The organism is Sporosarcina highlanderae, from assembly GCF_030433715.1.
GTDB classification, from domain to species: Bacteria; Bacillota; Bacilli; order Bacillales_A; family Planococcaceae; genus Sporosarcina; species Sporosarcina highlanderae.
The window spans coordinates 1-186,586 of record NZ_JAROCC010000007.1 but is presented as its reverse complement, the minus strand read 5'-3'; the positions used below and the strand labels follow the sequence as shown (position 1 = coordinate 186,586).

The window sequence follows — 186,586 nt, the reverse complement described above, 5'->3', positions numbered from 1 at the left end:
TGTTTTATATTGAAAGATAATTTAGGTAAACACTTGACTACAGGTAAGAAAGCGTCCGCCTGGAGCGGAAATCAACAGCGTTACCATGTGGATCCTAAGGGGTTTTTTCTTTCAAACCCACGAAAAATACTTCTCAACTATCTGCGATGCGGGTATAGCCTTACTGAATAAAAACCCCTGAGCCTTATGACAATCGGCTTCAATTAGAATTTTAGCCTGTAAATCCTTCTCCACCCCTTCAGCAATCACCTGCATCCCAAGATTATGGGCAAGACTAATAATCGTTTTAGCAATCGCTGCATTCTTTTCATCCACTTCAATATCCTTAATAAACGATCGGTCTATTTTAATAATATCAATTGGATACAATTTCAAATAACTTAGTGACGAATACCCTGTCCCGAAATCATCAATTGAAATCGTGACACCAATCTCCTTCAGCTTTTGCAATGTAGAAAGTGTATCTTTAATATTCATAAGTGCTGTTTCCGTTATTTCAACTTCGAACGACGATGCGTGAATCCCATATTGATCTATCATATCTTTTGCCTTACACGCAAATTCACCTGTGCTGAATTGTTTTGGGGAGATATTAACAGCAATCCGCACCTTACGGAATTGTTTATCCTGCCATTCTTTAAGTTGTTTACATACTGATTCCAATACCCAGTCCCCTATTGTATGAATCAGTCCCGACTCCTCCGCCATTGGAATGAAAAGTGAAGGTGAAACAAAACCGAATTTCCGATTATTCCAGCGTAACAACGCTTCAAAACTGTCAATTTGACCAGTCTTTAAATTGACTTGAGGTTGATAGTGGATTTCAAGTTCATTGAATTCAATGGCTCTACGTAAATGCGATTCCATGATAGCTGCATCCGTAAAAGAAGTGTTCATCTCTTCTTTATAGAATCGATAATGGGCACGCCCACGCTCTTTGACGAAAAATACAGCCTGCTCCGCTTTTTTAAGAAGTTCTTCAAGAATCAACCCATCGTCTGGATAAACTGAAATGCCGATGGATGATGAAATAAAATATTCTTGATGATCGAAATAGAATGGCTTAGTGAAATCGCTTAAAATTCGTTTAGCAAGGTCCTCCGTTTTTTCAATGGAATGATCCCGCAAGAGGATTATATATTCGTCCCCGCCGTTCCGATATAGTTTACCGGCAGTTGGACATACCATTTTAACCCGTTCTGCAATCATCTTAAGGATTTCATCGGCGCCTGTTCTTCCGATTGAATCGTTAATGGTCTTGAAACGGTCCAAATCCAAGTGGATGAACGATAACTTTTCATCACTACGATTTGCATATTCCGCATCTGCCTCGAAATGTTCTTTCAAGGCCCTTCTATTCCATAACCCAGTTAGCTGATCATGATATGAAAGAAATAATAACTTTTCGTTGTTTTTAAAATGAGCAGAAGTATCCCTTAATATCATATGGATCTCCTGGATATCCCCCTGAATAGATACTGGAATCGTTTTTAAGTATGCAGATAGATATTGTCCCTTTTTATGAAAAAAAGTAATCCCTTCCATCTCAATCGACTCTCCTAAGAATGCGCGAGACAGGAAGGTACTGAATTCATCGACCTTATCATCACCAATTAAGTCCACAATAGATCTTCCAGTCAATTCTTTTGAACGGTACCCGAATGATTTATGGACAGCAATATTTGCATAGGTGATCCGGTTTTTACGATTAACCGTAATAATCGGATCCAGATTATGATCAATAACAGACATATACTTTTGCTCGTATAACCATCTAACTTTCTGTTCAGACATCAATTCTTCCTGAGCTCTTAATTCGACAACTATAATCTGCTTGGATTCATTTGTTTCTTGTCGAAACAGCCCCATCTCAAAAAGCTGATCCCTACCATCTATTTTGATTGTTAAAAACATCTTTACAGAAGGTTGAAACTTTAAGACTTTTATTTGCTTTTTAATTGTCCTCCAAATTCCTCCAAAAAAAACCGAGGCAAGAGCCCCTTCTTCCTCCTTGAATAATTGGCTTGCTTTATTATTTGCAAGGATGACCTTCCAATCGTCGTCTTTCCACCCTATTAAGATGGTCATATCAAAAGGATGATTGTAAAAGTATGTATCTATTGCACATTCAAGTTGTTTTTCAACTTCCACTGTTTTATGATTCATGGCTGCCTCCATGCATGTCCGAATGTAAACTTACGCAGAACTTTTTTCGACGTTATTTTACAAGTATACCTTTATATTCGACAAAAAAATAGTAGTTTCCTAAAATTTCAGTACTTTTTGCCTAATCATTTTACAAATGTTTCGTGAATATTTGTGATAAAATAAAAAGAGATAATCAATTTGCATAAATTAGGAGGAATCCATGGAAACTGAAACAAAGAGACGTCAAATCGCCATCGCAATCTACACAGTGAATCGGCACGCTAAAACGGCACCGAATAATCGTGAATTATATGCATTAAAAAACAAATCGATTCAGAAATTGCTTCAGATGGGGTATGCGAAAAAAATCGGCCTGCACTTTATTGATAATCCCCAGATGAGCAAGCAAAGTTCGACCGTATTAGTAAAGTGCGGTGACTTCCTCTTTCATACCTTACCTGAAAAAGAAGACTTCAAATCTCTTCCCCATTTAGGCAACCAAGACCAGGCATTCCGGAATCCCCAAGAACGGATGAATTTGAAAACCGCAAGAGACTTATTGACAGATTTTATAGCTGAAAAACAAAAACCATCAATTAAAATCGGTAAGAAGAAATTTGTATCATCTCCCAAACGTTTAAAACCAAGAGTAAGCAACACCCAATCATTCCGTTCTTCCTATTTGGACGGAAAATAAAAAGGAGGGCACCTCGTCCTGGGGCCCCTCCTTTTTCACTTCTCAATATATCGTTTATATAAAACCTGGGTACCATTTTCTCCATACCCCTCTTCAACAAGCTTATCATACATATCTCGAGCCATCTGTAGACCCGGAAGTGATATTCCCATGAGCTCAGCCTCAGATAGAGCGATATTCATATCCTTCAAGAAATGTTTAACAAAAAATCCCGGTTCAAAGTCTTCCTTGATAATCCGTGGGGCCAAGTTAGAAAGGGACCATGATCCTGCTGCACCAGAGGAGATCGATTGCAATATTGTTTCTGCATCCAGTCCAGCAGCTTTTCCATAGGCAAGTGCTTCACAGACTCCTATCATATTTGTCGAAATGGCAATTTGGTTACACATCTTTGTATGTTGACCTGCTCCTGCGTCACCTTGATAAACAATTTGTTTACCAAAAACCTCAAAAATCGGTAAGAGTCGTTTAAATGTCTGCTCATTTCCTCCACACATAATAGATAAAGTACCGTTTTGAGCACCGACATCTCCCCCTGAGACAGGAGCATCTATTGAATCAATTCCTCTTAACTCACCATCTGCGGCAATTCTTTTTGCCAATTCCGGACTTGAAGTTGTCATATCAATTAAAACTGAGCCTTTTTTGGCATTCGCTAAAATTCCATTTTCGGTGTAATACACTTCTTCAACGTCTGTCGGATACCCAACCATTGTAAAGATAAGGTCAGCTTCTTTCACTGCTTGTCCAACTGTATCAGCCCACTTCGCTCCATGGGCAATAACTGACTCTGCTTTTTCTTTTGTTCGTGTAAAAATAGTCACTTCATAATTGGCGTTTACTAAATGTTTAACGATGCTGCTTCCCATTACTCCAGTTCCGATGAATGCAATTTTCTCTTTTCCCATAAATTACCCCTCCATTTTTTTATATCTACATACATTATAAGCAAAAAACATAAAAAAAGGAGGACAGATCCTGTAAAGGGTCCGTCCTCAAAAGGGGGAAATGAGAATGTTGCTGTGTTCAATTATAATGTCCCCCGTTTCAAAACATCTTAAACCTCTTTTACAAAAAATCTTTTTTTAATTTCTTCAAGTCCTTGTTGAAAAGCGTTTTGCTCATTTTCCGTAGGGACATGCGAACCGTATCTGACCTCATTATAAACAGATAAAATATTGTCATTCTGTCCCCATCCCATACGCGTAAACCATTCTTTCACCGTCTCACCATGCAGCCTATTGAATTTAGAGACCTGTGCATCTTTTTCAAACTGCTCGAAGGATTTTCGTACTTCATCCCGTGCAGAAGAATAATCATAAAGCAAACTATGCTGTTTTGTCTCTTTCCCTTTTTTCCCCTTAAACGAAAAAGTATAGGCTTCCTGTTTTTCTAAATAGCGACTGTTTCTCTTTTTGATGATAATGAAAATAGTCACGGCGATTAAAATTACCAGGGCGACTGCTAGTGTCGTGTATTCAAATATCGAAGAAGTTTTGCCAAAGACTTTATATGGATCATCTAATGGTATCCAGTCGTCCCAACTACCTTCACCTTCTACTTCCACATTTTCTTCGATGATTTCCTGAGGCTGCAGTAGAGGATCCAAGGCTCTCCCAAATATCCCGAACACCCCACCGAAAAGAAAACTGAAAATCTCGATGAACATCGTTCGGACAGGCTTTAGGACAAATAAAACAACTAAAAATACTGAAGTCCCAATCCCCATAATAACGCCGAAAATCCTCCCGGCTTCACTAACTTTAAAGTTGCCTAATTGCCTGCTATTCACTGTAATAGAAAGCATGCGAATAAAATAGAACAGGAATGATGTGCACAGATAAATGAACAGAAGTTGCCGCATGATCAACGTCGGATTTTCAAATACATAAAACAACCTGGAGATTAGAGTAAAGATGATTAAAGCGGCTGAGTTAGCAGCGAAAAATGGCCAACCATTAATTCGCGAGCCACCGAAGTTTACTTGAACCCTCCAAAACACAAATACAAAAAATATCAATATGATCATCAATGGAGTTCCAATCAGCCATAATATCAGCATCAATCCAACGGTAAAAGCAAGGCCGAGACCAAGCGAATATTCCCGTGAATAGAAGAGGATATATGAGATAATCCCACCCACTATTGCGATGAGTAACCAAAGATAAGGCATGATGGAATATGGATCCGCAATTAAGAATGCGAATAGGTATGCCAATAGAAACAGCTCAACGACTAGGCGCTCGGAAAGGCTGAATCGGTTCCGGTCTTTTTCAAAACTGGATTGTCCCATTCATTTCCACTCCCTTCGCTAACGGTGTCCATTATGACCGCATATTGTCTTGACCATTTTTGTGCAACCGCCCTGATTTTATCATTTTCATGCGATATTAAAACGATAGTTTGCGGAAGCTGTCCAGTGCTTTCCATATTTAACAACATATCTTCATACCGCATTTTCGCATTCTTTTCAGATATTTTAGCAAGCATTACCATCGTTTTCTGAAATTGGACTTTTCCTTGCCCACTTGGCAATTGTAGATAGGGCGTTGCCCCGAATGTCCGCAAATTGATGGAAACCGAATATGGAATATTGTGTTTCATGCAATAATCGGCATAAGAAACGAGCCTTTCCACTTTCGTTTCGAAATCCATATACCCACGATCCTTCTCGATCGTATTCAAAATCAGAGCTACGCTTTGCGAGCTGACCGGAAGGAATTCCTTCGTTTGGAGTTTTTGCATTTTCGCGCTTGCCGTCCAGTGAATTTGATCAAAACGATCCGTCGGCACGTAATCACGGGTTCCAATCATCTGTAATGCATCAGTGAAAAGCGAAGTCTTTTGCTCGACTTCTCCCGGCTTAAATGGGGAGGAGTCCAGTTCCCTACCAAGTGCTGTTACGCGAGGGTAAACTAAGCTTTGATAGGAAATTGGATCTTCTAACTCCATATTTACAGAACCATCACCAAATAGATGAGGAACTTCCAATATCAGCCTTGTGACCCGTGACATTCCCCTCTTTTTACCTTCAAGTGGAATCCGGATTTCAACCTTTTTATTGGACCCTACCGCAAACGGAACCGATAAGTCGTAAACACCACTATAATGCTTTCGATTATCCGTACTTGGCGCAACAGGATCCTCAATTGACAGGGTGAGTGTGCCATTCCAAATCGGAACGATGCCATTGTCAAACTCCATGATCAACTCTTCCTCACCGTCTATCAAAATACGTTTCTGTTTCGCCTTGAAATTGACTATTAAACCCTTACCTACTTTGGAAAAATAAACGTTTTGGAATGCAAGCATAGCAAAAACCGCCCCGAAGCTAGCTGCCAACCATGTTTGTAAATAAATAAATGACCAGATGAAAAAAATGAAGGTGAAGGCCATACCTTGATGTATTGACTTAAATCCATGTTCATAGCGTATCCAGTTCATTAGACTGTAGCCTCTAATGGAGCTGGAATGGAACTGATTATTTCCTGTAGCACTTCTTCGATGCTCTTCGTCAATACCCCTTCCGTCGAAAGCTCCATACGATGCAATGCTACTGGGGCAATAATTGCTTTCACATCATCTGGCGTAGCAAAATCCCTACCTTCAATATAAGCCTTTGTCCGGGTAGCTTGAAGGATAGCAAGCGCTGCACGGGAACTCAAACCAAGCTCTAAGAATGGATGCTCCCTTGTCGAGCGGACGATTTTCAATATATACTTCTCGATGTCTTCATGGACACTTACTCTACGAGCTTCAGCCGCCCATTTCAGAACAGTTTCCGCATCGATAATCGTTTGTGTTTTAATATCGCCAGGCTTTTGGCCGTACTGCTTTAAAATCTCATGTTCTTCTTCGAATGTTGGATAATCGATATTCAATTTAAAAAGAAAGCGATCCAATTGCGCAGCCGGTAACGGAAACGTCCCTTGTTGGGACTCGATAGGATTCTGTGTCGCAATGACCATGAACGGCTTTGGTAATGGAAGCGTTTCACCGTCAATCGTCACTTGCTTCTCTTCCATTGATTCAAGCAAACTGGACTGTGTACGTGGTGTAGCCCGATTTATCTCATCCGCAAGTAATATATTAGAAGAGACTGGTCCCGCCTTTAAGATGAACTCCTGCGATTGCGGGTTAAAATATCGGATTCCTGTCACATCAGATGGCAAAACGTCCGGAGTAAATTGAACACGTTTAAAGTCACCTTTAAATGCATTCGCAAAACTCTTAGCCATCATAGTTTTTCCAGAACCGGGAACACTTTCAAGCAATACATGTCCATCTTGTAATAAGGCTATCAACATCAAATCGAATTCTTTCTCTCTACCTATTACAGCTTCGTTTAATTCTTTTCTAAACTCATTAATTGTTACCACATTAACCACCCTTTCCCATTTCCCCAATATTTCCATATAGGTCTTCATTCTCAAGAGAATTGTATTGGTTGATTAGAAAATCAAGCTCTTCACTTATTAATAAGACATCGACTGAAGATAAGCCTTTTTGCATAGCCATCACAATCAACTCCTCGCGCTTTGACTCAACCTGTTCTTCTAATATCTGCTTCAAGCGCAATCCCCCCGATTCAAGAAGATATACCTAAAAGATTATTATACATGATTTTGAAGATAAAGGTAATTCTATTTTCGATAAATTAAATAATTCTATTTTAGTAGTAAAGACTTTACGTTATAGTTTTTTTATTGCACACTATAAGGTGAAACTTTTATCAGTGAAGTTCTTCACTGCATGTTAGTTGAACCAATCAATTAAAGGAGCTGTTTCGCTATGAAAATTGCGGAAGTTGGTAATATTATAGAATTTAAAGACGGTTTGCAAGGCATCGTTGAGAAGGTAAATGAAAACTCAGTGATTGTTGACTTGACATATATGGAGAACTTCGACGAATTGGAACTTGAAGAAAAAACAGTCATCAACCACAAACGTTATACAATCATCCACGGAAGCGACGAATGAAACATTTTTTTCTTACAACCGTCTAAATAGTGTAAATGAGGGGGGATAGTAGTGAAAGTAAATTGGAAACTTTTATGTACTGGATTTGCTACAGCGGTTTTTCTTGCTGCATGCACAAATGGTGAGACAAAATCGAGTGAAGACACAAACCCGAATAATTCAGAGCAAGTTTCCGACGAATCTAAAAACGAAACTGGTTCTGATCAGGGAGCTATTACTGAAGGAATAATGTCAGAAGGCAAATTGACTGATAGTGATGCACAACCTTTCTCGATGTATGTATTACCGGGCTATAAGCTTACTAGTGAAGAGCCGGGACGGGATAGTTTATATTCCGAAGAAAACCGATCCGCTTTTATGCGTATTGAAACGCAGATCGCTGAAGATGGAACGTATGATTACCTATTAGACAATATGCAGGAAGTTTTAATTGCATCAAGTAACGGTGAAGAACCTGTAGAGGTGCAAGATGTTTTTACAACAACGTTAGATGAAGGAATTAAGAACGTAAAAGCATTTAAAGTGGACACAGAGACGGGTCCAGTTACCGGAGTCCTATTCGAAAAGGATGAAATGGTCATCCGACTCACAATCTTTGATACAACTGAAGAGGAATATGGAACTGACTTCTTAGACATGGGACAAACGATTAGATAATATATAAAAGCCGAACAGATTCATATCTGTTCGGCTTTTATTTATTATATAGTTTGTTTAGGATAAGTTTTTTATAGACAATCCCAATTTCTTAAGAAGTTCAATTGCCACTTCCTGTTCATCTTTAGAAAGAGCGGACATTAACTCTTGAATGCTTTTTTCGTGGGAAGGAAATATTCGTTCAATCAGTTCTTTGCCTGCAGGCGTTATGGATATATAAGTGACCCTTTTATCCTCCTTGCAACAAACTCTTTCCAATAACCCCTTCTTTTCAAGCTTATCTACGACATATGTCATCGATCCACTTCTTAGCAATATCTTTTGCCCAATCTTTTGTATCGGTTGCCTGCCTTTATGGTGTAAAAGCTCCAACACTGCAAATTCGGTCGGGTTCAACTCAAATGATTCGATTAGTTTATTTGCTTCTTCCGAGATTACTTTGCTCGCCCTCGAAAGTACGATGAATAACTTTAATGCGAGTTCTGTATCATTTCCCATTTCACGGATCCACCTTCTATAATTCCTGTCAAAGACTTGTAACTATTATAGCCGTTAAATTTGGTAAGTGTCAAAACGAATGGGTTATAATACAATGGATTGTGTTTTTTTCAATGAATTCTCTTTACTGTCGGTCACAAGTGGAAAACTTAATATAAATTGTGTCCCAATATCCACTTTGCTTTCCACTATAATTGTACCGCTGTGATCTTCCACTGTTTTAAGGACGAAAGGAAGGCCCAAACCCGTCCCCCCAGGCTTTGAACTGAAAAAAGGCATAAACACTTGACTCACTTGATGATCTGTCATTCCTTTACCGGTATCCGATACGGTTAGTATTACTTTCCCATCGACCTCGGTTAAAAGGGTGGATAATTCTCCCCCTTTTTTCATGGCTTCCAGAGCATTTTTGAATAGATTTAAGAGCACTTGTTTTATCTTATCCGGATCGCCAAATATTAAAGGATCATTAGTTAATTCAACTTTTTTGGAAACTGCAATGCCTTCCATAACCGCTTTTGGTTTTATGAATGAAATCATATCTGCAACAAGAAGATCCAACGAGAAAATGATTCTCTTTTTTTTGGTCGGTTTCGAAAGAACAAGCATCTCACCTAAGATCGATTCCATTCTTTCAATCTCATCTTCGATAACTGAGATATAGCGTATTGAATCCTCTGAAGCAGATGCCTTTAGTAACTGTGTAAACCCTTTCAATGTTGTAATCGGGTTTCTAAGTTCATGCGCAATGCTTGCAGCAATCTGACCAACTGCCGATAATGAACCTGAATGGGCCAATTGAACTTGTAAGTTCTCTTTTTCCGTTGCATCTGACATATGAATGATAAACATTCTATTTTCCTTGTCATAATACGAGATAATATGATAAAATTTTGTATCCTCCGTCGATTTTTGATACTTTATAATCGTCGTGACACAGCCTTGTTCTTCGGCGTGTTCAAGATAAACAGGAAGTTGCATTTCATTTTCAGGATCAATCAATGAGAATACCTTAGAAATATGTTCACCAACCAATTCTTCCCTTGACTGGTTTATGAAAATAGTATGCATTTCATTTATATCCCGGATGATCCCTTTTTGGTCAACTAATAATATGAAAGAGCAGGATTGCTTGAAAGCATTTAAATACGTTTTAAGGGAAGGAATCTTTTGCGGTTCAAGGACATCAAACATCGCAATTATTTTATTTATATCAGGCAAATAAAATAATTGCACGTCAATCTTATGCTTTTCGGTAAAAACGATGTTCATCGGTATTATTTCCATTAGAATTCGGTCCGAGTTTGCAGCCTGTTCCGTAAACTTCGTCCAAATATGCATCGTCGAAGAGTCAATGACTTCATCGATAGTTTGTCGAGTTTTTGAGGCGAAATGCACGTTAAATGGCTCATTTTTGTAACATATTTCCCCATTTAAATTTACGAGCAAACCAGGACGAAAACTATCATCCAATAAAAATGACACACTTTTTCTTATTTCATCAAGATTGTTCAATTTGATACCTCCCGCGCCTTTTACCAAACAGTATGAGAAACAACAAGATTTAATGCGTTATAACCTATTTTTAAAATACCCTTGTGTCAGATTATTTCATATTGTCAGTATTAATCATATAGTATTATCAGACCTTTTTCAATAAACAGTTATGTGTATTTAGTAATCTACCAAAGGAGAAATAACATGAGTATAGTCCTAACAACTTTGAATGCAAAGTATATCCACACGAATCTTGCAATTAGGTATTTAAAATCTTACGTAATGCCTGAATATGAGCCAATTTTATCGGAATATACGATAAAAGATCCTATTTTAAACATTGTATCAGATATCCATCAGAAAAAACCGAATATTGTTGGATTTAGTTTGTATATTTGGAATATCGAGGAATCAATTAAAGTAATTCGCATTCTGAAGAAAACAAATCCCGGGTTGGTAATTGTCGCCGGTGGACCAGAAGTGACGTATGACTATGATAAATGGCTTGAAAAAGTTCCTGAAATTGACTTCATCGTCATCGGCGAAGGCGAGAGGACTTTTAAACAATTGTTAGACTATCATGCAGGTAAAATTGAACTATCTGAGGTACAAGGAATTGCCTACAAGGCAGAAGAAAAACTGAAAATCACAGCACCCGGTCCAAAGCTTGATTTGCGGGAACTCCCTTCCCCTTTTAGATTTCCTGAAGACATCCCTCATCTTAGCAATCGGGTAACATATATTGAGACAAGCAGAGGCTGTCCATTCTCCTGCCAATTTTGCTTATCCTCAATCGAAGTAGGGGTACGTTATTTCAACCGGGAAGCGATCAAAGACGACATTCGTTACTTGATGAAAAATGGATCTAAAACGATTAAATTCGTTGATCGGACATTTAATATAAGCCGTAGTTATGCGATGGAAATGTTCCAATTTCTAATTGACGAGCATTTACCGGGAACAGTTTTTCAATTTGAAATTACCGGAGACATTATGCGTCCTGAAGTGATTGATTTCCTAAATGAAAATGCACCAAAAGGACTGTTCCGATTCGAAATTGGTGTCCAATCGACAAATGATTTAACGAATGAACTTGTTAAAAGAAGACAGAACTTCGAAAAACTCTCTCGCACTGTCACAATGGTAAAAGAAGGCGGAAAGATTGCACAGCATCTGGATTTAATCGCCGGCTTACCGGAAGAAGATTATGATTCATTCCGAAAGACATTCAATGATGTTTTTGCTATGCGTCCAGAAGAATTACAATTAGGGTTTCTTAAACTTTTAAGAGGTACAGGGCTGCGTATTCAAGCGGAACAATTTGGCTATACGTATATCGATGAGGCTCCGTATGAAATCCTGTCGAATAACGTTTTAACTTTCGATGAAATCCTACGCATTAAACAAACGGAAGATGTGCTTGAAAAATATTGGAATGACAACCGTATGCCAAGGACTATCGAATACCTCGTTTCTGAAGTATTTGAAACGCCATTTGACTTCTTCCAAGAATTCGGCACCTTTTGGGAGATGAGTGGCTGGTCAAGAATCGGTCATCAACTTCAGGATCTATATACCCGACTGGAAGCATTCCTTGTGGAATATGGAAAAGCAGATATGGGAATTGTCCGGAGTTTGATGAAAATCGATTACCTTGCACACCACTCATTCCAGCCACGTCATATTTGGTGGAAGGATGACCTTGATGCAGAAACATTGTCCGGACTTGAACGGTTGATATTGAGTGATACTGAGTTGCTTAGCAGAACGGTAACTCCTACTCAGCTTACGGAAAGAAATATCCGGAAACATACTTTCATAACACCGGTTGCAGTCAAACCAAAAGAAGCTAACGAGTTCATAAGAGAAGAAGGCTTTTTAGTAACATTCTTCTGCCGGGGGCAAGAACCTCAATTTCATTTTCTTCAAGCAAAACATAGTATTACTTGAAGACGTAACAATAAATTGAAAAAGCATCTTCCGATTTTACTGAATCGGAAAGATGCTTTTTTTATCCAATAATAACTCGTTCTTTTGGATACGAATATGGTTTCTTGTTTGTCTTACCACCCAATGTATACAGGAATGATATTAACCCTACACGACCTATGAACATTAGTACCATGATGATCAGCTTACCAATCACTGACAACTCGGATGTGATTCCAAGAGACATTCCACACGTCCCAAAGGCAGATGTGATTTCAAATAGCAACGCAACAACCGGTACACCCTTTTCAGTAATAAGCAAGATAAGCAAAGCCGTCATCACCATCACTGCCGCCAACAAAATAACAGCGTATGACCGATAAACATCTATCAGCTTGATTTCGCGTTTAAAGATATTGATGACATTATTACCTTTTGCGAAATTGATTAAAAAGAGAACAGCAATTGCAAAAGTGGTCGTCCGTATCCCACCACCCACCGAACTTGGTGAAGCACCAATGAACATAAGGGAGGAAATGAAAATATCCGTCGCATCACTGAACTGAGTAATATCATAAGTCGTTAAACCAGCTGATCTTGCGGAAACCGAATGAAATAATGACGTAAATATCTTTTCATGCCAGGCAAGGCCTTTGAAAGAATGAAAAGATTCCAAAACGAAAATTAATACTGCACCCCACAGAAGTAGAATACCGAAAGTGACTGTAGTAATTTTTGTGAACAAGGAAAATCTGAAATGCGGAACCTTGTGAGAAAAAAACGCCTTCACTTCTATGAGCACTGGAAAACCGATGGCACCTAAAACAATCAGTATCATTATCACAGTCTGAATAAAATAATCACCAAAGTATGGATGCATTGAAGAACCGGTAATATCAAATCCTGCATTTGTCGTAGCTGATACCGACATGAACATACCGTTTAACAAAGCCTCGCTGAAAGTATCATAAAACCTCATAATATACAAAGTCAAAATGATTCCACCAATTGCTTCAATCAAAAAGATAATAACAACAATCTGTCGAATTAACTGAACGACACCCGCCAAAGAATATTGGTTATGGTCCACCATGATCAATTGACGCTCACGTAGTCCTATCTTCTTCTTAACAAGAAGCCAGAAGAAAGTACCGATTGACATTATCCCGATTCCGCCCAATTGCAGGACGAGCATAAGCATAGAAAGGCCGAAGACAGAATACGTTTCACCTATACTAATTGGTGTCAACCCCGTCACGCTGACAGCGCTTACCGCTGTAAACAGACTATCAATGAAATTGACCTCCACTCCCGGCTTATAAACGCCAGGTAAATTCAACAAAAGGAATGAAAAACCAATTGCTAAAAAATAATAAAAGACAATAATTTGTGCAGGTGTAAACCTATGCAAATTTTCCCTTGTTAGTTTCATGCCATCAATACCTTTCTTTTGTGAGGGAATCATCTTTCCATTTTAGTGAACTTCTCCGGAAAAAGAAAGGAATCAACTAAAAAATAAAAGAAGGCCGGATACATTTTTATGTACCGACCTTCGAATATCAATTATTTTTTATTTTTCATTACCGCTGTTACCCAACCACCAATAGCAATTGCTGCAAGTACAATCCAGAAAGTCAACTTCCATAATGTCGAATGTGGAAATGCCTCATCAATGATTTGCAAGTTCGGATGGGCTAAGGTCAGCACGACTAACTTAACACCTACCCAACCAACGATAAGGAATGCAGCCGTTTCAAGTGATGGATATTTTTCAAGCAATACAACGAACTGCCTTGCCGCAAAACGGATAATGACAAGACCGATAATTCCACCTAAAAGCATGACGATGAATTGACCACCGTTTATGCCGCCGACATGAAAATCACCAAGTTCCGGCAATGTTACAGCCAATGCGACAGCGGCAAGCATTGAATCTAACGCAAAAGCGATATCAGCAAGCTCGACCTTTAATACTGTCATCCAAAAACCAGATTTCTTGCGCGGCTTTTTTAAAGCGTCGTGATCGTCATTCCCTCTATCCAATAAACTTTTGATGGATATGAATAATAGATAAGCTGCTCCAAGAGCCTGTATTTGCCATATGTTCACCAAAAAAGTAATCATGAACAACGCAGCAAAACGAAACACAAATGCCCCTAATAAACCGTAGAACAATGCCCTTTTCTGTTGGACTTTCGGTAGATGCTTCACCATGACAGCCATGACAACGGCATTATCTGCTGCAAGCAACCCTTCAAGTGCGATTAATACGACAAGTACCCATGCGTATTCCAATAATATTGCTTCCAATAAACTTCCTCCTTATTTAACCAAATAAAAAAACCCTCACCTAATAAAAGGCAAAGGTCTCGCTAAGTCAGAAATTCAGACGTGAATAATCCTGCTATCATAACCGATGGCTCTTGCCATGTACTGACGACTATGAAATAGGTTGCCCTATAGCTACTCCCCTTTGACAACTGTCAAAGAACATATTATGTTGTTGAGTGATTTTCTATGCTTTATTGTACCATCATTAATTATTTGATACAAATTATATCCCAAAAGCGTTTTAGGTATTTTCCATCCCCTCTACTCAATCGCACGTTTTCTTGTCTGTCGATCAAATAAGCTATAGATGATAGGGACGATGTACAACGTTAAAAATGTGGAACTGATTAGCCCGCCAATAACTGCAATTCCCATAGGCTGATTCATTTCAGTCCCTTCACCAATCCCGAGCGCTAATGGAAGAAGTCCTAAAATCGTGGTCAGCGCAGTCATTAAAATCGGCCTAACCCGATCCCTTACAGATGCAATGATAGCATCATATGATGTCATTCCCGCTTCCTTCCGCTGATTGATGTAGTCGACAAGAACGATTCCATTATTAACGACAATACCGACAAGTACAAGTATGCCGATAATAGCCGTGACACTTATTGGTGTCTTTGTTATTAATAATCCAGCCGCAACACCAATTACCATCAATGGCACTGAGAACATGATAACAAATGGATATTTAAAGGATTCAAACTGTGCAGCCATTACAATGTAAACAAGTATGACTGCAAGGACAATGGCTAAAAGCATATCATCTATCGCACTTTCGAAAAGCTCACGATCGCCGCCATAGGACATTTCTGTCTCAATAGGCATACCAACCACGTCGGTGAGTTCTTCCACTTTTGCGGTCATATCACCCAATGATAAGGAAGACTCATATTTAACATTAAATGTGACTGAATGCGCTTGGTCTACCCTCTGTATCGATACAGGGCCTTCGGCAATAGTTATCGTTGCAACATCCTTAAGTGCAACAAAACTGCCCATTTGCGTCCTTAATTTAATATTATTTAAAGCATCAATACTGTTTCGATATTTCTCATCATACTTTACGATAACCGAGACAACTTTTTCATTTTCATCCACGAATTGCGAAGCAAATGCACCTCTTGTTATCGTATTCACGGTTTGCGCAATCTGATAAGGGACTAACCCTAAGTTCGAGGCTTTCTCCCGATTCACATCAATATGAATCTCCTCAATTGTATCCTGAAGGTTATTTGTAACCTCCAATACAGAATCCATTTTTCGGAGCTCATCGTTAAACTTCTTAACTGTTTCATTCAATCTTGCCTCATTCGTGTCTTTCAAAGAAAAAGATAATGTATTTGGATTAGAACCCGCTGCAGTTTGCATTTCAAAGCTTACCCGGGCATCATTTCCAACCAGTTCAAGTACATCTGGTTGTACATCATCTACAAATTCAAATACAGAGCGGTTACGATTTGATAAAGGCACTAATTTCACATACATTTCCGCCGTATTTGCTTTAGAACTACCTCGAGCCATACCTTGCTGTGTTCCCCCGACTAGACTTACATATACCTCAACTTCCTTTTCTTCCTTTAATTTACCCTCGATTCTTTTTACAACTTCATCTGTTGCAGTGAGTGATGAACCATTCGGAAGCTTTACAGAAATACTGAAGAATCCTTCATCTGTGGACGGAAGGAATTCAGTGCCGACTTTGAATAATCCGAAGCTGCTTACCAGTAAGAGGATACCTGTCATGAGCAAGATAAATGCACGGTGTTTTAACGACCATTTAACTGATCGCTCAAAATTATTGAAAGCCTTAGAACGACGCCTCCTTGCCTCTATATTCTTCCTCGGTTTACTTAGCATCCGGCTCGCCATCATCGGCACAACCGTCAGGGCCACAACGAGGGAAGCAAAAAGGCTGAAGGAAATTGTTAATGCAAATTCAGTGAAAATCTGTCCAATTAAACCACTTATAAAAATCACTGGCACAAAAACAGCAAGAGTGGTCAATGTTGAAGCTGTTATGGCACCACTGATTTCCTTTGCACCATCCCTTGAAGCATCGACACGATCTTTCCCCATCGCAAGATGCCGCTCAATATTTTCGATTACAACAATTGCATTATCGACCAACATTCCAATACCTAAAGCCAACGCTCCCAACGTCATTATATTTAGTGAGAAATCCGCAAAAAACATGAGTACAAATGTTACGATTACCGAATAGGGAATTGCAACACCGATAATGATGGGGCTCTTTATTCCACGTAGGAAAAAGAACAAAACAATCATCGCGAATAATCCACCAAGGATTAGGGATTGTCCTATATTTCCGATCGCAAGCTTGACGTAATCACCTTGGTCGAATAAAATATCAGCTTGAATATCCTTAAACTCATCCTGTTTCAGCAATTTATCCAATGCACTCTTGAACGCCGTGGAAACCGTTGCGGTATTTGCGCCGGATTCCTGCAGCACTGACATAAGAACAGCCTGTTGGTCATTCGCTCTCGTTTCGGAAGCTGCAGGCGCTTCAAGTAATGCGACTTTCCCAACATCAGAAACCTTTACCTTCTTCCCTGTCAAAGGTTGTGACCCAACCGTAATGTTTTGGATATCAGAAATTGAAGTCAATGAACTGATTATTCTTGTAGTCAGCTGTTTTCCATCCTGAGTTTCTATCGGTTCACCCGGCGTGGATACATTATTCGCTTGAATCGCTTGGACAATATCGGATTGTATCAGGCCAAAGCTTTCCAACTTATTCTGATCTAAAACGACTTGAACCTCTTCAACCAACTTACCCGAAACCGTTACACTGGCGACACCTTTCGTCCTGCGAAGTTCCGTCTCAAGACGCTCCGCAATATCTCTAATGTCCGCCCCTTCATTACTCGTTCTAAGTGACAACTGAATCACTGGAAATTGAGCGGGGTCAAACTTCATGAACCTTGGAGATTGCGCACCATCCGGGACAGGGACCTGGTCAATCCTTTGCAAGATATCCAATTGCACATCATCAATATTCGTAGACCAATCAAACATTAAAAGGATGAAATTCGCACCTTCCTGTGATGAAGATTGCATCGATTTCAAACCGGGAGCTGTCGATAAACTTGTTTCAAGAGGTTTTGTCAACTTTTCACTTACCTCGGTGGATGAAGCACCAGGGTAATTCGTAACGACAACCGCAACAGGCGGATTCAACTCAGGTATTAATGTAACAGGAATCTTGAAAAATGAAACCGCTCCTAAAATAATGACAAGTAACATCGTTACAATTGTAAAAACGGGTCTTCGTATAGAAAAATTACTGATCCTCATTCACAAAATTCCTTTCTTCACCAAAACTCTTTCTATCCATCATATTGAAATCTGCAACCAACATCAAACGCGGACTACAATATATTTCGCCAACAATGTCCATTTCCCTGCGCTACCGCCATTAAATATGCAATACAAAAAACCGGAAAGACTTTAGTTTTAAGCCTTTCCGGTTGAAGTAGTTATTATAATAGGTTGTATAGCTTGATGTCTGGATATTTATCCCCGAACCAGCGGAGGGCAAATTCGTTTTCGAACAGGAAGACGAGATTGTCGTAACGGTCCTTTACAAGCATGGAGCGTTGACCTGTCATTGACTCTTTAACATCACTTTCATTCTCAATCCAGCGTGCGACTTTTGAACCAATATGCTCCATAATGACTTCAACGTTATACTCGTTTTTCATTCGGTGCTCGAACACTTCGAATTGAAGTTGCCCGACAGCCCCTAAAATAACTTCTTCCGTATGGAGCGTTTTATAATACTGAATAGCACCTTCCTGGACCAATTGAAGGATCCCTTTATGGAAGTGCTTTGATTTCATAACGTTTTTCGCTGTAACACGAACAAATAGTTCTGGTGTGAACTGCGGCAATGCTTCAAATTGGAAGTTAAATTTACCGCCGACTACAGTATCACCTATCTGATAGTTACCTGTGTCGTATAGGCCGATAATATCGCCAGCAACCGCTTCATTGACAGTTTCACGATCATCTGCGAGGAATTGAGTAGTCTGCGACAATTTAAAGGATTTCGAAATCCTTGGCACAGTCACTGACATTCCTCTTTCAAAAGCACCTGATACAATACGTACGAATGCAATTCTGTCACGATGAGCCGGATTCATATTTGCTTGAATTTTGAAGATGAACCCTGAGAACTCACTGGATTGTGGGTCGATCTGCTGTTCATCCTTCGTTTGACGAGGTTGTGGTGGTGGAGCAAATTGGAGGAACGTCTCCAAGAATGTTTGCACGCCGAAATTCGTTAATGCACTACCGAAGAATACTGGCGTTAACTCACCTTTTGCTACACGTTCAACATCAAATTCATTCCCAGCCTCATTCAAAAGCATTACATCTTCAAGCGCCTGTTTATAATAGGACGTTTCCGTCATCGGATGCTCGACTGCAAGTTCCCCTTCATCATTCAAAGGGAGGAAATGACTATCCCCTTCTACACGGGCCTGCTCGATTCGATTGTTGAATCTGTCATATACGCCGATAAATTCTTTTCCCATACCAATTGGATAGTTCATCGCATAAGATTGAATCTCTAAAACTTCCTCAAGTTCTTCCATTAATTCGAGCGGTTCTTTACCTTGGCGGTCCATCTTGTTCATAAATGTAAAAATAGGAATGCCTCTCATCCGGCAAACTTTAAACAGCTTGATTGTTTGGGGTTCGATCCCTTTTGCTGAATCGACCATCATGACTGCGGCATCGACCGCCATTAATGTCCGGTACGTATCTTCACTGAAGTCTTCGTGCCCCGGGGTATCCAAAATATTGACTCGCTTGCCGTCGTAGTCAAATTGCAAAACGGAAGATGTAACTGAAATACCACGTTGTTTTTCAATTTCCATCCAGTCGGATGTAGCGTACTTCCCTGTCTTTTTCCCTTTTACAGTACCTGCATCCCGAATTGCCCCACCGAAATAGAGAAGTTTTTCTGTCATAGTCGTTTTCCCTGCATCCGGGTGAGAAATGATTGCAAATGTGCGTCGGGATGCGATTTCTTCATTTATAGGTCTTTGCATTTTTAAACGAACTCCTTCTTTTCTGCTTTTCTAAGCATAGACAGATTATAAGCTAATTTCAACATTTTTTTCTTTGCCACTAAAACATATTATGCCAAAAAGAAAAAGCCGCCTCGAAAGACGGCTTTTTCGTCATTTTCAATTACCCAAAATTCCTTCGCCAAACTTCCGCCCCGCTTCATCCAATGCAATCGCGGCATCTGAATGCGGCAGTTTTTCCCTGCCGACAATTTGAAAATCTTCATGCCCTTTACCTGCGAAAATGATGATATCGCCTGGGTCAGCAACCGAAACAGCATGGCGGACAGCTTCTTCCCGATCTCCTATACACGCATATCGTTCATGCTTCATGCCAACTTCCAATTCGGCAAGGATCGATTCAAATGGCTCATCACGAGGATCATCCGTCGTTAATATTACATAATCCGCAATAGAAGCCTTCTCCGCCATGACCGGACGTTTCTGGCGATCCCGATTCCCTCCAGTCCCGATGACAAATATTAACTTGCTATCGGAAGCTTTATAAGGAAGGACAGCTTGAATCGCTTTTTCTATCGCATCAGGAGAATGGGCATAATCAATATAAATCGTCAACGGCAAGTCGGTTTCCACTATCTCCATCCGACCTTTTGCAGCCGGAATAACGGCAAGTCCTTCAAGTATCGCATCGATTTTAAGCCCTTTTGCGAATAACGCAGCTATTACAGCAAGAGCGTTGTAGACATTAAACTCACCGATTAGAGACATGGATACTTCGAACTCTCCCATTGGTGATACTAACTTAAATGTCGTACCTTCCACTGTCAACTTGACGTCTTTAGCCATAAAATCTGCATCTTTATAAAGTCCGTATGTCAATACCGGGAACGGCGTCATCTCTTTCATTCGCTCTCCCCAAGGATCATCAACATTCACAACTCCAAATTTTGACTGGGCCAAGTCTTGTCCAAGCTGTGCAAATAATAGTCCTTTTGCGTTGCCATAGTTTTCCATCGTTTTATGGAAATCCAAATGGTCATGCGATAAGTTTGTAAACACGGCAATATCGAATTCCGTACCAGCCAATCTTCCTTCAATAAGGCCATGCGAAGAAACTTCCATCGTCATTGTTGTGCATTCTGCATTTGCAGCCTGGTTGATCATCTGCTGCGTTGTCAATACGTCGGCTGTAGTGTTTTCTGTTTCATACAACACCCCATTCAGGTTAAAACCGATCGTTCCGGTTACAGCCGACCTTTCGCCTACTTGGCATAATATGGAATGCAGCATGTTGCTGACACTTGTTTTCCCGTTTGTACCCGTTACTCCGATCATCGTCATCTTTTTTGAAGGATAATTAAAGAATCTCGGTGCGAGTAAAGCGATTGCCTTCGAGGTATCTTCTACATAGACGACAGCCACCTTGTCCAAATCTACATCGATCACACGAGAAGCAACAATAACACGTGCCCCTTGGTCGATTGCTTTTTGCACATAAGCATGTCCATCCACTGTAAAGCCTTTTATGCAAACAAAGACGCCTCCTGCATTTACAGTACGTGAATCAACAGCAAGATCTGTAACAATTTCGGGTAAAATCCCTTCCACTTTCTTTATCGGTAAGCTTGAAAATAAATATTCGCTTTCCATGACCTGCCTCCAATCAATCCATCATGTCTGAAGTAATATACGAATGTAATAGTTGTGCTGTCGCTTTCAACGAGTCGACATGAGTCCGTTCAAGCGCATGTGACGATTCAATGCCCGGACCGAATAATGCATGCTTCACATCAAATCCTGCACGGATTGCAGCAGAAGCATCTGAACCATAATACGGATAAATATCAAGTTTGAACGGAATGCTTCCTTTTTCACATAAGCCTGTCAAATGTCTCGTTAATGCATAATGGTACGGGCCGCTTGAATCCTTCGCACAAATTGAAACCGTGTATTCATCTGATGATTGTCCATCACCGATTGCCCCCATGTCAACAGCAATGTATTCGACTGTTTCGGGTGGGACATTGGAGTTCCCCCCGTAACCGATTTCTTCATTGTTAGAAACATAGAAATGTGTTGTATTTGGCAGTTCAATTCCGTTTTCGGTCACGGATCGAACCAAGTCCACTAACAATGCAGTACTCGCTTTATCATCAAGATGTCTTGATTTGATAAACCCGCTTGGAGTCACTTCAAATCTTGGGTCAAATGAAACGAAATCTCCAACCTCAATACCAAGTGCTTTCGTTTCTGCCGCATTAGTCACTTTCTCATCAATCCGAACTTCTATATTATCTGCATTTCTTTCAGCAGTGCCTGAGTTGCGGTAAACATGCACCGTAGTCTGGTGCATCAGGATTGTCCCACGTACTTCCTTGCCGGAAGCAGTATGGATATGACAATACTCACCTTCGACAGCATTCCAATTGAATCCGCCAATCATCGCTAATTTAAGCCTTCCGTTGCTTTTAATTTCTTTTACCATTGCTCCAAGTGTGTCTGTATGAGCCGTCAATAGGCGATGACGTGAATCGTCTTTACCTTTGATCGTCGCGATAATTGCCCCTTTATTAGTCCGTTTGTAAGGAACACCAATATTCGTGAATTCATCGCTGATCACCTTCATCACCTTATCGGTAAAACCGGATGGACTTGGTGTTTCCACTAATCTTTTTAATAGTTCAGTCGTTCTTGCTTCATTAAATTGGTACATTCCCTTCATCCCCTTTATTGTGTATATGATACTTATTTTACTACTTTTAAGCAGGTTTTTCCCAGTAAATTATCGAATGATTCGCTTGATAAACGAAAGCTTATTCCCGTAAGGAGGGAATCCCATTCGAACAGAAAGTTTCGTACTCTTCTTCATAATTGATTTTGAATGGGTGAACAAATCATAGCTTGCTTTGCCATGATAGGCATTCATACCAGATGCGCCGACTCCCCCAAATGGTAGATGGATATTGCCGACATGGGAAACCGTGTCATTAATGCAACCTCCACCGAACGATAGATTTTCTAAAAAATACTCCTGCGCTTTTTCATTCTCACTAAATAGGTACGCAGCTAATGGCTTCGGTAATGCTCTTATTCTATGAATAATCTCACCCAAATTTCGGTAAGTTAAAATAGGTAGTATCGGTCCGAAAATTTCGTCTTCCATTGATGGATTCTCCCAAGAAATATTATCCAAAATCGTCGGACTGATATATAAATCATCACGATTCATATTACCGCCACAAACTATATTTCCCCTCTCTTTATCAATCAAATCTGACAAACGATCAAAATGCCTTGTGCTAACAATCCTACCGTAATCAACGCTTGCCGCACAATCATCACCATAAAATTCACGAATACAACTGATAATCTCCTTTAACAGCTTGTCCTTTACAGACTCATGAACAAGGATATAATCAGGTGCAACACATGATTGTCCATTATTGAGGAATTTTCCCCAAACAATCCGTTCAGCTGCAATTTCAACGTTTGCAGTTTGATCAACAATTACGGGGCTCTTTCCACCTAACTCCAGCGTAACTGGAGTGAGCCTTTCTGCGGCGGCTTTCATGATGACTTTTCCGACCGTTGTACTCCCGGTAAAAAAAATATAGTCGAATGGCGCGTGAATGAGAGCGTTCGTCTCGTCTATTCCACCTTCTACAACACGAATGTAATCGGGAGGATAAATTTCAGTCAATAGTTCATTTACAACTGTTGCAGTGTGAACAGCAGCTTCCGACGGTTTGACAACCGCGCAATTCCCCGCGGCAATTGCTCCAACTAACGGATCCATTACCAATTGAAAGGGATAATTGAAAGGCGCGATGATTAAAACAGAACCGTATGGCTCACGTATGATGAAACTTTTTGCCGGTTGTAAATGGGCAGGTGTTTTCACTTGCTCCGGCTCCATCCATTCCCTTAAATTTTTTATCATTAATGAAATACTTGATAAAACAAATCCAACTTCTGTTACATACGCTTCAAAAGTGCTCTTCCCTAAATCTTTCTTCAAAGCTTCGTGAATTTTATCTTCATTTAATTTTATCGCATCTCTCAAACGCGTTAACATTTCAATTCGAAAACTTGCATCTTTAGTCTTTCCAGAGATGAAAAAGTTACGTTGAAATTTGATCATCGATTCTACATTTTGAACTTCAAACATCTTGATTTCCTCCTTTGGCGAAAACAGGTTGTCAATATAGCAAAAGGACTGAATTTCAAACGACAAATTCCGACCAATTACGCAGTTTGGGAAAATGCTTGTCAACATATACTATGATTACACAATTCGTTAGGATATTCCTGTTTTGCAGTCATTTTTAGCGCAAAAAAAGGAAAAGAACTACAAATAAATGGATCTGCAGACTCCATCAAGCAATAGGCCTTAAGATTCCTTTTCACTAATTTACGTTTTAGTCCCTCGTAGTCAAGGGTAAAGAACTATCACATAACACTTAGTGAATATAATTGAAATGGAGGAAATGAACATGACAACAACAGATACTTGGTGGGAAACAATCTTTGAGGGAAATCTTTCATTAGGTCTCAACAAGGAACGCATCACGGACCTGAATGATGAAAATTTCCTCTTCTTTAACGACAAATTTGACCAAGAAAACGAACAAACACATTTATGATAATTAAACTGCCTCCCCTCTTATTCGGGAGGCTTTTTTCTGGTTCGGGGTTATCATTCAATACTTCTCCATAAATAAAGAGCCGCATAGCTTAAGTATGGTTCCCAAACTGGAAAATGTTCCATCATTTCTTCTTTTGTCGGCTTACGGTCCATATTCCATAATTTTTTTAACGCATTTTGTAGACCTATATCCGCTAATGGGAATAAATTAGGGCGTCCCAATCCGAACATGAGAAAGTTTTGGGCAGTCCACGGCCCGATTCCTCGATGGGAAACCATTTCATGGATAACTTCTTCATCCTCCATCTGTCTAAACCGATTTAGGTCAAGCTTCTCTTCTACAATAGCGCGCGACAAACCGATTACATATTCTGCTTTTCTCCCACTAAATTGAAGCTTCCGTAAATCTTCCACCTCAAGCGAGGCGATTTTCTCAGGACACGGATATCTCCATACACCTTCCCGATTCTCACCATAGCTTTCGACAAATCGCATTGTTAAAATATGTGAGAATGTTAGATTAAGTTGCTGATGAATGATATTCTTCATTAATGTGCCGTAGAGTGAGAAACTTTTAATAAGTGGCGTCCCAGCATGATCAATGAAAAGGTTTTGTAAGTCGGTATCTTGGAAATGGTCAACAATTGAATCCAACCGCCGATCAAAATGAAAAATGGATTTTACTTCCTCAATTTGTCCATCGTCTATTGCATTCTCCAACAAGAACATGGGTGAATTTGTGGTGCCTAAACTACGAAGAGTGATGGTATTTCCCTCTTCCATCGGAATCTTCACTTCTTGGTTTTGTAAATTCACTGCATTAACCGGATCTGTCGCTAACCTTTCGAGCGCTCGACCAAAATCATAGTTGAACGGCAAAGAAATCTGCATTTCAGCCCATCCCCTTTTCTTTCCATTCTACCTTTTTATCTTCGAAAGAAAAATCTTTTAGAAAAGGTGTTGACTTCTTTTACAAAGTCGCTATAATAATAAATGTGCAGTAAGCAAGTACAACTTCTCCCGATTCCGTAGCTCAGCTGGGAGAGCGCTACCTTGACAGGGTAGAGGTCGCTGGTTCGAGCCCAGTCGGAATCATTGGGTGCCAAACCCTCGGAAGTATTGTCGGAACAACGATACTTCTCCAAAACAGTCCTATTAGGCCGGATGCCTAGGGGCTGTTTTTTTATGATTTTTTACCCAATGTCCGCAATTTGTCCGCAGACTACATTTCCTTGTCATCCTTATCTTCACGAATGTCTGAAGAATCTTGGATAGCATTATGAAAAATATCCGCCACATCGTCATTCTCGTTAGGTAGCAGATGCGCGTAATATTCCAATGTAATCTTCGGATTTGCATGTCCCATTCGAGCCGAAATTCTCACTACATCTACACCTTTCGAAACAAGAATCGAAGCATGGGTATGCCGTAGATCATGAAATCGAATTTTTGGTACATTCACGCTTCTTACAATCCGATTCATGACCCTGGATAGATTCCTTGGATCTACCGCGGAACCTTCTGCAGTACATATTACCAAATCCTGGTCAACAAACGACTCCCCCACCAAACGTTTCCAATTATTTTGATTCCCCTTATGTGTAATAAGCTCATTTATCACGAATTCAGGGATAGGAATTAATCGTTTCGATTTTGGTGTTTTTAATGATCCCAACTGATAACCCTCTTCAGGTATATACGATAATGATTTATTCACTTGGATTTTACCATTCTTCATATCAACATCGTCCCACCGCAAGCCCAATATCTCACCCTTTCTCATTCCAGTATAGATAGCAAGAAGAAATGTCACGTAGTGCGGTTCCTTTCTACAAGCCGCCAAAAATGTCTGGATATGGGCAATGGACCATATAGGCAATTCCTTTTTACGAATAGAAGGTGGATCCGTATCCACAGCAGGATTTTCTGATAACTTTTTCCATCTAACAGCTTGGTCAAAGGCCCGATTGATAATTTGATGAATCTGCCGGACATAACTACCACTATACCCCAATGCAAGCTTTTCGTTGTAATAGGCATCTAAATCCGCAGTCGATATTTCTGATATCGCTTTGTTGCATAAAGAATTATTTTGAAGTATATGCTTTTCTATCAAATATCTTCTCGATACCGCTGTTGTATTTCTAATTCGGTTTTTATAATGATTGTTAAACCACTCATCAATGAAATCCGAAAACTTTTTTTTACTTGGTTCTATGAATCGATTTTCATCTAATGACAGTTCAACCTTACGAGCTGCAGCCTCAGCATCTTTTTTCCTTGTAAATCCTCCCTTGTGTAGTTGCCTTCTTTTTCCCGTAACAGGATCAACTCCCATATCAACCGTATAGGAATAGGTTTTACCTCTTTTTCTTATGTGTGCCAAAATTAATAGCCTCCTTGTTTTTACACAAACAAAGAGTAAACAAAGGTGGTCTTTGTTCAGTCTTTCCATAAGTTTACTCTTTTAATATTTTCACACTTCTTCGCAATCCAACTTCATTTTTTTGTTGAATTGCTTCCATCTTCTGTCGACATTGCACTGAACTGATTTGACATTGGATTTTTAACTATCCATTCTATAAAATGGTCTCTAAGCACCCTTTTCGTTCTACCAATTCTAATTAATGGAAAGCCCTGTAAATCCATTAATGAATACGCAGTTGGTTTTGATACACGCAAAATCTCGCTAATTTCATTAGCTGTTAACATAATTGGGTAGGACTCAATCTCCTTCAAACTCACCGCCTCATTCAATCTCATTTTTCTCCTCCAACTCTTGGATCCAGCGATCAATTAACGCAAGGGCCAGGTCAATCTTTTCTTGTGTAATCTTCTCACCGCTTCCCATATTTTCGAGTTCATCACCATTTTGAATATTTCTTTTCAACGCAAAAAACCTCCTGGAATTGTAATACCAAGAGGTTTTCCAAAACTATAATCTACTTACCTATATGCCTAATTCGGCACAACATTATCAATTTTAAAATCAAAATTGTATGGAAAAAGTAGTACACCGTTATCATACTTCAATAATTTTTCAGCAAAGTTTTTAGCATCCTTATGTTGTTCTTCAATGTAAACTCCGATAATTGACAACTTAAACGAATCTCTCAAAATCGGGTTAGATAAAATTACTCGATAAACTCTGTCATCAAACATTTTGATGATCGTGTTAATAAAACTAATATCTATATGCATAGACGAATTAAAATAAAACTCGACCGAATAATATGTTTTTTGTAAGTCCACCCTACAAAACCGTAATAATTCGTGAATTTGATTGGCTTCGTTAACATCATTGTCGACTAATTCCAAATGATAAGCTATTATACTTCGTTTTTGTGGACGAGTAAGTGTTCTTTTCATTTCATCAAATGAAATTTTTCTACCATATTGTTGAAACTCTAAGTATTCGTATTGCATCGTCTCATTATATGTCGGCTTATCTTTTAACAAATATATTATTGGTATATCTAAGAATAGAGCTATTTTCGCTCTGGACTCAGTGAAAACCCTATCCTCTTCATTCAAAAGGTTGGAGATGGTACTACCACCGAACCCCCCAGCACTCTCCGCACTGCGACGAGAAAATCCATTAAGTTTTAACACTGCCCTAATTCTATCTTCTACTTTTAGATTAAGTAATAATGAATGCAGGAAAAAAGAATGATAAGCTACATAGTTTATTTCAAACCATTCACTTTTTTCCCCCACTTGATGTCGGCTCTCGAATTCATTGTAATTAATTTTACCTTCAACAAATGCTAGGTCGGCATTATATTTTTGCCTTATTTGAATTAGATTGTGATTATTTTCTGGCATTATTGATCACCAGATAAAGCTTATTAAAGTTAAGCGGCAAATTCTTTAACGTGCCCAAAAGGGCACGACATATTTGATATTTCAATTATGAAGAAAAAATATTTGAGTAAAATCTCCATATAAGAAGCCCCCTTTCGGAAATACGAGCAGTTTGTTGTTTGTATTTGGTTAAGAAAACTCTCCCCAAATTAAACCAGAAGCGCGTATTACCCAAATAATACGCACACAAGGAATAAAATGGGTCATTTTTGTTAATACTCAACAAAGACACAAAAAAGGCCTTTAGATTGATTTAATACACACCTGTAGTGTGAAACAAATCAGCCCAAAGGCCTTCCGTAGTCATCCCCGCTGACCCAAGTGGGTAGCATTTAAAAAAAAGAAATTAATTAATTATTAGTATACAACATATTCCACTGGGAGTAAATACAAATTTTCGAGGTGTAAAATGTATAGCGCACAAAAAAATCTTGAAACTATACAAAATGAAAATCACGATGGAAAGAGAAAAATATCAAAGCCAATACGAATGCCAAAGCCCTTTCCACCTTATATTATGGATTTTAGGGACTATTTACAAACTAAAACTTATGCCCTTTCCACCATCGATGCACATACCTATAAAATTAGAACACTTGGTAATTCACTTGAAAAGACTTTTAAAAATGAAATTACCCTTACTGAAGATTTTTCATCTTTAAAGACACATCACATTGACAAGTATGTTGAGCACCTAACACGGCGTATGACAAAAAAAGAAATTAATGAAGAAACCGTTTACACTACCTTAAAAGCCATACGACTATTCATTCAGTTCCTTCATTTCAATAGGATTATTAATTTCGAATACGAAATCCCTAAAGACTTTATCGTACAAACTAATCGATTAAATGATTATGTTCCATTCGAAACTCTTAATGAATTATTGGATGGTACCAAACTAATCGAATCACCTTTTTCAAGATTTTTGACATTGTCAATCCTACTCTTAATCATTGATACAGGATGTCGTCCAATCGAGGTAACTTCAATAGGATTAAATGATATAAACTACTCGGAAAGAAAAATAAGCGTGTTTTCAATCAAGTCTGGACAAAGAACACTTATTATCAACGAAGTTGTTGTAAAAGCAATCAAACGCTATTTAGAAGAAAAAAAGAGAATCCATACAAATAGTCAGCAACTTTTTATAAATGAATATGGTGAAACCCTAAAGTCCTGGGGAATTTCATCGCTAATTACTCAACTAAATTTAAAGGTATTTAACCGTACAGTTGCAAACGCTAGGGCGATTAGACATACCTACATTACAAATGCAATCGACAACCGCAATGATTTCTCCGAAATATCGAAATCAGTGGGACATAAACATTGGGAATCAACACTTTATTATCTACACAAAAGCAAGGATAGATTGTTATCAAACACAATACAACATAATCCTCTCACGGAATTACTGGAGGAAGAAAAATGGCAATAAAACAAAAAGTAAATTATGACATTGAAAGTCTTTTCCAGGAACTCGGCCATAATTACTCAGACTTTCTAACCTTCTTAAATAACAATTCTTCAAATCATTTAGTTGAGCCAAGATCTGAAAATTATCCATTGTTATTCATTATTCAAGAATTTTCAAAAACAATTGATCAAGAAACCCTTATTAACGTCAAATCAAAAAACACTACAAATTACTATTCAAGTTTTTTAAGAAGATTTAGGGAATTTATAATGGAGAAACATGAATCATTACAAATGGCCGAATTGAATGAGGTTATCTTTCACGAGTTTGTAGAATGGACAAACACCATAAATGGACAAAATTTAAAACCTGGCTCCATAAATACCTATCTAACAATCGTTCGAAAAATTTGTACCTTTGCATACGAGAAGGATTTAGCCAGTAAGAACTTTAATTATAAATTTAAAAAGATTAAGCTTTACACTTTGCCAAGATACTTCACTTATCAAGATTTAACCCTTTTTTTTGATGAATTAAAACATCATCCAGATGCCATTCTTTGGAAAACCATATTCATAACCTTTCTAGGTACAGGATTAAGGATAAGTGAATTATCGAACCTAAAGGTTCATGATGTGGATTTCAACGAAAAATTAATTCACACAATAGGTAAAGGAAACAAAGAAAGATACATCACGCTCTATCCTCAAGTCGAAAGAGCTTTATTATTATATCTAAAAACCGTCAATATCAAAAATTCTCGTAGCGAAAAAGGCTTCCTGTTTAGTAGAGAGGTTGGACCTAATCGTTCAAAAAAGATTTCAATAAGAAGCATTCAAGATAATTACTTAAAAATCGCCCAAAAACTTAATTTTGATAGTCGACTTACAGTTCATTCTTTTAGACATACTTTTGCTGTGAACTGTTTAAGAGCCGGGATGCAGGAAGGCTATTTAATGCAGGTACTTGGTCACACAAACCCTGCTTCCGTTACTGTTTACACGCAATTATCCCCAAAAGACTTGCAAAGCGTGGTTCAGGATAAGTTTCCAATACCTTTTGAAAAATTAATTCAGCAAATACTTTCTTAGGTGAGATTATCAAATGAAAAACTTATTAACTGAAATTAACCTTTTCCTCAATTCATCAAACTATGCCGAGAGCACGAAACAAAAATACAAAAATAAGCTTTTAGGATTCGCAAGGAAATTGGAAGAAATGACAAACACGGATTTAGAAGCAATTCATCTGTATAAGTTATATGAGGTGTACGATAAGAATGACAACTTCATTTGTCACCGGCCTTTAGATAAGTATTTAGTCGATCAGTTTTTCCAATCGTTTATTCCTTGCAGCTTCTCCGTTCTAAAAGATAACAAAGATGCAATTGCAGCATTTTTTCTATATTTGTATAGGGTGTACAGCTTTCCTAACTTAATGGAAAAAATAGATTTTAATTTAAACGACTACAGACCTAAAAACATTAAGGTGAATATTTTAAGTAAACATCATTTGCTGAAATTTTTCCAAAAAGTTGTATTCAATAGTGATAATACAGAACGGGATCTTCTCCTCTTTATTTTATTTATTACTACAGGTTGCAGATCTTCAGAAATTACAAGAATCAAAATTAAAGATATAATTTGGGATGATCATGTCCTGTTTATACCGTGGTCTAAAGGAAATAAAAGTAAAGTGATACCTCTCAGGGAGGGTATGACCTCCGCCTTAAAACGCTACTGTTTAAAATATAGGCTTGAAAGCAATGATAGTCTCTTTGAACTTACATCTACGGAGATGCGTGATTTATTTAAAATGTATTTAGAATTAGCCAAACTCCCTAAAGTAACACTGCACTCAATGAGAAATTCTTTTGCAACTTTCATGCTCGATTCAGGGGCTGCTATTACGGAAATCCAACAATTACTTGGCCACGAAGATTTGAATACAACCAAAGGATACATTAATACTAGCTATACCAGAAATAAAAATATTAGTATAAAAGAGAATAAAGATTTATATAAAAGCGTAAATTCTTGGCTATAATAAAATAGAGCCCACCATTTTCAATCAGGAGCTCATCCACCAGTTCAGCTGCCGTGATTGGTACCCCATACCTTAATCGGCACATACAGCCATTTTGATCAATCCAATTCTGTTAAACCTCACTCTCCGTGGCCGGTAAGCCATAATAGAGATTTGCAAAAAAGCTAATGGGAACACCATAAGAATGACCTAAATTGAAAAAAATATCACTTGAAAAAGTCGATTTCATCCAAAAATGAAATCAACAGAATAATATCTATTCTTACAGTTTATCTGCATCTGACTCGCCGCGAAAGATTTGGAAAGGAAAGGCAGTGGTAAACTACTTGGCATTCGTTGGTACATTCATTATCGTACGGTGGTGATTATTGCGGATGAATAGAGCCACTTATGCGGAGTTTTGAGCCAGTAAGTGCGTGAAGTAGAGCCACCTTCTGCGGGCTTAAGGGCCAGATAAATAGGATAAGAAAAAGCCTCTTGTATAATTAAGTTGCATGAAATCACGCATGACACTTATATACAGGAGGTTTTTTCATGGTTAATTGTCGTAAGATCCTGGAACTTCATTTTGAGGTTATGAATTAATGCTTTGTATTTGAGTATAGCGAAACAAGGAGAATGTCTTCTTTTGATACTTCTTCCTCAGTTTCAAGCCTGAAAACCAAGCAGAGTCAACCGTCATTTTTTCGTATTACACTTCCTGAACTTGGATATAATGAGCTTAAAAATCCAGGAGTTGAGATCATGGCAAGTTATTATGCAGACAAAAAGATTTTTTGCTATATTTGCAGTAAAGCCACTTTTTTTACCTATAGGGATTTACATCAAAACGTTGGCGTAGAAAGCCATTGTGGTGAATGTCTAGGAATTTGGTTTGAATGGCAAAATAGAGCTGTTCAAATAGAGCTGTTCAAAGAGAGATGGAAAAGTGGATTCAATATAATGCCACTAAATTCCTCTCTAGGCAGTTAATCAAATTAGAAAATCAAGTTCTATAACAGTAAGTAGACAACTATATGTATCAGTCTCAATACTCGAATCAGGTCATCTCGCGGTGGAACCGGATGACTCAAAATTAAAAATGGAGTGATAAAAACATGAACAAAAGAGATTCAAGCAATTTATTTCTACGACAACCATTCGCAATTTAGTCCAGCAACCTCACTTAGATATCGAAAAGCATTAAACCATTTTTTTCTTTTTGCGCAAAGCCGTTTGATCAAATTGATGCATCTGAAATTCAAACATGGTTACATTCTATAGAGGAACAAGGATTACAACCGGACGTGGTTCGTACCAAACTGTCTGCTGCCAAGTCGTTCTATCAATAATGTGTGAAAGAAAATAAATTGAATAAAGATCCAAGTTTTTTTATCAAAATACGTGAAATCGAAGAATATAACAAAACTTCTCAACCAACAAGAAATCAAACTGCTTCGGGAGGTATCAAGTACAGATACCAGAGCCCGGCACTCATCGAAGTCCTTTATTCAACGGGTATCCAAGTTGGTGAATTACTGAATTTAAAGCTGGATGATGTGAATTGGGAAATCGACAATTTTGTATTAGGGGGATTAAAATCCGACATATCCATTTTTCGCAAGTATGTTTCACGCTACTAAAAACCTACCTAAATGAGCGAATGTGTGATAGTGAATCTCTTTTTTGCAAGAATGGCGGTAACAAGTTGGATCAGCCCTGGTTGCAATTTCTGTTTAAGAAACTTTCTAACGATATGGGTATTAAGGTTTCCCCGCATACCTTGCGACGTTCAGCTTCTACCCACTTTCGAGAGTAAGTTCCGTATAGCCTTGAGTAGGGTAACCTCTCTCAAGGCTTCCCCCTTATCAAACCGTACGTGCCCTATTAGGGCATACAGCTTACCAATGTGTTACTTTGAATCAATTAGAAGCAAATATATAAATGTGCAGTATTCAATTTCCGAACACGGTCAGGGGTAAAATATCCCTGACCTTTTTCCTTCGCCCTCTGCAGAGCTCTTTTGTATTTCTTTTGCCATAGAGAAGTTCAAAAAGAGCTAAAACCATAAAGGTTTTAGCTCTTTTTTAATTATGCTGCGATTACCACCTAAACTGACAAGGTTTAATCATATTGTTCCAATTCATCCAGTGATTTACTTTTTAATAACACTTCTATATCCTGGTATGTTAGCTTCTCAGTTGTCAGAGTTTCGTAAATTAGTTCTTTGGAAAACATATTCTGCCCTTGCTCCTTCACAATGACTGACCTTATTCCCCTTAATACACCTGAAGCTTTTCGCGCCAATACTCTGATATCATTTACATTAACATGGAATAACCCTCTTGATTGTGGAAGCGCATCTTTTCGAATTGTACTTTTATGACTTATTAGTACGGCATCTACTAATGCGTCTTCTGAATATGAGGTTTTTTCACGAATCCATTTCTTATGGCCATCAGTTTGTCTACACGCCTCACTGTATACCGGATCCTGCGCGTTTTCCTCAGTCTTAGCTTCATAACCAATAAATCTGTCTCTAAGAACCCATACACCGTCCGGAGTTGTACTACCTTCCGGTCTCGAAGCATCATATCCCAATATTGCCCCTAATTCCTTTAAACCATTTTCAAATTTTGAATACTCGTTTTCATTAATTGATTCCAATAAATGTTGCATTTTCTTCTCAAACATGGTTCCAACAATCCCTAAATCATTTAATACCGCATCAACATTATCAGTTTGAGTTGCAAGATAAGGATCAATTCTTGGGACACTCATCTCAACGGGAACATTGTGAATTAAGTCAGACAACCATGAAATCCCACTCGTAATCCGCAGTGCAGATGAGTAATAATTCTTATCAAGATTAGGGTCAACGGGAATCATACTTTTTGCCAGGTAAGCAGTATTACCCGCAATGTAAAACCACCATGCACGATAACCATTGAGTTCTTTGCCTCCACTTAAATCCTCTAAAATTGACTTTACCTTTTCCAGAGCTCTGTCAAGTTCCGTTTTCCATAGCGCATATACGAAATCAATTTCATTTGCGACACTGACCGTAAGCTTTTGAACTTCTAACTTAGGCTTTTTTTCATACTCTTCTCGAATTTCTGTTATAGCTTCATTAATCGCGGTATAATATTCCTTATCGCTTACAAAGTCACTCATAAAATCAACCATTTGTTCAACTGATTCAATTTTTTCTGAATTACTCAAGCCAAATTCAATTTCAGCTTGAATTTCCGGATGAAATCCAATCAGGTTTTCGCGGCGTGAGCAAAACTTTAATAAACTCGGATCTAACATAAGCACATTGGCAAAATCATCACTAGACCGTGTGCATCGCCCCAAGGCTTGAGTTATCCTTGTTTTCACCAATTCACTTAATACAATATTAGCATTCAATCTATTCCACAGGAAACCTTCTTGTAAATTGGTGGCTTCCGGCATACCAAATACTATTTGCAATCGACAAATATCCCCAGATAAATCTATCCCATCATATCTGTTTGTCAAAACAAGCACTGCTTCTTTTTTATTTATAAATGGTTCCAAACTATCTTCTATATCTGACGATTGTAGTATTGGATAAAACGGTAGTTTATTTTCCATTTCGGAAATAAAGTATTGGGCAGAACGATTGTCCGGACAAAGAACCAATGCTCTACCATGATTTCGAATTGCACCCATCGCTACTTTTAGCGAATCTTCCGGTTTAAAAACACGGTTTGGAAACAATATTAGCCTTCTTCCGTTGCTGTATTTCTCCCACCCCTTAGGGATTGGTATTTTGTTGATTTTCCTGACGCCTGTTATTCGCTCAAGCTCTCCGCCTTCTCCTAGAGTCGCCGACATATAGATCCTTTGCTTCGCCCCATTAAAGGCTGGGTGTGTCTGTGTAGGTGGCACCAAAGGTCGAATGTTTATCTCGCCGAAAGAGAAAAACATCTGACATGCTGATAGATTTTCATTAATTCTAGACCATGAGTATTTTGCATTTCCACAGTTAGTTATATTGGCCTCAAGTATCTCCACTAGTTGTGGTAGCTTTTCAATATATTTAGGGTAAGGGATGAGATCATAAATCTGCTTATAGTATTCAGCTTCTCCGCTCATTATTCTAGTGTAATGATAATCAGATATGTCTTCCCTGAATAATTGAATAATACTCTCAAAGACTTCATTATTTTCGCTTCGCTTTATTTCAACAGTCCAAAGCGAGGAAATGTAGTTCTCAGCTGAGTGAGCATCATCAAAAATAATCGTGTCAGCATCATCTAATTTAGGATTTGTATTAAAGATGGCACTGTACGTAGTTATAGCAATAGTTTTGTTTGATACATAACTTCCGTACTCATCTTCCGGATATGAATTCTGGGGCCCGATTAGCAAACTTACGGGTAAACCATATTCTATCCCCTTGGAATAGACTTGTCGTGCTAACTGTCTAGTTGGACATAGATAAATAACACGCTCATGTTTACACCTTCTTCTATATTCCGCAATCAGTAAACCAATTAGTGTTTTTCCCGTTCCCGTTGGAAGCTCAATGGCAACGTCTTGCTTAGTTTTGAAATTATTGTAATATTCCCTTAATATGTCGGCCTGTTGTGACCACAGTCCTTTTACATTTGGGATTTGCAACTCTCTAAAAATTGATTCTGGATCCTTTTCGATTGACGTCACAGCTTTCGGTTTTACGAATTCAAATTTTGTTCTTCCCATTAATTTACCCTCTCTTTCATCGATAATTATAGAATTCATGATTTAATTAGTTTGTCCTAAAGACAAGAATACTATATTGCTGTTGTACAATACAGAGTATTCGTTGAAAAAGCATTATTATAATTTCTAATACTAATGAGGCTGTAAAAAAGCTACAAAAAGCATGTATGATTTTTAATCATGCCTATTATCAACTTCAATGCATTTCAATTTATTTGCTACATTTTACAATTCGCCTCCAACTAATTTGAAATCTTTACAGTTTAGAGTCACATGTACAAGTCTTTGGTTTGGATGGATTAAAAAACCGCTCTCTTCTAAGGAACCGCTTAAATTAAATTCATATTGCTATCCAGCACAACATGATAATTTAGATACATCTTTATCGAACGTAAGGGCAGCCAATTTCAATCCTTCTGCCATTGTTAAATAAGGAGCAAGCGTTTCTCGTAGATTTTCTACTGTCAATCCGAATTTCACCGCTAATGTTGCCGCATAGATTACTTCACCAGCGTTTTCCGAAACGATATGAACGCCTAAAACCTGTAATGTTTTTGCATCTGCCACTAATTTAATAACACCTGCTGTTTCTCGATTAACGAGGGCCCTAGGTACGGCATCTAATGGCAAGACTGACGTTTTAACCTCATGTCCTTTCACTTTTGCTTGCTGTTCAGTTAATCCAACCGTTGCAATCGAAGGATTAGTAAATGTGACAGCTGGAACAACGTCTAAATTCACCCTTTCATTGAGTCTCCCAATTGCATTACGTGCAGCAAGTCCACCTTGATAAGCAGCTACATAAACAAATTGAGGACCATGCGTTACATCCCCAGCAGCGTAAATTTTGGAATTAGTCGTTTTCGAATATTCATCAATAATGATTTCGCCGCGAGCTCCAACGTCAACACCTGCAGCATCTAAGTTAAGTGATTCTGTATTTGGTTTTCTTCCTGTTGCTACAAGCAATTGCTCCGCTTCAATGATTCGCTTTTCACCATTTATTTCTACAAAAACTTTTTTAATGTCGCCAACTTGTTCTACGCGTTCGTAGGTTGCCCCGGTAACTAAATTAATCCCCTGTTTTGTTAACGCCTTAACAATCGCTTCTGAAATTTCAGGATCGTATTCTTTTAAAAGACGCTCGCTTCTTTGTATCAAAGTTACTTCTACGCCTAGATTATGAAATAGCTGTCCTAATTCCAATCCTATATATCCAGAACCAAGCACCGTGAGCCGCTTTGGGACTTTCTTTAATTCAAGTAACGTAGTGCTTGTTAAATACTCTACTTCACCTAGGCCGGGAATAATAGGCACAGATGGAGAAGCCCCAGTAGCTATTAAAAATCGCTTTGCAGTTATTCGGTTGCCAAGCACTTCAACTGTATTCTCATTAATAAATTTCGCTTCACCATTTATTAGTTCAAAACCGTAATCGTCAATTAAATTCGTATATTTTTCATTGCGAAGTGTATTTACTAATTCATCTTTTTGTTTTACTAATGAGGCGAAATCAATATTTTTTGCTGTAGTTTGTAATCCTGTAAATGGATTATTTTTTGCTAAACGATTGATTTCACCTGCCTGTAGCAAGGTTTTAGATGGAACACATCCGATATTAACGCATGTCCCCCCCACTGTCCCACGTTCTATCATCGCAACTTTTGCGCCATACCCCACAGCTTCAATGGCAGATGAAAAGGCCGCTGCACCAGAACCAATAATTATGTAGTCATAGTCATATCCATCATTTATGCCCTCTTTTACACGTGACTTAATAACTTTGACATCAATTGGTTGGTAGCCAGCTTCAGCAATCGCGTTTTTTGCAAATGCAACTTCTACATCATTATGAAGCTCAAATACAGCTTCCTCACGGCGAAAATCAACTTCAATACACCTTGCACCTATATTTTCCAAGGCAGCTGAAACATGATGCTCACAACCTGTGCAAGTCATTCCTTGTATGTTCATCCGATATCTTTTCAATACTATTCCTCCGTTATTAAATTTCTTGTAAAGTTTCAATAATAGGGCATTCATAAATATCTTTGTTTTCAGGACATCTTTCTTTTAAATCGATAAGCATTTGTTCTATTCTTTCAAGATCTTGAATTTTCTTTTGAATATCATCTATCTTATTGGTAGTGAAATCATACATACCCTGGCACTTGGTTTCATCACGATCGACTACACCTAAAAGCTTATCAATTTCCTTTAAAGTAAAACCTAATTCCTGGATGCGTTTAATGAAATTTAATCGATCAACGCTTCGTTCTGTATATATCCTATATCCTGACTCTGTACGAGACGGTTCCGGAATTAATCCTAATCGTTCATAATACCGAATGGTTTCTTTATTGACGTTACATTTTTCCGCCAGCTCTCCAATATGATACATAAAATTCACCTCATACGCAGTATAAACCCTGTACCAAAGTACAGGGTCAAATAATAGTCGAGTACAATGCACATCTTACATCGTTCTTAAAAATAAATCAGATAGGCACCCATCAGACAAAAACCAATTAATGCAGTCAGTAAGCTATAGATATTTGATGATTGCCTGGTTGATTCAGTCAGGATTTCCTTGATAGCAACCATGTAAATAGTTCCTACAGTTAAACTTATAAGGAACCCCCATAAAAGTTGGTTTTGCATTCCGATCAATTCACCAATGAAAGCACCAATCCCAACAGGAACAGCGACGATAATCGATATAAAGAATAACATATATGTACTAAATCCTGCGATAAATAATGGCGTAAATAGGATCATACCTTCGGGTACATTGTGCAATATTAATGCCTGCAATAGAGCTATACTTAATTCAGATTCGTCACCGGCACCGAGAACAATTCCCATGGGAAGATTATGGATAGAGATAATCAGGGCCAAGAAAAAGCCTAACCTTTTATTATGATATTTGTGTAAACCTTTAGAAGTACCAGAGTTATCATGGAACCCGATATGTAGAAGCTTGAATAACAAAATCCCAGCTAGGAAACCAAATAAGAAAAACATCCAATTGCCAAGTTGTAAAGCTTCCGGCACGATTTCAAAACTGATTAATCCTAAGATCATTCCCGTGCATAACCCGTAGATAGTACCAATACTTTTCTTAAAACCATTTATAAATCTTGCGATTAGACCGCCCGTACCAATTCCGACAAAAGTTGATAAAAAACCGATAAACCATGCATGAGTCAATTAACCATCCTTTTATAGTTTGTCACTATGTTTATATGGGTATTCAGCTTAATTTATGCCGGCTCTATTATATATTCAATTCTTGATGTTGAAGGTTTGATTTTTCAATTTGAATGGTAGTATGTTCAATTTTGTAGTTGTCACGGATTAAATTGATTGCTTGTTGAAGAATTATTTGTTCTTCTTTATCCTCGTCAATTAGAATATGACAGCTAAATGTATCTAGACCTGACGTAATTGTCCAAACATGTAGATCATGAACATTATTCACTCCTTCAATACCTTCTAATTCAGCTATAACTTCTTCTTTATTAATCGTCAGCGGTGACCCTTCCATCAAAATATGAATACTTTGTTTAAGAACTCCCCATGCACTTTTCAAAATCAATAATGCGACTATCACAGAGATAATCGGATCTGCAATATACCAGTCAAACAAGAGCATGAATAGACCAGCCAATATGGCACCAACCGAACCTAAAGCGTCACCAATTATGTGTATATACGCACTCTTTAAATTAATATTCCCTTTTACATCCGCTTTCTTTAATAGAGTCACTGCACTAATAACATTAGCGACTAACCCGATGAATGCAATCATCATCATAGTTCCACTTGCAACTGTCGGTGGATCACTAAAACGCTGAATTGCTTCTTTGACGATAAACCCGGCAATCACAAATAACGTAACGCCATTAAATAAAGCAGTTAGAATTTCAAAACGATAATACCCGTACGTCTTACTTGGCGATGGCGGCCTGCTGGCAAACCAAATGGCCACAAGACTTAAAGCCATCGAGCTTGCATCAGAGAGCATATGACCACTATCTGACAGCAGGGCTAAACTATTTGTGAAAAGCCCACCGAAAAACTCCAAAAGCATGATGAGCGTCGTAATGGACAAGGCAATAATGAGACCGCGTTTGTTACTTTCCCGTTGTTCTGCAAAGTGGTTATGTTGGTGATTCCCCATTCAAGTATCCCCTCTACATAGTTGTCGTTTTCATATGTTCAATGATGTACTTAGCGTCGTAACCTACTCCCTGAAGCAAAGAAGATCCCCTTCGTGATTGCCATGGTAAACCTAAAAAGTAAAGACCTTTTACCGGGCTAATCCCCCTGTTGTGAATGATTTTATCCTGCTGATCAAACACCCCATCCACTTGTATCCAGTCATACTTTTGTTGGAAACCAGTTGCCCAAATAATATTATTCACTTCAAGGGTAGTTGAATCGTCGAATATGATTTGCTCATCCTTGCCATTTACAACCCTTCCCTTTAACGTCACTGACAGGTTTCTTATGGCATTTTTTAATTCACTCCCAAAGAGAGGGTCACCCTTTTTCTGTATTAAATTCCCAATGATTGATGTGTTTCTCACTTTAAGTATTCCCAATTTATCCAACCACCAAAACACACTCTTTCCACTAATCGTTAATGGGAAATAACTTGGCTTTTTACTTATGGCTAAATACGTTTCTCGCAGCTCTGACAATTCAACTGCTATTTGAGCCCCGCTATTACCGCCTCCTACAACAAGTACATTTCCTTGTTTAAGCTGACCAGGGTTCTTATATTCAGATGAATGCAGTTGCAAGACATCTTCACTAAGTGAACTCGCAAATGCGGGAATCCTTTTTGTTTGAAATGGTCCGGTGGCGACAACAACTTTTAACGCATAGAATATACCTTTTGTTGTTTCTACACAAAACCCCATTTCATTTCTTGTTACGGACAGAACTTGGGTATTCAATGCTACTGGCAAAGCAAACGCTTCTGCATAGCGCTTCAAGTAATCCGCAATTTCATCCTTCGAAGGAAACCCATGCTGTTTTCCTTCCAGGATAAGACCAGGCAATGAACTATACATCCTGGGAGTAAACAACTGTAAGGAGTCGTATCTGTCTTTCCATACTTCACCCAACTCCTGCCCTTTATCCAAAATTAAGAAGCTTTCATTGCTTTGCTTTAAATAATATCCCATCGCCAGTCCAGCTTGACCTCCCCCGATAACAATGGTCCCATACCGCATAATTTTCTCCCCTTTAAAAAGTTTTTTATATAACAAAGAAGCCAGAGGAATGACAACTTTGCTTCGTTGATTTCTTTGGCTTCTAAAATATTTTTATTACTTTATTGACTTCTTTGGTTGTTGAATTAATATCATACAGCAGGCAATAATCACAAATGCAACTAACGCCAAAAATGGTATTGTAACAAATCCAAACCAATTTATATATTGGGCATTACAAGGTACACCACTCACACAAGGCTTGATTCCTCCAAAGCCAGGTATCTTCTGCTCTAAATAATGCATGAACGATATGCTTCCCCCAACTATTGATAACGGAAGCACGAACTTTTTAACGCTAATGTCATTCTGGAAAGTCCCTATCCCCAATATCAAAGTAAGGGGGTACATAAGAATACGCTGATACCAACATAATTCACATGGAATATATCCTTTGATTTCACTGAAGTACAGGCTTCCTAACATGGCAATTAATGAGACAACCCATGCAATATATAATAGATAACCTTGCTGCTTGGCATGACTTCCTGTATTCTCCATCAGTTTTCATCCTTAATTTCTTGTTCTATTGCCGCCTTAATGGCTTCATAATCAAAAGGATCTTCCATTACTTTCCCGTTTATGACAATCGTCGGAGTCATTGCAACGCCAGCTTCTTGTACTAATTCTTCATCAATCTTAACGCTTTCCATAGTCGCTTGCTGTTCCATGTCTTCTTTTAAAAGCGTTTGATCAATTTCAGAAAACCCACTTGCAATTTCGAGTATTCTTTCAGGTGTTATCCATAAGGCGTCATGATCTTCAACAGGCTGCGCATCAAACAAGGCTTGGTGGAAATCCCAATACACCTCAGGATTACGCTCAAAAACCGATTCAGCGGCAATCGAGCCTAAAGTCGATTCTTCACCGTGGAATAATACGTTGACAAAAGAAAATTTCACTTTACCTGTTTCAATATAATCCTTAACTAATGCCGGATAGACCCTTTCACCCCAAGCTTTACATGCAGGGCATTTAAAATCACCGAATTCCACTACCGTCACAGGGGCATCTTCCTCTCCGAACAAGGGCTGTCCAGTTACATCAATTTGTTTTATTTCGGTTGTAGGGGATTCCTGCTTGTTGCTGAATACAGCTATTGCCGCCAATAATGCTACTGCCACGAGTGTGATAATAACTGCAAATTTCATATTTGAACTCTTATTCTGTTTCATCTAATACCTCTTCTCTTTTATTTGTTTATTGAATGCTAGCCAGTAACCCGAAATATAGAGATAGGACACAGAACATTCCCATGAAAAAAGGAACTACTGCAGGCGTCTTTTTCCTAAAGCTGTACATGATAAGCCACGTAAAAATAATCGCTACGATAAAGAACAATAAATTTATAGTATTCAACCCGAATTGCAAACTCATTGAAGGATCAATGACCCCTGAATAGAAATAATCGAAGATAGCTGAGGGGCCACTACCCGCGAGCGTAATCTCAATACTATGAGGAGGCTCCTGTTGCCCCAGGACGCCGGTCGAAACAAACGTAAAGAATAGGAGAATGCTTTCGAACTTCAACCATGCTATTGGGTTGATTTGCTCTTGCTGTTTCAATTTGCGTCTGATCCAAAATCCGTTTATAAATGCAAAAAACAAAACTGGAATGATTGTCAGGTGCTTCATCAATAGGGCTTGTCCATACGGTACCATCCAAGCGTCCCCATATTCCTTCACACCAATTACCAATGTCATAAGGAATAATCCAGTTCCCGCAATTGTAAGAAAACATACGATTGCCAAAGGGGTAAACCACTTTAAGTAAGAAAGCCAATTCTCTTGGTCTTTTGAACACCAACCGACGATAAGAAGGATCCCGATCCATACCGTAACGGCCAGAAAGTGCAATGAATGGAAGACGAATCCACTCCATACGGTAAGTGAAGCTGCGTGACTAGCCCAGCCCAATGCTAAAAGCAGGACAAGAGTGAAAGCGAGAGCAATACCGGATAGCAATTTGCTTTTCAATACCGGGAACAACGAAACGAATAGGTAAAAGAAAATTACAAGTATGACCGTAAGATTCCAAGCCTTCCCGACTTCAAATCCACTTAGAACGCTTTCCATCGTAGCGAACAGGCCTATATCCTCATAAAGAAATAGAATAACCCTTATGACTGGTGCAACCGAAAAGAACACAACTCCTAAAACCGACAATTGAATTAACCGTTTTGGGATATGAATAGTTGGTCTCAACCGGTCCGGGATGAATTGAATGATAAATGCACCCATCAATAACGAAAAACAGAGATACAATAGACTTTCAGAAAGATAAATCCAAACCATTTACTTTTGCCTTCTTCCTATTATCCAGCCAAAAAATCCACCGGCCAAAGTGAATAAAATGACAAGAATTACAACTAGAATATCATTTGAAGCTATTTTTGAATGGATTTCAACCGGCTGCTCTACTGGCTCTTCTACTGGCTCTTCTACTGGCTCTTCCGTAGGTGCATCAGTTGTTTCTCCAGATTCTCCAGAGACAGCGGGATCATTTATTTCTTCTTGATTTACCTTGAATGAATAAGTTCCCTGTATCGGGTGACCATCTGCACCAATAATCTTCCATTCCACTGTATATGTACCGTTTTCTAAAGGTTCCATGAAGCCGCTTGTCATCACATTGTCATTCACTTGCGTATTACTGGCGATTTCTTCGTTATTCACATTGAAGACTTTTACTGTACTCGTCAATTCAATTTTCGTATTAAATTCCAATACAATTTCATAAACGTCTTCATTAATGTCGTCTCCATCAGCAGGTGACGAACTCGTTAAGCCTGTATGTGCATAGGCACTGGATGAAAATGCAAATAATAAAATCAGTGTCGCACTTATGATTCTCTTCATCTCAAACCTTCCTTCCGCCAACTTTGGCAATGCCATTAATTCAAAACAATTGTAACAGAAAAGCCACTCATTAAAATAGCCATTTGAACATTATTATTGACAAAATTCCAACGGCTACATATGCTATAGTTAATCAAATGAATATTTGAATGAGGTGAAGAAATGACGGAAATATTGAAAGATCAAATTGACTCCGCCACTACTGATTCTTGTGAGACATATTGTTATCATGAAACAGTCGTTAATCGCGTGAGTGAGCGAATTGAAGAAATCAGTGGCGTGGAGCTACTTTTTAAAGCCCTCGCAGATGCCAATCGCTTGAAGGTTGCCTATGCACTAACACTTGAAGAGGAGATGTGCGTATGTGATGTTGCCAATGTCTTAAATACATCAACTGCAAACGCCTCCCACCATTTGCGTTATTTACGCGACATGGGGATTACCGCATCCAAGAAAAAAGGAAAGCTTGTCTTCTATTCATTGGTTGACGAACATGTCCATCAATTAGTGAATATTGCGCTCGAACATTCAAAGGAAGGATGGTCTAAATGAGTTCAGAAAAAAACGTTTATAGGCTGCAAGGTCTATCCTGTACGAATTGCGCTGCTAAATTCGAAAAAAACATTCGCGAAATTAATACAGTCGAGGATGTCCAGTTGAATTTTGGTGCTTCTAAAATAACTGTGGTAGGCGATGCTTCGGTAGAACAATTGGAAAAAGCTGGCGCTTTTGATGGAATTAAAGTTTATCCTGAAAAACAACGGGTCGTTGAAGTAAAAGAGCCGTTTTGGAAAAAACGGGAGAATCAGACGACCGTTGCATCACTGTTCCTGCTCATTCTAGGATATATCGCTACGTTTTATCAGGGAGAAGACAATGCGCTATCTATCGCTCTCTTTGCGTCAGCAATTCTAGTTGGAGGATATAATCTATTCAAGGTAGGGCTCGTCAATCTATCTAAATTGCAGTTCGATATGAATACCCTTATGACGATTGCTGTAATTGGCGCTGCCCTGATTGGAGAATGGGGTGAAGGTGCAGTAGTTGTCTTCCTATTTGCTATAAGTGAAGCGCTTGAAAGTTATTCGATTGATAAAGCACGAAACTCCATCCGCTCCCTTATGGATATTGCACCGAATACAGCAATCATCAGGCGTGGAAATAATGAATTTGAAATCGATGTTGAAGAGATTCAAATTGACGATATAATGATCATAAAACCCGGCCAGAAGATTGCAATGGATGGAGAAGTCGTAAAAGGAAGCTCCTCCATCAATCAGGCTGCCATTACCGGAGAATCTGTTCCTGTCCATAAAGTTCCTGGCGACGAAGTTTTTGCCGGAACAATCAATGAAGAAGGCTCATTGGAAGTCCGTGTGACAAAACGCGTAGAGGATACGACTATCGCAAAGATTATCCACTTAGTAGAGGAAGCTCAAGCTGAAAAGGCTCCTTCACAGCAGTTTGTAGACAGATTCGCTAAATATTATACTCCTGCAATAATGATTATCTCCTTTCTCATTATTGTGATTCCTCCTATGTTTTTAGGCGGCGTTTGGAGTGAATGGATTTATCGGGGACTCGTCGTACTTGTTGTAGGTTGCCCATGTGCGTTGGTCATTTCCACTCCTGTTGCAATTGTGACCGCGATTGGAAATGCTGCACGGAATGGCGTGCTAATAAAAGGTGGAGTTCACTTAGAGGAAACCGGGCGCTTGAAAGTAGTTGCATTTGACAAGACTGGTACATTGACACAAGGTACACCGGAAGTAACGGATATCGTTCCATTGACAGATATGAGTTCTGATGAAATTCTGCGTAACTCTGCATCTGTCGAGAAATTCTCACAGCATCCTTTAGCATCTGCAATTTTTAGAAATGCAGAGAAACTAAATTTGGCATTAGTTCCTGTCGATGATTTCCAATCAATAACGGGTAAAGGTGCTAAAGCGACTGTTAACAATGAACTTGTTCAGATTGGAAGCCCGAATATGTTCCGTGAATTGTCAATGTTACCTGAACAATATGAGCTCCAAATTGAAACACTTCAAAAAGAGGGTAAAACAGTTATGTTGTTAGGGGTCGGAAATGATGTGAAGGGCTTGATTGCGGTCGCCGATCAAGTGCGACAAAGCAGCTTAACAATTATTCAAAAGTTATATGAATTAGGCATACAAAAAGCAATTATGCTCACTGGAGATAACAAGGCTACAGCAAACGCTATCGGCAGCCAACTAGGTCTATCTGAAGTGAAAGCGGAATTGATGCCACAAGACAAACTAGATACAATCAAATCTCTACGCAACCAATATGGAAAAGTGGCGATGGTCGGAGACGGTGTCAATGATGCACCTGCATTAGCGAGTGCGACTGTGGGGATTGCAATGGGCGGTGCTGGAACTGATACAGCTCTGGAAACCGCAGACATTGCCCTCATGGCTGATGATTTGGAGAAACTACCCTATACAATCAGTCTAAGCCGTAAAACGCTAAATATTATTTTGCAGAATGTTTCATTCGCGTTAGGTCTTAAATTAATCGCCCTGTTATTAATTATTCCAGGTTGGTTGACGTTATGGATGGCGATATTTGCGGATATGGGTGCGACAGTGATTGTTGTATTGAACTCTCTACGATTGATGAGATCCAAATATTAATAACTTTATTGAAAAAGAGCTAAACCATAGTGGGTTAGCTCTTTTTAATATGGATGGATTTTCAAATAAAGCACCACTAAACCTTAATTCAAATGAGAGTTAGTCAAACTTTTATTTAGGAGAAAGTTCACTTTCTGTAACCCATTTATGATTAGTTACTTCTTCACCACCGGTAGTCGGAGTATAATCGATCATATAGACAGTAGTTTTTTCGGCTGAATCAATTTCAGCTAATGCCCCTTCCATCCCTTTCATATGATCTGCCTCTATAGTGACCTCAGATCCTGGCTCATAAGTTTTATCATCAGCATCCTTAATCTCTTCTTGGATAACCCATTTATGATTTTCCACTCTTTCTCCACCAGTTACTGGGGTATATGAAATTGCGTAGGCTGTCGTATCATAAGCACCCACAATTGTTGCAACGGCGCCTTTCATTCCTTTCATATGATCAGTTTCAATGATTGCTTCACTTCCGACTTTAAAGGTTGGATTTTCAGCCACCTTTAAATTTGCAGGGACTTCACCTGAGCCGGAATGGTTCATCTCAATTTCCATATCTTCCTGTTTTGTTTCAATAGTGACGTCTGTGCTTTTCTCGTTGGTCGTTTTATTCCCACACCCACTTAAACCAATAACCATCACGAGACCTAGAATAAATAAATGCGTCTTCATGTGTCAAATGCACCTCTGTTTTTTCTAAATTTGTTATGAATGAAGCTATCCCAAGAAACCATTTAAAAATTTCTCGGGATAGCTCCTTCGATAAAGTTTTTTCAGTATGTTTACGCTACCGCTTGACGACATGCTTTGGCGCATTTGCGGCAAGACTCTGCACAGCGTTCGCAGTGATCCTCTTCATGCTTAGCACACTCTTCCGCACAACGGTCGCAGACCTCTGCACAAAGTTCCAGAATCTGATTAGTGAAAGGGCTGTTACGAGTTATCGCCTGTGCAGCGAAAGCACAAACATCGGCACATTCACGATCCAATCGTATGCATTCAGCCATCATCTTAACGTTTTCTTCTTTCAAGCAAGCATCGAAACAAGTATTGCATTCCTCCAGGCATTCTAGAATAACCTTAAGAGTTTCTGCGTATTTCGAATTCATGGACTCATCTCCTTATTTTTTCATTCGGTGTAATTTTTCCCCGAAGGAATGAATTTAAACGGGAAATGGGCATATCCATAAAAAATCCTTATTTTCCATTACGAATCTTTTCAATCAAATCATTTCCCGTGCCAATAATACTCGCTTAATACGTCTGCAAATGCTTCAACACTTCGATGTAGTTCTTCTGTTGTATTATCTACCCCACCAATTTCAACAATAATGGAATTCGGTGAAAGATCCTGGTTAAAAACTCCGTTTCCTTGGCTTTGGTCCTTTTTCAATATACCTTTCGACAAACCCGGATACTGCGTGGATAGAATATCATTAACTCCCTCAGCAAAAGAAAGATTCTTTGCAAAATCTTCATGTCCCGTCCCAACAACAAACAAAAGCTGTGCATAGTCTTCCCCATTCAATTTTACGGTTGTAGAATCCTTCCGTAAGGAATCACGATGTAAGTCCAAGAAAATGTCTAAATCTGCATTTTCACCGCGTGCCTCCCTAACTATTTCCCCTGAAAGCTCATAAGAACTGTTATAGTCTAATCCCCGTAAACTTAGTTCCTGAACAATATCAGTTGAATTCACTTTTGCTCCTACACCTCTTCTTTCCAATGCTTTCCCTAGCATTTCTCCAACTAATGTCATATTTACTTTTGAGTGATACGCGTTTTGTGGATTATTTGTGTCTTTTAAAAACGGTAAAAAGGATTCCCGGTTATGGGTGTGATATATATACACGACATCTCGCCCAAATGTCGAGTGTATGGAGTCTTTTGAATAGCTTTTGGGCGATTTCATATTTGCAAAGATTGCATCAAGATCCTTGAAAGCAAGATCACTATCTTTTAATAAGTCCTTCATGTTAGGTTTAAATTCATCTCTACCTGGTTGTTGCTCAACGCTCTTCATGATTTTTTTATCTGATTTGCTATTTGTAGAAACGTTCGACTTTGCAAGTGAAACCGCACTACCAGAATGGTTGTCCAACGTTTCCGTTCCAATATTCGAAAACGAAGATTCTCTTCCAAATTCAGGATATTCTTCTTTGTTTCTAGTATTCCGATAATTTAACGCAAGCAAGGAAACAATCAGTAACCAAATATGAAATAATATAATAGCAATATACAAAAGAACAGCAAGCAAGGACTTTTTCTTTTTCTTCTTATTCTTTTTCTTTGAATGTGGCTTGATTTTTGGAAACATTATATGGCCTACCTTTAGATAGAATGATATTTTCCTTAGATGAATTCCAAAACAGCCAGTGTGAACGACTGCACACTGGCTGTTACTTCTTTCTCACGCAATTGAATAGATTGATCTTTATTCGACTTTTACCTGTCCCATCATCCCATTGTCTTCATGTTCAAGATTATGACAATGGAACATATACACACCCTTATTCTTAAATTGTATCGCTATTTTTACCGTCTCATCGGGTGATACCGAAATACTGTCCTTCCATCCACGTTCATTTTCTGGTGGTGCTTCTCCATTCCTGGAGATTATTTTAAATTGTGCCCCGTGAATGTGGAATGGATGAATCATTCCGCCCATCATGTCCGGTTTATTGTAAATTTCCCACACTTCTGTAACCCCTTGCTGTTGTGTAAAGTCAATTCTTTCCGGATCAAACTTCTTTCCATTGATTGTTACCATGTCCATCATCCCAAACAGTTCGATCTTTTTCGTGACTGGCAAGTCCATTTCTTCCTCTGTTAATGAAAAGTCGTTCATCAATCCTGGAATTCTGCTTACCGTTTCGCTTTGAACAGAAACCTCAAAGGGTAAAAGGATAGATCCATCCTCATTTATAAGCGCCAGATCTTTTTCCGTATCGAGCTGTGAAAAATCAACAACTATTTCAGCTCTCTCAGAAGGTGTCAGTGTAACTTCATTTAAAGTGACCGGCTCATTCAAGAAACCGCCATCTGTTGCAATTTGAACAAAGGAATCCCCTGTATTCAATTTGAATGTATAATTTCTCGCATTTGAACCATTTAATAAACGAAGACGTACTTTCTCTTTGTTTACAGTTAATTTCGGATTTAGAGTTCCATTGATCAATAGTGTATCTCCGATTGTTCCGTCATCATTCTTGGCAGCGCTATAATTCAATTGTTTTTCCTCGTCGAAAATCTTATCTTGAAAAATTAAAGGAATATCATTTTCCCCATAATCAGTCGGCAATCCCAGGCTTTTCGAATTTTCATCCTCGATATAGATCAAACCCGCAAGGCCGTTGTAAACTTGTTCAGAGGTTTTTTCGTGAGGATGTGGATGAAACCATAGTGTTGACGCTTCTTGTGTCACTTCAAATTCAATCACTTTTTCTTCTCCCGGTTCAAGCGCATCATGCGGTCCGCCGTCAACGTCCGCAGCTACTTCCAGGCCGTGCCAGTGGAAAGTCGTAGCTTCATCCAACTCATTTATCGTTCTAATTTTTACGTTGTCACCTTTCTCTAGACGGAGCATTGGTCCTAGAAACGACCCGTTGTATCCATACGTTTCCGTTTCAGTCCCATCGAATATTTCAGTCTTTCCTCTTTGTGCCCGTACCGTGTATACGACACCTTCCTCATCATCCTGTTCAAGAATGGAAGGAATTCTCAGTTCGTTTTCTCCTGTTGAGTCATTTAACATGACTACCTCATCATGACTCATATGCCCTTCCATCATGTCACCCATAGTGGAATGGTCCATTTCCTCCATGTTATGATCCATTTCCTTGTCAGGTTGAACGCTGTTACTACAACCGCCAATAACCAATATACTAATCGTTAATAGTGCAATTTTAATCTTTATTCCCACCAGTTCTATTCCCTCACTTCCGGTATATTTCCTTTTCAGTGTAGCAAGAAAATATGAAAAAAATATGCATAATACGGGTGTTAATTATGAAAAAATAAGTCACAATTAATCCTTGTATTTTGCATATTTTAAGTAATCCAGAAGGGAAAAGGTTAATAAGGGACAATCCCGTACTAATTATTGAAGGAAAGTCTAATTATTTTTGTTTCTAAAACGAGTAAATATATACTACATTTCAAAATAAAAAGCAGCTGTTCAATAAATCATTTTCGAATTATAACACTATCCCGCAACATGTTATTTAATATTATATCATCTGTTTTGTTTATGCCGTCCGTGCCGGGTCAAACCTCGCGGCTTGTACACAGACAATATTGTTATTACAAGCAAAACCAGTAAGCCGCCACCAGAGTGGATGAGTTCGCCCCACAACCCGCCAAGATCGGTATATCCCGTATCGTTTGCTACCTCTGCGAGGAAGCTAACAGTTTGCATATTTAGTAGCAAGACTGTGATGGCTAGAATGGTTAGCAAGAGCTTAAAGAGGACCCAGTAGTGTTTCAATAACCCCCACTGGGTGCAAAGTGACATAACAAGCCCGGATAGCAGCGAGATAAGGGCCAACGGGACGATGGCGAACCAGCCAGTCAACTCCATCGCTATCCATACAGCTTGAACTGTCTTAATTTCTTGACTGGAGAGAGCCGCAACAACAAGTGCCAGGAAACCAACTACCGCGCCGAGCCAGCCCACCGAAGAAGTGATATGCACAGTGAGTGCTATCTTGCGAAGAGCGGGTTTCATGACCATTGCTGTTCCACACTTTGCTCAACGCCGATCGAAGACGGTAGGTGGCGACCAGGGCCGTGTTTACCACCGCTGACAATCATAATAAGGACGACTAGTAAGACTAGAACGATTGCGATAATCCCTGATACCTTAACCCAACGAGGTGTTTTGCTGTTCGATTCACGGTCGACAATATGTGAATCTTCCTTTGTTTCACGTCTTGATTTTTTCATTTAGATTTCCTCCTTAATATTCATAGTCACCCAGTGCCAATTAAGTATAGCAATGTATGAACGGATGATGAACAGAGAATTGCCTATTTCCTGTTAGTAGGTTCGTTCAAAGTCAAAGGAAGTGAAAAATTAAAGGTTGTTCCTGCCCCTACTTCACTTTCCACTTTAATATCGGTTTGATGAAGATCTAATATGTGCTTAACAATGGATAGGCCAAGCCCAGTGCCCCCAGAACGTGAACACAACCGATATTAAGACTAGGGAGCAGAATGTGTTAGACGACAATTATAGCAACCTAATGTAACAAGATGTATTCTTTTTTAGATATAAAAGGACCTATAACAACTCCAGTTAAAAGTTGGTATAGGCCCTTCATTTTTAATTTCTTATATTCACTTTCTGTAGTCGCAATGCATTCAACACGACGGATACAGAACTGAACGCCATCGCCGCCCCCGCTACCCAAGGAGCTAATAAGCCAATAGCTGCAATCGGAATTCCAATTGTGTTGTAAATGAAAGCAAAAAACAAGTTCTCTTTTATATTCCGCATTGTTTTTCGGCTCATAATAATTGCATCAGCAACACTATTTAAGTCTCCTCGCATTAGCGTAATGTCTGCTGCTTCTATGGCGATATCTGTTCCGGTCCCGACTGCCATTCCGACATTTGCCATGGCAAGTGCTGGAGCGTCATTGATTCCGTCCCCTACCATCGCCACCTTTTTGCCTTGTTCCTGAAGTTTTTTGATCTCTTCACTTTTCTGTTCTGGAAGCACTTCCGCAATTACGTTAGACAGACCTACTTGACGGGCAATGGCCTCTGCAGTTCGTTTATTGTCACCCGTTAGCATAATGACTTCCAGACCTAACTCCTGCATTCTTGCAATTGCTTCTTTTGAAGTATCTTTTACGGTGTCGGCTACTGCGACAACACCGGCAAGTTTAGTATCCACAGCTATAAGCATAGCTGTTTTCCCTTCACTTTCCAGCTCCTCCATCGAGGTTTCTGAATCCAAAGTTGCAATGTTACGCTCTCTCATCAATTTTCTTGTGCCAACTAACACTTCCCTACCATTTACTTCGGCTCGAATACCAAATCCCGGTAAAGCTTCAAAGTCAGTCGTTTCAAGAAGTGATAGACCTTTCTCTTTTACACCTTTAACAATTGCTTGTGCCAATGGATGCTCCGATTGATTTTCAGCAGTTCCAATCAATTGAAGAACTTCCTCTTCATCAAATCCATCGACCACCAGAATATCTGTTAGTGCAGGTTCGCCTTTTGTAACGGTTCCTGTTTTATCTAATACGACTGTGTCAATTGATTGTGTGTTCTCCAGATGTTCTCCGCCTTTAAAGAGAAGGCCCATTTCAGCAGCCCTACCAGAACCTGCCATGATAGAAGTCGGTGTTGCCAATCCAAGTGCACATGGGCAAGCAATGACCAAAATCGAAATGGTCGGGATAAGCGCTGAGCGGAAATCACCCGATGTCACAGCAAAATACCAAATAAAGAAAGTGACAATTGCAATGACAACAACGATAGGCACGAAAACTCCAGAAATTCGGTCAGCCAATCGCTGAATATCCGCCTTAGACCCTTGTGCCTCTTCAACCACTTTGACAATTTGTGCTAAAGCTGTATCTTTTCCCACTTTTGTTGCTTTGATTTGCAACGAACCATTCTTATTAATCGTTGCACCAATTACAACGTCGCCCGCAACTTTATCAATCGGTATACTTTCGCCCGTTATCATCGATTCATCGATTGCAGATCGTCCTTCAATAATTTCCCCATCCACCGGAATCTTTTCACCCGGTTTGACTAGGATAATATCTCCTGCCACCACTTCTTCAATTGGGATTTCTTGTTCGGTGTTATTTCTCAGAACTCGGGCTGTTTTAGCCTGCAAACCAAGTAGCTTTTGAATAGCCTGACTCGTTTTCCCTTTTGCACGAACTTCAAATAACTTACCAAGTACGATTAAACTGATAATGACAGCTGAAGCTTCAAAATAGAGTTCCGGATGCCCGACACTACCTGTACTCATCCATTCGATTGACAAATAGAGACTGTAGAAGTACGCTGCGCTCGTACCCAGTGCAACCAAAACGTCCATGTTGGCACTTTTATTTCGTAAAGCATTGAAAGCACCTTTATAAAACTGGGCACCAACAAAAAATTGAACCGGTGTTGCAAGCGCAAGCTGTACCCACGGATTCATTAGAACATTAGGCAAATAAATAAAAGACAGAAAATCAAAATGAGCCACCATTGTCCATAATAACGGAGCCGTCAGGATCAATGAAATAATGAACTTTCTCTGTTGCTTCTTGATTTCTTGTTCTTTGTGATCCATCTTCTTTTGCCCATCTTGCTTCGGAATCAATTCATATCCTAATTTTTTTACAGCTGTTATCATGTCTGATGTTTGCACTTGTTTGTCATCATATTCGACAGCAATTGTTTCTAACGCAAAGTTGACGTTTGCATTTGTTACTCCATCCATCTTACTAATTCTTTTTTCAATCCTCGTAGCACAAGCCGCGCAGGTCATGCCCGAAATATCAAAAGAGGTTTTTTCTTGAACGACACTGTAGCCGAGCTTTTCAACCCTTTCCTTAAACTCATTGACATTCGTTTTCTCTGGGTCATAGACGATTGTTGAACGTTCCAATGCAAAGTTCACATTTGCTCGTTCAACGCCCTCTATTTTCGAAAGCCCCTTTTCAATTCGGTTCGCGCATGCTGAACAAGTCATTCCTTGAATTTGCAACGTTTTTTCTTTATTTGTCATTTTTTATCACTCCAATACATAGAGGGGGTATATTGAGATTAAAAAGAAAGACCATACCAGATGGTACGATCTTACCCGCCGCCTACTCCCCCCCAGTGGTATAACCGGAAGATTGTTTGTCGATTGTCGATTCAATTTACGAAAGTATGATACCCGAGATTAGGCGATGTCATACCCTTGCTCTTCAATCGTTTCCTTAATTTGATCCAATGTTGTTTGCCCGCTGTCAAATTCTACAGAAACTTCACCACTGCTAAGATTCACCTTTACGGCAGAAACGCCTGTAAGATTCCCAACGCTTTCCTCAATAGAATTGACGCAATGATTACATGACATCCCTTGAACTTTCAATGTTTCATTCATTTTGACGACCTCCTAATCAGTTATTACTTTAAATTTACTATACCCCCGCATGGTATGTCAACTGTTAAATAAAAAAATCAGAGCTCTTTATTTCGTCATTGTTTTCATGACATCCATCAATTCCTTAATGGAATTTTCGCCGTCTTGCCCTTTAATCGCATTTGCTACACAGTGATGAGTGTGATCTTCCAGCAAAGCGAGAGAAACCTTGTTCATCGCTGATTGAATGGCACTGATTTGGTGTAAAATATCCACACAGTAACGGTCGTTTTCAACCATTTGATGAACCCCCCTCACTTGCCCTTCAATGCGTTTTAAACGGTTTAGAAGCTGCTGCTTATTTGGTTGAACAGTAGATTTGTTTGTTTCCTGCATTCTTCTCCCCTCCCCGACTAGTAATCATACCCCTTATCCCTATTATAACTCTTTACTTCTTTCAATTCCAATGCAAATTAACGACGGTTTCATTTGATATGCTCAAATAAAGCTTCGTTTCCAACCCGTTTTACAAACTTGTGAAATTGTTCCCGCTTTTTTCCCTGTCTGCCGTATAAATCAATTAATTGTTCAACAACTGAATACAATTCTTCCGGAGAAAGCTTATCCTTGAATAATTGACCGACTGAAGCATCGTTTCCTTTTGATTTTCCACCGATATACAGACTATAAGTATCCCTTGTCTTCATAACACCAATATCATTCATGAGCGGCTCTCCACAACCAACTGGACAACCTGTATATGCAGGTCTTAACGTGACAGGAACTGGAGTTCCTGCTATTCTATTGTTCAATTCAATCGCAACAGGCATTCCTTCTTCTTCAGACCCTTTGCAAAAGTTACATGTCCGTAAACTTTTAACATAATTCCCGACTGGATAACAATGAAGTCCAGCTTCATTAAACTCTGCAATGATTTCTTCTTTTTTCTCTTCAGGTATCTCAACGTATAATTGCTGAAAAGTAGTTAACTCGAGTTCCTCATCATCTCCTAAATGTTTGGCCAATACCATTAGCTGTTTTGCAGTGAGCTTAGCACCATAATTGATACCGCCATTTACAGCGATTTTTATTTTATTTTCCTTCATGATTTACTCCTTTGAGTTTTGTATTTGCACTTATACAAATGTTACATGCAATATCATTATTACTGAAAATCCTAATATAAAGCAAATCAAAGTAAAATATCAGTTCCAGGAATTTTGAAAACTTTTAACCTATCACATTTGAGAATCCTAGCCGAAATGCTATTAAAAAAGGCACCCATCTTTTCAACACGATGGGTGCCTTTTATAAATAGTAACTTCCCGAAATTGCACTATATACGGCAGCTGAGAATTCTGCGCGTGTCGCTTCTTTAGCGATGCTAAAGTTTTTAGATTGAAACACTGTTGTCTGATCCAATGTCTTCAGTGCATGAATTGATTCGGACGCCCAGTGACTAGATGGTACATCATTATAATTGGACGCGACTTTCACATTACCATCTATTTTTTCTTGAAGATCAAACGATCTATCCACGATTGCGGCAAGATGCGCACGTGTAAGTTTGTCGTTAATACCAAAATCACCTGTTGCATAACCTTGAAGGATTCCTGCTTCATTCAAAGCCGCGATGTCGGCTGCATATTGGTGATTAGGCGCAACATTCGTAAATGTTACTTCGGTGGATGCCTTTAATTTGAGTTCACGATTTATCATTGCTGCTGTTTGACCTCGTGTAATTGACTTTTCAGGTTTAAATGTGGAATCTTCATAGCCATTTATGACGCCGATTTCGTTTAGTGAATATTCGCTACACGTTTGGCACCGGCATACTTCGGAGCCCAATAAGGATCTGTTTTTAAATTGGCCTTAAGAACACCACGGCTCTTGGCTGAGATAAATTCGTTATTCCCTAAGTAGATTCCCGTGTGTGAAATTCCTTTTTTATACGTATTTGCAAAAAACACAAGATCCCCAGGCATCAGATCTTCTTTACTAATCGAAGTTCCTACTCTAAACTGGTCTGCCGATGTTCTTGGTAAACTGATGTTTAACTCATTAAAGACGTACCGTATATATCCCGAACAGTCAAAGCCCTTGGGAGTTGTACCTCCAAATTTATACGGCGTACCATGAAACTTTTCGGCATAGGATGCTATATCATTTGAATTTGCAGCACTGGCTTTATTTAGAATCGTAAATTGTATCGTGCTCATAAGAAACACAGCCATTACTAATTGATAAACACGTATTTTCATTTTCCACCCCAACTGTATTATTTTCTATCTATTTGTTCTGTTCTATTTATAGGTTAACTTTAGCACAAAGAATATGAAATCCGCTTTACAATAACATGACATTCACATTACTAATCTTAGGATTTTTTAAGGATAAAAAATGCAGAAATACATGGGCACGTCAAAAAACGCTTAGAAAAAATTCATCTAAGCGTTTTCGTTATATAGATTATCACATTTATTGAAGGCTTCTACTTAAGATTCTCAACAAGTTCATTTATCATTTTGTCATCCATAGGTCCAAGTATCTTTTGACTGATTACTCCATCCGTGTCAATTACATACGTGGTCGGAATCGTTATGATATTATACAAATCCATCACTATTCCATCATTATCCAGTAGGATAGGAAAAGTTAGTCCGTACTCCTTGACAAACTTCTCAATACTTTTCTGCCCTCCTCTCTCTTCGGAGGTCATATTAACTGCAATGATTTCCACATTTGTAGCATCCTTGTTATTCTTATAATAATTTTGCATATGGGGCATTTCCACCTTGCATGGGCCACACCATGACGCCCAGAAATTAAGAATAACTATTTTCCCTTTATAATCAGTTAGCTTCACTTTTTCACCCGAAAGCGTAGGAAGTTCAAAATTCGGTGGTACTTTTCCTTTTTCAAGTCCTGATTCATTATCTATTACCGATGTTACATACGCGGCTTGAATTGTTTCAATCGACTCAGTTAGTTCTGTATTTGACTTAACCATTTTAATAATAATCCCACTGATAATTAGTACTGCTATTAAAATGCCTACGGTCCATTTAATCACATTCACCCCTTCTGTTAAGTGCTAGCTTACAATGAATTGACCAATCATTCCAAATTCCTTATGCCCGGGAATAGTACAATAAAATTCATAAATTCCTGATTCAGTAGGTGTAAATGTAAGAGTTTCAGTACTTTTTGGTGAGGCATGGAGATGTATCACATTGCTTCCTGTTTGATGATTATGATGTGATTCATTACTATTTGGAAGGGATGAAACTTTAATTTCAATATCATGATCTATATTATCTAGATTTTTGAGTGTCAAGGTGACCTCTCTGTCTTTCTCAACTATAATTTTATTAGTTGAGTACTTCATATCAATGGCATCTATAGTAATAATTTGTCCTTCTTTATTAAGTTTCTCGGTTGAATTAGATGTTGCTGAATGATGACTGTTAGATGATGACGATTCCCCTAAAATTCTATTTTTCTCTGCTATGGAATTGCCACCAATTAAGTAAAAAGCAATAAATGTTGAGATCACCAAAGGTTTTAATAACCACTTTTTTTTGTGCACCTTTGCATTTCGAGGAGTTTTCACAATAGCTATAATAAAAATAGTGCTGATTGATAAAAACAAAAAAATCTGGACCAAACTAATCGACTGGTCTGCACGAATCATCTCTCCAACCATTGCCCCCATCATACCGCCCATTAATCCAGCCATAACTCCCTCTAATACCGATAGAACTCCAAAGCACAGTCCACACAATGAGCCTGCAAAAACACCAATGGCCATTGAGAGGATTGTTGAAAGGAATAGCTCCCCTTGATAAGTTACACCTAGTAGAACACCAGCAGTCAAGCCCACGTTCATACCATAGAACATTGAGATGATCATGCCTTGCATAGTCCCTAATACTTTTTTTAATCTTACAGCCAAGATAACAACTATGAAAGTTAATAAACCCAGTGAACCTAGTACAAATAACTGGTAATCCCCCATTAATCCCCCACCTTTTTGACAAATATTAATCAAACCATAATCATATTGCAAACGCTATATACCTTACAAGGGTATGTCGAATCCATGAACTAAATGATGGATTTTTGGGAGAAATTCAAGTTGAATGACAAATAGTGCATAAACTTTGCATATTTAATGGGTATAATTGACACATACCTAAAATTGGATAAGAGAGGAGGTAATGGTGTGTCGAACCACTCACATCATCACCACGAATCGGAAAAACATTCTGCACCTGGGCAACAACATGATCAGCATTCCAAACATTCCCACGAACAACATCACGGACATCACAATCATCATGCACATATGGTCGAAGATTTTAAAAGGCGTTTTTATATTTCGCTAATTGTTACTATTCCTATTTTAATTTTGTCACCAATGATTCAAATGTTTTTGAATGTTGACTGGCGTTTTACTGGGGATTTGTATATTCTTTTTGCATTATCTACCTTTGTATTCTTTTATGGAGGTTGGCCATTTCTTGTTGGAGCTAAGGATGAGATAAAAAGTAGAACCCCCGGAATGATGACGTTGATTACATTGGCGATTACTGTGGCCTACGTATATAGTACAGCAGCAGTTTTCGGCTTTGCAGAAAATGATTTCTTCTGGGAATTGGCTACTTTAGTCGACATTATGCTTCTTGGTCATTGGATTGAAATGCGTTCAGTCATGGGTGCATCAAAGGCTTTGGAAGAGTTGGCAAAGCTGATGCCTTCGGAGGCACATCTAATCGATGCTGATGGAAACATTCAAGAAGTTGATGTAACGCAGTTGAAAAAAGGGGATCATGTACTCGTCAAGCCTGGTGAAAAAGTGCCGGTTGATGGAATGATACTTGAAGGGAAATCGACAATTGATGAATCGATGCTTACTGGTGAATCAGTTCCTGTGGAAAAAGAAGCCGGCCTAGAGGCAATTGGAGGATCTATAAATGGCGAAGGATCCTTAGTCATCTCTGTCATGAAAACCGGTAGTGAAACGTACCTTTCACAAGTAATTACCTTGGTAAGAGAAGCGCAAGAATCCAAATCACGAGCCCAAGACCTTGCCAACCGTGCTGCAAAGTGGTTGTTTTACGGTGCACTGGCAGCAGGCTTGATCACGTTCATTATTTGGATTTCCCTTGGTTATCCCGTTTCATTCGCCATGGAAAGAATGGTGACAGTGCTAATCATTGCTTGTCCACATGCTTTAGGATTGGCAGCTCCATTGGTTGTGGCAGTTTCAACATCGATCGCAGCTAAAAATGGACTCCTCATCCGAAATCGGGCTGCTTTTGAAGGCGCCCGAAATATTGAAGCAGTCGTCTTCGATAAAACCGGTACACTTACGAAAGGTGAGTTCGGTGTAACCAACATCTATACATTTGGGGACTTTAGTGAAGTTAATGTTATTTCATATGCAGCCGCAGTTGAAGCGCAATCACAACACCCTCTTGCGAAAGGTGTAATCAGGAAAGCAGAAGAGATGGGCATCCCTCTTCAACGAGTCGAAAGTTTCCAATCTTTAACCGGAAAAGGGCTAGAAGGTATAGTAGAGGGAAAACAAGTTATGGTCGTCAGTCCTGGTTATGTGAAAGAGCTGAACCTCAAATTTGATAAAATTCAATTCAATCAATGGTCTTTGGAAGGAAAAACGGTAGTATTCACATTGATTGACAAAAAACTTGCAGGGATGATCGCCCTTGCGGATATCGTCCGTGAGACAGCCATAGATGCGATCAATATACTAAAAGAAATGAACGTCAAATCCATCATGCTTACAGGCGATAATGAAAAAGTGGCACATTATGTTGGCCAGCAACTCGGGATGGAAGAAATTTTTGCTGAAGTCCTTCCACACGAGAAATCCGAAAAGATTGAGCATATCCAACAAGTTGAACGACTTCGGACTGCGATGACTGGAGACGGCGTAAACGATGCCCCTGCTCTTGCTAAAGCGGATCTAGGCATTGCTGTAGGTGCAGGTACTGATGTAGCCATCGAAACTGCCGATGTTGTCCTTGTAAAAAGCAATCCGCTTGATGTTGTCAATATTATTAAACTTTCAAGGGCTACCTACCGAAAGATGACACAAAACTTGTGGTGGGCTGCTGGCTATAATATCGCTGCAATCCCTTTAGCAGCAGGAGTATTATATCCTATCGGCATTGTTCTAACTCCAGCCCTTGGAGCAATATTAATGTCTTTAAGTACTATAATTGTAGCCATCAATGCAAGAACTCTGAAATTATGAAGACTAAGAGTGGTTCATGTAATTCGATCAAATCCTAACCTAATTAAATAGGGTAAACAAACCTAAGGTAAATACTAATATCCACTTCTAAACGTGGTATTAGTATTTACTTTTCTAGTATATCTCAATCAGGGAACAAGTAAAAAGTAGTGTGCAGGTGTACACCTTATTTCGATTTTTAGAAAGGTGGGAACTATGGAGAATATCAACTTGATTAAAAAAGAGTTGAAAGAATTAGAGTGTATGGAGGAATGTGATTCAGATGTCCTTGTAGCCCAATTAACAAAGAATCAACAAAGTATTCAATCAAAACATGAGCTATATTATAATCAGGCACAGGATCAATCATGGATCGAGCATTATTACTGCCAGATTTCTTTTAGTGAATCGAAACCCGAAAAATTATTCAAGAGCCTCCACTCTCTTGTAACCGAGACTCACAAATATAAGCATCCTTATCACGTAAGTAAAGATCAATACCTATACACCTGGGTGGATCTTCAACCAGATGGTCAACTAAGAAACATCTATTCCGGTGTACAAAAAGATCCTAGAATAGTCATCGAAGAAGATTTCAATACGGTTCAGAAACGGTTTGAACAGTATCGAAAACTTATTAATAAGCAAAGATATTCCCGCAAAAAAATCAGAAGGCAAGTCAGAAAAGTTTCAAGTCAACATAAGTTTAATGCTGAACACGTTGTTCCCCAATCTTGGTTTAGAGCCAAAGAACCTATGAAAGGTGATTTACATCACCTCTTTGCTTGTGAACCAAAGTGCAATAGTATAAGATCAAACTTTCCGTATTATGAATTCGATTCAAAAGAAACCCCAGTAAAACTTCATAATCACTGCGGCTTGTATGATATCAACCGTTTCGAACCTGAGTATGGAAAAGGGCCGGTTGCCCGTGCAACTCTATATTTTTTGTTGCGATACCCAACAAAGATCTTAATACATTTTAAAAAGACCATTAATCTCCCATTATTGGTACAATGGCATGAGCAATTTCCTGTAAACGACTACGAGAAACATAGAAATAAAGCTATTTTTGAAATTCAGGGCAACCGAAACCCGTTTATCGATTTTCCCGACTTGACAAAAAAACTAAAATTCTAAAAAAATTGGTTGTACAATAAATGACGTTGGTGAAAGAAATCCCCATCCCTTTAAAAGGAGATGAGGAGGATCTTCACTAACGTCATTTTTTATAATTATATTGGATAAATTAATCCTGCTACCCGCTGAAAGCGTCCTTCTGGAACGGAAAACAACGGGATATATGGAGGACTATATGAAAAAGGACTATCCTAAAAAACCAGCTTTACTGACTTCTTGGATAGCCCTACAATAACTAAATTATGGTTGGCTACTATTCTTCGCCAACGTCATTTGACAAAGAACCAACAAATTCCTGCGTGTAGTCCATACACACCGGAATTTTTATTCAATCAATATTATGTGATCTTACTGCCCACAGCCACTTTTACTTATCTTGATAATTCACATCAATCTTTTGCCAATAACGTCTAACGCCAAATATGATCAGTGCAACTACTATCGCAATAACCGACACAATTTGTGCCGCCCGAAGTTCACCGATAATATATAAGCTATCCGTCCGCATTCCTTCTATAAAGAAACGGCCGGCAGAATACCAAACGACGTAAAATAAGAACATTTCGCCACGTATCAAGTTCACTTTACGCAATAGGATAATGATGATTAAACCAATAAAGTTCCACGATGATTCGTAAAGGAATGTCGGATAATAAATTACGCCGTCAATTGTCATTTGATTGATGATCCAATCCGGTATAATTGTCGTTTCGAGGAAATTTTCCGAAACGGGGCCACCGTGTGCTTCTTGATTAATGAAATTCCCCCATCTTCCTATCACTTGGCCAATCAAAAGACCCGGCGCAGCAATATCTACCACTTTCCAGAAAGATACACCTCTAAATCTTGTGAAAACGTACGTAGTAATTAATGCACCGATTAAGGCGCCATGGATGGCAATGCCTCCTTCCCAAATGCGAATGATATTCAAAGGGTTGTCTTTATAATGTTCCCAAGAAAAAGTAACGTAATAAATCCTTGCACTGATGATTGAAATTGGAACTGCCCAAATTAGCAGGTCAGTCAGAAAATCAGGATTCATCCCTCGCCTTATCATCTCCTTTTGGACGATCATAAATGCGAGGATAATTCCTAGTGTGATTAGAATACCATACCATCGAACTTCGATAGGCCCTATAGAAAATGCCACGGGATTTATTGTCAGTAGACTAACCATATATCAGCCTCCTCCTTCGAATTTGATTTATCAAACTCATGCGTATGAATGCAAGCCCGCGATAATCAAGTTAACTACAATTAAGTTGAAAATGATGATGATGAAACCTACGACTGCAAGCCAAGCTGATTTCTCACCTTCCCATCCTCGGGAGAGCCTGAGATGCAAAAAGGCTGCATAGAATAACCATGTAATGAGCGCCCATACTTCTTTCGGATCCCATCCCCAAAATCGGGACCATGCTTCATGTGCCCATATCATTGCAAAAACGAGAGCCCCGAGGGTAAATACCGGGAATCCGATCAGTACGGACCTGTAACCAATTTCATCCATAATCTCAGAATTCGCCTTTTTCGCGAAGGGCTGGAACAATGCAGCAATCGGTCGCCGCAAAATAAGTCTTAGCAGTATATAAAGGACTATGCCTGTTGCAACTGACCAAACAAAAGTCGTAAGCGTCTTCGCATTAACGATTGGAGGCATTTCAGCAAGCGGCGTCATCTTGTCGGGAGTAAGTGATTCATACTCATTCATCCCAAATAACGGTGGATAATTATATACGATTTGAACTGTTTGTTCACTTTTATTAATATAGGTGAACTTGGCTTCATACCCCATAATTGCAAACGTGGAAGATGATAAAATAAATCCGACAACAAGTATAAGAGTGAACATCACTGATTCCAACCAAAAACGTTGCTTGGATTTTTTCGTCAAGTCAATGTTTTTCAATAGAAATACGAGACCTGCAACCGCACTAATCGCGAGAATAGCCTCACCAATTGCTGCAGTAATAACATGAATCGTCAACCAATAGGTTTGTAACGCTGGGATTAATGGTGATAGCTCCCTAGGGAACATACTTGCATATCCGATCATCACAACAGCTAGTGGCAATGCAAACAACCCTAGGGAAGGTGTTCTGTAAATGAAAAATAGTAAGATGAATGCGCCAACAAGCATCATAGCAAACGCGGTTATAAATTCAAACATATTACTAACCGGTGCATGAGCAGAAGCGATCCATCGTGTTATAAAATAACCTAGATGCGTAATGAATCCAATTACCGTAATACCAATTGCGATTTTTCCCCATCGATTATTTTCATATGACTCTTGTGTTTTCGCACCTTTTACCGCTCCGCCGAAGATCAGCGTTGCAACAAGATATGCAACAAATGAGAAGAACAGTAAATTCCCACTCAATGATGCCAATTGCATTATGACTTGTCCCCTTTCTTACCTTCCTTATCAAACTCAGTGTCATGCCTATCTTCATATTGTGGCAAGTCAGCGTAGAGTTTAACTTTATCAAGCTCTTTTTTTAATCCAAACCAGTTTTTATTCGTATGACCTGCAAGGACAAGTTCATTTCCTTCACCTTTTTGTATCCATATTCTCCGATGGTTCCAGTAGGATCCTTGTGCAACTCCAATCATGAAAATAATACCCCCTAGGAGCAATATATAAAGCGTTCTGTCCTTTCGAACTACAAGTCCCGTAATGTCTCGTGTTTCTGCGCTGACAAAATTAACTTTATAATCGTTCACTTTTGTCTCCAGTGTCTGTCTGATAGCGACAAAACTCATTTCACCTTTCGGCTTGGATGGGGTTACCATTTTAAATATGAATGCTGGATTGTTTGGGATCGGTGATTTTGTAACAGGTTCTCCATCTTCAATTCCACCATAATCCGGGTAGAATTCTTTCAGTTCGACAATGGCGCCTTCGTTTAATTGATACAAACGCTCTGGATTGAGAAGATCAACTGTAAATTCGCCAAATGATTTATCTGTTTCCTTTTCAGTCAATTGGAATGTCATTGATTTTAATTCGTCAAGTCGGAAGTCCATTTGGTATACATTGAATCCATCAAAGTTTAGTGGCTTATTGACGACGATTGAAAAATCTTTTACAAATTCCATCTGATCTGATTGACCTGGAAGACCGCCCTCTGCATCTTTGTATAAGGTGACATCTGATTGGTAATTTTTCACGATTGTCCCAACTCGATCTATTGCCTGTCCAAATGTAGAGTCTTCTTCCTTTGAATAAGTCTCTATAATGAAATCATTGTTCTTTAAATAATAGCCGGGAGCACCTGGGAGGGCACGCGTTTCTCCTTCACGGAGCCAGACCTGTTCATCGACATAGAAGCCAGGAAGACTCCGTAATAGAACAGCAAATAGGAAGATGATCAATCCCGTATGGTTGACATAGGGACCCCATCTGGAAAACCGGCCTTTCTCCGCCAGAAGCGCTCCTTCTTCTGTCTTAACATTGTAACGAAGTTCTTTAAGCCTCTCCTCTGCTTTTGCTAGTGAATTATTTGACTCAGCCACTGTCCCTTCAGCATAGATCCTTTGCTTCTTCAAAAAGGATCTATGCCGTTTCGTGCGTTGCTTTTTCAATGACTTGTAAAGCGGAAAAAACCTATCAACACTCGCGATGATGATGGAAGTACCAAGCATCCCAATAAGTATTATGAACCACCAGCTGTTGTACATATCGTAAAATCCAAGCTTATAATACAAGGTTCCGGCAAAACCATAATGCTTTTCGTAATATGCAAAGATGTCAGAATCAGTTGTTGCTGGAACAAACAGCTTCTGAGGAAAAATTGTGCCTATCGCCGATGTCGCAAGGACGGCAATAATGATACTAATTCCAACCTTAACACTAGAAAAGAAATTCCATATTTTATCAACAAAAGACCGTTTATATGTTTGTGATCTTCTTGCCGATCCTTCATATCGCATGTCGACAAGTTTACTTTTCTTTGCTTCTTCCGTCTGAGGTCGTCCACATTTCTCACATAGAACTGTGCCAAACGGGTTTTCATGACCACATTGGCATTTTATTTTACTCATTTATCAATTACTCCTTAAAATAATTTAATTGGATGTTAAAACCCCATGAAATCTCCAAAAAATGGACTCAGCCATGCGATAATGAACGTCAATCCGTCAAAGAACAGTAGGATCCCAAGTGCAATCATGATATAACCACCGACTTTTGTAATTGTCCGGCTATATTTTTGGATCCATTTTACCCGGGTAATGAAAATCGAAAGTAGGAAAAATGGAATCGCGAATCCAAGAACATAGGCAAGCATATACCAGATGCCAGAACCCGGATTTTGGGAAGCTAGCATGAAGACAGCCCCTGTTATCGGACCGGTACACGGTGTCCATCCCGCTGCAAACGCAAGTCCAATAAGAAACGTGCCAAAATAACCAGCAGGTCGGTTTTTAAATTGGAGTTTTTTCTCCTTCATTAGGAATGCTGGTGTAAAAAGACCAATAATCATTAAACCAAAAATAATAATGAAAATGGAACCAATTTGTCGAAGGAGATCTTGATATTGAATAAAGAAAGTCCCTACGAAAGAGGAGCTAAATCCAAGAAATATGAAGATGATTGAAAAGCCTAATAGAAACAATAATGTGTGTACGATTCCGCTTTTCCGTATCTTCTTACTATCGGATTTCAATTCATCGAGTGACATGCCCGTAATATAAGAAAGGAACGCTGGGTAGAGCGGTAATGTGCAGGGTGATATGAAGTTAAGAAGCCCTGCACCAAATGCTAGAAATAAATTTAAATCAGTCAACATAAATGACACTCCTTAAATTGAACAAACAGCAAGTAGCTAAAGCAATAGTTAAATTCCCCAAAAAGTGATCGTATCAAATACTCCGATCAGCACAAGCAGCAATCCCGCTAGCTGTTGAATGAGACGACCGATCTTCACGCTCTTTTTCATGATGCGACGGTCTGTCTCAAAAAGCCATATGATCAGGAAAAGAAGAATGAGAGGGAACGATGTTGCAATTCCAAAAACAGCGGGAAGTACAAGACCATAAGAGGTTGACGAAACCACTGGCATGAGCCAAACGAAAAACAGAATAAACATTGTCGGGCAAAATGCAAGTGAAAAACTTGCACCAAGAAGGAAAGAGCCAACCTTCCCTTCTCGCATTCGTACCGGAATATGTATAGTCATGCGCTGAAAGATTCTCAGTTTCAATACACCCAATAGGACAAGCCCAGTAACAACAATGAGAGGACCAATAGCTTTTCGGAAAATCGGAAAGTATTCGGTCATCTTTGATTCGAATGTTTGACCGAACATCCATGCCAAAAGACCAAATGTACTGAAAACGACAACCTTTCCTGCAATAAAAGCAAAAATCTCGAGCCAATCTGTATTAAATTGAATCGTCCGATTGCCGTATAAAGTGATGGCGCTCATATTCCCTGTCAATTGACATGGTGCAACAGCGCCAACCACCCCTAATAGTAATGCAAACATGAGTGGGAAATCTGCGTACGAATTAATAAGACCCGTAACAGGCTCAGTAATTATTGAACTGATTTTCGACAAAAATCCATACATTGGAAATCACCAACCCTACTTTAATTTAGTAACTCTCCATTTTTAGCAAGGGTTTCCCAATTTACTCCTTCGTCTGTTGTCCTATAAATATCATTAGTAAAAGTGGCAATTACAATCTCCCGTTGATCATCTGGATTAACCGCAATATATACGATAGGAGCAATTTCGTTTGGAAGCGGAAGTTCCACTTCTTTTTTTTCATCTAATACAAACGAGCTGAGCTTCACAATGTCATTCTCGTAGCTGGCATACAATCCTCCTGTTTCAGTTAACGTCACAAATGTAACCATTCCCGCCTCATTAAGAGGGGCAAAGTTTTCACCATAGTCCTGGGAGAGAAACAATCCATCTTTGCTCCCGATTGTAATTATTTCTTCGCGGGAAGGATGTGCTGCTAAATTCGAGATGAACTCGGAATCGAAACCATTCATCGACGCTTCCTTCCATGATCCTCCCTCATCGAGTGAATAATGTAGACCCGCTGGCATATCTTTTGTCGGCATTTCATTCAATGCATAGATGGCATTTGAATCATATCCGACTCCCATATAGTGAAAATCGATTTCACCGTAAAATGCCAATTTTTCAAAGCTCGCACCACGATCTGTACTTTTCACAAGTCCAAGTGGATTTTCAAGTTTTGAATTTGGTTCCGGATGTCCGCTTGAAAAGAAACCTTCACGTACTGCTTGGAAACCCATATAATCGTGCTTTTCACTATTCGCTTCTTTCCAACCATCTTCACCATAAGCATAGAGCCCTTCATGTGTTGAAATGACCACTTCAGGACCTCCATTTATATAGCCTAGACCATGTAGATGATCAATTTTACTGTTTTCCAATTCCTCAAACGCGAAAGTATCATCCTTAGTCGCATTACATGCAGACAAAAGCGTGATGATTCCCGCAATGCCAATATATTTTGCTGTTTTTTTCATCATTTCTATCTCCTTTAGTTCCACTTATATCCGATTCCCCACACTGTTAATAAGAAGTCATTGATAGGGAATCCCGCAGCTTTTAATTTCTCCCTTAAATTACGGATATGCGAGTCCACTGTCCGGATATCTGTGAATGTGTTATAGTCCCAAGCGGTACGTAAAAGCTGTTCCCTCGTAAATGTCCTTTTTGGATGAGTGATTAACGCCTCAATTATATAAAATTCCTTTAAGGTGAGTTGCACTTCCAAGTTATTATAATGTAATGAATAAGAATCCCGATTCAACGTGAAATCCCCATACACAGTATTGCTTCTATCGTCAGTTTCGCTTGCAGTGCGTCGTAATAATGCATTCACTCTTGCAACAAGTTCTCGCTCATCAAACGGCTTCGTGATATAATCATCAGCCCCGAATTCAAGGCCTTTTACAATGTCTGCTTTGTCTGTCCTCGCTGTTAGCATAATCACAGGAATGGTAGATAGTTCCCGTATTTTCTTGCACACTTCCCAACCATCCATATCAGGCATCATTACATCTAATAAAACGATATCGACCTTTTCTACCTTAACTTTCTCCAGTCCCTTTTTCCCGGCGTCTGCTTTAATACAGTTGAACCCATATGGCTCTAAAAACAACCCAAGTAAATCGAGCATTCTATGTTCGTCGTCTATAAGTAAAATTGTCTGCATCCAATTTCAACTCCTTACCGGTTTAAATCTTAATTGTAAATCTACTCCCTTTTCCGAACTCACTTTTCACTTCTATCGTTCCCCCATGTGCTTCCACCAATTCCTTGACAATAGCAAGTCCAAGGCCGGATCCGCCAAATGTTCTGGAACGGGATTTTTCAACTCTAAAAAGCTTTTCAAAAATCAAATCAATTTGTTCTTCTGGTATTCCAATTCCTTCATCAACGACTGAAATGACTGTATGACTTTGTTCTTTTGAAATTTCCAAGGTTACTGTTGTATTTTCTTTTGAATACTTTAGTGCATTATCCAGCAGATTCAGTACAATCTGTTCAAGCCGCACTGGATCTGCATGAATTGAAAAATCATCCTTGCAAATCAAATTCAGATCTACATTCTTTAGAGCAAATGAAGGTTCGACAAGTCGGAAAATATCTTTTACAAACTTTTTGGATGAAAAATTCTCCTTAGAAACAACGAACGTCATTTCATCCATTTTTGCTAGTTCCATCAAGTTTTTCACTAGATCTTTCATACGATTAGACTCTTCCGCAATAATCATCAGATAGTGATTTCTTTCGGCTTCGGTCAAATCATCTCTCATAGCCACTTTCAAATAGCCAATCAAATAGGTTAACGGAGTGCTTAACTCATGTGAGATGGAAGCAAGAAACTCATTTCGGTCCTTTTTCATTCTTTCCAAATCATTGGCCAGTTTCCGAATCGCAATCGATAGTTCGCCAAGCTCGTCATTACCTCCTGCTGGTAGGCTTACATCGAATTTCCCTTCGCTCAATTTCTCCGTAGCTTCTTTCATACGAATTAATGGGCGAGTAAGAAATTTGGACAATATCGAATAGATGACAAAAAGGATGACGATAATTGCTCCTCCTGCCAAACCAAAGTGGAAATTTAATTTTCGTACTAACCTTTCAAGTGGTTCGCTACTTTGAAACATTAAAACATATCCCGAATTATTCCCATCAATCATGTATGGATGGGCACTTATTATATAAGGAGAATCTTTCCAATCCGGCATGATTACTCGGTCATTTTGAATAGTGGAATTGTGTAGAAAAGACAAGGAGGACATAATATTTTCTAATTTCTCATCCGAACTCCGGATGACTTCACCGTTCTTTCCAGTAATGATAACTCCACTATCCCCTTCCGCTTCCATTAAAACGATATGAGTGATTGTCTCAGCTGAATAATGGTCTTGCAGAACGTTCCGGTGGTTCGAACCACTTGTTATTATTCGGGTATATTCTTCATCCACTCTTGTATGAACGATATTTTGGTGCAAATACATCATTAGTACCGTTTCCAAAACGAGGAAAGAAATGATAAAGTAAGCGGCCAGCTTTTTCGAAATTTTATTCATCCCGGTTAGTTCTCCTTTCCTCATGCAATCAGTATAGAAAACAATTGTGAAAAAGATATGCAGATGGAGGCGTAAGTGCTTAGTTCATGTGAATTAATGACTTCTTTGTGTCTGCACACTTTCTTCAAAGTTCTTTAGTATAGTAGTGGTTATAAAGACATCTCAGCAAATGAACTGTGTTTTAATGAATTTGAAAAGGGGTCATTTCACATTGAATAACAAAAAAAGGAATCGTTTTATTTTTAGAGTAATTACACTATCACTTCTGGCAGCAGCCATTGTATTTACAATATACTCCGGTTTTGCAAAAGAGAAATACAATGTTTTAAAAGTCGGCGATTATGCCCCAGACTTTGCACTTGTTGATTTGGATGGAATTGAACATAAGTTATCGGAGTATAAAGGACAAGGGGTCTTTTTAAATTTCTGGGGAACTTGGTGTGCTCCATGTAAAAAGGAAATGCCTGCAATGGGAAGACAATACGAGGTGTATAAAGACCAAGGAGTACAAATTTTAGCCGTCAATATCGCTGAATCCGATTTTAAAGTTCGTACATTTGCTGAACAATATGGCATGACATTCCCTACTTTAATCGATAAGACGAAAAGTGTGATGCAAACATATAATGTTAAACCGTTGCCAACTACTATGCTTATCAATCCGGAAGGTAAGATTGTAAGAATTATTACAGGAGAAATGTCGGAAAGTGATATTGAAGGATATATGGAAGAGATCAAGCCGGGTTGACTAAGTAGTCAAATAGCAAAGACTGGCACTCCTGAATTTACTTGAACTTTAATCTATACCAGTAAAGCTCTGTTTGCACCTCTTACCTATATTTTGAAAAGGAAGAATTTGATTCCTGATCAACAGTTGGAATATATGTTCGTTTTGCAAAAATAATAAACACTTAGCATGAGTTACCAAAAGTGGACTCTTTGCTAAGTGTTTATTAGTCTTTTTATTCCGCTATAGTACTCTAAACAAGATTGCTGAATGAGCTCTTTTATATTAACAGTTATTCGGTGCACCAATCATTACTAGACCCGCTTGGCTACCTTCAGTTTCAAAATCCAATGTTACATCGCTCAGAAGCCCAGAAGCTATCGGGGAAATGGCAACTTGGATGTCATTGATAAAAGATATAGTATCCGATTCCTCAGGTTGATCTAGAGATAAACCAATTTGCGCTCCACAGCAACCCTCGATGGCGTAAATACGTAGTCCTTTGGCTTGCTGTTCTTCCAAAACTGATTGAATATACTGCTTGGCTTCGTTTGTAATGTTCATTATTCTCTCTCCTTCTTTTTTCATCCAAGAACTATGCATCGGGGAATATTCTTATTAAAGAGTCTTTCATTGCTTCTTTCACATTGATCTTAGGACGGATTGTTTTCGCTTTTTCCTCTGCTTCTGCAATTGTGTTTGCTTTGCCAAGGGCTAAAAGTGTTCCAATTGCAACAGTACCTGTTCGATTACTTCCCCCACCGCAATGAACGAAGACTTTCTTTCCTTCATTGTAAGAATTGACGACCAAATTGATGGCTTTATTCACAGATTCATCTTGCTGATCGGCATCATCTACAATCGGACTATGAATCCGATTGCTTTCTGATGAAGTATCCGCGGATTCTGCACGTAAATCTACGACTACATCAATTCTTTCATCCTTCATAATATCCATTACATCATCTGCTCCGCCAATAAAAATACCGTCTTCAATTAATTCCTGATAATTTTTAGTTGTCATCCTTCATTCACCTCATTCAGTGTTTGGGACCAGTCGGTAATTGCATGATTCTCCAAGTATCTTTCTGCATCAAGGGCTGCCATACATCCTGTACCCGCAGCTGTAATTGCTTGCCGGTATTTATTATCTTGAACGTCACCACATGCGAAGACACCTGGTATGTTAGTTTCTGTCGTTCCAGGCTTTACTTGAATATAACCAACCTCATCTGTTTCAATTTGTCCGTTTAAGAAAGCCGTATTTGGTGTATGTCCGATTGCGACAAAAATCCCGTCTGCTTCGATGATCTCTTCTTCGCCGGTCTCATTATTTTTCACTTTCAGTCCAGTAACTTTAATACCGTTTCCAATTACTTCGAGAGGAGTCTTATTTAACCCCCAAGCTATCTTCGAATTTTGTTTAGCCCGATCTTGCATAATTTTTGAAGCGCGTAATTCGTCACGACGATGAACAATTATTACTTCAGAAGCAAATTTAGTGAGGAAATTCGCTTCTTCCATTGCCGAGTCTCCTCCTCCAACAATAATAACTTTTTTACCTCTGTAGAAAAAGCCATCGCAAGTTGCACAAGTACTCAGGCCCGAACCAATGTTTTCTTGTTCACCTGGGATTTGAAGGAGTTTGGCTGATGCACCTGTTGAAAGAATTAGTGACTCAGTTACAATTTCCCCTAAACCATTTACATTGAGCTTGAAAGATTTTTGGGATAGATCTACATCTGTTACCCATCCTCTTTTAAATTCAGCTCCAAAGCGCTCTGCTTGTTTCCTCATGTTATCCATAAGGTCCGGTCCCATAATTCCATCTATAAAACCTGGGAAGTTTTCTACTTCTGTTGTTAGTGTTAATTGCCCTCCTGGTTGGTTGCCTTCGATAACTATAGGATTCATATTGGCTCTTGCTAAATAAATTGCCGCTGTTAAACCTGCAGGCCCAGTACCTAGGATTACTACTTTGTGCATGCTCTGTACCTCCGAATTGTTATAGGATGAATTCTTTCAATTTGTTATAGCCGATTTTTTCTTCATGCAACCATGGGATTACCGCACACTGCGGCGCTAATTCTTCATTCACTACTTTGATCCATCGTTTTTCAGAAACCGCACGCCCTTTTAAAATAGGATCTGTAGTATCCGTTGCGTACAAACTTTGATTAATGACCCACCACTTCGGATCAATCTGAGCACGCTTGAGGTCTTCCTGCAATCTTGAAGCCTCTAATACCGGTGTTGCCTCGGCCAATGTCACAATGACCACGCCGGTTTCTTCCGGATTTTGCAAACGTGGAAGAAGCTTCTTCACACTTTCTGGTACATCGCCAGTCGATCGGCTCATTTCTTTGTGATACGCTTCCGTGGAATCAAGCAACAACAATGTGTGGCCGGTAGGTGCCGTATCAATCACAACAATTTCATTTTCCGATTTATCAACGACTTCCGCAAATGCTCTAAACAAAGCAATTTCTTCTGTACATGGCGATTCGAGGTCTTCTTTCAAATACGCGAGCCCTTCTTCATCCAGCCCTTCCCCTGCTGTCGAAAGCACTTCCTGCTTATATTTCTCTACTTCAATTTCTGGATCAATGCTGCTAATTGTCAGATTATCTCTAAGAACGCTTCCTTCAAACGTGTAAGCAATATGTGCTGCAGGGTCTGTCGTAGTCAAATGAACACGGTGACCTTTCTCAGACAGACCGACCGCAATCGCTGATGCAATCGATGTTTTTCCAACCCCACCTTTACCCATCGTGAAAATCACACGGATGTTTTTCGAAGAAAAATCATCGATTACTTTGTTTAGGCCTGGAAGTTGAATCGGTTCAGCGTTGAGGTTATCGTCTTCAAATACAGTAATCGTGTAAGAGCCAAATAAGTGCCGGAGGTTGTCAACACCGGTTAGTGAATACGCAACATATGGAAGGGAGAAGGTAACAACCTGTTTTAACGCATCGGGCGTTTCTTTCAATGCAAGCCGTTGTCGATTATAAAACGCTGTTGACACCCCATCTTCGGGACGGTGAGTCTGAAGTAGACCATTTATGATGAGTATCTGATTTTGAATGCCGATATCTTTCAGCTCTGAAGAAGCCCGATTTGCTTCCACTAAAGATGATACATCCGGACGCGACACCAAAATTAGAGTCGTTTTTTCTATATTAGATAGAGACTCGACAGCTTTCGCATACAACTCTTTTTTCTCACCAAGACCTGACAGCGGACCTAAACAGGAAGCACCGTGTGTACTTTCTTCCAAAAACCCGGTCCACGCAGTTGGTAATTGTAGAAGACGCAATGTGTGCCCAGTCGGCGCAGTGTCAAACAATACGTGATCATATTGATTTAACACATCTTCATCGGATAACAGGTGAGAAAATTCATCAAATGCAGCAATTTCAACTGTGCAAGCACCCGATAACTGTTCTTCCATCGTTGCAAGGACCGCATCTGGCAGTTTACCTCGGTAAAGACCGACAACTTGTTCACGATATCTTCTCGCAGACGCTTCGGGATCAATATTGCAAGCGAATAAATTACTTACACTTGGAATAGCAACTGGTTCATTCGATAATTCCACATCTAGAACATCTTGTAAATTTGAAGCAGGATCAGTACTTACTAAAAGCACTTTTTTTCCTTGATCCGCAAGGAAAACCGCTGTCGCACAGGCCGTTGATGTCTTACCAACGCCACCTTTTCCGGTGAAAAATAAAAATGGAGTTAGTGCGATTTGGTTAGGATTAAACATTGGATACATTGGTGTCACTCCTCATTTATCAAGCTTAAGTGAAACACGTACACGTGGTTTTTCCTGGAGTTCAGCAGCCTTTACATCAAGCCACTCCGCTAACTCTTCGTTTGTTGGATAGGCACCCACTTTTACAACTTCATTATTTACGAGTATCAGAGGAAGAGCATCAGGTCCTTTTTCAAGGAGCACCTGGTTTACTACTTCATTTTCTACAAATGCACCCGGATCATTGGCTAGATTATAACGTGTAATATCAAATTTCTTTTGTTCAAGTGAATAAACAGCCGATGCGACACGTGTTAATTCCGGATCCACACCTGGTCCACAGACACCAGTTGAACAACACATTGCAGGATCAAATATTTCTACCTTTTTCAATATCTACAACTCCTTTATCACTGTATAATAATATCCTTATATGTTTATTGTAAGGATAGCCGTGATGTGAATCCACGGCTATTTTTATTTATTCACCAGTTTTAGCAAAGCGTTCAATCCTAGCACCAATTTCATCGCGTACACGCTGGAAAAACGCCCATTTATCTTCATCCGTTCCCTCCGCTTTAGCAGGGTCATCAAATCCCCAATGCTCACGTTTTACATGTGGAGGCGTCATCGGACACTTATCAGCAGCATCACCGCAAAGTGTAACGACGAAATCAGCGTTATTTAATATTTCCGGATCAATGATATCCGAAGTTTGATTTGAAATATCGACGCCAGCCTCATTCATTGCTTTAATAGCATTCGGATTGACTCCGTGCGCTTCAATTCCTGCACTAAGAACTTGCCATTCTTCACCAAGATACTTTTTACCCCATCCTTCAGCCATTTGGCTACGGCATGAGTTACCTGTACATAAGAAATAAAGTGTTTTTTTCGACATAATGAAAATCCCCTTTTTTAATGTTTTAGTGTATGATCGATAACCATAGATACAGGCCAATTAGTGTAATTAAAAGTGTAGGAACTGTTAAGATAATACCGGTTTTAAAATAAGTACCCCATGATATTTTCACACCTTTTTGTGATAAGACATACAGCCATAATAAAGTGGCCAATGAACCGATTGGTGTAATTTTTGGACCTAAATCTGAACCGATGACATTTGCATAAATCAAAGCTTCACGAATCGTCCCTGTAGTATTCGTATCCGCAATGGCTAGCGCATTGATCATTACAGTTGGCATATTATTCATGATTGAAGATAATATCGCAGCAATAAAGCCCATTGAAATCGTACCTATAAACAAGCCTTGATCTGCAGCTAATTGAATAAGATCACCAAGCACACTTGTCAGACCAACATTTCGCAGTCCATAAACGACCACGTACATCCCAACTGAGAAGAATACGATGGACCATGGTGCTCCTTTTAGCACTTGTTTTGTGTGAACAGCGGGGCTTTTTTGTCCCATCATCATAAAGAATATAGCCATGACTCCAGCAACTATTGATACAGGAAGCCCCGTAATTCCACTCGTGAAATACCCGATAAGCAAAATACCTAATACGACCCAAGAAAGCCGAAACATCTTTCCATCCTTCACAGCATCCTTTGGTTCTTTTAAATCTGATAGTTTATAGTCTTTCGGGATATCCTTACGGAAGAATAAAAACAGCACTAAAATACTCGCAACTAAAGCAAATAAATTGGGAACGATCATCCGGGATGCATACTCGACAAATCCGATCCCGAAAAAGTCTGCCGAAACAATATTTACTAAGTTACTTACGACCAATGGCAACGAAGTCGTATCCGCAATAAAACCACTGGCAATGATGAATGGAAAAATCATCTTTTCACTGAATTTCAAATTCCGTACCATCGCAAGCACGATTGGAGTTAAAATAAGTGCTGCCCCATCGTTTGCAAACAAGGCAGCAACAATCGCGCCAAGAATACTGACATAAACAAACATGCGAATACCGCTACCTTTGGCTAATCTCGCCATATGTAACGCAGACCACTCGAAGAAACCGATTTCGTCCAAGATTAATGAGATGATAATGATGGCGACGAAAGCAAGTGTAGCATTCCAAACAATTCCCGTTACATCAATAACATCATTAAAATCAACTACTCCTACTAACAAAGCAATGATCGCACCAATACAGGCAGACCATCCGATCGATAAATTTCTAGGCTGCCAAATAACAAAAATAAGTGTTATGATAAAAATCAACGATGCGATAATAACTGAACCCAACGTACTTTCTCCTCCTTATTGACAACAAACACGAAGTCCTTGCGCTTCCAACTCAGCGATTGATTCATTCTGCTCCGGAAGATGCTCAAGTATGGTTTGAATAAACGGATAATCTTCATGACTTTCATTTATCGAAAAGAAAACCCATTGTCCTCTGCGTTCTTCTTTAACTAATTCAATATCCCTTAGTTTCCGCAAGTGTTGGCTGATTGCCGGCTGACTCATTTTAAAAATCTCGACAAATTCACATACACAGCATTCATGTGACTGAAGTAATTTCATCATCGTCAAACGAGTTTGATCTCCAAGCAATTTCAAAAGCTGTGATGCTCGCTGCATATCAATCGTTACTTCTGTATTCATATGCGATCTCCACCTTTCCGCAATCATTATATAATCATATGCTTATATAAGCAAGTAAATGTTTCGTGATTTGAAAACTTAAATAAGATGCTTAGTTCTAAACAATTCCACATTGTTTAAACCAGGCACCTTATTTTATTAATGTCAATTTATTATCTGCTTGTAAGGTCATGCATTTGATATGTTCCTATTGCTTCAAATCGTATCGTTATTACAGCATCAGTCTCCGCTCAAAGAATTTACTGCATGTAAGTAACTTGAATAACTTATTGGTCTAAATGAAGAGAAGTTTCCTTCAAAAAATGTTTCCAACATGAAATCCTTTGCATCTTCCAAAGAACAGCTTCTTGCATTCATGACTAAGGTTAAATATGCACGAAAGTATTCTTCCCATAAATTCCCTCGACTATTTACGACCATCTATGGTTCCCCACTTTTAACAGCTGCCGATTGTACTGTTACAGCAAGACTCAACCTTTTTTGTCGATGCTAAGTTTATACTGCACAGCCCAGTCTCGGGCAAGTCTAGTTCGACATCATTCTTCGCAGATTCGAAATCACCCGTCAAATAGGCCACAACTGAGCGCACTTGTTCATACCCTGTCGCAGAATTCCTTCACCATGCGGTCTAACAGTACCGCAACTGTGAACGTTCGGATCAATCAGTGGAGCGTGGAATAGCCAAGACGAGGATTGCTTCTAATTTCCCTTTCATTGTTTTATCTTTTATAAGATTTTCCGATGACATTATCTACCATCCCTTAGTAGCTAAAGATTCTATAATCAACCGTTCTATACTCATTCAACATAATAAATAATGCATAATCTCTCTCAAATTCACACTATCTTTTTATCTCCACTTATAACCGATACCCCATACTGTAAACAAAAATTGATCTATAGGAGTACCAGCTGTCCTCAAATTCCGTATATGTGAATCTACTGTTCGAATGTCAGTCTCAGCATTATACACGCAAGCTACCATAAGAAGTTGTTCCCGTGTATACATTGGCCGTATTAAATCAGATATACTATAACTAAAACTAATTAAAGGAACTATTATGGATCAATTATTTTTAGACATTGTACAAAATGAAAGACCTTTCGCATGGCTTTATCAATTTTTTTTGATGGTACTCGTTTCAATGATTCCCTTTGCGCCAATTCCGGTACTAGCTGCATACATTGCAAGTAAACATGCGTTTTTTCCTGGTTTTGCAATTAACATGCTCGGGACAACGCTGGGGTCCTTCCTTTTATTTCTCTTAAGTAAAAGCTTACTGCGCCAAGTCGCACTAAAATATTTAACAAAGAGGCAGTATTTAACGAAATACCTTGCTTTAATTGAAAAAAACGGATTTTTAGCTGTACTGCTCGGTCGCATCATTCCTGTTTTACCTTCTGCGGGCATTAATTTAATTGCAGGTATATCTAATGTAAATCTTGGTGCCTTTATCGCTGCAACATTTTTAGGCAAGCTACCAATCATACTCGCCTTTTCACTTGCAGGTCATCAAATAGCAGCAGGCAATTGGGATACTGTATTTATCGTTGCTCTCTATGGACTCGCACTATTTTTAACAGGAAAAAAACTGATGCGAAAGTGGAGCCAATAAACCTAGTCAACAAAAAATAATGGACTATTCCCTCTTTAAACAAATCGTTTAATGAAAGTTTTTCCTATCACCCTACTTAGGAGACACCTGTGACTACAACACAGCTTATCATTATTGCTTTATTTATCTGTATGATTCATTCCATTGAAACACTTGCTTATGCTGTATGATTATCTGGCGCAAGGGTTAGACTACTCGCTTCAGCCTTTGCTTCATTTTATGAAGCTTGTGATGGTTCACGGCTAGCGAATATGATGCATAGCCCATTACCGGGAGTCTCATTAATTTGGCACCAAAAGAAGATGCACTTACGTATGTGAAGGTCAATTTCGCTTCAAAATAGATGATTAAATTTAGATAACGCAAACAGCCACTTTCTCATCGAGTTGGTGGCTGTTTATTTACTGTAAGAATTGTTCAGTTTGTCAGCTTGCTAATTGTTGGGGGTTCAGCATTATTAACAATTCAAGAGTACTTATGTGCTCATGCTCCCCCGCCTCTTTATTAGGATGCTTTTGCTTCGAGAGTATATGTATTCAAATTTATTTCCCACCTTCAAACACACCCTTTCCTTTTATTCTTATTTTTAATTTACACCCTTTTTAAAATTCATACCATCTCATGAAATCCTTTCAACGCTAACCCTATTGATTCCACTGGAATAAATCATCGACATAAAAATAAAGTTCGTAATGGTACACATTTACGAACACTGTGATTGACATGAAATACATTTCAAAAATAGTTCGTAAAACTACAATACTACTTTACGAACATCACTCGTTTATTTGCGACTTCCCGAACGGAATTGTACACTTATATTACTAAATTCACGAAAATTTGGTTATGTCCGCGTTAGCTCAAAAGATCTAAATGAAAATCGTCAAATTAAAAATCGGATTTGATGGATCGAGATATTTTCGTAGATAAACATCAGGCAAAAACTTTAATCGTGAAAATTATCAATTGATGAAGAGAATGATGAGGAAAGGTGATACTCTCTATATTCCTCTCTTGATAGATTCGGTGGAATAAGGAATACATTTTACATGAATGGAGAGAGCTTACTAAGGAAATCAAAGAGCTATATCGTAGTGTTAGATATGCACCTGTTAGATACGACAAGCATAAAGTCAGTATTGGAACATTTATTTCTGATCTCACTCTTCATGTTCTCTATTGGATTGCGGAAGATGAACGTGAACGCATTCGCAAGAGGAAACGCGAAGGAATTGATTCAGCCCTTGACGGTCTTCAATCGATGAAATCATTCAGGTTTTTAAGAAATGGCAAGCTGGGGAAATTACAGTCGTTAAAGTGATAGGGAAGCAGATATGAAGAAAACGTCAATTTTTAAATTGGTGAAAGTGTATGAAGCGATGGTGAGAATTTAAAGCATCACACATGAAAAGTAAAAGTATAGGGACATTCAAGAGGAGTTCAACTCCCTTTAATATCCCTAATCTTCATAACCATTGCTATAACCCAATTTATAAAGTTTTATAGCTACAGTGGGTTGTTTGACTACGTTTGATAAAAAATGTGTTGCGGGAGCAAGTTTTTTTAATGTAATACTTTTTTATCACTAGATGATAAAAAAACTATGGCGGAAATAATTATGAATTACATATTGTATAAGTATATGCAAAAGTTAATAACCCAGCTAGCAACAATAAATATTAGACTTACTAATAAGATAATACCCCAACCATAATTTTTATTTCCTTTTACAGAAACTCTGCCCTTATCGATATCATCAAAGTAGGTGACCAATTCACTTAATATCTTTACAAAACTCTCTTGCTCATTTTTAAATTCTTTTATGCCTGATATTTTAACAGATAAACTAGAAGCTATTAAACCATCTAATATGTTATCTAATTCAAATAAAATTTTTTTATAATCTAAAGGCATTAAGGTTCCATATACACTAATATAGTTATGTAATTTTTCTAAGCTATCCTGTCTCATAGAATTAAATCCTTCTTCCCTACTAATTTCTTTCCCACTTTTTAAGATAATATGGTTCAGAAAATTATCATCCTGCTTTTCTAGATAGTTTAATACATCTGTTAGATATATTTCTTGAGAAATTTCTTTTCCTTCTACGGTGGAAATAACAGACAAATAATCATACTCCAATTGATAAATCATTTTTATATGCTTATTTTTTAACACTCTATAAAATTCTTCTTTCTCTTTATAGTCCCTCTTAATTTCAATTAATTTGGTAATTAAAAAAGTAGTTACCAAAACACTTAATATATCAACAAACACACTGGGTAATACAGATTGCCAAAAAACTGTTTTTGCATTAAACCCTATTAAATAATACAGAATCATAACAGTTAACAACAAAACACATCCAAAAGCTATAATTATTTCCCAAACATTTGTCTTTAGAAATTTTTTTCATCTTAACCTCCAAAGATTTATTTTTCTCATTCGACCAAATTTCCAAGTATCATATTATATTTCACATGCAGCAGTCAGGGCGAGAGAACAAGTTGAGTAAAAAGTGACAGATTTATTCTCTGCATTGCGACCGCTGCGCACCGGGGAGGAATACCTGTCATCCTTATTTCAGGGGATGAATAGTGGCGTTAAAATACAAAAAAACGTCCCCATTTAGATTAGATACCGACCCTAATCAGTTCCCTGCACTCTAAATGAATGAGCATTTTTATAATTAATTAATACCAAAGTGTCGTATTGCAATATTTAGCGCTATCCCTCAGAACAAAATTAGCTAACCTATAATATTTTTTATCTGTTGTACATACTTAAAAATAATTAAGAATCCAAAGATAATACCCTTCATCGCATTCTTTATGGATCAGAATAACTTAAATCATAAGTTCATCAAAGGCTTGTCTGATTATTTCCAGTACGTTAATCTTTTTATAGGGTTTTCGGTATAATTTTTATATCCTTCATAGTTACTTGTTCACTCCAATTCAGTAATTGTGGATATATGTTCCAACAAACTATACTCTTTCCTATTTTTCCAATCACAAATTAAACCTATAGGATATTGAAGAACAATCTCATCTGAATCAAGATCTGCTAATTTAACAATATGTGAGTACGCTTCCCCATAAAAGCTAACAAGAGCAATGAGACTATCACCTTCTTGAATGATAATTATGTAATGTGCTTTATCAGGACAAAATGGTATCAAGCGCTCTTCTAAATCTTTATCTCTCGGAATCATTTCAACAAATGACAGGTTATTCGTACCTAAATATATCCAATCCCGAATCAAATCAAATTTAGACTCTAATACAAACTCGAAACCTTTCTCTGAAGCTAATAAATTGAAAGCCATTTTTGCTATAATACGATTATTTCCTTCTAAATCAATATTATAATGTTGATAAGCTTTGACTTGACTTGATCCTTTCTTAGACTCATTCATATCAACAGATTCCGAATTCATAATTGTCTCAATAAATTTTTGGGCTACTGAAGCTAACTCTTTGTCTTTTACAGCTAAAAACCATTGTTTATCAGATTCACCAAAAAGGGCTAAGGTATTCGGTAAATTTTCTTCCACTATAAGAGTATATTCTTTAAAGCTTTTTGCAGATTCTATAAAATTTAATATTGCTTGCTCTTGGCTTACATTATCTTTAACTAAATTCGGGTCAAGAGAGATAGCAATTGTATCAGTTTCGAAAGAAAAAATGAAATGATTAATCACATATGGTTTTGCTAATTTAATATATCCAAGTGAATACTTTTCTTTGATATCTTCAGTTTCTTCTTGAGAAGAAATTACGCAAATATTCGACTTAGATGCTTTTTTATCATTTAAATTTCCACGTTTTCCTGGACCTTCAAATTGACGAATCATAGAGATCAGAGATTCTCTAGAAAAGCGTTTTTCTAATTTAGAAAATAAATTATTCACTTCATGAGATACATAAGATTTAGGAAGTTTTTTCATACCACCAATTGCAGCCAAGATTATGTGATCTCCGGATTTAATAAAAGCGTGATCATGAGACTGTTTAGTATATATACATGTATTATTTGAAGTCATGAATTTTATCACCTTTCTAATGTAAAATCATCTTCATTTCAATATATAATGTGCCGCTGATTTAAACATCTCTATTATTATAAAAACAGGTATTTGTACTGACCTAATTTTCTATACATCTTCGCCATAACGTTCTCCAACGTTGCTGCTCCAATCCTGGTAACTGCTTAAATTTATGATAAGGAATAGCCCATTACGAGGCACGATTCGTTTCAACATTATGATGTGTCAATCTTGCATTGGATGAATACAAATGGAATACCAGTTGATTCAATATGGTTAATAAGGTGCATTAAAAGTTTTAGTTCGACTGTTCTAATTTTACGATTCTAAACCTTATGACCACTATTTGCCAAAGAAAATGGAAATCCTCCAACCTCCTTTTTTCGGCAAAGAAAAACGCACTACAGAAGTGATGTAGTGAAATAATATTAGTCAAATTCATTAAAATCAACAATTGATAATTGATATTTTGTACTATCCAACTTGATCTGCTTAACAGGGATACCTTTCTTCTTTGCATCAAGTGAAATCATGATTTTATGCATTTGTTCAATACGTGCGCCCAAAATAACACTTTTCGGTTTTATAAGTTTGATAATTTTACCCTGTTCTTCAGACTTAGAAAGAAACAACATTCTCCATTCTTTTTCATAAACCCATTTATCAAGCTTACTTATTGCAGCTAAAATGGGAACATCAATCTTATCTTGGTGCTCAAGATAATTATTGAGATTTACTAATTCTTTTGTATATAGCACTGGATGTAATGCCCATAACGTTTCTTCATGAAAACTCGAATCTAAATTTAAAAAATCATATTCGAGAACCATGCCTTTATGATTATCTGCATAATGACTCCACATTAACATTGATAATGGATCTTCACTAAAACAAGATGCATAAACACATTCTTGATATGAACCGGATATGTTTGTTGAATGCCTTTCTAACAATTCATCCGTTTCTTTAATAAACTTCTTGAATTTCCCTTTAAACTCATCTACACTTTGCCCGATTGGGGAATGTTCCTCTAATAATTTTTCCACCCCTTCTTCAATGGGAAATTCAGAAATAATCTTACTGATTTCTTCTGTATTTGTTTGAAAAATCTTAGATAATTCATTAACCAAGACATCTTTGTGTTGAAATTCATAAAAAGCTCTATTCCCTATACTTAATGCACTATCATAAGGGTCATTAAATCCAGCTGCATTGCGAAACCAAGCCGTATCATTAGATAAATTAGCCAAGGAGTACTTGTCTATTCCAGAGTATTTATACAATACGGGTAATTTTTCGAGTTTTAACTTTCCACCTTCAACCGTATCGATTTTCGAGGCATCATTCGAAAACATTAATTCTTTATACTTTTCTTTCCACATACGCTTACCTCCACTAATATGATTCTCCAAAATAGACGAAAATCCTCTAATCCTGCGTAATTTCAGCGTAATAGCGGTACCCCGAAGGTTAGCACTTAAGTAAAATGTACCCTTTGCAAATAAAGGAATTGACGATTTATGATTTGATTGTCTGCGTTCGTCTTACTCCTAAATACTAAAGCGTCTGTTACTTTAAGTGAATAATTTCAAAGACTTTGGAGAATATCATGTCCTCAACATCCAGTGACTCAGAAGAGACTATTGCTCCGTGATTATGTGGTGAAGCGAAGACAGGAGCTAATGAAGGATAACGAGGATGCAGCCTTGCCAACGCAGGAAAAAGGAGTGACAGCTCCAGTAGATTTCGGGGAAGCCCCATGATTAAATGAATATCCACCACTAAAAATCGGTAATTACTACATGATGTTGAATCCTTTCAACCGATAACCAATGTTCATCTGTAATAATCTGTTTCAATATTAAAGTAATACAGACCACCTGCTTACTTTTTTGTCTGCAATTTGTCCGCATAATTAATTTTCTGTACCGTATTTGTTTTTACTGAATTGTTCTCCGATGAACTACATCCCTATAAAATCATATTTATTTAAACCGAATTAACTCGGCTTAACCAGTTTGTATAAGGGATACAAAATTGACAGGGTAGAGGTCGCTGGTTCGAGCCCAGTCGGAATCATTGGGTGCCAAACCCTTGGAAGTATTGTCGGAACAACGATACTTCTCCGAAACAGTCCTATTAGGCCGGATGCCTAGGGGCTGTTTTTTTATGGTTTTCCACCTTACTTCCCCAATTTCTCCGCAGCTACCGACATCTACACCTTCTGAAATTAGTATAGAAGCATGTGTATGCCGTGATCATGGAACCGAATCTGGTACATTTGCACTTCCGCGCAAATACGCTATGTGGTAACCGAATGCTCTTATTTTTCATCTTTTATAAATGCTTCTTACTTCAATTACCCTTTCCTTACATCACAGTCGCCTAATTCTTCTGCTATTAATTCAGGTTCTTTGGGTCTAAACTAAAAGGTACAATGACATTCATCAAAACGATGACTTAGAAACTTAATGGTTATACATATTTTATCAAAGCATTATGGTCGCAAATATTCTAAAAAAGAATAAGTGTGGGGCTGAATGGTCTGTATCAACCTGATTACCTCGACAATACCAATTCAAAGTCTTCATCATTATAGTAAAAAAACAAGAAGCTATTCATATAGGAGAATTTGCTTCTTGTCATTGCACTCACTTTTTGTTTTTCGGTTTCTCTAGTAATGCACTTACTCTATCCTTCATATCTTGAGTTTCTTCCTCTAACAAGGTGATATCGTATTGATCGCCATTTCTCGTTATTTCGACGATATCCCCCTCCCTTAAATCGTGGTTAACCGTATCTTTGGGAATCAGTAGTTGTTTACCTTCATCTTCACTCCAAAGAAATACGTAAATCCCATTATCAATTCGGTCCAATGTGAATTTAGCCATTACTCACACGCCCATCCATAGCCATCGCGATCGTGCTTTTTAGCATATGCAGGATGCCCGATCTTCACGCCATATGGATAATAGGCACGCATCCGTCATCGAGGAAAAGATGAACTTCATAAAACTATGAGGTCCTGGTACAAGCAGCAAACAAGAGTAACCAGAAGAAAATAAGCGCCTCAGATGAGTGTTCATACAGTACATGTTTGCAAGTAGTGTGTTCGGTTTATGTTTCAATAGTAAATTAACAGTATAAATGGTAGTTAAAAACGCCAAAATTCATATGGCATTCTCCTCTCGATTGATTTCTAAGCGTATAGTTAAAAATTGAGGAACAGAGACCAAGTCTCTATTCCTCATATTTGCTATTTACTTTTTGATTAGAAGGACTGCTACATAGTAGTTTTCATTCTGTGGACTATACTGATAGCCGATTCCCAACGTGTCATAACCAGAATACATAAGGTCTTCATAGTGACCTTGGCTGTTGAAGAAACTGAAAATACTTACTGTAGCATTGCCTGTATGGTCGCCAGAGTTATAGAACTGGTTGACAACTTCACCAGACATTGAGTAGTTGATCCCAAAGTCTGTAAGTGTTTCTATATAGTAACCATACGTAGGAGAATAATGCCCCATGTAATTGTTGGTTGCCATATCTTTCGCTCTGAAGTTGGCAGCATAGCCAAGTTGAGTGTCGAGAGTCAAATTTTGTACTCCTTTTGAAGCACGTTCCTCGTTGACCTTAGCCAAGAAAGCATTCACAAACTCTGGTTCAGCAGTTAAATACTCAAGTGGAACTTCTTGCTTTTCAGGTTCACTCGGTTCTTCAACTGGCGGTGTCGGTGTGACAGGCTTCTCGTCAACAGGCGGTTGTGGCTTCGGAGTCGTGTCTACTGATGGTTTCGATGGTGGTTTCGGAATAGCTACATTCCCCCCTTGCATGGCACGAGCTAGAAATGCGGATATCTGCCCTCTTGTAAGCTTTTCAGCTGGTCTGAAGGTATTATCTGAAAACCCGGAAGTAATGCGAGCATGAATGATCTTTTTAACGGAAGAATACGATGCCACAGATGGCGACATATCCTTGAAATTTGTACCTGATTCCACCTTTAAATCAAAAGCTCGTGCTAAAAACATAGCCATTTGCCCGCGATCAACAAACTCGTTCGGACGGAATGTACCATCAGAAAAACCTGAGATAACCCCCGCTTTTACTGCTGAGTCAATATAGCCTGATTCATTATGGCTTGCGGGAACGTCCTTAAATTTGGTTGGTTTCTTCGTTCCTTCTAACCCCACTGCCTTAGATACCATGAGCGCAACTTCGGCACGCGTTACCTTATCGTTCACGCCGTATTTCTTAGAAGGCGAGATGACTCCCTTTTCTAAAAGATAAGAAACTTCTTTGTAAAATCCATGCGACGTAGGGACATCAGAAAACGTACTTGCTGAAGTCTGTTGCTGTGGTAAGCAGCCAAACACAATTAGTACAGCAATGAATATTGAAAATATCTTTTTCAAATCTTTAGCCTCCCATTCTATTACTTATTATCATAGAGATGGTAGTTTATTATGTCTACATAAATTTGGATATTAGTTCCAATTAAATAAAGAAACGAACTTTTCTACTCCGCAAATCGTTCGGATTATTCAGTTATTCGCATTAAAAAAATGAGAGTTTTGGTAAAATTGTTGGGGGGAACTTTAAAAGGGAGTGATGAATAACATTAACATTTATCACCTATCGAGACAAACGTCGGAACAACGGTTGATCCCGTATAAACAGTCCTATTCGGCCGTATGCCTTAGAGACTGTTTTTTTATGGTTTTCTTACCAAAGTAGAGTATAATTTGACTGAAGTTGTTATCTTTTTAATAAAAAGGAGGTGAGTACAATCTATCATCAACAAATCGGTCGGAAGGTTAAAGAAGCGAGACTTAACAAGTCCTTTACTCAACAGCAATTAGCGGATAAATGCAATTTGACTAAGAATCACATTTCCAAAATTGAAAATGGACAAGCTTCTCCCGCATTAGCAACATTATCTAAAATCGCAAAAGAATTAAATACACCTTTATCCTATTTTTTGGAGTCGAATAACCAAAATAAGTTGTCGATTGTAAAAAGTACAGAAAGAACTTTAAAAGTCGGTAATGCAGAAATTGGTTATACATATGAAACCTTAGCAAAGCGCACCCATTTCAGCAAAATCGAACCTGTAATCGTTACAGTTTTGCCTGAAGCAGAATTAGTAGAACCTTTTACACATGCAGAGGATGAATTTATATATGTTCTTTCCGGTTCTATTAATCTTTATTATGATGGTGAATTACATCTCTTAGACCAAGGCGATAGCGCTTATTTTGAAGGAACTATTCCCCATATCTTTCTTTCAACTGATGATACAGAAGCACAAGTTTTAACTATGTACATTCAGACAGATTCCTTGTAGTTTGAAAAATATATCTATTTGGAATGAAGTGTATTTTACGTATTTACATTAAGTCTATTTTCATGTACCATCTTGTGTAACTGCATTCAACTTAGTTGAATGCCACTACACAAAACGAGGAGTGTATAGAATGACAACTACAAGAATTCCCGGATTTTATCGTTTATCCGTTAAAGAACGACTTGATATTGTAACAAAAGATCGCGGTTTAACAGAGGATGAGTTAGCCTATCTATCTGCTAATCAACCACTACCTATGGACCTTGCAGATTCGATGATTGAAAACGTCGTGGGCCAAATCAGTATTCCTGTAGGAATTGCGACTAACTTTAAAGTAAATGGGAAAGATACATTCATTCCGATGGCAACTGAGGAGCCATCAGTTGTTGCGGCTGCAAGTAATGCGGCAAAAGCTACCTATGAACATGGTGGATTCTTCACATCGATGAGCGGAACAATCATGCGTGGGCAAATTCAAGTTCTTGATATTGCTGATCCTTATGCAGCGAAAGCCAAAATCTTTGAACATAAAGAAGAGATTATGAACCATTGCAATGAGAAAGACCCAACATTAGTTTCTTTAGGCGGTGGGGTAAAAGATTTAGAAGTGCATATTATTCCAACCACAAATCATACTATGCTTGTTATCCACCTCATCGTCGATACAAAAGATGCAATGGGTGCAAATGCTGTAAACACGATGGCTGAATCCGTCGCACCTATTATCGAATCGATCACAGGTGGTAGAGTAATTCTAAGGATCATTTCAAATTTAGCTGATCGTAGACTAATTCGTGCACGTGCAGTATTTTCAGCCGAAGCTCTTGGAGGAAAAGACGTTGTGAAAGATATTGTTAGTGCTTATGAATTTGCGGAGTTTGATCCTTACCGTGCAGCTACACATAATAAAGGAATTATGAACGGTATTTCAGCGGTTGTTTTAGCGACAGGCAATGACACTCGTGCTGTAGAAGCGGGTGCCCATGCCTACGCTTCCATTTCCGGACATTACAGATCCTTGACGAAGTTCGAAATAAATGCGGACGGCAACTTGTCAGGTTCAATTGAGCTTCCTATGGCGGTCGGAATAGTTGGTGGTGCTACGAAAACGCATCCAGTTGCACAAGCTTCGTTAAAAATTATGGGAATAAGTTCTGCTGAAGAGCTTGCTGGTTGTATTGCTGCGACAGGACTTGCACAAAATGCCGCTGGACTTCGTGCTCTTTCATCTGAAGGCATCCAGCGTGGTCATATGTCCCTACACGCAAGAAATTTAGCGGTTATGGCTGGCGCAGATAAATCTGATATTGATCGGATTGTGGCCAAAGCGGTAGCAGAAAAAGATTTACGATACGATCGGATTTTGGAGATCACTAAAGCAATTCAAAGAGGTGAATAATTTGACTGATAAGCATTCCAATTCGCGGGAAACAGAGCAAAAGAAGTATTTAGAAATACTTGGAGATACCATTGTCCCTAACCAATTACTCTTCTCAGTTATTATAAGTGTTGCAGTTAGTTTAGGTGGATACAATCTCGGCCTCTGGTTTTTCCCATCTATCGCTAGTGAAAATATGGTCGCGTCCTATTCCTTACTTCTTGGGATTACAGGAACCGTTCTTTCATTAGTATTTTGTTCTTTTGTATTTAAACCAAAACGAATATTGATTGAAGAAGAGACATCATTTGAAAGTATGAAAGAAGTTTTTGAGGATTTACAATTAGACGTGGATGAAGAATTAGCGTTAATCGAGAACGACCCAATCACTAAAAAAGAGTTAGAGGAACTTGGCGTTCTTGAGCAGTTTAGAGCTCTTGGAGGAGAAGTGAAGAAATGAGCTTATTACTAACGGCATTTTTATTTGCATTAATCGGAGCAATTGTATTTTCGTTGATCGGTTTGATATCCGGGACAGACGAAACAGCTATCATGGTTCCCCTTACCCTGTTGGTCATCCTTTTGGGTGCTCCTCCAGTAGCGGTCTTTTCATTCTTCATGGCCGCTGTTTTGGCAAAGCACCTAACGCATGCTGTACCAACAGCTTTAATGGGGATTCCTGGTGATACTACGGCGGTTCCTTTAGTTGACCATGCCAATACACTCAGAAGAATGGGAATGCCCCACGTCGCTCTTAGAAAGATGATATCCGGAGGTATCATTGGGGCTTTTATCGCCCTTCCAACAGCGGTTCTCTTAGGGCAATTCTTAGGTCAGTTTGCCGACTTCTTTAAATCTTCAGCTGGAATCATATTTACACTAGCAGCTATATTAATCGCCTACTTCTCAAAAGGAAGATGGGTAAGTGTTTTAATGATTATTCCTTTTGCTTTCTTTATAAAAAGTTTAGATTTAATGAGTTTCACCCTATTGGAAAAACATTTATCGATCAGCTTCTTTTTAGGAATTGCAGTCGGACCTATGTTTTCTGATATTTTGTTTGCGACTTCCGCAAGTGCAAAACGTTCAATAGAAAGAAGTAAGCCTAAGGAGTATAACCTTGCTCCTGAAACTAAAGCATGGAAAGGATACTTTCCAAACCCGTTTAAGATACTTACTAACAGGCAGAAGTTTTTCACCGCGATTACGACATTTATTTCTTCATTAACTTTCGTTTTCAGCCCAGTCGGTATGACTTCATTAATGGGTGAAATCGTTGGGTCCCGTACGAAAGGTGCTTATAAAAAATCGACAACAAGTTTAACAGTGATGAATGGTGTTACGGAGTCTACATATATTGCAGAAGCGATCATTCCACTTATTGCGTTTGGGATTCCTTTGAGTCCCGTTGCATTAGGGCCGGCTTCTCCTTTGTTCAATGCACCGCCCGTTTTCACTGTCGATCCTGTCAATAACTTGCATACTTACATGACGTCATGGGATTTCTTCATTTATGGATTGATAGGTCTCGTTGTGGCCTCACTCATTGCATATCCTTTTTCAATGAACTATGCAAGAAAAGCTTCCGTTATCGTTATGAAATTTGTGAGCCAGGAAGCGATTGTTGCAATGTTTCTTGGATTGGCATGTCTGCTTGCTTTTCATGAGGCGCAATTTGTCGGTATCGCCCTTACGTTTACTGTAGCTGCTGTTGGTGGTCTTTTGAATCGCATCCTTGGCATTGGAGCAGGGGTACAGTTTATGGTGTTCTACGCTTCAGCTTGGATTATGGCTACCCTATTTGGATTTTAATTGAAATAGGGTCTAAGGAGGAATTGAAATGGCCGCTAAGAAGTCATTGGCGGATTATCAGAGTGAATACGAGAAGATTATCTTTGCAGATCAACCCAAAAAGGATATTCTACTTGTCAGTTTAATGAAAGAGATGGAAAAGCAATTCAATATCCCATTTCCAAGAAACGCAGCATGGGAAAAAGAAAATCCAAAGATTCATGCAATGTACAGAAAAATAGCCATTACTAGGACACTGTAAAAATAATGGACATGCTCGAGAGTAATGTATAAAATATGAACCGGACTATCCTATTTGGATGTCCGGTTCTTAACTCATTGAATCGGCATTAAAATTTCAACAACTTCTTCCTCTGTGTCTTCCTCAAGATAGAATATTTCGATTGGGCAGGAATCATTGTATTGTTTCTGTTTATGTCCATTTTCCCCCATCCAGGCAAATAATTTATTATACCCCTGGCCAACCGTTTTATTTGAGCAGCTGATTTTTGCGTATTTCGTTAATGGTAGTTTAAGAGCCATCATACCCTCAGGGACGTCTTTAATCTCATCAACCTCTAAACAAGCGAAATAAGTTGCGAAGATACCATTGGACATATAAGGACTGAATAAGACCTGTTTACTCTTCCAATTCGCAACCTCATCTAATCTTCTTTCAAAATCCATTTGAACTTTAATGGCAGCATCCGGGAATCCTTCAGGAAAGTTTGCGGTAATGCTCTCCCCTACCAACTGGTATTCCTTCTCGATAATTCCACATTCAAAAGTAGCGACTGTTTTCACTTCCACATTTATCTCCCCCAAAAGCGTATTTGTAAGTATAATTCGCCATTTGTTTTTGATTTCCTTTAAAGTATAGTAAAAAGTGAAGGGGGTTACATAAATGGAAATTCTATCAGTACAAGAAAGACAAGATCTTTTCGAAAGGTCAGCAAAAGCGTTTTGGGAGCAATGGGGAAACGAAGCAAATTATAAGTTTTACGAGGACTGTATGGGACATTCGACAACTGAAAGCGTTCCTTCATTTTACATAGCGCTTGAGGGCGATACAATAATCGGAACATATGCCATTTTACGGAATGATCTGGTCAGTCGACAAGACCTCTCTCCGTGGCTTGCGTGTTTGTATGTGGACCCGGATTACAGGGGACAAGCGATTGGCTCAAAGTTAATGGATCATGCGGTTGGCGAAGCAAAAAGAAAGGGATACGACAGGCTATATTTGACGACCGATCATATTGGGTATTATGAAAAGTATGGATGGTCAAGAATTGCGGACTGTTATGATATTTTCGGAAACCCGACATCCGTTTATGAAAAGTCTTGTTAAATGAAATAAAAACCGTCTACACTTCTACAATGTAGACGGTTTTTATTCATGTTAAAAATGATGCGATAAAAATAACGATGATGGCAAGAGGTGCAACAATTCTTACGATGAATTTCCATGAACGATTTAGAAATGGATGCATTCTTAATTCATCATCTGTTTCAGCAGTCGTCAATACAAAGCCCGCAAAAAATGAGATAAGAAGTGCACCGACTGGTAATCCGATTCGGCTTGTCAAAATATCAGCGAAGTCAAAAATCGAGCCCCCAGGCATTTTCACATCCGATAAAACTCCAAACGATAGAGCACTTGGAATCCCTACGATGAAAATAAGCAATCCGAACAACCAAGAAGCTTTCCTTCTCCATTCATGTTTCTTCCCAATTCCTGTCGACACAACAATTTCCAGCATGGCAATCGAAGAAGTTAGTGTCGCAAATAATAGTAGGATGAAAAACAGCACCATGAAAAATCCACCTAAAGGAATTTCATTGAATATAGCTGGCAAGATGACAAATATAAGTCCCGGCCCTTCATCAGGTAATTGTCCAAGCGCGAAAACAGCTGGAAAAATGACGATTCCCGCTAAGAGAGAAATGAAAATATTCAATATGGAGACATTGAACGCTGATTGACCAAGTTTTTCTTCCTTCGGCAAGTAGGACGCATAGGTCAGCATCGCCGTTACACCAACGCTTAATGAGAAAAAGGCTTGTCCAAGAGCAAGTAAAAATGTCTTTCCGGTTAAATACGACCAATCCGGTACAAAGAGAAAACGGATTCCTTCCATAGCACCGTCAAGCGTCAACGATCGTATCGCAAGTATGATGAAGAAAATGAATAATAACGGCATCATCCATCGGCTTGCACGCTCAATTCCGCCTTTAATCCCGCTTTGCACAATCCATATCGTCATGATCATGAAGACTGCCTGAGCAAACAACACTTCCATCGGATTTGCAATAATCGAACCGAATAGCCCACCATAATCGGATGTATTTAGACGTGATACGATTGCCCTCGCAAGATAAGATAGAATCCATCCCCCAACCACACTATAAAAAGATAAAAGGATAAACGAAGATCCTAAGCCAAGCCAACCAATCAAATACCAGCTACGACCCGGTGCAAGTCGTTTAAGAGAGGTAACCGCATCATGCTGTCCCCTTCTTCCGACAACGAATTCTGCTAACAATATCGGCAATCCTATTGCCAATGTACAAATAATAAATAACAAAACAAAAACACTGCCACCATTCGTTCCTGCCATATAAGGGAACTTCCATATAGCCCCAAGTCCTATAGCGCTACCTGCGGCGGCTAAAACAAAACCTATCTTCGATGTCCATTGCTCTCGTTGTTTCAAATACAATCACCTTCTTCAACAGTGAACCCACTGAATTTTTCTTATTATACCTTATTCTTCGTGAAATCATCGTTGTTTTATTATTTCGTAAATCAATACTCATTAGTCAAAAATTTCCATTGAAAACGCAGAAAAACCAGTGTATTATATAAACATAAGCTGCATTGTACGTATAACATTAAGTTTTAACCTTTATGCTGTAAAAGGGAGTTTTATATAAGAACAGGAATGGCAAGCCCTATCCAATACTGATTGGGACAGACAGGAATGTTTTTGCGAACACCCACTTTGAGGAGTGGTGGTTTAAAACTTTCTATGATTAAATACGGCAAAGGCGGCTTTACTTAATTAAAATTATCCAGCACCACCCTTAACTGGGTGGTGCTTTTTTGTATTATTTTAGTTAAATTCGACATCCTATAAAAAAGGAGATGAACTTGAAATGCGAAATTTAGTTATTGCACTTGGAATGGTATTTACCGCTCATTCTGCACTAACAGACCAGCAAATAATCATTAACGAACCGGTTGAGCCTTCTTACGCAAAATGGGGACAACTTGCCATGAAAGAGACCCAATCAAAATATCCAAAAGCATCCATTATTGACTACTTGCATGAAGGGAGCGAATTAGACGGGGACATGACAATCGAGAAGTTTAAACTATGGCTCAAAGAGGCCGACAAAGAATTCGGTGTTTTTGTAAGGATTAAATATACTACAAAAACTGGAGAGCTCAAAGGAATTGATTTTCAGGAAACAGATCGTTAATACAAAAAGGATCAATCACAGTTTGTTATTGATCCATTTCTTACCCTTCAGCTCAAAAATAACACCATTAATTCCTCATCGAAATAGGTTCCATCTATTTTTAATGCGTTTTTCTCTATACCATACGTTTTAAATCCAAATGAAGAATAAAGTCTAATCGCAGCTGAGTTGGAACTGACTACTGTCAAATGGATTTGTTCAATACCTTCTAACGATCCTGCCATTTGAATCACTGCTCCCATGAGTTGTTTAGCTACACCATTTCCTCGTTTTTCAGGCTTTACATACATGGCAACAATTGATGCACGGTGTTTAAGCTTCATTAATTTTTCTGGGATTAACGTAATGGTACCAATCAGTCCCGATTCATCAAATGCCCCAAACGTAACGGAATCATCGCCTTGAAATCTTTCTGAGTATTTTTCAGCAGATTGCCTCTTCTCCTCCAAGAAACTTGCAGCAAATGCCTCAGGGTTCATAGTTAAAGCCTCTAAACGAATAGTATAGTAGGCCCCCGCATCCTGCGGACATAATCTCTTTATCTGCATTTCTTTACCTCCTCAATTAATTTCATTAACAATATTTCAAGAGACTAACATTGTCCGGTTTAAATCGCTCAACTGCTAATTACCCCCTAAGCATAGATTACTTGAGTATAATAGTAAAATATACATTCGTCATTTTGAAGAAAGGGTGTAGTAAATGTCAAAGGAGCTTTTTATCACCACTGATCTACAAAGAGAATGGATAGAGAAACTAAATGGCCTTGAGTCACAGATTCGTGGATCAGCTGAACGTACTGACCGACATGCCGTTTTTCCAAAAGAAAATATACAATCTCTTGTTGACTTGGGATATACAAAGTTGACTCTTTCGAAGAAATACGGAGGGGACGGAATCACTGTGACAGACATGATTCTGATGCAGGAAACAATCGCTTCCTACGATGGTGCCACCGCTTTATCCATCGGTTGGCATCAAGGGGCAGTCGGCGACCTTTTTGAAAGTGAAACTTGGGAAGCGAAACGTTTGGAGAAATTTGCAAAAGAGGTCTTGAACGGTGCATTAGTGAACCGTGCTGCAAGCGAAGCCCAAACTGGCAGTCCGACACGTGGTGGTCGCCCGGGAACAACTGCGGTCAAAAAAGGTGGTCACTACATCATTAACGGTCAGAAAAACTTCACTTCAATGTCGCCTGTACTCACCCACTTCCTCGTGTCCGCTTGGGTCGAAGGACAAGAGGGTATCGGCTTTTTCTTAATTGACAGGGACAGTGAAGGTTTATCCATTAAAGAAACCTGGAATATGGTAGGGATGCGTGGAACGGAGAGCCATGATTTGGTTTTGAATAATGTTAAGGTAAACGAGGAAGATTTCGTGGAGTTCAACAATGGACCACGTGGAGAAAAGTTGAATGGATGGCTTCTACATATTCCAGCCTGTTATTTAGGAATTGCGCAAGCCGCACGTGATTACGTTGTGAAATTTGCGGTAGAACACAAACCGAATAGTATACAAGGGAGCATTTCTGAATTGCCGAATGTTCAAAGCCATATTGGACAAATCGATCTTGAGTTAATGCAAGCGAGGCATTTTCTTTACAGCGTTGCAGCCGCTTATGATGATGTAGAAAAACGGAAATTGATGAAACAGGAATTAGGTGCCGCTAAGCATGTAGTGACGAATGCTGCGATTCAAATTGTTGACCAGGCGATGCGTATTGTAGGAGCAAAAAGCATGGAACTGACCAATCCACTTCAACGCTATTATCGTGACGTCCGGGCCGGTTTGCATAATCCTCCAATGGATGATATGGTCATTTCAAAATTAGCGAAAGTAGCGATTGAGGATATGAATAAATGATTAAAAGACTTGTCATAACAGGCTACAAAGCACATGAATTAGGCATTTTCAATGATAAACATCCGGGCATCGGTATTATTAAAAGGGCGCTATCAAACAGGCTGACTCCCCTACTCGATAGCGGGCTTGAATGGGTGATTATTAGTGGTCAGCCGGGAGTCGAGACATGGGCAGCAGAAACGGTGATTGACTTACAGGAAACCTATCCATCATTGCAATTCGCCGTAATCACTCCTTTTTTAGAACAGGATAAAAATTGGAATAAGGCGAAAAAAGAAGCATATGAATTCATCCTCTCCCACGCGGACTATACAGTCAGTTTGACAAAACGTCCTTACGAAGCTCCTTGGCAATTCATCGAGCGTGATAAGTTTTTACTTCGGAATTCAGATGGAATTTTAATTGTTTATGACGAAGACAATGATGGCTCCCCAAAATTCATGAAGAAAATGGCCTTGGAGTTTGCGGAGAAGAGCGATTATGAGGTATTGACAATCACTGCGGATGACTTACAACTTGTCGCTGAGGATCTGCAACGGCAGGATTGGGATTAAAACAAGATAAACGAGCGCTTCAAACAATAAAAAGCTGTCCGTTAGTCATCTAACGGACAGCTTGCCTTCCAATCACTTCTGATGCTTCTCCAAAAACTCTAACATTAAACTATAAACTTTTATTTCATTCTCCTTCTTCGAAAACCCGTGGCCTTCATCTTCTAATACAAGATATTCCACATCGCGCCCCAAGCCTTCTAACTTTGCGACGATCTGGTCAGACTCCTCTTTCACAACACGTGGATCCTTTGCACCTTGGATTACTAACATCGGTTTCACCATTCCGTCCAGATAAGTGACAGGTGAATCCTTTATGAAACGCTCTTTGTCACGCTCCGGGTCACCAAGCCAGCGATCCATAATCGGTTTCCAGTGCGGTGGAACAGAATTAACGAATGTAAATAAATCGGATGGACCAAAAATATCTACGACCGCTTTGAAATATTCAGCATGCCGCCCGTGCAACAATAACGCCATATAACCCCCGTAACTGCCTCCAACAAGGAAAAGTCGGTCACGGTCCGTGATTCCGTTATCGAATAACCACTCAATTCCTGCCAAGCAGTCAAGGCGTGGTCCCTCTCCCCAATCCCGTTCAACCATTTTAGTGAATTCCGAGCCGTATCCAGTACTTCCACGGAAGTTCGGTGCGAAAATGTTATAACCCCTGTTCAGGAAACATTGGAACATAGAACGGAACATTTTTCGTTCAGACGCTTGCGGGCCGCCATGTGGCCAAAAAATTGTGTAGCCATTTGCATTCTCAGGATTAGCCTTGAACAATAAAGATTCAATTTCCAGTCCATCAAATGATTTATAGGAAACCACATCGGGCTCAACCATTCCGTCTTGGCTAACACCAAGCACTCTGTTTTCCGTTAGTTGCTTCCACTCTTGCCCATCTGAAGATTTAAAAATATTATGTGGAGCCGTTGCGCTTGCACCTAAAATATAGAGATTGCCAGATTTCGCAAATTTAATCTGATAAAGTACATCAACAGGCAGCGCACACTCTTCAGGTACAGGGGATCCCTCCAATTTGAAACGATATAGTTTATCAGTCACCCCTTTGGAAGTGACGAAATAAAACTCTCCCTTGTCTTTATTGAACTTGATTGTCTGGACACTTTCCCCTTCAACTTCCAACACTCTTGAAAATTCCTTTGTCGTCAAATCAAATTTTGCAATATAGGAGAAATCGCCTTCATAATCCGTGACAAAGAATATTGTATTTTCGTCTGTGAACACTGGATCATAAGCGATATGCACTTTAGATGCATCAGGTGTTAAGTTAAAAGTCTCTTCCCCGACTTTCACGAAACTTATCGTATACGTGTTTGCAAATGAACGTGAAAACACTAACTTCTCTTCATCATCAGATACTGCAGAAAGACGCGTCGGTGATGTCTCTCCAATATTTAATAGCGTATCGACTCCACTTTCTAAATTACGCATATGCGTGTTCAAATACATCGGATTATCCAATGATGTTACATAGTAAATTCTCTTTCCATCTTCACTTAAGTGGCTGAAAAAGAACTTCTCATTTGAATCCCCAGTAATTAACGGCTGTGGTAAACCGCCATCAACCGGTATCGAATAGATTTGATAATTTTCATCTCCATCACTATCAAACCCTGCTAAGACATATCGGTTGTCAGAATCGAACTTGATGAAATTGCAAGATTCATCCCGGTGGGCAAACATATAAGGAAATGATCCTGGCAAATCCATTGCCCATAAATTCATCTTCCCGTTCAAATTCGTGTTGAAAACCAGTTTTGTTTCGTCATCATTTACTGCAAAATTCGTGATTGCATACGTACGGAAAAACTGCTCTACTGTTGGTTTTGCAAAAGTAATCATTATTATCCCCCTACCTAACATTCTATTACCCACTCAAATTATAGTATAACATTTCTATACTTATGAAAGAATCATATTTGCCTACCTTCACTAAATAGTCACTCATTTCTTTTTTCATTCAAATCGGAAGCTGCAGAAGCATACGCTGTCATTGTGGGGGTGAAATCTTGGAAGTCGAAAAACAACAAACTAATGGAATGGCTGTCAGCTCACTCGTTTTAGGGATCTTGGGAGTAGTGTTAAATCTGATTCCTCTAATACCCTATCTACTTGGTATCTTAGCTATCGTCTTCGGAACGATGGGCAAAAAAGTGGAAAGTGGGAAAGGAATGGCAGTTGCAGGCACAATTTTAGGTAGTATTGCGTTGGTGATGAAGATTATTTTTTGGCTATTCGTCATTGCAATTGGTGGACTAGGTTAATAGAGGAACTAACTAAAAATCCGCCTCGAATTATGCTCGGGACGGATTTTTTATTAAGCATTATTCAATTGATTCTCAACCAAATCCCCGATAAACGGTAATTTGAAGTAGTTTCCTTGATACGCCTGATACATCATAAATATCATTAACACAAAAGAAAGTGGACCTAACAGCAGACTAATGACGAAACCTATTACCGGAATGAACCCTAACATGATACTGATCAGGATAATCGCAACAGCAGTGAATACCGCCTGCAAAGCGTGGAAACGGATGAAGCGATTTTCTTTTTCCATGAATAGAAAAATAAGACCGATGATAAAGATATAACAAAGCATTCCCCCAACATTTTCTGTAAGGCCAATAGAAGTCTTCCTATTAGCCTCGTCTTGTGTAGCTGGAAGATTATTTTGTTTATCCTCTAATTTCTTTTCACTCAATCATTTGCCTCCTTTTCTACTCACTATATGGAAGTATCATCGGAAACATTACTCTGGACTCAGTACGATGTACACCTTACCTATTTCGAACCTGCTTTTCTCTCACTTATATACGAAAAACTTTTATCAATTTTTTCAGCGATAAAATGTGTTCTCTCAAACAAAACAGATTTCAGGAAGTCCATTTGCCGCATAAGTTTATCGACCAAACCCTCTTGACGGTCTATCCTGTCCACGATTTCGCTCTGCGTTATCTTTTGCTCCTCTAATGATACCGAAAATTGCTGCTGACGTTCGATTTGCTCATCCATCTTTTTCAAAAGCAATTCCTGGTCCGCATCAAATTTCTCTAATCGCTCGGCAATTTCTGAGTTTGATTGGCTCAGCTGATTAATTTGCTGGACGATTTCTTCATTCATTTTCTTCTTTTTCTCCAATACATTTTGCAGCTCTTTATTTTGTTTATCGTGGTGTGCTAACGTCTGCATTGCTTCCAACTCGAAATGGTGGTGCTGAGATTGATTTTCTAAAATTTCATCAAACCGAATTCCTGTCGTCTTCCACCGGTCAGATTGAATTTTTTTCTGTTTCTGTAGTTGTTTTGCAAGCTCAGCATACTCTTCATTCATTATTTCAAACGCTTTCCGCTGTTCCTCCAATGCGGTCGTAACAGTATCAGAACGATAAACTGATTGGTTCCTATCATTTGTCGTATCGCCTTCGTATATTTTCAAATCATTTTTCCTATTAAAGAACAATCCCATCATTCAACCTCCCATCCATTCTTTTCTCTATGATATGTCGGAAAGTCTGTATTAGTACGGAAGCAAACTGATCTCCATTTTAATCCAGTTCGAAATTGGGCAAAAAAGAAGAGAAGGGCAAAAATAAATCCCTTCTCCGTAGAAATTATTAGTTATTTCTCAAATACTTGGTGGAGCACTTTATCCGCCTGTACATTAATCAAGTTCTTATAGATGCTGTTATTCGGTTTGGTTCGAAGTGTTTTGGCAAACGAGTTCGCAAGCTCCGCCTCACCAACTACATATAATTCCTTCCAGTCACGTTCTTTTCGAATCCTTTCGACAATGACTCCCATTTCTTTATAAAACCGCTCAAGATTTTCTTTAAGACGCTGATCCAGTCCATCGCTATTCCCTTCACCAGTTCCTGTTTGAAGTGACGATTTCACACTGTCATTTTCCTTCCAAACATCCAAGCCCGAGTCAAAAGCATATGACCTCTCACCGGTAATGAACCCCATCGCAGTATCCAAAATTCGTACTTCCCCAAAGCTTGGCAAAACAATTCCTGCCTCTGGGTAAGCCTTTAACATATATTCCATTTCTTCAATAACTGGATGGTCTTCCCAGTGAAAGCTTGTCTTCACTTGCACTTGGACATAGTGCACAGACCATAATTCGGGATCCTCTGCCGCAAAAATAACGACCCCCTTATTAAAGTCGTTTTGATTTGTTTCAATTTCCTTCGTTACTTTATCCCTCAATTTTTTGTACGCTTTTAGTTCTTTTTCATCATTAGAAGCTTCCAAATACTCGTGGAGGCGCTTTAATCCTGTCTTCAAATGGATTCGCCAAGCACCATTCTGTTGTTCCGGGTCAGCAGGGTTGGTATTTAAGTAAACACTTAACACACAGCGCGAATCGCACTTGTATTCCTTCAATTTTTGCAGCTCTTTACTTAATGACATATATCCCGAACCTCCTTAAAGTATGCTCACTTTTAGCATACCCTTCAGTCGCAAAACAAAACGGGAGATTCGTTGGAATAAAATGATTGAATAGCGCCATATTATGAATGAAGTAGTTGAAAGGAGCGAAAAATCATGGGAAGAGATAATCATAATAATAAAACCGGAAATAATAAAAACTCCTTGCCGCAAACTCCTAAAAACCAAAAGATCAACCCCAAAGATATGAAAGAGGAAATCGCAAAGGAATTTGCAGAGCTGCGAAGTGGCAATAAGGATAAAAAGAAGAAACAAGTTAGATGGCCATAATAGTATGCCCCTACATTTGAAAATTCAAGTGTTGGGGCATCATTTTTTGTATTCAAATCAATCATTTATTTCCAGACATTCATAAATTGCCATCATATCCCGTTTATTCAATTCACGGATACGATTAAAGATTGGAATGTCCGCCACTGCATCGGTATATAAGTTTTTATCAATGACATCACTCACTTTTCCAGTCAGCCATGTTTGTACGTGTACGTCTTCTACGGCTTCCTTCAGACCTTCGTCATTAATGCCCGTCGCATTACAACTTACACATGGAATCGTTAGTTTGAATACGCCATCATGTAAATTATCTTCGGATATCACTTTTTTACCTTTACAGAATGGGCACGGATTAGCCTTCCTGATTTTATTAATTTGAGTGATTAATTTTTTGTAACCAAATGCTTCGTATACATATGTTAGTTTTTTGTATTTTCCATTCGTAAAATACTTATCAATGATTGTTTCCCTTGTTTCCTCAACATTTTGGAAATCACAAATCGTCACTTGATTTTTATTACTGATGGATTCGATATTACCTTTAATTGTATCCCAGAAAGGCAAGGCATTTTGCAAGACTATTTCATATCCCGTAAAGCTTGCCTGCTCCAATTCAAACATTTTCAGTGCGACCTGTGTTTCCCGTGGCAGTAAAGAGACATCTTCCGTCAACTCCATATCGCCTTCGATAATCGATTTCAATCGAACAAGCTTAGGCAAGTCGCCAATAATTTTCATTACTTCGTCCACCGGCTTCTTTATTAACTCACGAATATCGGTGTCTCCGAATTTCAATGGTTTATGGTGGTTTAACACTGTTCCCTCACAAATTGGACAGGTAATCTTATCTTTTGAAGCTTTCATTTGCTCTTTAATGATTGATTTTGACACAACCATATACATGCCAAGAATTGTATTAAAGCCTACCCACGTCCTACGCGCTTTACCTTCTTTATCATAAAATGACTTTTCAAAATACCCATACCAAAACGTATGCTTTTCTTCATCGGTCATATTATTATAGCTTTTTGACAGGTCCTGCCCTAATTCATTCTTAATTTCTTCAAATAGAAATTTCAGCTTATCGTGTTTATAATACTTCAATACTTCCATCACGTCAGGATGAAGCATACCATCCCAGAATGGAACATCTTTGTTTTGAATGACAAGCTCTTTGTCAAAAACTTCAATCTCAAGACGGCCTGAGCATGATGGACAATGATTGTCTTTATTGTAGAAATCAAAGCTTTTCGTATCCTTATTCGTCGGATGCGCCGCCACAATGTGATTGATCAACCCGCCAATTTCATAGAGAAAACTGTATTGGCTATACAAATGTCTTTCAAGGTCAATCGCAATGACAGGAGCAATTATGTCAGATTCGTATTCACCGTAAATCAAACGAGCCATTGAAGATAAACTTTTCAAGATACCGCCTTTATAGATATTCTCTGCGTTTTTAAAGTAGTCGATATGATTTTCTTCCAAGTAGCGGACACCTTTTTGTTGTTTGAGTGCAGATGAAATTGGTGCCGGCATCTCAACATTTTCCATGTTTTTATTCCTGTAATAGTCGTCATGACTGACAATCTCCAAATTGGTGACAGGCTCTTCCTTTCGCTTTCCGAAATCGACGATGAAATCAGAGCTTTCCATCATATACTCATTATGTTCAATCATGACGATTGAAACCGTTTCATCTTCCAATATTAGCCTAATACTATCGATGAATTGGTTTAAAATGTTTTGGGATAAACCTTTAGATGGCTCATCGAAAATAAATAGCGTGTGTGGTTTTCTCGTGCTTGCAAACAGCTCCGAAACTAAATGGACACATTGGAATTCACCAGTCGATAACGTCTGTGTTTTTCTCTCCAACGTCAAATAACCGAGTCCGAGTTTGATTAAGAGGCTCAAACGTTTGTGAGCGATATCTCCTTCTGGTAATTCATCAATGATATCTTCAATCGATCGCTCAAAAATATAATCAATTTCATCACTGTATTTGTTCAGTTTCTGTTTAATATCGAGAAAAGTTGCAACGGTTGACCGGCTTGTAATTGATTGGTTGCGATCCTGACCTACCATAACCAATTTATCTTTAGGGTAGCGCTTGAGGTAGTCTTCCGCCACACATTCATTGATGAGCGTAGATTTCCCGCAGCCTGACTCACCGGTAATCGTCACAAGTCTGTTTTTCGGAATTTGAAATTCGGCCATTTGGATATTGCGGCAATAAAGGTCTTTAAATTGATAGAATTCTGACGGCATCTCTTCATTTCTTTCCTGGTAAACAGGCTTCGGACGCGGCGATTTCTCCACGATTTTACCACCATATTTCCCGCTGCCGGGTCCGAAGAATAATTGATCATCAGTTGTGTCTAAGACAGTGTCGGAATGATCGATGAGCCAAATTTGATTTTTACAGCCTAATTGTTTAATCTGCTCTAAGATCTTCAATAACGTTTGGCGATCGAGACCGACTGAAATTTCATCAATGATAATGGAAGTATTTTCGCTAGTTGCCATGAATTCCGCCAAGTAAAGGCGTGTCAATTCCCCACCTGACAACGTACCCATAATCCGATTTAACGTTAAGTAACCGATATTCATATTAATAATATTTTGGAGGATATGTTGTTTTGCTTCACTTATATGTAATTCTTCAGCCTCAGAGAGGATCACTTCAACACTCAAGTTATTAATATCGGAAATAGAATGAGGTTTACCAAATAATTCAATTGTATATTGCTCAACTTCTGGATTATAGCGTTTACCTCCACACGATTTACATTCAACATTGCTTGTACTGCCACGTCCTTTACATTTCGGACACCAACCTAACTCATTATTAAATGAAAACACTTCTGGAGAAAGTTTGAATTTCTCGGCAATTCCTGCACGAATTTCTGTAAAAACACCCGTATGCGTGCCAATTGTCGACCGGGGGTTAGAAGAAATGGATGATCTCCCCAAGAAAAGCACTAAAGGCATTTCTTCCATTTTAATGGCACTGAAATTGGTTTCCATAATATTGGGGAATAAATATTGATAGTCCGCCTTTGGTAATAAGGAAACGAGACGCTTCTTCGATTCCTCGCCGATTGTTTGACAGAAAGTCGTCTTTCCAGATCCGGACAGACCAGCTATACCCAACGATTTATCCTCCGGAAGCTTTGCATCCAATCTTTTAATATTGTTGGCGATCAATTGATTTATTTTCATTGTGGCATCCTCTCCCTTTGACACTAATATTGCCTATTGTCTATGACTTCCAATCCATAGGTTCAATAAAAATGACGCTTTCCTATGCTTTGGAAAGCGCCCTATAATCGAATAAGTTTTTACTCTTCCTCTAATACTTTTGTAAGTTGCGCGGACATATTTGTCCAACCATATTGTGCACCTTTCAGACCGTCTTCAGTATGGATTCCAGTTTGGTCAAGATGGAGATTTGTGTTCCCATCAGGTGTTTCTGTCAATGTCCAAGTGACAACATGCTCTTCTCCGCCGCTCGCCCAAGTGTAAGAAATCTTATTCGGCTCATCCACTTCCAAGACTTCACCCGTTACGATTCCATCCCACCATTCACTTGGCTCTGCGCGGAAAGTAAATTTGTAGCCTACGACAGCTTTAAAATCGTTTTTCCAAATCCACTTTTCAAGCATGCCCGATTCTGTTAGGGCTTGCCACACTTTATCGATTGATTTGTTGTACTGAAAATCCATAGTTAGAGCTAAACTCATTCTTCTTCCTCCTCTAATAGTTGTTTTAGGTGTGACAGCCTTACACTCCAGAATTTGTTGTAGAACGCTACCCAATCTTGAATTTCTTTGAGTGGTGCTGCGTTCAACTTAAATCGTGTTTCCCTGCCAACTCTCCTGCTCGTTACGAGTCCTGCCTCTTTAAGGATGGTCAAATGTTTTGACACTGCAGTACGACCCATTTCGAAATGACGTGTTAGTTCGTTGAGAGGCGACTCTTCAACATCAGCCAACAATTGAAGCAATTTTCTGCGCGTTGGATCCGCAACTGCTTCATACACATCCCTCGTAGGCCTTGTCTCGTTCACGATCACTCCCCCTTGATCTTTCAAAGACGACACTAAAAGGTGTCCTATTCGAAATTAATAATACGACACCTTTCAGTGACATGTCAAGTATGCCCTTGATGTGTTTTATTATTCTCTGGCCAATCTGCTAAAGGACAATTCACTCAAAATCACTTGGAATACTACCCTGTTTCGATATGTCCATGCTCCAAGCAATCATCGTCGTACTGTCTCTTACATTATTCTTTATGATTTTATCAAGAATAACAGAAAAGATGACGTCAGGTTCTCCACTTGTTAGTATATCTGCTAAATCGACAGGGTTTATGAAGGGTTCTCCTGGGCATTCAAGCAAACCATCTGTCGTCATAAAGATACGATTTGTCCCTTTTCTTAATTCGCGAATACCGGACGTATAGCACGGAATGGATTTATCAAATGTATTCACTTTACCAATCCACTCATAGAATTGCCTTTGATTCAACTGAAATTGGTCTAATGCAATAAAATCCTGATGAAAAACATAAACTACGCAATCTCCGACGGAAAACCACCAAAGATAATTCTCTTTTCGGATACAGATCAGACAAGCTGTCTCACCTTTAATGCTTTTGCAATTGTCGAGAAACTCAACACTTTGGAAGATTTTTAGAAGCTTGTTTTCCACAGAACGAAATTGTGGAGGTCCGGACTTGTTCAGTACACTAATAAGGTCTTGTTTGTATTCCTCTAATATACGGACTACAAGCTCTGCACTTTCGGCACTATAATGCGCATCGAGAACTGCGGCTAACTCCCAATCTTCACCGACCCAAATGACACATCCATCTTCATTCTTATATTGACCTGCCGATGAGTTGCCACCATAGAGCCCAACAGTTACGTTACCTATTGATTGTACAAAGGGTTGATCGATGTAATGACAGTCACTTCCTACCCAAGTAAAACTATTCATGGTTATGTGTTTCCAAATAGGTTTTTATTCGTAAACAAAGTTCCATCACTTCTTTTTTTCCACCTACCGGGGCGCCGGTCCAGCCATGGACGGACATCGGTCCCCAATATTCTTTTGGAGTTCCTACATACCGTGGCACTAAATGCATATGCAAATGTGGAACTGAGTTTCCTGAAACGAGCGAATAGATATGTTCTGCATTTTCACTATCCATCAAAGCTCTGCTCACCCTTGCCGTAATGCTTCCAAAGGCCATTGCTTCACGTTTGTTCATATCACCAAGTGTTGGTGCGTGCCTTTTGAGATCAATCATTAGGTGACCTAAATACGTAGGTTCGCCGTTATTATCGATATGACCAACATAGACAAATTCATCATCGTAGATGGTGATGCCATCTGTCTGAATTTTCCCCTGATGCTTATCGCAGATGAAACAAGATTCTTTCATGACTCATTTCCCCCTATGGTTTTGAATATAGTCAGTGAGAATCGGCAATTCTGGCGGGCTTATGTTGCTTGGCAAATCGTCAATCGAAAAGAATTCCAAAGACGATACTTCATTCTTATCCGCCATTAATTCTCCGTTATAATTTTTACAAATGAAAGTGGCTACAACGTTATACACTTCATCACCATGTGGATAGCGATAATATAGTTCCTTTCCTGAATAAACATTAAATAATGATAGTTCGTTTGCAATTAGATTTGTTTCCTCATGTAGCTCCCGCATTGCCACGTCTTCCAAGGATTCGCCAAGTTCCATGGAACCTCCGGGTAACCCCCAGCAGTTATTATCCGTTCGCAGTTGTAAGAGGATTCGACTCTTTGAATCTAATACCATTACACTTGCACCTACCATAATTATCGGCCGTGAACCAACTAATTTTCTTAATTCTTTTATATACCCCATGATGTACCCCTAATTTCTATATTTATTAAATGAAGGACTTAATTCGCTCCAAACATCAAACCGATTTCCGTCCAAGTCCGAAAACACAAAATTGATACCTGCATGTCCCCGTTTTTCAATCTCTCCAAGCTTCACGCCACGTTCGATTAAATCTTCACGTAGCATTTTTATAGCTTCTTCCCCATTGACTTCAAATGTAAGAGAAAAGCGTTCATTCCCATAGGCATCCCAAAAGTTAGCAGTCTCATTTTCTTTCGCGTTTACAAGGAAGAAACTTTGGTTAGCCAAATTTAGAATCGCCTTGTCTTCGTCTTGATAAGTTAATTCTGCATCTAACTTTTCTACATACCACTCAGCAGCCTCTTCAACATTGGATACAGGAAGATATGTAGTGCCAACCCTTAATAATTTGGGATTCATTCGCTCTTCACTTTGTTTCACATCAACCAATTCAAAACGCTCGCAGACAAGTAACATATCTTCGGTGAACTCTAAACCAAACTTGTCCAGTTCTCGTTTGAAATAGCGTTCATGAATCTCCTTCCAATTCCGATAAGATCCATCACCTTCCGCCAAAGCAAACTCCTCTGTCACTTCATTCATCGGTGTAACAGAAACATCTACCGTTTTAATGATTGCGACTGGCTCATTTTGGCTATTTAGGATAATGCTGTACTCGTCAATTACTGGAATCGGTTCATTCTCCAGACCAAATAAAACATGCGCTGAACAGGTCGCCGTCTTTCTTCCTTCTATAACCGCTTGCGCTAACTCATCCACCGCTTCACCGAACATCCAGGCACTGACATTTGCTGGACGTTCTTTCTCTCCCCAAAATTGTTCCCAATAATCCTTTGCGGCTTGATTCATGATTTACGCCCCCTTATTTTCTGCAACCTTTTTCACTCGCTGTACAAAATCGACAACTACTTTCTCATTGGAAAATAGCAAAAAGATTTTTACAAACCATTTCAACGGTCTGTTTGTTGTAGTATAAATAAATTTAGTTTTTTCATTATCCATCTTAATAAGGTCATAATTAGCTGTTATTTCAAACATCCCTCCAAGAGTAAAACCAACTTTCAACTTTTTTTCATTCGGAAAATCTAAATAGTCGAGTGTTTCGACCTCATACTCCATGACCCGCTTGCCTTCTTTATACTTTTGCAAATGTATACTCCCAACCATTCCCTCAGTAATGGTGACAGGTTCATTTGAAACAACTTGTGGCATGATCTTTTGCATGTCGTCCAATGATCCATTTAAGAGCTTCCAAACTTGTTCGATTGGCGCCTCAATCTCAATTTCCTTCGTCCATTGTTTCATCCACATAGCCCCATTTCCTGAAAACTATTTAACCGTACTCAAAAACTTGTAATGCTTCGAGAGGAATTCATCCAATATATTTCTATGACTTTTAACAATATTCCTCGGCAACTCATGGGGTTGAAAGTATTTAAATGTAATTGACTCAGCATGATCTACAATAAGATCCCCTATTGCATTTTCCGCATAATAGGCGGTTGTTACGACATAAAACTCATCCCCATTTGCCGCTCGAATGAAATGCTCTGGGCCGGAATAAACATTGATCAATGTCAATTCATCCACCTGTAGCCGCGTTTCTTCAAAGAGTTCACGCCTTGCGACATCTTCCGTTGACTCCCCTAACTCCATCAATCCGCCCGGAATTCCCCATGCCCCCTCTGGAAACTTCCTTTGCTGCAACAAAATACTACCCTCTGCATCAACGACAATAACAACAGAACCTACAAAAATCAGTGGCCGGTGCCCAACCAACTTGCGCAATTCTTCAATATAGCCCATTTCCAATCCCCCTTTATTAAGTTCGCAACGGTGAAATTAGCTGCACGTAAGATGTCTCGGTTTCAGGCCTAATGACCGCCGGTTTCATAACTCCGCAAAAACTAATTGTCACCTGTTCTTCCTGAATCCCTTTTAACGCATCGAGAAAGAGCCGGCCATCGAAGGTCATGTCAATAACGGGTACTCCATCCACTTTGCTAATTCTTTGTTGTTCTTCGATCATTCCGATTCCTGCTGATTTTGTTGTTATTTTTAAAACGGTATTTTCGATTAAAGTAAAATGAACATTATTATGCTTCCATTCCTCGGAGAAAACACAAGCCCGGTCAATCCCTGCTATTAAGGATTGTGTATTCATCGTTATCTTTGTAACAAAGTCGGTTGGAATCAATGATTGGGTGTTCGGGTAGTTCCCTTCAATCAATACAGAATACAAGATCGTATTTTCTGTAGAAAACACAATCAGGTTATTCGCTATGGAAATTTGTATTGTAGCTGATCCCGATTCCTTCAATTGGAGTAGTTCCAGCAAGCTTTTACTTGGCACGATAACTGAATGATCCCTTTCATTGAAAGTGATTTGAGTCTCTTTACGTGATAAGCGATGAGAATCTGTTGCAGTACAAATAAGCTTGTTCTTTACAAACTCCATCTTCACGCCAGTAAGCACCGGTTTTGCTTCACTTTTAGAAACAGCAAATACTACTTGTTTTATCACTTCTTTTAATGAAGTAAAATTGAGCGTAACTGTTTGAAGAATTTTAACCTCGGGTAGTTTTGGATAATCGACGGCAGCTATTCCATTCATTTTCGTTACAATATCACCGGACTTGATGAGGACCAATTGTATACCGTCAGACGATATCTCAATGTCATCAGGCAATTTTTTCAGGAGATTTATAAAATGCTTTGATAATACAACAACGCTTCCAGTTTCGTATATTTCAATGACTGCCTCCCCATTTATCTGTCGAGGTATTTTCTTTTCAATGAATACTTCTGAATTTCCACCGGTTAGCACAACGCTGTCTTTCGTTGCTTCGATTTTAATCCCAGACAGGATCGGGAGCAGACTTTTAGTCGAAGATATTTTATACAATTCGGAAACGATTTCTGTAAAAAACGAATTCTTTATAGTGAATTTCAAGGATTGCCCCCCTTACTACTATTCATTTTGTAAAACTTCAACCTTTTGCCAAACCGACTTCCAGTTTTTCTTATAAACTCGTTGACGATAATATTCTAACCTTACTTCTGTTTCACAAAAGTAAGGTGTTGGTCTTACGTTAAAGTTGACCACATCCTGTACTCCATGCGGAGCAGTCAACACAATCTTTCCTTCATCAAGTTTCACGCCTAACGCAGTAGCTGTTTCAGGAAATTTGGCTATTGCTTCAGTGGAAGACAAATAAGGACAGTCGTTGTTCACAGTATGCATTCTTGCTTGATTTTTTACAGACCATGGAATTGTAGGATGATTCAGCATTAGTATATTTTCATAACTTTTTTCTATTTTTTCATCCACGTTAGATGGATCAAAATAAATTACGTCGATATCCGGCAAAGGAGTTCTCTCATCAAACTCATGAAGCACATCCCAAATTTTTGATCTCACGAAGCCTGCACACACCCACCAATCCGGCAAATTCAAAAACTGCGAACTCCTTAAAATATCCATCATCCACTCGTCTTCAGAAATCAAGCGGATGACATCCTCCTCGTTATGAATCATAATTTCACTACCTTTTTATCATTTCAATTTCCTCTATACCTCTTCATTTCCTCCCGTACTGTTTTACCTTTGGCAACGTAGTCTCGAAATGTATAGTTTCTGTTTTTCTAATCAGCTTGAACTGATTTCGCATTTATCTAACTTCCTTATTTCCAACCCAATACTCCATCCCATCATCACTGCGATTCATGAAACCATAGTCTATGAAAAAACGTCGGATGGTTGCAAAATCAGGATATATCTCTATTAAAATTTCATTTATCTCTTTTTCTTTGTACATTTTTCCTACTTCAAACCGTTTGATTATTTCTTGGGCAATAACAAACTTCCTTTTTTCTTTACTTGGAAAAGTATCAAGCGGACCATCCAATCCTTTCCTAAAATAATTTTTCAATACTTTCTCTCTTTCTGTTTCTGTTACGTGGAATCGTTCTTCCATTTAATTCATTCCTTTATAGTTATGTTCTTGGCTAATTCCGCGAAATGCACATTGGCCAATTCAAGGAGGTCAAATCGCCTATCTTCAATCAATGTTTTTAGCTTCCTATTTTCCAACCATGCTTGGTCATAATCATGTTTCGTTATGATTTCTTTATTAAGCGCATCTTCAAGTTCATCTTCATCTTTCTCAATCAGTTCTCCTGTAGGCAGGACAATTAGATCCAAAAACAAATCATCCATCCACGGACCGTTCGTTTCACAATAGCCATTTTGCTTACAAATGTCGATATACCATTGGACAACTTGATTTTCATCATTAAAAACGGTTGTAACCGAATAATGTTCATCATCTGGAAAATGTTGCAGCCAACTATACCCTTTGGCAGCGATACAAGTATTTTTTTTACCATACATTTTGAATAAAGGCTCACTCACTTCATTCATACGGAAAAGGCTCACATGACCTGTGAATTGTGCAGTTTCATAATACTTTTCCACATAACTTTTCTTTAATATCCGTTTCCAGTCATATCTGCTCCCATACTTTCTCTTTAACATGTATTTTCGCCCCTAACTCGGTCTTTCGCTATATGGGTGAAGTTGCCCGATTATCCTCTCGGCCTTCTTATTCACAATCTGTTCAATGACCCCGCCAGCGATTTCATCATTTGTCAGCCATCTTGAAGTTCCTCCCTCTTTCACAAACCCAAGGAATACTTTCTCATATTCACAATTGACTGGGATTGGAATTTCTTCATCTTCAAAATATCGACGGCTCCCTTTCACATGAATCAGACGGAACGAAGTAGCTTGAGCATTCATTTCACAAATTTGTTCTAACGCACGATAATTAGGTGTCCAGCTCACGACTATCTTAAATGGATCCCGTTCCGCAATCGCTTTTTCAACTTCTGAAAAAAGTGCATGTGAATCGTAGTCAACTTGGATGGGGAAAATAGTGTCGGGTGGACTCCCTGCTATCAATCGTTCGAACTTCATCTCTGTCCTACCAATAACCGAAACCAAAAAACCTTCTCTTGCCAAAAACTTCGATACACCTGCAAGCATGCCTGTTCCACCGATTACAAGCGCATGGTTATTATTCTTCATTTACTCGCCTCCTCTGTTGGATACGTCACATGTGTCCCATCCAAAAAAGACAGTAATTCCTCGAAAAGTTCTTTCCGATGATTTTTCAACCCATGTGCCCCATCCTCGTAAATGATTAATTCACATCGGCTTCCCTTTTCTTCAATCTTCTGTTGTATTGTTAGAACCTCTTCATTCGTTGAGGTTGTGTCTTGCCCGCCATGTAAAATCAGGAGCGGTCTTTGAATAAAACCTGTTTGAAGTAACGGATTACGTTTCATCATCGCTTCCTGTTTTTCAACGGGATCACTTGGGAATGCCCGCGGAAGATGATAGCCTAAATGCTCGAGGGATGTTACCGCCCATAATGCGGCTCCCCTATCAAATGGCTGTTCACTATGTGCCATGGATAGGAATGTAAGGAATCCACCATAGCTATACCCGACAATAGCTAATGGACGATTGGCATTTCGTTTTTTCCAATCTTTCGCACAGGAGATGATGTCTTCCACATCACCTTTTCCATATAGACCTTTATTTGCGTTTTGATATTCCTGTCCAAATCCCGCGCAGCCACGATAAGCAGGCATGATGACTTCATAGCCTTCATTAAATAATTTCATCAAGATTGGGTCATCGTCATCGAGTTGTTCACCTGGACCACCAATTACGAATAAAACGCCTAAGTCTTTCGCGGTTTCAGGTTTGAAATGATGAACCGGAATATGGAGGCCATCATAGGAAACCACTTTATATTCTTCCTTTTCCGACAGGTTTTGAACAATATCCTTTATAATTAACTCAAACTCCCCGTCCATAAGATCAAGTTGATAAACTGAGGATGCTTCATTGCAAATATAAACCTTTGTTTCATCGGGATTCAGGACTGCTGCCGGTCCTCTCTGGGTTGGTGCAATCGATATAGCATCAGGCAAATGAAACCTTTCCTCGATTCGTCCATCGATCATTGAAGTAACAACGATTTCGTGCTTACAGAGGACAAGGACATTTTCCTCTCGTTGAAAGAAAACGCCTCCTTGAAGATCAGGAAAAGAAATTGTTGTTTGGATGGAATTGGACCTTACATTATAGATTTGCAAGCAGCTATCATCCCCAGATAGTTCACTTACAATGATATACTTCGAATCCCCACTCCAACATCCCCTGTCAATTTCAATTTCAGTGTCGTTCCGTTGTGGCAGTTGAACAAGCCTCCCATCCGTTACGTCAAGCAGCATCGCCCTTCTTGGCATATTTGGCTCATCCAAATGGTGCCTCGTAAATACTATGTATTGTCCGCACGGAGAAATTTGCGGGAAACGATCAATGCACCGATTGCAATTTGTATGTTGAGTTAACTCCCCACTATTCATGTTGAGTGTATAAATATCCGGGGGTGTCTGTGAATCTATATAACTGCTGAAACAGAGTGTGGACCCATCGGCTGACCATACACCAAAACCCGAATGCATCCCTTCCGCATCAACAAGTGGGGTTATCGTTCCATCTACCAAGCTCATTGAATAGATTTTCCCATCCATGCAGCCAAAAGCGATTTCTTTACCTGTTGGTGAAATCCTTGGACTGAGAGGCACATATCTCCCACTCGTTGAAAACCGGATTTGCCCAGTGTCAATGTCAACTACCTCAAGCATATTTGATCCTTCCGGTGTTTCCTTGAATAGGACAATCGTGTTTGTGTCCTCATGAATATCGAGATCTTTGAACATCATAATCTCCCGCTTTCCTAAGAATTCGATAGAAAGTTTTTCGCCAAATAATACGCTGTAACTGAAAATAACTGTGTGATTTCCTTCTCTTGAATCATTTCCTCGAATCTTTCAAATGGATAATGCACAACTTCTACTCGTTCTGTTTCATCCAATTGCTGCTCATATGCATGGTAGGCATCTTTGATTAAAAAGGTAACTACTTTATTCGTCTGTGTAGCAGGGTTCACCATGAATTCACCTAATAAAATTGGTTTCGTATTGGAAATGAATCCTGTTTCTTCACGGACCTCCCGTACGATCGCTTCTTCATATGTCTCCCCTTCCTCAATTTTCCCAGCTGGCACTTCCAAATAAAAATCCTGACCCGGATGGCGGTATTGCCTGACAAGAATGATTTGCTCATCCACCGTCAGCACAACCGCATTCACCCAATCCGCATACTCATTCACATAATAATCTTCAATCACCGTCCCATCCGACATTTCACATGTATCTTTCCTCAAATTCCCGAAGGGTGATTTATACTTGTATTCGCTGTTTAACACCTTCCATTTTCCCAACTTCTTTCCCTCCATTCTTAATCCAATTCAGCAACATCATATTGAATAAACACGGCGCAGCAACCGGATATCCATGTCAGATATCCGGCACAAAGAATGCCTCACCGCGTTCACTCCTTGTCATCGAAACCGTAGAATATGGGTCGTTTCGGAGGCTGAATCATCGAACTCAAATCCACATGCACGATAAAACGCATCTGCTTTCGCCGAATCGGTTCGTACGGTGATTTCTTTGAATTGGTTCTTTGCATAGTCGACGATTTCCTGTTGCAACAAAGTCCCGACTCCTTGGCGTCGCACCTTTTCCAATACGTAAAATCTTCGAAGGCGGGCGATTCCTGCATCTTGCGCAAAAGGCGATTCGTTGATGCCACCGATTGCAACAACTTCCCCTTCTTCACTAACTACACAAAAAAGCGCCTCGCCAGGTTTCGAAAATGTGTTTGTACCATCTTCAAATTCAGAGACCAATCGAGTAACAAAACGATATCCTTCCTTCTCACTTTCCTGAACCAACTTTCCAATATCCAATGCGTTTAAGTCATTTACTCGTTCAACGAAATACCTCATCTACTTTCCCCCTTAGTTGTGACTGCACTATCTAATTAACTTCCACAAGGACAGCAATAAAACCTGCTTATTTTTAGTTTTGTCTAATTAATGCCTAACTAATAAAATCGGGGAAACTTTGAGGATTTGCGGGGAGACTTTATGCAATTGCGGGGACACTTGCCATCGTTGAGGGCACACTTACTTAGTTTGCGGGGACACCCGGGCGTTGAGGGGACACTTTGGAGATTTGCGGGGAGACTTTATGCGATTGAGGGGACACTTTCCGCCGGTGAGACACTTCAACAGTAGAATCACAAAAACGCCGTCACTCAGGACGGCGTTTAGAGGCTCAAAATTTTTGATTCTATTTCATCGCATCAATATTCATATTGCACTCTAATCGTTGACCGGATACTAATTTGCCCGCCTTCAATTGGAGTTCCGCTAACAGCCATGTTAACCGACATGAATGCGACGGGGGGCTCTTCACCGCCTGTTAGCTCAGTTACATTTATCGGCTCTGGATCGATTTGCAGATGAAGCGTGTTCGCAATTGTACGCGCCTTCACTTGTGCATCCTGCAAAGCTTTTACGATTGCTGCCTGTTTATGTGGTTCAGCATTTTCCACAGAGAACTGTACATTTGAAACTCGATTCGCTCCACTTGCAACTGCTGTGTCAATAACTGTTCCGACTTGTTGTATATCCGAAAGCGTCACCGCAATTGCATTTGTCACTTCATAGCCCCTAAAAATTTGTTCTCCATCAATATAATCATACCTTGGAAAAATGGAGTAAGACACGGTTTGGATATTTTCTCTCGGTATACCTAATTGGTATAGGGCTTGTATCACCTGATTCATTAATGCCGCGTTTTCTTGCTGCGCTTCATGCAATTCTACATTGTGGGTATTGATCTCCAATTGAATTTTTGCAATGTCTGGCACGACTGCAACTTCACCATTTCCAATGACCGTTATCAGACGGGATGATTGCTTCACTTGTGGACGGATATATGGATAATACAAAGGTAACCCCCTCTCATTGATTTTTTATATTTCATTTCAATGTATGCCTAACCTGGTCAGAAAATTAAAGAAGCCCCGACATTTTCAGTCAAAGGCTTCCACAATTTTAACTATAATATTTTACTGAAAAACGCTTTTGTTCTTTCATTCTTAGGATTTGAAAAAATTTCATCCGGCGTTCCTTCTTCTATCAATAAGCCATGTCATCCATTAAAAATCGGCAATGTAACAGCAACCATTAATAAGAAAAGAATCGCTATATAATTTACCGAGTAAAGGAACATTACATAGGCCCATTTATCATCATCTTTCGTGAAGAAGCCACGGATGGAAATCACTAAGAAACCAATATTCAATACCGTCGCAAGGGCGATGAACACCATTCCAAGTGAACTTAAGTAAAATGGCAAAGGCAATAAACAAGCGATATATACGAACATTTGCCGCTTTGTCATTTTGAACCCGCGAACAACAGGTAGCATAGCTACATTAGCAGCTTTATATTCATCGTACTTTCGCATTGCAATAGCGAATGTATGTGGCATTTGCCATATGAACAGAATGATAAAGAGCATCACAGGAACAATATGGTAAGCGGGAGCAATTGCCGCCCATCCGATCATCGGGGTTACTGCTCCAGATACGCTGCCAATTACGGTGTTCAATGTGTACTTTCGTTTTGTCCACATTGTATACATAATTACATACGTGAACCATCCAATGAAGCCATATATAGCAGCTTCCATTGTAGTGAACATAAGCATAGCCATTCCAATTGCGGACATGGAAATCCCGATTGAAAGGACGGTTTTTAATGAAATATTGCCAGTAACTGTAGGACGTTGTTGTGTTCTTTTCATCACAGTATCGATATCCACGTCATACCAGTTATTTAAGACAAGGGCCCCACCCATTAAAATCGTACTACCGATAATGGTCAGCCAGAATAATTTACTATTTGCAAGAAGGGATCCCCCCGTAAAATGCAGTGCAAGCCAAAATCCAACGAATACTGGCAAGGCATTGGCAAGTAAGACAGGACCTTTGAATAGCGATTTCAAATCGGTGATAATTGAACCCGCCTTTTCTTTATCAATAGTTGTTGTATTTTCATTGTATGGAATTTCAATTTCTTTCGTCATCAACTTATCCTCCTTAGAGGTATTCCGAGGTTATACCATCATTATCATACCATTTCGTTCCCTGTAATATAAACATTTTCGGACTTTTTTTCAGGGAATCCCCTTTCTTTATCTGCAGTTCGTCACAATTTATTCAAATGTAATACTTTGTATATCACTACGAATTGCAGGTTATGTTATGGGTAATGCAGTATTTGGAAAGGGTGTATGGCTGAATGAAAAAAATGGTTTTCTTCATTATTCTAATACAATTATTACTTATCGCCACCGCCTGTAGCGACCAAAACATTATCCCAAAAGATAAAGCAAAGAATGTGGTCGATACATACGGAATTAAAACCTTCTCAGTCACCATCGAGACGAAAGAACAAAAAGAAGCACTTAAAGCAAGTTTCACTGAAAAGAAAGACCGTTCTGAAGCGGAGTATTCAAATAAAAAGGATGAAGTCAACCTTCATGGTGAAAAGGCGCTAAAAAAAATCATTGAGGCATTTGAAAAGCTTGACCCTGATCCCGAAGCCGATGAAGTTGAATTGATCAAGAAAACGGCAGAAGCATTCGATTTCAAGGATTTCCAAATGATCCGATTGGAGGTCATCTTCAAAGGATATGATAGTAAGGAAATCATGTTTTCTAAATAGAGGTGAGACATCGTCGGCTGATGTGGCTACGATGTCTTATTTTATTTTCTGTTCAATTTAACATTGATGAAAAAGGGTAAAGGATAGACAAGTTTTGTTTTAAGGAGGCGTTTTTCTTGGAATGGAAAGGCAGAAGAGGTAGTAAGAATATAGAGGATCGAAGGGGAATGGGAGGAAAAACCCTTGTTGGTGGTGGAATCGGCAGTATTGTTGTTCTTCTTATTGTAATGTTTCTTGGAGGTGACCAAGGCGATATCCTAAATAATCTTACAACCTCCCCCACAAATACTGAATATGTAGAGACTGCGGAAGACAAGGAATTGGCTGATTTTGTTTCGGTTGTGCTTGCAGATACCGAGGAAGTATGGACAGAAATTTTTAAACAAGAAGGAATGGAATATCGTGAACCAATCCTTGTCCTTTATACAGGAAGTGTGCAGTCTGCTTGCGGTATGGCGGGTGCAGCGGTTGGTCCATTTTATTGTCCAGGTGACGAAAAGTTATATATTGACCTGAGTTTCTATGACGAACTTCAGTCGCAATTCAACGCTCCAGGTGATTTTGCAATGGCTTATGTCATCGCACATGAAGTCGGGCATCATGTACAGAAATTATTAGGGATTAGTGAGGAAATGGCCAAAATCCGCTCTCGTGTAAGTGAGGAAGAATACAATAAGTACTCAGTCCGCTTGGAACTGCAAGCCGATTATCTGGCCGGTGTCTGGGCACATCATGCGCAAGGAATGGGCGTTCTTGAGGAAGGCGATTTAGACGAGGCGTTGAACGCGGCAAGTGCGGTCGGTGACGATACAATCCAGAAGCGGGCCCGGGGGTATGTTGTGCCAGAAAGTTTCACGCACGGTACATCTGAACAGAGGAAGAGATGGTTTTACCGGGGATTTAAAGCGGGAAATCTTGAGAATGGCGATACGTTTAGTGCGAAGGAACTTTGAGTGGACGAGCGTTTCCACAGATAAACGAGCGCATGTATAAATGAGAACAGGTGAAGGACATTTGTTCATTTGAACATTTTTCCTTCACCTGTTTATCAGCTTCTAAACAACGCTCGATACAATCTTCGACTGCTTGTCTAACTCTGATGCCGATGAAGCGATCGCAAGGAAATCTTCCATCGCCACTTCAATTCGTTGTTGGCAATGGTCAACATTTTCCTCGGCCAGCGTTGTCCCTCTCGAGATGTTTTCGATTTCAGCGGTAATCGCTTCTACCCCTTCTCGCACTTCGACTATGGATTCTTCCACTTTAGCGGACAATTTCCTTACTTCCTTTGCGACAACATCGAACCCGCGCCCATGCTCGCCCGCCCTCGCTGCTTCAATCGCCGCATTCAACGCGAGCAAATTCGTTTGCGCCGCGATTTCCCTGATCGTTTTCACGATATATTGGATACTCTCAACATGAGTTTCCAAATTCCCCAATGTATTTGTATTGTTACGGGATATATCAGCAATATCTTCGATAAGAGCCAGCAATTCCTTACTTCGCACAATCCCGATATCCGCCCGCTCGGTCAGGCCTTCCGCCATTTGACGCAACTCTTCAACTACGGCTGTGATTGAGGTTTGCCTCTGCGTAATATTTGAAGCGACTTTTGAAATGCCGATCACCCTACCGCCTTTGGAACTGAAGACAGGCATATACGTTGCTTCCAGCCAGACTTTATTACCTTTTTTGTCCTTCCGCACGACCTTCTCTTGTTTGCTCAGCCCAAGCTTCAATTCATTCCAAAACTTTTCATATTCCCTGCTGTTCGCATGATCTTCGAAACATAAATCCCTATGGGAAACTCCAATCATCTCGTCTTTCGTATAGCCCATCGCATTCGCAAAGATATCATTGACGTATGCAATTTTATGATCCAGGTCAAACCGGATAATTGCGAGATTCTGTTCCAGCGATTTCACTACATGATCATCTGTAACTTGTTCTATTTGTCTCATATCGTTCCCCCCATTTGCTTTCACGTACCTATCGCCACTGAATTTTCCAAGTTAGCAAGTGCAGCTAATATACTTGCCCCCGTAATATAACTTGTCTTCGGGTTATCCGGCGACGGGTTGTTTTTTATCATCATGGCAAATTCCCCGAACGCTCCAACCACTTCTATATGATGGATATTTTGTGTAACGGATGGATCTGCAATAATCCGGACACTTGTCCTTTCCATTCCAATTCCGGCTAATGAAAGGACGATAGCGACATTGGCGTTCTTTGGGAACAGTTTAATCGCATCCAGCGCAGAGCCTTCAAATAAAATCTTCTTTTCTGTAATAATTTCATCTGAAAGCGAATTTGCGGGCTTTCTTGTCGTCAATGTAACGGACTCAACCCCGCCGGCAAATTTAGCCGCTTTCAATGCATCCAATCCGCCAATTGCACCTGATGGCAGATAAACCCGATGGCCGCTTTCCTGTGCGCTCACATTTAAAAGATCGGCAAACGCGGAATCGGCATATGCTCCGATGCTGATTAACATTAGGTCTTTCTTTTTAATGACTTCAAGGGCGTACAACTTTGCCGTATCAATAGTGGCACATTCTACTACAATATCAATATCCGTTTGTAAAAAGGTATGAATATCTTGGAATACTTTACAATCGTATTTTTCCGCAAGCACAGGAAGTTCATCTTTTGCTTTTTCCCGTTCATCCAACATAGCAATGATTTTGCAGTTTGGAAGAAGTTTTTCAATGTTTATTTTCCGTAAAAGAAACAATCCTAAATTGCCTTTTCCGATTAGACCAATCCTGATTGGAATCAATCCTTTCGTTACTCCTTATTTTTTGGAGGCTTTTTTGAGAAACATTTGGTAGATTGGTTTTAATGATTTCGGCGTTAACTCGATATCGTTTTCATATGCATATTTCACGGCATGTCCAAGTGCAATTGTCATCCCACCGGCCACGCTTGCACCGGCGATCATTCCAGCGCCAGGAACAACTTTAATGATTTGCCTAAAGACAGTTTTGCCGATATTGCCTACGATTGTTGCGATGATCAGTTCCTTGGCCTTGTCTTTCGTTATCTTTTTGCCATAAAGTGTCGACAGCTTCAACATCAGGCTTACTTGCAAAGCAGTTAATGGTACAAAATCCGAGCCAGGAATCGGTACCGCACCGATAGTCGCTGCTGAAGCCCCTGCCCCTAATATCCAACGATTTGCTATCGCTGATTTGTCGGCCATATTAGCCGCCATTAAAATGTCTTTTTTTTTCGTTTCGAGCAAATCAAGCACTTCTTTTTGAAGCGTGCTGACGTTTTCACCTGTGCGTGATGAGATGGGAGTGACAGGATAGTTGTAATCCGTATGTTCCTCGACATATTTCACCAAACTCGGTATATCATCTGCAGCATCTATTTTATTCAACACAAGGATTATATCTTTATTCACCTTAGCGATTTTCTTCAGGGATTTAAGTTCCGTCTCTGACAAAACAGTGCCAGCCGCGTTCAAGAAGAATAAAATCAGATCAGCCTGTTTGTAAAACTTCATTGTTTCGGCAGAATGCTCGGTATATATATCATCCAATCCCGGTGTATCGACGAAAATTATTTTGTCCTTAAAGATGAATTTCCTGATTTCAATTGTTTCACCGGGCTTCGCACCGACCTGCGCCACTTCCGCCCCCATGAGCCTATTGATGGTAGATGATTTACCCGCATTGACGTCACCTATCATTGCAATAAGGATTTCACTTTCTAATTGCTCGTTTATTTCGGAAGATTTCTCATCAAATATCCTATCGAACTCTTCATTCGACATCCATTGCTGTTTCACTCGGATCACCTTCTCACTTTTTTAATAGCTGCCTATTATACGGATAGTATTTGGTTAAGTTTCAGTTCATTAATCATTACCCCAGTATGACAGTGCTGAAAAGTAAGAGGGGAAGGTGTCTATGCATTTAATAATTCATCAAACCATAAAACGCATTGATGCGTATTTTTCCACTCGGGATCTTTATCCTCAACACCCCAACAAGCATATAGAGTTGCCAAGCCAACTGCTGCTTTCAATAACTTTTCACGATTCAGTTTCAATTGGTCACAAATTAGTTCTACTCGCAGCTTTAACAGTTCCCTTGGATTGGGTTTATTCAGCAGATGATTGATCATGAATGAAACAAGGTCAAAGTGCGCATCGCCACCTACTCCTTTCGGGTCAATTGCCAACCAACCCCGTTCAGTGGAGTAAAGGATATTTTCATGATGCAAATCACCATGCAATAATTGAATGTCCGTTGAAGTTTGCATAATCTCTTTAATATAAGCTTCAGCCATTTCAATATGTTCATTCGGAATAGGACCATCATTTGCCGGATACATGCTACGGTATCTCCCGAAAGCAGTGGCCCAATTTGTTATCGTCGGAAATTCACCAGTTTCCGGCAGTGGTCGTCGAATCGCTTGCCATACATCGCAGAACGTTTGGATAACTTCACGTTCATTTTCCATATCAGAAAGCATTTGTCCAGGTTGCAACTTTTCAAGCAGCATAGCCCCATTTTCAGTATCCGCTTGAATCACTCTAACACAACCTACGCCGTCGTATAGTTCCACAGTCCTTACTTCATTTTGAAAATCAAAACCGGGTAGTCCCATTTTCAGTATGTACGGTTCATTATTTTTGTCAGTGACGTTGTTGACATAGTTATAGGAAAGGTTTGCCACAGGATCTCCAAGAGTCAGATCCCACTTTTTTGCAATTTCATTTGTTCTAACTTCCAATAATTCAAGCCATTTTTCACCTTGGATACCAAAGCAGTTTATTAATTTTTCATGAAATGAATGGGGTATGTCCATTTTTAATCTCCTTCTATTAACTTGGCCATGTAATATTCATCGACGTATTCACCATTAACAAGCAAGGAATGCTTTTTCACACCTTCTATCTGAAAGCCAGCCTTTTCATACAAGGCTACGCCAGCGGCATTCGTTTTCATCACTGTTAATTCAAGACGATGGAGATTATGTTTACATGCCCAATTGTCAAGCTCCGCAAAAAGTGCTTTGCCAATCCCTTGCCCTCTATACTCCTTTGAAATTCCAATCACTAAATAAGCCGAATGCTTATTTCTCTTTGACCCACCTGCAATTACCATTAAATATCCAGTCAATGTCCCCTCATTCTCAGCAACAAGAATGGTTGAACCATCCTCCCCAAATGATTCGATTCTCTTTCGAAATTGCTCCGAAGATAAATTTCGCTCACCCGCTTCAAATAACATAAAATCAGATGTACTTTCTACATGACTGACCAATTGTACCAATTGCTCGGCATCGGACGGCTTAGCCTGTCTGATTTCCATTCGAATTCCTTCTTTCATTTAATAGTTATATGGGGACAAAATTTTAATCCACTATCTTCCCAATATCTTCCCAGTAATATGCAATTTCATTGAAATTTTCCCCGCCGATTTCAATCATGGTTTCGGCAAGCGGTTTTCCACCAAGCGATTTATAGAAGTTTTTAGACGGATTAAGTTCAAGCACCCACACTAACATAGACGAAAATCCTTGATTCTTAAGGTTTCGCGCAATTTCCTTAGTCAACCTTTTACCAATCCCCTGTCCCTGCACTTCCTGCAATAAATAAATTGCATATAACTCCCCATCTACACCATAATTTCCTGTTCGTTCTTTTCCCCCTGTTGCAAAACCGACTATTTTTCCACTTTCATCCTCAGCCACTACTAATGCGTTACGCCCGATACCTCGGCGCCAATTTTCAGCGCGCTGCTCATACGATAATTGTTGCAGATAAGCATCGGACACGATTCCATTGTATGTGGTTCGCCAACTGTCGACATGTACACGTGCTATAGCTTCCGCATCTTCCAAAATAGCCTCTCTTATTCTCATTCCCAATCCCCCTAATCTCTTTCTATAAGAATACAGCAAATTGCGGAATAATAGAATTGTATAAATTTACTTACATGCTTACTCTCACAAAAGTTATCGGTCATTTGCACAACTTTATCGGTCACTTTCACAATTTTATCGGTCAATCTCAAGAACTTATCGGTCACTCTTACAAAGATATCGTCATTTTATAACCTTCGACCTACAAAAACCGCTCATAAAAAAGCCGCCACATGGACACCTCTACCATGTGACGGCTTAACTCCTCTCATGCATATCTTCTGTGAACTTTTTTCCCGTCATACGAGAACACGATCTGTTTACTATCCACATATGTCTCCAAATGTACGATACGGCCCCATAATTGATGTACATAAGGAAGTACATTTTCCAAATAGGGTACATCTAATTCCGTTCCTTCAAACTTATGGACTAAATATAGCTCACCGTTCCGAACGTAATCACCATCGAAAACGACAATAAAAGGAAATCCGCCATTTATTCGCTGCGCGATTAACCGTTCTTGAACATTTAGAAATTCTTTATCTGATATTTTATAATAGCTTCCTTTTTTCTCAAAGACGTACATATCTTCCTGTTGCACGATATCTTTAGTCAAATAGTTCCTTATGAAGGAAATGTCGGAATCCATTTCCCGAACTTCGAACATTTTTTCCCTACCCGAATTTGGAGTCACCCCATACTCCATCATCTCTTTGGTAGGATTATCGTATCGGCGTTCGATATCTTCGAAAATTTTCAAACCTAATAAATATGGATTAATGGATGTTTTGGATGGCTGTATCACGTTCGCATTCAATTTAGCAAATTCGATTGTTTCGTCTGTTGTTAAATCCATTTCCCTGAGGATGCGTTGATGCCAGTATGTCGCCCAGCCTTCATTCATGATTTTCGTTTCCATTTGTGGCCAGAAGTATAACATTTCCTCACGGATCATTGTCAAAATATCACGCTGCCACTCCGAGAGTTCCCGACTATTTTCTAATATAAAAAGGAGTATATCCTTTTCAGGTTGGGGAGGGAATCGTTTTCTTGTTGTTTCAACAGGTGGCTTTAGTTTGCGATGTTCAATTTCCCATAAATCATCGTATGCCGTTTTCCGGACGACTGGCACCGCTTCTTCGTCCTCCACATCTTCATTTCCATATCTCCATCTGACGAGTGATGGATCGATATGTTCTTGAATTGCAAGCACCGCATCTATAAATCGTTCAACTTCATCTTTTCCGTAAAGCATTTCGTAATTGGCGATTCGCTCCGCAGTTGCAGTCATACTTTCAACCATATCCCGCCTCGTATTAGCGAATCTTGCATTATTTTTAAAGAAATCACAATGAGCTAAGACATGGGCAATAATCAGCTTATTTTGTATCAATGTATTGCTTTCTAACAGGAATGCGTAGCAAGGATTTGAATTTATCACAAGTTCATAAATCTGACTCAGCCCTAAATCGTATTGCAACTTCATCTTATGGAATTGCTTTCCAAAGCTCCAATGAGAGAAACGCGTCGGCATCCCGTATGCACCAAATGTATAAATAATATCTGCAGGACAGATTTCATAACGCATTGGATAAAAATCCAGTCCAAACCCTTTGGCAATCTCTGTAATTTCCTCAACAGCATATTGAAGTGCTCTCCGGTCGGTCATTCGGATCCCTCCTGACGCTTGTGGAAAAACTTCTTCAAGGCATAATAAACATCTTTGTTATCTTTCAACACATAATGACGGAATTTCGGATCTTCAATTTTATTGTACGTATTCATCAGTGTTGAATATCGGCTATGGGCATTCACTTCCCCATAACCGAACATATTTGATACATCCATCAATTCATTCACCAATGATAAGCATTTCCCGTTATCGGATGACATATTTTCCCCATCGGAAAAATGGAAAGGGTAAATATTAAAACGCGTTGGATTATATTTTTTTTCAATGAGCTCGAGTGCTTTTTCATAAGCGGTCGAGCAAATTGTCCCACCACTTTCACCCTTTGAGAAGAAATCTGTTTCCGACACGACATTTGCAATTGTATGGTGGGCGATGAATTCTATATCCACCTTTTCATATTTCGTTCGTAAAAACTTAGTCATCCAAAAATAGAAGCTTCTCGCCATATATTTTTCAAATGAACCCATTGAAGCGCTCGTGTCCATCATCATAAGAATAACTGCACTCGATTGCGGTTTCGTCACTTCATCCCAAGTTTTAAACCGCAAATCATCATTATTAATCGGCATAATTCCTGATTTACCTTCCATTGCATTCCGTTTAAACGCAGCAATGATCGTTCTTTTCTTATCAATATTACCGATGAGGCCTTTCTTTCGAATATCATTGAATTCTATAGCCTCATCAGTAATGTCCACCTGTTCCCGTTGTTCAAGGTTGGGCAATTCAAGTTCTTTGAATAAAGCATCCTCAATTTCCGCAATGGATACTTCTGCCTCATAATAGTCCTTGCCAGGCTGATCGCCTGCTTGCTTCCCTTTCCCGTTACCTTGTTTTCCGTCACTGGCAACGACGTCACCCACCTGGCTCTTGCCATCACCTTGCCCGACATGCTTAGATTTATCATGATTATATCGGATTTTATATTCATCTAACGATCGTATTGGTATTTTAATAATATCTTTACCGTCCGACATTACAATGCTTTCTTCGCTGATCAATTCGGGTAAATTGCTATGAATCGCTTTTTTCACTTTATCCATATGGCGTTTCTGATCCTGGTATCCTTTTCGGTGAAGCGTCCAGTCTTCCTGAGAGACGACAAATGACTCGTTCTGATCGTCATGCAATTTTATTCACCTACCCCAGTCCATTCATTTTTTTAGTATATGCAACGACTGGCGGGTTATTGAAACCAATTAACGGTTCAGGAGGCTTCCTACATATCTTAATAATTCATTTGCGGAAATTGAATTGTAGCCATATTCATCAATAAGTCTCGCAACAACTTCATTGATTTTCTTTAATTGTGTTTCGTCTGGCATTGTGGATGAAGTCGTAATTTTGACAACATCCTTTAAATCAGCAAATAGTTTCTTTTGAATGGCCTCACGCAACCGCTCATGCGATTTATATTCGAACCGCTTGCCCTTCCTTGCATATGCGGAAATCCGGATAAGAATCTCTTCCCGGAAAGCCCTTTTCGCGTTCTCAGAAATACCGATTTGTTCTTCGATAGACCGCATTAGCTTTTCATCCGGATTCATTTCCTCACCTGTAAGAGGATCCTTCAACTTATGTTTATTACAAAAAGCCTCAACATTATCGAGGTAATTATCCATCATTGACTTGGCTGACTCTTCATACGAATAAACAAACGCTTTTTGAACTTCCTTTTTAGCAATTTCATCATATTCCTTGCGAGCGATTGAGATATAATTCAGATACTCTTCTTTATCTTCCTTTGAAATTGAAGCATGCTGATCTAATCCTTCTTTTAATGCACGTAACACATCAAGAGCATTGATGGCATCCACTTCTTTACGGATGATGGCTGATGAGATCCGGTTAATGACGTATCTTGGGTCAATTCCGTCCATTCCCTCATTCGGATATTCCTTCTTCAATTCTTCCAGATCTGCTGTATTGAAGCCTTCTACATTCTCTCCATCATAAAGGCGCATCTTCTTCACGATATCGATTCCTTGTTTTTTGGAAACCTTTAAGCGAGTCAATACGGAGAAGATGGCTGCAACTCTTAGAGCATGTGGAGCAATATGGACATGGGACATATCACTTTCTCGGATCATCTTCTCATAAATCTTCTCTTCTTGACTTACTTTCAAGTTGTAAGGTATCGGCATAACGATGATTCTGGAATGCAGTGCCTCATTCTTTTTATTGGAAATGAATGCCCTATACTCTGTTTCATTTGTGTGAGCAACGATTAGTTCATCTGCGCTGATCAAAGCAAACCTTCCCGCTTTGAAATTTCCTTCCTGGGTCAGAGATAAAAGATGCCATAGAAATTTCTCATCTAATTTCAACATCTCTTGAAACTCCATCATTCCCCGGTTCGCCTTATTCAGTTCTCCATCAAATCGGTATGCACGTGGATCTGACTCCGATCCATATTCTGCAATCGTTGAAAAATCGATACTGCCAGTTAAATCGGCGATGTCCTGCGACTTTGGATCGGATGGAGTAAAAGTTCCTATTCCAACCCTTTTATCCTCTGAAAAGAAAATTCTTTCTATTAATACATCTTCAATCCGCCCACCGTATTCCTTTTCCAAACGCATCGTGTTCAATGGAGACAGACTGCCTTCAATTCTTATGCCGAATTCCTCATAAAAGTCTTCCCTTAAATACTCAGGTATCAAATGCAGTGGATCCTCATGCATCGGGCACCCCTTAATGGCATACACGGCACCAGCTTCTGTTTTTGAGTAATGTTCCAATCCACGTTTTAACAGAGTGACAATCGTCGATTTGCCCCCACTTACCGGTCCCATAAGCAACAGTATTCTTTTCCGGACATCAAGTCTTTTTGCTGCTGGATGAAAATACTCATTGACCAATCTTTCAATTGTATCTTCGAGCCCATAAATCTCATCGTCAAAAAAGTGGAATCGGGCATGACCGTTTGCTTTTGTTTCTCCATGGCTTTTGATCATTTCATACACTCTTGAATGTGCAGTTTGAGCGACTTCTTTCCGCTCTTTTAAAATGTTCAAATACTCTTCAAAGGTGCCTTCCCACTTCGACCTGTTCTCTTCTTCACGGAAATGCTCGACTTTCCGTAAAATATCCATTCATTTCCCTCCATTCAGGGCGTGGTTTCCATCATTGTATGCAGGAGAGCTCATTAAAATGAGACTTACAAAATAAGCGGCTAAATGAATAAGCTCATTTAGCCGCCTTTATTATCTTTCCGGGTAGGTTTTTCTAAGAAATGAAATGGATTGTGAAATTAGTTTTTTCAAAACCCCAATATCAATATCATCCACTTTGTTAATATAGACACACGCTTTCCCTGATGTATGCTTTCCGAATTGCTTCAATAATTCTTCCCGTTCAGTATCACCTGTGGCAAAATAGAGGCTGATTTTCGCCTTGCGCGGTGAATAGCCGACTAATGGTGCATCCCCTTCATGCCCAGTTTTATAGACATAATGATAGGATCCAAAGCCGATAATACTTGCCCCCCACATTTTTGCCTCAAAGCCCGATTCTTCGGTGAAAATATCCAAAAGTTTATAAGCATCTTCCCGCTTTTTCAGATTATCCACAGATTCAATAAATTCAATTACACTTGAATCCGTTTCTTTCGTTTTTACCTCATACATTTTTTCATCCTCCTTGGCTTTTGCACTGGTCCTTATGCTTGTAATTTTGATATAAATATTATAACGTTAATATTTACAATATACATTAAACTTCTATAAATAATTATCTTGACGGCACGGTTTTTTACTCTATAATTAAAATGATTTTGTCGAAAAAAGGAGTGATATTCAGGTTGGAAAATAAGCTGAAATTGTACGGCTTTAACAACCTCACAAAAACACTTAGCTTCAACATCTACGATGTAAGCTATGCAAAAAGTGAGCGGGAGCAAAAAGATTATATTGCCTATATCGATGAGCAGTACAATTCTGAGCGGTTGACAAATATTCTGTACGAGGTAACCAAAATTATCGGTGCCCATGTATTGAATGTCAGCAAACAGGATTACGATCCACAAGGTGCAAGTGTTACTATCCTTATCACAGAGGAGACACTTCCAGTTGCCTTAATTGACGAATCTTGTAATCGGGGGGCAATCGAGATTTTAAAGACCCGGGATTCCGTTGTAGGTCATTTAGACAAAAGCCATGTCACCGTCCATACGTATCCTGAGTATCACCCTGATAATTCGATTGCCACTTTCCGTGTCGATATCGAAGTATCAACTTGTGGGGAGATTTCCCCGTTGAACGCCTTGGATTACCTGATTGGTAGCTTCGATTCCGATATCATTACGACCGATTACCGTGTGCGCGGGTTTACCCGTGACGATAGAGGGAAGAAGTTATTTATGGACCATAAAATGACGTCCATCCAAGACTATATCGATAGTGAAACATTACAGAAATATGATGCCATCGATGTGAATGTATATCAATCTAATATTTTCCACACAAAACTGCTGATTAAAGATATCAATTTGCAAAATTACCTTTTCAACACGGACGTCTACGAAATACCTCCGAAGGAAAGGTTAAATATTACAAACAATTTACGCAAAGAAATGATAGAGATATTCAGTGGTTCAAATATATATGAAGAGTGAGAGGACGAAAAATGAAAATTCTTTCACAACAGAAGGCTCCGATTATGGAAGCCTTGAACAAATACAAGAAGATGCGCGTCGTTCCTTTTGATGTTCCTGGCCATAAGCGTGGCAGGGGCAATGAGGAACTGACCGCTTTTTTAGGCGAAAATTGTATGACGGTGGACGTTAATTCGATGAAACCGTTAGATAATCTGATTCATCCTGTCTCTGTCATCCGGGAAGCTGAAGATCTTGCAGCTGAAGCATTCGGGGCTAAGCACGCCTTTTTCATGGTAAATGGGACGACTTCAGCCGTACAAGCGATGGTCATGACAGCTTGCAAGGCAGGAGAGAAGATTATCATGCCGAGAAATGTGCATCGCAGTGCCATCAATGCACTTATCCTTAGCGGGGCTGTTCCTGTTTATGTCAACCCGGGCGTAAACAAAGAGCTTGGGATCCCTCTCGGCATGGCGGTTGCTGATGTAGAGAAAGCGATCCTTGAAAATCCTGATGCAAAAGCGATCCTTATCAATAACCCGACCTATTACGGGATCTGTTCGAATATGCAAGCAATCACTGATCTTGCCCATCGTCACGGTATGCTCGTCCTTGTTGATGAAGCGCATGGAACCCATTTTTATTTCAGTGATGAACTCCCTGCTTCTGCAATGTCGGTCGGTGCCGATATGGCTTCCGTCAGCATGCATAAATCGGGCGGCTCACTGACACAAAGCTCATTGCTTCTGATTAATAATGAAGTGAGTGAAGGGTACACAAGGCAGATCATCAATTTGACACAAACGACAAGTGGCTCGTATTTACTTCTATCCTCCTTGGATATTTCGCGGAAAAACCTTGCATTGAATGGCCAGGAAATTTTCCGGAAAGTCGGGCAAATGGCACAGTATACACGTGATGAAATCAATAAGATCGGCGGATACTATGCTTTTTCGGAGGAATTACGGAATGGCGATACGATTTACGATTTCGATACGACAAAGCTTTCCGTTCATACACTTGAAATTGGACTAGCTGGGGTGGAAGTATACGACATTTTACGGGACGAATACGACATCCAAATCGAATTCGGAGATATCGGGAACATATTAGCATACATATCAGTCGGAGACCGTCGATTAGATTTAGAGAGACTCGTATCAGCGCTTGCGGAGATCAAAAGGCGATACAGCCAAGACAAGAGCGGATTATTCGATCATGAATATATCAATCCACAAGTCGTCTACACACCTCAAAAAGCATTTTATGCGCTGAAGGAGACACTTCCTATTAACGATAGTGCCGGCCGAATTGCTAGCGAATTCGTCATGGCGTACCCTCCAGGAATACCGATTTTGGCACCTGGTGAACGAATCACCCCTGAAATTTTACAGTACATCCAATACTGCAAAGATAAAGGAAGCTTCATGACAGGAACGGAAGATAGTAAAATCGAACATATCAACGTTTTGAAGGAGGCTGAGAAATGAATTTTTGGTTTGTGGAAAATCATTCGCCGAACGTCAAATTTTCGATGAGAGTCATTGAACATCTTTATACAGGGAAAAGCGAATTCCAAAAAATCGATGTGCTACAAACCGCTGAATTCGGTCGAGTACTAACATTGGACGGATATGTCATGGTCACTGAAAAAGACGAATTCATCTACCACGATATGATTACGCATGTGCCTATGGCAACGAATCCGGATATAAAAAAAATACTCGTCATTGGGGCTGGAGATGGCGGCACAGTTAGGGAATTGACGAAGTACGACAGAATCGAACATATCGATATGGTTGAAATCGATGAGATGGTTGTCGATGTTTGTAAGGAATTCATTCCACAAACCGCTTCCAAGTTAGATGACCCACGTGTCCATCTTCACTTTGAGGACGGTTTGAAATTTGTCCGTTCTCATGAAAATGAATACGATTTGATCATCGTAGATTCGACCGATCCCTTCGGACCTGGCGAAGGACTGTTTACACGGGAATTTTACGGCAACTGTTACAAGGCATTGAAGGAAGACGGTATTCTTGTTAATCAGCACGAGAGCCCTTTTTACGAAGAGGATGCACTTGGCATGCAACGGGCACATAAGCGAATCACTGGATTCTTTCCGGTTTGTAAAGTGTATCAAGTGCATATTCCAACGTATCCATCAGGTCACTGGCTATTCGGTTTTGCCTCCAAGAAGTTTGACCCTATCAATGACCTGAATGCAGATGCTTGGAATCAGTTAGGATTGCAAACGAAGTACTACAATACGGATATACATGTCGGTTCGTTTGCTTTGCCGAATTACGTAAAGGAGCAATTGGAAGATGTTGAATAAAAACATTGAAACTTTCATCGGATGCGATAACGAATATGATGAATCGAATATTGTCATTTTTGGCGCGCCATTCGATTCGACTACATCTTTTCGACCAGGCACGCGCTTTGCAAGTAAAGTGATGCGTGGAGAATCTTTCGGAATCGAAACATATAGCCCTTACCAGGACAAGGATCTGGAAGACATGAACGTATACGATGGCGGGGATCTTGAACTGAGTTTCGGAAATACAGAAAGAGCTCTTGGAGCCATCGAAGAATATACAAGAAAAGTCGTCCAAGATGGCAAAATCCCTTGCATGATCGGCGGAGAACATTTAGTAACACTTGGTGCGGTTCGCGCTGTTGCTGAACAATACCCTGATCTGCATATCATTCAATTTGATGCGCACGCAGATTTGCGGGATGACTATCTTGATGAAAAACTGTCGCACGCGACAGTCATCCATCGAGTATGGGATATTTTAGGCGACAACCGGATTTTCCAATTCGGAATCCGCTCAGGAGATCGAAGTGAATTTGAATGGGGACGAGATCATGTCTTCACGAATAAATTCAACTTTAACGGTCTTGAAGAAATTGTTGAAAGATTAAAAGGCAAACCAGTATACCTTACAATCGACTTGGATGTTTTAGATCCATCTGTCTTCCCTGGAACAGGCACACCAGAAGCTGGTGGTGTAAGCTTCATGGAATTATTGCAAGGCATTTTGACAGTTAGCGGCCTTAATATCGTAGGGTGTGATGTGAACGAACTATCCCCTATTTATGATCAAAGCGGTGTCTCAACTGCTGTCGCATGTAAAGTACTTCGCGAATTATTGTTAGCAATAAATACACAAAATTAAAAGGGGTGTTTTGAATGGGTAAAGCGTTAATCATTGGAGCAGGTGGAGTTGCAAGTGTAGTTGCACATAAATGTGTTCAAGTTTCTGATGTATTTGAAGAAATTTGCATCGCAAGCCGTACGAAATCGAAATGTGATGCGTTGAAGGAAAAGCTTGACGGAAAAGGTACAAAGATTCAAACGGCACAAGTAGATGCAGATAATGTCGAGGAACTGATCGACCTTATCAACGATTTCAAACCTGAAATCGTCATCAACGTTGCACTTCCATACCAGGACTTGACAATCATGGATGCATGTCTTGCAACAGGTGTTCACTATTTGGATACAGCGAACTATGAACCACTTGACACTGCGAAATTCGAATACAAATGGCAATGGGCATATCGCGAGAAGTTCGAAAAAGCTGGCCTTACTGCAATTTTAGGCTGTGGTTTCGACCCTGGTGTAACAGGCGTCTTCTCCGCTCATGCTCTAAAACACCATTTCGATGAAATCCATACAATTGATATTGTTGACGCGAATGCCGGAGACCATGGCTATCCATTCGCGACAAACTTCAATCCGGAGATCAATATCCGTGAAATTACGGCGAACGGCCGCTATTGGGAAAACGGTGAGTTCATCGAAACTCCGCCACTTTCCGAAAAACGTGTATATGATCTACCTGAAATCGGTCCAAAAGATGTTTACCTTCTTTACCATGAAGAATTGGAGTCACTTGCGCAAAACATTAAGGGAATCAAGAAAATCCGTTTTTGGATGACGTTCTCTGAAAAGTACTTGACGCATTTGAAAGTACTTGAGAATGTTGGGATGACTTCAATCGAGCCGATCAACTTCGAAGGTCAAGAAATCGTTCCATTGCAATTCTTGAAAGCAGTTCTTCCTGACCCTGCTTCCCTTGGGCCTCGTACAAAAGGGAAAACAAACATCGGTTGTATTTTCCAAGGTACGAAAGACGGAGAAGAGAAAACGTACTACGTTTACAACGTATCTGACCACCAAGAGTGCTACCGCGAAGTCGGCTCCCAAGCGATTTCCTACACAACTGGTGTTCCCGCAATGATCGGTGCGATGCTATTGATGAAAGGCGAATGGAAAAAACCAGGCGTTTATAACGTCGAAGAGTTCAATCCAGATCCATTCATGGAAGCATTGAACGAATACGGTCTACCGTGGCAAGAAGATTTTAACCCAGAGCTGATTGATTGATAGGAGGCACGCAACTAATGAAATTGAATTTCGATCCACATGCAGTTCCCTCCCCCTCTTATGTTGTCGATGAAGGGCTGTTGATCAAAAACTTGGAATTGCTGAAATCGGTGATTGACCGGACAGGCTGCAAAATTTTATTGGCCCAAAAAGGCTTTTCGATGTTCTCTGTCTATCCGCTTATCGGAAAGTATTTGAACGGAGTGACCTCAAGTGGGGTATTAGAGGCAAGGTTAGGATATGAAGAGATGGGGAAAGAAGTGCATACCTACTCCCCTGCTTTTTCCGAAGCTGATTTTGACGAAATCCTATCTTATTCTGACCATCTTGTCTTCAACACATTCGATCAATGGAGACGTTTTAGGGATAAGGTGAAAAACTATCCGAAGCATATTGAATGCGGTATTCGGATCAATCCCGAGTATTCCGAAATTGAAGTCGATATGTATAACCCTTGTTTCGCCTTTTCACGATTTGGTGTAACGCTTGAGAACTTCGAACCGAAAGAACTTGAGGGTATTAGCGGTCTGCATTTCCATACGATGTGCGAACAGAATTCCGATACACTTGCGCGAACTATTAAAGTCGTAGATGAAAAGTTCGGCAAGTATTTGAAAGGCATGAAATGGATTAATTTCGGTGGCGGTCATCATATTACCCGCCCTGACTATGATATCGAAACACTTATCGAATCGATTCTTTTCATGAAGGAAAAGTATGGACTGGATGTCTATTTGGAGCCTGGCGAGGCAGTCGCTTTAAACACAGGCTTCCTTGTAACGACTGTTTTAGATACGATGCAAAACGGAATGCCTATTGCAATCGTAGATACATCTGCTTCCTGCCATATGCCGGACGTATTGGAAATGCCGTATCGCCCGGAAATCGTAGGATCTGGAAAGCCAAACGAGAAATCCATCACGTACAGGCTTGGAGGCCCTACTTGCCTCTCAGGAGATGTAATCGGTGATTATTCATTCGACCAGCCGTTAACAGCTGGGGATAAGCTTGTATTTACCGATATGGCTCATTACACAATGGTGAAGAACAATACATTCAACGGCATGGAATTGCCTGCGATTGTATTGAATACCGTTGACAACGGACCGAAAGTGATCAAAGAATTCGGGTATGAGGACTTTAAAGAACGGTTATCATGACAACAAAAAGGGTTAGCATTTTCCGCGTCTTCCGCGGTATGCTAACCCTTTTCCCTTCCCACAAGCCTGAAACGCACGTCTATGACGGTCCCTTCGTTTCTGGCCTCTTCATCTGTCACTCATTTCCAAGAAGTATGTTAAGAAACTCTTCAGATACATATGTCTTATTGCCGCCGACTAATTCAGGAGCAACTGTAAATTGACGAATGCTTTTATTTAAACCGTACGATTTCGTGCCACGGGTAATTGTAAATGAACGGTTCTCCCCAACTCTCGTTAGAATTGCTCCATTCACTTCGCCCCGTGAAATCACTTGATAGCCAAGCTCCTCTGCAACTTTACGAAGAGGAATCATTTTCACGTCCCCCTTCATGTAATGGTCTTTATCAATGATGTCCATAACGCGCATATACTTTTCTGTTTCCAATGTATCTAACACAATGATTTTGGTTGGTGGTGTTTGTGGCGGTAAACTTCTTGTCGTAATTGAATAAAATACAACTAACTCCTTACCTTTTAAATCAGCCTGTTTAATTTTTTCGCCTTGCTGATTCAACAATACTGTTTCTTCCCCAATGTTCAATTTCAATTGCTTGTCTAAACTTAGGAAGTTTTCATCGAATTTACCCACTTTTACATTCCCCATATGTTCATCATCCATCACAAAGAATAGTTCCGGAGTTGTTTGGGGCGGATAAATTAAAATCATTGGCTTGTTTTTATCGTAATAGCCTTCGACTTTCATCCCCTTTTCCAATTTGTCAGCTTTTAGACTCTCAGCCTTCCCGCTATGGAAAAGAAGTGTGTCATTTGTAATCGTGAAGTTCATAATACCGCCTTCATCATTTTCCACAGTTACCATTCGAGCATTCGTACGGTTTTCAATATTCGTAATTACTCCTGTTGCCTTCATGTACACAGATGCATCCTTCACTTCTTCGTTCTCCACCTGAATCACGTCCTCTTTTGCAGAAACAGAATACGTGGCCCATGCTGAACTCGCTAAAATCGCTGTTAACGCGACCGCTCCAATTTTTTTCATCTCTCTCTCTCCTTCATTGGATATTCAGTGAGTTAGACGGAAAAGATTGCTAATGGTTACAACTATTTTATTAGTATCCTATTTTTTTATTTTGTCCAGCTATCATTCCACTTGCAAGCAATACAAGGGATGCAGCCAAGAAGATGTACATCGAGCTTGTCCAAGACGATGTTGCATCATGTAGGAAGCCGAAAAGAACCGGACCGACTGCTGCAAGCAAATAACCGAATGATTGTGCCATGCCTGATAGATTCGCAGCATCGGTATGCGTTTCGGTCCTCAATGTAAAAAACATCATTGCAATTCCGAATGCAGCTCCTCCAGAGATACCAATCGCAATCATCCATAGAGGGATCAACACCGTTCCGCCAAAAAGAACTCCCCCATAGCCAATTAAAAACAAAGCGGCAACTCCGACAACTGCGCTACGCTGATCTTTCAATTTTCCAACAAGAATGGGAGTGAGAAACGTCATCGGCAATTGTGCTAATTGCAGAAGGGAAAACATCCAGCCTGCCTTTTCAGCAGTCATTCCAGTGGAGACCAGTATTTCAGGCAACCAAGCAGATGTACAATAAAAAAGCATGGACTGCAGTCCCATAAAAATTGTAACTGCCCAAGCTATAGGGGAGCGCCAAAATGATTTTGATTTCGCTTTTACGATAGGTTTGCCGTCTGATTCAATCGCAGCATTATTCTTCAATTGAGGCAACCACAAGAGCAATGCAGCCACCGAGAGTATTGCCCATATGCCAAGCGATCCTTGCCAACCAAGTGCTGTCCTCTCCGTTATTGGAACACTTATACCTGAAGCGATCGTTGCAGATATATTCATAAATGCGGAGTAAAGGCCTGTCATCAATCCTATTTGCAACGGAAAGCTCAGCTTTACTAATCCTGGTAATAAAACATTACCAAATGCAATAGCTACTCCAATGAGAAATGTTCCAATGATTAAGAAAGTGATTGAGCCTGTCGATCTTATAACAATCCCCAACGTTAATAAGCATAATGAAAAGAACAAAGTGACTTCCATTCCGAAACGTCTTGAAATCTTAGGAACGACTGGAGAAATGAGTGCAAATGCCAATAAAGGTATTGTCGTTAAAAAACCTGCCAGTACATTTGAGATTCCAAGACTATCCCGAATCGACGCGATAATCGGTCCAACCGAAGTCAAAGGAGAGCGAAGTGTTGCAGCGATGAAAATAATGCCGATGATCAGCAACCAAGTCCGTTTCCCGAAATTGAGTTTCTTTGAATGATATATATCTTTCTTGAATTTCAAATGAATGCCTCCTTGTACAATATAAAATGCTATACGAGCATACCATATAAATCCATCCTGAAAATTCTTTTGAACCATAAAAAAAGGATCCCACTATTCCGTGAGATCCGTTTTTTCTATTTAAAGTTTTTAGGTTAAATAGTACTTGGTATTTGCAAGGCGGAAGACAATAGACCAATCGCCTGATCGATTTCGCCCACGGTCACCGTCAAAGGCGGCAGCAATCGAATGACAGACGGTCCTGCCTGAACGACAAGCAAGCCCGCTTCCTCCGCTTCACGGATAAATGTCGTAACGTCCTCTTTGCAATCAATGCCGATTAACAATCCTTTGCCCCGTACTTCATATGTTGTTGGCAATATCCCCTGAAGTTTTCCAATTACATAATCCGATTTACGTTGGACCTCCTCTAAGAACGTACAGTCAAAGATATGCTCCACGACTGTTTGTGCCACAGAAACTGCTAACGGATTCCCCCCGAACGTCGTCCCATGGGTCCCGGGTCCGAATGCATCGAATAACTCCGCTGTTCCAAGCATTGCACCAATCGGGAATCCCCCACCAAGTCCTTTTGCAAGTGTCATTATATCCGGTACGAGCGAAGTTTGCTCATATGCATAACGGGTTCCTGTTCTTCCAACCCCGGTTTGCACTTCATCGACAATGCATAAAATTCCTTTTGATTTACAAATCTCGGCAATTGTATCAGCAAATTCGGAAGTGATCTCGTGTACTCCACCTTCACCTTGGATCACCTCAAGCATGATCGCCGCTACGTCATCATCTATCGCCGCTATCAGTGCTGCCGGATCATTGAACGGAACCGTTCGGAACGATTCAAGCATTGGACCGAACCCTTGCTTGATCTTCTCTTGACCAGTTGCCGCCATCGCCCCGAACGTACGCCCATGGAAGGATTGCTCGAATGTGATGATGACATGTTTTCCCGTATGCTTTCTTGCAAGCTTTATCGCTGCTTCGTTCGCTTCTGCCCCGCTGTTGCAAAAGAACGCATGTGAAAACTGTGTATCTTTCGTAAGAGTTTCCGCAAGCTTTTCCTGTTCGGGACTTTCAAATAGATTAGAGACATGCCAAAGCTTCTCACTCTGTTCTTTGATTATATCGACAATCGCTGGATGGGCATGACCTAAGCTGACTACGGCGATGCCACTTATGAAATCCAGATACTCCTTACCTTTGTCATCTTTAACAACCGTTCCCTTCCCGCTTACAATATGGATGGGCCGCCTTGAATAGTTATTGAATAAAAAGCTCAATTCAGCACCTCCTCATATGCAATCATCGTGCCTGTCAGATATTGATCTACGATTTGAACAGTTGGAATGCCTGCATTTAGGCAAGCAATCGCGGCGTTCACTTTAGGAATCATTCCTCCATATATATCCCCGGTTCCGACCCATTCAGATAGTTGACTTGGGGATGCCACCTGCTGAAGTTGGCTATCAATCTTAATGCCTGGTGTGTCTGTAACGAGCAGCAGACTATTTGCGCCGATCTCGAGTGCAACCTTACTTGCAACCGTATCAGCGTTTACGTTAAGTGCAATCCCATCGTTAGTAGCACCTAAGCATGAAATCACCGGCACAATACTTGCAGCAAACAGCTTTTCAATAATTTTATTGTTCACCGACTGGATATCCCCCACAAAGCCGTATCGTTTCTCGTCTAACATTGAGCATTCCAACAATTTTCCGTCAAATCCGTTAAGACCGATTGCTTCAATACCTTTCTGGTTCAACTGATGGACGAGACAAGTGTTGACTTCTCCAACCAATACTTGCTTCACAATTGCTATGGATTTTTCGCATGTCACTCGGATACCGTCATCGATTTTTGAATCGATGCCATTTTTCTTCAGAGCTTCATTGATGAACGGGCCCCCACCGTGGACGATGATAATTTCATTGCCCTCATTCCGCAGCTCCATAAATTTCATGAAGAACTCATCACTCAAACGCTCAAGCATGCTGCCACCTAATTTGATAACAATCCGCTTACGTTCGGTATGATGCATTAATTTGGACGTAGTCATATGTCAAATCACACCCCCAAGCGATTCCATGGCCGCTCCCTTTATTCAGATCCACAAAGATTTTCACTTCGGGCTGTTTTAAATAAAGAAGTAGCTGTTCTTCGGAAAAGATGACAGGCTCGCCATCTTTCACGACTAAAGTTTGGCCGATCGTGATAGAAATTCCTGCAGGGTCCACGGATGCACCGCTATACCCGACTGCCGCAATGATTCTTCCCCAGTTCGCATCACAGCCGAAAACCGCAGTTTTAACTAATGGAGAGCCAACAACCGTTTTAGCGATTTTTCGAGCCTCAATATCCGAAAGTGCCCCATTTACTTCCACTTCAATCAGTTTCGTTGCCCCTTCTCCGTCCTTTGCAATCATTTTTGCTAAATCTTGAGCGACAGCATGTAGTGTTTGAACGAAGGCATTCCAATCAGGATGAGCAGGGGTCAAAGTGGAATTTCCCGCCATACCGTTCGCAAGGACAAGGACCATATCATTTGTTGAAGTGTCCCCATCCACCGTAATCGAATTGAACGTTACATCCGTCACTGCCTTCAACGCTTCCTGCAAATGGATGGATTCAATTTCTGCGTCAGTCGTTATGAAGCCTAACATTGTAGCCATATTCGGTTCGATCATCCCAGAACCTTTTGCGGTGCCTGCAATCATAACCTCTTTGCCGTCAACTTCCATTCGGTAGACCGTATTCTTCATAACGGTGTCAGTCGTCAAAATAGCTTGCGAGAATTGAATCGAACCTTCCAAACTATCAACTGGATTCAACTTCTCAATCCCATTCAACAATGGCTCCATATTCAATTTTTCACCAATAACGCCAGTTGAAGCGACTCCGACAAGATTGGCTGCGATGCCGAATTTTTCGGCAGTCTTCTCCTGCATCGTCAGTGCATCCAACATCCCTTGTTTCCCTGTGCACGCATTCGCGTTACCCGAATTGATGATGACCGCTTGCATCTTCCCTTTTTGAACCGCTTCCTTCGTTACGATAAGGGGCGCAGCTTGAATCGCATTCGTTGTGAAAACACCTGCAACGCTTGCGGGAACCTCGCTAAGTAAAACCGCCAAATCGTATTTTTTATGCTTTAATCCACAATGGATTCCGACTGCTTTGAACCCTTTCGGTGAAGTGATGTTTGTACCCGAAACATGTTTTGCCTGTTGGATGGCAACTGTCATACCTTTTCCTCCTCTTTAAATGAATAGCGGCACTTCATTCAATCCTGTAGTTTCTTTCAATCCGAATAATACGTTCATATTTTGAATCGCCTGCCCAGCCGCACCCTTCACCAAATTATCGATGACTGAAACGATGGTGGCCCGGTTCGTCCGCGGATCCACTTTCACGTGAATATCACAGAAATTCGTGCCGTACACTTGCTTCGTACAAAACTTGGCAGATTCAGGCATGACACGGATGAACGGCATCCCGTCATAATACTCTCTCAAACAATCGAGGAGCTTCTCTTCTGTAACGCATTCTGATAGGGGCGCATAGCTTGTTGACATGATTCCACGCGTCATCGGAACGAGGTGCGTTGTAAATGTCACTGGTGTTTTCTGGTTGCCAAACAGTTCGATTCCCTGCTCGATCTCAGGGATATGCTGGTGTTGATTAATTTTATAAATTGATAGATTTTCATTTGTTTCACTGAAATGCGTCATCGGTCCGGGTGTGTTCCCCGCCCCTGACACTCCGCTTTTCGCATCGATAATCAGTCCTTTTGGATCAATGAGCCACTCTTTGATAAGTGGCAATAAAGATAAAAGTACCGCCGTAGGATAACAACCGGGATTCGCAATTAGATCAGCCTTCCGAATTGCTTCTTTATTCCATTCTGTTAGACCGTATGCGCTTTGCTCAATGGCTTCTTTAGGCGCGGGCGTCTTCTTATACCAGTGTTCATAGTCCTCCGCTTCCTTTAACCGAAAATCACCCGACAGGTCAATTAACTTCGGCCCGCTGCCGATGAGCGGGGGCAATAAACGACTTGTAACCCCTGCAGGCGTGCTAGTAAATAGGACATCATAGTCGGTCAACTGCTCTTGGTCGATCTTTAACAGCGGTTGATCATACAAATTGGTTGTATGAGGATACTTCGTTGAAAACAGCGTCCCCTCTTCAGAAGATGTGTATAAATCGATTTGCTGCGCTTCCGGATGATTGTGCAGGAACCGCATCAATTCAAGGCCTCCGTATCCTGTGGCGCCTATAATTCCAATCTTCATGTCCCCACTCCTTTTGCCATTAAAAGTAGTATACGCATGCATAATTATAAAGTCAACTGTATTTTTATAAATAATTATACGGAATTTATGCACATACGATGAATTGGAGTGTTGAATTGAGAGAGAGTATGTTATAATTTTGTTATTATCAGGTACTAATATTAGGTGATAGCTTTTTAAGGAGGACTAATTGTGGATTTATTAAAATTAAAAGGCAAGAATATTGTCGTTATGGGTGTGGCGAATGAACGCAGCATTGCTTGGGGAGTGGCAAAATCTCTATTTGAAGTTGGAGCAAACGTCATTTTCACGTATCGTAAGGAACGTTCCCTTGCCAAACTTCAAAAAGCATTGGAAAGCAACGGCCTTGAGCCCAAAATGATCGTACAATGTGATGTTAATGAAGATGAAAGCATCAAGCATGCTTTCACATTGATCGGCGAAACGCTTGGCACAATCCATGGTGTCGTACATTCCATTGCTTTTGCACATGCTGAAGACTTGAAAAATGATTTTGTGGATACTACAAGAAGTGGCTATGCATTTGCACAAGATTCGAGTTCTTATTCACTTGTTGCAACAGCAAGGGAAGCACGTCGTTTTATGACGGAAGGCGGCTCAATCATAACGATGAGCTACTTGGGAGCTGAACGCGTTCTTGACGGATACAATGTGATGGGAGTTGCGAAGGCAGCGCTTGAAGCGTCCGTCCGCTACTTGGCAAATGATTTAGGGAAAGAAGCAATCCGTGTGAATGCGATTTCAGCGGGCGCTGTACGTACATTGTCTGCGAAAGGCGTTCCTTCATTCAATAAGATTTTAAGTCAGATCGAAGAGAAGGCTCCTCTGAAGCGCAATATTACGAACGAGGAAGTAGCGAAGATGTCGATCGCGATGTTGAGCGACCTATCAAGCGGAGTTACTGGAGAAGTAATTTACGTTGATGGTGGATATCATATAATGGGATGAAAAAAGGAGCCGAATGGCTCCTTTTTTTATTTAAGTACTTACAATTTATTTCTCTCCTTACTGATGCTTACATAGAATCCATGTTCATGTAAACAATATATTTATTGAACGTTAAAAAGGAGAACAATGTATAACAACTACTTATAAAGGCACAAATAAACTGATTACAGGAATCGTATTTGGAGTTCTGACGTTTTGGCTATTCGCTCAAGCAATGGTAAACGTCGTTCCAGTGTAGCTTAATAAAGGAGTGCGTTTAAGGTGAAAGAAAAATTAATGAAAATGCTGGACGAGCGAAAAGATGAAATGATAAAAATCCGTCGATTTTTACACGAATACCCTGAGTTATCATTTAAGGAAGAAAAAACTGCACAATATATCGCGGACTTTTACAAAGGCAAAGACGTCGAAATACAAACGAATGTCGGGAATGGATACGGAATTATCGTGACAATTAAAGGTGGACAACCCGGGAAAACAATTGGATTGCGCGCAGATTTTGACGCGCTTCCGATAGTTGAAGAAGCGGATGTACCATTCAAGTCGAAAAATGAAGGTGTCATGCATGCATGTGGACATGACGGGCATACAGCCTATCTGTTAATACTTGCAGATTGTTTAATTCAATTGAAATCGGAACTCTCCGGCACGATTAAAATAATTCATCAGCATGCCGAAGAAGTTCCGCCAGGTGGAGCAAAAAGCATTGTAGAATCCGGATTGTTGGATGATTTGGATGAAGTATTTGGCATTCACTTACTCCCTATGGGACCAGCCGGAACGATTGCCTACAACAAAGGGTATGCATTCAATGGACGGGCGTACATGAAATTAAAAATACAAGGTAGAGGCGGGCATGGTTCATCTCCTCACCTGGCAAATGATGCAATTGTTGCGGGTGCTCACTTCGTAACTGCTGTTCAAACAGTTATAAGCCGCAGACTCAGTCCATTTGACATCGGAGTTATCACAATTGGCTCGTTTGACGGTGCTGGAACTTTTAATGTTATTAAAGACAGTGTCGTGCTTGAAGGTGATATCCGTTATATGACGGTCGAGACGAAAGATACGATTGAACGGGAAGTCAAACGGCTCGTCAAAGGACTTGAAGCGGAGTTCGATGTTCAATGTGATTTGACGTATACACCGGATTATCCGCCGTTATACAATAATCCTGATCTTACGGAAAAAGTGGCTAACGTACTGAAAAATGCGAATGTGAAAGAATTTACAGATGTGAAAGAAGTGCCTCCAATGGCCCCTTCCGAAGATTTTGCTTACTATGCGGAGAAATTTCCAGCTTGTTTCTTTTATATTGGTTGTACTCCTAAAGGCGTTGAAAAACCGTATTTCAACCATAACCCGAAATTTGATATCGACGAAGATGCACTCCTTGTTGCAGCTAAAGCCGTTGGGCAAGTGGTTTGCAGTATGGAAGGATAAACATTCCAGTAAAAATCGCCAGAACTACACGTCAGCATGGGTAGTTCTGGCGAAAATCATTTTTAGTGATGCTTTAACTCCCTACTTCCTTCATTAACCCCTTATTCCCTTTCGTCAAAATGTTTTCATAATCGATATAGTCGTAAATATCATTATCTATCTTTTCGCTAAATATCAATAGCTCCTGGACGGTCAAATCCTCAATCGCCTTTTTCTCTGCTTCGCAATAAATAATGATTTTCCCTACGATTTCATGCGCATCGCGGAATGGTGTCCCTTTGCTCACCAAATAATCCGCCACTTCAGTTGCATTCAAGAATCCTGCTTTAATTGCCGCCTTCATATTCTCCGCATTCACTTGCAACGTATCAATCACCTTGGACATGATTTCCATGCAATCAAGCACTGTATCGAGCGCATCGAAAAATTGCTCTTTATCTTCCTGCATATCCTTATTATAAGTTAGAGGCAATCCTTTCAACGTCGTCAATAAAGCGAATAAAGAACCGTATACTCTTCCCGTCTTCCCGCGTATCAATTCCGCTGCATCTGGATTTTTCTTTTGTGGCATGATGCTACTGCCTGTCGAATAGGCATCCGCCATTGTAATAAACTTGAATTCTTGGCTGCTCCATAAAATCAGTTCTTCACTCAATCGGCTTAAATGCATCATGATGATTGAGAAATCGGACATAAGTTCCAACATATAATCGCGGTCACTAACCCCATCTAAAAAATTATCGACTGGCTTTTCAAAGCGTAAAAGAGCCGTTGTCACTTCACGATCGATGGCATGTGTCGTGCCTGCAAGCGCACCACATCCCAACGGGTTTTCATCTAACAATTCAAGCGCATTCCCGACACGTTTCTTATCTCGTTTGAACATTTGCTCATAAGCACCTAAATGATGACCAAACGTAACGACTTGCGCACGTTGTAAATGTGTATAACCTGGCATGATGACATTATTCGCCTTCGCTTTTGCATACAATGAATCAATTAACGCCTGAAGTCCATCCATCACCTCAACCGCTTTATTCTTTGCATATAACCTCATATCGACTGCCACTTGATCATTTCGACTGCGTGCTGTATGAAGTTTCTTGCCCGTCTCCCCGATTCGCCCCGTCAAATGCATCTCTACAAAAGAATGGATATCTTCATAATCCCCTTCAATCACTAACTTCCCAGATTCAATATCATGAAGAATCGATTCAAGACCTTGAATGAGCAAGTCCCCTTCTTCCGGCGTCAGCAAATCACTATGGACAAGCATTGTTACGTGGGCTAAACTGCCCGCGATGTCTTCACGAAAAAGTCTATGGTCCACCGGCAATGACGTATTGAATTGCTCCATTATTTGATCCGCACGACTTGTAAAACGTCCTCCCCAAAGCTTCATGTATAATCAACCTCCAATATGTATTTTTATTCATTTTATTGTATTATAATGATTTAACTTACCTATTGCAATGCATTCCAAAACAATCGCCAAATTCTTGATAGACTTGTACCTAAGTGATATGCTTGTATAACTGACTGCAAAAGAGTGATGAAAATGACTAAATACAATGACAAACAAAATTATATGGTTTATTCCTACTAGCCCTTGACAACAATATGTCAGGGGTTTTTGTTTCCCTGGGGAAAATGAGATTGGAGGCAAGATAAATGACAACAAAACAAAACCATTCCATCGCATCCGTATTTGCAATATGGATTAGTTTAATGAGCAATATTGTTTTGACCGTGTTAAAAATCCTTGTTGGTACTCTTTTCAACAGTCCTGTTTTACTCGCTGACGGTTTCCATAACGCAGGAGATGTCGTTGCGTCTGCTGCCGCCTTAACATCCATGCGCTATTCGCAAAGGCCAGCGGATGAAGACCACCCTTATGGCCATGGAAAAGCAGAAGTTATCGGATCCGGTATTGTTGCCATCATCCTTGGTGTAGCAGCTATTTACATCGGTTATGAAGCTGTGAAAACATTTTTCGAAGAACCTGCAAAAGCAAGCGTCATTGCTTTAATTACTGCAATCATATCTCTTATTTGGAAGCAAGCGCTCTATATATACACAATGCGTATCGGTAAGAGAGTGAACAGCAAAGGGCTCATTGCGACTGCCTATGATCACTTGGCAGATGTATATGCCTCCCTCGCAGCAGTCGTCGGAATCGGGTTGGCGCTAATTGGTGATGCGTACGATATTTCTTTCCTTGCCTATGGCGACCCATTCGCTGGAGTAATCGTCTCCATTCTTGTTCTAAGACTTGCCTATGAAATCGGAAAAGAAGCAATGGATATTCTAATGGAAAAGAATGTGTCGGAAGATCGCCTGAGGGAATTTGCTGCCCTTATTCGAACGATTCCTGAAGTAAAACGCATTGACCGTTTACGTGCACGTGAGCATGGACATTATGTTCTTGTTGATTTGCGAATCGGGATTCCAGGAACGATGACGATTCAGGAAGGGCATGATATCTCAAGCGAGATCCGGAACTTGATCATCAACGAACATGCCGACGTGGATGAAGTGCTCATTCATTTGAACCCTTGGTATCCGGGGGAAAATACGGGCAAAATATAGATGATCTACGGTATACTATAGAGTGAAAAGGAGTGTCTCTCATGTTAAAAGAGAAAATTGAGCAATTGGTTGCTGAGAACGAACCATTATTCCCGATTGAAAAAGATTATGCTGCCAAACAAGGGTTACTTAATGAAAACGATGAAGTTGAATATAAAGGGTGGAGCTTTACTGTCATTGAAAGATGTTTGAAAGAGACAGAAGAGGTAATCAAAGAAGAAAATGGGACTTTTATGAATGAACCGGTTTCCTATTTTTCAAGAAACATCGACGAATTTGTGTATGTCGAATCAAGTACCTTCGAAACAATAGGTGTTGACGGCATGGCATTGGAAACGGATGATGTATTCCAGACAACTACAGTTTTGTTTGGATTGAAAGTGCAAAAGAAATGGGGTCCTTTTTTAAAAGACTATTTGGACGCGAAGGTTGGATCTAAGACATTCAGTGCCATGTTTTCCGATAAAGACGGGTTATGGGATGTTAATATCCCCCTCGACCAGTTGGAAGGTTTTACTAAAGAAATGCCAATTACAGATGCAATGGACCTTGCCTATCGATTCATCTTCAACCTGCTTGTAGCGATCGAGGCTACAAATTGAAACAAGCCTTTGAAGTTTTGAATAAGGAATTCATCTACACTTATGTCCGGCAAGTAGATGAACATGAGTTATGCCGTTTGGAAATGAGGGCATTCTTTGGCTACGACAGCCCATCAAACGTCATAAAGAGCAAAGTGGAAATCGATCCAAGCAGGAGCCCTTTCATGAAAGAGCGCTTGGAAGTCATCTTTTCCGGGAACGACTTGAATGAACTAAAAGGACATGCATCCGAATTCGCCACACATAAAACATTCAAAGTGACATCCCTTAACTCAATTGCCCTTGAAACCACACCAAAACTCCATCATCCGGAAAGGCGTTCTATCGAGCGGGAAATCGGTGAAGTGATTCAAGGGGAAGCCGATTTGTTAGAACCCGAAGTAAATTTTGGAATCGTTTTATTAGATGAAGTTTGGTATTTCGGCATTCTCAAAGAAAGCGAGCCCATTTGGCGATTTCATATGAAAAAGCCCCATATGTATTCCACAGCACTAAGTACGCGGGTCGCGAGGGCAGTCGCCAACATTGCAGTCCCTCACCCTGAAGGAATCCGCGCGATCGATCCTTGCTGCGGCATCGGGACTGTGTTGGTCGAAGCCCGTTCCATGGGTATCGACATCGTCGGAAGAGATATCAACCCTCTCGTTTGTCTCGGTTCAAGGAAAAACCTTGCGCACTTCGGATTGGAAGGTGAAGTTGTCATTGGCCCTATTTCCGAAGTAACGAATACATATGATGCTGCGATTATCGACATGCCGTATAACTTGTTTACACATATCACTGCAGAAGGACAGTTAGACATTTTAAGGAATGCTAGGCGGATAACTTCGAAATTAGTTGTCGTGACGATTGAGCCGATGGATCATATGATTACTAAGGCAGGATTTGAAATTGTAGATCGATGTATTGCGAAAAAGGGAACGTTCGAACGACAGATTGTTGTTTGTGAGTGAATAAAATAAAAACATATAGGACATAACATATGGTTAAAATAAAATATGTTATGTCCTTTTCTATTTCAATTCATTTTCAAATACTCTTCTAAATTCGGAGATTGATTATATTTAACTGTGGCCTGCCTATCCTTTGCTATAATTGCTTTTGACAAATCAATTTGATTGATACTTGCAATGGCTATCGCATAATGGATGACATCAACTAACTCTTTTTCCAGGGAAGTGTCTGATGTAGCTGATTTCCGACCTTCTTGCTGGTTTAGGACTTCAGCAACTTCACCAATTTCTTCGACTAATTTCATAAATAAACCAGTGGATGTACGACCTTTTTTGTATTTTAACGCTAAATAATTTTGGTATGCCTTAAATGTTAGTTGATCCATAGATAAATCCTCACAATGCTTATTATTTATGCTCATACATTTTATCCAAATATACAGTTTCTATCTTCAGACCTTCGCCTACCCTATTCAGAACATAAATATGACGGGAAACTCCGTTGATATGAAATTCAGAAGGATTAAGAACCTTCATATCCAATAGCACGTCATACACATAGTCGCCTTTTGATATAAACTCCGGGTCACTTGTCAATTCCATACTCACTACTTTTATATCCTGAATACCGTGAATTCCATCCTGCTTCCCCTGATCCTCACCATCTTTTAAAAAGAATAATAAATGCTCACTAACTTCAGGTTCATAATCGAAGAGCTCCACATATTCATCCCATTTATGTGATTTTGTATATTCGGTAGACTTATAAATTAGTGATTCTGCTTCTTTTTTGTTAGAAACAAATACTGTCGATATAAATATTATTGAAACTATGAACAATGAAATTACAAAAAGCGCCAACACCACTCTTTTCATTTAGTCAACTTCTTGCTAATAGGGATTAAAATATCAAAGTGGGGATGGTTAACATCGCGATCATGCGGATATCTTTCGTGTTTTATCGGTAAACGATCAAAATACTCAACATCAGGCTCCCTCAATGGCTCATAGTCACTTTCCTTCAGCCAATAAAAGATATTGTCATAAGTCTGACCGATGTTCTGTTCTTTTTGATGATGGATCATTAAGTAAGTCATTTCAGGTACATGTATTTCCCTCATCCCCTCTGGAATTTGCTGTTCTTCGCTAACTTCATACACGGAATAATGTACAAACCCATCAGGACGTAGATGGTAGGACAGTCCTTGCTGCACCTTCGGATTGACTGCATGCTCTAACTCATTAACTCTACTACTCATGCTGAAAATTATTTCTTTCAAAGTACTCACTTCTGTGTACGGGCCATCCCACTTTAATCCGATTGCCCGGTACGCTGGTATGTTGACTATTTTGTATTGGAAATCTTGCATGTAAAAATCCCCTTTTTATTTTTATTTTTCATATCCGAAAAACGACATCTTGCCATTTTCCATTTCTACAATATTGTAAGGTTCGATTTGATCGTAATACCTCCTGACAAATTTCCCTTCGCCTACTGGGTAGATTTCAATGTGAAGATTTCCTGCAAATCTCGTAAAGTATAATTTGCCATTAATGAACTCTACTTCAATCCTATCCTTCAAGTATGTTCCGCAATACTTTTTAAGCTGACACTCCTCGATTGGAATCTCTTTATGCTTAGTTGGGGGAGCTCCATTAACATGATGAAGAATATCTGAAATTGCATTTCCCAGTCTGTACTGATTTATCGCTTCATTATTGGAAAGAATGATGATACAAATATCTTCATCGAAAAAACTCTGCATATAAGTGCTGATCCCAAGGTGATCTCCGCCGTGCGAATATCTGTCTGTTCCGTAGACATGATGATGCACCAGGCCATAACAGTAATTATTTTGGTTCACGCTAAAGAATCTTGTATACGCATCCTCGGAAAGAAGTTTTCGATTCCGTAAACAGGTATACCATTTGTACAAATCCTTACAGTTTGAAACGATGGCACCTGCGCCGATGCTGAACTTTTCATTAAAATACGGGCTTTTGATTGTTTCATCAAAATCTTTTACGTAGTTACATGATCTGTTTTTTAATGGTTTACAACCATCATCAACATCGCTGTTCATTATATATAAAGGCAGGAATATATGGTTTGTTAGAAAATCATCGTATGACTCCCCCGAAACATTTTCAATAATCCATGCAAGCAAATTATAGTTTGAGTTATTATAATCAAATACCGTTCTCACCGGCTTTGTTGGTTTTTTATTAATATACTTCCGGAAAAAATAGTTTCGTGAATAATTCATTCTGTTATAACCGCCAAAAAAATCATCTTCAAAGTTAGTGAAATTATGTAATCCCGAGGTGTGCGTTAAAAGCTGATGAACAGTAATTGACTCGTCAATCTGCATATCGGCGGGGAGGTATAGATTTGCAGGCTTATCGATATCCAGCATTCTCTTATCATATAGTTGCATAATTGCAAAGGCTGTAAATTGCTTTGACATAGAAGCAATCGAGAAGCGCGAGTCCATATTATTTTTTATTCCAAACTCGATATTTGCAAAGCCATATGCATTTTCAAAAAGCACTTCCCCTTTTTTAACCACTTGAATAACTCCGTAAAAGTCCCATAGTTTTAGATAGTCGCTGATATACTCTTTTAGTTTTATTCGCATTTCATGCGTTGATTCACACTTCCCTTCCACTAAAATTCCACATAGAAAGGTTGTTTGCTGTCATCAAGACAGTATTCAATTCTTCGCCTGAAGTTTCCTAAAGTTACCATCTCTAAAGCTTGTTCGATAGGAAAAAATCCTACCTCTATACTCTCTGCTGAAGTTGTTAATTGGCCTCCGATTGGCTTAGCTAAAAACAAGGTATTACAAATTGATTTTTTTACGTTCTGAAATATTCCACAAAACTTTAGTACTTCAATTTCAATACCTGACTCCTCTTTTGTTTCTCTTATCGCCGCTTCTTTCAAAGATTCGCCTTCCTCAACGACTCCACCCGGCATTTCCCAACCTCTCAAGGGTCCTTTAATTAATAATATTTCTTTTTTTTCATTGAGTACTATCGTTGCTGCTGAAACAAAATGTTTAGGTGGTGTGTATACTTTTGTTGTATTTTGGCCCAAAGTCATTTCCCCCTCATTTGTGTTACTTGAAAGAATAGGTCTTATATTCTCCCGTGTCAGAAGAGAATTTCAGTACATTTCCATCAGTTGGTATCCCTTTGAAATAGGCTCCAATACAACCTGTGGTACATCTGTGACCGGTGATGAGCACATTCAATTCATTATCCCCACAAAGTTTTTCAAGCTCTGTCATAAAATCAAATACTCTTTTAACAAAATCAGTTGGTGATTCAACTCCTTTATAAATAGAGGAATCCGGTAATGCCCCGACCACCTCTACTTCACCAACTGGTAAGCCGTCAGCTTCACCTAAATCAAATACATCCAATCGATCATCTACCACAGCAGATACCCCGGTAATAATCTCCGCTGTTTCCACAGCTCTTTCTTGTGGGGAAGAATAAACAAAATCAAACTTTACTTGCTGTAATTTTCCCTTTAATTCTTCGGCTTGTTCGATTCCATCTTCGTTTAACGGTAAACCCATTCTCCCCTGCATTTTTCTTTCTTTATTCCAGTCCGTTTGGCCATGTCTTACTACATATATCATGAATAATCCCCCCTTTTTAGAAATTGCGGTGGTTCTATGGGAAGTTGACTGTGGTCTATGGGAAGTCGCTGCGGTTCTATGGGAACTTGACCTTGTTCTATGGGAAGTCAACAGAACTCTACGGGAAGTTTCCCCAGGTCTACGGGATGTCCGCAGCGTCTTATGGGAAGTCACTGTTGTTCTATGGGAAGCCATCGTTCGCATCCTATGGGAGTTCAACGTAGTTCTACGGGAACTCGCTTAAAATGTGTTTAGTTAATTCGCTTTCCGTAAGAAACAGATATTTCCATACATTCTATACAAATTCAACTAAATTTACAATGCAAAAAGAGGATATATGTTCAAATTGAACATATATCCCCTTCGTCCTGTATTATTTCGAAACTTCTACAGTGTAATCAGCCAAAAGTCTTGCACCGTAACCTGTTGCAGATTTAGCATAATAGCCTGATGCGCTTGACTTGCTCATCATACCCGCCATATCGACGTGCAACCATTTGCTGTTTTCCGGCACGAAACGACGTAGGAAAAGACCTGCCGTAATGGAGCCTGCGAAGTTCATTGAACTGATATTGTTCATGTCTGCATAATCGCTTGCGAGTGACTTGTCGTATGCTTCAACCAACGGCATCGGCCATACGTAATCGCCGTTTTGGTCGCCAACTTTTTTCATGACGAAAGACAATTCTTCGTCGCCGAATACGCCACCGATTTCTGAACCTAACGCAGCAACAATCGCTCCAGTCAACGTCGCGATATCAACGATGTATTCTGCATTTAGTTCACCTGCACGGATTAAAGCGTCTGCCAAGATCAGTCGACCTTCAGCGTCTGTGTTACCCACTTGAACTGTTTTGCCGTTTTTATAACGGATCACTTCACCAGGGAATACGGAATTTGCATCCGGAGTATTTTCAACCATTGGAATGAGCGCAATGACATTCACTTTCGCCTTTGAATCAACCAAGAGCTGCATTGCTCCGGCAACCGCCGCTGAACCACCCATATCCATACGCATGCTGCTCAAGTCTTTACCGCTCTTCAGACTGATTCCGCCTGTGTCGAATGTAACGCCTTTTCCGACAAGAGCTACAAGTGGTTTAGACGCATCTCCTTCATAGCGGATTTCAACTAATGAAGGCTTGTATTTACTGCCTCGGCAAACCGTCAGGAGACCGTTCATCTCCATCTCTTCAAGCTGCTCTTTGCCGTGAACGGTTATATTGACGTCTTTCCCTTCAAACTGTTGTTTAAGGACCTCTGGATACGTTTCGGGATTCAACACATCTGATAGTTCATTCATCAAATCACGTGAAAATGAAGTTGCTGCAGCACGGATTTTTCCAAGTTCAACAGAGGAATGCAAATCGCCTTCTACTTCGATTGCAGTCTTTGCCGACTCAGCATCCGATTTGTAAGCCGTGAATTGATAAGAACCTAACTCCCATCCTTCAACAAATGCAACAGCCACATCTTCTTTATTCAAATCAGAATACGCTGCTTCAAGTGCAGCCCCTTGAACAGTTGCTTGTTCAACTTTTTGAGACGTAAGGTCACGAGAAATATTTCCTGCTGTGGATCTAACATTTTCCAATGTTTTCTTTTTGTCGTCACTTTTAATGACAACATATTGCTCGTCATTAATAAGGACTGAACAATGCCCTGCCTTTTGATTGTCTACAAAGTTTTTTACTGCATTGTTTTCTGTTACAAGTACATCATCAGAAAAAATGACTTTTACAACATTCGACAAAACAATTCCCCCTAAATGCTAATATATTTCGACTATAGAAATAGTCTACCATAAATATTTCATTTTGAAAGATTATCTTTTCTCAAAAATCTTACTTACAGTACCTTGCAATGAACAATACCATGTGATATATTACACCTAAGCACAGTAGTATTCATTACACAGTACTGAAAAAGGAGGGTTATTGGTGAATATTCAATTCAAAAAAGGCGTTTTAAATTTATGCGTCCTTGTTCTATTGGATAAACAAGACCGTTATGGGTATGAATTGGTCCAGAAAATTTCAGACCAGATTTCCATTTCCGAAGGTTCCGTTTATCCCCTATTGCGCCGTTTGACGAAAGAAGGCTATTTCACGACCTATTTACAGGAATCATCCGAAGGGCCTCCCCGTAAATATTATACGTTGACGGATACAGGGCGGGAGTACTTACATGAGCAACTGAATGAGTGGCGCAGTTTCACGGAAGGTGTAAATAAATTAATCGAGGAGGGCGTTCAAAATGACTGAGAACCAATTTATTAACGAACTTGAGCAAGCCTTGAAAAGACTACCGATGGAAGAAAGAAACGATATTCTTCAAGATATTCGTGAGTATTTTTCAAACGGGAGAAATGATGGAAAAACGGAAGCTGAAATTGCCGCTTCTCTTGGGTCACCGCAAAAAATTGCGACGGAGCTTTTAGACGCCTATCCATTTGAAGAGCCCCAAGTATCACAAGGTACAAGGCTATCCACTTCACCTTCAAGTGAAGTGATAACAATTCAAGACAATAGCTACACGAAGGTTGATATCGATGTTTTTCATGGCACCCTGTCCGTTTTTCCTTCTGATAACGATGAAACGAAAATTGAACTTGTCAATCCCAACGACAAATTGGAGTTTTTTGCTGATGTTTTCGAAGAAACGTTGCGAGTAAGATTGAAAAAGAAAGGGCTCTGGCTATTCATCTTCAACTTCAATACGAGGGAGGTTGCATTGAACGTGTTCATTCCGAAAAAGCTCTACCAATCCATTTCAATGAAATCCGACAATGGGCGCATTAAAGCTGAGAAGCTGATTGGTAAAACAATCGAGGCATTCACGGATAATGGACGGATAGAGTTAGCTGAATTGGCAGCCACTACACTTAATGCGGAAACCGATAACGGACGAATTGAAATTTCGAAAGTACAAAGTGACCGACTGAAGGCGAAGACGGATAACGGACGAGTGATGATGAGGCATGTCGAAGCTGATTCAATCCATGCCGAGTCGGACAATGGACGGATTGAGCTCGAGCAAGTGGAAGGCGAATTAGTTGCCATCACAGATAATGGTCGCATAAAGCTTGATGCGGAACATCTTGACCGCAATATCACTTTTGAGACGGATAATGGAAGTATTGAAATTAGATCTACCCGCAAACCTACAAATGCAATCATCCATGCAAAAACTGGCCATGGACGGATTGATGTGTATGGAGATCGAAACTCCCGTACTCGTTTCGGCGCGGAAGAATATCAGATTCGATTGAAATCGGATAACGGCAGAATCACAGTGAAGTGAATATTCGGACGCCATTGTCACTCCCTCTTCGAATTAAATTAAAACTTTTGAATATGATATAGTAGACATCAATCCTTTTACAGTATGGCGCTTCAACGAGCTAACATACTTTAAAATAGAAAAGAGGTCGTGACAATGGTAACGATTTTTGTAGATGCAGATGGTTGTCCTGTAGTAACCGAAACGATTTCCATTGCGAAACAATTCAAGATTCCATGTATTCTCATTTGTGACACCGCACATGAAATGCATCGGGACGGAGCCGAGACTGTAATTGTCTCTAAAGGTGCGGATGCAGTCGATTTTGTTTTGGTGAACCGTGTAAATAAAGGGGACATCGTTGTTACACAGGATTACGGTTTAGCCGCAATGGTATTAGCAAAACAAGGACATCCGATTGATCAGAATGGTAGACGCTATACTGAAGAGAATATTGATCAACTTCTTTTCGCTCGCCATACTGCACAAAAAATTCGAGCTTCAGGCGGAAGGCTACGAGGTCCAAAAAAACGTTCTAAAGAAAACAATGAAAATTTCATGAAGAAACTTCGTGATTTATGTAATACTGTAATCCCTCCTAATTGAAGCCCGCTCATTTGCCGGGCTTTCATAATCCTCCCTCCTCATTCATAAACTACATTAATTCCTACACTTATTTTATAGAACGACCCATCTTCCAAATGGACAAGCATATGTTTAACATCTTTCGGTAAAGGTAAGAGAATCATAAATAAACGGAGGTCTATCCATGCCAAAAATTGTTTCCGTCAGTACTGTTCTGCCCCCTCATGAGGTTAAACAGGAGCAAGCTGTCGAACTCACCCGCTCCCTTTTCAGCCGTAAATTCAAAGATATTGAAAGGCTTTTGAAAGTCTTCCAAAATGGCGATATTGAAAAACGAGATGTATGCATGCCCCTTGAGTGGTATGGTAAATCCCATGATTTTGAGGAGCGGAATGATTTATATATTCAACATGCAGTTCATTTAGGTGTTGAGGCCGTAAAAGCCTGCCTACAAAATTCAAGGACTTTATCAAGGACCGTTGATCCATCTGAAATTGATGCAATCTTTTTCATTTCAAGTACAGGCATTGCAACGCCAAGCATTGAGGCGCGCATCATGAACCTTGTTCCTTTTCGTGATGACACAAGACGTATTCCAATTTGGGGACTCGGTTGTGCGGGCGGTGCTGCAGGAATTAGCCGAGCATATGAATATTGCAAAGCATTTCCAAAATCGAATGTATTAGTGCTATCTATTGAGTTTTGTAGTTTAACATTCCAAAAAGACGATTATTCGAAAAGTAATCTTGTCGGAGTGTCCCTCTTTTCGGATGGTGTTGCTTGTGCGCTAATTTCAGGTGAACAATCCGAAATTGCAGTAACCACATCCGTCCCTTCTATTATTGGCACTTCATCGAAATTGATGCCTGATTCAGAGGATGTCATGGGCTGGGACATTAAAAACAATGGTCTATATGTCGTCTTCTCAAAAAGCATTCCGTCAATCATTACAAATTGGCTCGGACCTTTTGTACATGAATTTCTGAGTTCAAATAATTTATCAAAAGACGATATTACTCATTTCATCGCGCATCCCGGTGGGAAGAAGGTGTTGACGGCTTATGAGGCTGCTCTTGAATTCGATTCATCCAAAACGAATATTTCAAGAGACGTTCTACGCAATCATGGAAATATGTCATCACCAACTATTCTATTCGTTCTTAAACGATTCATAGAATCTTCTCCTGAGCCCGGTGAATACGGTTTAATGGCTGCTTTAGGCCCAGGATTTTGTGGTGAATTACTGTTGTTGAAGTGGAATTGAGGTGAGATAGATGGTATTTGGCATTGTCATTTCAATTGTCATCGTTCAACGGCTGTTTGAATTGCTTATCGCAAGGCGGAATGAAAAATGGATGATGAGCCAAGGGGCTTTTGAAGCTGGTGCAACTCACTATCCAATTATGGTCGGTATGCATATCCTCTTTTTCATCTCTTTGCTTGTTGAAGTATTCTTTTTCAATCGTCAACTATCGCCGATTTGGACAATTCTCCTGACGTTCTTTCTAATAGCCCAGGTACTAAGGGTATGGTGCCTTGCCTCATTAGGGAAGTTCTGGAATACAAAAATCATCGTCCTTCCCAATGCAGAGGTGGTGCGGAAAGGACCATATAAATGGATCCGCCATCCCAACTATACAATCGTCGCAACTGAATTGCTTGTACTGCCTTTGATGTTCAATGCATTTTTCACAGCTGTTTTATTCACCCTCCTCAATTGTTGGATGATGACTGTACGAATTCCTGCTGAGGAGAAAGCTTTGAAGGAAGCCACAAACTATACTGAAGAATTTCTGCTGAATAAATGAAAAAACACCAAGGATGCGATCTCCTTGGTGTTTCTTAATTCGGTACATAATTGTCCGTTTTTTTATGAAATACGTGTCAACGTCTTCCCAATATATCCGAAAAGAACCGTCAAGATTGGAGACAACAAACAAAAGAATGCAAATGGCAAATATTCGATTGTTGAAACTCCCAACACCTGCGAGATGAAAATCCCACATACACTCCACGGTACAAGCGGATTCACCACAGTCCCCGCATCTTCCATGACGCGGCTAAGATTTTTATTGGCCAGACCAACTTTCTCGTATGATGATTGAAACGCCTGCCCTGTTAATAAAATCGATAAATACTGCTCACCGATCAGTACATTAATTCCGATAGCTGTTACAGCTGAAGCCATTATGACAGAGGATACTTTCTTTAGTAAAATTTCAATTTGCGACAATAAACTTTGGATGATCCCTAACACAAACAATAATCCTCCCATACTTAACGCAAGTAATACCAATGAAACAGTGAACATCATCTTTTCCATACCGCCGCCTGTCAGCAGTTTATCCACATCTTGGACTCCGGTAGAGGAAACGAATCCTTTAAATAAAATCTCCAATACATCAGAAAAACCATAAGAATGATGCAAAAATGATAGAAGTACCGCTACTGCGGAGCTAATAGCCAATGTCAGAAGCGCTGGCACCTTTTTGATCGTCAAAACGAATAGTGCTATAAGCGGGATTACGGTATACCAATGAATCATTCCTGTTTCCAAAAGCGTTTCTTGAAAAAGAGCAATTCTATCGAACTCCCTAATAGTTACGGTCGGAGATAAAATACCGAAGAAAATCGTTGTCAGGATAAATGCCGGGACAGTAGTCCATCCCATATTGCGAATATGTTCGAATAGGTCGACACCGACGATTGAGGATGCGAGGTTAGTCGTATCGGACAACGGCGACATTTTATCACCGAAGAACGCACCCGAAACGATTGCACCTGCAGCCAATGGCAATGAAAGCTCAAGCACACTTGCCATCCCGATAAAAGCGACACCGACTGTCGCAACAGTCGTTAAAGAACTTCCAATTGAGATGCCAACGATAGAGGTAACGATGAAAACAATCGCAAAAAAGAAAGTGGGAGTTATTAATTGAAATCCTGCGTATATTAACGAAGGAATCGTCCCGCTCATCATCCAGCTGCTTGTAAGCATGCCGATGAAGAAAAAGAGAAAGACAGCACTCATCCCGGCTCCCGCACCTTCGACCAGACCTTTTTCAAGTCTACGGTACGGTATTCGTTTAAGCAGGCCAAATCCGATCAAAAGTAAAATCGATAATAGTATCGGCAAATGAGGAACAGCATCGAATTTTATGATGCAAACACTTACCATCAGAACGATCCCAACAATAAGCGTGACCGATTCCCAAAATGACGGTGTATGAATTGCTTTAATTTTAAACATAATGCATTCCTCCTATATTCTATATTGAACACAAAAAACCCCTTTCATCCCCTAAAAAGGGACGAAGGAGTTCTCCGCGATACCACCCTATTTGACGACAGTACATCTGCCATCCGCTTCATTTCAAAAGGAAAAATCCATTGGTGTATTTCATCCCTGTTGCTGCCTGAATTTCCACCTACCCATTCAGTCTCTATTTGCTGCCCACAACGGAATTACTGCGCCAACTTCCCAAAGTCTATTTGATTTTATTATGGTCTTTGCTTTTATTTATGTTCTGAATCTTACCATGCCTGACGAAAAAGTCAATAGTATTATTCGACATCGTCATAAATTTCCAATAATAAAACCAATGAACGCCATTAAAATCCCAACTCCATAAGTTAGGAAAATATAACTGAAGAATTGCTTTTTCCGTTTTCCAGTCCATAACTGTAGCAGCTCTTTATTCAACGTTGAAAACGTAGTAAGGGCACCAGCGAATCCGGAAACAAGTAATAGCGTCAACAGCCTTGGAACGTCTAATCCAACTACAAAACCGATCAACAAGGACCCAGCTAAATTCACAATTAACGTCCCGTACGGCAGGGTGCTTCCCCCTTTATTAAACTTTCCGGAAACGATATACCGAATGACAGCGCCAATAAAACCGCCCGCTCCAATGATAAGTAGATCTATCATCGTCATTCTTCTCTCCCCGCCTTCCGACCCAAATTCATGCCGATGTTACCAAACAGAATCCCACCAAAAATGCTACTCAATACATACAAAAGTGCCGTCAAAATAGCTCCATTTTGAAAGAGGCTCACTGTTTCCATACTAAAAGCAGAAAAGGTTGTGAAGGAACCTAAAAACCCGGTCGTTAATGCTGTTTGCAGTTCATGATTAACCCACAACCGTTGGATGAAACCGGCACTTAGAAAGCATAAAAAAAACGTACCGACCATATTCACTGCGAATGTCGCAGCGGGGAAATCCCCGAAACCGAATTCGACCTCACCTATGCTTACACGTAAAATAGCACCGATAGCTCCGGAAAAGCCAACTAACAGAGCTACTCTCATGACTCTACCTTTTTCAATAATCGTCTGGACAACACCGTCTCAAGTGAGAGGCGCTTCTCATTCTCCCCAAATTGAAGACGAATCTCCGCTTCGCCAATCTCTACTACAATTCCTCTTCCAAACACACGGTGAATGACATGCATATCTTTATACAACTCATTCGAATCATGAATGCCATCGGGATCAAGCGGAATGGATGGCTGCACCTTTTTCAGTTTTCCCATTTTCCGCTCCTCCGGTTTCATTAAAAGTCCACGCACTTCATTCACAAACCTTGAATCCTCTTTCGTCTTGCCATTCTGTTTTTGAAAGGATAGCAGTTCTAAACGGTCCTTTGCACGTGTCATTCCAACATAGAATAATCGTCTTGCTTCCTCCATTAATAATGGATCAGTTTCATCTTCTTCCGATGGAATGATTCCTTTCACTAAGTCGATCATGAAGACACGCCTGAATTCCAATCCTTTCGCACTATGGAATGTCGACAATGTCAATGCATTATTTGGAGGATTGAATTTCGCCTGCTGAACCGCGGCTTCTAATTCCTTTAAGCGGTTTGCAAATTCGACCATCGTCCGCAATTGAGAAGCAATTCCCTCAAGTGTATCTAATATGCCCAACAGATTATCGATTCGATAGCCGAATTTCTGCGCACGACTTCTGAGCGCCTCCTCATATTCTAACTCGTAACGGATCATCCGAATCACTTGTGCAGGGCGCATCGATGGAATTTTATCGTAAACTCCCTTATAGGCAGCCAATTTTTCAATTTGACTGCCCTTAAGTTGTACGGATTGCCTTAGCGCGTCAAAGACATTCCCGGAAGATGCTTTCCTTTCAAACTCCGACAACATCTTTCGTGAAATGAACAAGTTCATTTTCATAGCAACCTTTGCAAAAATGTCCTTCCTTTCAACATTGAAACTCAGTCTCATGAAATTCAGGATATCTTCCACAATCCAATGAGAAAAGAACTTGTCATCGGCATCTTTCATATAAAAAGGAATTCCTCGCCTATGAAGTTCGTTGACATACATTGTTGAAGAGGAATTATTTCTGAATAAAATAGCGACCTCATTCAAGTTTTTCTCATCTAATAATTCATACGTAACATATTCCAAGAGCTGTTTTGGATCTTCGAATTGTTTAATGAATAGAGGTCCGTTCTCTTTATTCTCAGTGTGCATCTCTTTTTTATACCGATGCTTATTCCGTTTAATGAATTTCGCAGCTGTATCGACGATTTCTTTTGAGGAACGGTAATTCTGTTCCATCATAAGCAATTCGGCGTCTGGATACACTTTCCTGAAATCCAACAAATATGTCGGATCCGCACCACGCCATGTGTAGATCGACTGATCATCATCCGCCACAACGCAGAGATTTCCGTGATGCGCGACGAGATGCTCAACAATTCGGTGCTGCACAAGCGATGTATCCTGGCTTTCATCCGTCAAAATATAATCGAATTGACTTCGATAGCGCTCCGTTAGCCGTTCATCTACACGCAATGCTTGTTCAGCTATTGTTAGCATATCGTCAAAATCAAGCAACAGATGTCCAATCGTTCTGGTTTTATATTGTTCATATTTCAGCGCAATGCTTCCCGCCTTTTCGAATGGCCCCGGCACTTTTTCCCACTTATTAAAGGGAATCATTCTATTTTTAAGAAAGCTGATAAATGTTGAAAGTGAACTCAACTCTTCTTCAGTGCCTTCTTCACGAATCACTTCTTTATATAATGCTTTCAGTAGCATCGATTTATTGGGCGATTGCTTCCCTTTTCCGCCACCTTCAATCAATTCAAACTCGGTTCCTGTTTTATTCAAATAGGTTCTTGTAATACTAAATGCCAAACTATGTATGGTTGAAAAATCGACTAATTCAAGGTGCGGAAAGAAACGTTTAAATCTTTCGGTCATGTCATTCGCTGCCGCACGGCTAAAAGTGATCGCTTTTATGCGCTTCGGATTGACATTCTTCTCCTCAATCAAATAACCGATTCGCATAATCATCGTCGTTGTTTTTCCGGATCCAGGACATGCTAATAAAAGTAAAGGCCCTTCCGTTTTTAAGACAGCAGATTTCTGAATCTCATTCAATTTAATATGTAGTTCTTTCATTTTTCTATTAAAAAAATCGGACATAAAAAGGTTCTCCTTCTCTTTTGCATTGTACTAAATTTACCATATGTTCGCGTATTTGTTCTTGTAAAAAGAAACAACCTCTGCATTTTCGCAGAGGTTGTTGACTAAAATCCGCCCGATTCCAGTCGATCGTTTTGGATATCCACTTTTTCATTTTTACTTCCCTTATAGGCAGTGGAAGCAACTTCGTTCGTGTGTCGCTGTTCATCGGTGTACTCTGTCCCAGCTAATTCGGCCCTTGCGTCTTTGTTTTTCCCGTTGCTCTTATCCTTTTTAAACATTGTATTCACTCCTCTTTGAGTAGTCTTTATAAGATACCCCAAAGAATGTGAGTTAATCATGCAATTATTTCGGAAATCCAATTGAATTCAATGGATAAAATCTAAAACCAACTTTGCCTACAACGGATTCTTGATCGATACAGCCGAGCAGCCGACTATCCGTACTGTTACGACGATTGTCACCCAAGACGAAAAGTTGCCCCTCAGGTACAGTCACCTCAAAATCCTCCGTTAAATTTTCATCATTGAAAATCTGTTCCTTATTCTCCTTCAGATAATCCTCTTTATATTCTTTCCCGTTAATAAAGAGCCTGTCATCCTTCATAACAACAGTATCACCTGGCAAACCGATTACTCGTTTAATATAATCCTCTTCTACACCGGGTGCATGGAAAACAATCAAGTCAAAATGATCAAGTTTATGGATTTTCGAAATGACAACACGATTATCCGTTTCAAATGTCGGTTCCATCGATTGTCCTGAAACAATTACTGGTGAAAATAAAAAATGACGAACTACGAAGACAATGATACAAGCAACTGCTATAGATTTAATCCAAGACATTATTTCATTTGTGGTTTCTTTATTCATTTTACAGCCCCCATTCAAGCAATTGGTTGTTGTTTAAGTATATTATAGACTATGCGATAAATGCGCGGTGCAATTAAATAGCTGACAGATGTTTTTATCATCGGCTAACTCAATAATAGTCAGCGAAGTATTATCCAGGCTTTTCTCATAAACGGTATCTACAATCAGTTCATTTAACATTCGTTTAATAAAACTGCCATGGCTGACGACCAAAACCCTTTTGCCCTCATGCTTGTTTCTAATTTTATTAATAGACGCCAATCCACGCGTTATGATGTCTTCCTGACGCTCAAACCCCATATCTAGTTCCCGCCAGTCCTTCCCCCACTTCTTGATTCGTTCTGCCTCGGTCGTACCCTCGACCATTCCGCCACCTATCTCTTGTAAGCGTGGATCCTCCACAAGTTCAACACCCGGCATTTTTTCTGCAATGATTTCGGCGGTTTTACTTGCGCGTTTCAAATGGCTTGTATAAATGACATCCCAATTTTCATTAGCCAATCGATCTGCTACCCGGTTGGCCATTTCAATTCCTTCTTCATCTAAAGGTACGTCCGTGTGACCTTGTGCTCTTCCTTCTTTATTCCACGCTGTTACACCATGTCTTACAAAACCGATAATCGTCAAAATGACCCACCCCTATTATTTTTTGACTTAAACGATATATCCTAATGAGCGAAGTACGTTGTTCATGAATGATTCGATAAACAAATAGACTTCCTCTCTCTCAGGCTCTTGATAAAGATCATGATAAAGTCTCTTCCACTCTTTATATTGGAAGTCGGAAAGCTGCTGATTCACTAACCATTTTTTAGCGACTGCAATATCTGTAATTTTATCCTGTTCACCAGTGTGAACAAGAATCGGTACGTCGGCTATACTTTCTTCTCGGGTAATGATCGACTTCATCATCGCCTGTAACTCCCTGTACCAAGACGCGACAACTTTGGAACTATAATACCGATCGTTCTGGAATTCTATGTACATATCATAATTCCGGGTTAATAATTCTATCGTTATGTCGTGGTTCACTTTCATCGAGCTTGAAAGTTTTGAAAGCACCCCTGAAAATTTGGAGGGCTGATGCTTGATGGATAGCCAAGGTGAACTGAAGATAAATCCTGCACATTCTAACTTTTCACGTTGCAGAATATGCATGAGAAGTGTCGCTCCAAGGCCATGCCCAAGCACAAATACAGGCAGGCTATCCTGTAAGCCTATTTCCACCATCTTTTTCACATGACTAACGTATAAATCGAATGACTCGTCATGAATTCTTCTGCCATTTTCAGATCCATGTCCTGGCAAATCACTCGTGACAACATGAAATCCGCCAGTCCTTAGCTTCTGAATAAGCCAGGCATAGCGCAGATGATGTTCGTAAGCATTATGGACAATGACGACAACCGCTTTAGGTTGCCCCTCTGCCTCCCATTTCCACATGATTCCACCTCCTCTTTTTTGTTAATGAAAGTTTCATGATATGATAAATTATACACGATTTAAAGAAAAGAGGAGACATTCATGATTTATCCATACAATGGAAAAACACCAAAGATTGATCCATCTGTCTATATCGCGGATTATGCGACAATTACGGGAGATGTGACGATAGGTGCCAACAGTTCCATCTGGTTCAACACAGTCATCCGGGGAGATGTCGCTCCAACAATTATCGGTGAACGCGTCAGCATACAGGATTTAAGTTGCCTTCACCAAAGTCCAGGTAAGACTCTGTTAATCGAGGATGATGTGACTGTAGGCCACAAGGCACTATTACATAGCTGTGTTGTTCGTAAAGGTGCGCTTGTTGGTATGGGCGCAATTATTTTGGATGGCGCAGAAATCGGCGAAGGTGCGTTCATCGGTGCAGGAAGCCTTGTACCACCTAACAAGAAAATCCCGCCGGGCTGTCTTGCACTCGGCTCTCCTGCGAAAGTCGTTCGTGAATTGAATGACGATGATCGCGCTGAAATGAAGCGGGTTGTTGAAAGTTATGTTGAAAAGGGACGGATTTATAAAGGGAAGACAAACTAAAGAAGCTTAACAGGTGTTGCGATATTGCGCAACACCTTTATTTTTTGATTGCCATGAAAACAATAATTCCTGCCACAATGATCACTGCAAATAAACCAAGGAACGCCAACAATAGTAGACTTGTAAATGCCATTTCGGATTGCCATCCTTTAGGGAGTATTGTTAGTATAAACGTTTCAGGTTGGAGATTGGTTCCCTTGGAGAGTTCTTATTGAAACGGGGAATGAACTCTTAGGGAGGGAGAATGGACTTTGGGAATAGCGTAATGCTGGGATACCTTCGCAAATCAAAAAACAGGAAGCTTGGATTTCTCCTTGCTTCCTGTACTCATTCAATATTTAATTAGAATCCGCTTTTTCTTGGAGTTCCGCTGCTTTATCCGTCAGCTCCCAAGGGAGTTCTACGTCTGTGCGACCGAAATGGCCATATGCCGCAGTCTGTTTGTAAATTGGACGGCGAAGGTCGAGCATTTTAATGATGCCTGCAGGGCGTAGATCGAATAGTTCACGCACGATTTCCACAAGCTTGCTCTCTTTTACTTTACCCGTTCCGAAAGTATCGATTGAAATAGATACTGGCCTTGCTACACCTATTGCATATGCCAACTGCACTTCACAACGATCCGCAAGTCCAGCCGCAACGATGTTCTTCGCTACATAGCGAGCGGCATATGAAGCAGATCGGTCCACTTTTGTTGCGTCCTTCCCTGAGAATGCACCGCCGCCATGGCGCGCATAACCGCCGTATGTGTCAACGATGATTTTACGTCCCGTCAATCCAGCATCCCCTTGTGGTCCGCCGATAACGAAACGGCCTGAAGGGTTGATGAAGTATTTTGTTTCTTCATCTAATAACTCTACTGGTACTACAGGTTGGATGACTTGTTCTTTTAAATCTCTTTGAATTTCTTCAAGAGTAACATCAGGAGAATGTTGAGTCGAAATGACAATCGTGTCGATACGGACAGGATTGTTATTCTCATCATATTCTACTGTTACTTGAGTTTTACCGTCCGGTCGCAAATATGGAAGGATATCCTCTTTTCGAACTTCCGATAGTCGGCGGGCAAGTTTATGAGATAAACTAATTGGCATTGGCATCAGTTCAGGCGTTTCATTACATGCAAAACCGAACATCAACCCTTGGTCACCCGCCCCGATTGCGTCAAGCTCCGCGTCTGTCATTGTACCTTCACGAGCTTCAAGTGCCTGATCGACGCTTGCTGCGATGTCTGGAGATTGTTCGTCAATCGAAGTCAGAACAGATGAAGTTTCCCAGTCGAATCCGAATTTCGCACGTGTATACCCGATTTCTTTCACTGTATCCCGTACTACCTTCGGAATATCGACATACGTAGTTGTTGTAATTTCACCAATAACAAGGACTAATCCTGTTGTGATTGTCGTTTCGCATGCCACGCGTGCATTAGGGTCTTCTTCTAAAATTGCATCCAAAATTGCATCAGAAATCTGATCGCACATTTTGTCCGGATGTCCTTCCGTTACCGATTCTGATGTAAACAGTCGGCGATTCGTCATTATTGTTTCCTCCTTAACGGCTTGCAAATATTGATACGGTACTCTAATTGTCCCAGTAAGTTCAGCGCCTAGAGAGTCGACGTCAACATACACAAGGATTAAGGGCCTGACAATATAAAAAGCCCTTCGCTCACGTAAATACACATGAGGAAAGGCATAATTTCAAAAGCAGCACCTTTCACTCTTATCGTCCAAGGAATTCAACCTTGCTCCAGGTTTGGCACCTTCTCGCGGCCAATAAAGGTCCACGCAGGTTGCCGGGCTTCATAGGGCCTGTCCCTCCGCCAGCTCGGGATAAGAGTATCCGTTCATCTAACAATAGTAAGGAAAAGTTGTGGGTTTGTCAAATCTTTTTGATATAACCGCTTGAGTTTTGAATTAGTATAGATTATTATTCTAAATGTGTTATACTATTTACGAAATGTGATGAAACCCATGAATTGGGATTACATGCAAAGGACGGTACGAACAATATGATCTCAGCGAAAATTGAAAACGGACTACATGAGTTACTTTCAGGCAACAACGTAAACATCCAGCCTTCAGTGGCAGAGTTAGTTGAGAAAGCGACAGCCCGTGGAGAAGCAAAACTTTCTGCAGATGGTGCTATTACTGCTCAGACTGGAAAGTATACTGGCCGTTCTCCTGGAGATAAGTACACAGTCGAAGAAGAATCTTCAAAAGATAAGATTGATTGGGGTAAAGTAAACCAACCGATTTCCAGTGAAGTATTTGATTCATTATATACAAAAGTAATTAACCACTTAAAAAAGAAAGACGAATTATTCGTTTTCAAAGGTTTTGCAGGAGCAGATAAACAATCACAGCTTTCCATCCAAGTCGTTAACGAATATGCTTGGCAAAACCTATTTGTTCACAATCTCTTCATCCGACCTACTGAAGAGGAGTTGAAAACGCATGAAGCACAGTTTACAATCCTTTCTGCTCCATCTTTCAAAGCAGATCCAGCAGTAGATGGTACGAAATCCGAGACTTTCATCATTGTATCACTTGAGAAGCGTATTGTCTTAATCGGAGGTACTGAATACGCGGGGGAAATGAAAAAATCCATTTTCTCTGTAATGAACTACCTACTTCCTGAGCGTGGGATTCTTCCTATGCATTGTTCTGCAAACGTTGGAGAAGAAGGTGATGTCGCCCTATTCTTCGGCCTTTCAGGGACAGGGAAAACGACTCTATCCGCTGACGCTAACCGCAAGTTGATCGGTGACGATGAGCATGGCTGGTCTGATACCGGTGTTTTCAACATCGAAGGTGGATGCTATGCAAAATGCATCAATTTGTCCCAAGAAAAAGAACCTGAAATCTTCGGAGCAATCCAATTCGGTTCAGTTCTTGAAAACGTTGTGCTTGACCCAGAAACACGTATCCCAGACTATGATGACAATTCATTGACTGAAAATACACGGGCAGCATATCCAATCCAAAATATCGAAAATATCGTAACACCGTCCGTAGCAGGACACCCGAAAGCAATCGTATTCCTAACAGCGGATGCGTTTGGCGTGTTACCTCCAATCTCTAAATTGACGAAGGAACAAGCGATGTATCACTTCCTAAGCGGTTTCACTTCGAAGCTTGCAGGAACTGAGCGCGGCATCACTGCTCCAGAAGCTACTTTCTCAACATGCTTCGGTTCTCCATTCTTGCCACTTCCAGCGACTGTGTATGCTGAAATGCTTGGTAAGAAAATCGATGAGCATGACGCACAAGTCTTCCTTGTCAACACTGGTTGGACTGGCGGCGTTTACGGAGTTGGTAAACGTATGGAGTTGAAACATACACGTACAATGGTCCGTGCTGCAATTGCAGGCGATTTAAACGATGTTGAGTTTGAAGAAAATGCTATTTTCGGACTTGCAATGCCGAAAGCAATCGAAGGTGTTCCAAGTGAAGTATTGAACCCTCGCAATGCTTGGAGCAACCCTGAAGAATATGATGAAAAAGCAAAAGAACTATCAGACCTTTTCCGTGAAAACTTCAAGAAATTCGGTCATGTTTCTGAAGAAATCACACGTAAAGGCGGACCAATCGCTTAATTAATGATTTATATTAGTATCCTACATGCCAAGAAAAACTATTCGTTTTTCTTGGCATGTTTTTTATATTTCAAAATAGGATTGAATTGTCCAATACTAATTCAAAGTGAATAGGAAAGCGATTCATTCACATACTAAATAATGATCCATGATTTAATGGAAAACAAGATGAAATGAGGGAAGAAAAATGGGCATTTTAAGCGGAAATCCAAAAGATGAGCCAATGCATTATGGCGAGGTAATTGGTTGCTGGGCATATTCAGGAGCAAATAAAGGATTGATCAGTGGTTATGAGGCATTCATCAACCATGCCGGCGATGAGGATTTGATTGAATTATTAAAGGAAGCCGTCGAAATGATGAAAGCCGAGAATAAAACTGTGGACAAGTTGTTAAAGGATAATGGAGTAACTCCTCCTCCTGCATTGCCTGAACGTGCTAAGGCGAATGCAGAGGAAATTCCTCCAGGTGCGCGCTTTATGGATCCTGAAATAAGTGGAGCCGTCTCCATTAACGTAGGGCAAGGACTTGTTTCCTGTAGCCAGGTTCTTGGTCAATGCTTACGTGAAGATATCGCTATGATGTTCGCCAAATTCCATGCCGACCGCATGATGTTCGGCGCAAAATTATTGGAACTCAATAAAGCAAAGGGATGGATTATCCCTCCTCCCCTCCATTTACAATCCAAATAACAAGGAAAAAGCAGCTGAAATAAACTTTCAGCTGCTTTCATTTATTTATTCTAATTTCCTTGTTCCTTCATCCAGTTGCATAAATCACGTACGATTTGTGCATTATGCTGTGCAGGGAAATAATGTGTATACTCGGGAAAATACCAAGTTTTATACGCTTTATTATGTTCTCTTAATGCATTTTCCAATAATATAGCCTGTTCGAATGAAACATTATCATCCTTCATTCCATGAATGATTAATACTGGAGCAGTTATTTCATCTACTCTGAACAATGCAGTACGCTCACGATACGCATCTGGCATGCTATTTGGAGTGCCACCGATGACCCTCTTCATCATCCGACGCATATCTTTTCGTTCGTTGTATGTAAATACGACATCTGAAACTCCAGCCCATGTAACGACAGATGTAATATCCTCTCTTAAGATGGCTGTCCATAACGCCATAATTCCGCCCCGGGAAAAGGCATAGAGATGAATTCTTTCATTTTTTACACGGGTGCTTTGCTTTAACACGTCAACGGCATTTACCGCGTCTTGTCTGTCGTCTCCAGCAAATTCATCGCGCCCTTCCCCACCCCTGTTACCACGATAGTAGGGTGCAAACACAACAAATCCTTGAGAAGCGAACTGTGCAATTCGGGAGGGCCTGACCATTCCAACATGTTGAATTCCGCCTCGTAAATAAATGATCCCTTCATATAGCCCTTCCACAACCGGTTCAGCAAGCAAACCTTTCACTTTGAAACCGTCAGACCAATACGTAATTTCTTCAAGGCGGACGTTGGGATTCGGAGAAGGATAATCTCTTCTATGTAAGATAGCTCCGTTACTGTACATACGTTTCCACCCACTTACGAATTTCTGCCATACCGGCATCTTTCATATGAAAACTTAGCTCCTTACAATCATCTAATTCCTCGTCGGTCATCCATAATGCGCCTTCTGTTTCAAACAATGTTGGATCTTCATCGATCATCGCTACTTTTCCGGTAAAAACCGCTTTACAAAACGTCACATTGCTCATAACGACGTATTCAGCAAACTTCACTAAATCGGTAATCGTAACACCTGTCTCTTCAATTGTTTCCCGGATTGCCGCCTCTTCGATAGACTCATCTTCTTCCGCTTTGCCGCCCGGGAATTCTATACCACGGATTGAATGGCGGGTTAGCAGCCATTTACCATTATGTTTTAATACAACGAGCACATGTCGAGCTTCCATGCCAAAGCGGTTTTCTCCGAAAGTCAGCTCAACATGCGCGCCTTGTAAGTCCTTAAATGTAGTAGTTATATGACTTCACGTCCTTTCAGTCAACTGGATGGGTGGACGGGGGCTGATGTAATTCTTGGATTGCCCTTTGTAAAGTAAGGCAATCTCTCTATGAACTTCTTCGTCTCATCATCCGTAAATTCGTGGATTAATGCATATAATTTCATCGTTCGTAGATCAATACCATGGTTATCCCGATCATAATGATACTGTAAAAATGGCCGCGAATGGCCTCTGAGGAAATTACTGAACTCCAAACGATCAATTTGTGTAAACAATTGATTAAAAACAGGGAGAAACTCTCTACTCATTTCTACTTCATATTCCCAAGGCGAATCATGTTTATGCGAATAGATTTGTTGGTTGGCAATTGAAACATACATCCTTACTTTATTATTGTCCATGTGAATGTCCCATCCTTTTTTTTATTAGTATGGGTCACTCCTGCCAAACAATGCATGTGAATGAAAACAAAGCACGAACTCCCATAAATTTAATAGGAGCCCGTGCTCGATCAATTATGCCTTCACATCGATGGACATCCCTTTATGAGGATGCGGGGCAGCAGAAGGTTGATCCTGCATACTTTGAAGCATATCTGTCACTGCCGCGGTGTTAATGGATAACGCTTTGTTCATGACGCTCAATTGAACAGTCGATTGTAGACTTCTCAATTGGCTTGCCATGATAGAATTCATGTTCATTGCCCATTCCTCCTTACATATTACTTTATCGGAGAAATAGTCGATAATTCAAGGCATTCCAATCATTTATTAGACTCACCAAGGAATGCATTCAACATCCATTGATGTTTTTCAATACTTTGGTAAGTGGCATTTAATACGTCCTCTGTCATATCATCGCCATCTTTTGCAGCAATGTCCATACCTTTTTTAAGTGATTTCATGATTTTTCCAAAGTCATCAGCAATCGTTTTCACCATGTCTTCAGCTTTTTCTTTACCCGTTGCCTCTTTAACTACAGACAGCTCCAAGTGTTCTTTCAATGTAGCTGTCGGTTGTCCTCCAAGTGTCAGCATCCGTTCTGCAATCTCATCCATATGAAGTGTCGCTTCATTATATAGTTCCTCGAATTTTTCATGAAGTGTAAAAAACTCTTTACCTTTTACATACCAATGATAATTATGCAATTTTGCATACATTACTGACCATGTCGACACTTGTACATTAAGTTCCTCCATCAATTCTTTAGACATTCAAAAACCTCTTTTCATTTATAATGCTTCTCCCTGTTAATTTACCACGAGAAGAAATAAACTAAACATATATGCAAATAAGGAGTCTTTAGAATGAAAACTATTTTAATCGGACTTATAAAACTTTATCAAAAAATAATCTCTCCACTAACTCCACCATCTTGCCGCTTTTATCCGACTTGTTCCCATTATGGCGTTGAAGCAATCCAAAAGCATGGTGCATTAAAGGGTTCATGGTTAGCGATACGCCGCATTTCAAAATGCCATCCATTCCATGAAGGTGGATTTGACCCAGTGCCTGAGAAGATTAAAAAGTAGATGACAAATCAGAATTGCCGGCGTTTGCCGGTTTTTTATTTGTTCTTGCTAAAATCCTATTCTTCTTGTATTATAAGAAAGTAATCTAAATCGTAACCATTACTATTAATGATGGAGGAAGTTTTACTATGAATAAAAAATTACTAGTTCCGATAATGCTCATTCTTACATTACTAGTGAGCGCCTGCGGGAACGAGGATAAAGGTACGGTCGAACTGAATAGCGAAAACAAACTATCTGTATACACCTCTGTTTATCCCCTACAATACTTCACGGAGCGAATTGGTGGAGATTTTGTGGATGTCCATTCCATTTACCCTGTCGGAGCAGATGAACATTCATTCGACCCAACACAAAAAGATATGATCACTCTCTCTGATTCGGATTTGTTCTTTTACATTGGACTTGGTTTGGAAGGATTCGTTGATAACGCCAAAAGGACATTGAAGGGCGGGCATGTTGAATTGGTTGCGACCGGCGATGCCATTTCAGAGGATCAATTAAAAGAAGGTCAACATGACGAAGAGGAAGAACATGGACATGAGGAACATGATCATGGACAATTAGATCCCCATGTCTGGATTTCACCTCTATTAAGCATCGAATTGGCAGCATCGATTAAAGATGCGCTTATCGCAAAAATGCCTGCACAAGAAGAAACATTTGAAAAGAATTTCAGTTTACTGGAAGATGATTTAATGGAACTTGATAAACGGTTCAGAGAAATGGCCTCCAAAGCGGAAACTAAAACCTTTTTTGTCTCCCATGCTGCATTTGGCTATATCGCCAACGAATATGGATTGACTCAGGTAGCGATAGCAGGGTTGAACTCACAAAGTGAGCCTTCGCAAAAACAACTAACACAAATTGTTGAGCAAGCTAAAAAAGAAAAAGTTAACTATATCCTGTTTGAGCAGAATATCTCATCTAAACTGACCGAAGTTGTCAGAAAGGAAATTGGAGCTGAATCCTTAACGCTCCATAATTTAAGTGTTCTCACACAAGATGATATAAAAAACAATGAGACTTACTTCACACTAATGGAACGTAACTTACGCGTTCTTGAACAGGCTCTTTCTGCAAAATAAATAATAAATGCCACCATTGCTCTTAATGGTGGCATTTTTTTATTTCAAAGAATTTCATTTCAAAGCAGCCCATTCTTTTAATTCACGTCGCAATAATTTATTGGAGGCATTGCGGGGTAACTGATCCACAAAGTAAAACGCTTTAGGAACCTTATAGCGCGCAAGCAATTGTTGACAGTGAACCTCCAAATCTTCTTCAGTCACCTCACCGCTTACAACAATAAAAGCTACGGGCACACTTCCCCATTCGGGATGGGCTTTCCCACAAACGCCCGCTTCCGTAACATTCGGATGACTTAACAATACATTTTCCACTTCAGCTGGATAAATATTTTCTCCACCTGAAATGATTAAGTCCGACCGCCTATCTACGATGAACAAATACCCTTCCTGATCAAAATAACCGATATCGCCCGTCGGCAACCAGCCGTCCTCTAAGGGATCCCTCTCTGCGGCGTGTCCAATATAACCAGGCGTAACATGGGGACCAGCGATTAATACTTCGCCGAATTCTCCCGCTTTCTCAGTATCCCTGATTTTAATTTGATTAAAAAAGAGCGGCTTGCCCGCAGATCCGGATTTTCGCAATGCATCTTCAGCGGAAAGCGTAGCTGTCTGTGAACTCGTCTCAGTCATTCCATACGTTTGCAGTACAGGAAGCTTGCAATCTTCAGCTCTTCGAAGGTAATTGTCTGGAACAGGTCCTCCGCCTGCTAACATCGTACGAAAGTTGGGGTGTGCAACATTTCCCGTTTTTTCGAATTCGTCAAGGATGCGCTGTAAGCTGGTCCCGACTACCGACATTCTTGTTACCGAACCCTTTCTAAGCTCGTCTACTACAGACTCTGTATCAAACTTGTTGTAGAGCCTCACTTCCATTCCGTAAATGACCGATCTTACAAGGATGGAAAAGCCGCTGATATGGAATAGAGGCATCGTACAAAGCCATCTATCATCATCCGTCAACCCTAAATTCAGCACAGATGAGAGCGCGCTCGATGTATGGTTACCTGCGGTTTGTCGGACACCTTTTGGAAAACCCGTTGTGCCCGATGTATACATAATCGTTATCGTTCTTGAAGCATCCCACATTTCGGAAACGGATAGATCCCGTTGCTCACTTGACTGAAGAGAAGAAAATGTAATCATTGGAACATCTTTTATCCCGATTTGATGAAAAAGCTCGTCTTCGACAATTAACCTAAAAGCATTTGAGTCATCAAGTTGCCATAAAATTTCTTTCGCTGACAATCTGCTATTAAGCATGACAATTTCTAATCCAGCTAGTAAGCAGCCGTGTATAACAAAGACCATGTCGGGGGTGGATGGTCCTAATAAGGCGATTCGATCACCTTCAACCAACCCGTTCATCCTTAATTTCCTTGCTATTAAAACAGCCTCCTCTTTCAGTTGCAGGAAGGTCCATTGCCTATCTTCGAATGAAAGTGCTGTTCGATTGGGTGTTAGTGAAGACCTTTTCAATAACCAATTTGGAATCAATTCATTTCACCTCAATAAAAAAACTGCCCTTTCAAAGGCAGCTTAAAATTTTTCTCGTAGATCCGCGGATCAAGGGAATCTTGGGAATTGACCAAAGTCAGGTTTACGCTTCTCTTTGAATGCGTCTCTTCCTTCTTTTGCTTCCTCGGTTGTATAGTATAGCAATGTAGCATCCCCTGCCATTTGTTGAAGACCAGCAAGGCCATCCGTATCTGCATTCATTGCTGCTTTGATGAAACGAAGTGCAGTCGGGCTCATTGCAAGCATTTCCTCACACCATTGAACTGTTTCATCTTCCAGTTGCTCATAAGGAACAACCGTGTTAACAAGGCCCATGTCCAGTGCTTGTTGAGCATCGTATTGACGGCATAGGAACCAGATTTCCCTTGCTTTCTTATGTCCGATGATTCGAGCAAGATAACCTGAGCCATATCCAGCATCGAACGAACCAACTTTCGGTCCAGTTTGTCCAAAGCGGGCGTTGTCAGCAGCAATCGTTATATCACATACGACGTGTAAGACATGTCCGCCGCCGATTGCATATCCTGCTACCATTGCGACGACCGGCTTAGGAATGACACGGATAAGTCTTTGTAAATCCAATACATTCAAACGTGGGATTTCGTCGTCTCCAACGTATCCTCCGTGTCCTCTGACGGATTGGTCTCCACCTGAACAGAAGGCCTTCTCCCCTTCACCTGTTAAAATAATAACTCCGATGCTTGCATCGTCACGAGCGCGTGAAAAAGCATCAATCAATTCCATCACAGTTTTCGGGCGGAATGCATTACGCACTTCTGGACGGTTAATCGTAACTTTTGCTATACCGTTATACTTCTCGTATTTAATGTCTTCATATGTACGGATTGTTTCCCATTGACGTGTCATTTTCTTCCTCCTTCGATTCGTGTATATCTTGAACATACTCCTTAATCATTGTAGCAAAGAAGTGTGGATTTTCCACGTGAATTGCATGTCCCACAGCAGAAACGCTAAAATGTCGACAAATCGGGACAAGTTTTTTCATTTCCCGGGCAATCCCGACAAATTTCGTGTCAAGTTCTCCAGTTATAAGATAGACTGGTTTTTTAATTGTCCCAAGGTCATCCCAATACGATTGCTGACTTCCTGTCCCAATCCCTAAGAGACTATTCGCAAGTCCTTTTTCGCTTTGCTGCAGTCGCTCAGTTCTGAGACTATCACGCTTCTTTTCTGGAAGGCTTTTTTGTGAGTCGAATAAAGGGATGCTCTCCCATTTGTCGACAAAAGATGTTATGCCATTCTCTATAATTTTCTTTGCAAGCAATGCATCTGCATGTTTACGTTTTTCTCTTTCTGTCTCTTCCTTCAATCCCGGTGATGCACTTTCAAGAATTAGAGAACGCACGCGTTCAGGATAGTGTATCGTGTACGCTAAGGCAATTCGCCCGCCCATTGAGTAGCCTACCAAATAAAAAGAGTGGATTGAGAGCCTTTCGATTACCGTGTTCAAGTCTTCAATCTGTTCCTCCATGGCATATCGCTCCGGGTTTTCAGGTATGGTCGTTTTACCGTGGCCAGTCATATCGATAGCAATGGTTCTGTAACTTCCTTTTAATTGATCGCGAACTTCCCGCCACGTTGCCGTGGATCCCGTAAAACCATGTAGAAAAATGATTGTTGGAAGATGCGGCTCCCCTTCCATTTCAACATGGATGGAGAGTCCACGAATTTGAATGAAATCATTCATTTCCATCAAGCCTTTCAACTAAATCGGCCCAGTATGCGCGATGAGCTTTTACATTAACTGGTCTGCTTGTAAATACTTCAATGATTCGCACTAACTTTGTTTTTTCCTTTTGAAACTCTTCTATGAACGCTTCGACCGAATATACTGCGGCATACTGAGTGTCGTACATTGCACCAATATGCTCAAAGGTCAATCCGGTCGGTGTTCCGAATAATTCTTCAAAATGGTTCGAAACTGTTGACTGTGGGAGATACGAGAATATCCCGCCTCCATCATTATTCAATAGGATGATTGTCAAACTCATTTCATGGAATCTTGATACGATTAATCCATTAACGTCATGTAAGAAAGATAGGTCCCCGATCAGTAGATAGGTTGGCCTTTTCCGGGCCGCTTGCAGACCAAATGCTGTTGAAACGACACCATCAATCCCGTTTGTTCCTCTGTTTGAAAATATCGCAATATCCTTATCCGTTTTACTGAAGAACGTGTCGACATCACGAATCGGCATACTGCTTCCGCAGAATAAATCGCTGCCACCAGGAATCATTTCGAATAAGGTCTTAACAATAATTCCTTCATCTCCCGGTAACCCCTCATATTGATGTGTAGCTTTTTCTGCAAGGTCATTTGCCGCTGCCCACATTGCAGTATAGGCTTTAGATACACCTTGACTATGAATATCAAATACAGATTCCGGAGAAGCTTGTAAATGATGTGTGACCACTCCAAGCGAATCCCGGAATTCAGGCGATTCATCCACAGCAATGAACACTTTTGGACGAACTTTTTTCAGGAATAATGATAATGGTTTCGAGACAGGTTGCGCACCAAATCGGATAACAGTATCCGGAACAGCACCTTCTGCAAACTTCTCACTTTTCAATAGTGCGTCATAATGGGCAATGCATAGACCACTGTTTTCTTCCGATACTTCAGCTCGTAAATTTGATAATGGATCGCATAGTACCGGCCATTGCAATTTCTGAGCAAATTCCCAGAACCGGTTTTTATCAAATCCAACTGGGAGTTCCCCAGCAATAATTAGTCCATTCCTTGTGTTTTCGAAGATTGTTTGGAACGTATCCTTCTGTTCGGTCGAGAGTTCAATCTCCCCAGAAATTCTTTCAATAAAAGTCGACTGCGGTGCCTTCATTTCAAAATCGATCAGTAAAGGTTCCCGAAGTGGAATGTTCAAATGGATTGGTCCTGATGGTTTCGTCATAGCGATGGAAACCGCACGATTGACATGCCGTTCCAGGAACCAGTCAAGTTCCTCGTTCTCTTCCGCCAATGGTAAATCCACACTAAACTTTACATGCTTCCCATACATATTCAATTGGTCAATCGCTTGCGGAGCCCCCACACCACGTAATTCATGGGGACGGTCAGCAGTTAGAACGATCAGTGGTACGCGTGCATAAAACGCTTCTGTGATTGCAGGATGATAATTGGATGCCGCTGTTCCAGACGTGCATAAAAGTGCAACCGGGTTCCCCGTAGCCTTTGCAAGGCCTAAAGCGAAATAGCCAGCCGACCTTTCATCGACCTGCATATATGTCTGTAGTTCTTCTGAAGCTGCAAAGGCATATGCAAGTGGAGTGGAACGGGAACCTGGGCTAATAACTGCTGCCTTCACTCCGGCTTTCAATAATGTATCTGTCATTCGTAAAACATGATTCGTTAACACTTTCCGATCATCCATTCAGCTTTCCTCCAAGCGCCCTTAAAACTGGTCTAAACTTCACCCACGTCTCGTCATATTCCTGCTCAGGATTGGAATCTGCAACGATTCCCCCTCCCGCGTACAAATAGGCTCGATCTCCTTTTATCAATGAAGACCGAATGGCTACTGCAAATTCCCCATTGCCGGCAGCATCTGTCCAACCGATTGGAGCGGCATAATACCCCCGATCCATACCTTCTTCTTTCCCAATAATAGTTAATGCAACATCCGTTGGAACCCCACCAAGAGCAGGTGTTGGATGTAATGCTTCAACAAAAGTAAAAATATCAACTTCCTGTCCAAGCATCCCTTCAACAGGTGTATACAAATGCTGTATATCCCTGATTTTCATCAATTTCGGTGTTTTAGGAATACGTACCTCATTGCAGTAGTTTTCAAATATACTGGAAATCATGCCGACAACATACTGATGTTCTTCACGATTTTTTCGATCGCCTAAAAGTTCTTCTCCAAGTTCCCGATCCTCGACCGCCGTTTTTCCACGTCTAATTGAACCGGCCACACATGCAGAATAAGCTTTGCCATCCTGGATTTGTATCAAACGCTCTGGTGTTGCACCAAAGAAGAGTGAATCCCCTTTTTGAAGCCCGAAATGGTAGCTCTCTTGCTGTTCATTAGATATCGAATGCAATACGGAAACATCAATTATTTCATGCTCAAATTGAAGCTCTAAAGCACGTGCAATTACAACTTTATCTGCTTTGCCATTTCTTATCGATTTAGTTACATTTTCCACTGCATCAATGTATTGTTCTTTGTTTCGCTCATTCGTCGATAAAATTGCATTCGAGTCCGCAAAATCGAACTCCTCAACTTGCGCAAGATGGATTAGGTAATCCCTTTCCTCACGCAACCTATCAAAGTCCTCAGCCGCCTCTTTGTTGTCCGTAATCATATTAATGGAAATCAGTGTTTTACCGTCCTCAATTTTCATCTGAAAAGAAGGAACGACAAAATAAGCCGATGGATACTCATCCCATTCAGAATTCCCTCGGTTTTCTTCATCAAAGGAAAATCCTCCAAATAGAATCGGATCAACATCCTTTTCCTCTTTTATCAACGCGGAACATAATTGCTTCCACTTTTCCGATATATCCATAAACCGATTAGCTATTTTGTCATTCGACAATGTATAAGCATGTCCAATCCCAACAAGAGTCAATGTTTTCTCTGAGTTCTGCCAATAGAAGCGTTCGTTCTTATAAAGGGACGCACCCGCTTCAAAAAATGACAATGCAGATAACCGTCCCACTTCGACAGTCTCCGTGAAAAATCGTGTAGCGGGAGATATCGTCACTTCCTTTATAGTTCGCGCATCTGTTATTTTATGACTCATCATATTCTCTCCTTCATGTTCAATCAAACTGCCGACCAATTCCGATACCCTTTATATATGAAGAATAAATCTCTTACTTCCATTATACCGAAATTACACCATCCACGCATAGATAATGCAATGGGGATACCTCTTTCACGAATTTTGGAGTACAATGGATAACGGAAACACAAGGATAGGAGAGAATAAAGTGCAACATACTATTAAAGCTGATACTGGATGGCGTATTTGGTGGCAACTCACTCGGCCGCACACATTAACTGCTGCATTCGCCCCGGTATTCCTTGGGACAATGATAGCCCTGACTTACGGAAAACTCCATTTCCCGTTATTTTTCGCAATGCTTATTGCAAGCCTTCTGATTCAAATGGCAACAAATATGTTCAATGAGTATTATGATTTCAAACGTGGGTTGGACACTGAACATTCCATCGGTATCGGAGGAACGATTGTCCGTAATGGCGTAAAGCCTAAAACCGTTTTATACATTGCCCTAACCCTTTATGCAATATCCGTTTTAATCGGTATTTATATTTGTGTGGAAACTTCTTGGGGCCTTGCCGTCGTTGGAGCCATTTCCATGCTGATTGGCTATCTATACACCGGCGGCCCTCTTCCGATCGCCTACACGCCTTTTGGTGAACTTGTATCAGGCGTTGTCATGGGGATGCTACTTATCCTGATTGCCTTTTATATTCAGACAGATACTGTGACGACAGATGCTATACTTATATCTATACCAAGCATGCTTCTTGTCGCTGCAATTATGATGTCCAATAATATCCGTGACCTTGAAGGTGATAAGGAAGGCGGAAGAAAAACGTTGGCGATCCTTGTCGGAAGAAAACACGCCATCACAATTCTTACATTATTTTTTATCGTTTCTTACATTTGGATAATCGCACTCATTAGTACCGGGCATCTTACACCATGGGCACTTCTTGTTTTACTTAGTGTCAAGAAACCCATTGATGCAATAACCACGTTCAGAAAGTATATTGTCCCATTACAGGTCATGCCTGCCATGAAAAACACTGCAGTGACAAATACACTCTTCGGTCTATTGCTTGGAATCGGCATCTTAATTGGCCATCTTCTTTAAAAACAAAACCAGGTAAGGGGATTTTCCCCTTACCTGGTTTTCATTATGTAAATATATGTAAACGAGCGGTTTTGAAAGAAGAGGTTTAAAAAATCATACATAACGGGAATTGAGTAAGAAGCAAATTTAAATTGCTATGAAGATGCACGGCAATGTCCATACTACAGATAATACAAAAAAGGATGTGCTTAAGATGTTATCCGATCAACAAAAAAACGTTATCAAACAGGAATTATTTGAACTGAAATCACAGTTTTCAAAAACGGAACGAGAGACCGATATCAGAAATTCAGAAAGAGATGCCGTTGGAGAATTATCAACATACGACAATCATCCTGGTGATTTAGGAACAGAGCTTTTTGAACGTCAAAAAGATATGGCCTTGAATGTACATGCTGGTGATGAAATCAGTAAAGTTGAAAATGCATTACAAGCCCTTTCAGATGGAACATACGGGTATTGCCAAGTTTGCGAACGAGAAATTCCTTTCGAACGACTTGAGGCACTTCCCTATACAACTTACTGTATTGAACATAGTCCCGATCAAGACATCCCTGAAGACAGACCTTCTGAGAAAGATATACTTATCATGGCTAATCCAAACACATTCTCTGATCGCAGAGATGGAATTTACAGGGACGGGCAGGATAGCTTTCAAGAAATAGCAAAATCGGGCACATCAGAAACACCATCCGATTTTATAGGAGATCATGATGACTATAATACTTTATATGCTGATGAAATACTTGATGGCGCGGCTGAAGAGGTGGAAGAGTTCATCAGTACAGATATCACTGGAGAAACACGCGGGTTTGTACGATCCGAAATTTCCGAGGAATATGAAGGAAGATTAGATGACGAGGGTATAGAGTCCCCACTTGGGGATATTCCATACCATCGAAAGGACAGCTACACCGGAGAAAAATAAAAGACAGCCACATCCATTTTAATGGATGTGGCTGTCTTTATGAAATGACCCCTACGGGATTCGAACCCGTGTTACCGCCGTGAAAGGGCGGTGTCTTAACCGCTTGACCAAGGGGCCATATAAATATGGCGGAGAAGGAGGGATTCGAACCCTCGCGCCGCTTTCGCGACCTACGCCCTTAGCAGGGGCGCCTCTTGAGCCACTTGAGTACTTCCCCGTATAAAATTGGCTCCGCAGGTAGGACTCGAACCTACGACCGATCGGTTAACAGCCGATTGCTCTACCACTGAGCTACTGCGGAAAATGGTGGGCCTAAGTGGACTCGAACCACCGACCTCACGCTTATCAGGCGTGCGCTCTAACCAGCTGAGCTATAGGCCCATGGAGCGGGTGAAGGGAATCGAACCCTCATCATCAGCTTGGAAGGCTGAGGTTTTACCACTAAACTACACCCGCAAATATGGTGGCTCAGGACGGAATCGAACCGCCGACACAAGGATTTTCAGTCCTTTGCTCTACCGACTGAGCTACTGAGCCAAACATTCATCATAACTATTTCTCTCGTTTACTATGTATCTTAAAAGAAATGGCGGTCCCGACCGGGATCGAACCGGCGATCTCCTGCGTGACAGGCAGGCATGTTAACCGCTACACCACGGGACCATTTGGTTGCGGGGACAGGATTTGAACCTGCGACCTTCGGGTTATGAGCCCGACGAGCTACCACTGCTCCACCCCGCGATAATAATAGTTGTAACAACTTTAATGCTTTGTTTACTGCTTTTGTTTCCAGCCACTATGCTTGCTTTAAAATAATGGCGGAGGAAGAGGGATTCGAACCCCCGCGGGCTTTAACACCCCTGTCGGTTTTCAAGACCGATCCCTTCAGCCAGGCTTGGGTATTCCTCCGTGTATGCTATTCAAATAGTGGTGGACCTTGCAGGACTCGAACCTGCGACCGGACGGTTATGAGCCGTCTGCTCTAACCAACTGAGCTAAAGGTCCTCAAGGATGGCGGCAGAGGGGATCGAACCCCCGACCTTACGGGTATGAACCGTACGCTCTAGCCAGCTGAGCTACGCCGCCAGGAAAATTATTTCTATTATATGGTGGAGCCTAGCGGGATCGAACCGCTGACCTCCTGCGTGCAAGGCAGGCGCTCTCCCAGCTGAGCTAAGGCCCCATATAATAAGTGGTCGGGAAGACAGGATTCGAACCTGCGACCCCTTGGTCCCAAACCAAGTGCTCTACCAAGCTGAGCTACTTCCCGATAAACGCGCCCGACAGGAGTCGAACCCATAACCTTCTGATCCGTAGTCAGACGCTCTATCCAATTGAGCTACGGGCGCTTATTATGTTCACTTTAATAAGTTTTGGTGCCGAGAACCGGAATCGAACCGGTACGGTAGTCACCTACCGCAGGATTTTAAGTCCTGTGCGTCTGCCAGTTCCGCCACCCCGGCTTAAGTAAGTGGAGCGGAAGACGGGATTCGAACCCGCGACCCCGACCTTGGCAAGGTCGTATTCTACCACTGAACTACTTCCGCGTTGAAAGTGCGGGTGAAGGGAGTCGAACCCCCACGCCTTACGGCACTAGATCCTAAGTCTAGCGTGTCTGCCAGTTCCACCACACCCGCATATTGATTTTAAGACCGTAGTCAAGAAAATGGTGAGCCATGCAGGATTCGAACCTGCGACCCTCTGATTAAAAGTCAGATGCTCTACCGACTGAGCTAATGGCTCTAAAAATGGTGCCGGCGATAGGAGTCGAACCCACGACCTACTGATTACAAGTCAGTTGCTCTACCAACTGAGCTACACCGGCAAATCATTTATTGTAAGTTTTATGGTGGAGGATGACGGGTTCGAACCGCCGACCCCCTGCTTGTAAGGCAGGTGCTCTCCCAGCTGAGCTAATCCTCCATGTTATAAAGCTTGTACTTTTCTTGTACTTTTAAAGTATCAAGTAAATTTGGCTGCCTGGCGACGTCCTACTCTCACAGGGGGAAGCCCCCTACTACCATCGGCGCTGAAGAGCTTAACTTCCGTGTTCGGTATGGGAACGGGTGTGACCTCTTCGCCATCGTCACCAGACTAATTGTCTCTCACAAGGACAATACTTATTATACCAAGTCTGTCGATTTTTGCAAGCACTTTTTTAAACGATTTTCAAAAGTTTTTGCTGAACGATATTTGTTCGTTCAAAACCGGATAAAAGAGACATTGTTGCTACATCAAGTTCAAACGTACTTCATAACTTTAAGGTTAAGTCCTCGATCGATTAGTATCCGTCAGCTGCACGTGTCGCCACGCTTCCACCCCGGACCTATCCACCTCAT

190 protein-coding genes, 21 tRNA genes, 1 rRNA gene, 8 pseudogenes and 1 riboswitch are annotated in these 186,586 nt (G+C 40.0%); of the genes and pseudogenes, 58 read left to right on the top strand and 162 right to left on the bottom strand.

What is annotated here, in order from left to right:
- Positions 1-111: 111 nt before the first annotated feature.
- Positions 112-2,166, bottom strand: coding sequence for a putative bifunctional diguanylate cyclase/phosphodiesterase (locus tag P5G49_RS10950; protein WP_301243746.1), 2,055 nt, complete (start codon positions 2,164-2,166; stop codon positions 112-114).
- Between the two features lie 202 nt (positions 2,167-2,368).
- Here P5G49_RS10950 and P5G49_RS10945 point away from each other — a divergent pair, with 202 nt between their 5' ends.
- Positions 2,369-2,845 carry a YkyB family protein gene (locus P5G49_RS10945; RefSeq protein ID WP_301243744.1) on the top strand — a complete coding sequence of 159 codons (477 nt, stop codon included), beginning with the start codon at positions 2,369-2,371 and terminating at the stop codon, positions 2,843-2,845.
- A 35-nt stretch (positions 2,846-2,880) separates the two neighbouring features.
- On the opposite strand, the gene P5G49_RS10940 is transcribed toward P5G49_RS10945, so the two are convergent.
- The 5 genes from P5G49_RS10940 to P5G49_RS10920 all read right to left on the bottom strand — a co-directional run bounded on the left by P5G49_RS10940 (position 2,881) and on the right by P5G49_RS10920 (position 7,417).
- A complete protein-coding gene (locus P5G49_RS10940) occupies positions 2,881-3,753 on the bottom strand; it encodes an NAD(P)-dependent oxidoreductase (RefSeq protein WP_301243743.1) in 873 nt (290 codons plus the stop codon).
- 149 nt (positions 3,754-3,902) lie between these two features.
- A complete protein-coding gene (locus P5G49_RS10935) occupies positions 3,903-5,138 on the bottom strand; it encodes a hypothetical protein (protein WP_301243742.1) in 1,236 nt (411 codons plus the stop codon).
- Positions 5,081-6,289 (bottom strand): DUF58 domain-containing protein, encoded by a 1,209-nt coding sequence (locus P5G49_RS10930; protein WP_301243740.1) that lies wholly within the window; start codon positions 6,287-6,289, stop codon positions 5,081-5,083. Before P5G49_RS10930 ends, P5G49_RS10935 begins: the two co-directional genes overlap by 58 nt.
- A complete protein-coding gene (locus P5G49_RS10925; protein WP_301243739.1) occupies positions 6,289-7,224 on the bottom strand; it encodes an AAA family ATPase in 936 nt (311 codons plus the stop codon). The genes P5G49_RS10930 and P5G49_RS10925 overlap by 1 nt, the downstream gene beginning before the upstream one ends.
- A 1-nt stretch (position 7,225) precedes the next feature.
- The gene (locus P5G49_RS10920; protein WP_301243738.1) at positions 7,226-7,417 is read right to left on the bottom strand and encodes an aspartyl-phosphate phosphatase Spo0E family protein; all 192 of its coding nucleotides are present in this window, start codon (positions 7,415-7,417) and stop codon (positions 7,226-7,228) included.
- Between the two features lie 219 nt (positions 7,418-7,636).
- Between P5G49_RS10920 and P5G49_RS10915 the strand changes: the two genes are divergently transcribed.
- Positions 7,637-7,825, top strand: a complete 189-nt coding sequence (locus P5G49_RS10915; RefSeq protein ID WP_147058476.1) for a YkvS family protein — start codon at positions 7,637-7,639, stop codon at positions 7,823-7,825.
- Positions 7,826-7,876: 51 nt separating this feature from the next.
- Complete coding sequence (locus tag P5G49_RS10910; RefSeq protein WP_301243736.1) at positions 7,877-8,482, top strand: hypothetical protein; 606 nt, start codon at positions 7,877-7,879, stop codon at positions 8,480-8,482.
- A gap of 57 nt (positions 8,483-8,539) precedes the next feature.
- On the opposite strand, the gene P5G49_RS10905 is transcribed toward P5G49_RS10910, so the two are convergent.
- Both P5G49_RS10905 and P5G49_RS10900 read right to left on the bottom strand, forming a co-directional pair.
- Positions 8,540-8,980 carry a MarR family winged helix-turn-helix transcriptional regulator gene (locus P5G49_RS10905; protein WP_301243734.1) on the bottom strand — a complete coding sequence of 147 codons (441 nt, stop codon included), beginning with the start codon at positions 8,978-8,980 and terminating at the stop codon, positions 8,540-8,542.
- Between the two features lie 84 nt (positions 8,981-9,064).
- Positions 9,065-10,495, bottom strand: a complete 1,431-nt coding sequence (locus tag P5G49_RS10900; RefSeq protein WP_301243732.1) for an ATP-binding protein — start codon at positions 10,493-10,495, stop codon at positions 9,065-9,067.
- A gap of 186 nt (positions 10,496-10,681) precedes the next feature.
- Here P5G49_RS10900 and P5G49_RS10895 point away from each other — a divergent pair, with 186 nt between their 5' ends.
- Positions 10,682-12,427 (top strand): B12-binding domain-containing radical SAM protein, encoded by a 1,746-nt coding sequence (locus P5G49_RS10895; RefSeq protein WP_301243731.1) that lies wholly within the window; start codon positions 10,682-10,684, stop codon positions 12,425-12,427.
- A 61-nt stretch (positions 12,428-12,488) separates the two neighbouring features.
- Here the strand turns inward: P5G49_RS10895 and P5G49_RS10890 are convergent, their stop codons facing one another.
- The 7 genes from P5G49_RS10890 to P5G49_RS10860 all read right to left on the bottom strand — a co-directional run bounded on the left by P5G49_RS10890 (position 12,489) and on the right by P5G49_RS10860 (position 23,965).
- On the bottom strand, positions 12,489-13,838 hold the full coding sequence (locus P5G49_RS10890) for a TrkH family potassium uptake protein (protein WP_301243730.1): 1,350 nt from the start codon (positions 13,836-13,838) through the stop codon (positions 12,489-12,491).
- A 131-nt stretch (positions 13,839-13,969) separates the two neighbouring features.
- Positions 13,970-14,716, bottom strand: a complete 747-nt coding sequence (locus P5G49_RS10885; protein ID WP_301243729.1) for a TerC family protein — start codon at positions 14,714-14,716, stop codon at positions 13,970-13,972.
- A 282-nt stretch (positions 14,717-14,998) separates the two neighbouring features.
- Positions 14,999-18,058: an efflux RND transporter permease subunit gene (locus tag P5G49_RS10880; RefSeq protein WP_301243728.1), complete on the bottom strand. Its 3,060-nt coding sequence runs from the start codon at positions 18,056-18,058 to the stop codon at positions 14,999-15,001.
- A 185-nt stretch (positions 18,059-18,243) separates the two neighbouring features.
- On the bottom strand, positions 18,244-19,818 hold the full coding sequence (locus tag P5G49_RS10875) for a peptide chain release factor 3 (protein WP_301243727.1): 1,575 nt from the start codon (positions 19,816-19,818) through the stop codon (positions 18,244-18,246).
- Positions 19,819-19,956: 138 nt separating this feature from the next.
- On the bottom strand, positions 19,957-21,447 hold the full coding sequence (locus P5G49_RS10870; RefSeq protein WP_301243726.1) for a UDP-N-acetylmuramoyl-L-alanyl-D-glutamate--2,6-diaminopimelate ligase: 1,491 nt from the start codon (positions 21,445-21,447) through the stop codon (positions 19,957-19,959).
- A gap of 13 nt (positions 21,448-21,460) precedes the next feature.
- The gene (locus P5G49_RS10865) at positions 21,461-22,510 is read right to left on the bottom strand and encodes a M42 family metallopeptidase (RefSeq protein WP_301243725.1); all 1,050 of its coding nucleotides are present in this window, start codon (positions 22,508-22,510) and stop codon (positions 21,461-21,463) included.
- 69 nt (positions 22,511-22,579) lie between these two features.
- Positions 22,580-23,965 (bottom strand): aldehyde dehydrogenase, encoded by a 1,386-nt coding sequence (locus P5G49_RS10860; RefSeq protein ID WP_301243724.1) that lies wholly within the window; start codon positions 23,963-23,965, stop codon positions 22,580-22,582.
- A 325-nt stretch (positions 23,966-24,290) separates the two neighbouring features.
- Here P5G49_RS10860 and P5G49_RS10855 point away from each other — a divergent pair, with 325 nt between their 5' ends.
- A complete protein-coding gene (locus P5G49_RS10855; RefSeq protein ID WP_301243723.1) occupies positions 24,291-24,440 on the top strand; it encodes a hypothetical protein in 150 nt (49 codons plus the stop codon).
- A gap of 53 nt (positions 24,441-24,493) precedes the next feature.
- On the opposite strand, the gene P5G49_RS10850 is transcribed toward P5G49_RS10855, so the two are convergent.
- Entirely contained in the window at positions 24,494-25,333 is an 840-nt protein-coding gene (locus tag P5G49_RS10850) for a DNA-3-methyladenine glycosylase family protein (RefSeq protein ID WP_301243722.1), read from the bottom strand.
- Between the two features lie 131 nt (positions 25,334-25,464).
- Here P5G49_RS10850 and P5G49_RS10845 point away from each other — a divergent pair.
- A tRNA-Val gene (locus tag P5G49_RS10845) sits at positions 25,465-25,537 on the top strand.
- 127 nt (positions 25,538-25,664) lie between these two features.
- On the opposite strand, the gene P5G49_RS10840 is transcribed toward P5G49_RS10845, so the two are convergent.
- The 4 genes from P5G49_RS10840 to P5G49_RS10825 form a co-directional block, all read right to left on the bottom strand.
- Entirely contained in the window at positions 25,665-26,828 is a 1,164-nt protein-coding gene (locus tag P5G49_RS10840; RefSeq protein WP_301243721.1) for a site-specific integrase, read from the bottom strand.
- A gap of 113 nt (positions 26,829-26,941) precedes the next feature.
- The gene (locus P5G49_RS10835) at positions 26,942-27,205 is read right to left on the bottom strand and encodes a helix-turn-helix domain-containing protein (protein ID WP_301243720.1); all 264 of its coding nucleotides are present in this window, start codon (positions 27,203-27,205) and stop codon (positions 26,942-26,944) included.
- A complete protein-coding gene (locus tag P5G49_RS10830; protein ID WP_301243719.1) occupies positions 27,192-27,332 on the bottom strand; it encodes a hypothetical protein in 141 nt (46 codons plus the stop codon). Before P5G49_RS10830 ends, P5G49_RS10835 begins: the two co-directional genes overlap by 14 nt.
- A gap of 68 nt (positions 27,333-27,400) precedes the next feature.
- Complete coding sequence (locus P5G49_RS10825; RefSeq protein ID WP_301243718.1) at positions 27,401-28,267, bottom strand: helix-turn-helix domain-containing protein; 867 nt, start codon at positions 28,265-28,267, stop codon at positions 27,401-27,403.
- A gap of 448 nt (positions 28,268-28,715) precedes the next feature.
- Here P5G49_RS10825 and P5G49_RS10820 point away from each other — a divergent pair, with 448 nt between their 5' ends.
- The 7 genes from P5G49_RS10820 to P5G49_RS17500 all read left to right on the top strand — a co-directional run bounded on the left by P5G49_RS10820 (position 28,716) and on the right by P5G49_RS17500 (position 33,570).
- Positions 28,716-29,747, top strand: coding sequence for a tyrosine-type recombinase/integrase (locus tag P5G49_RS10820; protein WP_301243717.1), 1,032 nt, complete (start codon positions 28,716-28,718; stop codon positions 29,745-29,747).
- A complete protein-coding gene (locus P5G49_RS10815) occupies positions 29,738-30,817 on the top strand; it encodes a tyrosine-type recombinase/integrase (RefSeq protein WP_301243716.1) in 1,080 nt (359 codons plus the stop codon). The genes P5G49_RS10820 and P5G49_RS10815 overlap by 10 nt, the downstream gene beginning before the upstream one ends.
- A gap of 13 nt (positions 30,818-30,830) precedes the next feature.
- Positions 30,831-31,772, top strand: a complete 942-nt coding sequence (locus P5G49_RS10810) for a tyrosine-type recombinase/integrase (RefSeq protein WP_301243715.1) — start codon at positions 30,831-30,833, stop codon at positions 31,770-31,772.
- Between the two features lie 618 nt (positions 31,773-32,390).
- Positions 32,391-32,744 (top strand): hypothetical protein, encoded by a 354-nt coding sequence (locus tag P5G49_RS10805; RefSeq protein WP_301243714.1) that lies wholly within the window; start codon positions 32,391-32,393, stop codon positions 32,742-32,744.
- A 197-nt stretch (positions 32,745-32,941) separates the two neighbouring features.
- On the top strand, positions 32,942-33,103 hold the full coding sequence (locus P5G49_RS17505; RefSeq protein ID WP_363322178.1) for a site-specific integrase: 162 nt from the start codon (positions 32,942-32,944) through the stop codon (positions 33,101-33,103).
- An 18-nt stretch (positions 33,104-33,121) separates the two neighbouring features.
- Positions 33,122-33,394: a hypothetical protein gene (locus P5G49_RS10800; protein ID WP_301243713.1), complete on the top strand. Its 273-nt coding sequence runs from the start codon at positions 33,122-33,124 to the stop codon at positions 33,392-33,394.
- Complete coding sequence (locus tag P5G49_RS17500) at positions 33,316-33,570, top strand: tyrosine-type recombinase/integrase (RefSeq protein ID WP_363322177.1); 255 nt, start codon at positions 33,316-33,318, stop codon at positions 33,568-33,570. The genes P5G49_RS10800 and P5G49_RS17500 overlap by 79 nt, the downstream gene beginning before the upstream one ends.
- Before the next feature lie 305 nt (positions 33,571-33,875).
- On the opposite strand, the gene P5G49_RS10795 is transcribed toward P5G49_RS17500, so the two are convergent.
- From P5G49_RS10795 to P5G49_RS10750, 10 genes are all read right to left on the bottom strand, one after another.
- Positions 33,876-36,482: a DEAD/DEAH box helicase gene (locus P5G49_RS10795; RefSeq protein WP_301243712.1), complete on the bottom strand. Its 2,607-nt coding sequence runs from the start codon at positions 36,480-36,482 to the stop codon at positions 33,876-33,878.
- Between the two features lie 348 nt (positions 36,483-36,830).
- Complete coding sequence (gene merA, locus P5G49_RS10790; RefSeq protein ID WP_301243711.1) at positions 36,831-38,471, bottom strand: mercury(II) reductase; 1,641 nt, start codon at positions 38,469-38,471, stop codon at positions 36,831-36,833.
- Between the two features lie 16 nt (positions 38,472-38,487).
- On the bottom strand, positions 38,488-38,883 hold the full coding sequence (gene merR / locus P5G49_RS10785; protein ID WP_301243710.1) for a mercury resistance transcriptional regulator MerR: 396 nt from the start codon (positions 38,881-38,883) through the stop codon (positions 38,488-38,490).
- A gap of 86 nt (positions 38,884-38,969) precedes the next feature.
- The gene (locus P5G49_RS10780) at positions 38,970-39,692 is read right to left on the bottom strand and encodes a ZIP family metal transporter (RefSeq protein ID WP_301243709.1); all 723 of its coding nucleotides are present in this window, start codon (positions 39,690-39,692) and stop codon (positions 38,970-38,972) included.
- A 67-nt stretch (positions 39,693-39,759) separates the two neighbouring features.
- Entirely contained in the window at positions 39,760-40,665 is a 906-nt protein-coding gene (locus tag P5G49_RS10775) for a cation diffusion facilitator family transporter (protein ID WP_301243708.1), read from the bottom strand.
- A gap of 13 nt (positions 40,666-40,678) precedes the next feature.
- Positions 40,679-41,725 carry a flavin-containing monooxygenase gene (locus P5G49_RS10770; RefSeq protein ID WP_301243707.1) on the bottom strand — a complete coding sequence of 349 codons (1,047 nt, stop codon included), beginning with the start codon at positions 41,723-41,725 and terminating at the stop codon, positions 40,679-40,681.
- A gap of 96 nt (positions 41,726-41,821) precedes the next feature.
- Positions 41,822-42,265, bottom strand: a complete 444-nt coding sequence (locus tag P5G49_RS10765) for a disulfide oxidoreductase (RefSeq protein WP_301243706.1) — start codon at positions 42,263-42,265, stop codon at positions 41,822-41,824.
- Positions 42,265-42,939: a DsbA family protein gene (locus tag P5G49_RS10760; RefSeq protein WP_301243705.1), complete on the bottom strand. Its 675-nt coding sequence runs from the start codon at positions 42,937-42,939 to the stop codon at positions 42,265-42,267. The genes P5G49_RS10765 and P5G49_RS10760 overlap by 1 nt, the downstream gene beginning before the upstream one ends.
- Before the next feature lie 25 nt (positions 42,940-42,964).
- A complete protein-coding gene (locus P5G49_RS10755) occupies positions 42,965-44,059 on the bottom strand; it encodes a copper resistance D family protein (RefSeq protein WP_301243704.1) in 1,095 nt (364 codons plus the stop codon).
- Positions 44,060-44,623: a copper resistance CopC family protein gene (locus tag P5G49_RS10750; RefSeq protein ID WP_301243703.1), complete on the bottom strand. Its 564-nt coding sequence runs from the start codon at positions 44,621-44,623 to the stop codon at positions 44,060-44,062.
- Between the two features lie 162 nt (positions 44,624-44,785).
- On the opposite strand from P5G49_RS10750, the gene P5G49_RS10745 reads away from it, so the two are divergent.
- Positions 44,786-45,175: an ArsR/SmtB family transcription factor gene (locus tag P5G49_RS10745; protein ID WP_301243702.1), complete on the top strand. Its 390-nt coding sequence runs from the start codon at positions 44,786-44,788 to the stop codon at positions 45,173-45,175.
- Positions 45,172-47,280, top strand: coding sequence for a heavy metal translocating P-type ATPase (locus P5G49_RS10740; protein WP_301243701.1), 2,109 nt, complete (start codon positions 45,172-45,174; stop codon positions 47,278-47,280). The genes P5G49_RS10745 and P5G49_RS10740 overlap by 4 nt, the downstream gene beginning before the upstream one ends.
- Before the next feature lie 111 nt (positions 47,281-47,391).
- Here the strand turns inward: P5G49_RS10740 and P5G49_RS10735 are convergent, their stop codons facing one another.
- The 16 genes and pseudogenes from P5G49_RS10735 to P5G49_RS10665 all read right to left on the bottom strand — a co-directional run bounded on the left by P5G49_RS10735 (position 47,392) and on the right by P5G49_RS10665 (position 59,434).
- Complete coding sequence (locus P5G49_RS10735) at positions 47,392-47,955, bottom strand: YdhK family protein (protein WP_301243700.1); 564 nt, start codon at positions 47,953-47,955, stop codon at positions 47,392-47,394.
- 110 nt (positions 47,956-48,065) lie between these two features.
- Entirely contained in the window at positions 48,066-48,392 is a 327-nt protein-coding gene (locus tag P5G49_RS10730) for a four-helix bundle copper-binding protein (protein ID WP_301243699.1), read from the bottom strand.
- Positions 48,393-48,511: 119 nt separating this feature from the next.
- The gene (locus P5G49_RS10725; protein WP_301243698.1) at positions 48,512-49,600 is read right to left on the bottom strand and encodes a stage II sporulation protein P; all 1,089 of its coding nucleotides are present in this window, start codon (positions 49,598-49,600) and stop codon (positions 48,512-48,514) included.
- 117 nt (positions 49,601-49,717) lie between these two features.
- On the bottom strand, positions 49,718-51,205 hold the full coding sequence (locus P5G49_RS10720) for a multicopper oxidase family protein (RefSeq protein WP_301243697.1): 1,488 nt from the start codon (positions 51,203-51,205) through the stop codon (positions 49,718-49,720).
- 312 nt (positions 51,206-51,517) lie between these two features.
- Positions 51,518-52,015, bottom strand: a complete 498-nt coding sequence (locus tag P5G49_RS10715; protein WP_301243696.1) for a DUF2269 domain-containing protein — start codon at positions 52,013-52,015, stop codon at positions 51,518-51,520.
- Positions 52,006-52,227, bottom strand: a complete 222-nt coding sequence (locus P5G49_RS10710; protein WP_301243695.1) for a hypothetical protein — start codon at positions 52,225-52,227, stop codon at positions 52,006-52,008. Before P5G49_RS10710 ends, P5G49_RS10715 begins: the two co-directional genes overlap by 10 nt.
- An 83-nt stretch (positions 52,228-52,310) precedes the next feature.
- Positions 52,311-52,460 (bottom strand): annotated as a pseudogene (locus P5G49_RS10705) (ATP-binding protein); the annotation flags it as partial.
- Between the two features lie 145 nt (positions 52,461-52,605).
- Complete coding sequence (locus tag P5G49_RS10700; protein WP_301243694.1) at positions 52,606-55,023, bottom strand: heavy metal translocating P-type ATPase; 2,418 nt, start codon at positions 55,021-55,023, stop codon at positions 52,606-52,608.
- 159 nt (positions 55,024-55,182) lie between these two features.
- On the bottom strand, positions 55,183-55,386 hold the full coding sequence (gene copZ / locus P5G49_RS10695; RefSeq protein WP_262173190.1) for a copper chaperone CopZ: 204 nt from the start codon (positions 55,384-55,386) through the stop codon (positions 55,183-55,185).
- 87 nt (positions 55,387-55,473) lie between these two features.
- Positions 55,474-55,761, bottom strand: a complete 288-nt coding sequence (locus tag P5G49_RS10690) for a metal-sensitive transcriptional regulator (protein ID WP_251695117.1) — start codon at positions 55,759-55,761, stop codon at positions 55,474-55,476.
- An 89-nt stretch (positions 55,762-55,850) separates the two neighbouring features.
- Positions 55,851-56,471, bottom strand: a complete 621-nt coding sequence (locus P5G49_RS10685; protein ID WP_301243693.1) for an NAD(P)/FAD-dependent oxidoreductase — start codon at positions 56,469-56,471, stop codon at positions 55,851-55,853.
- A gap of 202 nt (positions 56,472-56,673) precedes the next feature.
- A complete protein-coding gene (locus tag P5G49_RS10680) occupies positions 56,674-57,084 on the bottom strand; it encodes an S-layer homology domain-containing protein (protein WP_301243692.1) in 411 nt (136 codons plus the stop codon).
- A 9-nt stretch (positions 57,085-57,093) separates the two neighbouring features.
- Positions 57,094-57,213 (bottom strand): annotated as a pseudogene (locus P5G49_RS17495) (S-layer homology domain-containing protein); the annotation flags it as partial.
- Positions 57,165-57,626 (bottom strand): C40 family peptidase, encoded by a 462-nt coding sequence (locus tag P5G49_RS10675; RefSeq protein WP_301243691.1) that lies wholly within the window; start codon positions 57,624-57,626, stop codon positions 57,165-57,167. The gene P5G49_RS10675 and the pseudogene P5G49_RS17495, both read right to left, overlap by 49 nt.
- A 230-nt stretch (positions 57,627-57,856) precedes the next feature.
- Complete coding sequence (locus P5G49_RS10670; protein WP_301243690.1) at positions 57,857-58,438, bottom strand: peroxiredoxin family protein; 582 nt, start codon at positions 58,436-58,438, stop codon at positions 57,857-57,859.
- A 21-nt stretch (positions 58,439-58,459) separates the two neighbouring features.
- Entirely contained in the window at positions 58,460-59,434 is a 975-nt protein-coding gene (locus P5G49_RS10665) for a plastocyanin/azurin family copper-binding protein (RefSeq protein ID WP_301243689.1), read from the bottom strand.
- Positions 59,435-59,539: 105 nt separating this feature from the next.
- Here P5G49_RS10665 and P5G49_RS10660 point away from each other — a divergent pair, with 105 nt between their 5' ends.
- Together P5G49_RS10660 and P5G49_RS10655 are read left to right on the top strand one after the other, a co-directional pair.
- Positions 59,540-61,645 (top strand): copper-translocating P-type ATPase, encoded by a 2,106-nt coding sequence (locus P5G49_RS10660; RefSeq protein ID WP_435877208.1) that lies wholly within the window; start codon positions 59,540-59,542, stop codon positions 61,643-61,645.
- Positions 61,646-61,855: 210 nt separating this feature from the next.
- Positions 61,856-62,764, top strand: a complete 909-nt coding sequence (locus P5G49_RS10655) for an endonuclease I family protein (protein WP_363322176.1) — start codon at positions 61,856-61,858, stop codon at positions 62,762-62,764.
- Between the two features lie 367 nt (positions 62,765-63,131).
- Here the strand turns inward: P5G49_RS10655 and lgt are convergent, their stop codons facing one another.
- The 8 genes from lgt to P5G49_RS10615 are packed head-to-tail and all read right to left on the bottom strand — an operon-like array spanning position 63,132 to position 71,354.
- Entirely contained in the window at positions 63,132-63,941 is an 810-nt protein-coding gene (gene lgt, locus P5G49_RS10650) for a prolipoprotein diacylglyceryl transferase (protein ID WP_301243687.1), read from the bottom strand.
- Positions 63,942-63,977: 36 nt separating this feature from the next.
- Positions 63,978-65,162, bottom strand: coding sequence for a c-type cytochrome biogenesis protein CcsB (gene ccsB, locus P5G49_RS10645; RefSeq protein ID WP_301243686.1), 1,185 nt, complete (start codon positions 65,160-65,162; stop codon positions 63,978-63,980).
- A complete protein-coding gene (resB, locus tag P5G49_RS10640) occupies positions 65,162-66,811 on the bottom strand; it encodes a cytochrome c biogenesis protein ResB (protein ID WP_301243685.1) in 1,650 nt (549 codons plus the stop codon). The genes ccsB and resB overlap by 1 nt, the downstream gene beginning before the upstream one ends.
- 35 nt (positions 66,812-66,846) lie before the next feature.
- On the bottom strand, positions 66,847-67,557 hold the full coding sequence (locus P5G49_RS10635) for a cytochrome c biogenesis CcdA family protein (protein ID WP_301243684.1): 711 nt from the start codon (positions 67,555-67,557) through the stop codon (positions 66,847-66,849).
- Between the two features lie 48 nt (positions 67,558-67,605).
- On the bottom strand, positions 67,606-68,340 hold the full coding sequence (locus P5G49_RS10630) for an urease accessory protein UreH domain-containing protein (protein WP_301243683.1): 735 nt from the start codon (positions 68,338-68,340) through the stop codon (positions 67,606-67,608).
- Positions 68,341-68,360: 20 nt separating this feature from the next.
- Entirely contained in the window at positions 68,361-69,278 is a 918-nt protein-coding gene (locus tag P5G49_RS10625; protein ID WP_301243682.1) for a F510_1955 family glycosylhydrolase, read from the bottom strand.
- Positions 69,279-69,292: 14 nt separating this feature from the next.
- The gene (locus P5G49_RS10620; protein WP_301243681.1) at positions 69,293-69,970 is read right to left on the bottom strand and encodes a response regulator transcription factor; all 678 of its coding nucleotides are present in this window, start codon (positions 69,968-69,970) and stop codon (positions 69,293-69,295) included.
- A 22-nt stretch (positions 69,971-69,992) separates the two neighbouring features.
- The gene (locus P5G49_RS10615) at positions 69,993-71,354 is read right to left on the bottom strand and encodes a sensor histidine kinase (protein ID WP_301243680.1); all 1,362 of its coding nucleotides are present in this window, start codon (positions 71,352-71,354) and stop codon (positions 69,993-69,995) included.
- 211 nt (positions 71,355-71,565) lie between these two features.
- Here P5G49_RS10615 and resA point away from each other — a divergent pair, with 211 nt between their 5' ends.
- On the top strand, positions 71,566-72,102 hold the full coding sequence (resA, locus tag P5G49_RS10610; protein ID WP_435877207.1) for a thiol-disulfide oxidoreductase ResA: 537 nt from the start codon (positions 71,566-71,568) through the stop codon (positions 72,100-72,102).
- 264 nt (positions 72,103-72,366) lie between these two features.
- Here resA and P5G49_RS10605 read toward each other — a convergent pair whose 3' ends face one another.
- The 10 genes and pseudogenes from P5G49_RS10605 to P5G49_RS10560 all read right to left on the bottom strand — a co-directional run bounded on the left by P5G49_RS10605 (position 72,367) and on the right by P5G49_RS10560 (position 79,435).
- A complete protein-coding gene (locus P5G49_RS10605) occupies positions 72,367-72,645 on the bottom strand; it encodes an iron-sulfur cluster biosynthesis family protein (RefSeq protein WP_301243678.1) in 279 nt (92 codons plus the stop codon).
- A gap of 31 nt (positions 72,646-72,676) precedes the next feature.
- Positions 72,677-73,105, bottom strand: a complete 429-nt coding sequence (locus P5G49_RS10600) for a protein-tyrosine phosphatase family protein (RefSeq protein ID WP_301243677.1) — start codon at positions 73,103-73,105, stop codon at positions 72,677-72,679.
- Complete coding sequence (gene trxB, locus P5G49_RS10595; RefSeq protein ID WP_301243676.1) at positions 73,102-74,067, bottom strand: thioredoxin-disulfide reductase; 966 nt, start codon at positions 74,065-74,067, stop codon at positions 73,102-73,104. Before trxB ends, P5G49_RS10600 begins: the two co-directional genes overlap by 4 nt.
- A 19-nt stretch (positions 74,068-74,086) precedes the next feature.
- Positions 74,087-75,859, bottom strand: a complete 1,773-nt coding sequence (arsA, locus tag P5G49_RS10590; protein WP_301243675.1) for an arsenical pump-driving ATPase — start codon at positions 75,857-75,859, stop codon at positions 74,087-74,089.
- Between the two features lie 12 nt (positions 75,860-75,871).
- The gene (gene arsD / locus P5G49_RS10585; RefSeq protein ID WP_301243674.1) at positions 75,872-76,231 is read right to left on the bottom strand and encodes an arsenite efflux transporter metallochaperone ArsD; all 360 of its coding nucleotides are present in this window, start codon (positions 76,229-76,231) and stop codon (positions 75,872-75,874) included.
- A gap of 88 nt (positions 76,232-76,319) precedes the next feature.
- On the bottom strand, positions 76,320-76,739 hold the full coding sequence (gene arsC, locus P5G49_RS10580; protein ID WP_301243673.1) for an arsenate reductase (thioredoxin): 420 nt from the start codon (positions 76,737-76,739) through the stop codon (positions 76,320-76,322).
- Positions 76,740-76,764: 25 nt separating this feature from the next.
- The gene (locus tag P5G49_RS10575; RefSeq protein WP_301243672.1) at positions 76,765-78,063 is read right to left on the bottom strand and encodes an arsenic transporter; all 1,299 of its coding nucleotides are present in this window, start codon (positions 78,061-78,063) and stop codon (positions 76,765-76,767) included.
- Positions 78,064-78,078: 15 nt separating this feature from the next.
- Entirely contained in the window at positions 78,079-78,426 is a 348-nt protein-coding gene (locus tag P5G49_RS10570) for an ArsR/SmtB family transcription factor (protein WP_301243671.1), read from the bottom strand.
- 436 nt (positions 78,427-78,862) lie between these two features.
- Positions 78,863-79,098: pseudogene (locus P5G49_RS10565) on the bottom strand (glutamate synthase); the annotation flags it as partial.
- A gap of 178 nt (positions 79,099-79,276) precedes the next feature.
- The gene (locus P5G49_RS10560) at positions 79,277-79,435 is read right to left on the bottom strand and encodes a winged helix-turn-helix domain-containing protein (protein WP_363322175.1); all 159 of its coding nucleotides are present in this window, start codon (positions 79,433-79,435) and stop codon (positions 79,277-79,279) included.
- Between the two features lie 52 nt (positions 79,436-79,487).
- Here P5G49_RS10560 and P5G49_RS10555 point away from each other — a divergent pair, with 52 nt between their 5' ends.
- Complete coding sequence (locus P5G49_RS10555) at positions 79,488-80,042, top strand: TVP38/TMEM64 family protein (protein ID WP_301243670.1); 555 nt, start codon at positions 79,488-79,490, stop codon at positions 80,040-80,042.
- A gap of 818 nt (positions 80,043-80,860) precedes the next feature.
- Positions 80,861-81,436, top strand: a pseudogene (locus P5G49_RS17565) (recombinase family protein).
- Positions 81,437-81,665: 229 nt separating this feature from the next.
- Here P5G49_RS17565 and P5G49_RS10540 read toward each other — a convergent pair.
- The 6 genes from P5G49_RS10540 to P5G49_RS10515 form a co-directional block, all read right to left on the bottom strand.
- On the bottom strand, positions 81,666-82,397 hold the full coding sequence (locus tag P5G49_RS10540) for a hypothetical protein (protein WP_301243668.1): 732 nt from the start codon (positions 82,395-82,397) through the stop codon (positions 81,666-81,668).
- A gap of 592 nt (positions 82,398-82,989) precedes the next feature.
- A complete protein-coding gene (locus P5G49_RS10535) occupies positions 82,990-84,009 on the bottom strand; it encodes a hypothetical protein (protein WP_301243667.1) in 1,020 nt (339 codons plus the stop codon).
- A gap of 509 nt (positions 84,010-84,518) precedes the next feature.
- Positions 84,519-85,472 carry a DUF2971 domain-containing protein gene (locus P5G49_RS10530; RefSeq protein WP_301243666.1) on the bottom strand — a complete coding sequence of 318 codons (954 nt, stop codon included), beginning with the start codon at positions 85,470-85,472 and terminating at the stop codon, positions 84,519-84,521.
- 1,269 nt (positions 85,473-86,741) lie between these two features.
- Positions 86,742-86,981, bottom strand: a complete 240-nt coding sequence (locus P5G49_RS10525; RefSeq protein WP_301243665.1) for a DUF3006 domain-containing protein — start codon at positions 86,979-86,981, stop codon at positions 86,742-86,744.
- Positions 86,981-87,073 carry an excalibur calcium-binding domain-containing protein gene (locus P5G49_RS10520; protein ID WP_301243664.1) on the bottom strand — a complete coding sequence of 31 codons (93 nt, stop codon included), beginning with the start codon at positions 87,071-87,073 and terminating at the stop codon, positions 86,981-86,983. The genes P5G49_RS10525 and P5G49_RS10520 overlap by 1 nt, the downstream gene beginning before the upstream one ends.
- Before the next feature lie 277 nt (positions 87,074-87,350).
- Entirely contained in the window at positions 87,351-88,505 is a 1,155-nt protein-coding gene (locus P5G49_RS10515) for a CAP and S-layer homology domain-containing protein (protein ID WP_301243663.1), read from the bottom strand.
- A gap of 365 nt (positions 88,506-88,870) precedes the next feature.
- Here P5G49_RS10515 and P5G49_RS10510 point away from each other — a divergent pair, with 365 nt between their 5' ends.
- From P5G49_RS10510 to P5G49_RS10490, 5 genes and pseudogenes are all read left to right on the top strand, one after another.
- Positions 88,871-89,437: a helix-turn-helix domain-containing protein gene (locus P5G49_RS10510; RefSeq protein ID WP_301243662.1), complete on the top strand. Its 567-nt coding sequence runs from the start codon at positions 88,871-88,873 to the stop codon at positions 89,435-89,437.
- Between the two features lie 109 nt (positions 89,438-89,546).
- Positions 89,547-90,836, top strand: a pseudogene (locus P5G49_RS10505) (hydroxymethylglutaryl-CoA reductase, degradative); the annotation flags it as partial.
- A 1-nt stretch (position 90,837) separates the two neighbouring features.
- Complete coding sequence (locus P5G49_RS10500) at positions 90,838-91,275, top strand: hypothetical protein (RefSeq protein WP_301243661.1); 438 nt, start codon at positions 90,838-90,840, stop codon at positions 91,273-91,275.
- Positions 91,272-92,627, top strand: coding sequence for a tripartite tricarboxylate transporter permease (locus P5G49_RS10495; protein ID WP_301243660.1), 1,356 nt, complete (start codon positions 91,272-91,274; stop codon positions 92,625-92,627). The genes P5G49_RS10500 and P5G49_RS10495 overlap by 4 nt, the downstream gene beginning before the upstream one ends.
- Positions 92,628-92,655: 28 nt before the next feature.
- Positions 92,656-92,868 (top strand): hypothetical protein, encoded by a 213-nt coding sequence (locus P5G49_RS10490; protein WP_301243659.1) that lies wholly within the window; start codon positions 92,656-92,658, stop codon positions 92,866-92,868.
- 74 nt (positions 92,869-92,942) lie between these two features.
- Here the strand turns inward: P5G49_RS10490 and P5G49_RS10485 are convergent, their stop codons facing one another.
- Positions 92,943-93,416 carry a GyrI-like domain-containing protein gene (locus P5G49_RS10485; RefSeq protein WP_301243658.1) on the bottom strand — a complete coding sequence of 158 codons (474 nt, stop codon included), beginning with the start codon at positions 93,414-93,416 and terminating at the stop codon, positions 92,943-92,945.
- Positions 93,417-93,510: 94 nt separating this feature from the next.
- On the opposite strand from P5G49_RS10485, the gene P5G49_RS10480 reads away from it, so the two are divergent.
- Entirely contained in the window at positions 93,511-93,957 is a 447-nt protein-coding gene (locus tag P5G49_RS10480; protein WP_301243657.1) for a GNAT family N-acetyltransferase, read from the top strand.
- Between the two features lie 46 nt (positions 93,958-94,003).
- On the opposite strand, the gene P5G49_RS10475 is transcribed toward P5G49_RS10480, so the two are convergent.
- Entirely contained in the window at positions 94,004-95,323 is a 1,320-nt protein-coding gene (locus tag P5G49_RS10475; RefSeq protein WP_301243656.1) for a sodium-dependent transporter, read from the bottom strand.
- Positions 95,324-95,765: 442 nt separating this feature from the next.
- On the opposite strand from P5G49_RS10475, the gene P5G49_RS10465 reads away from it, so the two are divergent.
- Positions 95,766-96,092 (top strand): DUF3889 domain-containing protein, encoded by a 327-nt coding sequence (locus P5G49_RS10465; RefSeq protein ID WP_301243655.1) that lies wholly within the window; start codon positions 95,766-95,768, stop codon positions 96,090-96,092.
- Positions 96,093-96,139: 47 nt separating this feature from the next.
- Here the strand turns inward: P5G49_RS10465 and P5G49_RS10460 are convergent, their stop codons facing one another.
- Positions 96,140-96,640 (bottom strand): GNAT family N-acetyltransferase, encoded by a 501-nt coding sequence (locus P5G49_RS10460; RefSeq protein ID WP_301243654.1) that lies wholly within the window; start codon positions 96,638-96,640, stop codon positions 96,140-96,142.
- A gap of 154 nt (positions 96,641-96,794) precedes the next feature.
- On the opposite strand from P5G49_RS10460, the gene P5G49_RS10455 reads away from it, so the two are divergent.
- Both P5G49_RS10455 and P5G49_RS10450 read left to right on the top strand, forming a co-directional pair.
- Entirely contained in the window at positions 96,795-97,955 is a 1,161-nt protein-coding gene (locus P5G49_RS10455; RefSeq protein ID WP_301243653.1) for an acyl-CoA dehydrogenase family protein, read from the top strand.
- Complete coding sequence (locus tag P5G49_RS10450) at positions 97,952-98,509, top strand: SLOG family protein (RefSeq protein WP_301243652.1); 558 nt, start codon at positions 97,952-97,954, stop codon at positions 98,507-98,509. The genes P5G49_RS10455 and P5G49_RS10450 overlap by 4 nt, the downstream gene beginning before the upstream one ends.
- A gap of 72 nt (positions 98,510-98,581) precedes the next feature.
- Here P5G49_RS10450 and P5G49_RS10445 read toward each other — a convergent pair whose 3' ends face one another.
- Positions 98,582-100,375 carry a S9 family peptidase gene (locus P5G49_RS10445; protein WP_301243651.1) on the bottom strand — a complete coding sequence of 598 codons (1,794 nt, stop codon included), beginning with the start codon at positions 100,373-100,375 and terminating at the stop codon, positions 98,582-98,584.
- 167 nt (positions 100,376-100,542) lie between these two features.
- Between P5G49_RS10445 and P5G49_RS10440 the strand changes: the two genes are divergently transcribed.
- Positions 100,543-100,797 (top strand): DUF4190 domain-containing protein, encoded by a 255-nt coding sequence (locus tag P5G49_RS10440; RefSeq protein ID WP_301243650.1) that lies wholly within the window; start codon positions 100,543-100,545, stop codon positions 100,795-100,797.
- Positions 100,798-100,850: 53 nt separating this feature from the next.
- Here the strand turns inward: P5G49_RS10440 and P5G49_RS10435 are convergent, their stop codons facing one another.
- The 3 genes from P5G49_RS10435 to P5G49_RS10425 all read right to left on the bottom strand — a co-directional run bounded on the left by P5G49_RS10435 (position 100,851) and on the right by P5G49_RS10425 (position 102,948).
- Positions 100,851-101,237, bottom strand: coding sequence for a DUF4870 domain-containing protein (locus P5G49_RS10435; protein WP_301243649.1), 387 nt, complete (start codon positions 101,235-101,237; stop codon positions 100,851-100,853).
- An 80-nt stretch (positions 101,238-101,317) separates the two neighbouring features.
- Positions 101,318-102,001 (bottom strand): hypothetical protein, encoded by a 684-nt coding sequence (locus P5G49_RS10430; RefSeq protein ID WP_301243648.1) that lies wholly within the window; start codon positions 101,999-102,001, stop codon positions 101,318-101,320.
- A 152-nt stretch (positions 102,002-102,153) separates the two neighbouring features.
- Entirely contained in the window at positions 102,154-102,948 is a 795-nt protein-coding gene (locus P5G49_RS10425; protein WP_301243647.1) for a VLRF1 family aeRF1-type release factor, read from the bottom strand.
- Positions 102,949-103,083: 135 nt separating this feature from the next.
- On the opposite strand from P5G49_RS10425, the gene P5G49_RS10420 reads away from it, so the two are divergent.
- Positions 103,084-103,257, top strand: a complete 174-nt coding sequence (locus tag P5G49_RS10420; protein ID WP_301243646.1) for a YfhD family protein — start codon at positions 103,084-103,086, stop codon at positions 103,255-103,257.
- A gap of 57 nt (positions 103,258-103,314) precedes the next feature.
- Here P5G49_RS10420 and P5G49_RS10415 read toward each other — a convergent pair whose 3' ends face one another.
- The 20 genes and pseudogenes from P5G49_RS10415 to cyoE all read right to left on the bottom strand — a co-directional run bounded on the left by P5G49_RS10415 (position 103,315) and on the right by cyoE (position 119,280).
- Positions 103,315-106,485 (bottom strand): ATP-binding cassette domain-containing protein, encoded by a 3,171-nt coding sequence (locus P5G49_RS10415; RefSeq protein ID WP_301243645.1) that lies wholly within the window; start codon positions 106,483-106,485, stop codon positions 103,315-103,317.
- A 119-nt stretch (positions 106,486-106,604) separates the two neighbouring features.
- A complete protein-coding gene (locus tag P5G49_RS10410) occupies positions 106,605-107,006 on the bottom strand; it encodes an SRPBCC family protein (RefSeq protein WP_301243644.1) in 402 nt (133 codons plus the stop codon).
- Positions 107,003-107,332 carry an ArsR/SmtB family transcription factor gene (locus tag P5G49_RS10405; protein ID WP_301243643.1) on the bottom strand — a complete coding sequence of 110 codons (330 nt, stop codon included), beginning with the start codon at positions 107,330-107,332 and terminating at the stop codon, positions 107,003-107,005. The genes P5G49_RS10410 and P5G49_RS10405 overlap by 4 nt, the downstream gene beginning before the upstream one ends.
- Before the next feature lie 139 nt (positions 107,333-107,471).
- The gene (locus tag P5G49_RS10400; protein ID WP_301243642.1) at positions 107,472-108,266 is read right to left on the bottom strand and encodes a PP2C family serine/threonine-protein phosphatase; all 795 of its coding nucleotides are present in this window, start codon (positions 108,264-108,266) and stop codon (positions 107,472-107,474) included.
- On the bottom strand, positions 108,259-108,714 hold the full coding sequence (locus tag P5G49_RS10395) for an HIT family protein (RefSeq protein WP_301243641.1): 456 nt from the start codon (positions 108,712-108,714) through the stop codon (positions 108,259-108,261). The genes P5G49_RS10400 and P5G49_RS10395 overlap by 8 nt, the downstream gene beginning before the upstream one ends.
- A 3-nt stretch (positions 108,715-108,717) precedes the next feature.
- Entirely contained in the window at positions 108,718-109,176 is a 459-nt protein-coding gene (locus tag P5G49_RS10390; protein ID WP_301243640.1) for an NUDIX hydrolase, read from the bottom strand.
- Positions 109,177-109,185: 9 nt separating this feature from the next.
- Positions 109,186-109,596, bottom strand: coding sequence for a VOC family protein (locus tag P5G49_RS10385; RefSeq protein ID WP_301243752.1), 411 nt, complete (start codon positions 109,594-109,596; stop codon positions 109,186-109,188).
- 12 nt (positions 109,597-109,608) lie between these two features.
- Positions 109,609-110,046, bottom strand: a pseudogene (locus P5G49_RS10380) (ASCH domain-containing protein); the annotation flags it as partial.
- Between the two features lie 3 nt (positions 110,047-110,049).
- On the bottom strand, positions 110,050-110,502 hold the full coding sequence (locus tag P5G49_RS10375; protein WP_301243639.1) for an SRPBCC family protein: 453 nt from the start codon (positions 110,500-110,502) through the stop codon (positions 110,050-110,052).
- A 24-nt stretch (positions 110,503-110,526) separates the two neighbouring features.
- Positions 110,527-111,003, bottom strand: a complete 477-nt coding sequence (locus tag P5G49_RS10370; protein WP_301243638.1) for an NUDIX hydrolase — start codon at positions 111,001-111,003, stop codon at positions 110,527-110,529.
- Between the two features lie 16 nt (positions 111,004-111,019).
- Positions 111,020-112,150, bottom strand: a complete 1,131-nt coding sequence (gene dnaN / locus P5G49_RS10365; protein WP_301243637.1) for a DNA polymerase III subunit beta — start codon at positions 112,148-112,150, stop codon at positions 111,020-111,022.
- Between the two features lie 18 nt (positions 112,151-112,168).
- Positions 112,169-112,735: a nucleotidyltransferase family protein gene (locus P5G49_RS10360; RefSeq protein WP_301243636.1), complete on the bottom strand. Its 567-nt coding sequence runs from the start codon at positions 112,733-112,735 to the stop codon at positions 112,169-112,171.
- A 133-nt stretch (positions 112,736-112,868) separates the two neighbouring features.
- The gene (locus P5G49_RS10355) at positions 112,869-113,174 is read right to left on the bottom strand and encodes a DUF2087 domain-containing protein (protein WP_301243635.1); all 306 of its coding nucleotides are present in this window, start codon (positions 113,172-113,174) and stop codon (positions 112,869-112,871) included.
- Between the two features lie 5 nt (positions 113,175-113,179).
- Positions 113,180-113,734 (bottom strand): ribonuclease FAU-1 family protein, encoded by a 555-nt coding sequence (locus P5G49_RS10350; protein ID WP_301243634.1) that lies wholly within the window; start codon positions 113,732-113,734, stop codon positions 113,180-113,182.
- Positions 113,735-113,746: 12 nt separating this feature from the next.
- The gene (locus P5G49_RS10345) at positions 113,747-114,286 is read right to left on the bottom strand and encodes a Rossmann-fold NAD(P)-binding domain-containing protein (RefSeq protein WP_301243633.1); all 540 of its coding nucleotides are present in this window, start codon (positions 114,284-114,286) and stop codon (positions 113,747-113,749) included.
- Positions 114,283-115,998 (bottom strand): S9 family peptidase, encoded by a 1,716-nt coding sequence (locus P5G49_RS10340; protein WP_301243632.1) that lies wholly within the window; start codon positions 115,996-115,998, stop codon positions 114,283-114,285. Before P5G49_RS10340 ends, P5G49_RS10345 begins: the two co-directional genes overlap by 4 nt.
- A gap of 14 nt (positions 115,999-116,012) precedes the next feature.
- Entirely contained in the window at positions 116,013-116,558 is a 546-nt protein-coding gene (locus tag P5G49_RS10335) for an NUDIX hydrolase (protein WP_301243631.1), read from the bottom strand.
- 120 nt (positions 116,559-116,678) lie between these two features.
- Complete coding sequence (locus tag P5G49_RS10330) at positions 116,679-117,128, bottom strand: GNAT family N-acetyltransferase (protein WP_301243630.1); 450 nt, start codon at positions 117,126-117,128, stop codon at positions 116,679-116,681.
- Between the two features lie 359 nt (positions 117,129-117,487).
- On the bottom strand, positions 117,488-118,138 hold the full coding sequence (locus tag P5G49_RS10325) for an SIMPL domain-containing protein (RefSeq protein WP_301243629.1): 651 nt from the start codon (positions 118,136-118,138) through the stop codon (positions 117,488-117,490).
- Positions 118,139-118,341: 203 nt separating this feature from the next.
- The gene (gene cyoE / locus P5G49_RS10320; RefSeq protein WP_301243628.1) at positions 118,342-119,280 is read right to left on the bottom strand and encodes a heme o synthase; all 939 of its coding nucleotides are present in this window, start codon (positions 119,278-119,280) and stop codon (positions 118,342-118,344) included.
- 215 nt (positions 119,281-119,495) lie between these two features.
- On the opposite strand from cyoE, the gene P5G49_RS10315 reads away from it, so the two are divergent.
- Both P5G49_RS10315 and ypfJ read left to right on the top strand, forming a co-directional pair.
- On the top strand, positions 119,496-119,921 hold the full coding sequence (locus P5G49_RS10315; protein ID WP_301243627.1) for a YusW family protein: 426 nt from the start codon (positions 119,496-119,498) through the stop codon (positions 119,919-119,921).
- Positions 119,922-120,037: 116 nt separating this feature from the next.
- Complete coding sequence (gene ypfJ, locus P5G49_RS10310) at positions 120,038-120,874, top strand: KPN_02809 family neutral zinc metallopeptidase (RefSeq protein WP_301243626.1); 837 nt, start codon at positions 120,038-120,040, stop codon at positions 120,872-120,874.
- Between the two features lie 102 nt (positions 120,875-120,976).
- On the opposite strand, the gene P5G49_RS17560 is transcribed toward ypfJ, so the two are convergent.
- The 11 genes and pseudogenes from P5G49_RS17560 to P5G49_RS10260 all read right to left on the bottom strand — a co-directional run bounded on the left by P5G49_RS17560 (position 120,977) and on the right by P5G49_RS10260 (position 131,129).
- Positions 120,977-121,468, bottom strand: coding sequence for a methyl-accepting chemotaxis protein (locus tag P5G49_RS17560; RefSeq protein WP_435877211.1), 492 nt, complete (start codon positions 121,466-121,468; stop codon positions 120,977-120,979).
- A gap of 45 nt (positions 121,469-121,513) precedes the next feature.
- Positions 121,514-121,882: pseudogene (locus P5G49_RS17555) on the bottom strand (PAS domain-containing protein); the annotation flags it as partial.
- 20 nt (positions 121,883-121,902) lie between these two features.
- Entirely contained in the window at positions 121,903-122,703 is an 801-nt protein-coding gene (gene nadX / locus P5G49_RS10300) for an aspartate dehydrogenase (protein ID WP_301243624.1), read from the bottom strand.
- 15 nt (positions 122,704-122,718) lie between these two features.
- Complete coding sequence (locus P5G49_RS10295; RefSeq protein WP_301243623.1) at positions 122,719-123,720, bottom strand: YcjF family protein; 1,002 nt, start codon at positions 123,718-123,720, stop codon at positions 122,719-122,721.
- 119 nt (positions 123,721-123,839) lie between these two features.
- Positions 123,840-124,745 (bottom strand): aminoglycoside phosphotransferase family protein, encoded by a 906-nt coding sequence (locus P5G49_RS10290; protein ID WP_301243622.1) that lies wholly within the window; start codon positions 124,743-124,745, stop codon positions 123,840-123,842.
- Positions 124,746-124,747: 2 nt separating this feature from the next.
- The gene (locus tag P5G49_RS10285; RefSeq protein ID WP_301243621.1) at positions 124,748-125,251 is read right to left on the bottom strand and encodes a GNAT family N-acetyltransferase; all 504 of its coding nucleotides are present in this window, start codon (positions 125,249-125,251) and stop codon (positions 124,748-124,750) included.
- A 43-nt stretch (positions 125,252-125,294) separates the two neighbouring features.
- Complete coding sequence (locus P5G49_RS10280; RefSeq protein WP_301243620.1) at positions 125,295-125,804, bottom strand: GNAT family N-acetyltransferase; 510 nt, start codon at positions 125,802-125,804, stop codon at positions 125,295-125,297.
- Positions 125,805-126,072: 268 nt separating this feature from the next.
- On the bottom strand, positions 126,073-127,476 hold the full coding sequence (locus P5G49_RS10275; RefSeq protein ID WP_301243619.1) for a SpoVR family protein: 1,404 nt from the start codon (positions 127,474-127,476) through the stop codon (positions 126,073-126,075).
- Positions 127,473-128,630, bottom strand: a complete 1,158-nt coding sequence (gene yhbH, locus P5G49_RS10270; protein WP_301243618.1) for a sporulation protein YhbH — start codon at positions 128,628-128,630, stop codon at positions 127,473-127,475. Before yhbH ends, P5G49_RS10275 begins: the two co-directional genes overlap by 4 nt.
- Before the next feature lie 69 nt (positions 128,631-128,699).
- Positions 128,700-130,595 carry a PrkA family serine protein kinase gene (locus tag P5G49_RS10265; RefSeq protein ID WP_301243617.1) on the bottom strand — a complete coding sequence of 632 codons (1,896 nt, stop codon included), beginning with the start codon at positions 130,593-130,595 and terminating at the stop codon, positions 128,700-128,702.
- A 111-nt stretch (positions 130,596-130,706) separates the two neighbouring features.
- On the bottom strand, positions 130,707-131,129 hold the full coding sequence (locus tag P5G49_RS10260) for a DUF1801 domain-containing protein (protein WP_301243616.1): 423 nt from the start codon (positions 131,127-131,129) through the stop codon (positions 130,707-130,709).
- 173 nt (positions 131,130-131,302) lie between these two features.
- Here P5G49_RS10260 and speD point away from each other — a divergent pair, with 173 nt between their 5' ends.
- Genes speD through nspC form a run of 6 tightly spaced genes read left to right on the top strand, consistent with a single transcriptional unit; the run spans position 131,303 to position 137,656 of the window.
- On the top strand, positions 131,303-132,115 hold the full coding sequence (gene speD, locus P5G49_RS10255) for an adenosylmethionine decarboxylase (RefSeq protein WP_301243615.1): 813 nt from the start codon (positions 131,303-131,305) through the stop codon (positions 132,113-132,115).
- An 11-nt stretch (positions 132,116-132,126) separates the two neighbouring features.
- On the top strand, positions 132,127-133,587 hold the full coding sequence (locus P5G49_RS10250) for an aminotransferase class I/II-fold pyridoxal phosphate-dependent enzyme (protein ID WP_301243614.1): 1,461 nt from the start codon (positions 132,127-132,129) through the stop codon (positions 133,585-133,587).
- The gene (gene speE, locus P5G49_RS10245) at positions 133,584-134,435 is read left to right on the top strand and encodes a polyamine aminopropyltransferase (RefSeq protein WP_301243613.1); all 852 of its coding nucleotides are present in this window, start codon (positions 133,584-133,586) and stop codon (positions 134,433-134,435) included. Before P5G49_RS10250 ends, speE begins: the two co-directional genes overlap by 4 nt.
- Positions 134,425-135,282: an agmatinase gene (gene speB / locus P5G49_RS10240; RefSeq protein WP_301243612.1), complete on the top strand. Its 858-nt coding sequence runs from the start codon at positions 134,425-134,427 to the stop codon at positions 135,280-135,282. The genes speE and speB overlap by 11 nt, the downstream gene beginning before the upstream one ends.
- Before the next feature lie 14 nt (positions 135,283-135,296).
- Complete coding sequence (locus P5G49_RS10235) at positions 135,297-136,496, top strand: saccharopine dehydrogenase family protein (protein WP_301243611.1); 1,200 nt, start codon at positions 135,297-135,299, stop codon at positions 136,494-136,496.
- Positions 136,497-136,519: 23 nt separating this feature from the next.
- Positions 136,520-137,656: a carboxynorspermidine decarboxylase gene (gene nspC / locus P5G49_RS10230; RefSeq protein ID WP_435877210.1), complete on the top strand. Its 1,137-nt coding sequence runs from the start codon at positions 136,520-136,522 to the stop codon at positions 137,654-137,656.
- A 115-nt stretch (positions 137,657-137,771) separates the two neighbouring features.
- Here nspC and P5G49_RS10225 read toward each other — a convergent pair whose 3' ends face one another.
- From P5G49_RS10225 to argC, 6 genes are all read right to left on the bottom strand, one after another.
- Positions 137,772-138,698 (bottom strand): stalk domain-containing protein, encoded by a 927-nt coding sequence (locus P5G49_RS10225; protein ID WP_301243609.1) that lies wholly within the window; start codon positions 138,696-138,698, stop codon positions 137,772-137,774.
- A 70-nt stretch (positions 138,699-138,768) separates the two neighbouring features.
- Positions 138,769-139,986: a CynX/NimT family MFS transporter gene (locus tag P5G49_RS10220; protein ID WP_301243608.1), complete on the bottom strand. Its 1,218-nt coding sequence runs from the start codon at positions 139,984-139,986 to the stop codon at positions 138,769-138,771.
- Between the two features lie 134 nt (positions 139,987-140,120).
- Complete coding sequence (gene argD, locus P5G49_RS10215; protein ID WP_301243607.1) at positions 140,121-141,263, bottom strand: acetylornithine transaminase; 1,143 nt, start codon at positions 141,261-141,263, stop codon at positions 140,121-140,123.
- Positions 141,260-142,039, bottom strand: coding sequence for an acetylglutamate kinase (argB, locus tag P5G49_RS10210; protein ID WP_301243606.1), 780 nt, complete (start codon positions 142,037-142,039; stop codon positions 141,260-141,262). Before argB ends, argD begins: the two co-directional genes overlap by 4 nt.
- The gene (gene argJ, locus P5G49_RS10205; protein WP_301243605.1) at positions 142,002-143,225 is read right to left on the bottom strand and encodes a bifunctional ornithine acetyltransferase/N-acetylglutamate synthase; all 1,224 of its coding nucleotides are present in this window, start codon (positions 143,223-143,225) and stop codon (positions 142,002-142,004) included. The genes argB and argJ overlap by 38 nt, the downstream gene beginning before the upstream one ends.
- A gap of 15 nt (positions 143,226-143,240) precedes the next feature.
- A complete protein-coding gene (gene argC, locus P5G49_RS10200; protein WP_301243604.1) occupies positions 143,241-144,275 on the bottom strand; it encodes an N-acetyl-gamma-glutamyl-phosphate reductase in 1,035 nt (344 codons plus the stop codon).
- A 231-nt stretch (positions 144,276-144,506) separates the two neighbouring features.
- Here argC and P5G49_RS10195 point away from each other — a divergent pair, with 231 nt between their 5' ends.
- The 3 genes and pseudogenes from P5G49_RS10195 (at position 144,507) to P5G49_RS10185 (ending at position 146,687) form a co-directional block, all read left to right on the top strand.
- Entirely contained in the window at positions 144,507-145,244 is a 738-nt protein-coding gene (locus P5G49_RS10195) for an enoyl-ACP reductase FabI (protein WP_435877209.1), read from the top strand.
- Positions 145,245-145,374: 130 nt separating this feature from the next.
- Positions 145,375-145,476: pseudogene (locus P5G49_RS10190) on the top strand (hypothetical protein); the annotation flags it as partial.
- Positions 145,477-145,505: 29 nt separating this feature from the next.
- Positions 145,506-146,687, top strand: a complete 1,182-nt coding sequence (locus tag P5G49_RS10185; RefSeq protein ID WP_301243603.1) for an amidohydrolase — start codon at positions 145,506-145,508, stop codon at positions 146,685-146,687.
- Between the two features lie 73 nt (positions 146,688-146,760).
- On the opposite strand, the gene argH is transcribed toward P5G49_RS10185, so the two are convergent.
- On the bottom strand, positions 146,761-148,089 hold the full coding sequence (argH, locus tag P5G49_RS10180) for an argininosuccinate lyase (protein WP_301243601.1): 1,329 nt from the start codon (positions 148,087-148,089) through the stop codon (positions 146,761-146,763).
- Between the two features lie 269 nt (positions 148,090-148,358).
- Between argH and P5G49_RS10175 the strand changes: the two genes are divergently transcribed.
- From P5G49_RS10175 to P5G49_RS10165, 3 genes are read left to right on the top strand one after another with little or no spacing between them, the layout of a single operon-like run.
- A complete protein-coding gene (locus tag P5G49_RS10175; protein ID WP_301243599.1) occupies positions 148,359-149,276 on the top strand; it encodes a cation diffusion facilitator family transporter in 918 nt (305 codons plus the stop codon).
- A gap of 41 nt (positions 149,277-149,317) precedes the next feature.
- Positions 149,318-149,878 carry a branched-chain amino acid aminotransferase gene (locus P5G49_RS10170; protein WP_301243597.1) on the top strand — a complete coding sequence of 187 codons (561 nt, stop codon included), beginning with the start codon at positions 149,318-149,320 and terminating at the stop codon, positions 149,876-149,878.
- Positions 149,875-150,831: a TRM11 family SAM-dependent methyltransferase gene (locus P5G49_RS10165; protein WP_301243595.1), complete on the top strand. Its 957-nt coding sequence runs from the start codon at positions 149,875-149,877 to the stop codon at positions 150,829-150,831. Before P5G49_RS10170 ends, P5G49_RS10165 begins: the two co-directional genes overlap by 4 nt.
- A 65-nt stretch (positions 150,832-150,896) precedes the next feature.
- On the opposite strand, the gene P5G49_RS10160 is transcribed toward P5G49_RS10165, so the two are convergent.
- The 6 genes from P5G49_RS10160 to P5G49_RS10135 form a co-directional block, all read right to left on the bottom strand.
- The gene (locus tag P5G49_RS10160; RefSeq protein ID WP_301243593.1) at positions 150,897-151,217 is read right to left on the bottom strand and encodes a MazG nucleotide pyrophosphohydrolase domain-containing protein; all 321 of its coding nucleotides are present in this window, start codon (positions 151,215-151,217) and stop codon (positions 150,897-150,899) included.
- Positions 151,218-151,239: 22 nt separating this feature from the next.
- Positions 151,240-151,707, bottom strand: a complete 468-nt coding sequence (locus tag P5G49_RS10155) for a hypothetical protein (protein ID WP_301243591.1) — start codon at positions 151,705-151,707, stop codon at positions 151,240-151,242.
- Positions 151,704-152,201: a GyrI-like domain-containing protein gene (locus P5G49_RS10150; RefSeq protein ID WP_301243589.1), complete on the bottom strand. Its 498-nt coding sequence runs from the start codon at positions 152,199-152,201 to the stop codon at positions 151,704-151,706. Before P5G49_RS10150 ends, P5G49_RS10155 begins: the two co-directional genes overlap by 4 nt.
- Before the next feature lie 21 nt (positions 152,202-152,222).
- Positions 152,223-153,401 carry a serine hydrolase domain-containing protein gene (locus P5G49_RS10145; protein ID WP_301243587.1) on the bottom strand — a complete coding sequence of 393 codons (1,179 nt, stop codon included), beginning with the start codon at positions 153,399-153,401 and terminating at the stop codon, positions 152,223-152,225.
- A 98-nt stretch (positions 153,402-153,499) separates the two neighbouring features.
- Positions 153,500-153,937, bottom strand: a complete 438-nt coding sequence (locus P5G49_RS10140) for an NUDIX hydrolase (RefSeq protein WP_435877206.1) — start codon at positions 153,935-153,937, stop codon at positions 153,500-153,502.
- Between the two features lie 16 nt (positions 153,938-153,953).
- Positions 153,954-154,481 (bottom strand): histidine phosphatase family protein, encoded by a 528-nt coding sequence (locus P5G49_RS10135; RefSeq protein WP_301243583.1) that lies wholly within the window; start codon positions 154,479-154,481, stop codon positions 153,954-153,956.
- Positions 154,482-154,509: 28 nt separating this feature from the next.
- Here P5G49_RS10135 and P5G49_RS10130 point away from each other — a divergent pair, with 28 nt between their 5' ends.
- Positions 154,510-154,725, top strand: a complete 216-nt coding sequence (locus tag P5G49_RS10130) for a hypothetical protein (protein ID WP_301243581.1) — start codon at positions 154,510-154,512, stop codon at positions 154,723-154,725.
- Positions 154,726-154,854: 129 nt separating this feature from the next.
- Here P5G49_RS10130 and P5G49_RS10125 read toward each other — a convergent pair whose 3' ends face one another.
- Entirely contained in the window at positions 154,855-156,234 is a 1,380-nt protein-coding gene (locus P5G49_RS10125; RefSeq protein ID WP_301243580.1) for a leucyl aminopeptidase family protein, read from the bottom strand.
- A 187-nt stretch (positions 156,235-156,421) separates the two neighbouring features.
- Here P5G49_RS10125 and P5G49_RS10120 point away from each other — a divergent pair, with 187 nt between their 5' ends.
- From P5G49_RS10120 to P5G49_RS10100, 5 genes are all read left to right on the top strand, one after another.
- Positions 156,422-156,745, top strand: coding sequence for a PadR family transcriptional regulator (locus P5G49_RS10120; RefSeq protein ID WP_301243578.1), 324 nt, complete (start codon positions 156,422-156,424; stop codon positions 156,743-156,745).
- The gene (locus P5G49_RS10115; protein WP_301243575.1) at positions 156,738-157,784 is read left to right on the top strand and encodes a DUF4097 family beta strand repeat-containing protein; all 1,047 of its coding nucleotides are present in this window, start codon (positions 156,738-156,740) and stop codon (positions 157,782-157,784) included. Before P5G49_RS10120 ends, P5G49_RS10115 begins: the two co-directional genes overlap by 8 nt.
- 135 nt (positions 157,785-157,919) lie before the next feature.
- On the top strand, positions 157,920-158,369 hold the full coding sequence (locus P5G49_RS10110; RefSeq protein WP_301243574.1) for a YaiI/YqxD family protein: 450 nt from the start codon (positions 157,920-157,922) through the stop codon (positions 158,367-158,369).
- 163 nt (positions 158,370-158,532) lie between these two features.
- Positions 158,533-159,612, top strand: coding sequence for a type III polyketide synthase (locus tag P5G49_RS10105; protein WP_301243573.1), 1,080 nt, complete (start codon positions 158,533-158,535; stop codon positions 159,610-159,612).
- Between the two features lie 10 nt (positions 159,613-159,622).
- Positions 159,623-160,156, top strand: coding sequence for an isoprenylcysteine carboxyl methyltransferase family protein (locus P5G49_RS10100; protein ID WP_301243571.1), 534 nt, complete (start codon positions 159,623-159,625; stop codon positions 160,154-160,156).
- A gap of 62 nt (positions 160,157-160,218) precedes the next feature.
- On the opposite strand, the gene nhaC is transcribed toward P5G49_RS10100, so the two are convergent.
- From nhaC to P5G49_RS10060, 8 genes are all read right to left on the bottom strand, one after another.
- The gene (nhaC, locus tag P5G49_RS10095) at positions 160,219-161,598 is read right to left on the bottom strand and encodes a Na+/H+ antiporter NhaC (RefSeq protein ID WP_301243569.1); all 1,380 of its coding nucleotides are present in this window, start codon (positions 161,596-161,598) and stop codon (positions 160,219-160,221) included.
- A gap of 327 nt (positions 161,599-161,925) precedes the next feature.
- Positions 161,926-162,285, bottom strand: a complete 360-nt coding sequence (locus P5G49_RS10090; protein WP_301243568.1) for a fluoride efflux transporter FluC — start codon at positions 162,283-162,285, stop codon at positions 161,926-161,928.
- Entirely contained in the window at positions 162,282-162,662 is a 381-nt protein-coding gene (locus tag P5G49_RS10085) for a fluoride efflux transporter FluC (RefSeq protein ID WP_301243566.1), read from the bottom strand. Before P5G49_RS10085 ends, P5G49_RS10090 begins: the two co-directional genes overlap by 4 nt.
- Positions 162,659-164,809: an ATP-dependent helicase gene (locus P5G49_RS10080; protein ID WP_301243564.1), complete on the bottom strand. Its 2,151-nt coding sequence runs from the start codon at positions 164,807-164,809 to the stop codon at positions 162,659-162,661. The genes P5G49_RS10085 and P5G49_RS10080 overlap by 4 nt, the downstream gene beginning before the upstream one ends.
- A gap of 104 nt (positions 164,810-164,913) precedes the next feature.
- Positions 164,914-165,090 (bottom strand): hypothetical protein, encoded by a 177-nt coding sequence (locus P5G49_RS10075; RefSeq protein WP_301243563.1) that lies wholly within the window; start codon positions 165,088-165,090, stop codon positions 164,914-164,916.
- A 64-nt stretch (positions 165,091-165,154) separates the two neighbouring features.
- The gene (gene lepB / locus P5G49_RS10070; protein WP_301243562.1) at positions 165,155-165,682 is read right to left on the bottom strand and encodes a signal peptidase I; all 528 of its coding nucleotides are present in this window, start codon (positions 165,680-165,682) and stop codon (positions 165,155-165,157) included.
- 42 nt (positions 165,683-165,724) lie between these two features.
- Complete coding sequence (locus tag P5G49_RS10065) at positions 165,725-166,309, bottom strand: histidine phosphatase family protein (RefSeq protein ID WP_301243561.1); 585 nt, start codon at positions 166,307-166,309, stop codon at positions 165,725-165,727.
- Positions 166,310-166,336: 27 nt separating this feature from the next.
- Positions 166,337-167,125, bottom strand: coding sequence for an alpha/beta fold hydrolase (locus P5G49_RS10060; RefSeq protein ID WP_301243560.1), 789 nt, complete (start codon positions 167,123-167,125; stop codon positions 166,337-166,339).
- A gap of 81 nt (positions 167,126-167,206) precedes the next feature.
- On the opposite strand from P5G49_RS10060, the gene P5G49_RS10055 reads away from it, so the two are divergent.
- The gene (locus tag P5G49_RS10055) at positions 167,207-167,719 is read left to right on the top strand and encodes a gamma carbonic anhydrase (protein ID WP_301243559.1); all 513 of its coding nucleotides are present in this window, start codon (positions 167,207-167,209) and stop codon (positions 167,717-167,719) included.
- Positions 167,720-168,057: 338 nt separating this feature from the next.
- Here P5G49_RS10055 and metK read toward each other — a convergent pair whose 3' ends face one another.
- Complete coding sequence (metK, locus tag P5G49_RS10050; protein ID WP_301243748.1) at positions 168,058-169,260, bottom strand: methionine adenosyltransferase; 1,203 nt, start codon at positions 169,258-169,260, stop codon at positions 168,058-168,060.
- A 178-nt stretch (positions 169,261-169,438) separates the two neighbouring features.
- A riboswitch (SAM riboswitch) is annotated at positions 169,439-169,558 on the bottom strand.
- A 172-nt stretch (positions 169,559-169,730) separates the two neighbouring features.
- Here metK and pckA point away from each other — a divergent pair.
- Positions 169,731-171,317: a phosphoenolpyruvate carboxykinase (ATP) gene (pckA, locus tag P5G49_RS10045; RefSeq protein WP_301243558.1), complete on the top strand. Its 1,587-nt coding sequence runs from the start codon at positions 169,731-169,733 to the stop codon at positions 171,315-171,317.
- A 187-nt stretch (positions 171,318-171,504) separates the two neighbouring features.
- Positions 171,505-172,008 (top strand): DUF3231 family protein, encoded by a 504-nt coding sequence (locus P5G49_RS10040; RefSeq protein ID WP_301243557.1) that lies wholly within the window; start codon positions 171,505-171,507, stop codon positions 172,006-172,008.
- Positions 172,009-172,058: 50 nt separating this feature from the next.
- Here the strand turns inward: P5G49_RS10040 and P5G49_RS10035 are convergent, their stop codons facing one another.
- The 5 genes from P5G49_RS10035 to P5G49_RS10015 all read right to left on the bottom strand — a co-directional run bounded on the left by P5G49_RS10035 (position 172,059) and on the right by P5G49_RS10015 (position 174,499).
- Entirely contained in the window at positions 172,059-172,850 is a 792-nt protein-coding gene (locus tag P5G49_RS10035) for an alpha/beta hydrolase family protein (protein WP_301243556.1), read from the bottom strand.
- The gene (locus P5G49_RS10030) at positions 172,840-173,220 is read right to left on the bottom strand and encodes an NUDIX hydrolase (protein WP_301243555.1); all 381 of its coding nucleotides are present in this window, start codon (positions 173,218-173,220) and stop codon (positions 172,840-172,842) included. Before P5G49_RS10030 ends, P5G49_RS10035 begins: the two co-directional genes overlap by 11 nt.
- Before the next feature lie 104 nt (positions 173,221-173,324).
- Complete coding sequence (locus P5G49_RS10025) at positions 173,325-173,687, bottom strand: transposase (RefSeq protein WP_301243554.1); 363 nt, start codon at positions 173,685-173,687, stop codon at positions 173,325-173,327.
- A 114-nt stretch (positions 173,688-173,801) separates the two neighbouring features.
- Positions 173,802-173,987, bottom strand: a complete 186-nt coding sequence (locus P5G49_RS10020; RefSeq protein WP_301243553.1) for a putative motility protein — start codon at positions 173,985-173,987, stop codon at positions 173,802-173,804.
- Positions 173,988-174,049: 62 nt separating this feature from the next.
- On the bottom strand, positions 174,050-174,499 hold the full coding sequence (locus P5G49_RS10015) for a Dps family protein (protein ID WP_301243552.1): 450 nt from the start codon (positions 174,497-174,499) through the stop codon (positions 174,050-174,052).
- 93 nt (positions 174,500-174,592) lie between these two features.
- Here P5G49_RS10015 and yidD point away from each other — a divergent pair, with 93 nt between their 5' ends.
- Positions 174,593-174,817 (top strand): membrane protein insertion efficiency factor YidD, encoded by a 225-nt coding sequence (yidD, locus tag P5G49_RS10010; RefSeq protein ID WP_301243551.1) that lies wholly within the window; start codon positions 174,593-174,595, stop codon positions 174,815-174,817.
- A 128-nt stretch (positions 174,818-174,945) separates the two neighbouring features.
- Positions 174,946-175,905: a metal ABC transporter solute-binding protein, Zn/Mn family gene (locus P5G49_RS10005; RefSeq protein ID WP_301243550.1), complete on the top strand. Its 960-nt coding sequence runs from the start codon at positions 174,946-174,948 to the stop codon at positions 175,903-175,905.
- 54 nt (positions 175,906-175,959) lie between these two features.
- Here the strand turns inward: P5G49_RS10005 and P5G49_RS10000 are convergent, their stop codons facing one another.
- The 5 genes from P5G49_RS10000 to P5G49_RS09980 all read right to left on the bottom strand — a co-directional run bounded on the left by P5G49_RS10000 (position 175,960) and on the right by P5G49_RS09980 (position 182,217).
- A complete protein-coding gene (locus P5G49_RS10000) occupies positions 175,960-177,405 on the bottom strand; it encodes an o-succinylbenzoate--CoA ligase (RefSeq protein WP_301243548.1) in 1,446 nt (481 codons plus the stop codon).
- A gap of 69 nt (positions 177,406-177,474) precedes the next feature.
- Complete coding sequence (gene menB, locus P5G49_RS09995; protein WP_301243546.1) at positions 177,475-178,293, bottom strand: 1,4-dihydroxy-2-naphthoyl-CoA synthase; 819 nt, start codon at positions 178,291-178,293, stop codon at positions 177,475-177,477.
- A complete protein-coding gene (gene menH / locus P5G49_RS09990) occupies positions 178,259-179,134 on the bottom strand; it encodes a 2-succinyl-6-hydroxy-2,4-cyclohexadiene-1-carboxylate synthase (protein ID WP_301243545.1) in 876 nt (291 codons plus the stop codon). The genes menB and menH overlap by 35 nt, the downstream gene beginning before the upstream one ends.
- Positions 179,127-180,839 (bottom strand): 2-succinyl-5-enolpyruvyl-6-hydroxy-3-cyclohexene-1-carboxylic-acid synthase, encoded by a 1,713-nt coding sequence (gene menD / locus P5G49_RS09985; protein WP_301243544.1) that lies wholly within the window; start codon positions 180,837-180,839, stop codon positions 179,127-179,129. The genes menH and menD overlap by 8 nt, the downstream gene beginning before the upstream one ends.
- The gene (locus P5G49_RS09980; protein WP_301243542.1) at positions 180,832-182,217 is read right to left on the bottom strand and encodes an isochorismate synthase; all 1,386 of its coding nucleotides are present in this window, start codon (positions 182,215-182,217) and stop codon (positions 180,832-180,834) included. Before P5G49_RS09980 ends, menD begins: the two co-directional genes overlap by 8 nt.
- A 154-nt stretch (positions 182,218-182,371) precedes the next feature.
- Here P5G49_RS09980 and P5G49_RS09975 point away from each other — a divergent pair, with 154 nt between their 5' ends.
- Together P5G49_RS09975 and P5G49_RS09970 are read left to right on the top strand one after the other, a co-directional pair.
- Positions 182,372-183,319: a 1,4-dihydroxy-2-naphthoate polyprenyltransferase gene (locus P5G49_RS09975; protein WP_435877205.1), complete on the top strand. Its 948-nt coding sequence runs from the start codon at positions 182,372-182,374 to the stop codon at positions 183,317-183,319.
- A 193-nt stretch (positions 183,320-183,512) separates the two neighbouring features.
- The gene (locus P5G49_RS09970) at positions 183,513-184,247 is read left to right on the top strand and encodes a TraR/DksA C4-type zinc finger protein (protein ID WP_301243538.1); all 735 of its coding nucleotides are present in this window, start codon (positions 183,513-183,515) and stop codon (positions 184,245-184,247) included.
- A gap of 45 nt (positions 184,248-184,292) precedes the next feature.
- Here the strand turns inward: P5G49_RS09970 and P5G49_RS09965 are convergent.
- The 21 genes from P5G49_RS09965 to rrf all read right to left on the bottom strand — a co-directional run bounded on the left by P5G49_RS09965 (position 184,293) and on the right by rrf (position 186,341).
- Positions 184,293-184,364 (bottom strand) — tRNA-Glu (locus tag P5G49_RS09965).
- Between the two features lie 9 nt (positions 184,365-184,373).
- Positions 184,374-184,464 (bottom strand) — tRNA-Ser (locus tag P5G49_RS09960).
- A gap of 9 nt (positions 184,465-184,473) precedes the next feature.
- A tRNA-Asn gene (locus tag P5G49_RS09955) sits at positions 184,474-184,548 on the bottom strand.
- Between the two features lie 3 nt (positions 184,549-184,551).
- Positions 184,552-184,628 (bottom strand) — tRNA-Ile (locus P5G49_RS09950).
- 1 nt (position 184,629) lies between these two features.
- A tRNA-Gly gene (locus P5G49_RS09945) sits at positions 184,630-184,703 on the bottom strand.
- Positions 184,704-184,708: 5 nt separating this feature from the next.
- Positions 184,709-184,784: transfer RNA gene (locus tag P5G49_RS09940), tRNA-Phe, on the bottom strand.
- Positions 184,785-184,834: 50 nt separating this feature from the next.
- Positions 184,835-184,910: transfer RNA gene (locus P5G49_RS09935), tRNA-Asp, on the bottom strand.
- A gap of 3 nt (positions 184,911-184,913) precedes the next feature.
- Positions 184,914-184,988, bottom strand: a tRNA-Met gene (locus tag P5G49_RS09930).
- A gap of 75 nt (positions 184,989-185,063) precedes the next feature.
- Positions 185,064-185,156, bottom strand: a tRNA-Ser gene (locus tag P5G49_RS09925).
- Between the two features lie 19 nt (positions 185,157-185,175).
- Positions 185,176-185,252 (bottom strand) — tRNA-Ile (locus P5G49_RS09920).
- Positions 185,253-185,259: 7 nt separating this feature from the next.
- Positions 185,260-185,333 (bottom strand) — tRNA-Met (locus P5G49_RS09915).
- Between the two features lie 21 nt (positions 185,334-185,354).
- Positions 185,355-185,430: transfer RNA gene (locus P5G49_RS09910), tRNA-Ala, on the bottom strand.
- A gap of 10 nt (positions 185,431-185,440) precedes the next feature.
- Positions 185,441-185,517 (bottom strand) — tRNA-Pro (locus tag P5G49_RS09905).
- Between the two features lie 5 nt (positions 185,518-185,522).
- A tRNA-Arg gene (locus P5G49_RS09900) sits at positions 185,523-185,596 on the bottom strand.
- Between the two features lie 25 nt (positions 185,597-185,621).
- Positions 185,622-185,710: transfer RNA gene (locus P5G49_RS09895), tRNA-Leu, on the bottom strand.
- Between the two features lie 9 nt (positions 185,711-185,719).
- Positions 185,720-185,794: transfer RNA gene (locus P5G49_RS09890), tRNA-Gly, on the bottom strand.
- Positions 185,795-185,802: 8 nt separating this feature from the next.
- Positions 185,803-185,884, bottom strand: a tRNA-Leu gene (locus P5G49_RS09885).
- A gap of 30 nt (positions 185,885-185,914) precedes the next feature.
- A tRNA-Lys gene (locus P5G49_RS09880) sits at positions 185,915-185,990 on the bottom strand.
- Positions 185,991-185,996: 6 nt separating this feature from the next.
- Positions 185,997-186,072: transfer RNA gene (locus tag P5G49_RS09875), tRNA-Thr, on the bottom strand.
- Positions 186,073-186,094: 22 nt separating this feature from the next.
- A tRNA-Val gene (locus P5G49_RS09870) sits at positions 186,095-186,170 on the bottom strand.
- Positions 186,171-186,225: 55 nt separating this feature from the next.
- A 5S ribosomal RNA gene (gene rrf, locus P5G49_RS09865) occupies positions 186,226-186,341 on the bottom strand.
- Between the last annotated feature and the right edge of the window lie 245 nt (positions 186,342-186,586).

Bases quoted from the DNA above. Each gene is read 5' to 3' on its own strand.
- P5G49_RS10950 (WP_301243746.1), bottom strand. From the start codon at position 2,166: ATGAATCATAAAACAGTGGAAGTTGAAAAACAACTTGAATGTGCAATA.
- P5G49_RS10945 (WP_301243744.1), top strand. From the start codon at position 2,369: ATGGAAACTGAAACAAAGAGACGTCAAATCGCCATCGCAATCTACACA.
- P5G49_RS10940 (WP_301243743.1), bottom strand. From the start codon at position 3,753: ATGGGAAAAGAGAAAATTGCATTCATCGGAACTGGAGTAATGGGAAGC.
- P5G49_RS10935 (WP_301243742.1), bottom strand. From the start codon at position 5,138: ATGGGACAATCCAGTTTTGAAAAAGACCGGAACCGATTCAGCCTTTCC.
- P5G49_RS10930 (WP_301243740.1), bottom strand. From the start codon at position 6,289: ATGAACTGGATACGCTATGAACATGGATTTAAGTCAATACATCAAGGT.
- P5G49_RS10915 (WP_147058476.1), top strand. From the start codon at position 7,637: ATGAAAATTGCGGAAGTTGGTAATATTATAGAATTTAAAGACGGTTTG.
- P5G49_RS10905 (WP_301243734.1), bottom strand. From the start codon at position 8,980: ATGGGAAATGATACAGAACTCGCATTAAAGTTATTCATCGTACTTTCG.
- P5G49_RS10895 (WP_301243731.1), top strand. From the start codon at position 10,682: ATGAGTATAGTCCTAACAACTTTGAATGCAAAGTATATCCACACGAAT.
- P5G49_RS10890 (WP_301243730.1), bottom strand. From the start codon at position 13,838: ATGAAACTAACAAGGGAAAATTTGCATAGGTTTACACCTGCACAAATT.
- P5G49_RS10880 (WP_301243728.1), bottom strand. From the start codon at position 18,058: ATGAGGATCAGTAATTTTTCTATACGAAGACCCGTTTTTACAATTGTA.
- P5G49_RS10875 (WP_301243727.1), bottom strand. From the start codon at position 19,818: ATGCAAAGACCTATAAATGAAGAAATCGCATCCCGACGCACATTTGCA.
- P5G49_RS10870 (WP_301243726.1), bottom strand. From the start codon at position 21,447: ATGGAAAGCGAATATTTATTTTCAAGCTTACCGATAAAGAAAGTGGAA.
- P5G49_RS10865 (WP_301243725.1), bottom strand. From the start codon at position 22,510: ATGTACCAATTTAATGAAGCAAGAACGACTGAACTATTAAAAAGATTA.
- P5G49_RS10860 (WP_301243724.1), bottom strand. From the start codon at position 23,965: ATGTTTGAAGTTCAAAATGTAGAATCGATGATCAAATTTCAACGTAAC.
- P5G49_RS10855 (WP_301243723.1), top strand. From the start codon at position 24,291: ATGACAACAACAGATACTTGGTGGGAAACAATCTTTGAGGGAAATCTT.
- P5G49_RS10850 (WP_301243722.1), bottom strand. From the start codon at position 25,333: ATGCAGATTTCTTTGCCGTTCAACTATGATTTTGGTCGAGCGCTCGAA.
- P5G49_RS10835 (WP_301243720.1), bottom strand. From the start codon at position 27,205: ATGAGATTGAATGAGGCGGTGAGTTTGAAGGAGATTGAGTCCTACCCA.
- P5G49_RS10825 (WP_301243718.1), bottom strand. From the start codon at position 28,267: ATGCCAGAAAATAATCACAATCTAATTCAAATAAGGCAAAAATATAAT.
- P5G49_RS10820 (WP_301243717.1), top strand. From the start codon at position 28,716: ATGTATAGCGCACAAAAAAATCTTGAAACTATACAAAATGAAAATCAC.
- P5G49_RS10815 (WP_301243716.1), top strand. From the start codon at position 29,738: ATGGCAATAAAACAAAAAGTAAATTATGACATTGAAAGTCTTTTCCAG.
- P5G49_RS10810 (WP_301243715.1), top strand. From the start codon at position 30,831: ATGAAAAACTTATTAACTGAAATTAACCTTTTCCTCAATTCATCAAAC.
- P5G49_RS10805 (WP_301243714.1), top strand. From the start codon at position 32,391: ATGTCTTCTTTTGATACTTCTTCCTCAGTTTCAAGCCTGAAAACCAAG.
- P5G49_RS10795 (WP_301243712.1), bottom strand. From the start codon at position 36,482: ATGGGAAGAACAAAATTTGAATTCGTAAAACCGAAAGCTGTGACGTCA.
- merR (WP_301243710.1), bottom strand. From the start codon at position 38,883: ATGTATCATATTGGAGAGCTGGCGGAAAAATGTAACGTCAATAAAGAA.
- P5G49_RS10775 (WP_301243708.1), bottom strand. From the start codon at position 40,665: ATGGGGAATCACCAACATAACCACTTTGCAGAACAACGGGAAAGTAAC.
- P5G49_RS10770 (WP_301243707.1), bottom strand. From the start codon at position 41,725: ATGCGGTATGGGACCATTGTTATCGGGGGAGGTCAAGCTGGACTGGCG.
- P5G49_RS10765 (WP_301243706.1), bottom strand. From the start codon at position 42,265: ATGGAGAATACAGGAAGTCATGCCAAGCAGCAAGGTTATCTATTATAT.
- P5G49_RS10760 (WP_301243705.1), bottom strand. From the start codon at position 42,939: ATGAAACAGAATAAGAGTTCAAATATGAAATTTGCAGTTATTATCACA.
- P5G49_RS10755 (WP_301243704.1), bottom strand. From the start codon at position 44,059: ATGGTTTGGATTTATCTTTCTGAAAGTCTATTGTATCTCTGTTTTTCG.
- P5G49_RS10750 (WP_301243703.1), bottom strand. From the start codon at position 44,623: ATGAAGAGAATCATAAGTGCGACACTGATTTTATTATTTGCATTTTCA.
- P5G49_RS10745 (WP_301243702.1), top strand. From the start codon at position 44,786: ATGACGGAAATATTGAAAGATCAAATTGACTCCGCCACTACTGATTCT.
- P5G49_RS10740 (WP_301243701.1), top strand. From the start codon at position 45,172: ATGAGTTCAGAAAAAAACGTTTATAGGCTGCAAGGTCTATCCTGTACG.
- P5G49_RS10735 (WP_301243700.1), bottom strand. From the start codon at position 47,955: ATGAAGACGCATTTATTTATTCTAGGTCTCGTGATGGTTATTGGTTTA.
- P5G49_RS10730 (WP_301243699.1), bottom strand. From the start codon at position 48,392: ATGAATTCGAAATACGCAGAAACTCTTAAGGTTATTCTAGAATGCCTG.
- P5G49_RS10725 (WP_301243698.1), bottom strand. From the start codon at position 49,600: ATGTTTCCAAAAATCAAGCCACATTCAAAGAAAAAGAATAAGAAGAAA.
- P5G49_RS10715 (WP_301243696.1), bottom strand. From the start codon at position 52,015: ATGGTCATGAAACCCGCTCTTCGCAAGATAGCACTCACTGTGCATATC.
- P5G49_RS10710 (WP_301243695.1), bottom strand. From the start codon at position 52,227: ATGAAAAAATCAAGACGTGAAACAAAGGAAGATTCACATATTGTCGAC.
- P5G49_RS10700 (WP_301243694.1), bottom strand. From the start codon at position 55,023: ATGACAAATAAAGAAAAAACGTTGCAAATTCAAGGAATGACTTGTTCA.
- copZ (WP_262173190.1), bottom strand. From the start codon at position 55,386: ATGAATGAAACATTGAAAGTTCAAGGGATGTCATGTAATCATTGCGTC.
- P5G49_RS10690 (WP_251695117.1), bottom strand. From the start codon at position 55,761: ATGCAGGAAACAAACAAATCTACTGTTCAACCAAATAAGCAGCAGCTT.
- P5G49_RS10685 (WP_301243693.1), bottom strand. From the start codon at position 56,471: ATGAAGGAAAATAAAATAAAAATCGCTGTAAATGGCGGTATCAATTAT.
- P5G49_RS10680 (WP_301243692.1), bottom strand. From the start codon at position 57,084: ATGATAAATCGTGAACTCAAATTAAAGGCATCCACCGAAGTAACATTT.
- P5G49_RS10675 (WP_301243691.1), bottom strand. From the start codon at position 57,626: ATGAAAATACGTGTTTATCAATTAGTAATGGCTGTGTTTCTTATGAGC.
- P5G49_RS10660 (WP_435877208.1), top strand. From the start codon at position 59,540: ATGGGTATAATTGACACATACCTAAAATTGGATAAGAGAGGAGGTAAT.
- lgt (WP_301243687.1), bottom strand. From the start codon at position 63,941: ATGGTTAGTCTACTGACAATAAATCCCGTGGCATTTTCTATAGGGCCT.
- ccsB (WP_301243686.1), bottom strand. From the start codon at position 65,162: ATGCAATTGGCATCATTGAGTGGGAATTTACTGTTCTTCTCATTTGTT.
- resB (WP_301243685.1), bottom strand. From the start codon at position 66,811: ATGAGTAAAATAAAATGCCAATGTGGTCATGAAAACCCGTTTGGCACA.
- P5G49_RS10635 (WP_301243684.1), bottom strand. From the start codon at position 67,557: ATGTTGACTGATTTAAATTTATTTCTAGCATTTGGTGCAGGGCTTCTT.
- P5G49_RS10630 (WP_301243683.1), bottom strand. From the start codon at position 68,340: ATGTATGGATTTTTGTCGAAAATCAGTTCAATAATTACTGAGCCTGTT.
- P5G49_RS10625 (WP_301243682.1), bottom strand. From the start codon at position 69,278: ATGAAAAAAACAGCAAAATATATTGGCATTGCGGGAATCATCACGCTT.
- P5G49_RS10620 (WP_301243681.1), bottom strand. From the start codon at position 69,970: ATGCAGACAATTTTACTTATAGACGACGAACATAGAATGCTCGATTTA.
- P5G49_RS10615 (WP_301243680.1), bottom strand. From the start codon at position 71,354: ATGAATAAAATTTCGAAAAAGCTGGCCGCTTACTTTATCATTTCTTTC.
- P5G49_RS10605 (WP_301243678.1), bottom strand. From the start codon at position 72,645: ATGAACATTACAAACGAAGCCAAGCAGTATATTCAATCAGTTTTGGAA.
- P5G49_RS10600 (WP_301243677.1), bottom strand. From the start codon at position 73,105: ATGACAACTAAAAATTATCAGGAATTAATTGAAGACGGTATTTTTATT.
- trxB (WP_301243676.1), bottom strand. From the start codon at position 74,067: ATGCACAAAGTAGTAATCCTAGGTACTGGGCCTGCAGGTTTAACAGCG.
- arsA (WP_301243675.1), bottom strand. From the start codon at position 75,859: ATGTATCCAATGTTTAATCCTAACCAAATCGCACTAACTCCATTTTTA.
- arsC (WP_301243673.1), bottom strand. From the start codon at position 76,739: ATGTCGAAAAAAACACTTTATTTCTTATGTACAGGTAACTCATGCCGT.
- P5G49_RS10570 (WP_301243671.1), bottom strand. From the start codon at position 78,426: ATGAATACAGAAGTAACGATTGATATGCAGCGAGCATCACAGCTTTTG.
- P5G49_RS10560 (WP_363322175.1), bottom strand. From the start codon at position 79,435: ATGTATACACGGGAACAACTTCTTATGGTAGCTTGCGTGTATAATGCT.
- P5G49_RS10555 (WP_301243670.1), top strand. From the start codon at position 79,488: ATGGATCAATTATTTTTAGACATTGTACAAAATGAAAGACCTTTCGCA.
- P5G49_RS10530 (WP_301243666.1), bottom strand. From the start codon at position 85,472: ATGTGGAAAGAAAAGTATAAAGAATTAATGTTTTCGAATGATGCCTCG.
- P5G49_RS10525 (WP_301243665.1), bottom strand. From the start codon at position 86,981: ATGGCTAAATTCACATTGGACCGAATTGATAATGGGATTTACGTATTT.
- P5G49_RS10520 (WP_301243664.1), bottom strand. From the start codon at position 87,073: ATGCGTGCCTATTATCCATATGGCGTGAAGATCGGGCATCCTGCATAT.
- P5G49_RS10495 (WP_301243660.1), top strand. From the start codon at position 91,272: ATGAGCTTATTACTAACGGCATTTTTATTTGCATTAATCGGAGCAATT.
- P5G49_RS10490 (WP_301243659.1), top strand. From the start codon at position 92,656: ATGGCCGCTAAGAAGTCATTGGCGGATTATCAGAGTGAATACGAGAAG.
- P5G49_RS10480 (WP_301243657.1), top strand. From the start codon at position 93,511: ATGGAAATTCTATCAGTACAAGAAAGACAAGATCTTTTCGAAAGGTCA.
- P5G49_RS10465 (WP_301243655.1), top strand. From the start codon at position 95,766: ATGCGAAATTTAGTTATTGCACTTGGAATGGTATTTACCGCTCATTCT.
- P5G49_RS10460 (WP_301243654.1), bottom strand. From the start codon at position 96,640: ATGCAGATAAAGAGATTATGTCCGCAGGATGCGGGGGCCTACTATACT.
- P5G49_RS10455 (WP_301243653.1), top strand. From the start codon at position 96,795: ATGTCAAAGGAGCTTTTTATCACCACTGATCTACAAAGAGAATGGATA.
- P5G49_RS10450 (WP_301243652.1), top strand. From the start codon at position 97,952: ATGATTAAAAGACTTGTCATAACAGGCTACAAAGCACATGAATTAGGC.
- P5G49_RS10445 (WP_301243651.1), bottom strand. From the start codon at position 100,375: ATGATTACTTTTGCAAAACCAACAGTAGAGCAGTTTTTCCGTACGTAT.
- P5G49_RS10430 (WP_301243648.1), bottom strand. From the start codon at position 102,001: ATGGGATTGTTCTTTAATAGGAAAAATGATTTGAAAATATACGAAGGC.
- P5G49_RS10425 (WP_301243647.1), bottom strand. From the start codon at position 102,948: ATGTCATTAAGTAAAGAGCTGCAAAAATTGAAGGAATACAAGTGCGAT.
- P5G49_RS10420 (WP_301243646.1), top strand. From the start codon at position 103,084: ATGGGAAGAGATAATCATAATAATAAAACCGGAAATAATAAAAACTCC.
- P5G49_RS10415 (WP_301243645.1), bottom strand. From the start codon at position 106,485: ATGAAAATAAATCAATTGATCGCCAACAATATTAAAAGATTGGATGCA.
- P5G49_RS10410 (WP_301243644.1), bottom strand. From the start codon at position 107,006: ATGAGTTTAGCTCTAACTATGGATTTTCAGTACAACAAATCAATCGAT.
- P5G49_RS10400 (WP_301243642.1), bottom strand. From the start codon at position 108,266: ATGAATAGTTTTACTTGGGTAGGAAGTGACTGTCATTACATCGATCAA.
- P5G49_RS10395 (WP_301243641.1), bottom strand. From the start codon at position 108,714: ATGAAAGAATCTTGTTTCATCTGCGATAAGCATCAGGGGAAAATTCAG.
- P5G49_RS10390 (WP_301243640.1), bottom strand. From the start codon at position 109,176: ATGGGGTATATAAAAGAATTAAGAAAATTAGTTGGTTCACGGCCGATA.
- P5G49_RS10385 (WP_301243752.1), bottom strand. From the start codon at position 109,596: ATGAATCCCAAATTATTAAGGGTTGGCACTACATATCTTCCTGTATCC.
- P5G49_RS10375 (WP_301243639.1), bottom strand. From the start codon at position 110,502: ATGAAACAATGGACGAAGGAAATTGAGATTGAGGCGCCAATCGAACAA.
- P5G49_RS10370 (WP_301243638.1), bottom strand. From the start codon at position 111,003: ATGGGCTATATTGAAGAATTGCGCAAGTTGGTTGGGCACCGGCCACTG.
- P5G49_RS10360 (WP_301243636.1), bottom strand. From the start codon at position 112,735: ATGATTCATAACGAGGAGGATGTCATCCGCTTGATTTCTGAAGACGAG.
- P5G49_RS10355 (WP_301243635.1), bottom strand. From the start codon at position 113,174: ATGGAAGAACGATTCCACGTAACAGAAACAGAAAGAGAGAAAGTATTG.
- P5G49_RS10350 (WP_301243634.1), bottom strand. From the start codon at position 113,734: ATGTTAAAGAGAAAGTATGGGAGCAGATATGACTGGAAACGGATATTA.
- P5G49_RS10345 (WP_301243633.1), bottom strand. From the start codon at position 114,286: ATGAAGAATAATAACCATGCGCTTGTAATCGGTGGAACAGGCATGCTT.
- P5G49_RS10340 (WP_301243632.1), bottom strand. From the start codon at position 115,998: ATGATGTTCAAAGATCTCGATATTCATGAGGACACAAACACGATTGTC.
- P5G49_RS10330 (WP_301243630.1), bottom strand. From the start codon at position 117,128: ATGAGGTATTTCGTTGAACGAGTAAATGACTTAAACGCATTGGATATT.
- cyoE (WP_301243628.1), bottom strand. From the start codon at position 119,280: ATGACGAAAGAAATTGAAATTCCATACAATGAAAATACAACAACTATT.
- P5G49_RS10315 (WP_301243627.1), top strand. From the start codon at position 119,496: ATGAAAAAAATGGTTTTCTTCATTATTCTAATACAATTATTACTTATC.
- P5G49_RS17560 (WP_435877211.1), bottom strand. From the start codon at position 121,468: ATGGCGGAAGGCCTGACCGAGCGGGCGGATATCGGGATTGTGCGAAGT.
- P5G49_RS10290 (WP_301243622.1), bottom strand. From the start codon at position 124,745: ATGGACATACCCCATTCATTTCATGAAAAATTAATAAACTGCTTTGGT.
- P5G49_RS10285 (WP_301243621.1), bottom strand. From the start codon at position 125,251: ATGGAAATCAGACAGGCTAAGCCGTCCGATGCCGAGCAATTGGTACAA.
- P5G49_RS10280 (WP_301243620.1), bottom strand. From the start codon at position 125,804: ATGAGAATAAGAGAGGCTATTTTGGAAGATGCGGAAGCTATAGCACGT.
- P5G49_RS10275 (WP_301243619.1), bottom strand. From the start codon at position 127,476: ATGACCGACCGGAGAGCACTTCAATATGCTGTTGAGGAAATTACAGAG.
- P5G49_RS10265 (WP_301243617.1), bottom strand. From the start codon at position 130,595: ATGGATATTTTACGGAAAGTCGAGCATTTCCGTGAAGAAGAGAACAGG.
- P5G49_RS10260 (WP_301243616.1), bottom strand. From the start codon at position 131,129: ATGTATGAGGTAAAAACGAAAGAAACGGATTCAAGTGTAATTGAATTT.
- P5G49_RS10250 (WP_301243614.1), top strand. From the start codon at position 132,127: ATGAAAATTCTTTCACAACAGAAGGCTCCGATTATGGAAGCCTTGAAC.
- speE (WP_301243613.1), top strand. From the start codon at position 133,584: ATGAATTTTTGGTTTGTGGAAAATCATTCGCCGAACGTCAAATTTTCG.
- speB (WP_301243612.1), top strand. From the start codon at position 134,425: ATGTTGAATAAAAACATTGAAACTTTCATCGGATGCGATAACGAATAT.
- P5G49_RS10235 (WP_301243611.1), top strand. From the start codon at position 135,297: ATGGGTAAAGCGTTAATCATTGGAGCAGGTGGAGTTGCAAGTGTAGTT.
- P5G49_RS10225 (WP_301243609.1), bottom strand. From the start codon at position 138,698: ATGAAAAAAATTGGAGCGGTCGCGTTAACAGCGATTTTAGCGAGTTCA.
- argB (WP_301243606.1), bottom strand. From the start codon at position 142,039: ATGACTACGTCCAAATTAATGCATCATACCGAACGTAAGCGGATTGTT.
- argJ (WP_301243605.1), bottom strand. From the start codon at position 143,225: ATGACAGTTGCCATCCAACAGGCAAAACATGTTTCGGGTACAAACATC.
- argC (WP_301243604.1), bottom strand. From the start codon at position 144,275: ATGAAGATTGGAATTATAGGCGCCACAGGATACGGAGGCCTTGAATTG.
- P5G49_RS10195 (WP_435877209.1), top strand. From the start codon at position 144,507: ATGGGTGTGGCGAATGAACGCAGCATTGCTTGGGGAGTGGCAAAATCT.
- argH (WP_301243601.1), bottom strand. From the start codon at position 148,089: ATGAAGCTTTGGGGAGGACGTTTTACAAGTCGTGCGGATCAAATAATG.
- P5G49_RS10175 (WP_301243599.1), top strand. From the start codon at position 148,359: ATGACAACAAAACAAAACCATTCCATCGCATCCGTATTTGCAATATGG.
- P5G49_RS10170 (WP_301243597.1), top strand. From the start codon at position 149,318: ATGTTAAAAGAGAAAATTGAGCAATTGGTTGCTGAGAACGAACCATTA.
- P5G49_RS10160 (WP_301243593.1), bottom strand. From the start codon at position 151,217: ATGGATCAACTAACATTTAAGGCATACCAAAATTATTTAGCGTTAAAA.
- P5G49_RS10155 (WP_301243591.1), bottom strand. From the start codon at position 151,707: ATGAAAAGAGTGGTGTTGGCGCTTTTTGTAATTTCATTGTTCATAGTT.
- P5G49_RS10150 (WP_301243589.1), bottom strand. From the start codon at position 152,201: ATGCAAGATTTCCAATACAAAATAGTCAACATACCAGCGTACCGGGCA.
- P5G49_RS10140 (WP_435877206.1), bottom strand. From the start codon at position 153,937: ATGACTTTGGGCCAAAATACAACAAAAGTATACACACCACCTAAACAT.
- P5G49_RS10135 (WP_301243583.1), bottom strand. From the start codon at position 154,481: ATGATATATGTAGTAAGACATGGCCAAACGGACTGGAATAAAGAAAGA.
- P5G49_RS10115 (WP_301243575.1), top strand. From the start codon at position 156,738: ATGACTGAGAACCAATTTATTAACGAACTTGAGCAAGCCTTGAAAAGA.
- P5G49_RS10110 (WP_301243574.1), top strand. From the start codon at position 157,920: ATGGTAACGATTTTTGTAGATGCAGATGGTTGTCCTGTAGTAACCGAA.
- P5G49_RS10105 (WP_301243573.1), top strand. From the start codon at position 158,533: ATGCCAAAAATTGTTTCCGTCAGTACTGTTCTGCCCCCTCATGAGGTT.
- P5G49_RS10100 (WP_301243571.1), top strand. From the start codon at position 159,623: ATGGTATTTGGCATTGTCATTTCAATTGTCATCGTTCAACGGCTGTTT.
- nhaC (WP_301243569.1), bottom strand. From the start codon at position 161,598: ATGTTTAAAATTAAAGCAATTCATACACCGTCATTTTGGGAATCGGTC.
- P5G49_RS10090 (WP_301243568.1), bottom strand. From the start codon at position 162,285: ATGACGATGATAGATCTACTTATCATTGGAGCGGGCGGTTTTATTGGC.
- P5G49_RS10085 (WP_301243566.1), bottom strand. From the start codon at position 162,662: ATGAGAGTAGCTCTGTTAGTTGGCTTTTCCGGAGCTATCGGTGCTATT.
- P5G49_RS10080 (WP_301243564.1), bottom strand. From the start codon at position 164,809: ATGTCCGATTTTTTTAATAGAAAAATGAAAGAACTACATATTAAATTG.
- P5G49_RS10075 (WP_301243563.1), bottom strand. From the start codon at position 165,090: ATGTTTAAAAAGGATAAGAGCAACGGGAAAAACAAAGACGCAAGGGCC.
- lepB (WP_301243562.1), bottom strand. From the start codon at position 165,682: ATGAATAAAGAAACCACAAATGAAATAATGTCTTGGATTAAATCTATA.
- P5G49_RS10060 (WP_301243560.1), bottom strand. From the start codon at position 167,125: ATGTGGAAATGGGAGGCAGAGGGGCAACCTAAAGCGGTTGTCGTCATT.
- P5G49_RS10055 (WP_301243559.1), top strand. From the start codon at position 167,207: ATGATTTATCCATACAATGGAAAAACACCAAAGATTGATCCATCTGTC.
- pckA (WP_301243558.1), top strand. From the start codon at position 169,731: ATGATCTCAGCGAAAATTGAAAACGGACTACATGAGTTACTTTCAGGC.
- P5G49_RS10040 (WP_301243557.1), top strand. From the start codon at position 171,505: ATGGGCATTTTAAGCGGAAATCCAAAAGATGAGCCAATGCATTATGGC.
- P5G49_RS10035 (WP_301243556.1), bottom strand. From the start codon at position 172,850: ATGTACAGTAACGGAGCTATCTTACATAGAAGAGATTATCCTTCTCCG.
- P5G49_RS10025 (WP_301243554.1), bottom strand. From the start codon at position 173,687: ATGGACAATAATAAAGTAAGGATGTATGTTTCAATTGCCAACCAACAA.
- P5G49_RS10020 (WP_301243553.1), bottom strand. From the start codon at position 173,987: ATGAACATGAATTCTATCATGGCAAGCCAATTGAGAAGTCTACAATCG.
- P5G49_RS10015 (WP_301243552.1), bottom strand. From the start codon at position 174,499: ATGTCTAAAGAATTGATGGAGGAACTTAATGTACAAGTGTCGACATGG.
- yidD (WP_301243551.1), top strand. From the start codon at position 174,593: ATGAAAACTATTTTAATCGGACTTATAAAACTTTATCAAAAAATAATC.
- P5G49_RS10005 (WP_301243550.1), top strand. From the start codon at position 174,946: ATGAATAAAAAATTACTAGTTCCGATAATGCTCATTCTTACATTACTA.
- menB (WP_301243546.1), bottom strand. From the start codon at position 178,293: ATGACACGTCAATGGGAAACAATCCGTACATATGAAGACATTAAATAC.
- menH (WP_301243545.1), bottom strand. From the start codon at position 179,134: ATGAATGATTTCATTCAAATTCGTGGACTCTCCATCCATGTTGAAATG.
- menD (WP_301243544.1), bottom strand. From the start codon at position 180,839: ATGGATGATCGGAAAGTGTTAACGAATCATGTTTTACGAATGACAGAT.
- P5G49_RS09980 (WP_301243542.1), bottom strand. From the start codon at position 182,217: ATGAGTCATAAAATAACAGATGCGCGAACTATAAAGGAAGTGACGATA.
- P5G49_RS09975 (WP_435877205.1), top strand. From the start codon at position 182,372: ATGGATAACGGAAACACAAGGATAGGAGAGAATAAAGTGCAACATACT.
- P5G49_RS09970 (WP_301243538.1), top strand. From the start codon at position 183,513: ATGTTATCCGATCAACAAAAAAACGTTATCAAACAGGAATTATTTGAA.